Here is a 229,461-nt window from a genome sequence, read left to right as displayed (position 1 = left end):
GTGCAGGTGCAGCGTCTCGCCATACTGGCTGGCCATGTCGCCACGAATGCGCATGGTCAGCGGCTCGCCATTGGCGGTGATGACGTGGCAGAAGGTGTCGCTGCCCAGGCGTTCGCCGACGTCGGCGGTGACGGTCAGGGTGGTCTGGCCCGGTGCGGCGATCTCCAGATGCTCCGGGCGAATGCCCAGGGTCACCGCGCTGCCCACGCTCAAGCTGGCGCTGCTGAGCGGCAGGTTGATCAGGGTACCGGCGTCCAATTGCACCTCGCAGCCCTGGCCTTCGACCCGCGTGACCTTGCCCTTGAGGAAACCCATCTTCGGCGTACCGAGAAAACCCGCGACAAACAGGTTGGCCGGCTGGTGATACAGCGCCAGTGGCGAGCCGACCTGTTCGATACGGCCGCTGTTGAGCACCACCACCTTGTCGGCCAGGGTCATGGCTTCGACTTGGTCGTGGGTCACGTAGATCATCGTTGCTTGCAGCTCTTTATGCAGGCGCGCCAACTCAAGGCGCATCTGCACGCGCAGCGCGGCGTCGAGGTTGGACAGCGGTTCGTCGAACAGGAAGATCTTCGGGTTGCGCACAATGGCCCGGCCGATGGCCACGCGCTGACGCTGACCGCCGGACAACTGCTTGGGCTTGCGCTCCAGCAGCGGGCCCAGTTCGAGGATGCGCGCCGCTTCGTTGACTTTGCTCTCCACCCGTTTTTTGTCGACGCCGGCCAGGTCGAGGGCAAACGACATGTTCTTGCGCACGCTCATGTGCGGGTACAGCGCGTAGGTCTGGAACACCATTGCCAGGTCGCGCTTGGCCGGGGTCACTTCGGTGATGTCGCGGCCATCCAGCTCGATGGTGCCTTCGCTGACTTCTTCAAGGCCCGCGATCAGGCGCAGCAGGGTGGATTTACCGCAGCCCGAGGGGCCGACGAAGACCACGAATTCCTTGTCGTTCACTTCCAGGTCGATGCCCTTGATGATCGAGAAACCTTCGAAGCCTTTTTGCAGATTCTTGATTTTCAGGTTGGCCATGATGGGCCTCCGCAGGAATGATTATTTAACGGCGCCGAAGGACAAACCGCGCACCAACTGTTTCTGGCTGATCCAGCCAAAGATCAGGATCGGCGCACAGGCCAGGGTCGACACAGCGGACAATTTGGCCCAGAACAAGCCTTCGGGGCTGGAATAGGAGGCGATCAGCGCGGTGAGCGGCGCGGCATTCGACGAGGTCAGGTTCAGCGACCAGAACGCTTCGTTCCAGCACAGGATCAGCGACAGCAGCACGGTGGAGGCCAGGCCGCCCTTGGCGATCGGTAGCAGCACGCGGACCATTTCCTGCCACAGCGTGGCGCCATCCAGGCGGGCGGCTTCGAGGATGTCCTTGGGGATGTCCTTGAAGTAGGTGTACACCATCCACACCACGATCGGCAGGTTGATCAGGGTGTAGATGATGATCAGCGCGATGCGCGTATCCAGTAGGCCGAAGCTCTTGGCCAGCAGGTAGATCGGCATCAGCACACCCACCGGCGGCAGCATCTTGGTCGACAACATCCACAGCAGCGTGCCCTTGGTGCGTTGGGTCTCGTAGAAGGCCATGGAGTAGGCGGCCGGCACCGAGATCAGCAGGCACAGGGCGGTGGCGCTGAATGAAATCAGCACCGAGTTCCACGCATAGCTGAAGTAGTTGCTGCGCTCGTTGATGTGCAGGTAGTTCTCCAGCGTCGGCGTGAAGATGAACTGCGGCGGCGTGGCGAACGCGTCGATTTCGGTCTTGAAGCTGGTCAGCACCATCCAGAAGATCGGGAAGAAGATCAGGATCGCGATGGCCCAGGCCAGGGTGCCGAGCAACAGGCTCTGCAGGCGACGGGATTGTTGAAGCGTCATGGCGCGGCCCTCAAGGCTTGTCAGTCAGGTTTTTGCCGATCATCCGCACCAGGATGATCGCCGCGATATTGGCGATGACCACGGCAATCAAGCCGCCGGCCGAGGCCATGCCCACGTCGAACTGCACCAGCGCCTGGTTGTAGATCAGGTAGGCGAGGTTGGTCGAGGCGTAGCCGGGGCCGCCGTTGGTGGTGGTGAAGATTTCGGCGAACACCGAGAGCAGGAAGATGGTTTCGATCATCACCACCACGGCAATCGGGCGCGCCAGGTGGGGTAGGGTCAGGTGCCAGAAGATCGCGATGGCGCCGGCACCGTCCAGGCGCGCGGCTTCCTTTTGCTCCTGGTCGAGGGACTGCATGGCGGTCATCAGCAGCAGGATCGCGAAGGGCAGCCATTGCCACGAGACGATGATGATGATCGACAGCAACGGGTAGTGCGCCAGCCAGTCCACCGGCTCGGCGCCGAACAGCTTCCAAAGTGCGGCGAGAATCCCCGATACCGGGTGGAAAATCAGGTTCTTCCAGATCAGCGCGCCGACGGTGGGCATGATGAAAAACGGCGAAATCAGCAACACCCGCACCAGGCCGCGGCCGAAGAATTCACTGGCCTCCAGCAAGGCACTGATCAACACGCCGAACACCACGCTGATCAACAGCACGCTGCCCACCAGCAACAGGGTATTGGTGGCGCCGGGCAGGAAGCCCGAATCGGTGATGAAGTAGGTGAAGTTCTCCAGCCCCACGAACTGGTTTTCACCGGGGTAGAGCAGGTTGTAGCGGATCAGCGAAAAGTACAGGGTCATGCCCAGCGGCACGATCATCCACAACAGCAGCAAGGCCACCGAGGGGCTGACGAGAAACCAGCCGGGGTTGGCCAGGCGGTTTTTGGGTGTTGTATTCATGGTATTCAAGACCAATGCGCAGCAAGAATCGGAGTGCGGTCAATGTGGGAGGGAGCAAGCCCCCTCCCACATTTGACGGTGCTGGGGTCGGGGGTTACTTGGGGTAACCGGCCCGCTTCATTTCGCGCTCGGTGGTGGTCTGCGCGGCGGTCAAGGCTTGATCCACCGTTTGCTGACCGGTCAGCGCGCCGGCGAAGAACTTGCCGACCTGGGTCCCAATGGCCTGGAACTCAGGAATGGTCACCAACTGGATGCCGATATACGGCACCGGCTTGAGGGTCGGTTTGGTCGGGTCCGCCACTTTCAGCGATTCCAGGGTCACTTTGGCGAAGGGGGCGGCCTTCATGTACTCATCGCTGTAGGTCGACTTGCGCGTACCCGGCGGAACGTTGGCGATGCCGTCGGTCTTGGCGACCAAGGCGCTGTATTCCTTGGATGTCGCCCAACTGGTGAACACCTTGGCGGCGTCCTTGGCCTTGGAACTGGTGGGGATCGCCAGGCTCCAGGAGTACAGCCACGAGGTGCCTTTGTCGGTAGTTTCGTGAGGGGCAAAGGTAAAGCCGACGTGGTCAGCCACTTTGCTCTGGGTCTTGTCGGTGACGAACGAGCCGGCGACGCTGGCATCGACCCAGATCGCGCACTTGCCGCTGTTGAACAGCGCCAGGTTTTCGTTGAAGCCGTTGCTCGACGCCCCCGGCGGGCCGGATTTTTTCATGTTGTCGACGTAGAAGTTCAGCGCGTCCTTCCATTCTGGGCCGTTGAATTGCGCTTGCCATTTCTCATCGAACCAGCGCGCGCCGTAGCCGTTGGCCAGGGTGGTGATCAGCGCCATGTTTTCACCCCAACCGGCTTTGCCGCGCAGGCACAGGCCGTATTGCTCTTTGCTCTTGTCGGTGAGTTTCGCCGCGTATTCGCCGATCTGCGTCCAGGTCGGGTGCTCGGGCATGCTCAGCCCGGCGTCCTTGAACAGGTCGGTGCGGTAATAGGTGATCGAGCTTTCGGCGTAGAACGGCAGGGCGTACAGCGAACCTTTGACAGACAGGCCATCACGTACCGAAGGGAAAACGTCGTCGAGGTCGTAGGACGCCGGCAAGTCCTTCATCGGTTCCAGCCAGCCCTTGGCGCCCCAGAGTGCGGCTTCGTACATGCCGATGGTCAATACGTCGAACTGCCCGCCCTGGGTGGCGATGTCGGTGGTCAGGCGTTGGCGCAGCACGTTTTCTTCGAGCACCACCCAGTTCAGCTTGATCTCTGGATGCTCGGCCTCGAAGGTTTTCGAGAGCTTTTGCATGCGGATCATGTCGCTGTTGTTGACGGTGGCAATGGTCAGGGTTTGCGCGCCAAGGCTGACGGCGCTGAGGGTCATGCATACCGTCATGCAAGAACAGGCAAGCAGGGTTTTTGCTGTGAACTTCATCGCGCACTCCATTTCCGCGCCCGGGGGGCTACAGAAGGACAGTTATTGTTGTTGTGTCTTCCTACGAGCTGTCAGGAAGAGTGTGCGTTGATTACAGCCTTCAAATGGGGCTGTGACAAATCCTTGGGCGCACTGGGACTGATACTTTTTTGCACTCGATTGAAAGCGCCCGAGACGCTCGCAGCCGAATGCAAACCCGCGCCCCATTCAGGCCAAATTCTGTTCGGTCAGCCGCTGGACGGCCAGGCGCCGGTAGTGGGAAGGGGTCATGCCCTTGAGCTGCTGAAAGCGCCGGTTGAAGTTGGAGATGTTGTTGAACCCCGACTCAAAGCACACGTCCGTCACGGCTTTGTCACCATCAGCCAGCAATTCGCAGGACTTGCTGATGCGCAGCCGATTGACGAACTCGATAAACGTGCGCCCGGTCGCCTGTTTAAACACCCGCGAAAAGTACGTCGGCTTCATGCCCAGGTAATCCGCCACTTCCTCCAGCGGCAACTCCCGCGCGTAGTGGGCGAAGATGTAGTCCACCGCGCGGTTGGTGCGGTCGATGCTGTGCTCGTCGGCCAGTTGCGAGGTGTTCACGCTGGACAGCAACTGATAGTCCTCGCAGGCGCTCAGCACCTCCAGAAGAATAAAGAAGTGCCCCAGGCGCGCCATGCCTCGGGCGTCCTCGATGCGTTGCATCAAGGTCATGGCCTGGGCGATGGTCTTTTTGCAGCGGAATTCGATACCGTACTGCGCCCGCTCCAGCAGCGGTGTCAGGCTCTTGAGCTCGGCAAAAATGTGGCTGCCTTGCTCGAATAGCTCATCGGTGAAGTTCACCAGCATGTCGCGCTTGGGCACCACTTCGTCTTCCTCCACCTGGCTGATCCAGTTGTGGGGCAGATTGGGCCCGGTGAGGAACAGGCTTTCGGGGTAGAAGTTGCCGATGTAGTCGCCGATAAACACCTTGCCGGAGCTGGCGATAATCAGGTGCAGCTCGTATTCCTTGTGGAAATGCCAGCGCACCAGCGGGCAGGGGAAGCCATGTTGGCGATAGATGATGGACAGACCGTTGTGATCGTCCATCAGTTCGTAGGAAGGGTCGGTGATGCGCGTTGCTCGGGTCATGTTGCCGTCGCTTTATTGTGGTTGCTGCGCAGGATAATGCCCCCACGCGCGCTACCTTGCCAGCGCCGGTGTTTATAGGTTGCGGTTTTTTGCCTCGATCCATTGGGACATGTACTGCGTACTTTTATGCGCATGGTGGCGCAGCATGCTGCCGGTGAAGTTGTCCCGGCGATGGGCGGCGAGATCGCTGCGGCACTGTTGCAGGCATTCCACCAGCGCGGCGCCGTGGACGTGCCGGTCATAGCGACGGGCCAGGAGTTGGCGCCCGGCTTCCTGGGCCTGGGTCCAGCGGTCGCAGTCCTGGTACAGACTCACGGCGGCAGCGGCCAGGGCGTCGGCACTCTGGGCGATTGCGCCGGGCCATGGCTGCTCGTCGCCCATGGCTTCGGCGCCGATGGGCGTGGTGATAGTCGGCGTGCCGCACAGCATCGCATCCGCCAGCTTGCCCTTGATGCCCGCACCGAAGCGCAACGGGGCCAGGCAGATCCGTGCCGCAGTCATCACTTGCAGCGCATCTTCGGCCCAGTTCATCACATGAAAGCCCTGGGCCGGGTTGTGCAGCGCCGTGGCCTTGGGCGGGGTGTAGGCACCGTAGATATGCAACTGGGCGCCCGGCAGTTGTTGGCGGATCAGCGGCCAGAGGCTGTGCTTCATCCACAGCACCGCATCCCAGTTGGGGGCGTGGCGGAAGTTACCGATGCTGAGAAAATGCGCGCGGTCTGCAAACGGCGCAAAGGCCTGGGCCGGCGGCTGCAGCATCAGCGGGCACCAGTGGAGCAGGGCGGCGGGCACCTTGAAGTGCTCGGTGAGCAGGCGGATTTCCACGTCGGAGATCATCAGGCTGATGTCGCAGCGGTAAATCGCGGCGATTTCGCGTTTGGCCAGGTCGGTGTCGGCCATGCGCTGGAATTCGTCTTCCAACGCCGGGGCGAACAGGGCGCTGAAGTCGTCGCTGTCGGGATGGGCCTTGAGGTGGTCCTTGAAGCGCTGGTGGCGCGCGTCGCGCAGGCTTTGCAGGTCGGAGGTCTCCAGCACCCGCAGGGCGTCGGGGCAGCATTTTTCCACGCGCCAGCCGAATTGCTCTTCCATCATGAAACGGTCGAACAGCACGATATCCGGGGACAGTTCGCGGATAAAATCATCGAAACTGCTGTTATTGAGCTCGATCGCGCATTCGCTGATGCCGAGTGCCGGCAAATCGGCCTTGTGTTCGCCGATGGTCGCCGGGCTGCTGAAGGTAATGTCCCAACCTTGCGCAAGAAAACTCTCGAGAATCTGCATCATATGCCCGCCCGCAGCCGAGGAGCGGGGCTCCGGCCAGACATAACCGATGACCAGGACTTGGGTGGCGGGCCGATTCATCAACACAGGTTTCCTTGGAGGCAGGCGCAAAGCGCGCAATTAAACCACAACCGCGAGGCATGACAATTTATGTCGGGCGGTAGGTCGCCACGGTACTTTGTGGTTAACTTCGGCCTCTCGAATTCGTTTAACCAAAACCCAGCATAAGGATTCTGTTCATGGCCCAAGTCACCCTTCGTGGGAACCCCGTCCAGGTTGAAGGCGAACTGCCGACAGTCGGCGCCCAGGCTCCAGACTTCACCCTGACCGCCGGCGATCTGTCGGACGCAACCCTGGCTACTTTCGCCGGCAAGCGCAAAGTGCTGAACATCTTCCCAAGCGTCGACACCCCGACTTGCGCCACCTCGGTACGCAAGTTCAACGCCCAGGCCAACGATGTGAAAAACACCGTGGTGCTGTGCATTTCCTCCGACCTGCCATTTGCCCAGAAGCGTTTCTGCGGCACCGAAGGCCTGGACAATGTGCTGAGCCTGTCGGACTTCCGTAACGCCGACTTCGCCGTTGACTACGGTGTGTCCCTGGCCGACGGCCCGCTGCAAGGCCTGACCGCTCGCGCGGTGGTGGTGCTGGATGAAAATAACAACGTGCTGCACAGCGAACTGGTACCTGAAATCGGCCAAGAGCCAAACTACGAAGCGGCCCTGGCTGTTTTGAAGTAACTGTTTCGGCTATGACTGTCGTTTGGCGGTAACACACGTGTTACATAATTGCGGCCTGGCCTAGTCCAGGCCGTTTTTATTTGTCGTTCAGACGCTTAGCGAAATAGGCAACGGACTAAGGTCAGAAGTTAAAAGTTGTAAGCCCAAGGTAAATAGCCGGTAAAGGCGCTTTTCTTAACGCGCCCCAGTGCTTATCTTTCAGCCTCCCCAAAAAGAAGCTCTCGCGCCCAATGGTTGATCACTCCATGCAATCCTCCCCCCGCAATTCCCGCCGCTGGCTGTTCGGCCTGCTCGTGCTGCTGGTCATCGCCGGTCTGTGCTGGAAATTCTGGCCCGGCAGCCACAAGGAAGGCGCCGCGCAACCGCCGGCCGGGCACGCCGGCAAGTCGGGAATGATGCGTCCGGGCTTCGGCGGTTCCACCGGCCCGGTGCCGGTGCGTGTGGCCCCGGTGGTGCTGGGGGACTTTCCGGTGTACTACAAGGCCCTGGGGACGGTGACGGCGCTCAACACCATCAATGTGCGCAGCCGGGTGGGCGGCGAGTTGGTGAAGATCGCCTTCGAAGAGGGGCAGATGGTCAAAGCCGGCGGCCTGCTGGCCGAGATTGATCCGCGCAGCTACCAGAACGCCTTGCTCCAGGCCCAGGGCACGCTGATGCAGAACCAGGCCCAGTTGAAGAACGCCCAGGTCGATGTCCAGCGTTATCGCGACCTCTACGCTCAGGACAGTATCGCCAAGCAGACCCTCGACACGGCCGAAGCGCTGGTCCTGCAATACCAGGGCACGGTCAAGACCAACCAGGGCGCGGTGGACGACGCCAAGCTCAACCTCGAATTTACCAAGATCCGCGCGCCGATCAGTGGCCGGGTCGGCCTGCGCCAGGTGGACGTGGGCAACCTGGTGGCGGCCAACGACACCACCTTTCTCGCGGTCATCACCCAGACCCAGCCGATCAGCGTGGCCTTCACCTTGCCGGAAAGCACCCTGGAAACCGTGCTCGCCCGTTACCATGCCGGCAACAAACTGCCCGTGGAAGCCTGGGACCGTGGCGATGTGAAGCGCCAGGCCACCGGCGTGCTGCAAAGCCTGGACAACCAGATCGACGTCACCACCGGCACGCTGAAATTCAAGGCGCGGTTCGATAACAAGGACCAAGCGCTGTTCCCCAACCAGTTCGTCAACGTGCACCTGCTGGCCGACACCCTGCATAACGTGGTGTTAGCGCCGTCGGCGGCGATCCAGTTCGGCAGCACCGGCACGTTCGTCTACGTGCTCGATGGCGACAAGAAGGTCAAGGTCCAGCCGCTGGTGGTCGGTGACAGCGACGGCGACAACACCGTGGTCAAGCAGGGCCTCAAGGCCGGCGACCGCCTGGTGCTGGAAGGCACCGACCGCCTCAAGGATGGCAGCGAAATCGAAGTGGTCAGCGACAGCAGCGAAGTGCCGACCACGCCGACTGAACACCTGCAAGGCAAGCCCGCCGCTAAAGGGGAGACCGGCGCCGACGCCGGCAAGGCGCAAAAGGTCGGTTCATGAACCTGTCGCGGCTGTTTATCCTTCGCCCGGTCGCCACCACGCTGAGCATGCTGGCGATTGTCCTGGCCGGCATCATCGCGTACCGCCTGCTGCCGGTATCGGCCTTGCCCCAGGTGGATTACCCGACCATCCGGGTGATGACCCTATACCCCGGCGCCAGCCCCGATGTGATGACCAGTGCGGTCACCGCGCCGCTCGAGCGCCAGTTCGGGCAAATGCCTGGCCTTACGCAGATGGCGTCCACCAGTTCCGGTGGTGCCTCGGTGCTGACCCTGCGCTTCAACCTCGACATCAATATGGATGTCGCCGAGCAACAGGTGCAGGCCGCGATCAACGCCGCGACCAATCTGCTGCCCAAGGATTTGCCGGCGCCGCCGGTGTACAACAAGGTCAACCCGGCGGATACCCCGGTGCTGACCCTGGCGATCACCTCCAAGACCATGCTGCTGCCCAAGCTCAATGACCTGGTCGACACCCGTATGGCGCAGAAGATCGCGCAGATCAGCGGCGTCGGCATGGTCAGCATCGCCGGCGGCCAGCGCCAGGCCGTACGCATCAAGGTCAACCCCGAGGCCCTGGCGGCCAACGGCTTGAACCTGTCGGATGTGCGCACCCTGATCGCCGCGTCCAACGTCAACCAGCCCAAGGGCAACTTCGACGGCCCGACCCGCGTGTCGATGCTCGACGCCAACGACCAGTTGGTGTCGCCGCAACAATATGCCGAACTGATCCTGGCCTATAAAAATGGCGCGCCACTGCGTCTGAAGGACGTCGCGCAGATCGTCGACGGTGCCGAAAACGAACGCCTCGCCGCCTGGGCCAATGAAAACCAGGCCGTACTGCTGAATATCCAGCGCCAGCCGGGCGCCAACGTGATCGAGGTGGTGGATCGCATCAAGGCACTGTTGCCGAGCATCACCGACAACCTGCCGGCCGGCCTCGACGTGACGGTGCTGACCGACCGCACCCAGACCATCCGCGCCTCGGTCACCGATGTGCAACACGAATTGCTGATCGCCATTGCCCTGGTGGTGATGGTGACGTTCCTGTTCCTGCGCCGGGTCAGCGCGACGATCATTCCGTCCATTGCCGTGCCGCTGTCGCTGGTGGGCACCTTTGGCGTGATGTACCTGGCCGGCTTCTCCATCAATAACCTGACGCTGATGGCCCTGACCATCGCCACCGGGTTCGTGGTGGACGATGCCATCGTGATGCTGGAGAACATCTCGCGCTATATCGAGGAAGGCGAGACGCCGCTGGCCGCTGCTCTCAAGGGCGCCAAGCAGATCGGCTTCACCCTGATTTCCCTGACCCTGTCGCTGATCGCCGTGTTGATCCCGCTGCTGTTCATGGCCGATGTGGTCGGGCGGCTGTTCCGCGAATTCGCCATCACCCTGGCGGTGGCGATCCTGATTTCCCTGGTGGTGTCCCTGACCCTGACGCCGATGATGTGCGCGCGTTTGCTCAAGCGTGAACCCAAGGCGGAAGAACAAAGCCGTTTCTACAAGGCCAGCGGCGCCTGGATCGACTGGCTGATCGCAGCCTACGGGCGCAAGTTGCAGTGGGTGCTCAGGCACCAGCCGCTGACCCTGTTGGTGGCCATCGCCACCCTCGGCCTCACCGTGGTGCTGTACCTGGTGGTGCCCAAGGGCTTCTTCCCGGTGCAGGACACCGGGGTGATCCAGGGGATTTCCGAGGCGCCGCAGTCGATTTCCTTCGCAGCGATGAGCCAGCGCCAGCAAGAACTGGCGAAGATCATCCTCACCGACCCGGCGGTGGAAAGCCTGTCTTCCTATATTGGCGTGGATGGTGATAACGCCACGCTCAACAGCGGTCGCCTGCTGATCAACCTCAAGCCCCACGGCCAGCGCAATTTGAGCGCGGCCCAGGTGATCACCCGCCTGCAGCCGGAAATCGACAAGTTGGTCGGCATCCGCCTGTTCATGCAGCCGGTGCAGGACCTGACCATTGAAGACCGCGTGAGCCGCACCCAGTACCAGTTCAGCATGTCCTCGCCGGACGCCGACCTGCTGGCGCTGTGGAGCGACAAGCTGGTGCATGCCCTCAGCCTGATGCCGGAACTCACCGACGTGGCCAGCGACCTGCAGGACAAAGGCTTGCAGGTGTACCTGGTGATCGACCGCGATGCGGCCTCGCGCCTGGGTGTCAGCGTATCGACCATCACCGATGCGCTGTATGACGCCTTCGGCCAGCGGCAGATTTCCACCATCTACACCCAGGCCAGCCAGTACCGCGTGGTCTTGCAGGCCCAGTCGGGGGAAACCCTGGGGCCGGCGGCGCTGAACCAGATCCACGTGAAAACCACCGATGGCGGCCAGGTGCGGTTGTCCAGCCTGGCCCGTGTGGAACAGCGCCAGGCGCAGTTGGCGATCGCGCACATCGGCCAGTTCCCGGCGGTGATGATGTCGTTCAACCTGGCGCCCGGCGTGGCGCTGGGTAAAGGCGTGGAACTGATCAACCAGGCGCAGAAGGACATCGGCATGCCGGTGGGCGTGCAGACCCAGTTCCAGGGCGCGGCCCAGGCGTTCGAGGCGTCGCTGTCGAGTACGCTGCTGCTGATCCTGGCGGCGGTGGTCACCATGTACATCGTGCTGGGCGTGCTCTACGAGAGCTACATCCACCCGATCACCATTCTCTCGACCTTGCCGTCGGCAGCGGTGGGGGCCTTGCTGGCCTTGCTGCTCAGCGGCAATGACCTGGGGATGATCGCGATCATCGGTATCATCCTGCTGATCGGTATCGTGAAAAAGAACGCGATCATGATGATCGACTTCGCCCTCGACGCCGAACGCAACCAGGGCCTCGACCCGCAGACCGCGATCTACCAGGCGGCGCTGCTGCGCTTCCGGCCGATCCTGATGACCACCCTGGCTGCGTTGTTCGGTGCGGTGCCGTTGATGCTGGCCAGCGGCTCCGGCGCGGAGTTGCGTCAGCCCCTGGGCCTGGTGATGGTCGGCGGTCTGCTGGTGAGCCAGGTCTTGACCCTGTTCACCACGCCGGTGATCTACCTGTATTTCGACCGCCTCGGTCGACGCTGGCGCAAAGAGCCGCAAAGCCTGGAGCCGGTTGAGTCATGAACCTGTCCGGACCTTTCATTCGCCGACCGGTCGCCACCATGCTGCTGAGCCTGGCGATCATGTTGCTGGGCGGCGTCAGCTTCAACCTGTTGCCGGTGTCGCCGTTGCCGCAGATCGACTTCCCGGTGATTGTGGTGTCGGCCAGCCTGCCCGGCGCCAGCCCCGAGGTGATGGCGTCCACCGTGGCCACACCGCTGGAGCGCTCCTTCGGGACGATCGCCGGCATTACCACCATGAGCAGTTCGTCGAGCCAGGGCTCCACGCGGGTGATCCTGGCGTTCGACTCCGACCGTGATATCAACGGCGCGGCGCGGGAAGTGCAGGCGGCGATCAACGCCTCGCGCAACCTGCTGCCCAGCGGCATGCGCAGCATGCCCACCTACAAGAAGATCAACCCGTCCCAGGCGCCGATCATGGTGCTGTCGCTGACCTCGGACGTGTTGGAGAAGGGCCAGTTGTACGACCTGGCCTCGACCATCCTCTCGCAAAGCCTGTCCCAAGTGCCGGGCGTGGGCGAAGTGCAGATCGGCGGCAGTTCCCTGCCGGCCGTGCGCATCGAACTGGAGCCCAAGGCCCTCGACCAGTACGGCGTGGCCCTGGACGATGTGCGCAACACCATCGCCAACGCCAACCAGCGCCGGCCCAAGGGCTCGCTGGAAGACGCCGAGCGCAACTGGCAGATCCAGGCCAACGACCAGTTGGAAAAAGCCAAGGACTATGAGCCGCTGCTGATTCGCTACCAGAACGGCGCAGCCCTGCGCCTGGGGGATGTGGCGACGATCAGCGACGGCGTGGAAGACCGCTACAACAGCGGCTTCTTCAATAACGATTCGGCGGTGTTGCTGGTGATCAACCGCCAGTCCGGCGCCAACATCATCGAGACCGTGCGGCAGATCAAGGCGCAGCTGCCGGCGTTGCAGGCGGTGCTGCCGGCCAGCGTCACGCTCAGCCTGGCCATGGACCGCTCGCCGGTGATCACCGCCACCCTGCATGAAGCGGAAATGACCTTGTTCATCGCGGTGGGGCTGGTGATCCTGGTGGTGTACCTGTTTCTCGGCAACTTCCGCGCCTCGCTGATTCCGACCCTGGCGGTACCGGTGTCCCTGGTGGGCACCTTTGCGGTGATGTACCTGTACGGCTTCTCGTTGAACAATTTTTCATTGATGGCGTTGATCCTGGCCACCGGCCTGGTGGTGGACGACGCCATTGTGGTGCTGGAGAACATTTCCCGGCATATCGACGAAGGCGTGCCGCCGATGAAGGCGGCCTACCTGGGCGCCCAGGAAGTCGGCTTTACCTTGCTGTCGATGAACGTGTCGCTGGTGGCGGTGTTCCTGTCCATCCTGTTCATGGGGGGGATTATTGCCAACCTGTTCCGCGAGTTTTCCATCACCTTGTCGGCGGCGATCATCGTCTCGCTGATCGTTTCGCTGACCTTGACCCCGATGCTCTGCGCCCGTTGGCTCAAGCCCCACGTCAAAGGCCGGATGACCGGCCTGCAGCGCTGGAGCCAGGCGATCAACGAGCGCATGGTCGCGGGCTACGCCAGCAGCCTGGACTGGGTGCTGCGCCACCGTCGCCTGACCTTGTTCAGCCTGTTGCTGACCATTGGTGTGAACGTGGCGCTGTACGTGGTGGTGCCGAAAACCTTTATGCCGCAGCAGGACACCGGCCAGTTGATCGGCTTTGTGCGCGGTGACGACGGACTGTCGTTCAGCGTGATGCAGCCGAAGATGGAGACCTTCCGCAAGGCGGTGCTCAAGGACCCGGCGGTGCTCAGCGTGGCCGGCTTCATCGGCGGCAACAACGGCACCAACAACGCGATGATGCTGGTACGCCTCAAGCCCATCGCTGAACGCAAGGTTTCGGCCCAGGCGGTGATCGAGCGATTGCGCAAGAATGTGCCGCTGGTGCCGGGCGGGCGCCTGTTCCTGATGGCCGACCAGGACCTGCAATTCGGCGGCAGCCGCGACCAGACCAGCGCGCAGTATTCCTACATCCTGCAGAGTGGCGACCTGGCCGCACTGCGCCTGTGGTACCCGAAGGTGGTGGCCGCCCTGCGTGCACTGCCGGAACTGACCGCCATCGACGCCCGCGAAGGCCGGGGCGCCGCCCAGGTCACGCTGATTGTCGACCGCGACCAGGCCAAGCGCCTGGGCATCGACATGAGCATGGTCACGGCGGTGCTGAACAACGCCTACAGCCAGCGGCAGATTTCCACGATCTACGACAGCCTCAACCAGTACCAGGTGGTGATGGAGGTCAACCCCAAATACGCCCAGGACCCGATCACGCTCAACCAGATGCAGGTGATCACGTCCAGCGGCGCGCGGGTACCGTTGTCGACCATCGCCCATTACGAGAACAGCCTGGCGGACGACCGCGTCAGCCACGAAGGCCAGTTCGCCTCGGAGAACATCGCCTTCGACATGGCCCCCGGGGTCACGGTGGAGCAGGGCACGGCCGCCATCGAGCGGGCGATTGCCAAGGTCGGTTTGCCGGAAGGCGTGATCGCCAAGATGGCCGGCACCGCCGACGCCTTCGCGGCGGCGCAGAAGGGCCAACCGTTCATGATCCTCGGCGCGCTGGTGGCGGTGTACCTGGTGCTGGGGATTTTGTATGAAAGCTATATCCACCCGCTGACGATCCTCTCGACCTTGCCCTCGGCCGGGGTTGGCGCGTTGCTGTCGATCTACCTGCTGGGCGGCGAGTTCAGCCTGATCTCCCTGCTGGGCTTGTTCCTGCTGATCGGGGTGGTGAAGAAAAACGCGATTCTGATGATCGACCTGGCGTTGCAACTGGAGCGCACTGACGGTCTGAGCCCGCTGGAGTCGATCCGCAGCGCTTGCCTTTTGCGGTTGCGACCGATCCTGATGACCACGCTGGCGGCGATTCTCGGTGCCTTGCCCTTGTTGCTCGGTTCCGGCGACGGTGCGGAAATGCGCCAGCCCCTGGGCCTGACCATCATCGGCGGCCTGGTGTTCAGCCAGGTCCTGACCCTTTACACCACCCCGGTGGTTTACCTCTATCTCGACCGCGCGCGCCATCGCTTCAACGCCTGGCGCGGCGTGCGTACCGATGCTGCCCTGGACACTGCGCTATGACCGATCCACTGAACGCCAACGCACCCCGTCCCCCTGCAGGAGCGAGCTTGCTCGCGAAAAAAACCGGGACGCCGCGTTTCCCCAGGATGCTCGCGTCATTGTTGACGACCTTCGCGAGCAAGCTCGCGCCTGCCGTGGGGTTGGCAGTGCTGCTCAGCGCCTGCGCCGTCGGCCCCGATTACAAGCGCCCGGAAGTCATCGAACCCGCCCAGTTCAAGGAAGCCCAGGGCTGGCGCCAGGCCACGCCCAGCGACTCATTGGCCCGTGGCGCCTGGTGGGAACTGTACGGGGATCGCCAGCTCAACGACCTGGTGGTACGCCTGAACAACTCGAACCAGAGCGTGGCCCAGGCCGAAGCGCGTTTTCGCCAGGCCCAGGCCCTGGTGCGCAGTTCGCGCGGTGCGTTTTACCCCTCCGTCGACCTGAGCGTCGGGAAAACCCGCGCCAGCCAGGGCACCGGCAGCAGCAACGCCAGCCTCAGCAGCTCCAGCAGCGGTATCCGCGACACCCTCAACGCGCAGTTGGGCGTGAGTTGGGAGGCGGATATCTGGGGCAAGTTGCGCCGTGGCCTGGAGGCCAACGAGGCCAGTGCCGAAGCCAGCTCGGCCGACCTGGCCGCGATGCGCCTGAGCCAGCAGTCGGAACTGGTGCAAAGCTACCTGCAATTGCGCGTCATGGATGAACAGACCCGCTTGCTGCAGGCCACTCTGGAGACTTATCAACGCTCCCTGCAAATGACCGAAAACCAGTACCGCGCCGGCGTCTCCGGCAAAGACGCGGTGGCCCAGGCACAAACCCAGCTCAAGACCACCCAGGCCAGTCTGATCGACCTGATCTGGCAGCGCGCCCAGCTGGAAAACGCCATTGCCGTGTTGATTGGCGAAGCGCCGGCCAACTTCAACCTGGCGGTGAGCAAGGACATTCCGGCCCTGCCGCAGATTCCGGTGAGCCTGCCTTCGCAATTGCTCGAACGTCGCCCCGATATCGCCTCGGCCGAACGCTCGGTGATCGCCGCCAACGCCAATATCGGCGTGGCCAAGGCCGCCTACTACCCCGACCTGAGTCTGAGCCTGTCCGGTGGTTATTCCAGCAGCACCTATGCCGACTGGATTACCTTGCCGAACCGCTTCTGGTCCGTTGGACCGAAGCTGGCCATGACCCTGTTCGACGGCGGCCAGCGCTCGGCCGAAGTCGACCGCAACGTGGCGTCCTACGACGAAACCGTGGCCAAGTACCGCCAGACCGTGCTCGACGGTTTCCGTGAAGTGGAAAACTACATGGTGCAGCTCAAGGTGCTGGAAGACGAAGCGGTGGTCAGCAACGAAGCGCTGGCAGCGGCGCGGGAGTCTCTGCGCCTGACCCAGAACCAGTACAAGGCCGGGCTGATTGCCTACCTGGATGTGGTCACGGTGCAGGCCACGGCCCTGAGCAACGAGCGCACGGTATTGACCCTGCTGCAGAGCCGCTTGGTGGCCAGCGTGCAACTGATCGCCGCGTTGGGCGGTGGCTGGGATGGGCAGACGCCAATCAGCGCCAAGGATTAGGTGTCCGCCCAAAATGGGCGAGCGGGCTTGCTCGCGAATATGGCGTTTAAGCCGGTGGATTCTTCACTGGCAGACCGCATTCGCGAGCTGGCCCGCTCCACACATTTGCCCGAGTGCGATGCCCGGAAGGTGCGGCGATCCTCGGTTTTAAAGCCATCAGTTTGACGCCAGAAAAACGCTGATGGCCCTCTGATAATTAATCACCTGTCCAAGAATTATTCTCGCTACAATCGCCCGCTTTGCCATCTGACGCGGGCCTCTCGGGCCTGTTGCGCACGAGAAGTCACATGCTCATCGGTAGTTATTCACCCTCCCTGGTCGTCATTTCCCTGATCGTCGCAATCCTTGCTTCCTACACCGCGCTGGACCTGAGCGGGCGCATTGCGACAACCACGGGGCGTGCCGTCTATTTGTGGATAGCCGGTGGGGCGTTCGCCATGGGTGTGGGGGTGTGGTCGATGCACTTTATCGGCATGCTCGCGCTGCGCCTGCCGTTTGCCCTGGGCTTTGACCTGGGGATTACCGCGGTGTCGCTGTTGATCGCCGTGTGGTCCAGCGGCTTTGCGTTATGGCTGGTCAACCAACCTCGGTTGCCCGCCTGGCAACTGGTCTGTGGTGCGCTGATCATGGGCACCGGCATCGCCAGCATGCACTACACCGGCATGGCCGCGATGCGCATGACGCCGGGCATCGATTACGACCCCGCCTGGTTTGGCGCCTCGTTGCTGATCGCAGTGGCGGCCTCCGGCGCAGCCCTGTGGATTGCCTTCAACCTGCGGCGCAACACCCCTTACGTGCGCCTGGCACGGTGCGGCGCGGCGGTGGTGATGGGCGTGGCGATTGTCGGTATGCATTACACCGGCATGGCGGCGGCGCGCTTTGCCGATAAAAGCTTCTGCGGTGCCGCGCTCAATGGCTTGAGCGGCAAGGGCCTGGACAACCTGGTGCTGGTGTCGACCCTGGCCGTGCTGGCCATCGCGCTGTTGACCTCGCTGCTCGATGCCCGCCTGGAAGCACGCACCGCCGTGCTCGCCGATTCCCTCTCCCAAGCCAACCAGGAACTGACCCACCTGGCCCTGCACGACACGCTTACCGGCCTGCCCAATCGCACCTTGCTCGCCGACCGCATTCAGCAAGCCATCCAGACGGTGAAGGAACAGGGCGGTTGCTTTGCGCTGATGTTTATCGACCTGGACGGCTTCAAACCGGTCAACGACGCCTTCGGTCACCACATGGGCGACCAATTGTTGCGCGAAGTCGGTCTGCGTCTGCGCGAAGACCTGCGCAGCCAGGACACCCTGGCGCGCATCGGTGGCGACGAGTTTGTATTGCTGGTGCAACTGACGCAGCCGGATGATGCCCTTGGCCTCGCCGAACGCCAGGTCATGCTGATCAATCGGGCGTTCCAGGTGGCTGAGCACGAGCTGAAAATCTCCGCCAGCGTCGGCATCGCCGTGTTCCCGGGCAACGGCAGCACGCCCCAGGAACTGCTGATGAACGCCGACGCTGCGATGTACCACGCCAAAGGCATTGGCAAGAACGGCTACAGCTTTTTCGATGTGTCGATGAACACCAATGCGCGCAAGCAATTGCAGTTGTTGCAGGACCTGCGCAATGCCATCGAACAGCAGCAATTTCGCTTGTACTACCAGCCCAAGTTCGACGCCGCCAGCGGTCTTCCGGTGGGGGCCGAAGCCTTGCTGCGCTGGGAGCATCCGCAACAAGGCCTGTTGTTGCCGGCGATGTTTATCGAACTGGCGGAAAAGACCGGGCTGATCATTCCCATCGGCGAGTGGGTACTCAATGAGGCTTGCCGCCAGATGCGAGTGTGGTACACCGAGGGTTATGAACATTGGCGCATTGCCGTGAACCTCTCCGCGCTGCAGTTCTGTCATGCAGGGTTGGTCAAGAGTGTGGCCAGGGCGTTGGAGCGACACCAGTTGCCGGCCAACAGCCTGACCCTGGAAATCACCGAGACCACCGCCATGAGCGATGCGGATGCAAGCATGACCGTGTTGCAGCAACTGTCGGAGATGGGTGTGGATCTGTCCATTGACGATTTCGGCACCGGTTATTCCAGCCTGATGTACCTCAAGCGCCTGCCCGCCAACGAGTTGAAAATCGACCGTGGGTTTGTGCGCGACCTGGAGCATGACAGCGACGACGCCGCCATCGTCTCGGCCATCGTCGCGTTGGGTCACGCCCTGGGGCTGCGCATTGTGGCCGAAGGGGTGGAAACCGATGTGCAGCAAAATTTTCTGACGCGGCTGGGGTGTAATTCCCTGCAAGGTTACTTGTTGGGCCATCCCTTGCCCGCCGCCGGTTTCATGGCGGATATCCAGCGGGCCGGAGACGCCGTTGCGCCTGACAATCATCAGGCGTGACGGGTATTCTTGGGCCAAACTTTAAACATCAGGTCGAATCAGGAGACACCACGTATGGACAAAGTCGTCATCATCACCGGGGGCAGTCGCGGGATTGGCGCCGAGACGGCATTGTTGGCCGCTCGCGAAGGCTATCGAATCTGCATCAACTACCTGTCCGATGAAAACGCCGCCCACAGCGTCCTCGAACAGGTTCGCGCGCTCGGCGCCAAGGCGATTGCGGTGCGGGCCGATGTCAGCATCGAAGACGAAGTGATCGCCTTGTTCCACCGCGTCGACACCGAATTGGGCCGCGTGACCGCGCTGGTGAACAACGCCGGCACCGTGGGGCACAAGTCGCGGGTCGACGAGATGTCCGAGTTCCGCATCCTTAAAATCATGAAAACCAATGTGCTGGGCCCGATCCTGTGTGCCAAGCATGCGCTGCTGCGCATGTCGCCTCGCCATGGTGGGCAGGGCGGTAGCATCGTCAACGTGTCATCGGTGGCCGCGCGCCTGGGGGCGCCGGGTGAATATGTCGACTACGCCGCTTCCAAGGGCGCACTCGATACGTTCACCGTGGGTCTGTCCAAAGAAGTGGCGGGCGAGGGCATTCGCGTCAACGCGGTGCGACCCGGCTATATCTTCACCGACTTCCATGCCTTGAGCGGCGACCCGGACCGGGTCAGCAAACTGGAGTCCGGGATTCCCATGGCCCGAGGCGGGCGCCCGGATGAAGTGGCGGAAGCGATTATCTGGCTGCTGTCGGACAAGGCGTCCTACGCGACCGGCACGTTCCTGGACCTGGGTGGCGGCCGCTAGAACGAACGGACGATCCGCCCCAGAGTCTCCATCGCCTTTTCCGACGCCTCGGTCCAGGGGCTGCCGTAGTTCAGGCGGATACAGTTTCGGAAGCGCCGGGTCGCCGAGAAGATCGGCCCTGGCGCGATGCTGATGCCTTGGGCCAGTGCCATCTGGAACAACTTCAGTGAGTCGGTCTGCTCGGGCAATTCCAGCCACAGGAAATAACCCCCGGCCGGTTGGCTGACCCGCGTCTGCGCCGGGAAGTAGCGGGCGATGGCGGCGAGCATGGCGCTTTGCTGTTCCTCCAGGGCATAGCGCAGCTTGCGCAGGTGCCGGTCGTAGCCGCCATGTTGCAGGTAATCGGCAATCGCTGCCTGGGCCGGCATCGAGGGGCACAGCGAGGTCATCAGCTTCAGACGCTCGACTTTCTGCGCATAGCGCCCGGCCGCTACCCAGCCCACGCGATAGCCAGGCGCCAGGCTCTTGGCGAAGGAACCGCAGTGCATCACCAGGCCCTCGGTGTCGAAGGCCTTGGCCGGTTTCGGCGCGTGCTGGCCGAAGTACAACTCGGCGTACACATCGTCCTCGATCAGCGGCACCTGATGGCTGCGCAGCAGTTCCACCAGTGCCTGTTTCTTGGCTTCCGGCAAGGTCGCGCCGATGGGGTTCTGGAAGCTGGTCATGGTCCAGCAGGCCTTGATCGGGTAGCGTTCCAGGCTTTGCGCCAGGGCATTGAGGTCGATGCCGTCGCGCGGGTGCACGGGAATTTCCACCGCCTTGAGTTTCAAGCGTTCCAGCACTTGCAGGCAGGCATAGAACGCCGGAGCCTCGATGGCCACCAGGTCGCCCGGTTCGGTCACGGCCTGCAGGCACAGGTTCAGCGCTTCCAGGGCACCGTTGGTGATCAGCAGTTCTTCCATGGGCAGCATCAGGCCGCCGACCATGTAGCGCAGGGCAATCTGCCGGCGCAGTTGCGGGTTACCCGGCGACATGTCGGTGACCACCAGGCGCGGGTCCATTTCGCGGCTGGCGCTGGCCAGGGAGCGGGCCAGGCGCGGCAGCGGGAACAGCATCGGGCTGGGAAAGGCCGAGCCGAACGGCACGGTATTGGGGTCTTTGATGGAGTCGAGGACCGAGAACACCAGCTCGCTCACATCCACTTCGGTGGACTCGTGCACGTGCTCGCTCACCACCGGCTCGGAAAACGGGCTCGGCGCATGCACGTTGACGAAGTAACCCGAGCGCGGCCGTGCACGGATCAGCCCACGGCGCTCCAGCAGGTAGTAAGCCTGGAACACCGTGGACGGGCTGACGCCGTAGGTCTGGCTGGCATAACGCACCGAGGGCACACGCTGGCCGGGGCCGAGGACACCGGAGCGGATCAGTTCAGCGATGTCGTCGGCGAATTTTTCGTAGCGTTTCATCGGGGCTCGATTCTTGTCGGGTCGATCATTGCTCATCGGTTCAGCGGCGCGACAAAGCGGCTATCGGCGGCGCTGTAGATCCAGGGCTCATCCACATCCGTGACCTTGAAGCGCAGGGTCTGGGAACTGCTGGCAGGCTTGCCGGCCAGCAGCGCCACCGACACCGGCATATCGCTGATTTCCCCCGCAGCCAGGCTGATGTGGGTTTTGCCCTGCAGTTGGAAACCGTCGGCGTCCACCAGTTCCAGGCGGTAATCCTGGCGTTGCTGGGTCTTGTTGATGACCTTGAGGCTATAGATGTTTTCAATCTGGCCCTGGGCGTTCTCGCGGAACATGCCACGGTCCTTGGTTACATCCAGCGACACCATCGGTCGCTGCACCAACGCCACCACCAACGCGGCAATCATCACCAGCAACACGGCACTGTAGCCGATCAGACGCGGGCGTAGCAGGTGGGTCTTGCCGCCTTGCAGTTGATGTTCGCTGGTATAGCTGACCAGGCCGCGAGCATAGCCCATCTTGTCCATGATCGAATCACAGGCGTCGATGCAGGCCGCGCAGCCGATGCACTCCATTTGCAGGCCGTCGCGGATGTCGATGCCGGTGGGGCAGACCTGCACGCACAGTTGGCAGTCGATGCAATCCCCCAGGCCAACGTCGGCGGGCTTCGCCTCACGTTTGCGCGGGCCGCGGTGTTCGCCACGGCCGGCGTCATAGGCGATGGTCAAGGTGTCCTTGTCGAACATCACGCTCTGGAACCGTGCATAAGGGCACATGTGCATGCACACCGCTTCGCGCAGCCAGCCGGCATTGAGGTAGGTGGCGGCGGTGAAAAACAGCACCCAGAACAGGCTGACACCGCCCAATTGCCAGGTCAGCAATTCGGCGGCCAGGGGACGGATCGGGGTGAAATAGCCGACAAACGTCAGCCCGGTGAGCACGCTGATCGCCAGCCACAGGGTGTGTTTGGCCGAGCGCCGCGCCAGCTTGCTCAGGCTCCATGGCGCGGCTTGCAGCTTGATGCGCTGGTTGCGCTCGCCTTCGGTGACTTTTTCACACCACATGAACAGCCAGGTAAACGAGCTTTGCGGGCAGGTGTAGCCGCACCATACGCGGCCGGCGAACACGGTGATCGCAAACAGGCCGAAGGCGCAGATGATCAGCAGCGCAGACAACAGGATGAAATCCTGCGGCCAGAAGGTCGCGCCGAAGATGTGGAACTTGCTCTCGGCCAAGTCCCACAGCACGGCCTGGCGACCGCCCCAGTTCAGCCACACGGTGCCGAAAAAGGTCAGGAACAGTAAGCTCGCTCCGCCCACGCGCAAGGTGCGGAACAGTCCGGTGAAGCTGCGGGTATGGATCAGGTTGTCGCTGGATTTGGCCTTGACCTTCTTCGGGTGCAGGGGCTCAAAGGTGTCCACGGTGGGGATTCTTTCGCTCATGGTCGTTCGCTCATCAGCCTCCATCAGGCCGGTGAACTATGCGCGTCGGTCTGTTTGCATAACAGACTCAGCTATTACGATAAAAAGCGGATCAGATGGCCCCGTTACAGGCACCTGCGACAATCTGCTGCACCCCGTGGCGCCTGGGGTGCAGCGATTTTTGATGGGGGCTGATACAGATCAATCAAATCGCCGAACCAGGCTCGGTGACTTTCTTGTGCTGGCGTCCATCGGTGGCGCCGGCAACGGTGAGGGCGTCGGCTTCCTGCTCGGTGATGTATACCCGCTCATTGTCGAGGTCCACGTAGGACATGGCTTTGGACATATCCGTGCTGACCGTCACCGCGCCAGCCGGCAGGCTTTGTTCCTGGCCATCGTCGTTGATCTTGAAGTAGCACGTCTGGTGTTCGATACGTACGGGCATGACGATCTCCTTTACATGGGCTGGTGATCGTTAGGGTTCGCCGGGTGGTCCGGCGTTCCAGGCAACTGACTGGCGGTCGCCGTTTATGGACGACCGCGCAGGGGGGATAAGGACAACTGAGCCCGCACAGCGGCTCAAGACACGATATTACTGAACCGCACCTCACCGAAAACCCTGAGCACAAAGGGCGGCTCGCCCGGGTTGCCGGCAATGGTTATTACGCTGGTGCGGGTGCTGGGCAGGTAATGGATCTGCATTTCTGCGCTGGCCCCGGAGAAGCGTTCGACCAATTGCAGCGGTTTGTTCAATTGGGCACGAATACCCGAGAGGTCCAGTTTGTCGCCGGCCATGAAACCCGAGATCTCGCGAGGCGCGTCGAGTGGCGACTCATTGAGTGCATTGAAGCGGTAGGTGTTGTGCTGGCGGGTGGGATGCTCGGCTTTCGGTGCCGCGTCGGGTGCCGTGTCGGAGGCGGGTCCGGGGGCGCGCAACGCGGCGATCTTTTCCTTGGTCAGCGAGGCGCCGATATCGCCCAACGAGTGAGCGCTGGTTTGCATGGCCGACAGATTGCTTTTCAGGGCGTCCACGCGCGCGCGCGACGTGTTGTAGTCGTTCAGGATATCGCTGGTCCCGCCGCCGCCCTCGTAGGCTTTTCCCAGGTTTTCCAGGTTATTGAGCTTGAGTTGATTGACGACAGCCTGTTCCGCATCGGTGCTGGCTGACTTCAGGGTCGCGGTGAGGGGTTCTTTGCCGAGGCGTTGACCGAGTCCCTCCAGGGTAGCGGCGTTCGCTTGGGCATTGGGGCCGCGCACCATCGAGCGGATATTGGCCGGCGTCAGCAACGCACGGGTGCGCGCGACGAGGGTGCGCGAAGACCTCGCATTGGGATCGCGCACGATCCGGTCGATGGTGTCTTTGGTCAACGCGGCGTTGAGCTCGTTTAGGTCTGTGGTGAGTTTTGCCTCCGGTGCCGAGGGCGATGCATTGGCAGGCGCGCTCGCCGCCGCCGCCGCCGCCGTGGACGGCCGTGGCGTTTCCGGGGACTTGGCTTGGGCGGTCCGGTCCGGTCCCGACCTGAGTAACGTATTCAGGCGTTCGGGCGTGAGTAGTGGGGGCGGCGCGCTGGCGTGCGTGGGCTGGGTGGCCGGGGGGCGGTGAGTCCATTGTGGGGTGATGGTCGACATAGGTGTCCTCGCGTGAAAGGTCAAAGCGCAATATCCACGGAATTGGATTGAGCGCCTGCGCGCGAACGAGTATAGAAATGAACCCGGCAGTCGGTTCTAGGCTTTCTTTCCAAAATATGTAGGACGTATCAGCGCTACGTGTGGTCTGCTCAAGGGGCCGCGCGCGCCTTGAGCGAACCTCAGAACCCGCTCGGGGTTCAGACGATCACCGGCGGCATGCTCGTCGGCGGTTCTTCGACCGGTGGTGGCTCGTTATCCGGTGGCTCCTGCTCCGGAACCGTTGGCGGCTCCGTGGGGGGCAGGGTCGGCTGGTCGATATTCGGGTCTGGTGTTTCAGCCGGGATCGGGATATTCATCGGTGTGGCCTCCTTTGTGCTTTGCTCTAGCGGTGGACAGCCGCCGGGGCGAATTGATTCCCCGCCCAATGGCGACACATCCAGCTGAACTTTTAACCCTGGCGCAGGCTCGGACCTAGGACGGTTCTGCTCAGGGGGAGCGTTGCCGTATCAGAATCCGGATCAAGCAAAGAGCGTCCACAGGGCGTAAGGGGAAGATGCTCGATGACTGCTGAAGCACGCGTTCCAGAAGAATCCGTATTGCCGTTGTCCCAGGCGCTGTTGCTGCCCAGGATCGCCATAGAAAGCACCGCACCGGTCATCGATGGCGGTGAATTTGCCGTCAAGGCCGTGGTCGGCCAGCGCATCAGTGTCACCAGCAAAGTGTTCGCCGATGGCCACGACAAGCTGGCGGTCATGATCCGCTGGCGCCCGCTGCAGGATGAAAGCTGGCACAGCGTGGTGATGGCCGACGTCGGCAACGATGGCTGGGAGGGCGCGTTTACCGTTAACGCCCAAGGCCCCCACGAATATTGCATCGAAGCCTGGATCGATACCTTCGCCAGCTTCTGCTACGAATTGCGCAAAAAACATGAAGCGGGCGTGCCGGTCAGCCTGGAACTGCAGGAAGGCCGCACCCTGGTGCTGCAGGCCGCCGAGCGCAGCGACAACGAGCTGCGCGATCGCCTGATGTTGCTGCACCACGCGCTTTCCGGGCTGCTGGAAACCGAGCAGGTCGCGCTGTTTCTGCACGAAGACAGTGCATACCTGATGACCCAGGCCGATCACCGCGCGTATTTGAGCATCAGTACCGTCTACCCGATTGATGTAGAGCGTGAAACCGCGCAGTTTGCCAGTTGGTATGAGCTGTTTCCCCGCTCGATCAGCGACCATCCCACGCGCCACGGTTCGTTCAACGATGTGCACTCACGCCTGTCGATGATCCATGACATGGGCTTTGACGTGCTCTACTTCCCGCCGATCCACCCGATCGGGCGCAGTCACCGCAAGGGCCGCAACAATGCCCTCACCGCCGGGCCCGATGATCCGGGCAGCCCGTATGCGATTGGCAGCGAGGAGGGCGGCCACGAGGCGATCCACCCGCAACTGGGCAGCCGCGAAGACTTCCGCCGTCTGGTCAAGGCCGCCGCCGAACATGGCCTGGAAATCGCGCTGGACTTCGCCATCCAGTGTTCCCAGGACCATCCATGGCTCAAGGAGCATCCGGGCTGGTTCAACTGGCGTCCGGACGGCACGATCAAATACGCCGAGAACCCGCCGAAAAAGTACCAGGACATCGTCAACGTCGACTTTTATGCGGCGGACGCCATTCCGAGCCTGTGGACCGAACTGCGTGACATCGTCGTAGGCTGGGTGGAAGAGGGCGTTTACACCTTTCGCGTCGACAACCCCCACACCAAGCCGCTGCCGTTCTGGCAATGGCTGATCAGCGATGTGCGCGCCAAGTACCCGGACGTGATCTTTCTCGCCGAGGCGTTCACCACCCCGGCGATGATGGCGCGGCTGGGCAAAGTCGGCTATTCCCAGAGCTACACCTATTTCACCTGGCGTAATACCAAGGCCGAATTGGCGGAGTACCTGACGCAGTTGAACGAGTCGCCGTGGCGCGAATGCTACCGGCCGAATTTCTTCGTCAACACGCCGGACATCAACCCCGGCTTCCTGCACGATTCCGGCCGTCCGGGGTTTCTGATCCGCGCCGCCCTGGCCACCATGGGCTCGGGCCTGTGGGGCATGTACTCGGGCTTCGAGCTGTGTGAAGCGGCGCCGGTGCCGGGCAAGGAGGAGTACCTGGACTCGGAGAAATACGAGATCCGCCCACGGGACTTCACCACCCCCGGCAACATCATCGCCGAGATTGCCCAGCTCAATCGCATCCGCAGGCAGAACCCGGCCTTGCAGACGCACCTGGGGCTCAAGCTCTACAACGCCTGGAACGACAACATCCTGTATTTCGGCAAACGCTGCGAGGATGGCAGCAACTTCATCCTGGTGGCGGTCAATCTCGACCCGTTCAATGCCCAGGAAGCCTTCTTCGAACTGCCGCTATGGGAGCTCGGCTTGCCCGATGATGCCCAGACCCAGGGCGAAGACTTGATGAACGGCCACCGCTGGATCTGGTCTGGCAAGACCCAATGGACGCGGCTGGAACCGCAGATGCCCTTCGGGATCTGGCGCATCACCACACCTTAGGCGCGGTGGAGAACCCAATAGGGGAGCGCATTCCGTTTGCAGCATTTTCAGTGTTTCAGGAGTTTCATATGGCGAAGAAACCCAAGGCTGCCACCTTTATCAAAGACCCGCTCTGGTACAAGGACGCGGTGATCTACCAGGTTCACGTCAAATCCTATTTCGACTCCAATAACGACGGTATCGGTGACTTTCCCGGGCTGATCGCCAAACTCGACTACATTGCCGACCTCGGCGTGAACACCATCTGGCTGCTGCCGTTCTACCCGTCGCCACGGCGCGACGATGGCTACGACATCGCCGAATACCGCGGCGTGCACAGCGACTACGGGACCATGGCCGACGCCCGGCGCTTTATCGCCGAGGCGCACAAGCGCGGGCTGCGGGTCATCACCGAACTGGTGATCAACCACACCTCCGACCAGCACCCCTGGTTCCAGCGCGCACGCAAGGCCAAGCCCGGTTCGGCGGCGCGGGATTTTTACGTGTGGTCCGATGACGACCAGAAATACGACGGCACCCGCATCATTTTCCTCGACACCGAGAAGTCCAACTGGACCTGGGACCCGGTCGCCGGCCAATACTTCTGGCACCGTTTCTATTCCCACCAGCCGGATCTGAATTTCGACAACCCACAAGTGATGAAAGCGGTCCTGTCGGTGATGCGCTTCTGGCTGGACATGGGCATCGACGGCCTGCGCCTGGACGCGATTCCCTACCTGATCGAACGCGACGGCACCAACAATGAGAACCTGCCCGAAACCCACGACGTCCTGAAGCAGATCCGCGCCGAAATCGACGCCCATTACCCCGACCGCATGCTGCTCGCCGAAGCCAACCAATGGCCCGAAGACACCCAGTTGTATTTCGGCGACAAAAAGGGCGACGACGGCGATGAATGCCATATGGCCTTTCACTTCCCGCTGATGCCGCGCATGTACATGGCGCTGGCCCAGGAAGATCGCTTCCCCATCACTGATATTCTGCGCCAGACCCCGGAGATCCCCGCCAACTGCCAGTGGGCGATCTTCCTGCGCAACCATGATGAACTGACCCTGGAAATGGTCACCGACAAAGAGCGCGACTACCTGTGGAACTACTACGCCGCCGACCGCCGCGCGCGGATCAACCTGGGGATTCGACGACGTCTGGCGCCGCTGATGGAGCGCGACCGTCGGCGGGTCGAGCTGCTGAACAGCCTGCTGCTGTCGATGCCCGGCACGCCGACCCTGTATTACGGCGATGAAATCGGCATGGGCGACAACATCTACCTAGGCGATCGCGACGGCGTACGCACGCCGATGCAGTGGTCCATTGACCGTAACGGCGGCTTTTCCCGTGCCGACCCGGCCAGCCTGGTGTTGCCGCCGATCATGGACCCGCAATACGGCTATCAGTCGGTCAATGTCGAGACCCAGGCCCAGGACCCGCACTCGTTGCTCAACTGGACCCGGCGCATGTTGGCGGTGCGCAAGCAGTCCAAGGCGTTCGGCCGCGGCAGCCTGAAAATGCTCTCGCCGAGCAACCGGCGCATCCTGGCGTACACCCGGGAATTCACCGGCGACGACGGGCGCACCGAAATCATCCTGTGCGTGGCCAACGTCTCGCGCAGTGCCCAGGCCGCCGAACTGGACCTGTCGGCGTTCGCCGGCATGGTGCCGGTGGAGATGCTCGGCGGTAACGCATTCCCGCCCATCGGCCAACTGAACTTCCTGTTGACCCTGGCGCCGTACGGCTTCTACTGGTTCGTGCTGGCGGCGGAAAACCAGATGCCGAGCTGGCATGTGCAGCCGGCGCAGAGCATGCCGGACTTCACCACCCTGGTGCTGAAAAAACGCATGGAAGAGCTGCTCGACGAACCGTGCCGCACCGCGCTGGAACAGACCTCGCTGCCGGCCTGGCTGCCCAAGCGCCGCTGGTTCGCCGGCAAGGACACGGCCATCGACAGCGTGCACATCGCCTATGGCGTGCGCTTTGGCGACCCGCTGCACCCGGTATTGCTCAGTGAGTTTGAGGTCACGGCCGGCGGCCAGGTCAGCCGCTATCAACTGCCGTTCGGTTTCCTCGCTGAAGACCAGTTCACCAGCGCCTTGCCCCAGCAATTGGCCCTGGCGCGTGTGCGGCGGGTACGCCAGGTGGGGCTGGTGACCGATGCCTTCAGTCTGGAGCACTTTATCCGCGCGGTGATCCAGGGCCTGCAAGCCGGCACGGTGTTGAGTTCCAGCGAAGGTGACCTGCGCTTCGAAGCCACCCCGCACCTAGCCGGGCTGCAACTGACGGACGAGTCGCCCGTGCGCTACTTGTCGGCCGAGCAGTCCAACAGTTCCGTGGTGGTCGGCGAAAGCCTGGTGCTCAAGCTGATCCGCAAAGTCAGCGCCGGGGTGCACCCGGAGCTGGAAATGAGCGCCTACCTGACCGCCGCCGATTACCCGAACATCTCGCCGCTGCTGGGCTCGGTGATCCGTCGCGACGGCGAAGGCCAGGACAATCTGCTGATGATTGCCCAGGGCTACCTGAGCAATCAGGGCGATGCGTGGAGCTGGACGCAGAACAACCTGGAGCGCGCCATCCGCGACGAACTCGCCGAAGCCATCTCCGAGCAGGAACAGCACTACAACGCCTTGGGCGAGCTGGCGGATTTCGCCGGGTTGCTGGGGCAGCGCCTGGGCGAAATGCATGGGGTCCTGGCGGCGAAAACCGCCGACGAGGCTTTCAGCCCCGAGGTCACCAGCGTCAAGGACACCCAGGTGTGGGCCAGGGATGTGGGCGCCCAGATCGACCGCGCCCTGCAATTGCTCAAACTGCATCAACGCCAATTGAACCCCGCCGATCAGGCGCTGGTCAGTGAATTACTGGCGCAGAAAAAAGCCATCGCCGGCCACGTCAACAACCTGGCGAAAGCCACGCTCGGCGGCCTGCGCATTCGGGTGCATGGTGACTTGCACTTGGGCCAGGTGCTGGTGGTCAAGGGCGATGCCTATCTGATCGACTTTGAGGGTGAGCCGGCGCGGCCGTTGCACGAACGGCGTGGCAAGCACAGCCCGTATAAAGATGTGAGCGGCGTGTTGCGCTCGTTTGACTACGCCGCCGCCATGGCCCTGAACGGACAAGGGGTGGATCACTCGCCGCAAGCGGACGCCGCCCGTAAACGCGTGACGGATCGTTACCTGAAAGAAGCACGCCAGGCATTTATCCGGGCTTATCAGGCCGCTACAGCTACACTGGCCCATGACTGGCAGGATGCCAACGGCCAGGACGCCGCGCTGACGTTGTTCAGCCTGGAGAAAGCCGCGTATGAAGTGGCGTACGAAGCGGAAAATCGCCCGACCTGGTTGCCGGTGCCCCTGCAGGGGCTGCATGGTTTGCTGAGCGGGCTAACACCTATATCGAAAACTGCACGCGGTGGGGAGACGTCATGAGTTATACAAATAATGAACCGCTGCACGTGAAGTTGACTGCAATGCCGGCGTCCAAGGACGTCGAAGCGCTGGTGCGCGCCGAGCACCACGACCCTTTCTCGATCCTGGGGCCGCACGACGACGAGCAGGGTGGGCAATTCATCCGCGCATTTCTGCCCGAAGCCCTGAGCGTCCAGGTACTGAGCCGCGATGGCGGCGAGACGATCGGCAGCCTGGACGCGACAGGGGTGCCGGGTTTGTTTGTCGGACACTTCGGCACGCGCCAGGCGTATTTGCTCAAGATCCACTGGGCCGGCGGTGAGCAGATCACCGAGGACCCTTACAGTTTCAACCAATTGCTCCTCGGTGAAATGGACTTGTACCTGTTTGCCGAAGGCAATCACCGCGACCTGGGCAACTGCCTGGGTGCCCAGGTGGTCAGCGTCGACGGCGTGCAAGGTGTGCGTTTTGCCGTGTGGGCACCGAATGCGCGGCGTGTCTCGGTGGTGGGCGACTTCAATGTCTGGGACGGTCGCCGGCACCCGATGCGTCTGCGGCATCCGTCGGGGGTGTGGGAAATCTTTATCCCACGCCTGCAACCGGGCGCGGCCTACAAGTACGAGATCCTCGGGGCCCACGGGATTCTGCCGCTCAAGGCCGACCCGATGGCGCTCGCCACTCAACTGCCGCCGGATACCGCCTCGAAAGTCGCCTCACCCTTGCAGGTGGACTGGCAGGACCAGGCGTGGATGCAATCACGGGTCGAACGGCATCAGCCCACCGCGCCGCTGTCGATCTACGAACTGCATGTGGGCTCCTGGCAGTGCGAGCTGGACGAGGCGGGCGAAGTCGCTCGCCAATACAACTGGCGCGAACTGGCCGAGCGCTTGGTGCCGTATGTGCAGGAACTGGGGTTCACCCACGTTGAACTGATGCCGATCATGGAGCACCCGTTTGGCGGTTCCTGGGGCTATCAGGCGTTGTCGCAGTTCGCACCGACGGCGCGCTTCGGTTCGCCGCAGGACTTTGCCTACTTCGTCAATGCACTGCATCAGGCCGATATCGGCGTGATCCTCGACTGGGTGCCGGCGCATTTTCCTACCGATGCCCATGGCCTGGCGCAATTCGACGGCACGGCGTTGTATGAATACGCCAACCCGCTGGAGGGCTTCCATCAGGACTGGGACACGTTGATCTACAACCTGGGCCGCACCGAAGTCCACGGCTTCATGCTGGCTTCGGCGTTGTACTGGCTCAAACACTTCCATGTCGACGGGCTGCGCGTGGATGCCGTGGCGTCGATGCTGTACCGCGATTATTCGCGTAAGGCCGGCGAGTGGGTGCCCAACCGCCATGGCGGTCGCGAGAACCTGGAAGCCATCGATTTCCTGCGCCACTTGAACGACGTGGTGGCCCTGGAGGCGCCCGGTGCGCTGGTGATCGCCGAGGAGTCCACGGCCTGGCCCGGCGTCAGCCAGTCCACCCAGCAGGGCGGCCTGGGTTTCAACTACAAATGGAACATGGGCTGGATGCACGATTCCCTGCACTACATCCAGCAGGACCCGGTGTACCGCGCCCATCACCATAACGAGCTGAGCTTCGGTCTGGTGTATGCCTGGTCCGAGCGTTTTATCCTGCCGATCTCCCACGATGAAGTGGTGTACGGCAAGCACTCGTTGATCGACAAAATGCCCGGCGATCGCTGGCAGAAGTTTGCCAACTTGCGCGCCTACCTGACGTTCATGTGGATGCATCCCGGTAAGAAACTGTTGTTCATGGGCTGCGAATTCGGCCAGTGGCGCGAGTGGAACCACGACCAGCAACTGGACTGGTACCTGCTGCAATACCCGGAACACCGTGGTGTGCAGAAGCTGGTGGGCGATTTGAATCGCCTGTACCGCGAGGAGCCCGCCCTGCACGAGCAGGACGATGTTCCCCAGGGCTTCCAGTGGCTGATCGGTGACGACGCGATCAACAGCGTCTATGCCTGGCTGCGTTGGAGCAAGGACGGCAAACCAGTGCTGGTGGTGGCCAACTTCACCCCGGTGCCCCGCGCGGCCTACAGCGTCGGCGTACCGTTTGCCGGGCGCTGGAACGAAGTGCTCAACAGCGATGCCGATACCTATGCCGGCTCCAATTACGGCAACGGCGGTGGCGTGTTTACCCAGGATGAATCGCACCATGGGCAAGCCGTGTCGTTGTCGTTGAATTTGCCGCCTCTCGGGGTGCTGATTTTGCGACCGGAAGGGTTTTAACGGCGCTGTCGCGGTGGATTCTGTTGTCCGCCCTACTGGCAGGGTGCCACAATGCAGTTTTTTCGTGGCAGTCGAATCAGGCGGGTTTCATGAATGGCCTTGGGCGTGGGCAGGACCAGGATTGCTTTATAGAAGAGCAGGTGCGGACAGACCGTTTGCACCAGCTGTTTCGTCAGTCATTCACCGCGATTTTCGGCAGCTACCTGGCTGCCGTCCTGCTGTGCTGGCTGTGTTGGGACCGGTTCGATCATCAAGTCATCACGGTTTGGCTGGTGTCGCTGGCGGGGTCGTCATTGTTGCGGCTCAAGATGTTCCTGGAGTGGTTCCGCTGCCCCAATTCCGAGCGCACGCCTGAGCGTTGGGAGCGGCGTTACCGGGTCACGCTGATGCTGTCCGCCGGGATCTGGGGCCTTGGCGCATTGGCGCTGATGCCCACCGACGACCGCTTATCCCAGTCGCTGGTGATCTTGTTTGCCGTGGGGATGTCCGTCAGCGCGGTCTCGTGTTATTCGGCGTATCGCTACTTGACGCTGATTTCCATGGGGCTGGTCCTGCTGCCGTGCACGCTATGGCTGCTGTTACAGTCTTCCTCGATGCAAATGGGGGTCGCTGTCGCGGTCCTGATGTTCTCGACCTTTGTCGTCAGCGCTACGCACAAACTGTCCGATGCCCTGGAGAAAGCCTTCCGCCTGACCCGGCAAATGGAACGGGCGCACAAACTCTCCAGCGTCGCCGCACAGACCGATGAACTCACCGGCCTGATGAACCGTCGCGCATTTTTCGAGCACGCCCAGTTGTTGTACACGCAATGTCGCCAGAACCAGCAGCCGCTGTGTGCGCTGATGCTGGATATGGACCACTTCAAGCAGATCAACGACACCTATGGTCACCAGGCCGGGGATCAGGTGCTGCGCCAGGTGGGCGGGGTGATCAGTTCATCGTTCCGCCAGGCCGATGTCTATGGCCGTTTGGGCGGCGAGGAATTTGCGGTGTTGCTGCCCAACACGTCATTGGATACCGCGCGGGGGATTGCCGAGCACTTGATCGGGGCTATTTCTCACCTGGCCGCCGAGCCGGTCAAGGGTGTAACGGCCAGCCTCGGCGTGGCCTCCACTCAAACTCAAGACCAGGACCTTCACGCTCTTATGAACACCGCCGACAAGGCGCTGTACCGCGCAAAGGCCCTGGGCCGCAACCAAGTCGCGGTGGCGGAGTAGGGCTCAGTCCTTGAGCATGGCTCTGGCGAGTGCCCGCGCGACCTGGTCGGCGGAGTAGGGTTTGGCCAGGAATTCGAAGCCCTCGTAGCCACTGTCCGCCAGTTCTTCGCTGTAGCCGGAGGTGAGCACCACCGGCAGGTCCGTTCGGCGCTGGCGCAGTATCTTGGCCATGGCCACGCCGGTGATCCCCGGCATCAGCACATCCGAGAAAATCCCGTCGAACGCCATGCCATCCGGCCCGGCCAGTGCCAGGGCCTGTTCGGCATCCGTGGCCCAGGTGGTCTGGTACCCCAGATCCTGGAGGATCTGGTTGGCGAAGCGGCCCACTTCCAGGTTGTCTTCCACGATCAGGATGTGGCACTGCGCGGCGTCGTGAATCGGGTGCGGGTCTTCCGGGGCGTGCTCGTGCTGCGTTGCCTGCGGTGCCACTTCGGGCAAGTACAGGGTAAACACCGTGCCTTGGCCCAGGGTGCTGGCCACATCGACATTACCGCCGGACTGCTTGGCGAAGCCGAACACCTGGGACAACCCCAGCCCGGTGCCTTTACCGACAGCCTTGGTGGTAAAGAACGGCTCGAAAATGCGCTCAAAGGTGTCGTCGGTCATACCGCTGCCGGTGTCGGCCAGGGCAATCGTAACGAAGGGCTGCTGCGATTCGGCATCGCCACGGATGCGCGGCAGCGCCGCTACCATGGCGACGCGCAGGGTCAGGGTGCCGTGGCCGTTCATGGCGTCGCGGGCGTTGAGGGCGATATTGATCAGCGCGGTTTCAAACTGGCTGGAGTCGACGCGCACATGGCAGGGGCGCTCGGGCAACTCGACCCGCACCTGGATGCGTGCGCCGGTGACGCTTTCGAGCATTTCGCCGATATTCCTGACGCGCTGGCTGACATCGAAGACTTCTGGGTTCAACGGTTGGCGCCGAGCGAAGGCGAGCAGTTGGCTGGTCAGTTTGCTGGCGCGCTCCACCGTGTCCGAGACCGCCGTCATATAGCGCTGGCGGCGTTCTTCGGCCAACCCCGGCTGGCGCAGGAAATCCACGGACGAGCGAATGATGGTCAGCAAGTTGTTGAAGTCATGGGCAACGCCGCCGGTCAATTGGCCGATGGCTTCCAGCTTCTGTGATTGATGCAGCGCGGCTTCGGCCTGGGCGAGGGCGGTGGTGCGTTCTTCCACGCGTTGCTCCAGGGTGGCGTTCAGTTCGGTGAACGCCAGCAGGCCCTCACGCACGGCAATATCGGCGCGCACCCGCTCGATATGCGCCCAGGAGCGTTCGGTGACTTCCTCCATCAATGCCAGGTCGTAGGGCGACCATACGCGCGCGGTTTTGTGGTGCACGGCCATCAACGCGGTCAGGCGGCCATCCTTGATCAGCGGGAAGCACACGGTCGCCACGGCGCCGAGGGCCTGAAAGTGCGCGGCGACCTTGGGCGTGAATTCGACGCGGTTGTCCTGCACCACCAACGGTTTGCCGGCCCTCAGGCGCTGCACCGCCAACTCGCCGAACGACGCCAGGCTGTAGTGCCCCACGATGCTCGGAGAGCCGGACGCTGCCCAGTTGCCGCGAATGGTAAAGCCGTCTTCATCGGCATCCATGTCGGCATACGCACAATTGGACACCTGAAGGTGCTCGGCCAGCAGCCGCGTGGTGGTGGACATGATGGATTCGGCGTCGACCGCATTGGTCACCGCACTGCCGATGGCATCCAGCACCGCCAGGCGGCGTGTGAGGAAAACGGTGGCGGTGGTTTCGGTGACGGTGTCCAGCAAGCCCACGACCTTGCCCTGGGGGTCGCGGATCGGGCTGTAGCAGAAGGTGAAATAGGCCTGTTCGGGACCGGCGCCGCGTTCGATCACCAGCGGGTAGTTCTCGATAAACGTGGCATGCCCTTCAAAGGCCGCGTTGGCGATGGGGCCGACCTGGTCCCACACCTCGTGCCAGGTTTGGTCGAATGGACGCCCCAGCGCGTAGGGTTTATCCCCCAGAATGGGGATGAACGCGTCGTTGTAGAGGGTGATCAGATGTGGCCCCCAAACGATGGCCTGGGGGAAACGCGAGGCAAAGCACAACGCCACGGTGGTTTTGAGCACATCCGGCCACTGCTCGAGAGGCCCGAGGGGCGTATTCGCCCAATCATGCTGGCGAACCCGCTCAGCCATGTCGCTGCTGCCTTGCAGCCAATTCATCATTGGGTGAACACCTTGTTTGCCACGGTCTGTCGAGGGCCTGACGTGGTCAGGCTAACAAGCTACAGACCGGAATCGCTGCTGCCAGTTCAGCACAATTATCCATGAGATGGCCATTTGATGCCTCGCCATTTTTAGCGCCTGGAAATCCGCGTCTTGCGTAATTGCCCGCTTATTGCGAAGTGCCGAACAGGCTGGTCCAGTAAATCCCCGCATCACTCTTCGGGTCCATGGCATAGGCGGCGCCCAGTTCGCGAAATTGCGGGTTCATCAGGTTGGCGCAATGCCCTGGGCTGGCGAGCCAGCCGTCCACCACCTTGCGCGGGGTGTCGAGGCCGGCGGCGATGTTTTCGCCGATATTCCGCGCGAGGTACCCGGCCAGTTCGGCACGGTCGCCGGGGGTGCGGCCGTCGTGGTCCAGATGATCGAAGAAATTGCCATTGGCCATGTTGCGCGAGTGGGTGTTGGCCGCGCCTGCCAGGTCGTCGTTCCAGGACAGCGGCGTGGTGGCGCCGAACGCCTGGGCGCCGCACTGGTGCGGCTGTGAGCGGGCAGCGTTGATCAGGGTGAGCAGTTGCTTGCCTTCGGTCTGCCAGTCCCCCAGGCCGCTGGACAGCAGCGGGCGGGCGAGCACGATGCGCCAATCCTGGCCACTGTTGCTCACGCCGATATCGACAAATTGCGGGTCCAGCACTACGCGGCAGAAGCTTTCACGCACCGCCTTCATGGCCGCCTGGGCATCCTTGGGACCGGACAGGCTGATGGCCTGCACGTTGACCATCGGGTACGCCGCCCGCGCGAGCGCCTGCTGCAAATCGCCCACATTGGACGCCGGCAGCACCAGTCGCGTATCGCTGGCCAGTGGCGGCAGTTCCTGGGAACCCTGGTCGCCGCAGCGTTGCACCTGGCTGCGGTAGTCGTTGATCTGTTGCACCAGTAGACTTTCTTCATTCGCCATCGCACTGGCGCAGAACACCATACTGGCGGCCAGCGTCGTAAGACCCATCATCAATGACAGCGCGCGCATGGACATTACCTTTGAACGTGAAAGTGCCCATGATGCGCGATGTAACCCGGTCTGGCGCAACGCCTTTTTTGTTTTTTTGCCTCAACGGGCGTTCTGTTCAACGTTCACGCGGTTGGAGTGGCCCCATGCTATCGCTGTGGCCAACAGTATTAACGCCAGTGCCGCCGTAAAGGTCTGGTGCAGGCCATTCGCCACAGATTGCGCGCTGGCGTGGGTTACATCCGGGGTCGCCCAGGCGAACACTGCACCCAGGATTGACGCGCCGAAGATTAGCCCGAGATTACGTGACAGGTTGAGCAAACCCGCAACAGTCCCTCGATGTGCGCCCCCTACATCCTGCATGACCGCGGTATTGTTGGCGGCCTGGAACTGGCTGTAGCCCGCCGTCAGAATCACCAGCGCGCCCAGGTAGGCGATCAGTCCTGAGGCCAACGCCAGCAGCAGGGCGCCGCACAGCATGGCGCTCAGCCCTGCGAGGGTCATGTGGTGGCTGCCGAGGCGATCGGTGAGGCGACCCGCCGGTATGCCGGTAAACGCCGCGACACAGGGGCCGACGGCCATGGCCAGGCCCATCCACTCAGGGGCGAGCCCCAGGCTTCGGGACAGATAGAACGGTCCGACCACAAAGGTCGCCATCATTACGGCGGCTACCAGCGCGCTCATCGTCAGGCCGGCGCGCAATGAAGCCTGCCTTAATGGCGACCAAAGGCTGCCGCCGGCATCTGACGTTGTCCGTGGCTGATCCGCCGGCAAGTAGCGGGCGGCGAGAACGGCGGCCAGCAATCCCAGCGGCGCGCCCACCAGAAAAAGCGCCCGCCATCCCCATGCACTCAGTAACAGGCCCCCCAGGCTGGGCCCCATGGCGGTACCCACGGCAGACAGGGTGCCCAGCAGCCCCATCGCCCGGCCGGTGCGTTCTTTACTCACCGTATCGCCGACCATTCCCAGCGCCATCGCCATCATGCTCGCCGCGCCCACTCCTTGCAGGACGCGCGCACCGATCAGCCAGCCAAGCGAGGGGGCGATCCCGCACAGCCCGCAGGCCAGCGTGAACACCAGCAACCCGACGAGCAACAGTCGGCGGCGGCCGAGGCGATCGCCCAAGCGTCCCGCTGTGACGATTACTGCGGTAATGGCTAGCAGATACGTCAACACCACCCATTGCACCGCGTGGAATGATGCATTGAACCCTTGCGCCAGGCTCGGCAGGCCGACATTGGCGATGCTGGTGCCGAGGGCGGCGAGCAACATGGACAGGGACAGGCTGGCAAGGCCTGCGCGAGAAGAAGAGGTGTGCATGGAAGGTTCTCCGAATGAATGCAACTGTCACAAATCTACGACGTCGCTTAACATGGCGGAAGGCGCATGGTTTGCAGTTAATACATGCGTCTGACGCCTGATAAGGAGTGCGAATGCCCGATCTCAACCTGTTGATCACCCTGGATGTCCTGCTCGCCGAAGGCAGCGTGGCACGTGCGGCCAAGCGCTTGCGCCTGAGCCCCTCAGCGATGAGCCGGGCGTTGGCACGCCTGCGTGACACCACCGGCGACCCCTTGCTGGTCCGCGCCGGCCGCGGCTTGGTGCCGACGCCCAGGGCGCTGGAACTGCGCGAGCAGGTCAGCCGATTGGTGCAGGACGCGCAGGTCGTGTTGCGCCCCGCAAAAGCCCTGGATATGGGCCAAGTGGTGCGGACCTTCACACTGCGCACCAGCGAGGAATTTGCCGAGCACGTCGGCCCGGCGCTCCTGGCTCGCATCGCCGAAGACGCGCCCGGCGTGCGCTTGCGTTTCGTCAACAGGACCGACAAAGACAATGCGCCACTGCGCGAGGGCAGCGTCGACCTGGAAACCGGCGTGGTCGACCCCACTGCCAGCCCCGAGGTGCTGACCCAGGCGCTGTTTCGTGACCGCCTGATCGGCGTGGTGCGCAGCGACCATCCCCTGAGCCAGGGCGATATCAGTACTGCGCGGTTTGCCGAGGGCCGGCACGTTTATGTGTCTCGGCGCGGGCAGGACCGAGGCCAGATCGACGACGCCCTCGAAGCCCAAGGCCTGACGCGCCATATCGGCTGCATCGTCGCGGGTTTTTCCACCGCTATCGCCCTGGCACGCACCACCGACCTGATTGCGGCCGTGCCCGAACGCTACACCTCGGATCGGCGGGACCTGTTCTGCTTTACGCTGCCGCTGTCGCTGCCCCTCTTCACCGTGGCGATGCTCTGGCACCCACGACAGGACGCCGACCTGGCCCATCGCTGGTTGCGCGGGTGTTTGCGTGAGGTGTGCGGGCAATGACGGCACGAATCTACCTGACCGGTGCTGCCGGCGCGGGGATCACCACCTTGGGCGGGGCGTTGGCGACTGCGTTGCAACTGCGCCATTTCGATGTCGACGACTATTATTGGTACCCCAGCGACCCGCCCTATATGCAAGCGCGTCTAGTGAATGAGCGTGTCAGCTTGCTCAGCCAGGCTTTGGCTGACGGGCGATGGGTGTTGTCCGGGTCACTGGATGGCTGGGGCGATGAAGTGATCAAAGACGCAGAGCTGGTGGTGTTTGTCGATACCGCCACACCCGTTCGGGTGGCGCGCGTCAACGCGCGTGAATCCAAGCGCTTTGGTGCTCGGATTTTGCCGCAGGGTGACATGCATGTGGCCCATCAGGCTTTTATGGCATGGGTTGCCGGCTATGAAACTGCGGCATTTGCCGGGCGAAGTCGGCCGCGCCACGAGGCCTGGTTTGCCCAGTTGCGGCAGCCGTCTTTGCGGGTGGATGGTAGCCTGTCGATCCCGAACCTGCTGCAACAGGTACAATCCCACCTGCCTTGACGCGAACACCCAGGAATTTGCATGTTCAGCCTTACCCGCTACACCACGCCGTGCCCCGAACCCATCAATGCCCAGATCCTGCAGATGGTGGTGGACAACCTCACCGACATCAGCAGCGTCGCGCTGCCGCCGAGCAACCTGCTGTACAACATCTATCAATACGCGATCGGCTTTGAGGTGCACTTGTACCTGGAGGCGCTGGGTGGGTCGAAGGGGATTGCAGTCGAGCTGATAGTGGCGACCTTGGCCCAGGACGCTGAAAAAGTCGCAGGCTTTGTCCTGTGCCTGCCGGTGAAGGACGCCCCCGACGCGTGCGGCATCGCGTTCATGGCGGTGCAGGCCGGTTTCAGGCGCCAGGGCGTGGCGCGCAGGATGATGCAGGAGGTGCTGGCGCACTATCCCCACGCTGAGTTGGCGTGTTCGGTGGAAAAAGTCCCGGCGTTCGAAGCCATGGGCTTTCAGGTGCGTGGCGCGCGGGGCACCCAGGTGCTGATGAATACGCGGGACTACGCCACCGATGGCCTGATGGGCGTGTTGGATGTAGCGCCCATCTTCAGCTCATTGGAAGTGCGGCAGATTCATACGTACCTGCTGCAAAAGCACGGCAAGCGCGCGATGGTGGATGCGGAGAAGCAACGCGATCGGCATCTGGATCAATTGGCGCGCAAGGCCGAGTTGTTCGTTAAGTCCGTCCGCGATTGACCATGGCCAGGATGGTCGCCAACAACTCCTGCTGTGCCTCTTCGCGGCTGATCTCGCCACTCGCCGCGGCTTGAGACAAGGCGTCCGCCGCGCCCAGCATCGCCCGTAACCCGGCTTGGGAAATGCTGCCGCCCGGCGCAAAGGGCGCCAGGGCGTCGCGGCACTTGGCGAGGAAGATCGCCTCGTATTCGCGCTTGAGCGCTTCCAGTTCCGGCGAACTGCTCAACGCCGCCACCACGCCGGGAATTTCCCGCCCCTGCAGCAGCACGCAGTCCACATAGGACGTGGCGATCACCTGCGCGCGATCTGTCAGCGTGGCGCGGCTGGCTTCAATGGCGTCGGTGAATACCTGATCCTGGCGTGCATCGAAATCTTCATACAGCGCGGCCAGTAACCCTGCGCGGGTGACGAAATGGTCGTAGACCACCGGCTTGGTCACGCCGGCCCGTTCCGCCAGGCGGCCCAGGGTCAGGGCTGCGGTGCCTTCCTCGCACACCAGTTGCCAGGCCACATCGAGCAATTGACGCAAGCGATCTTCACGGCTCAGGCGGCGGCGTGGGGCAGGGGATTCATGACTTGACATGCTTATATACCAAAAGTAACTTAATCGGCGTAACTTACTAACAGTAGCTTAAGCCGAAAGGGAGCCCAAGTCATGCACGCACTCATCGTTGTCGCTCATCACGATGCGCAATCGCTCACCCATGCCGTCGCGGCGCAGGTGGCCGCCGGTCTCAGCAGCAGCGGCCACACCGTTGAAATGGCTGACCTTGCCGCCGAAGGCTTCGACCCGCGCTACACGTGCGCCGATCATCTTGTGCACCGTACCCACGCCACGCCGCCGGCCGATGTACTCGCCGAACAGGCGCGCATCGACCGCGCCGACGCGCTGGTGCTGGTGTTTCCGATCTACTGGTGGTCGCTGCCGGGGCTGCTCAAGGGTTGGATCGACCGGGTCTTCGTCAATGGCTGGGCTATCGAATACGGCCCGGACACGCCGGTGGTCAAAAAGCTGCGGCACTTGCCGGTGCATCTGCTGGCGCTGGGGGCCGCCGATGACCGCGCGTTCGAACGGCATGGTTATGCCAAGGCGATGCGTACACAGATCGACTACGGGATTTTTGATTACTGTGGCGCGCAGGTGCTGACGTCCGAATTGTTGCTCGAGTCGGAAAGCGGCAGTGCGCAGGCGCATCTGCGCAAGGCGAATGCGCTGGGGCAGGGCTTGTTCCAGGCGGAGACGGTCGCCGGTTGATTCACCCTTCGCGAAACAGGTCGTGGGCATCCAGCAGGCGGTAGGCGATTTCCGGGCGTTTCTCCATGCCCCGACGAATCGCCGCCGGAATGGATTGCCGGCTCTTGCGGCACATGCCCGGCAGGTCGTCGATGATGATCTGGATGCCGCGCATGCTCTTGACTTCGGTGTGCCCCGGCGCGATGTGCACACGAATGCCCAATAGCTCGTACATGCGTTGCTGCATGCGTTCAAGGTCCTGCAGGCTCTGCAGGTTTTCGAGACGTTCGATCAGGCGTTTTTCTTCCTGACGCGTCAGGTTGAGGATGCGCAGGTCGGCGCCGGGGGTTTCCAACAGGTGTTCGCGCTCGCACACGCAGGCGCCGGGTGGGCAGGGTTGGCGTAGGGGCATCGGCGCTCCCGGCAAGGTTTCACTGTAGGCGCGAGCAAGCTAGCTCCTACAGTTTTTGTGGTTGTGTCAGTTGTTCAGTTGGACACCCAGGCTGCCCAGGGCCTTCCAGTAATCAGGATAGGTCTTGGCCACGCAGTCCGGGTCCTGGATGCGGATGCCCGCGACTTTCAGCCCCGCCAGGGCAAAGCACATGGCGATGCGGTGGTCGGCGTGGGTGTCGATCAGGGCATTGCACGAGGTACCGGCCAGCGCAGGGTCGGCCGCGACCAGCAGATCGTCGCCTTCAATCGTCGCCAGGCCCGGGCGGATTTCATTCAGGCCATCGTGCAGCGCCTGCACGCGATCACATTCCTTGACCCGCAGGTTGGCCAGTTCGGTGAAGCGCACTGGCGTGTTGTTGAAGGCGGCCAGCACCGCCAGGGTCGGGATGGCGTCTTGCATCTGCGAACCGACCACCGTGGCCTGCATGTTCGGGAACTGGGCGATCACGGCCTGGGCCTTGGCGTCCGGTTGGGTGAAGTCCTGTGCGGCGACGCCGATGTCGATGTGGCCCCCGGTCAACACTTCAGCGGCCCACAGGTAGGTGGCGGCGGACGCGTCGGGTTCGATCAGGTAATCATGGGCGGTGTAGCCGGTGGGGGCCACGCGCCAGGTGGTGTCGTCGACTGCTTCGACCCGGGCGCCGAAGGCCCGCATGCAGTCCAGGGTCAGGTCCACATAGCCACGGGCGCCGATGTCCTTGCCGGTCAGCGCCACTTCAATCGGCGCTTCGCCGCACGCCGCCAGCATCAGCAGGGCCGACACATACTGGCTGGACAGGCCGCCGTCGATCTCGAAGCGCTTGGCCCGGACCTTGCCCACGCCGTGTACGGTCACCGGCGGGCAACCGGTCGGGCTGTCGACCGGGATGCCGTTCTGGCGCAGGGTGTCCAGTAGCGGGCCGATCGGGCGTTTCTGCATGTAGTCGTCGCCATCCAGGACCACGGTGCCATGCACGGTGGCCACGGCGGCGGTGAGGAAACGCATGGCGGTGCCGGCGTTGCCGAGGAACAGCGGTTGGGTCGGTAATTGCAGCTTGCCGTGGCCGGTGACCACGAAGGTGGTGTCGTCCGGCTCGTCGATGGTCACGCCCATCTGGCGCAGGGCCACTGACATATGACGGGTGTCATCGCTCTTCAGCGCGCCGCTCAGGCGGCTGGTGCCCTTGGCCAGGGCGGCCAGCAGCAGGGCACGGTTGGTAATGGATTTGGAACCGGGGGGCGCGACCTTGCCAGTGAGGGGGAAATTGGGCGGTGTAACGGTCACGGTTTTCTGCGAACTCAAGGTACAAGGCTCCTGATTCAAGGCAAGGTGGTGCGGAGTGGCCGACGGGACGGTCCCGAATAATCGGCCAAAGCGGCGGTGCTTGTCGAGGCTTAGCGCAAGGCCAGCCAGTAATCATGCAGGGCCCGCGCCGCTGGTTCGATTTCACCCGCACGTTGTTGATGCGCCGGCACATCCAGGTCGGCCGGCAGCTCGAAGTTGTCCTGCTCGGCGCACCAGGAGATTTTTTCCAGCAACGCAGCCTGCGCCGCCGGCAGTGGCGGCCAATTGCCGATGGTCGCACCACGGATGTAGCCGAAGCACCATTCTTCGGCGAGGGTCACGTTGTGGCCCTGATGTTCGGTTTCATCGAAGCGTGCCTTGAAACCCTGGGCGTCGCTCGCCAGTTGGCTTGCCAGGGTGTTGAGATGACGTACGCACAGATCCAGGAATTGCTTGGCCTCGTCGGCGCTTTCCCACGCCGGATTCTGCCCGCCCCAGATCGCCGGGAACCACTGCGCGATATCCACCTGAGCCGGGCTGGACACCAAGGCGGTGAAGTAGCCGTCGAGTTCAGCCAGGTTCAGCACCGAATGGTCGTCGCCGTATTTGAGCAGGGTCTCTTCGATATGTTCGAAATCAGCGGGGGCGAGGGGTTGGGCGTGCATGGGCATATCCTTCAAACGTCGAGCGCCGCGGACGGGGCGGCTTAAAGCGCGAAGGATGGCGCGTGCGCGGGGTTTTATCCAGCGTTTTCCCAGTGCTGGCACAGCTTGCTCATGCACAGTGAGCCGACGACGGCGAGGATGATCGGCTGGCCAACGCAATCACTGCCGCCATCCCCTTTTATGACAGTGACCAGTCCCGCTTTTGGCCGATGCGCCGTTGTGCACCCTTGTTATAGTTCTGCCCTTATCACTCGCCAGTCAGGGATCACTGCCATGTCCGAATATCAAGCTTTCGTCGTCGAACTCACCGGCAACGTTGCCCATGTGCAGATCAACCGCCCGGAAAAGATCAACGCGATGAACGCGGCGTTCTGGACCGAGATCATCGACATCTTCCAATGGGTCGAAGACACCGACGCCGTGCGCGCCGTGGTACTTAGCGGCGCCGGCAAGCATTTCTCCTCCGGCATCGACTTGATGATGCTGGCCTCGGTGGCCAATGAATTCGGCAAGGACGTGGGCCGCAACGCACGCCTGCTGCGGCGCAAAATCCTGGAACTGCAAGCCTCGTTCAACGCCGTGGACGCCTGCCGCAAGCCGGTGCTGGCGGCGATCCAGGGTTACTGCATCGGCGGCGCGATCGACCTGATCAGCGCCTGCGACATGCGCTACGCCGCCGAAGGCGCGCAGTTCTCGATCAAGGAAATCGACATCGGCATGGCCGCCGACGTCGGCACCCTGCAACGCCTGCCTCGCATCATCGGTGACGGCATGCTGCGCGAACTGGCTTACACCGGCCGCCAGTTCGGCGCTGAGGAAGCGCGCAGCATCGGCCTGGTCAATCGCGTGTATGCCGATCAGGACAGTCTGTTGGCCGGCGTGCTGGAAATTGCCCACGAAATCGCGGCCAAATCGCCGATTGCCGTGGCCGGTACCAAGGCCATGATCAGCTATATGCGTGACCATACGGTCAATGACGGTCTGGAATACGTTGCCACCTGGAACTCCGCTATGTTGCAATCCAACGACCTGCGCGTGGCCATCGCGGCCCACATGAGCAAGCAGAAACCCGAATTCGTGGATTGATCGACATGACCCCAGGCTGGACTACCACCACACTGCTGGACAACGACACCCCCGGCGGCTGGGCCGTTGCCCGCAGTCGCGACGGCTTTTTACATGATTCCAATGGCCCGCTGTTCCCCCGGGAATGGCTCAAGCGCCAGGACCTGTCGGTGTTCGCCGAACACGGCATCGGCCACCTCGACGGCGAGCCGGTGTACTTGCTGGAGCTCGATTCGGTCGGTGAAGCGCCCGGCTGCGCCTGGCAGGGCCTGCGTGGCTTCATGCTGCAAGGCGATCACCGGCTGTACAAAGTCCTGGGCTATGCCGCACAGATCGGCACCTGGGCACGGGAGCACCGGTTTTGCGGCAGTTGCGGCCAGGCTATGGTCCAGGTGCCACGGGAGCGGGCGATGTATTGCCAGGCCTGCGATCTGCGCAGCTACCCACGGATCTCGCCGAGCATGATCGTGCTGGTGACCCGTGGCGACGAGATATTGCTGGCCCGCTCGCCACGCTTTGTGACGGGTGTCTATAGCACCCTGGCGGGGTTTGCCGAGCCGGGGGAGTCGGCCGAAGACTGTCTGATCCGCGAAGTGCACGAAGAAGTGCAGGTGGACGTGAAGAACATCCAGTACGTGGGCAGCCAGTGCTGGCCGTTCCCCCACTCGATGATGCTGGGCTTCCACGCTGAATACGCCGGCGGCGATATCGTGCCCCAGGCCGACGAAATCGAGGACGCCCAGTGGTTCAACATCCACGATCTGCCGCCGTTGCCGGCATCACGCTCGATTGCGCGTTACCTGATCGACCTCTACGTGGCCCGCCGCTTAGGCCACGCTGAACCAGTGCTGCCAGGCTAGGCGCACCGTCAGGCCGAGCACCACGGTGATAAACACCGGGCGAATGAATTTGGCGCCGCCGCTGATAGCACTGCGGGCGCCAAAGAACGCGCCGCCCATCACTGAAATCCCCATGACCAGGCCGACGATCCAATCCACCGAACCGTTGAAGATAAACACCGACAGCGCCGCCGCGTTGCTGACGAAGTTCATGCTGCGCGCCACGCCGCTGGCTTTGACCAGGTCGATGGGGTGCAGCAGCATCGTGCTGACGGTCCAGAACGCGCCGGTGCCGGGCCCGGCCACGCCGTCGTAGAAGCCCAGGCCGAAGCCCTGGGTGGCCTGCCATTTCTTCTTGATCGGTGCGTCGCCATCCAGCGGCGCCTTGGGCGTACCGCCGAACAACAGATATACACCACAACCGAAGACGATCACCGGCAGCATCTTGTTCAGGGTTTCGGCCGGCAGGTAGTGGGCGACCACGGCACCGCTGAGGGCGCCGACCAGTGTGCCGACGATGGCGTGTACCCACTGGCGCGGATGGAACAGCTTGCGGCGATAGAAGGTGAAGCTGGCGGTGGCCGAACCGAAGGTGGAGCTGAGCTTGTTGGTGCCCAGCACCAGGTGCGGTGGCATCCCGGCGGTGAGCAGCGCCGGGGTGGTCAGCAGGCCGCCACCGCCGGCGATGGCGTCGATGAAACCGGCGATAAAGGCCACGACGGCGAGAATGGCGAGGGTGGTCAGGTCGACGCTGAGTTCAAAGGGCATTGGGGAGGGCTTATGGTTGGCGGAGCGTTATGCGCAAGGTCGCCATCTTACCCGTCGAATGTATGCATATCCAAATGTGCGAGGGGGCTTGCTCCCGATTTCAGTGTGTCAGTCAACTGATGCCTAACTGATCCACCGCTATCGGGAGCAAGCCCCCTCCCACATTGTTTTAACTGTGTCCGCTTGGCTATTTGTGGGTTCCCAGCCATTCCAGCGCTGTGCGCCAGACGCAGATGCCAAGGAAGTACGCCGACATCAGCGACCACAAACCAAACGTCCATGGGTTGGTGTTGGGGTAATCCACCACCATCAGAAAGCTGCACAGCAACCACAGGGTGGTTACCGCGATATTGATCGGCATGAACCGCTTGACCCGGAACGGGTGCAGGAATTTCATCGGCGTCACGGTCAGCAGCGCCAGGCCGATGACGGTCAGCAAGGTGATCCAGGCGTCGGGCTGGATGATGTATACGCACAAGGCCACCACGTTCCAGGCGGCGGGGAAGCCGACGAAGTAGTTGTCCTTGCTCTTCATGTTCACGTTGCAGAAGCAGAACAGCGATGACACCAGGATCACCGACACCGCGAACAGGTGGGTGAAGTCCGGCAGGTCGATGTAGCGGTAGATAAACAGCGCGGGAATGAATACGTAGGTGAGGTAGTCGATCACCAGGTCCAGTACCGAGCCATCGAAGCTGGGCAGTACCGTGCTGACATTGACCCGTCGCGCCAGTGAGCCGTCTACGCCATCGACCACCAGTGCCAGCCCCAGCCAGAGCAGGCAGGCCTTGGGTGAGTTTTCCAGCAGCGCCAGGGTGGCCAGGAAGGCCAGCACCACACCGGTGGCGGTGAAGCCGTGGGCGCCCCAGGCTTTGAGTCTGGCTACATGCAGGGTCGATATCACGGGCGGTTCTCCAAAAGGTGAAACGGGGCAGCCGACAACGTAACGCTGTCGAGTCTGGCCGGGGAATGCAGGTATCGACCGGGAAGGAGGGGATAAGGTTCACCGCCCGGTGCATTGCTTAGCGTAGCAAGCGTAGGACGTTTCGACATCAGCCCTGGCGGAACACCAAGGCTTTCAAGCCGCTTTGCGGATCGATATCCGCAAATTCCGGCGGGTTTTGCAGCCGCTCGATGAAGCGCAGGCCCGGTGCTTCGCGGGTGACACCGTCGATCAGGAAGTCCTCGCCGAACGCGGGGTCGTTCATGCACGCCAGGACGCTGCCCTGGGGCGTGAGCAAATCCGGCAGACGGCGCAGCACGCGCTGGTAGTCCTTGGTCAGCAGGAAACTGCCTTTCTGGAAGGACGGCGGATCGATGATCACCAAGTCGTAAGGGCCGCTGTGAGTGACCTTGGCCCAGGACTTGAACAAGTCGTGGCCCAGGAACGTGACTTTGCTCAGGTCGTGCCCATTCAGGCGATGGTTGTCGCGGCCACGGCTGAGGGCGCCACGGGCCATGTCCAGGTTCACCACGTGGTCGGCGCCGCCTTCAATGGCCGCCACGGAAAACCCGCAGGTGTAGGCAAACAGGTTGAGCACCCGTAGGCCTTTGGCCTGCTCGCGCACCCAGTTGCGGCCGTAGCGCATGTCGAGGAACAGGCCGCTGTTCTGCTTTTTACCCAGGTCGATCAGGTAACGCAGGCCGCCTTCGGTGATCGTCAGTTCATCGAGGGGCTCACCGACCAGCCATTCGGTGGTGCTTTGTGGCAGGTAGCGGTGTTGCAGCGCCACGCTGCGCACGCCGTACTGCGCCCAGTCAATCTGCAGCAGTTGCTGCTTCAACGCCTCCAACTGCGCCGTCTCTTTGAACAGCGCGACCAGCACCACGCCTTGCAGCCAGTCCACGGTCAACTGCTCCAGACCCGGCCAGCAACGCCCACGGCCGTGGAACAGGCGCCGGGTTTCGTCTGGCGCACTGGCCAGGGCCGTGAGCAGGTGAGCGTGCAGGGTGGCGAGTGCGTCTGGGGTCATCGTTGAGCGTCGGTCATTGAGCGGGCGGCATTTTAAACACAATTGCCGTCAGTGAGGGGTATCCCAATGCTTGGTGGAAATACCCAAACCCTCGGCACTACGCCTTTAAGCGACCAAGTATTAAGCGTTACACGTCAGGAAAAGCTCCAGATGCCTGGGGAGTTCCAATGCGCAAAGCCGCTCTATGGCGCTGATGTGCTCCAGGGTAAGCCGGTAGTCGTAGAGGCAATCATCGTCTTTTGCCCAACCCATGATCGGCCTAAGGTCCGCGGCAGAAACCGGAATCAACTCGCCGAGGTGCTTGCCGCGTCTACGCCCCAGCCATTGCCGGCGAATTTGCGGTGACCCTCGACCTTGGCGGCGCTGACGGCATAGGCGGAGCAGGGCAGTCTGGCGCGCCAGGTGTGCCAGGTGTGCCAGCAGGCGATTAAGCGATATGCATGCAGGCGGAGCGCGAAGTCTCATGGGTCTGAATGGGGTGTGTTTTAGAGGGTGGCGATCAGGGCTGGCCCAAAGGCCTCTTTCAAGAAACCGGGGGCGATATACCGCTGGTAATGCGCCTCGGACAGCAGGAAAAACTCGCGGTCAATCCCATCGCGCAAATCCGCCAGGCTGTGCTCGCGAAACTCCGGCAACAATACCAGGCCATACGCATCCAGCTTGGTAATCACCCGCGCACCGCGGGCGATCAACTGGTAGGCCCAGCAATACGGCGATTGGTGCGGCATAAAGCGAATCTTGCGGCTTTCCAGTTGCTGGCGCAGGCGTTGTGGGTCGAACACGTCCAGCTTGGAGGCCATCACCTGCACCAGCAACTGCTCGAGGCGCAACCACACCGCGTGCTTTTCCTCGGCGTTGTAGCCATTCCACTGGATGACTTCATGGTGATAGCGCTTGCACCCGCGGCAGACCAGGTCACCGTAAACGGTGGAGCACAAGCCGACGCAGGGGGTCTTAATGGTTTGATTAGGCATAAAAAAACATCGACAGGTGAAACGACACGACCCCCGAAGGGGCCGTTTTTTCAATCAATCCCAGCTCAACGCGCCGCCGGTCTGGTACTCGATCACACGGGTCTCGAAGAAGTTTTTCTCTTTCTTCAAGTCCATGATCTCGCTCATCCACGGGAACGGATTCGTCGTGCCTGGATACTCTTCCTTCAGACCAATCTGCGACAGACGACGGTTGGCGATGAACTTGAGGTAGTCTTCCATCATCGCCGCGTTCATGCCCAGCACGCCGCGTGGCATGGTGTCGCGTGCGTATTCGATCTCCAGTTGCGTGCCCTGCAGAATCATCTGGGTCGCTTCTTCTTTCATCTCGGTGTCCCACAGGTGTGGGTTTTCGATTTTGATCTGGTTGATCACGTCGATACCGAAGTTCAGGTGCATCGACTCGTCGCGCAGGATGTACTGGAACTGTTCGGCCACGCCGGTCATTTTGTTGCGGCGGCCCATGGAGAGGATCTGGGTGAAGCCGCAGTAGAAGAAGATGCCTTCGAGGACGCAGTAGTAGGCGACCAGGTTGCGCAGCAGTTCTTTGTCGGTGTCGACGGTGCCGGTTTCGAACTTCGGATCGGAGATCGAACGGGTGTATTTCAGGCCCCAGGCGGCTTTTTTCGCGACCGATGGGATCTCGTGGTACGTGTTGAAGATCTCGCCTTCATCCATGGCCAACGATTCGATGCAGTACTGGTAGGCGTGGGTGTGGATCGCTTCTTCGAAAGCTTGGCGCAGGATGTACTGGCGGCATTCCGGGTTGGTGATCAGGCGGTACACGGCCAGCACCAGGTTGTTGGCGACCAGCGAGTCGGCGGTGGAGAAGAAGCCGAGGTTGCGCATGACGATGCGGCGTTCGTCGTCGGTCAGGCCTTCGGGGTTTTTCCACAGGGCGATGTCGGCGGTCATGTTGACCTCTTGCGGCATCCAGTGGTTGGCGCAGCCGTCGAGGTATTTCTGCCAGGCCCAGTCGTACTTGAAGGGTACGAGCTGGTTGAGGTCGGCGCGGCAGTTGATCATGCGTTTTTCGTCGACGGCGACGCGGGCGGAGGCGCCTTCGAGTTCGGCGAGGCCTTCAGCGATGTCGAGTTTGTCCAGGGCGGCCTTGGCGCGGATGATCGCGGCGGAGTCGTTGGCGGTGACGGCGCGGGCTTCGATGGCAGCGGCGGCGCCGGCACCGTCGAGGCGGTCCATGTTGGCTTCGGTGGCGTGGCCGGCGTTGGCGCCTTTGATCACCGCTGCACCGGTGTCTTCGTTGTCGACTTCATCCCAACTCAGCATTGAAATACTCCTTCCTGATCTGTTCTGACGGCGTGTGAACCCGTCCAAAAATATGCGATTTGCAGGCTAATAGGCATTGAAATACTGCGCGTAGTGTGGTCGGTAAATACCGATGCTGCACACTATGTAGTGGTCTGCTCTGTTTGTGGGCACACTATATGGTGTGTAACAAGACTGGTCAACGGACAGCAATGGATCGAATGTCGCAGCCGCGCCAGACCCGACCCCCTCTTGGGACAAGTAATCCGAGTGCCTAAGCTAATTCTAAAAAGGTATTTATTGGTGGTTTTTAAGATCGTTTAGCTTGGATGCTTCTCTAGGATTCTGTTCAAGGAGCGAGCCACCGATGTCTCACCTGCAGTCCATCACCACCTTGCCATTACTGGACCTCTCGCAACTCGACGGTAGCCCGCAGCAGCGCCAGCAGTTTCTCGACGAACTGCGTCTGGCGGCGCGGCATGTCGGTTTTTTCTACTTGACCGGTCACGGCATCGACCCTGCATTGCTGGCTGAAGTACAACAGCAGGCGCGGGCATTCTTTGCCTTGCCCGAGGCCGACAAACTGGCGGTGGGCATGCTCAATTCCCCCCATTTCCGCGGTTATAACCGCGCGGCGTCGGAGATCACCCGGGGCCAGCCAGACCTGCGCGAACAGTTCGACGTCGGCGCCGAACGCGAGCCCCTTGACGTGGCTCGATACCCGGCGGCCTGGGCCCGCCTGCAAGGCCCCAACCAATGGCCGACGGCCTTGCCCCAGCTCAAACCGCTGGTGCTCGGCTGGCAGCAGGCGATGACGCAAATGGCCCTGCGCCTGTTGCGTGCCTTCGCCCAGGCCTTGTCCCTGCCGGAGAATGCCTTTGACGCGCTGTACGGCGACAAGCCCAACGAACACATCAAGCTGATCCGCTACCCCGGTCGTCATGCCCGACAAAGCCGCCAGGGCGTCGGCGCGCACAAGGACTCCGGTTTCCTCAGCTTCCTGCTGCAGGACGAGCAAGCGGGTTTGCAGGTGGAAGTGGAAGAGGGGCGCTGGATCGATGCTTCGCCGCGCCCCGACACCCTGGTGGTAAATATCGGCGAACTGCTGGAACTGGCCAGCAACGGCTACCTGCGCGCCACCGTGCACCGGGTGGTGTCTCCGCCGGCGGGCAGTGAGCGTTTGTCCCTGGCGTTTTTCCTCGGCGCGCAATTGGATGCGGTGGTGCCGGTGTACCAACTGGCGCCGGAACTGCTGCGCGACGCCCACGGCCCCACCAGCGACCCGCGCAACCCGTTGCTGCGGGATGTGGGCTGGAACTACCTCAAGGGTCGCCTGCGCTCGCACCCCGATGTCGCCCAGCGTTTCTACGCCGACGCCGCACTTCCCCACGCCTTGTCCGCCTGATCAGGAGATCATTATGTTGAAGACCGCACTTACCCTGGCGGCGTTGCTGGCCTCTTTGAGTGTGTCGGCCGCCGATGCCTTGCGCGTGGCCGCCGACCCGATTCCCCACGCACAGATCCTCGAATACGTGCAAAAGCTCGACCCTGGCCTGAACCTGAACATCATCGAGATCCCCAGCGGCGTGAACTCCAATGAGTTGCTCGCCCATGGCGATGTCGATGCCAATTACTTCCAGCACCTGCCGTACCTCAACTCCCAGGAACAGGCGCTCGGCCAGAAATTCGCGGTCGCCGCCACCGTGCACATCGAGCCGTTGGGCATCTATTCCCATCGCCACGCCAGCCTGGCCCAGGTGCCCGACAACGGCACCGTGGCCGTACCGAACAACGTCACCAACCTCAGTCGCGCGCTCTACCTGCTGCAGGCCAACGGCCTGATTACCCTCAAACCGGGGTTCAACGATGCGTCCAAGGACCAGGCCACGCCCAAGGACATCGCCGGAAACCCCAAGCACTTGAAGATCCTCGAGATCGAATCCCCGCAGATTCCCCGGGCGCTGGATGACGTGGACCTGGCCGTGATCAACGGCAACTTCGCGCTGGAAGCCGGACTGCAACCGGCCAGGGATGCGCTTGGGCTGGAAAAGGCCGAAGGCAACCCGTACGCGAACATCCTGGTGACCACGCCTAAATTGCTGGACGACCCGCGCGTCAAGCAACTGGCCAACGACCTGCGCTCGCCGGCGGTGGCCAAGTTCATCACCGAGACGTACGCCGGTTCGGTCATTCCGGTGGCGACCGAATGATCGTGGTCGAGGGGGTCAGCAAAACCTACGCCGACGGCCAGCCACCGGCGCTGGACAACGTGTCGTTGCAGATCGCCGACGGCTCGATTTTTGGCATTGTCGGGCGCAGCGGCGCGGGCAAAAGCACCTTGCTGCGTTGCCTGAATCTGCTGGAACGCCCGACCGCCGGGCGCATCCTGCTGGACGGCCAGGACCTGACCCAACTGAGCGACAAACACTTGCGCCGGCAACGCCAGCGTATCGGCATGATTTTCCAGGGGTTCAACTTGCTGCACTCGCGCAATGTGGCGGACAACGTCGCCGTACCGCTGGAAATCGCCAATGTGCCCAAGGCCGAACGCGCGGCGCGGGTGGCCGAGTTGCTGGCGTTGGTGGGGTTGAGCGACAAGGCCCTGGCGTTTCCTTCGCAATTGTCCGGCGGGCAGAAACAACGCGTCGGCATCGCCCGCGCATTGGCCGCGCGGCCGGCGTATTTATTGTCGGATGAAGCCACCAGTGCCCTCGACCCGGAAACCACCGCCTCGATCCTGGCACTGTTGCGCGATATCAACCGGCAACTGGGCGTGACCATCGTACTCATCACCCATGAGCTGGACGTGGTCAAGGCTATCTGCGACAGCGCCGTGTCCCTCGCCGAAGGGCGCGTGGTGGAAAGTGGCAGCCTGGTGCAGTTGCAGGCCGATCCGTCGTCGCGCCTGGGGCGTTCGTTGGCACCCAGCCGGCCTGCGGTGAGGGCAGTATGAAAACCGATTGGCATGACATCCTGCAATTGCTGCTCAACGCCACCGGCGAAACCCTGTACATGGTGCTGCTGGCCGGGCTGTTCACGCTGTTGATCGGCTTGCCGTTGGGCGTGCTGCTGTTTATCAGCCGGCGCGGCGGGCTGTTCCCGTTGCCTCGGCTCAACCGTGCGTTGGGCGGCGTGATCAACCTGGGGCGGTCGTTACCGTTCGTGGTGATGTTGATTGCGTTGATCCCACTGACGCGCTTGATCGTCGGTACCGCCTTGGGCAGTACGGCTGCGGTGGTGCCGATCACCATCGGCGCGTTTCCGTTCTTTGCGCGCATTGTGGAAACCGCCCTGGATGAAGTGGACAAGGGCCGTATCGAAGCGATCGTGGCGATGGGCGGCGATATCCGCCATGTGATTCTCAAGGTGCTGCTGCCGGAGGCGTTACCGGCCCTGGTGGCCGGCGTGACGTTGACTCTGGTGATGTTGATCGGCTTCTCGTCGATGGCCGGGGTGATCGGCGGCGGCGGGTTGGGCGACCTGGCGATCCGTTATGGCTACCAGCGCTTCAATAACCAGATCATGGTGGTCACGGTCATCGTGTTGGTACTGCTGGTGCAAGGTGTGCAGAGCCTGGGGGACCGCTGCGTGCGTTCATTGGCGCACCGCCGATAACGTTTATCGAACGATGGGGCTCGCATTGAGCTTATCAGCGGTAGTGGCGATCTGCCGGTGCCCTGATAGACTCCAGGCATTCCCTCAGGATTTCCCCCCATCATGTCAGCTGAAGAAGGAAACGGACTTCCGCTCGCTTCACGGCTGTATAAATCCCGTACCCTGGGGCTGACGCTCGGTTTAGTGTGCGTGGTGGTTGGCATGTACCCCCTGAATCCGGCCTGGTGGGTGTGGGCATTGATGTTGACCAATGCCTTTATCTGGCCGCACCTGGCGTTTCAGCTGTCATTGCGCAGTGCCCAGACCTTGCACAGTGAACGTCGCAACCTGCTGTTCGATTCCTTCTGTGGGGGCTTCTGGGTCGGCGCCATGCATTTCAATCCACTGCCCAGCGTGACCACACTGTCGATGATGACCATGAACAACGTGGCCATCGGCGGACCCCGGTTCATGTTCGCAGGGTGGGTGGCGCAGGCGCTGGGCGTCGGCGTGGCGATGCTGGTTTTCACCCCGGCCTTCATCGCCGTCACCACCCAGGCCCAGCTCTACGGCTGTCTGCCGATCCTGATGCTGTACCCACTGGCGCTTGGCTGGATCTGCTATCGCCAGGCCGTGACACTGGCCCGGCGCAAGCGCGAATTGCTGGCCCTGAGCCGCACCGACAGCCTGTCCGGGCTGCTTAACCACGGCGCCTGGAAAGACCACTTGGAGATTGAGTTTCAACGCTGCCGTCGCGAACAAACGGGCGCGGCGATTGCGTTGATCGACATCGACCACTTCAAGACCATCAACGATACCTACGGCCACGTCACCGGCGACATCGTGTTGCGCCAACTCGGCAAAGTGCTGCGCCAGAACCTGCGCGCCACCGACCTGGCCGGGCGTTATGGCGGCGATGAATTCTGCGTGATCCTACCGGGCATGCCCCTCAACCGCGCGACCGAAGTCATGGACGCCTTGCGTGACCGCTTCAATGCACTGGCCTACGCCCAGGACCCGACGCTGCACGCCAGCTTGAGCATCGGCCTGGCACCGTATCAACCGACCCATGCCGACGCCACCCGTTGGCTGAATGACGCCGACCTCGCGCTGTATGAAGCCAAGAGCAGCGGGCGCAACCGCGTTAGCTCGGTGCAGGGGAGTTGGTTGCGATCGGTTTAGTGGGGTAGGGTGCGCCGGTTAGTTTTGGTGGGCAGGCTTCTTGTAGTGAGCAGGTGGTTGTGCTTTCAGGGGCGGCGGTAGTGTGCTTACCAAGTTGATGGGTCTTCTAGGCTGGCTTTTTGGAGGTCTTCTTTCCAGATATCGTTGGCTAGTCGATAGATGTCGGCGAAGAAGCCTCGGGGATCATTAATCTCTGTTTCGTCCCAGGCCATGGTTGAATATGCTTCTGGATCGTCCTCAAAGTAGGAGTGGAAATTAAAATTTTCTGTATTTAAAGCAAGGGATAAGCTTTCAACTAATTTGTATTTATGGCGATATGAAAGCTTGTTGTATGGATCAAGACAATATTTAAGTATGAGGTTTTCTCTGTCTGCATTGTCGTTAGGATTATAACGAGCGAGCTCCTCTCCCTTGGTCTCCTCTCTGTCGTAAATGTCAAAAATCCCTACGAAATAATATAAGCTGGCGTCGAAGGGTATGTGCTGGGAAGTTGGGTGGAATAGCATTTTTCATTCCTTGATGGGAAATAGAGTGAAAGGCGTGCCGTCTTCGCGAAATTTCATTTCTGCACCATTCATAAGTGGATTAGGTATGGGGGTTATTTGGGGATTTCTTGTTTGGTCTGTAGCCGCGTTCAGCCCCTTATAGTTCTAAACGCAAGATATCGTTTTTGTTGTCATCAACGGCTCGGCTGGGAGCATTAGAAATGCAGGCACTTGGCTCAATGCTCGCCAGAAATCATAATTCACATTTTTTGACGCGATAAAGGTTTCCCTTTCAAGGTCGTCTGTGTTTTCAATGTCGTAAGTGAAGAGTAATCCACGAATTGCTGACATGCTCGGCGTTCTTTTCATATTCATACCTCGGTGTAAGCGGTTTTAGGTTTTTGATTTTTTTCAGTATTGTGCGTGCGTTACGTTGGGGCTATAGTTTTGAACTCTGAAATACCTCCTCGCCGATAGTTTTCCCCATTTTCATTGGCGCCATTGATGCGGGGTGATTGTTTCTCCTGAAAATTAACCGCGTTCGATCTGTTGAATCAAGCTGGTCGTCCTGGTTCTGGCAGTCAATTGCAGTGGTCGGTATTTAAACTCTATTTTTTTTGTGGTCTTTATGCATGTGGTTTTACCGCTCTAGTTGTTGAATTCTTCGCTGTTTTAACACTTTAAAGTTGAGGCTCAAGTGTTGTTTGCGCTCCTTTTTTCTCAGAACGTGCGCGCCCGCCATGGCATTCGGCGATCGGTTTGTCATCTCGTCAGAAAGGCTCGGTACCCCGGTCATATCCGAGACAGCGTGGTGCTTGGAGGCTGTGTTACTGCTGGGCATTGTGACAAGCCTGCTCGCCACAGGGGGTTGTGCTTTCAGGGACGGCGGCGGTGTGCTTACCAAGTTGATGGGTCTTCGAGGGCGGCTTTTTGAAGGTCGTCTTTCCAAAAAAACTGAGCGAGCAGATAAATTTCATGTAAGAACTCTCTCGGATTTTCAAGTTCATACCATTCTGCTCTTGGCCATGAGGCTGACTCGTCGTCATTTATTTCAAATAATTTCTGAAAATTATAATTTTTGTCGTTCAGGCTACATTCTAATGACTTGATTAAAGCGTGCTTGTGTCGATATGAAAGGTAACTCAAGTCCAGTGCGTAATTTTTTATGAGTTCCTCTCTGTCCATTCTGTTATTTGGGTTGTATTTTTCAAGCTCTGCGCCAAGTTCTTCCTCTCTGTCGTAAATATTGAATACACCAATAAACCATTTTAGATTGGGGTCAAACGATTGATTTAAAAATGGATTTTTCAACATTGTTTTTCTCAGCAGAAAAGGCCGTGAATGGACGAAAAGTGGTGGTGGCTGACCGGTTAGCCTTGTGGGTATTATTATTCTTGGACTTGCTTGTTGTGTCGAGCAGGCTTGCCCTGTGTTGGACTGCATAGCAGCCCCAAAACGGACGATGCTGATTTAGCTGAAAAGCGCGTTGCCCCAAGCCCGTATCGCTTCCCGGTACGGCGCGAACAAACTAGCTCGCGCTGATCCGATTTTTGCACGTCTCACGACCTGTGCTATTTGAATACGCTGGCTGATTTAATTTTTGAGTAAATAGTCGTCGAATCTACTCGCTATATGGTTCAGCCATAGCAGTCCTGAAGTCCATTGATTTGGGTAATAGTAATAGCAATACTGTTCATGCAATAAATTCTCTTGAAGTGCTGACTCGTTTGTGTAGGTGTCAATTAGTTCCAGGATTTCTTTTCTGACTGTGAAAATCACATCCCTGGACGAATCTAGAAGAAATGTATCAATGACTTCGTCAGCCGAAGCATGATCTTCTACCCAATCTTGGTTGAAGTAGGCGCCAAAAAACTGCTGAAGTTCAGTTAGTGGTTTACTCATTTTTCTATTGGGTATCCTGTCAGTAATAGATAGCCATCTGGCATCTTAGGTCTTCGCATTAAAACTAGCACGAATTTGTAGATGGGAATTGACTCTGTAGTGCCTCTTATAACACTCAATCCTGGAGGCTGATTGGGGTTCTCTAATAATGTGTTCGTCCTTTGACCCTTTTAAAAAATGGATATTTTTCAATGGCGGGCAGCTACGCTTTTAGATACGAGAGCTTCCGCCTCTTCTTGGGCTCTAAACGTAGAAATTGTCGGTATGTAACACAGGGAAGTGGGCTGACAAACCAGGCAAAACATTGCGCACGGGATGTTTAGCGATAAATTCGGAGCTTTTTTAGGCAAGGTCATGCCTCAGGTATTTGTTGGGTAAAGAAGTATTTTAGTTGCTATTAATTTCACGAAGTTGGATTCGTGAGTTATTGGTTCGTTGAGCTCAATAAGAATTATTGAGTCGTCAATTCTCTGTGCTGCATAATTTTCGTCGGTATCTTGGACTAGCTCGCCGATAATTTTATGAGCCCCATTAATAGCGATGATTTCTGGTGTTGCACTAGGTGAGGGCAAGATATTTTTTCCAAGAAAAAATGTCATCCAGCTCCAACCCCACGTCCAATGTCTCAGCAGATTTTCTGCATGCTACCGCTCCATAAAGCCGTACCATTTCCTAAAGGTGAGTTAAATTTCACTTGTAAAAAGCCTTGGTCGGAATGGACGTCGGTTACTTGTATCTTCATTTCACTTCTTCGGTAGTGGGGCACGTATAACAGTATTGTCAGTATTCATGGTGTTGGTTTCTATTTCGATAGTTTATATTTCTTCATGATAATGGTGCTTGCTTGGCTTGCTGTTAATTTTATGAACACCGTAACGAATACTTCTTTTTGCGTCGCTGGAAAAGACTTAACTGTAAAATTGAGCGCTGTCCGTCGCGCCGTTGGGCGTGTCACTGAACAGCCAGTTCGTGCGCCCGATAGCAAAGGGCCTGATCGCGCACTTTGTGACATTGTGTTGATCGGTAATTCCTTGCAGCTCGCAGGTGACTTCGTTGGTGACGGGCCCTCGTTGCGGATTTTTTGGAGAACCATAGACCAAGAATATGGTTGATCCGAATGAGCGCTCAGGTAAAACTGTTGTTTTTTATTTGTGATAAAAGCTTGGTGATTAAGTCTTCCAGAGTTGATTTCAGAGCTTAATAGGGGGCTAGTATTGGATTGTTGATTTTTAATCATATGCTTTCAGTTTTGTAGCTGTCTGCAATTATTGTGAATATGATGTCCTTGTTATTGCTTGCCCTAAAATAGTAGGTTTTTTTATTTTGCACGGACGGAATGTGTTTTTTATCTTGCGAAAAATTGGAGTCTGTTTCCTCGCTTAATCCGCAGGTTTCAGCACCAATTGTGCTGACTCCATTGAAGGCAATAGCGTTGTGGAAAGTGATCAGTAATGATTCATCTAGTTCATTTGTGAAGATAACGAGTAGCTCGTTGCGCTTGCAAGTTACTTGTTCGATTTTGCCCCTTGAGACAGCCAGTTTTTTTGTCGCGTTGTTTGCTTTTTTTAAGGGTTTGTTGGGTTCCCAAAATTTCAAGTCAGAGAAGTGCCTTTCTATGTCGTCCATGTCGTCTTTACCGAGACTGTCGTCAAAATGGCGGGATATTATGGTGCGAACCTTTGCTAGGCGCTTTGTGATAGCGTAGTTGTCGATAAAATCAGTGGTTGCCCTTTGATATTCTTCTGGCGCACTAGGCTTTTCGGCGTAAAAGTTGCCCATTTTGCGTAGGGATATCAATATGAATTCGATCTCCTTAAGGGCATCCAGTGCTTCTATCCCTGTAAGTACTATTTTTTCATTTTGCTTTAGCATTATTTTCTTCTCGTAAACTCAGGGTTGTCTAGTTTCAGGTTTCCTTTTACGGTTAGCTCCACAGTGTTGTATCTAGGGTTTTTTATCCATTCCAATCGTGATTCAGGTACGTCCGTCTCAATGTAATCTCGGCCTTTGCTTTTGTCGATTTGATATTTATCCTGTGCGCCTATAGGGCTTAGTACTTTGCTTTTTGCAGGTTCGAGATAAACTCTATTGTTGTCTTGAGCCAATATCATTCCCTCTTTTTCAATTCCTTTCGAGCCGGTTCTGCTTGTGTAGTGTCGTACCCTTACGGTGTTTTCTTGGCGAGAAGCGGGAGCTGGAAGCGTTGGCTCGCCATCGTTAGTTTTTGATTGATTTGTTGGACTTTCAGCGTTAAGGGTTGGCTTGCAACCATCCGCCCCCGGACACGAACTCAACCCCAGCGGATCCACCCACCCCGTAGGATTGGGCGCGTACTGGTACCTATTGATCCCACCCGCCAACTTCACCGGATCCGGCGTCAGGTAGCGACCGATATCCGGATTGTAGTAGCGATGACGGTTGTAGTGCAGCCCGCTTTCTTGATCGAAGTATTGCCCCTGGAAGCGCAGGGGATTGTCGATTTTTCCGCTGTCGAGGCGGGCGATTTCGCCGTAGGCGCGGTAGTGGGCGGACCAGACGATTTCGCCATCGGCGGCGGTGAGTTCCTGTGGGGTGCCGAGGTGGTCGAGTTGGTAGTGGTAGGGCGTTGTTTCGTCTGGACCAAAGCCTTCCAGCAGGGCCAGCGGGCGGAAGCTGTCGGGTTCGTAGAGGTAGCTACGATGGCGCCCGGCGTGGTGTTCGGCGATGAGTTTGTCGCCTTGCCAGAAAAACTCGGTCGTTACGTCATCAACGGTCTTGCTGATGCGCCGCCCGAACGGGTCGTAGCGATAACTGGCGGTTTGGCCGTTGGGCTGGGTAATGCCGATCAGGCGGTGTTGGCAGTCGTAGCGGTACTCGGTGACTAACGCGTGCCCACGTCCTCGCCGTTCGCGAATCAGATTGCCGAAGGCGTCGTAGTCGTAGGAGCGATCGCCCTGGATCGTCAGGCGGTTGCCGGCCACGATGTCGGGACCTGGGCGGTTTTGCATCAGCAGGTTGCCGGCCGGGTCGTGGGCGAAGCGTTCCTGGACGTCTTGGGAGTGGTCGGCGCGGGTCAGGCGGTTGAGTGGGTCGTAGTGGTAGCGGTGTTCGCCCTTGCGGGTGTCGAGCAGGCGGGTGAGGTTGCCGGATGGGTCGTAGTCGTACTGGCGTTGGTAGCGGTGCTGCGCCTGTTGGGTGACGGTGTGGGCATGCAGGCGTTGCTGGTCGTCGTAGTGGTAGTGGCTGAGCAGTTGGCCTTGCTGGCGTTGATGCTCCTGGCCGGCTTTGAATAGATGAGAGGTCAGCAGAGCGCCGTTCAACTCGACGGTGGCGAGGTGGCCGCCTTTGCCGTGGTTGAACACCACGCGGTTGTTGTCCGGCAGGCGCAGGTGTTGAAGTTGGCCGCAGGCGTCGTAGCCATAGCGCAAGGTGCCCCAGCCTTGGTGTTCGGCGGTGAGGCGGTTTTGGTGGTCGTATTCGTAGGCCAGCGCCCAGTGGCCGTCGTTGACGCTGAGGAGGTTGCCTTGGCGGTCGTAGGCATAGTCGACAGTGCTGCCATCGGGCAGGGTTTTTCTTACGAGGCGGCCGGCGTGATCGCGCTTGTAGCAGGTAATTAGCTGACTGCCGTCGTCGCCGTGTTCGGTCTTTTCCTGCAGGTTGCCGTTGAGGTCATAGGCGTAAGCGGTGCGCTGGCCGTCAAAGCCGGTTTCCTGCCGGATCAGGCCATTGGGGTGGTAGTCGAGCGTGTAGGACTCGCCGACCTCGTTTTCGACCTCGGTCAGCAATAACCTAACGTTGTCATAGCGGTATTTGACCTGGGTGCCATCGGCATTGATGCGGCGGCTGATCAGGTGCAGGCCGTCGGCGTATTCGTAGCGGGTGACGTGGCCGCGTTCATCGCGCTCGGCGGTGATTTTTCCGTAGGGGTTGTAGCTGTATTCCCTGAACGCGCCGCTAGGCTGAGTGAGTTTCAGCAGGCGCCCGGCAGCGTCCCATTGGTATTGGGTCAGCGCACCATGCTCGTCCTCCCGCGCAATCTGCCGGCCCAGGTCGTCATAGCGATAACGCTTGATCCCGCCATTGGGCAGTTGCTCCTCAAGCAACTGCCCACGCTCATTCCACACCAGCCGATGACAGCTATGATCCGGGTACCACACCCCAACCAGTTGCCCGTATTTGTTGTAGCTGTAGTCGGTCACGTGACCAGCGGGATCGGTCTTACGCGTGACGTCGCCCTGGTCATTGCGCTCGTACTTCCAGACCGCCGCGCCGCGCCGCACAACCCGTACGAATCCGTGGTCATGCTCGTAGGTCGTCGGCTCATCGTCCCCCGGAAACAGCGCCACCAAGCGTCCGGCGTCGTCGTATTGATAGGCCGTCACCGCGCCGAGCGGATCCTGCTCAACCGTCAGCCGGCCTTTGTCGTCGTAGGAATTGAAGTGCGTGGCGCCATCCGGGTCGACGCGCTGCACTAGCCGCGCACGTTGATCGTGGATATACACTTCCTGGCTGCCATCGGCGTTGTGCACGGTGACGCGGCCGTCATCACCCCAGGCATAACGCGTGTCCATCTGGGTAAAACTGGCCCAATGCCGGACACATCTGGCCGCCTTGCCAGCGCCTTCCCACGCCCAAAAGAAACTCGCCCCACCGGCCAGTTGGCGTTCGAGAATCACGTGCTGCTCGTCGTACCGATAAACCTCGCGTCCACCGACGGCATTGGTCGCCGAGGTGAGTCGTCCCGCCTCGTCATAGGCGTAGGAAACGACGTTTTGTTCGGTCACCCACTCGAACGGTTCAGGCCCCTTGGCACGCTGAATCTGGTAGTCCACGGCCACGATACGGCCCGCCGCGTAGCGCAGACACAGCGAGCGCCCCACGCCGTTATCCAGTCGTTCGATGCGCCCCAGGGCATCCCGGAAAATCCGCAGTCGGTTGTCATACGCGTCGCTGATCGCCGTCAGCGCCCCGTCGCGAAAGTGGTAGAACTGTGAGGCCTGCGCCAGCACCAGCTCATCCGGTGAAGCGCCCAGATAGATCGCCGCTTCGGCCAGGCTATTGGTGATCGCCGGTCGAGAGTCGGAAGGCAGCGGAAACGTCGTAGTCCGATTCTCATGGTCCGTCCACACCACCGAATCGCCCGACACCGACAGCCGCTGCGCCAGCGCGTGACTCCAGCCAAAGCCCAAGCCGCAATCCACGTCCACCGCACTGGTGCGGTACACACGCGTCCACTCGAATGGCAGGATCCCGTCCAACACCCCATCGGTCAGGGTCAGCAGTTCCTCGCCGGTGACCATCGACACCGGGCAACCGTGGGTGACGGTTTTGTCCGACGCCGCCACCGCATCGCCATTCGGATTTTTCGCCGAGGTCGGCACGTCATCCACGGGCTCCTGCCTGACCAGCGCCGTGTGCTGGCGTTTATCCCGCACCGCCGGCACCGGGTTGGAAACCAACTGATCGCCCGCTTTCAACGGCGCAACCGGCACGCTCCTGATCGGTGTCGCCGCGCTGCCCAACAGCAATGGCCTGGCCGCCTCGGCATGCGCCTCCAGCTTGGGCCCGACGACCTGATCGGCCAGCCGTTCCAGCCATTGGCGCGCACGGCCTGACTTGACATGACTCAACACCTGCGCGCCCAGGCGAATCTTCACGCCCATGCCCCGCGTGGCCCAGACCAGGAACAGATTGATCAACACCTCGCCGGTGATCTCGCCCAGCAGTTCGTACATCTGCGGCGGTGGCAGCAGCCGTATCCAGCCGACCATGGCGGCTAAATAGATAAACAGCAGCGGCTCGTCGCTGAGTATCAGCAGGCCGTGGGCAATTGCGTCTTTGCTGAGCTTGAGCAGCTCATCGAGTTCGGCCTGGGAGAGGTACTGCAGCAGCTTTTCGCTGTTGGCCTTGAGGTCCGCCAACAGGTCGTATAGCTGGGTGACGTTGTCCCAGAGGTTGTAGAGCGCCTTGGCAATCCCACTGGAAAACGCCACGCTCTGCAAGGCGCTGCGCTCGAACGGCGCGGCGTTGGCGAAGTCGCTCCATTGCGCGCTGAACGTCTGCGTCCACTCATCACGCAGGTGATTTTCCAGCTGCGCAATCAGCGCCTGATAGGACGCATACAGCGCCTTGACGTGAGCTTCGCAAACGTTGGGATAAAAGGTGATCTGGTAGCGCTGATCGCGGGTGCAGTCCTTGACTTCAAGTATGCCGCTGGGGCCTATCGTGTGATGGATCGGCGCGCCCATCGGGCTGCCATCCGCGGCAATGGCTTGCAGCATCACCGGCGTATTGCCGATGGGCACAAACTGCGCGCTTTCAAACAGATGCACCAGGGTCAACGACCCCTGGGCCTTGCACGTGGCCACGGTGTTGCTGGGTGTGGTGGAGGAAGCCGGCGCGACCAGCGCCACCTCATCCCCGACCTTGAACACCTGCTCAACCTCCAGCGCCGAAAAGCTCCAGAAGCTCGACGCCCATTGGTCAAAGGTATTCAGGCACGTCCTGAAATCACGAAAGACGCTTTCGACGTCCGGCGCCTGGGCATTCATGGGGGCCAGGACGAAGCTGGCGATGACCGGAATCAAGAGGCAGCCCCGTTGAACGGGGCAGGGGTGGAGAAGTGCATCGGCGGTCCCTCGCGCTGGGTAATCAGGCGAGGAACTTTGCAGAGGTTTTCAGACGCGGTGAGTAGAGCTTATCCGGCAGTTACGTGGGATGTTTCGACAACCTTCGTCTTCTCCCGCCCCAGCACCAGGCTGCACAGCGCCGGCAAAAACAGCAGGGTCAACAGCGTCCCCACCAGCACCCCGCCAATCAGCACGTAGGCCAGGGACGACCAGAACACCGACAACGTCAGCGGAATGAACGCCAGCGCCGCGGCCAGTGCAGTGAGGATCACTGGCCGCGCACGGCGCACGGTGGCTTCGATGATCGCTTCGTGAGTCGCCATGCCGTGTTCCTGATTTTGGCGAATCTGGTCGGTAAAGATCAGCGTGTTGCGCATCAAGATCCCGCCAATGCCGATCAAGCCCAGAATCGCGTTAAACCCGAAGGGCTGGTTGAACAGCAACAATGTCGGCACCGCGCCGATCAAGCCCAGGGGCGCGGTGGCGAAGACCATGAACATCACGCCGAACGAACGCACCTGGAACATGATCACCGTGAGCGTCAGCAGGATCATGATCGGGAACAGCGCCGCCAGGGCGACGTTGGCCTTGGCGCTTTCTTCCACCGGGCCACCGATGTCGATCCGGTAGCCGGCGGGCAGCTTGGCGATCAGCGGTTGCAGGTCTTTGTACACGGCCATTTCCACGTCGGGCGGTTGCACGCCGTCGATGATGTCGGCGCGCACTTCCACAGTGGTCGCGCGGTTGCGGCGCTTGAGGATCGGTTCTTCCATCACCGCCTGGAATTGCCCGACCTGGGCCAATGGCACCGACGCGCCAGCGCTGTTGGTCAGGGTCATGTTGCTGAGATTGCCGAGGTTCTCGCGCTGGTTGCCCTGGGCGCGGGCGACCACGGAAACCGTGCGGTTGCCTTCGCGCACTTCGGTGATCGGGTTGCCGCTGAGCAAGGCGTTGAGCTGGGATTTGACCTCGTCCGGGGTGAAACCCAGCAGGCGCAGGCGATCCTGATCCAGCACCAGGCGATAGCCGCTGGCGCGCTCGCCCCAATCGAGGAAGGCGTCCTTGGTCAGCGTGTTGGCGGCGACGACTTTGCGGACCTCGTCGGACAGCCCGCGCAGCACATCCACATTCGGCCCGGAAACCCGGAACACCACCGGGAACGGCACGGGCGGGCCGAACAGCAGTTGCGTCACCCGCACCCGCGCCGCCGGAAACTCACCGGCGGCAACGCGCTCACGCATGCGCCGCTTCAACGCATCGCGTGCATGGGAGTCCGGGGTCTGCACGATCAGCTTGGCGAACGCCGGGTCCGGCAGTTCGGGGTTCAGCGACAGGAAAAAGCGTGGCGCACCGCCGCCCACATAGGTGTCGACCAGTTGGGTCTGAGGCTCCTGCAACAGCGCCTGTTCCAACTGCGCAGCCACCGCTTCGGTGCTTTTGAAGGCGCTGCCGGGCGGCATATACACCTCGAGGATCAGCTCGGAACGGTCGGAGTTGGGGAAAAACTGCTTCTTCACCACACCCATGCCCACCACGCACAGCACAAACGCAGCCACCACCAGCCCGGTCACCTGCCAGCGTCGACGCACGCAGGCTTGCACCAGGCGGCGCAGTGCCTGGTAATAGCGGCCGGCGTAAATCGCGTCGTGGCCGCCGGGCACCGGTTTGATGGGCGGCAGCAGCTTTACCCCCAGGTACGGCGTGAACACCACCGCCACCAGCCAGGATGAGATCAGGGCAAAACCGACGATCCAGAAAATATTGCCGGCATATTCCCCGGCGCCGGAGCGGGCGAACCCCACCGGCAGAAAACCGATGATCGTCACCAGGGTACCGGTGAGCATCGGCGCGGCCGTGGAGTGCCAGGCGAAGGTGGCGGCGTGAATCCGGTCGAAGCCTTCTTCGAGTTTCACCACCATCATCTCGATGGCGATGATCGCGTCATCCACCAGCAGACCCAGGGAAATGATCAACGCGCCCAGGGTGATGCGGTCGAATTCGCGCCCGGTGAGCAGCATGATCACAAACACCATCGACAAGGTCAGCGGCACCGCCGCGGCCACCACCAACCCCACGCGAAAGCCCAGGGCCAACAGGCTGATCAGCATGACCACCGCCAGGGCGACGAAGAATTTGAGCATGAATTCATTCACCGCCAGGCTGATGTTTTTCGCTTGGTCGGAGACTTTGGCGAAGTTCACGCCCAAGGGCAGGTCGGCCTGGATTCTGGCCTCTTGGGCCTTGAGGCTTTTGTCCAGTTCCAGGCCGTTCCAGTGCTTCTCCATGATCACCCCGAGCATCAGCGCCGGGTCGCCCTGGTGGCGGATGCGGTAGCTGGGCGGGTCTTCATAGCCGCGGCTGACGCTGGCCACATCGGCGATGCGCAGCACACGGCCGTTGGCTTCCAGCGGCACGTTTTCAATCAACGCCAGGCTGTCGAAGGCGCCGTCGATACGGATATAGGCGCGGGCCCCGGCGGTCTCCACAAAGCCCGAAGGCGCCACGGCGTTTTGCGCGGCGAGGACGGCGAAGATCTGACCGGGCTTGATGCCCAGGGTCGCCAGGCGCTCGTAGGAGAACTCGACAAAGATCCGCTGAGCCTGTTCGCCGAGGATGTTGACCTTCTTCACGCCCGGCAGGTCGAGCAGGCTCTGGCGCAAGTCCTCGGCCATCTGCACCTGCTGGCGATGGGGCAGGTGCTCGGCTTCCAGGGCGTACAGCGCGAAGTACACGTCAGAATATTCGTCGTTGAAAAAGGGCCCGATTACGCCTTTGGGCAGCTTCGCCGCTTCATCGCTGAGCTTTTTGCGGGTCTGGTAGAACAGCTCCTGAATTTCGCCGGCGCGCGTGGATTCCTTGAAGGTCATGCGCATGGACACGAAACCCGGTTGGGCAATGGTCTCGACGCGGTCGTAGTAGTCCAGTTCCTGCAGGCGTTTTTCCAGGCGGTCGGCCACCTGCTCCTGCATTTCCTGGGCAGTGGCGCCGGGCCAGGCGGCGGTGATGGTCATGACCTTGACCGTAAACGAGGGGTCTTCGGCACGACCGAGTTTGCCGAACGAGAAAACCCCGGCGGCGAGGATCGCGATGATCAGGAACAGCGTGACCGCGCGGTGCTTGACCGCCAGTGCGGAGAGGTTGAGGCCGCGCATGCTCAGTGGTCCTGTTGACGGTTGAGGGCCAGCACTTGGGCGGGCGACAGGCGTACCGCCTCACCGCCTTGCAGCAGGTGTGCGCCGAGGGCGACGATGGTCTGGCCGGGGCTCACGCCGCTGTCGAGCAACGCGTCTTCCTGGCCGAGGCTGGCGACCTTGACCGGGGCGAAGCTGACTTTGTCGTCCGCACCGATCAGCCACACGCCGACGCCTTGTCCGGCGTCGTGCAGGGCGCCGATGGGCACGCGGGTTTGCTCGGCCTGGCCGTTGCCTTGCAGGCGCAGGGTGACGGTCGAGCCGAGGGCGAAGCGGTCGACGGCGCCATGCAGCACATAGCGGGCGCGGTAGGTACGGGTGATGGGATCGGCACTCGCGGACAGTTCGCGCAATGTAGCGGTTACTGCCTGGTCCGGGGCGCCGAAGGTGAAGGCCAGGGCTTTTTGCGCGGCTTGGTCGCGCTGGTTTTCCGGCAGGTTGACGAGGGCTTCGCGGGCGCCGTCATGGGCCAGGCGCGCGACGATTTGCCCTTCGGCCACCACTTGGCCGCGATCCACGCGTACGTCGGTGATGATGCCGTCGCCATCGGCCTTGAGCACCGAGTAGGTGCGGCGGTTTTCGATCTGGCTGGCGTCGGATTGCGCCGCGGCCAGTTCGGCTTCGGCTACCCGCAGTTGGGTGGCGGACTGGTCGAAAATCTGCCGTGAAACGGCGCCGGTACTGGCCAGGCGCTGGTAGCGGTCGGCATCGTCGCGGCGCTGACGCAATTGCGCCTGGGCGGCGCTGACGCGGTTTTTCGCCGAGCGCAGGGCCAGCTCGAAGTCGCCGATGTCCAGCACCAGCAGGGTGTCGCCACGGGAGACGTGCTGGCCGGGGTCGACCTTGCGTTCGATGACCTTGCCGCCGACACGGAAGCCCAGGTCGCTTTCCGTACGCGCCGCCACGACACCGGTGTAGGCGCTTTGCCGGGTGCCGGCGGCTTCGACCTTGGCGGCGAGTACCGGGCGTGCCTGGGGTGTTTGGGCGGCGGTGTCGGCTTTGCTGTTGCAGCCGCTGAGGACGATCAACAGGGCCAGGGGAGGGAGAAGGCGCAGGGGGAGAGGATGCATGACGGGCTCCAGGGGTAACCATCGAGTAAAAATTACGCTCGTAATCTTTTGCTAATATTATGGTCGAAATATAATTAAATCCAGCCTTTGATCATCCGCCGGGTGAACGGCCCTGAGAGGGTATATCGTTCCATCAGTGGGACGATCAAATGTGTTTTAGCCGTCTAGCGCCGAATTGCTGCGAGTTTTAAGGTGTATGCACTTTGGAGGACCACCATGAAAAAACTGATCGGTATCTACACCAGCCCTCGCGCCCATTGGGTCGGCGATGGTTTTCCGGTGCGTACGCTGTTTTCCTACGACTCGATGGGCAAACACATCAGCCCATTCCTGCTCCTGGACCACGCCGGGCCGGCCGATTTCACCCCGACCGAGCAACGTCGCGGCGTCGGCCAGCATCCCCATCGCGGCTTTGAAACCGTGACCATCGTTTATGACGGCGAAGTCGAACACCGTGACTCCACCGGCGCCGGTGGCACAATCGGCCCGGGCGATGTGCAATGGATGACCGCCGCCAAGGGCATTCTTCACGAGGAATTCCACTCTCAAGCCTTTGCCCGCAGCGGCGGGGTGTTGGAGATGGTGCAACTGTGGGTCAACCTGCCGGCCAAGGACAAAATGGCCGATGCGGGTTACCAGACCCTCGTCGACGGCGACATCCCCGTACTGCCGCTGGCCGACGGCGCCGGGCACCTGCGCCTGATCGCCGGGGCGTTCGCCGGCACCCAAGGGCCGGCCCGTACCTTCACGCCCATTGACGTATGGGACTTGCGCCTCAATGCCGGCAAGCCCGTGACCCTGGACCTGCACGTTGGGCGCAACACCGCCCTGGTGATCCTGCGCGGTACGGTACGGGTCAACGACGAAGAAGTCGCCCGTCCAGGACAACTGGCGCTATTCGCGCGTGATGGTAGCCAACTCACCCTGGAATCCAGCGACGACGCCAAGGTGCTGTTGCTCAGTGGCGAACCTATCGATGAACCGATCGTGGGCCATGGGCCATTTGTGATGAACACCGAGCAGGAGATTCATCAGGCGTTTGCCGATTTCCAGTCGGGGCAGTTTGGGCGGATGCATGACTGACAACTCACCGAAAACCCCTTAGGCGCTGGCTTGCCAGCGAGAGCATCAGCGCGGTGTGACGGATACACCGCGGCGTCTGCATCACCGGCAAGCCAGCGCTTACAATTTGTTTCCATTGTTTCGATTTCATGCAGTCTTCCCGTCATTCGCCCTGGAGTCGTCTGGATGCCGTCGCTCATGGCTGGTCATCCTATGTAACTCGTCAGGGGATAAGTCGGGTGACAGTTTTCAAGTTCTTTATAATGACGAGTTGAATCTATCGGCAGAAAAAGCCAATAGAGAACAGTTTGGCTTTTGAGCAATAGCCATATTGGCTAGGGCGTCACCAATAGCTGGCGCAAATTTAAAACCGTGCCCTGAGCAAGCAGATGCGAAATAAGTTGATTTAAATTCTTTAGATATTCCTATTAAGAAAGACTCGTCACGAGTCATCGTGTAGAAACAGTTCTTTGCTTGCGTAGGGATGGGGTCAAGTTTAGGGAGTATGGACTGAATAATTGAGGATATCTCGTTTTTATACATGTCTTGCACGGGGGCACTCTTCCAACTAGGAGAGATAGAATTTTGCTGCCTATTGTGAAAGCCAATTTTTACCCCGAGTTCATTGCTGACAATTGAGGGCACGCCGTAGAGAAGGCTGCTGTCTTCGCGCTCGTAAAGAAAAACTGGAAATTGTTCATGAGAAAAAAGCTTGTCGGCACCTACTTTTGGTTTGAACCAATATATAGGAACCTGACGAGGCTCCAAGAAGCTTTTGAACTCCGGCATGAGGTTGTTAGTGACCCAAGGCCCCACTGTGACTATCACCGAACCTGCAAAATAAATACGTCCATTTTTAGTTGTCACGCGGATAGCAGTACCATGGTTTTCGAGCTTCAACACGTGGTTTCCAAACTCAGTGATGGCACCGCATCGAACGGCCTCATTCAACATCCACAATCTCGCTTCACTGGCCGAAATTGCATACGCACCAGGCTCGTATACAGCGAGCATCTCATCCTGCAAATTGAATGCGGGCATGCGTTTTCTGGCGTCAGAAGCCATCCATACCTCATGATCAATTTTTCCGTGTTTTGCGGTTTTAATGCTTCCGGCCACTACACGGCTGGATTTAGCTCCAATGAAAACGCCTCCTGTGCGATACAGAAGACGTCTTTCAGTCACGTCCTCTAGTTCATTCCACAATAAATCAGCTTGGTTAAGTAACTGAAGGTACTTCTCGCCTTCCCAGTAAGCGCGGCGAAAAATTCTCGAGGCCCCTTGGGAAGATCCATAGCAATGACTGGGGCCGAATGCGTCAACTCCTAATACCCTAGCGCATTTCGGTGCCACTCTCCACAAAGCAGCAGCTCCCATAATTCCAAGGCCAATAACAATGACGTCATAGCTATTATTCACTTATATATCCTTTTTTTGTCGCTGGGAGGTTGAAATGTCGTAGGTGATAAGGGAGATCAATATGCCGGTTGTTATGAGGGTTAATGTTAATGGGGTGTCTGATATTTGTTGCGTGTTCGAAAATATTGAAATTGTTATAAGGGTAATGGGTAATATGAGTTGTAAGAATCCTGTCAGGGAAAGTGGCATTTTTCCGGTGGAGTAAGACAACATCAGCAAAGGTGCGATGGATACCGCGCCCGCTAACCAGATTAATTTGTTTGGAAGTTCATTGGGGTATGTGATTGGAAGGTTGAATGCCACAGTGGCTACTGTCAAACAACCGGTTAAGAAAAGGGTCTCTATGAGGAGCCCGTTTACGGAATCTAAAAGGGTTGATTTTTTAATGTAGGTGTAAAGTCCCCATGCTGTAGCAATTGAAAGGTAGGTGAAATGGTTTAAATCGTTGGTGTATATGATGAGTGCAACAACTGAGCCGAATGCCACAATGGCAGATATGGCGCTTCGTAAGCTAATAGGCTCATGATAAACTATTGAACCAAGCACAATAGAAACAAAAGGAGCCAGCAGGTAACCAAGCCCGCTCTCTAGTAAGTATCCGTTTATGGAGGACCAGATGAAGGCTCCCCAGTTGATTGCAATGAGTAACGACGCAATGCAATGTAGGTGAATTGATTTTAGAGTGACTTTTGTTGTTTTCTTTGCTTGGCGAAAAAAAACAACAAAAAGCGTTAAGGTAATAGCGGATAATGTGATTCGATAGGCAACCAATGTCATAGATGAAACTTCGCCAAGCTCTTTCCAGTAAAGAGATGATATTCCTAGAAAAAAATTTGCCGCCCCAGACAAGATTATAGCTAGTGAGTGAATTGGGCGGGGGAGGTGTTGTGGGTTCATGGTTTATATATCGGTCGATGAGAAAATTCAATGATTTCATATGACCAATAAATGTTGCCATTTTGGTCTGTGGAGTATGCAGCTAGATCTTGCTTCTCCCAGTTATTGAACTCCGCTTTTAAGTTTTTTTTTCTAGTGCTTTCCAATGTGTTGAATAATGAATAAGTGGGAGTGTATGTCGCTCAATTAATCTGTAGATTAATGGAGGTTGGTTGTTGTGTTTTTGATTGTATTTGTCCAATACCTCACGTATTCCCACCAAAGAGTTCAGTCCAACAATTGCGACACCCATGGGGTCAAGATATCTGGGGAGGCCCTCAAGGAAACGGCTCATCACCTCGTCACCATAGAACATGGCGCGTATGGGCAGTTGGCCATTCTGAGTCGGCATTTCCAGATGCTTGATAAGTGATTGTGAGGGCGTTCTCCAACCAGGTGGGTTGAAAGCGATTGTTTGGAATTGTCTTTCAGGAAGATCGCTAAATAGGTCACTCACGAGAAAGGAAACAGAACTTTTTTCGAAATTGATATCTTCGTTGATCTTCGCTTGCGTGATTGATTTTTTGCAGATGTCGGTCGCCGTAATATCATAGCTGCCAAGCTTGCGCATCAGTAGCGCGTGGACGCCACTTCCTGTGCCGATATCCAAGAAGCTACTGTTCAAAGTTCTAGGTCGTGCTGATTGCAGTAAGTAATGGCCAAGCCGAATGCCTGCAAGACTAACTTTGAAGACTTCAGGTGTGTGGGTGAGAGTCAAAGTTTGACCTAGGCCAAAGTAAATTTTATAGATATCATCAAGATGTTTTTCCCGGTTGCTCGATAAAAAAAGCCGGCCAGCTATACCGTGATCTATTAGTCCCTGCATATCTAAGGTCTCCGTCCTAATGCTCTCGAGCGTGCGTTGGCGTGTTTGAGTCCATCTATAACGATGGCTTGCATTTTTTTGCTATCAAAAAAATTGATCGCTTGTTCGGTTGTCCCTTTTGGAGTCATGACTTTTTCATAAAGTCTCGCCGGAGACTCTTGATGTCCGTCAAGAAGTGCTGAAGTTCCGCGCAGTGTTTGAATTACCATGGAGTAAGCATTGGCTTCATCGAAGCCAGCCAATAGGGCGTATTCAATAAGAGCTTGTGCAAAGTAAGAAATATAAGCAGGACCTCCGCCTACCAATGCTGTGGCAGCATCAATTAAATTTTCTTTTCTTACGGTGAGTACGGTTCCCAGTTTCAAAAATAAATCATTAACTAAGTGTTTGTTTTTTTTGCGTGGTCCGAGAAGTGCACATTAGTACGCTCATGCCTTCGTTAGTGGCACAAGGAAGATTTGGAATTGCCCTGCAGACTTGGGATGTTTTTAGGTGGGTTACTAGTTTCGATAAATTTATTCCAGCCATGACTGAAATCGTCATGCCGGTATAGTGCTCAAACTGTGAGTTGCTGTGTGCGAACTGTACAAAAGCTTGCGGTGGGATAGCTAGAATTATTACATTCGATGTAATAGATTTTGGCAGGGTATCCATCACTGAAATGCCTGCATTTTTCATTTCTTTCTCGTAGGTTCTATTGGGGTCAATAGCGGTTATCAACATATTTTTATTTGATCGCTTTAATCCAAGAGCAATTGCATGCCCCATATGACCTGCGCCGACAATAATAATATCTTTTTCCACTGTCATGGACGAAGGTATCCTAATTGATAGGGTGAGTGGTGCTTGCTGCTTTCAGACTCGTATTGAACTGGATTTATTTCAAGCTTGGTGCGTCCCAAAAATATGTAGTCCATTTCTTGTGGTGTTTTAATTGTGCGCGAATGCCGAATGTATTGTTTAAGTTGTCCAATATCCTCGGAGAGTATTTAGAAGCCTACTGGGAATTGTCTGAAGGACGTTATCTGAACCGATACCACTTAGTTAAACCATTCTGCCTATGCGATGCAGTTGAATCACTCTCCCATGGCGCCTACATTTTTCGCCGAGATATACCCCCCACCCCCCATTTCATGCGATCTTCCCGCCATTCGCCCTGGAGTCGTCTGGATGCCCTCATTTATCGCTGATCACCCGATGCTGTGCGCTGTGGCGCTGATTTTTATCGACATTGCCGTGTGGCGTCTTATCTCTGCCAACCTCGCCAACTGGAAGCTCGCGGCGCGGTTGGCGATCTTTGCGGTGTTCAGTGCCGTGTTGTTCAACGACGGCATGAACCCCATGCAAATCGCGCCGTATACCAACGACACGGCCTTGCACCTGGCCGCCACGGCGTTGCAGATCGGCTGGTGGCTGTTCGCGGCGCGCACGCTCACGGTATTGCTCGGCACGGTGATGATGCAGCGGGTCGGGCATACCGGGCGGTTGCTACAGGATTTGATGGGCGCGGTGATTTTCCTGATTGCGATCATCGCCGCCATGGCCTATGTGCTCGATCTGCCGGTCAAGGGCGTTCTTGCTACCTCCGGCGCGGTGGCAATCATCGTCGGCCTGGCCTTGCAAAGCACGCTGAGCGATGTGTTTTCCGGGATCGTCCTCAACACCACCAAGCCTTATCAAATCGACGACTGGATCTCCATTGACGGTACCGAAGGCCGGGTGACGGACATCGACTGGCGCGCCACGCGCCTGCAAACCTCCCAGGGCAGCCTGGCGGTGATTCCCAACTCCCTGGCGGCCAAGGCCAAGATCATCAACTTCTCGCGCCCGGCGGATATGTTCGGCCTGACGGTCAGCCTGCAGGTCAGTCCCCATGCGCGCCCGCAAACCGTGATCGAAGCGCTGGAGCGTGCGATGCAGGGTTGCCGGCCGCTGCTGGCCAAGCCGGCGCCCAGCGTGGCGTTCAAGACCTGCGCCAGTGAAGGGGTCGAGTATGAAATCAGCGGGTTTGTGCCGGCCATGGCCCTTAAGCGTGAGGTGCGCAACCAGCTTTATGATCTTGCGTTCCGGCATTTGCAGGCGGCCGGTGTGCGTTTGCTGTCCGCCACCGAGAGCGGCGCGCCGCCGGCCATGTCCGCTGCGCGGGCGTTGCTGGAGCGTTCGTCGATTTTCTCCACCTTGCGCCAGGAAGAGAAAGACACCTTCAGCCAGCACATGACCCTGCACACCTATCGCGCCGGCGAGGTGATCCTGCCGGCGGGGGAGGTCAGCGACCATCTGTTTATCGTCGAGTCCGGGGTGGTGTCGGTGATGCTGACCAAGGGCGGTCGCAAAATCGAGGCGGGGCGCATGGGGCCGGGGGAGGTGATCGGCGAGGCGGGCATTCTGTCCGACGACGCGGCGCTGGCGGACTTTTGCGCCAAGACCTTCTGCGTGCTGTACCGCATCGAGAAGGAATACTTGAAGCCGTGCCTGGATGCGCGCCACGATATCAGCGAAGCGATGAAGTCGCTGTTGGATTTCCGCCTTCACGCCGCCCAGGCCTTGACCCAGGACGCGCCGGTGGTGCCGGTGAAGAAGGGTTTCCTTCAGTGGCTGCGCAAGCGGGGCCACGGGATTTGATCGGGAGGGGGGACGAGCAAGCGTTTATCTGCGCGCTACCTGCAAGGCGACCAGCCTCTAAACACAACGTTGAAAAGATCATGGTGTCCCTGCGCGTTATTAAATAGAATGAATCTCATTTGAGACTCGATCGCGCCGTGCAGGTGGTTGCCATGAATGATGCTGTTGTCCCGATGCACGCCCCCGAACTGACGCTGTCCAGCCTGTACCGCGACCACCGCGGCTGGCTGGAAAGCTGGCTGCGGCGGCGCCTGGGCAATGCCTGGGATGCGGCCGACCTGAGCCAGGACACGTTTTTGCGCGTGCTGGCCAGTGCTCAGCCGCTTGCGCAGATGCAGGAACCCCGGGCGTACCTGGTGACGGTCGGCAAGCGTCTGCTGGTGAATTTCCATCAGCGGCGCAGCCTCGAGCAGGCGTACCTGAATGCCCTGGCGAACTTGCCCGAAGCCTGTGTGCCGTCGCCCGAACAGCGCTGGCTGGTGCTGGAAACCTTGCAAGCCCTGGATGAGTTGCTCGATGGCTTGCCGGTGTTGGTACGCCGCGCGTTTCTGTGGAGCCAATTGGAAGGCCTGGGCTATCGGGAGATCGCCGAGCGTCTGGACGTTTGCGAACGCACCGTGAAGCGCTACATGGCCCAGGCCTACGAGCATTGCCTGCTGGTGGAGCTGTGAACCGCGACATCGCGCGCGCCGCCGCGCAGTGGTTGGCCTTGGTGGAGTCCGGCGCGGCCACCGAGCGCGATCACACCGCGTTGCAGCACTGGCGTGACAGCCATCCCCAGCACGAACAGATCTGGCAACGTGCGCAAACCCTGCGCCAGCGTTTCAGCGACGTGCCCCAGGCCCTGGCGATGGCCAGTCTCGACCGCCCGCAACCGGCACGCCGCGCTGTGCTCAAGCGTGCGCTGGGGGTGGCCGCGTTGGTGCCGGCAGCCTGGTTGATCGGCCGCCAGTTGCCCATCGACACCTGGCGCGCCGACCTGCACACCGCCACCGGCGAGCGCAAACGCCTGCCGTTGGCGGACGGTGCCAGCCTGCAACTGAACACGGCCACGGCGGTGGACGTGGACCTGGCGCAGCGGCGCATCCGCCTGGTCGACGGTGAACTGGCCCTGAGCGTTCCGGGCACGGTGGCGCTGACGGTACACACCCGTTACGGCGAGCTGCGGGTCAGCCAGGCCGATGTGTGCGTGCGGCAACTGGCCTCCGGCTGCCTGGTGTCGGTGCTCACGGGGACGGTGCAGGTGCACGACCGGAGCGGGCACACCGCGACGCTGCACGGTGGCCAGCAAGCCCCGTTGAACGCCGGCGGGCTCGGCGGCTGGCGGACGTTCGATGCGCTGCAACTGGGCTGGCGCGACGGTGTGCTGACCGCGCAGAACCAGGCATTGGGCGACTTTTTGCGCGAGCTGGAGCGTTACCGGCCCGGGGTGTTGCGCTGGGATCCAAGCCTGGAAACGTTGCGGGTCACCGGCAGTTTTCGTCTGGACGATACCGACCGTATCCTCCGCCTGCTGGCCTCGACGCTGGGGCTGGAGGTGCAGGCGCGGACGCGGTATTGGGTGACGTTGCGCAAAGCTCAGGCTTGAGGATTTTTCTGGCTGGCCGGTTTGTTGTGGTGTGCAGGCTCGCCGCAGCAAGCCCATCCACACGCTCAGATCCGCGCCAACGCCTGCGCCAGATCCGCCCTCAGGTCTTCCACATCCTCGATCCCCACCGATAACCGCACCAACCCATCGCCAATCCCCAACTGCGCCCGCGTCGCCGCCGGGATGCTGGCGTGGGTCATGATCGCTGGGTGTTCGATCAGGCTTTCGACGCCGCCCAGGCTTTCGGCCAGGGCGAAGAGGCTGACGTTTTCCAGGAAGCGCCTGGCGCCGGCCAGGTCGGTGTTCAGGTCCACCGAGATCATCCCGCCAAACCCGCGCATCTGTTGGCGCGCCAGTGCGTGTTGCGGATGGGAGGCGAGGCCGGGGTAGTGCACCCGCGCCACCTGCGGTTGCTGTTCCAGCCAGGTGGCGAGGTCCAGGGCGTTGCTGCAATGGCGCTCCATGCGCAGCGCCAGGGTTTTTACGCCGCGCAGGGTCAGGAACGCATCGAACGGGCCAGCGATGGCGCCGACCGAGTTCTGCAGGAAGCCCAGGCGTTCGGCCAGGTCGGGGTTGTCGCCGACAATGGCGATTCCGCCGATCACATCGGAGTGGCCATTGAGGTATTTGGTCGTGGAGTGCACCACGATATCGACACCCAGCTCCAGCGGGCGCTGGATCCAGGGGCTGGCGAAGGTGTTGTCGGCAACGCACAGAATGCCCCGCTCACGGCAGATGCGCGCGATTGCGCTCAGGTCGGTCAGGCTCAGCAGCGGGTTGCTCGGGGTTTCGACCCAGACCATGCGCGTGTCGTCCTGCAGCGCGGCCTCGAACGCGGCCACATCGCTCAGGTCCACGAAGCTGAAGCGGTGCCCGGCGCTGCGTTGACGCACCTTGTCGAACAGGCGGAAGGTGCCGCCGTACAAGTCGTTGCCGGAGACGATATGGGCGCCGGCATCGAGCAATTCCAGCACGGTGGAAATCGCCGCCAGCCCGGACGCGAAGGCAAACGCCTGGCTGCCGCCTTCCAGGTTCGCCACGCAGCGCTCCAGGGCAAACCGCGTCGGGTTGTGGGAGCGGCCGTAGTCGAAGCCTTTGTGCACGCCGGGGCTGTCTTGCCGGTAGGTGGAGTTGGCGTAGATCGGCGGCATCAGCGCGCCGGTGGTCGGGTCGGGTGACTGCCCTGCATGGATCACGCGGGTGGCGAACGCAGTGTTATCGGGTTGAGTCATGCAAGGGATCTCCGTAGGTGGTTGAGCAGGTCGACGCGGGTGATCAGGCCATAAAAGTCCGACGCGTCGGCGATGATGGCAACCAGGCCGCGATCGAGTTCCGCCTGCAATTCGGCCAGGCTGGCGCTGGGGGGCAGGGTTTGCAGGTGATCGCTCATGGCGCTGGCGACGATCATGGAGAAGTGCGCGGCGTCATGGTGCAGGCCCAGCAGGATGTCGGATTCGTCGATCACACCCACCAATGTTTGCCCATCCACCAGCACCGGCAGTTGCGACACATCGGCCAGGCGCATGCGCTGGAAGGCGGTGAGCAGGGTGTCGTCGGGGCTTACGCTGATCACCCGGCCGTCCTCGAAGCGCCGCGCGATCAGGTCGCGCAGGTCGCCGTAGTGCTCGTAGTGCAACAGGCCCGCGTCGGTCATCCACTGGTCGTTGTATACCTTCGACAGGTAGCGTGTGCCGGTGTCGCACACGAACGTGACCACGCGCTTGGGCTCGGTTTGTTCACGGCAATAGCGCAGGGCGGCGGCGAGCAGGGTGCCGGTGGACGAACCGCCGAGAATGCCCTCGGCCTTGAGCAGTTGGCGGGCATGGTCGAAGCTTTCTTCGTCGCTGATGGAATAGGCATGGCGCACGCTGGACAGGTCGGCAATCGAGGGGACGAAGTCTTCGCCGATGCCTTCCACGGCCCACGCGCCGGGTGTTGCCAGTTTGCCGCTGCGGCTGTATTCGGCCGTCACCGAGCCCACGGGATCGGCCAGTACCATTTCCAGGTCCGGCTGCACGCGCTTGAAGAAACGCGTCAGGCCGGTGAGGGTGCCCGCCGAGCCGACACCCACCACAATCGCGTCCACATCGTGCTGGGTCTGCGCCCAGATTTCCGGGGCGGTGCTGGTTTCGTGGGCCAGCGGGTTGGCCGGGTTGTTGAACTGATCGACGAAAAATGAACCGGGGATGTCCCTGGCCAGGCGCGCGGCCATGTCCTGGTAATACTCGGGGTGGCCCTTGCCTACGTCGGAGCGGGTGATGTGCACCTCGGCGCCCATGGCCTTGAGGTGCAGCACTTTTTCCGTGGACATCTTGTCGGGCACCACCAGCACCACGCGATAACCCTTGGCCCGGCCCACCAGCGCCAGGCCCAGACCGGTATTGCCGGCGGTGGCTTCGATCAGGGTGCCGCCGGGGCGCAGGCGGCCGTCGCGTTCGGCGGCGTCGATCATGGCCAGGCCGATGCGGTCCTTGATCGAGCCGCCAGGGTTCTGGGATTCGAGCTTGAGAAACAGCGTGCAGGGGCCGGTATCGAAACGGCTGACCCGAACCAGCGGCGTGTTGCCGATCAGCTCAAGCACGGCGGGGCGGGAGTGGCTGGGCATGTCGTCACCTCAATCCGGGGGGGATGGACAGCTGAATGCAACGCATGGCTTGGAACATAGGCCGGTATCGGGCGGGTCGCAACCGGGCGGTGCGCTGTCTGTCTGTTTTTGGCGCATGGGCGATGGATGGGTGCGCCATCAGCGTGCACGTATTGCAGCGATTGCCCCGTATTCATTGCGGATCGGGATTGGCCTGGGGTTTGCTTCAAGGAATTCAAACTTGGATACAAGATGGAGTTTCCCATGCACCACGCTTTCGGCTGGACCCTGGCTGAGTGGCAAACCGCTTACCGTAGCGGCACGATCACCCCGGATATTTTGCTCGCCCTCGCCGCCGAATACCCGGCCGACGACAACGCCTGGATCGCCCGCGCCACCCCTGCGCAACTGGCTGCGCAACTGGCGCAATTGAGCGAGCGCCTGGCGGCGGTGGGCGGCGATATCGCCAAGCTCGCGCTGTATGGTGTGCCGTTTGCGATCAAGGACAACATCGATGCGGCCGGTTGGGAGACCACGGCGGCTTGTCCAGCATTTGCCTACACGGCGGCGCAGGATGCTTCCGTCGTGCAGACACTGCGCGCAGCCGGCGCGATCCTGATGGGCAAGACCAACCTCGATCAGTTCGCCACGGGCCTGGTGGGCACGCGCTCGCCTTACGGCGCGGTGGGCAACAGCTTCAATGGCGACTACGTCAGCGGCGGCTCCAGCTCTGGCTCTGCGTCGGTGGTGGCCCGTGGTCTGGTGGCATTTGCCCTGGGCACCGACACCGCCGGCTCCGGGCGCGTGCCGGCGGGGTTCAACAATATTGTGGGGCTCAAGCCGACCAAGGGCCGACTGTCCAATACCGGCCTGGTGCCGGCGTGCCGCACGGTGGATTGCATCTCGGTGTTCGCCTTGACCGTGTCTTGCGCCGACAGCGTGGCACAGGTCGCAGAGGGTTATGACGCCCGCGATGCCTATTCCCGTGCCAATCCCCATACGGCACCGGTGGCGGTGGCGACGGCGATCAGACTGGCCGTTCCGGCGAGCCTGGAATTTTTTGGCGATACCCAGAACCAGGCGGTGTTTGAGCATGCGGTCGAAGGCTTCAAGGCCCTGGGCGCGGTGATCACGCCGGTGGATTTCACCGCGTTCAAAGAACTGGCTGATCAGTTGTACTTCGGCCCGTGGGTCGCCGAACGCACCGTCGCCCTGGAAGGCATGCTGGAGCGCCAGCCCGAAGCGATCAACCCGGTGGTGCGCGGCATTGTTGAAAGCGGTCGACAATACAGCGCCTGCGATGCCTACAAGGCCGAATACCTGCGGGCCGAGCTGAGCCGGCAGATCAATGACACATTGGCCGGCTTCGACGCCTTGCTGGTGCCCACATCGCCGACCCTTCGTACCATTGCGCAAATGGCCGAGGAGCCGGTGCGCTACAACTCGCAGTTCGGCTACTACACCAACTTCACCAACCTGGCCGACCTCTCGGCCCTGGCGCTGCCCGCCGGCTTGCGCGCCGATGGCTTGCCCAGCGGCATCACCTTGCTCGCACCGGCCTGGCATGACCGTGCCCTGGCCCATTTGGGCAAGCGCTGGCAAGCCAGTCTCGACCTGCCCATGGGCGCCACCGGGCGCCACCTGCCTGCGGCCCCCCCGGCAACGCAAGCCCCCGGCACCGTGCGCGTGGCGGTGGTGGGCGCACACCTCACCGGCATGCCGTTGAACGTGCAACTGACCAGCCGCAACGCGGTGCTGGTGGAACAAACCCTGACCGCCGACACCTATCGCCTTTACGCATTGCCGGGCACCGTGCCCCCCAAGCCCGGGCTGGCCAAGGCGGACAGCGGGCGGGCGATCATCGTCGAACTGTGGGACATGCCGATTGCGCGTTTCGGGGAGTTCGTCGCCGAGATTCCCGCGCCGTTGGGCATCGGCAACCTGCTGCTGGCGGATGGGCGCAGCGTCAAAGGCTTCATCTGCGAGCCCTGGGCCCTGGCCGATGCCCTCGACATCACCGAATTCGGTGGCTGGCGTGCCTTCATCGCGAGCCGAGGGTAAGCATGCAACTGGCCATGGCAGGAAAACCCAAGGCGCGCCCGGACAGTCTGGCGGAACAGATCTACGCGCAGCTCAAGGCGGATATTTTCGAGTTCCGCCTGTTGCCGGGCGATCGCTTCAGCGAAGGTGAAGTGGCCGAACGCATGAACGCCAGCCGCACACCGGTGCGCCAGGCGCTTTATCGGCTGGAGCGGGAAGGTTTTCTGGAGGTGTATTTTCGCAGCGGCTGGCAGGTGAAACCGTTCGACTTTGCCTATTTCGAAGAGCTGTACGACGTGCGCATCGTACTGGAACTGGCGGCGGTCGCACGCTTATGCGCCATGGACGAACCGAGCCCAATGTTGCTTGCGTTGCAGGCGACCTGGCAGGTAGAGGAGGGTGAGCGCCTGCAGGACACCCAGACGGTGTCCGCGCTGGATGAAGGCTTTCACTGCGCCCTGGTGGAAGCCACCGGCAACCGTGAAATGGCGCGCATGCACTACGCCATAACGGAAAAGATCCGCATCATTCGCCGGCTCGACTTCACCCAGGCCTCCCGCATTGCGGCAACGTACGAGGAGCACGGACAAATACTCACTGCCATCCTGCAGCGGCGCGGTGAACGGGCGCAGCACCTGCTTACGCGGCACATCGAACTCAGCAAGCAAGCGGTACGCGAGATCACGTTGCACCGGTTGCATATGGCCAGGCAGCCCTGATGAGAGCGGCCTTGCTATGGCGACCTAATGTTCGCTGCGATACACCTCGGCAAAAATATCCGTGATCGCCCGCCGCGGCCGACGTTGCTTAAGCGCCTTCACGCGCTGCCCCAACCGAATCAACGCCTCACTGGGCTTGGCCCACTGCTCCTCAGGAATCGACTCCGACCAGGCTCGCATGGCCTCCGGCAATTTTTTGCGGCCGACCTTGGCGATGCGTTTGACTTCCCATTCGACCAGGCGGTTGGGCAAGGTCCAGAAGGTCATGACGTGGTAGAGGTACCAGAAAAAACCATACACCCAGCCGACTTCCTTTTCGCGAATCCGCCGGTGCAAGCGCGCGCGGGCGTTGCGGAAGGTGTGCAGGCCTTCATGGGGCGGATCGTTTGGGCCTTGCAGGTCCATCGGGTCCTGGATGCTCTTGAGGTCGTGGACTTCGTACTCCATGTAGGCGCGCACGGCTTCCCAATGGGCAATCGCCAGCGGCATTCCGGCGCACATGAACTCAACGCGGACCAGTTCCCCTTCGTGATAAAAGCCCATGCCCATGCCGTATTGGCGAGTTACGCCATACTGTGAGCCGCCTTGCGCCTGGACGACCCAGGCGCAGAGGGATTCCCAGGGGACGAACAGGGGGGCTTGTGCGCCCTGGGGCATGAAGCAGACTTCGCGGCGTTGACGGTTGAAGCGGGTGGGGATGACTTCTGTGTATAGGCTGTGGGCCTTGAGCCATGCCGCGAGGCAGACGCCGAGGTTGCACAAAGATACCCAGAAGACAATTTCATAAGCCTCTAAAAATACGCCTTGCATCGCATCCCAGATATCAACCCATCCATATCCGAAGCCTACGCCAAACAAAGCAAGAACAATCGGGCTGCCCAAGAGCGCGAAGACCGCACCGGTAAAAGGCGCCCCCAATGTCATCTGCCATGAAAATACTTGGGGGTTGCCGCCGCCAAAGTCCAGGTACGTGTCGTTGAGATCGCTCACGTAAGGACTGTGTGGTGTTGCTTCTGTCGGCAGCGGTAGCGGTGCCAGGTACGTCGTGTAGCCAGAAGGAAACGTTTCGATATCTCCTGCGCGGTACGCCTTCGTTGCCGCCGGATCGGTCGGTTGTGTGTCGAGAGGTTTAGCCATGCGAAATCAACTCCAGCATCATTTACGCCACCGCTTGAACTTGCGTTCAGAGCCACCCGCCGGTTCATGTTCGTGTCGGTAAACCTCGGCAAAAATGTCGGTGATCGCGCGCTGCGGCCTGCGTTGCCTGAGTTCTTTGACGCGCTGCCCCAACCGAATCAATGCCTCACTGGGCTTGGCCCACTGCTCCTCAGGAATCGACTCCGACCAGGCTCGCATGGCCTCCGGCAATTTTTTGCGGCCGACCTTGGCGATGCGTTTGACTTCCCATTCGACCAGGCGGTTGGGCAAGGTCCAGAAGGTCATGACGTGGTAGAGGTACCAGAAAAAACCATACACCCAGCCGACTTCCTTTTCGCGAATCCGCCGGTGCAGGCGCGCGCGGGCGTTGCGGAAGGTGTGCAGGCCTTCATGGGGCGGATCGTTTGGGCCTTGCAGGTCCAGCGGGTCCTGGATGCTCTTGAGGTCGTGGACTTCGTACTCCATGTAGGCGCGCACGGCTTCCCAGTGGGCAATCGCCAGCGGCATTCCGGCACACATGAACTCAACGCGCACCAGTTCCCCTTCGTGATAAAAGCCCATGCCCATGCCGTACTGGCGAGTCACGCCATACTGTGAGCCGCCTTGCGCCTGGACGACCCAGGCGCAGAGGGATTCCCAGGGGACGAACAGGGGGGCTTGTGCGCCCTGGGGCATGAAGCAGACTTCGCGGCGTTGGCGGTTGAAGCGGGTGGGGATGACTTCGGTGTATTGGCTGTGTTTGTTGATCCATACCCCGAGGCCGACGGCCAGATTGCACAAAGATGACCAGAAGACAATTTCATAAGCCTCTAAAAATACGCCTTGCATCGCATCCCAGATATCAACCCATCCATATCCGAAGCCTGCACCAAACAAAGCAATAACAATCGGGCCACCCAAAAGTGCTAAGACCGCAGCGGTAAAAGGCCCCCCCAATGTCATCTGCCAGGAAAATACTTGGGGGGTGCCGCCGCCAAAGTCCAGGTACGTGTCGTTGAGATCGCTCACGTAAGGACTGTGTGGTGTTGCTTCTGTCGGCAGCGGTAGCGGTGCCAGGTACGTCGTGTAGCCAGAAGGAAACGTTTCGATATCTCCTGCGCGGTACGCCTTCGTTGCCGCCGGATCGGTCGGTTGTGTGTCGAGAGGTTTAGCCATGCGAAATCAACTCCAGCATCATTTACGCCACCGCTTGAACTTGCGTTCAGAGCCACCCGCCGGTTCATGTTCGTGTCGGTAAACCTCGGCAAAAATGTCGGTGATCGAGCGCTGCGGCCTGCGTTGCCTGAGTTCTTTGACGCGCTGCCCCAACCGAATCAATGCCTCACTGGGCTTGGCCCACTGCTCCTCAGGAATCGACTCCGACCAGGCTCGCATGGCCTCCGGCAATTTTTTGCGGCCGACCTTGGCGATGCGTTTGACTTCCCATTCGACCAGGCGGTTGGGCAAGGTCCAGAAGGTCATGACGTGGTAGAGGTACCAGAAAAAACCATACACCCAGCCGACTTCCTTTTCGCGAATCCGCCGGTGCAGGCGCGCGCGGGCGTTGCGGAAGGTGTGCAGGCCTTCATGGGGCGGATCGTTTGGGCCTTGCAGGTCCAGCGGGTCCTGGATGCTCTTGAGGTCGTGGACTTCGTACTCCATGTAGGCGCGCACGGCTTCCCAGTGGGCAATCGCCAGCGGCATTCCGGCACACATGAACTCAACGCGGACCAGTTCCCCTTCGTGATAAAAGCCCATGCCCATGCCGTATTGGCGAGTTACGCCATACTGTGAGCCGCCTTGCGCCTGGACGACCCAGGCGCAGAGGGATTCCCAGGGGACGAACAGGGGGGCTTGTGCGCCCTGGGGCATGAAGCAGACTTCGCGGCGTTGGCGGTTGAAGCGGGTGGGGATGACTTCGGTGTATAGGCTGTGGACATGGAGCCATACCCCGAGGCCTACGCCCAGGTTGCACAAAGACATCCAGAAGACAATTTCATAAGCATCTAAAAAGATGCCTTGCATTGAATCCCAAATATCAGCCCACTCATAACCGAAGCTTGCCCCAAGAAGAGCGCCGATAACTGGGCCACCCAGAAGTACGAAGACCGCAGCGTTAAAAGGCCCCCCCAATGTCATTTGCCAGGAAAATACTTGGGGGCTGCCGCCGCCAAAGTCCAGGTACGTGTCATTGAGATCGCTCACGTAGGGACTATAGGGCGATGTCTCTGTCGGCAGCGGTAGCGGTGCCAGGTACGTCGTGTAGCCAGAGGGAAACGACTCGATGTCTCCTGCGCGGTACACCTTCGTTGCCACTGGATCGATCGGTTGTTTATCAGTCATGCGAAATCAACTCCAGCATCAAGGGTTCTATCTGCAGCAGCGGTGCGTGGGGGAGAAGGGGGTCCTGATCAACTGGCGGGAAGGCGCCGCTACCCCTTGGCTCAAAGCGGAGAGAGTACGTTCGCTGATGCAACTGCCCGTTGGCGTTGGGGCTTTGAATGACCACCACCAGCATCAGCTCTTCGCGGGACCTGTTTGGTATCGGTTCATCGGGCACGGGGTAGCCGATGCAGAGAATTATCTGATGGCCATCGACGCGACGTAGCCGGGTCTCGACGGCCTCGCTGAGTATTTCCCAGCGTTCGTGGGGTAGCCCTCTTTCCTTGCGAATCGTGTTGATGCGGTACGCAGCAATGCTCAACCGATGGCTGGGCCTGCCGCCCATCGGTGGCGTAAATGCGCCGATATCCAGCCCGGGCAACAGCAAATGCATATCACCGACCTTGGCTTCCAGCAGCAGGTCTTTCCACCAGGTGTCGTGTTCGACAGGGCCGACCTGCACGGAGGGTGCCTGCATGATCGTGATCAAGGTGTTTTGGTAGTCAGCCAGGCTCAAGGATTTTCGTTTGCTCGCGTCCCGTCCCCATGGCGTGCTTTGTAGCCATTGGTCATGGGCACTGGTGTTGTAGTGGTTGTAGAGATAGTTGCCGCCCAACTCCAACGCCGTAAACAGCGCGCCAGCCAGGTTTACACGGAAAAAAACGCTTGAGAGGCGCACCCCGGCGGCGGCCCATGCGGCGGTTCTGGCGGGCCCTTGCTTGGCCAAAAATACGATAGACGTCGCGTAGAGCGTATGACCGAGGCCATACAGATTGCTTGCCAGCAAACCGCCTGAACCGGCCATCGACATGATCGCCCCGGCCTGAGCCCCATCGTTGCCCCTGCGGACGGCTTGCTCCCAGTTGGCTTGATAACTGTTGAGGCTGGTACCAGCAGAGATTGTTCCCAATGCATAAGTCATCAGTCCCAAACCGATGTGCAACTTGCCCATTTGCACATGCACATGGGCGACGGCGTGATTCTGCAACCCTTTGGCCAACACTGAGATGCGAGCAGTCAGCGCCGTATCGAATACACCTTGCGCCGCAGCAAAACCGGCAGCACCCGTAGCCATCACCGCACTTGCAAAGGGTCGCCAAGTTCGTGGGTTTTTACTTGCCGAAAAAGTCTCTGCATATACCTGGGCGAGATTCAACGCCTGCACCACAAACACTAACAACGCCGCCCCATCCCCCAACCGATTCGGTAGTGGCGCCGCCTTCACCCCCTCGCGAAAGTTCCTCATCAACCCGGCTATTTCCTGCCGGCCCGCCGGCGCAAAGACCACCGTTATCCCCGCCCGCGCGGGCGTGGCCCCGAAAAACTGGACATGGTTGTCCGGCAAGTCGCCAATCGGGCTGAGTGCGTTGGCCAGGCGCGCTTCGGCGATGCCCAGTCGATAGCGGGTGTTCGCGATTTCAACCTGAAGCTCTCGCGCTCTGGGCGATTTGTGGCCCGCTGTCTGTTTTGACCAGACCCGTTCGCGCTTGAGCCTTTGCAGATAGTCCTGTTCTCTGAACCAGTCCCGGAGTTCGCGCCGGAGTGAGTCCTTCTCGTCCGCCGATGCAAAGGTAAAGGTCACGCCCTCGTGCTTCGCCGCGTCCAGAATGCGGATCAGCAAGGCCTTGGGCAAGCGACTGAAGAGCTGATCGAGCGTCGGCATCGGCTGGCCCTTGAACACCTGATCAAAGTCCGCCAGGGCTTTTTCCAGGCCGCGATTGAGCGCCGGGGTCATGGTCTGTTGGGTGGCGTCGGCAACCGCGCGGGTGTCGTCCGGGAGCCTGTCGAGGGCCGGTAACCGGTTGTTCTCGAGGTCCTGAAGTTTTTTCAAAAGCTCGGGCATGTTGTTGAACAGCGTCATGCCCGCCGCCGGCACGAATGCATACTGCGCCCACAGCGTGGTCTGTTCGCTGTAGGGCAGCGTGTAAAACAGGGGGCGGCTGAATTGCGGCTCTTTCTCCAGGTACGTGAGCACCCGCTCGCAGGCTTCGTCGCTTCGGCAAATGTCCTTCAGGCAGGCGTATTCGGTCGTAAAACCCTGGCCGATCTGTCTGTCATCCTGGGGGTCGTAGTACCACGCGCTTTTATGGAAAAGTCCGGCGCAAAACAGCGTCGTGCGATCCGCCGTGATGTGGTCGAGCAGGGTGTGCCAACGCTTGAGCGATTGGCGGTGAGCGAGCAGTGCGTTGTCCATCGCCTCACGGTCGATCAGGTCATTGATGCCGCGTTGGCCCATCTTTGCGCCATTGAGGGCCTCCTTGATGCGGCGGTCCTGCTCTTTACCAAGCTTGATCAGGGCCTCGAAATGTTCCTCGACGAAGTCCTGGGGCGACGTCTTGAAGTGTTCCCGGGTGTAATAGCGCCGATCCGTGTCTTCGATGTCGTGAGTCGCGGCGGCGTAGTCTGCAGAGGCCCCCTGGTAACGGACCATGTACAGCGCGTCTTCCAGGGCCTCCTTGTGCAAGCGCGCCAGTTCTCGCGGCACGGGACTGCCCTTCGGCGGTGTAGGCAATCCGCCTTTGTTGAGGTAGTCGACCAGAGCCTGGCGCGTCGTACCTTGCTGCGGCGCCGGCATGGCCTCCAGGTCGCCGAGCATGCGCTTGATGGCCGGGTGGTTACTGGCATCGGCCAGTCCGCCGATATCCGCCTGGGTCAATTGGGTCAGCGATTCGATATAGCAGGCCAGCAGGTAGTCACGTTCGTTGCCGCGTGCTTGCGATCCGCCGTTGGCCCACGCGTCGATCCACTCGGCGACCTGATCCTGGTAGTTGGCGAGGTCGCGCAGCACGCCAATATCATCCTTCACCAGCACATACATGACGTCATAGTGGTACCCCACCTCGACGCAATTGCTGAGGTGGCGCATCGAAATTTCACGAAAACGTGCAGGCATTTCCCACGCATACGGGGTGTGTTCATTGTCGGAATCGGCGTCGTCATCGCCGCTGGAGGCGACCTCGGCCAACCAGCGCTCGGCCTGGTAGGGCGTCAATAAACCGGGCCCGCCGGTTTCACAATCGGCCTGGCCCAGATCGACGGCCTGCATGAAGTAGTCGCGCTCGGATGGGCTGTTGAGGACCTGGCGGCACTTTTTTGCGGTCCACGGTATTTCGGAGTAGCAGACATACAGCTCAGCGCGCGCGGGATAGATCAACACCGGTTTGTTGATGGGCGTTTCGCGCCGATCACTGTGGACGTCCGTGCCCTGCCAGAGCATCGCGCTGACCACGCCATCGAGGACGCGGTATTCCGAGAGTTCGCCCTTTTGCGCGTCGATCACATAGAGCCAACCATTGCGCAGCAGACGAATGCCGAGCGGGCGAGTGGCGAGTGGGTAAGGGACGGGAATTTCACTCGAAGGGTCCAGGGCAGGGTCATCGACCAGGCCATAGCTCAGGGGCACCAACTGCATCGTGCTTTTCATCAGCGGGCAGGTGGCCATGGAGCTTTTGGCGTCATCGCGGCTTGCATTGACGTGGTTGGGGTTTTTTTTCATACCGGGTTCCTTGGCAGGCTTTCGGCCCGTTCTTGCTTGAAAAATGAAGGCGCCCAGAGGGCGAAGTGCACCGTTGGGGGGCGTCTTCGATTCAAACCGCATGCCAATTAAATAATTTCTATATAGAACAGTGGCTTAGTGACGATTAGGCGGGCAGAACAGCTTTTTTGGAGGCGAAACGGGGAAAAAGTGCGCAAGAAGTTGCACAGTGCTGTGCAACTTCTTGCGCACTTGGCTGAAGCCCTTGTAAAACAAGGGCTGTAGAGGATTTAGGGGTGGATTTTCAGCTTTTTACTGTGCAACTTTTTGCCATGTGGGCCCGCTCGCCACAGCAAGCCCGCCTGGCACAGCCATAAGGCTCTCGGGTCAGTCAAGAATCGCCTTCAAACGGGCCAAAACGGCCTCACCGGCCTGTTGCATCGGCGCGCGCAGCTCACTGCCGATCACGCCCTCCATCGCCAGCGCGGCTTTCACTGGCGCCGGGTTGGGTTCCATGAACAGCGTATTGATCAGCGGCATCAAGCCCATGAACGTTGCCCGGGCCTCCGTCAACTGGTTGTCCCGCACCTGCTGCCACAGCGCCACAAACTGCTCGGTGCGCACATGGGCCGAGGCCGCAATTGCCCCGCTGGCACCCAGGCACAGGGCGTTGAAGATCTGGATATCCTCGCCACACAACACATCCACCGCGCCACTGGCCAGTAGCGCCAGGGTATTGGCCAGGTTGCCGCCGCAGTCCTTGATCGCCACGATCCGTTCGTGGGCGACGATATTCAACAGGGTGGTCTGCTCGAAGGTCACGCCGGTGCGATAGGGAATGTCGTAGAGAATGATCGGCGCACTGGACGCATCGGCTACGCTGCGAAAGAACGCTTCAAGGCCGGCCTGGGAAGGGCGGATGTAACTCGGCGCTGGCACCAGCAGGCCGGCCACCGGGCGTTTGAGGACCTCGGCCTGGAACTGCAGCAGTTCGATCTGATTGTTGCCCGCCAGACCCATCACCACACGGTGCGCAGGTACCTGTTGCAACACCGCATCCAATACCGCCAGTTGTTCCAGACGGCTGAGCGATGCCGCTTCGCCGGTAGTGGTGCACACCATGATCCCGGCCACGTGCTTTTCCAGCAGGTGGCTGACCAGCCGGCGCAGGCCGATAAAGTCGATGGCGCCGTCATGAAACGGCGTGACCACGGGAACCCAGATACCTTGAAACGAGGACATGCACTTTCTCCTGATGATTGACCGTTTGAGTCACCGTCAGAAGGGCATGGGGAATTGTGCAAGGGGGGAGTCCGTCGCGCTCAATGTCCTGTCAGCTCATCTGACGGGACAGCGCGCCCCGGTCACATGAGCGACTGTTTCTTCGATTTGAGGGCGTGCGCAACGCAACCTGGCGCCTTGGCAAGCAAGCCAATGACGAAGAGGTTAACGGAGGACATTGCGGACATTGGTTGACACACCCTGAAGAAGGTTTCCATCTTCAGCGAAGATTACAGGATGTGTCAACGGTGTGTTTATCCGATGGGTTTATTCAAATCGGTCGATGCGCGTATCGGAATAGAAAAACTCGTTCTTGTCCGTGCTCGACTCGAGGAAGTACGCGTAGTCGGTCAGGTAGTACAGGTGGTTGACCCGCTTGTACTTGTCGTCGTCGGTGCGGCACGACAGGGCCTTGGCGCTGCCCAGCAGGTTGGGGTTGAGTTCGCTGGCCTGCAATTGGCGCTCGACCACGCAGCGCGTGATCAGCTCTTGGTTATAACTGCCGGCCAGGCTATTGAGCGTCGAGCGGTTGAGCTGGTAGACCACAGTGTCGCCCACCGGCAGGGCTTTCCAGTTACCGGTGAGGCTCAACTGGGTCAGCGTTGTGCTTTGAGCCATGCCTGCGCCGCCGAAAGTGGATTTCGACACCAACTGGATCAGGTTGCGCCAGCTCACCGATTGCGACTCGTAGCCGTCGCCGCGGTGGGCGATCGACAGTTGACCGCTGGCCGCATCGGGGCTGATGAACTGCTCGCTGACCTCGTTGCTGGTCTTACCTTTCATGGTCGCGGTGCCCGAGAGGTGCAGGTACTTGAGTGTGCGCGCCGGCTTGTCCTGGCTGAACGGCGCGAGCGCGGCGAGCACCTGAGGCTGCACGGAGGTCAGGGCGATGGTCGGGGGGGCTTTCAAGCGTGGCTTGAACACCGGCAGTGCCGCGATTTTTTCCGGGGTGGCACACACCTGATTGAACAGCAGCGCATAGTCGCCGTCGCTGCCGACGATGTTGCGCGGCGTCGGGAAGCTGTCGACCCGGCCGTCACTCACGCGGTTGCGCACATCCAGATCGTAACCGGCCAACTCCTGGTAGGTGCCGCTCGCGCAGGACACGGCAAAGTGCTCGCGTTTTTGCGCGTAGGGCGCGTCGTAGGGCAGGTCGTTGAGCACCGTCGGGTTGTCGAAGGCGGCCCAGAAACGGGTTTCATCCTTTACGGTCTTGACGCTGGCAGCGTCGATCAGCACCCAGTTGCCCCGGTCGTCGGTCTTGACCAGGCGCCAGTCAGGCTTGGGCGTGTCGGCACAGGCGCGCACGAACGTCGGGTTGGCAGCGAGCTTGGTGTAGAGCTCGGCAGACATCTTGCGCGCTTCGGTATAGCGCCCGGCTTTCAACGGGTACACCCGCTGGGCACCGTCGAGGTACAACAGGTGCAACTGCGCGGAAGAACACGCCGCCTCGAACTGCATGGTGCGTCGCACGCCGCCGGTGGATTCGGGCATCAGCAGCTCGAAACTGAGCAAGTCGCCTTCGCGCACGATGCTGTTTTCTACCAGCGGCTGGGCCAGCGTGCCGGCAATCATTTGATCGACTCTGTTGGCCTGGGTGGCGCAACCGGACAGGGTGGCAATGCCACCGGCAAGCAAAAGGGAAGTTAAAACGCGCACAAGAGCCTCATTGAGTCCATTCGGGTATGTCAGGGTGACGGCACGAGGAGATGAATCTTTAGGGGCATCATCACGAGACGTTTATCCCTTCACGGCGGCCTCAATGGCGGCAATGTCGATTTTGCTCATGGTCATCATCGCGTTGAAGGCACGCTTGGCGATCACCGGGTCGGGGTTGGATATGGCATCCGCCAATACCCGAGGCGTGATCTGCCACGACAGTCCCCACTTGTCCTTGCACCAGCCGCAGGCGCTGGCCTGGCCACCATTGCCGATGATGACGTCCCAGTAACGGTCGGTTTCCGCCTGGTCATCGGTGGCCACCTGGAAGGAAAACGCTTCGGTGTGGGGGAAGGTCGGGCCGCCTCCTCGGCGGTGCCGTTGTACCAGAGGCAGAGGGTGTTTTTGCGGGGCATGGTCGGTCTCCATGTGTGACGGTGTGTATGGAGTCTAGACGCCAAGCTGCTGTTCGATCGCCCATGGCGCGGTAGCCTTCCAGGCCCAGCGGATTGGCGTTATGGGTCACGTCCGGGTGCATGAAGTGCTCAAGACGGTCCCCGTCCTGCGGGTTGAGGCAGTCGATGTAGCCTCGGTAACTGGCGCACAGTTCGGTCCTGGTCATGGGCATTCCCTCAAGCCCTGCGCGCCATCAACAACACCGACGCCGCCGCCGACAACAGCCCCGCGCAACAGCGATTGAACAACCGTTTGCCACGCGGCTCGGCGAACCAGCGGCGCATGTGCAGGCCCATATAGGCATAGGCACTGATGGCGATCCACTCCAGCACCAGGAACATCGCACCCAGCAAGGCGAACTGGGGAGTGATCGGTTCACCGGGCACCACGAATTGCGGGAGGAAGGCGGTGAAGATCAGGATGGCTTTCGGGTTGCCCGCCGCCACCAGAAACTCCTGACGCGCCAACGCCCACAACCCGACTTTCGCCGCTGTCGATTCAGCCTCCGCCTGCGGATCGGCGCGCCACAGCTGAACCGCCAGATAAACCAGATAGGCCGCCCCCAGAACCTTGATCCCGTAGAACAACAACTCCGACGTTTGCAGCACCACCGCCAGGCCTGCGGAGGCGAGGGCGATCATTCCGGCGAAGGCCAGCAAGCGGCCGATGCCGGCGAGGCAGGACGCGCGGTAGCCGTAGCGGGTGGCGTTGCTCACGGAGAGCAGGTTGTTCGGGCCTGGCGCCATGTTCAGGGCGAAGCAGGCGGGGAGGAAGAGGGCGAGGGTGGCGAGGTCCATGGCGGCTCCGGGATCGCGGCAGTGGGGAGGGGTGAGGATAAGGGCGGCGGGGGGCGTTGGACAATGTGGGCGTGTGGGGCTGACTGTCAACGGGTGGTCGATGGGGCGAAGCTGTTGTTACCGGGTGCGGTCATGCAGCTTGCGAAATGAGGTGCTTGAGCGGTTGCGCACACGTTCGTAGCGGTGCGTGAGTGCCGGAGGAAGGGGCAACGCAAGCCAGGCGCGCCCCTGTATTGCTACACCTCTCTGAAGCTCGCCGTCTGGATTCCAGGCGTACCCTGTGCAATGCAGATCACTGAAATCTGCGGTCGAGTATTACCGTCTCTCAAGAGGTAACGTTCATTGACTTGAGGTCCGTTCAAGGGAAGGCAGTTTGGAACATCCCACAGATGCAGGCCTACGCTTACATAGGGGCCGCCGTTTGCAACGACCGTTCCTGTGGCAGAGCTATATACTTCCGTCATGTTGGCATCCATCCTTTACACGTCATTGAGAAGTGGGTCGTTTGATCGGCTGTCTGGCACGTGTATCGACTTCCACCGATTCACAACCCACTGTTCGAGATTAAAGTGAGTGAGACGCGCTCGGTAAGTATCGTTACCGTAGCGTTCTAGTTGGGGTAGGGGCCCGGTACGAATGCATTGACGCAGGTGTCGAAATGAATGCTCGCCTGGTTCTGTGCATTGAACGTCACTTCAAGGTAGCGGCTGAGTTGAAACGTCGAACGTGTTCCCGGCGAGGTAGTGGAATACGTTGAATAAGAGGCTGCGGATTTGAACAGCCCGGTTGGTATTACACTGCCGTTGTCGATATCGCTGCCGACCAATACCCATATGACCGATGCAGGCTGCGATATATAGCGAGATTGAAAACGGTTGAGGGTAAAACTGTTGATCGGCGACGGTGCTGAGGGTTTGCCGGATGCGCTGTCGTACATATATAAAGCCAGTCCCGTGATCAGCGGTTGCGAGTGGGAAGGGGCTTCGTAATAGATACCAATCGTCCCGTCCTTGCCTTTGCCGTCTCCATTGATTTGCACACCGTTGAAGCTATAGGCGTTGCCATAGAGCACCGGAGTTATAAGGCCCATGTTAATGACTTCGACGGAAGTAACGGTGCCATTGGCGATATAGAGACTGCTGTCCGGTTCAATGATCAGCTTCATCGAGTCTGCGATAGGAGGCGGCAAGGTCAAAGCGACCACGGTATTGTCAGCTTCGGAGGCGGGGTTGGGCACAACGATGAGAATTGATTGATGACTGGCATTCAGAAATTGCCTGGCATCGATATCCAGATAGAGGGTCAATTGTAACGTGCCCGCTTGGCCTATCTGGGCGAACAGACCCGCTGCCAAGCCTGCGCACACGAAAATCCACGACCTGTATTGAGACACAGGACACCTCTGCGCAAATAAAGAACACCCGTTTCCGCCAAGGCGGAGACGGGTGCGATACCCCTGGGTAAAACCCGGTCAACTGCCCGAGTTAACAATGGTGCCAATGGTCGAACCCGAACTGACCGGCGACACCGAAGGTTTGCCGACCTGATTGGTGATCGCAAACGTGCTTGGCAGCACTTGCAGGTCGTATTCGATGGTGTTGGCGGAAAACGCGAAGGTGCAGCCAGGTGCCGAGACGCTGGCCTGAACGTTCCCCGACTTCAGGTTTTGCTGGGCAGCGACCAACAAGATGGTTTCCAGCGGTTTCATCATGATTGAACCCTGAGGGTTCAGGGTAAACGCGCAGAACGGCAGGTACTGGGCGCCCCCCGATGGCGTGTTGACAAGGCCGGCAAGGCCAACAGTCAGGGGTGGGGTACCGGCGGGACGATTATTGAACAGCCCCAGGCTGTCGACTGGCACATTGGCTACCCCGCCCGAAACAAAGCTGCCGTCGGAATTGAAGGTTTGCGCACTGCCCAGGGACAAAGCGGTGGAAATGGACTGCATCTGGATCGTCGTATCGGCCGCGATGTTGCCTTGAGTGGTGACGTACAGCTTGTACTTCGGCTCGTAATCAACGTCGACCAACCCGAACATGGTACCGAACGGTACAGAGAACCAGGTCGGCACGCCGGCTGTGAGCTGGTTGGGACCTACCGCGCCCTTATAGGCCAGCAGGTTATAACCCTGAGCCTGTAACGCACTGAGTACAGCCTTTTGATCGGCCGAATTAAAGTCAAACTCTATAGTGAACGTAGTCATTTTTTCACCTGTTAATCCTTAACGCATTAAAGTTTGTCAGCCGTTCTGTCCACGCGACTGGCTATTTGAATCGCCGGAAGTTTCGTTAGTTACTTGCGAATTCCGGTGACTCGGTTAAGAGCGTAGAGGCTTGGGGTCGCAGTCATAAGTATCGTTACTGTAACGCGGCGTCAGCATCATGTCGCCAGCGCATGAGCGGGTGTTACACCACTGTCTATAGAAAGAAAACCTTGCAGGGCATAACAAATAGACGACGCCAGTTCCTGTTGGTGGGCGATGGCGGTATAGGCGGCTCGATTGAATTGTTCCGACCAGGCGACATAACCGGTGGTTACGTCGATCAGGCGTACGGAGGTTCTGATGCGCTCTGAATCGACATGAACACTGCCTTCCAGACGCAAACCAATACCGTCACTTGGAAAAGCGGCGGTTGTTTTTTCGGGGGGATAGGCTTTGCACGTATCGGCGTGTTCGACAATTATTTTTCGTCCCAGGTTTTTGTATAAATGATGGGTCAGTTCTTCATGCAGTCCTTCGGTAAAACACACCCAGCCCGCCTGCGAAGACAGGCATTTGAATGGGCTGATACAGAAAGCACCGGTGCGTTGAGCCCCTCTGGCATTGATCGGGCGACGATGGAAGGTCGGCATGTAACACCCCAGGGGGATCACGATGTTGATCTTGGCGTTACATCCATACGTGGTGTAGTAATTTTTTAATTTTGCTCGCAAGCGTCCCACTTGAACGCGTACCACCGGGTCTTCGCCGGTGCTGTACGACTGCGGGTCACGGTCAAACACACCGATGCCGATTGCGTATTCGCTGGTATCCCTGACGGATTCCAGGATGGCCTGCTCGACCAGATAACTCAGCAAACGACTCATGCGCGGAGAGTGCTTGAACATGTCGCTGGATAATAAGGTGTCCCTGGCGGACTCGACTTCAGATAATTCAATAAAGTCATGACCGAGATACTTGATGTTTGTGTCAGTCATTGCAAAACTTCCTCTGCATCCGTTCATAGAAAAAGTGCTCGCATGCTAAATGACGAAGTTAGATACATTCCTGGGCAGCCCTGCATTCGCCAATTAGCATGGTTTACAACGGCTGCCCATTGATTCCGAATCAAAACGCGCTTTGTTAGTTTGTATCGTCAAGCTATTTTTCAACTTGCTTCGGTAGTCTAGCGTCTAATTTACTGATGCCTAAGTATTGTTACCGTAGCGTCCGTTGATCTGATCGTTCGCCACGGCGCAAAACGCGGGTAGTCGGGTATTCATCCGTACGCCCTGAGCCTGGCCTGGAGCAAGTCCCGTTGTGGCGTCTTGAGTGGGATTTTAAGAACGGCTACCCGAACGGGCAGCCGAAAAAGCACGGACGATCAGAAGCTGTACTTGGCGGTCAGCATCATATTGCGCGGGTTACCGTAGCTGTCGCCGCCATAGCTCGCGGAGTTGGCGATGGCTGAGTAATAGCGGCGGTCGAAGATGTTGTTGGCGTTGAGTTGCAGGTCGAGGTGGTCGTTGACCTTGTAGCCGGCCATCAGGTCGGTGACGGCGTAGGCGCCTTGTTTGAGCCTATAGGTGCTGCCATCGGCCAGGGCGATGTCGTTGTACATGCGGCTCTGCCAGGAGATGTTGCCACCTACGCGCAGCCTTTCGAGCGGGCCCTGGAAGTTGTAGCGGGTGGTCAGCTTGAACAGGTGTTCCGGCGTATCCGTGTCGAACTGCTTATTGACCTTCTGCGGGTTGGCGTCGTCCTTGATGGTGTGGGTACGCGCGTAGGTATAGCCACCGCCGACCTGCCAGTTTTCGGTCAAGGCGCCTTGCAGTTCAAAGTCGACACCCTGGCTGCGGATTTCGCCGGAGCCCTCATAGCAAGAGGTTTGCGGGCAGTTCGGCACGTACACCTGCACGGCGCGGTTTTCCTGGTCGATACGGAACAGCGCCATGCTGGCATTCAGCGCGCCGCCCAGGTATTCGCCCTTGATGCCGACCTCGTAGTTTTTGCCGACGATGGGCTTGACCGGGGTGCCGGAGATGTCCTTGGAACTTTGCGGCGTAAAGATATCGCTGTAGCTGACATAGACCGAGTGATGGTCGTCGATCTCGTAGATCAGGCCGGCGTAGCGCGTGAGGTTACGCGTGACCTTGTAGTCGCCGCTGCCATCGCGGTTGTCGTAGTCGTACCAGTCCAGACGCCCGCCGAGGATCAGCTTCAGCGGGTCGGCCAGGCTCAGGCGCGTGGTGATGTAGACACCGTCCTGGGTGGTGACTGTGCGGCCGTCGGTGGTGTGGACGAAGTTCGGTTTGCCCGAGGTGAGCGGCCAGTCCATGTCGTAGGGGCTGTAGCTGTGGGTGGTCATGTCGTAGATACGCTTGCTGGCGCCCACCACCAGTTCGTGGGTACGTCCGAATGCCTGGAACGGCCCGCTGGCAAAAGCGTCGATGCCCGTCTGGTTTTCGTCGTAGGCGGCCTGGTAGACCGTACGCGCCAGTGTGTTGTTGACCCAGCGCGACTGGTAGGAACCGGAAAACAGTGCGTTCTGTTCGGCGTAGTTGGCATTGACCTGAAGGCTCCAGTCGTTGGCCAGGCGCTGACGCAATTCGGCGAAGACCGTGTTGATCTCCTGGTCCTTGTTCTCCCAATCGGTGCCGGGGTTGTAGGAGCGCGGCAGGTTCAGGTGATGGCCATCCTGGCCGATCAACGACGAACCCCAGAAGTAATTGGTCTTGTCCTTCTGGTTCGAGAAACCCAGGGTCAGGGTGGTGTCTTCGCTCAGGTCGGCTTCGGTGACGGCATAGAACAGGCCGTGATACTCCTCGACGTTGTCGATAAAACTGTTGGCGTCGCGGTAGGAGGTGACGACCCGGCCGCGCAGGGTGCCGCTGTCATTGAGCGGGCTGGAGGCGTCGAGTTCGCCGCGGTAGTCGTCCCAACTGCCGGCGGCGCCGGTGAGGGTGACTTTCTGCTCGTCCAGCGGCCGCTTGCGGATCAGGTTGATGGCGGCCGAAGGGTTGCCCGAGCCGGTGACTAGGCCGGTGGCGCCGCGCACCACCTCCACGCGATCAAACATCGCCAGGTTCGGCTGTGCGCCCACCGAAGCCCCGCTGTAGCCGCTGGGGATGCCGTCATACATGAGGTTGTCGATGTTGAAACCGCGCGAGGTGTAGGACTGCCGGCCAGGCCCGCTGGAGAAGTTGAGGAACAGGCCGGGCGTGGCGTTGACCACGTCGTTGATGCTGGTCATCGCCTGGTCGTCCATACGCTGGCGTGTAATCACGGTAACGGCCTGCGGGGTCTCGCGCAGGGTGAGCGGGAGTTTGGTCGCGGTGGCCATCGCACCGGTGGTATAGGACTGAGTGCCTTCGGTGGTCGTACCCAGTTGCTGCTGCCCACTGATTTCGGTAGCCCCCAGTTCCAGCGGGGTGGAAGGCGCCTCAGCCTCGTCGGCGAAGGCCGTTGGTGAGGTGGCAAGACAGATGGCCATGGCCATCAAATTGAGTGAAAAACCGTTGCTGCCGTGTGGTTGCACAGACATGAACCTGACTCTCCCTGAACGCCCTCTGCGGCGAATAATAAAGCTGTTGATAATCATTCTCGATAGTGTGACAGAAGGTTTCCCTGTGAAAAAGGCTTTGGGGAGAATTGCTTAACGGTTTTTTCACGTGCGCAAGGGGGGCGCTTGTCCACCCCTTGCTCAGTGTGTACGTCGCGGAGCCCGAATCTAGAACGACACCCTCACACCCAGCGTGCCTTCACGCCCGTTAACCGCATTGCTGTCCAGATTGCGGTTGTAGCTCACTTCGCCATACACGCTCACCCCGTTGGCCACCTGTAACGTGGCGCCCAGGTTGAGCTCTGCGGTGGTGGCTTTCTGCTCGGTGTCGATGCGCGTGGCATGGTTATAGATGACGCTGTTGTCGCCGTCCTTGGTGTGCCAGACGTTCGCCCGCACGTAGGGCTCGAAGGGCATGCCGCTGACGCTGTATTCACCGCGCAGGCGCACACCCAGGCGCGTGGTGACGCTGGTGTCGGCGTCGTACGAGACATCGGAAATGCCGTCGTTTTGTTTATCCAATCGGGTCTTGCCCACGATCAGTTGCGCCTGGGGTTCCACCACCCACTGATCGACCACGGGGAACGGCCAGCCGACTTCGGCGGAGGCCGTAACGTTGTGCCCGCGGGTGTTCATCTTCACGCCACGGTCCGACTCGTTGTTGCCATCGAAGCGGGTGCCCATCAATACCAGGTCCAAGTAAGCCTGGTTGGCGTCGATCAGCGTCAAGTAGCCCCCCAGGCTGTCACCGCGCAGGGTGGTTTTGCCGGCGTCGAGATCTTGCCAGCCACCGTTGAAGCCCTTGACGTTGCCTTTGAGCCTGCTGTGGCCGACAAAGAGCCCGGCGCGCAGGGTCTGGCCATTGTCGTTGGTGTCGACATAGACATCGCTGCCCACCTGGAAGCCCGTCACTGAACTGTCCAGCGTCGGGCTGACCGTCCCAGCGAAACTCTGGCGGCTGCTGCTGCCATACACGCGGCCCCAGCCCGCCGGGGCCGCGCCGGATTGCTGCTGGCGCTGATCCCCCAGGCGCTCGTGATAGGTGCCCAGCATGCCGCGCACGACCTGATCGGCCGCCGGAAACAACGCCGCGTAAATCGGCACCTCTTTACGGTAGATAGGGATCGGGGTGTCGCCGGGATTGGGTGGCAGCGGTGGATCTCCGGGAACCGGCGTGGGTAAGGGCACGATGATCACCGGGCCGGGCGGAACCACTGGGATGGTCGAGCGCAGGTAGTAGTTTTCTTCCGTACCGGCGGTGACGCCGCCCTTGAACAAACGATAGTCAAACGCGCCGGCCGACACCGGGCCCGCGAGGGAAAACGCGCTGCCACTGCCGGAGGCACCGTTGAGGGCCTGCACCACCTGGATGCCGTCCTGCAGAGTCGCCGCGCCGGCACCGCCGAGGTTGGTGACGCTGAGGGCGGTGGTGCCACTGAGGGTGCCCTGGCTGATGATCAGTTTGTCGCTGGGCGAACTGTCGTCGCCCAACACGCTTTGCAACGCGAACTGGCCGCCGGTGGCTGTGTAGTTGCCGTTGACCGTCAGGGTGTCGGTGGCGCTGGAACTGCCAGTGGTCATGTCGATCAAGCCGCGGTTGTCCAGGGTGGTCAGCAGGCCGGCGGTAAAGGGCGTGATGACGCCGGTGCTGACCAGTAAGGCACTGCTGCCAAAGATCGTCATGGTCCCGGTGCCCGTGCCGGTATCGCCCAGGGTGAAGGTGCCGCCGAGGCTCAGTTGCGAGTTGTTGTCCAGCCGTACGTTTTCCCAGTTCACGTAGCGCCCCGGCGTGCCGACCTGGGTGTTATCGAAGGTCAGCGTGTCGGTGCCGACGCCACCGTCCACCACGGGCGTGGGCGCGACAATGGCTTCGGTCAGGTTCTGCAACAGCGCGGTGTCGTTATCGCCGGCCAACAGCACGGCAGAATTGATCCGGCCGCCGCCGATCCAACTGAAGGCGTCATTACCGAAACTGGCCAGAATCTGCCCATTCACCGTACCGCCGCTGATGGTAATGATGTCTACGCCGCCGCTGGTGCTGATATTGCCGCCGATATAACTGGAGCCCGACACCAGGATGGTGTCGTCGCCAAAGCCGGTGACCAGATTGTTGACGATGGTGCCGCCGCGCATGTCGAACAGGTTGTTGTCGAGCTTCATGTCGACACGGCCGATGCTGCCGCCGCTCATCAGCGCCTCGTCGCCGTCCTCGAAGGCGCCGGTGATGGTGCCGCCGCTCATGGCGAAGATGTCGATGCCATCGCCTTGCGCCAGCGACGCGATGGTACCTGCGCTCATGGCGAACCTGTCGATGCCGTTGCCCTGGCTGATGCTGCCGGCTTGCCCGCCGCTGATTTGCACGACGTCGGTACCGGCGCCCTGCGTGACCGGGCCGTTGACCTGTCCTTGAAACAGCCGAAAGATATTCGCGCCATCGCCCATGTTGACCCCGCCTGCGCCGATCACGGCATCCGCGGTGTTCATCTCGATCAAGTCATTGCCGGCACCGTAGGTCACGCCCTGCACGCTGCCGTTGCCGGACGGGAAGATCAGGCTGTTGTTGCCTTGCAGGTCGACCAGGGTGCCTGCGGCGTCGCTGGTGCATTCGATCACGTCGTCGCCCGCGGTGATCGTCAACGGGCAGGCAGTTGCCCGCTCGGGCACGCACGCCAACCATGACGTTGCGGCAATCGCGGCGCTGAGGCAGGCCAAGGGGGGGAGTCGTGTGTTCATGATCCGTCCTCGTTCAACTCGGCCTGGCTCTCCCGGCACGGGGGAAACAGGCAGGGTTCAGACCATGACAACGACGAACGCGATACGGATCAGGGACAGCGGGTTACCTGAAGCTGAAAACATCGGCCAATGCAAAGGGTTGGCATGGCTTTCTCGACTGCACCTCAAGCTGTGCAGGGCTTTTTTGCACCTTAGTCGGCCCTCGACCAATGCGCTACTGTCAGAAATAACAGGTACAGACGAGTGGATACCTACACGAAGACGATCTCGTAAGGCTCGCGCATGCGCTCCAGCAGCACCTGGGCCAGCATCGGCGCCAGGCCGATCTGTGGGTCACCCGCCAACTGGCTGGCATAGGCATGGGCGGCGTGGAGTTTGCGCGCCACGCGCCAGGTGTCCAGGCGTACCTTGCGTGCCCGATGCCAGGGGATCATCGCGCCGTCGCGGGCGGGCCAATGCCAGGCCCAGATCGGCAGCTCATACAGCCGCGCACCCACCAGGCTGCAGGCCTTGGCGCTGGCGCGGCCGACGGTGTCGTGATCATCGTTGCCGTCGTTGCGCCAGGTGGAAAACACCACATCGCCCGGTTGCAGATAACGCGCGATGAATTGGCTCAATTGCGCTTCGCTGGCGGCCAGGGCGTCGTCGCAAAAGCCGCCGCGAATCCACTTCAGGCTGTGCAGGGGCATGCCCAGACGGCGCAACGCTTCGGCGCTTTCCTGGGGGCGTATCACGCTCAGGCGCCTGGCCGGCCAGACATCGGAGCCAGGGTGGCTTGCGCTGCCATCAGTGATGGAGATCAGTTGCAGCGGGTGCTCCAAGGTGCTGAGCGATTGCAATAAACCGCCACAGGCCAGCACTTCGTCGCCGGGGTGGGGCGCGACGATCACCACGCGCGCGCCTGGCGTGACCAGCGAGGTCGGGGAGATAGGCGGGATTTGCGCCAACTGTGGCGCGCTGTTCCAGATTTGGGCGGGGCCGCGACGACCGTCGCCTAACGACGCAAGCTTCATGGGTGACACATCCTTGTCGATTGATGCGGGGTCGTGCCCCGTTGTCGGGACGACGCGCGTTTATCCACCACAGACTCCGCCGTGATGGCTGCCTGGCCTTCCAACCCTGGATGACCAGCAAGGCGTTCTCAGCATAGACAAGGAATGCGCGCTTACCCGTTCTGTCGTGGGTTTTTTTACGTGGCGAGCATCAGGCGCTTCAAATAATCACCAAACCCACCCTGGGCACGGGACTCCAGGCGCGCGCTGGTGATGACCTGCGGGGCATGGCTCCAGGCGATGGAGGCGCCGCAGCGCTCGAGGTTGCGTACCAGTTGCACATCTTCATGACAGGCCAGCGGTTCGAACCCGCCGGATCGTACATAGGCGCCGGCACTGATCCCCAGGTTGGCGCCGTGGACATGCCGATGATTGTCGCGGGCCTGGTAGGCCTGGTGGTAGCGGATTTGTGCTGCCGGGTCGAAGCCTTCGCTCCAGGCATCCACGGTCACGGTGCCGCACACCACCTCGGTGCCCAGCGCCAGTTGCGCCACCAGCCAATCGGGGGCGACACGGCTGTCGGCATCGGTGCACGAGATCCAGCGGCTGCGCTGGTTGAGCAGGTGGCGTGCGCCCACGCCGCGTACGTGGCCGACATTGCGCGCCTGCACGTCCAGGCGCTGGATCGGGAAAGCCTCGGCAATCGCCGCACTGCCGTCACTGCAACTGTCGAGCACGGTCAGGATTTGCACCGGTTCGCCGGCCAACCCCGGATGGCTGGCGGCAACCAGCGCCGCTTCCAGGCAGTCGCCCAGCAATGCCTCTTCGTTATGCACCGGGATCAGAATGCCGATCATCGCAGGCCCTCGAGGCTGGCGACCGAGGCGCCTTCACGGCTCCACAGGTCAAGGAGGAAATCGGTCTCGTGGTGACTGGCCACCCGGTGCATGTTCAAGCGTTTATGCAGTGCGGCGTGCACCTGTTCGGCAGTCTGCGGGCAACCTTCGATGGCGGGGCGCCAATGGCAGGCCAGCACTTGACCATCGGCGCTCAGACAGGCGAGGGCGCGATCAATCACGCGGCGCAGGTCGTCGGCGTCGAGGTAATAGCACAGCTCGCTCAGGACAATCAGCTCGAACTGCCCCGTCGGCCATTGCTCGGGCACGCGGCTTTGCCGGACCTGGGCATGGGGAAACCCCAGCAAGCGCCCGCGCGCCAGGGCGACGGCGGCTGAGGCGGTGTCGCCACACACCAGACGATCGCAACGTGGCGCCAGTTCGGCACTCAGTTCGCCATTGGCGCAACCGGGTTCGAAGATCGAGGCGTAGCGGGGACGGGTCAGCATCGCCAGGGTCAGGGCGCGTTTGCGTCGCTCGTACCAGCGTTGGCGAAAGGCCCAGGGGTCGTCGCTATCGGCAAACAATCGGTCGAAATACGGGGTCGCCACACTCATAGGAATACCACTTCAAAAGGTTGCAACAGGCGCTCCACCACGTAGGGTGCCAGCACCGGGGGCAGGTCGATCTGTGGGTCGCCCTCCAGTTGGCTGGCAAACGCCTGGATAGCGTGACGCTTGCGGGCGATGGCTTCGCCGCTCAGCGGGATCTTGTGGGCGCGGTGCCACGGCACGCGGCTGTCCTCGGGGGCGGCCCAGTGCCAGGTCCAGACCGGCAATTCATACAGCGTCGCACCCACCGCGAGTGCCGCCTGGGCGCTGGCGCGGCCGACCGCCTCATGGTCGCAATGGCCGTCTTCACACCAGGTGGTGAACACCACGTCCGTGGGGTTGAGGTGCTGCCGGATAAACCCGACCAACTCGTCCTCCCTGGCCGCCACCTGACTGTCGGCGAAACCGGCCCGCAGCCATTGCAGGCTGTGCAGCGACAAGCCCAGGCGTTGCAGGGCCTGGGCCGATTCCTGAGGGCGGACCCCGCGCAAGCGCTCCACCGGCCAGCGGCTTGAGCCTGGGTGGCTGGCGCTGCCGTCGGTGACGGAAATCAGTTGCACGGGCCGGCCCAATGCCGCCAACCCTTGCAGCAGGCCGCCGCAGCCGAGCACTTCGTCATCCGGATGGGGGGCAATGATCACCGCGCGGTGGCCCTCGGGGACCAAGGTGTCGACGCTGATCAGCGGCAGCCCGGCCATCTGCGATGACGCTTGCCAGCGATGCAGCGGCGTCCCCTGGCCCACGATCGGATTGGCTTTCATAAGTCCCACCTGCCTGTGGGCGCGCCGGCGATCTGTTCGCCGAGGGCGGCCAGATCGCGTTCGGCATGACTCTGGCGCATGTACACCGGCAGGTCGGCGATCAACTGGGCGAAATGCGGGTCCTTGCAATAAGGCCCCGCGCCCACGGCGCGGCCGACGTGGCGCATCACCTGCTCCACCGTGTCTTCGATAGAGGCGCGGGCTTGCTGAGCCAATTGGCGGGCGTCGGCTTGGGGCTCGCGGTCGACCTGTTCCGCGCTGGCCCGCAACACGCAGGCGGCACTGTTCAAGGCGCTGTCGACGGCACCGAGGTGGGCGAAGGCATGGGGGTCGGTGTGTCTGCGGCAGTGCTCGCGCAGCACTTCGGCCAGGCGTTGCGCGGCGCCATACCAGCAGGCGGCGATGCCAATGCCGCCTTGCCAGAACCCAGGACGGGCCAGGTAGTCACCGGGGCTGCCAACGGCAATGCCCACGGCACCGTCGAACAGCACCTCGACGCTGCCCGTGGCGGCCATGCCCAGCGCATTCCACCCCTCATCGGTCACGGTGACGTGCGGCTGATCCATCTGCACCGCCACCAATTGTTGCTGGCCCTGTTCATCCCAGGCCGTCAACAGCCCATGACTGACCACCGCCGCGCCGGAACACCAGGCCTTGCGGCCCTCCAACCGCAGGCGATGGCCCTCCCGATATACCCGCACTTTGGCATTCGGTGGCTCCGCCGCCCACATGCCCCAAGTGCTGCCCAGGGGCGGCAGCGGGGCATCGAGTTCGGCGATGATCGCCAAGGCGTCGGTGTGGCCTTCGAATAATTTGCACAAGCGCAAGTCATGGCCGGCGACTTGTGCCAGGCCACTCCAGCGCACCAGTGTCTGACCGCTGCCGGGCAGCGGCAGTTGGTCCAGCCCTTGTGCCTGAAGTGCCTTCAGTGCATCGCCCAGGGCCTGCGTGTCCGCATAGCCTGGGTAGCCTTGAAGGAATCCATGCAGTGCCATGTCACACCTCGTCGTCTCGCTGCAGTTCGAACAGCAACAGTGAGCGGCCGGTTACGGCGTACTCGTGATCGAACTCGAACCGTTCCTGGCCACGCACCGCCGTGTCATTGGTGTCGAGCATGCAGGTCCAGAACTCGCCCTGAGGAACCGGCGGCAGGCGGAAGTTGACCATGTCGTGGTGCGCGTTCACCACCAGCAACAAGGTCGCATCGGCGCCGGCGCGGCGAATCCCGGTCTCCTGGGCGCGGCCATCCATGAGCATGCCCAGGCAACGGCCATGGCTGTCTTCCCACTGCTCGGTGGTCATCTCGTTGCCATCCGGCGACAGCCAGGTGACGTCCTTCACGCCGATGTCTTCGTTGTAGTCGCCCACCAGGAAACGTCCACGACGCAGGATCGGATAGGCCATGCGCAGCTTGATCAAGCGCTTTACAAACTTGAGCAGCGCCTTGCCGTCGTCATCCAGCTCCCAGTTGATCCAGCCGATCTCGCTGTCCTGGCAGTAAGCATTGTTGTTGCCGTGCTGAGTGCGCGCGAACTCGTCGCCGGCCACGATCATCGGCGTGCCCTGGGCCAGCAGCAGCGTGGCGAAGAAGTTGCGCATCTGGCGCAGGCGCAGCGCATTGATTTCCGGGTCGTCGGTGGGGCCTTCGACACCGTGGTTCCACGACAGGTTGTTGTTGCTGCCGTCCTGGTTGTTCTCGTCGTTGTCTTCGTTGTGCTTGTCGTTGTACGACACCAGGTCGTGCAGGGTGAACCCGTCGTGGGCGGTGATGAAGTTCATCGAGCTGTAGGGACGACGGCCACGGTGGTTGAACATCTCGCCCGAGGCGGTCATGCGCCCGGCGAAGTCCGCCAGTTGCCCGTCGTCGCCTTTCCAGAAAGCGCGCACGGTGTCGCGGAAGCGGTCGTTCCATTCCACCCAGCCCGGCGGGAAATTGCCCACCTGATAGCCGCCCGGGCCGCAGTCCCAGGGTTCGGCGATCAGTTTGAGCTGGCGCAGTACCGGGTCCTGGCGACAGGCAACGAGGAAGCTGTGGCGCTCATCGAACCCGTCGCGGTAGCGCCCGAGGATGGTTGCCAGGTCGAAGCGGAAACCGTCGACATGCATCTCGGTCGCCCAGTAACGCAGGGAGTCGGTGACCATTTGCAGCACGCACGGATGGCTCAGGTCCAGGGTGTTGCCGGTGCCGGAATCGTTGATATAGAAGCGTTTGTCGTCGGGCATCAGCCGGTAGTACGAGGCGTTGTCGATCCCGCGCATGGACAGGGTCGGGCCGCGCTCGTTGCCTTCGGCGGTGTGGTTGTAGACCACGTCGAGGATCACTTCGAGTTTCTGCTCGTGCAGGTGCGCGACCATCTCCTTGAACTCGGCGATCTTGCCGCTGGCCAGGTAGCGCGGGTCGGGGGCGAAAAACGCGATGCTGTTGTAGCCCCAGTAGTTGGTCATGCCTTTTTCCAGCAGATGCTGGTCGTTGACAAAGGCGTGTACCGGCAGCAGCTCCACCGAAGAAATGCCCAACTGGCGGATGTGCTTGAGCACATCGTCTTCCATCAGGCCGGCACAGGTGCCGCGCACCGCTTCGCTGACCGAAGGGTGGCGCATGCTGAAGCCGCGCAAGTGGGTTTCATAGATGATCGTGCGGTCCCACGGCACCCGTACCGGTTGGTCGTTGCCCCAGGTGTGCGCCGGGTCGATGACCTTGCACTTGGGCACGAACGGCGCGCTGTCGCGCTCGTCGAAACTGAGGTCGTCGTCGGGGTGGCCGATGGTGTAGCCGAACAGTGCCTCCGACCATTTGAGTTCGCCCACCAATTGTTTGGCGTAGGGGTCGATCAGCAGCTTGTTGTGGTTGAAGCGGTGGCCATTGGCGGGGTCGTATGCACCGTACACGCGGTAGCCGTAAATCAGCCCGGGATGGGCGTCGGGCAAGTAACCGTGGAAGATTTCATCGGTGTATTCGGGCAGTTCGATGCGTTCGAGTTCCACTTCGCCGGCGGCGTCGAACAGGCACAATTCCACTTTGGTGGCGTTGGCCGAGAACAGCGCGAAGTTGACGCCCAGGCCATCCCAGGTGGCGCCAAGGGGGAAGGGCAAACCTTCACGAATCCGCGACGGCTCAGCGGCCGGCGTCGAAGGGGTTTTATGGGGTTTGCTCATTGAGTTGCTCCTGCAAGGGTCTTTTTTCGGGCCGAGCACGGCCACGCCGACGCACCTTCAGCTGACGGTGTGGACACGTGAAATCACCCCTTGCCGGCAGTGCCGGCAAGGGGCAGGGGTCAAGGCTTGGGCTTTTTCGGTGCTGCCGGTTTTTTCGCCGCTGCAGGCGCGGGCTTGCTGGCGGCCGGTGCGGCGGGCTTGGCCTTTGCCGCAGGCTTGGGTGGGGTTTTGGGTTTGGCGGCGGGCTTGGGCTTGCTCGGCGTCAGCGCTTCGGCTTCGGCCAGCTTGCGCGCCATCTCCCAGTGACGCGCATCTTCACCATGGGGCTTGCCTTCAGATTCCCAGATCTGATGCGCTAATTCGCGAATGCGTTTGTCTTCAGTACTCATCACAATGCTCCTCACAGAGAATTTCAGCTTGCTTGATCATCAGGATTGATAAAGACATTGACCGGGAAATCCCCCAGCGCAGTGCTGATCAACAGCTCCTTGTCTGGTGTGACTGCGCGTGTATGAAAAAGTCCCTTCCAGTTTTGACTTGGCGCGGCAAACGGTAATTTGACCCGTGTATCGCCCCAAACCTGCGCATTGATCTGCGGATGCACACCGTTTTCAAGCAACGGATAAGGCCAGCGCGGCACCACCACCAGTAGCTGTTTGCCCTGGTATTCGCGGCAGAACGCGACCACCCGTTCGGCGTGTTGGCCGATCACTTCCAGCGGTGTGTAGCGACCGCTGCGGAACAGCTCAGGCTGGGCCTTGCGCAAGGCCAGTACCTGAGCGATCAACGTTTGTTTGATACGCCCGTCTCGCCAGTTGAACAACAGTTCACCGATATCCGGCGGGGTATTCAGCGCCTGTTGCCGTGCATTGAAATCCACCGGACGACGGTTGTCCGGGTCTACCAGGCTGAAGTCCCAGAACTCATCGCCCTGGTACAGGTCCGGCACACCCGGCACGGTCATGCGAAGCAAGGACTGCGCCAGCCCATTGAGCGCGCCGGCCGGGGCGATCACTTGGGCGGCGGCAGCGATGGCCGTTCGCAACGGGCGTCCTGCATCGCTGAGCAACAGGCGTGACAGAAACGCTTCGACCCCTTGTTCATAAGCCTCGTTAGGCGCGCTCCAACTGCTGTGCAACTTGGCTTCGCGCAGGGCCTTTTGTTGCCACTGCCACAGGCGTTGCTGATAGGCGTCGAAGTCGGCGTCCTGGTCCAGCGGCCAACTGCCCAGCAACACTTGATAGAGGATCAGTTCATCGCCCGCCGACGGCGCGTTGGCATCGTTGCGCAACGGTGCGGCCAGGCTGCGCCAGTGCTCGACCTGTTCGACGTACCACGGCGCGCATTCGCTGAGCACCGCCAGGCGCGCGCGGGTGTCTTCGCCGCGCTTGTGGTCGTGGGTGGCGGTGGCCAGCAGGTTATCCGGGAAGGTCTGCAAGCGGTGCTGGTTGACCTGGTGAAACTCGGCCAGCGGCGCACTGAACTGCTCGGTACTGAAGCCCACGTCGTTGCGCGACAGCAGCACCGCCGAGCGATAGAACGCGGTGTCTTCCACCGCTTTGGCGGCGGCGGGTGAGGTCAATTGTTGGAAGCGTACGCAGGCATGCTTGAGGATCTTGCGCTCGCGGCCCACCGGGCGATTGCGCCAGGGTTGGCCGCCGAGCCATTTTTCCAGGTGCTCGAGCACCGGCCAGTCGCCTTCGCTCAGGGTGCCGCGGGCGCCGTCCATGGCGTGTTGGAATACCTTGTCGTCGGCGGCGCTGCGGCCCCAGGCGCTGATATAGGTGCGGTACACCGGGAAATGCACGATCAGTTCCTGCAACGCGCGGCGGATCGCGCCGAGGGTCAGGTCGCGGGTCATCACATCGTCGCGGGCCACTTGCAGCAGGGCCTGGGCCACGCTTTCGAAATCCCCGCCGAGGGAGCCATTGAGGATTTGCTGGCGGGCCAGCCGGGCTTCCTCGATAAAGGCCGAGGGCCGTTCGCTGTGACGCGTCCACAACTCGGCCAGCGGTTCGAAGCCCGCCGGATCGTGTTGCAGCAGTGACACTTGGTTCATGAATTCGTAGCCGGTGGTGCCGTCCACTTGCCAGTCTTCGCGCAGGGTTTCGCCGTCGCCGAGGATCTTTTCCACGAAGATCGGCAGGTGCCGCCCGGGCGCCAGCGAGTCCACGCGACGGCGCAGCTTGCGACAGTAACCGCGTGGATCGGCGAGGCCGTCGATGTGGTCGATGCGCAGGCCATCCACCAGGCCTTCGCGGATCAACTCGAAGATCTTGCCGTGGGTGGCTTCGAACACTGCGGTGCGTTCGACGCGCAGGCCGCCGAGGTCGTTGACATCGAAAAAGCGCCGCCAGTTGATATCGTCCGCCGCCGTGCGCCAACTGGCCAGGCGGTAAGCCTGTTGCTCGAGTAACTGATGCAGGCGCTGGAAACCCTCGGGCGTTCGTCCGTCGAACTCGGCGAGTCGCTGCTCGATGGCGTGCAGTACCTCGCCTTTGGTGGCGCGCTCGGCGAGGGCGTGCTTGAGCCAGGCAGCCTCGGCATAGGCATCGTCATGATAGGCGAGGGCGCCGAAGCTGTCGGCCAGGGGTTTGAGCGGTCCGTCGTTGCCGAGGATCGCCGCATAATCCCGTGGGCAGATCGGGAAGTGGTGTTCATAGTGCTCGACATGAAACGCCCCGTGCGCCGCATCGAAATGCAGGGTCAGGGTGCCGCTCTGCAACGCTTCGCCGTAGTCGCTGCCGAGGAAGGGCATGAGCAATTGGCCCTTGAGCAGCGGGTCGGGCGAGTGCCACTGGATATCGAAGAATTCGCTGTAGGCACTCAGGCGGCCCCATTCCAGCAGGTCCAGCCACCAGGGATTGTCGGCACCGCCCACGGCCATATGGTTGGAGACGATATCGAGGATCAGCCCCATCTGGTGTTCACGCAAGGCTGCGACCAGGCGGCGCAGGGCGGGTTCACCGCCCAGTTCCGGGTTGACGCGGGTCGGGTCGACCACGTCGTAGCCGTGCATCGACCCCGCGCGCGCGCTGAGCAGCGGCGAGGCGTACAGGTGGCTGATGCCCAGTTGGGCAAAGTAAGGCACCCACGGCACCGCATCGTCGAGGGTAAAACCCTTATGGAATTGCAGGCGCTGGGTCGCACGCAGGGCCGGTGCATTCATCGGTCACGCTCATGGGCTTGGTTGCGCGCGACGGCGAGGAGTTCGAGACGGCGGGCGGCGCCGGCATTGTCGAGCAGGCTGGCGGCCTCGCCCGGCAGGCGGCGGCGCCAGTTGGGATGGGTGTCGGTGGTGCCGGGCAGGTTGGCCTGTTCTTCCAGGCCCAGGGCATCTTCCAGCGGCAGCAACACCAACGGCGCGCGGGTGTGCCCCAGGTAGCGCACGCTGGCGTCGATCATGTGGTCGGTTTCGTTGCGGATCTCATCGACGAAGTTCTGTGGGTCCTGGCTCAAGGCCTGGCGCAGCGCCTGGCGTTCGCGCAGGCGATGCTCGCTCCATTGCTCCAGGGTGGGCGCGTCGATCAAGCCGAGTTGGACGTTCCATTCGATATCGCGGCTGTGCCACCAGCCATTGAGGGTCGGCAAGTCGTGGGTGCTGGTGGTGGCCAGCGCGTTGTCGGGCCAGTCGAGGATCGGCTTGAACTGGCCATCGTGGCCTTGTTCAAACAACAACACACGCATGCCCAGGATCGAACGGGCGATCAGCTTTTCGCGCAGCCCGTCGGGTACGGTGCCCAGGTCTTCGCCGAGCACGATGGCCTGGTGACGGTGGGACTCGAGGGCGAGCAGGCGCAGCAGGTCGTCCACCGGGTAATACAGGTAGGCGCCTTCCTGGGGAGACGCATCCATGGGGATCACCCACAGGCGTTGCAGGCCCATCACGTGGTCGATGCGCAAACCGCCGGCGTGGGCGAAGTTGGCGCGCAGCATCTCGATGAATGCGCGGAAGCCGTTGCGCTTGAGGCCTTCGGGAGAAAATGCGGAAATCCCCCAGCCCTGGCCCGCGCGGTTGAGGATGTCCGGCGGCGCGCCGACGGTGAGGTTGGCCAGCAGTTCATCCTGGCGACTCCAGGCCTGGCTGCCGCCGCCGTCAGCGCCTACCGCCAGGTCGGCGATCAGGCCGATGCCCATGCCGCTGCCGCGCGCGGCCTGTTGTGCGCGTTCCAGGCAGCGGGCGATCAGCCATTGGCCGAAGGCATAAAAGCCGATCTCGGTGTGGTTGGCTTCGGCGAATTCCACCAGCGCCGGACTCTGCGGGGAGCGCCAGGCTTCGGGCCAATGACGCCAGTCGAGGTCCAGGCCTTCGGCCGCCCGCAATGCTTGCACGGCTTCGAAGCGGCAGTGGTTCTCCAGGGCTTCGCCGCCGGCCTGGCGGAAGCTCAGGAAGTCGGCATGTTGCGGATGATGACCGTGGCGGAAGTCCTCATACAGCGCGCGCAACAGACGTTGCTTGGCCTTGGCCGCGGCGGGCCAATCGATCAGGCTGAGCTGTTCCAGCGTGTGCAACTCATCCGCCAGGCCGAGGGCTTCAATGGCATTGCGCACTTCGCGCTCACCCAGGATGCAGGCGGGCGAGGCATACAGGCTGTTGAGGAACAGCCGACTGGAGGGCGAGTATGGGCTGTAGCGCTCGGTGTCGGCGCTGAACATCGCGTGCATCGGGCTGATCGCCAAGGCGTCGGCGCCGCGTTCGGCGGCGGAGCGGGCCAGGTGTTCGAGGGCCAGGGTGTCGCCAAAACCGCCATCGCCGAGGCGCCGCAGCGAATACAGCTGGGCACTCAGGCCCCAGGCGCGGGCTGGCTGGCTATCCACCGCTTCGGCGACGCTGTAGCAATGGGTGGGGGCGACGGCCAGTGTGAACGCCTGGCCGCTGATATGCACCTGGTGGTAACCCAGGGCGATCACGGCGGGCAGCACGGCGTGGCCATCGAGGCGCAGTTCCAGGGTTTCGCCGTTTTCCAGGTTGACCCGGCACGGGGTGTCGGGCTCGAAGTGGCGCGACAGGTCGAGGCCTTCGCCACTGTTGACGGTCATCAGGGGCGGCAGGTGTTTGTCCTGTTGCACGAGTTCCAGTTGCAGCAGGCTGGCGTCGATGTCGGCATCGGTGTCGGCCGGGTGACCGAGGCCTTTGAGGACGGCGCGCAGGGCATCGGGTTTGACACGTTGCGGGCGTCCGTTTGCATCGATCCAATCGACGGACAGGCCCGCTCGGCTGGCGAGGAGTTCCAGGTTCGCTTCGCTCAAGGGTGTTCTCCAACAGGGAATAGGGTGACGCGTGCGCTATGCGGCGGCAACTGTGTGCCGTTCCGGGCAGGCGTTTGGAACAGGATGTGCGCGCCCGCCGGGTGTTCCAGGGCGGTGGCGCTGAGGTTCAGGTCGATCTGCAACACGCTGCCGTCTCCCAATCGCCAGCGCGCACTGACGGCACCGTCGGCCAGCACCTGCGCGCCCAACGCCATGCTGCCGGGCAAGTGCGGCACGATATGCCGGTGACGCAGGCTGAGCAGTTGCTGGTAAAACCGGGTGTGTTCGTTGTCGGCCAACGTCGGCGTCGAGTGCACGAAGGTGCTCAGGGCGTTGGGGTCGGGGATGCGTTCGCGGCGCACGGGGTCGTGGAACGCGGCGAAATCGGCGAACTCATTGCGTCGCCCTTCACGCACCGCCTGGGCGAGTTCGCCGTGGTGGTCGGTGAAGAACAGGAACGGCTCGCGGGCATTGACTTCATCGCCCATGAACATCAGCGGGATCATCGGCGATAGCAGCAGCAGGGTGGTCGCAGCCTGGAGCGCCTGGGGCGAGCAGAGCTGGTGCAGGCGTTCGCCCAGGGCGCGGTTGCCGATCTGGTCGTGGTTCTGCAGGAAGGCCACGAACGCCGTGGGGGGCAAATCCCCGCTTGGCTCACCGCGCGCATGGCCGTGGCGCGTGGTGTGGCCCTGGTAGATAAAGCCTTCGCCCAGGCAGCGCGCGAGTTTAGCCGTTGGCTCCTCGGCAAAGTCACGGTAATAGGCGTCGGTTTCGCCGGTGAGCAGGACGTGCAGCACGTTATGGAAGTCATCGTTCCATTGCGCATCGAAGTCGTGCTTGAGCAGGTTGGCCTGGTTGAGTTCGTTTTCCAGCACCAGCCACACATGCCGGTCGGTGTTCACTTGCTCACGCACGCGGTGGGCCAGTTCCTGCAGGAAGCCGGGGTTGTCGATGGCGTGCACCGCGTCCAGGCGCAGGCCGTCGAAGCGGTACTCCAGCAGCCACATCAGCGCGTTATCGAGAAAGAAGTCCCGCACTTCGCGGCGGTCGAAGTCGATACCGGCGCCCCACGGCGTGTGCACGTCTTCGTGGAAGAAGCCCTTGGCGTACTGGCCCAGGTAATTGCCGTCGGGCCCGAAGTGGTTGTAGACCACGTCAAGAATGACCGCGAGGCCGTGTTCATGGGCGCTGTCGATCAGGTGCTTGAGCTGTTCGGGCGAGCCATAGGTGGATTGCGGTGCGTAGGGCAGCACGCCGTCGTAGCCCCAATTGCGCTCGCCGGGAAATTGCGCCAGCGGCATCAACTCGATCGCAGTGACGCCCAGCTCGGCCAGGCGGGGGAAGTGTTTCTCGACGTCGGCATAGCCGCCCATGGCGCCGACGTGCAGTTCATAGATAACGGCTTCGTGCCACGGGCGACCTTGCCAGTGGCTGTGGCGCCAGGGGTAGGCGAGCGGGTCGACGACCTGGCTCCAACCATGCACGTCCGAGGCCTGGGCCCTGGACGCCGGGTCGGGTACATCCATTTCTCCATCGATGTTGTAGCGGTAACGTGTGCCCGCCGGGCATTTCACTTGGGCTTCGAACCAGCCTTCTGCCTGGGGCAGCATGGCAATGGATCGGCCGTCTTCCAATTCAACGCTGACATAAAACGCGTCTGGCGCCCACAAGGCAAAACGCGTGTGTTGTGCGTCCAGCATGATTGCGCCGTGGGGCCAGGTTTCCAGAGTCCGTAACGGCATCTATGAAGACCTCCCTTGATTATTTGTTCGATTTCCCCACGGCCTTGGCCACCAGTTGTTCGTAGAGTTCGGCGTAGGGTTCCACCGCCTGGCACCAGTTGAACGGTTGGGTCATGGCCCGGCTGCGCATGGCGTTGAGCAGGCCCTTGTTGGCGAATACCCGGAAGGCGCGCGTCAGTGCTTCTTCGTAGCTCTGCACCGTGGACTCATTGAACAGGAACCCGGTGACGCCGTTCTCGATGGTGTCCGCCAGGCCGCCGGTGTTACGTGCCACCGGCAGTGAGCCGAAGCGCTGCGCATACATTTGGCTCAGGCCGCAGGGTTCGTAGCGCGAAGGCATCAGCAGGAAGTCGCTGCCGGCGAACATGCGCCGGGCGTCGGTCTCGTTGAAGCCGATGCGCACGCCCACCTGGCCAGGAAAGCGCAGCGCCAGTTCACGCATGGCTTGTTCTTCTTCAGGCTCGCCGCGGCCGATGATGGCGATCTGGCCGCCGTTTTCGACGATAAAACCGGCGACCGCTTCGGTAAGGTCCAGGCCTTTTTGATACACCAGGCGCGATACCACGGCGAACAGCGGGCCGCTGGAGTCGTGCAGACCAAACAATTCGCGCACATGGGCGGCGTTGATCGCCTTGCCTTCCCAGTCGCCGATATTGAAGTTGTGGGTCAGGTGGGTGTCGGTGGAGGTTTCCCAGCTTTCATCGATACCGTTGGGGATACCACTGAGCAGGCCTTGCTGGGTCTTGGCGGCGAGGAAACCGTCGAGACCGCAGCCGAATTCCGGCGTGGTGATTTCCTCGGCATAGGTGGCGCTCACCGTGGTGATATGGCTGGAATAGGCCATGCCAGCCTTGAGGAACGACATCTTGCCGTAGAACTCCATGCCTTCCTGTTGCAGGGCATGGGGCGGAATGCCCAGCTCGGGGGTCGAGGCCAGGCTGACCACGCCCTGATAGGCCAGGTTATGAATGGTGAATAGGGTCGGGGTGCGTGACCCACGCCAGTGCATATAGGCCGGGGCCAGGCCGGCGGGCCAGTCGTGGGCGTGCACCAGGTCCGGGCACCAGTGAATCTGCGCCAGGTTAGCGGCCATGTCGGCGGCGGCCAGGCCCAGGCGCGCGAAGCGGATATGGTTGTCCGGCCAGTCGCGGCCGTTGTTGGCGCCGTAAGGCGTGCCTTCGCGTTCGTACAACTCGGGGCAGATCAGCACGTAGATGACCAGGCCGTCCTTGAGGTCCATGCGCCCGATCTTGCAGGGCGGCAGCGCGGCGTGGCCACCCAGCTCGCCGATGATATGAATCGGGTTGTCGCTGTCCATCACCTGGGGATAACCAGGGATCAGCACGCGCACATCGTGCAGGTGCGCCATGGCGCGGGGCAGGGCGGCAGACACATCGCCCAGGCCGCCGGTTTTCACCAGGTCAGCAAATTCGGAGGTGACAAATAGAACTTTCTTACGATTGGGATTGTGATCCGAGACCGGCCGCACCGTGTTGAGGTCCACCAACGAGGTCGACCCTCCAACTGGCTGACTAACACGTTCTCCCTGAATACTTGCAGCGGCACTGATCATAGTTCTCTCCACGTGTTGGTCGGCTAATGGCCCGCTGCCATTAGCTCCGATGACCGCATCCTGCGGCCAGGCGCACAAGCGCATGACAAAACTGGCAAGGCGTATGCCAGTTGCACGGTTAGCCTAAAAAGATTGGATAGACGGCAACTTCTACGAATCGCTCGTGCGCGCCTTACCCTAAACCTGACCTGTGACAGACTTGTAAAGTTTCGATTTTTTTGCGGGGTTTTTGTTTTGGAACGGACCCATCGGTGATGAGTCTAGGACAGATCCCTAAAAACTGTAGGGTTTATGTGGGAATTTTGTAGGACAAAAAACTTGTAACCTTATGCGACGTTGAATCTGTAGAAGCGAGCCTGCTCGCGAAAGTCGTCAACGATAACGCTGGCTACTAGGGAGAGCGCAGCGTTTTCGGGATTTTCGCGAGCAAGCTCGCTCCTACACGGGGCGGTGTCAGGTGGGGGAAATGGTGCGGGCGCCCTTGTTTGGTGCGCTAGCCAAGCACGCGAATGGGCGCGTCTTTGGCCCACGCCTGAATCGCCTCGATCATCTGCTGATAAAACTGCCGGTAATTCTGCTCACTCACATACCCCACGTGCGGCGTGGCCAGCACAGTAGGCAGGCGGCGAAACGGGTGATCGAGCGGCAACGGCTCTTGGGCATACACATCCAGTGCCGCGCCGGCCAGGCGACCGGACTCCAGGGCCCGCACCAGCGCCTGTTCATCGACGATGGGCCCGCGCGCGGTGTTCACCAGGTGCGCACTGGGTTTCATCCAGCTCAACGCTTGGGCGTCCACCAGACCACGACTGCGCTCGCTGAGTACCAGGTGAACAGTGAGAATGTCGGCCTGTTCGAACAATTCGCGCTTGCTGACCCAGGTCGCCCCGGCTTCGGCCGCGCGTTGCGGCGTGAGGTTTTCGCTCCAGGCAATGACGCGCATGCCGAATACCTGGGCAAATTGCGCGACTTTCTGGCCAATGCTACCCAGTCCCAGAATCCCCAGGGTCTTGCCGTACAGATCGCCGCCCAGCCCCACCTGCCAGTTGCCCGCCCGAAGCGAATTGGCTTCGGCCAGCAGGTTGCGGGTGGAGGCCATGATCAACGCCCAGGTCAGTTCCGGTGCTGCCTGTTTATAGCTGTCGGTACCGCAGACCTGGATGCCGAGGGCTTTGGCGGCCGGAATGTCGATGGCCGCGTTGCGCATGCCGCCGGTCACCAGCAGCTTGAGCTTGGGCAAGCCTTGCAACAGGGCGTTGTCGAAGGTAGTGCGTTCGCGCATCACGCAAATCACCTCGAATGCCTGCAGGCGTTCGACCAGGGTGGCGGTATCCGCCGGGTAATCGTGCAGGAAATGCACCTGGCCCACCGATGCCAGCACCGACCAATCCACCACGCCGCTGGCGACATTTTGCCAATCATCAATGACTGCGATCTGTACCGACATTCACGAAAACCTCGATAAAGGTGGGATTAGAGGGCGTTTAAACCCTGCAATAGCGCTGCGTGAAATTTAGCCGGCTCTTCCATTTGGGGGGCATGTCCCAACCCTGGAAATTCCACCAGGCTCGCGTGGGGAATCAGCTTGGCCACTTGCTTGCCCAACACCGCGTAGTTGCCGAGCTTGGCTTTGACCTCCGGCGGCGCCAGGTCTTTGCCGATCGCAGTGTTGTCGGCCGTGCCGATCAACAGCAGGGTGGGCATCTGCAAGTCCTTGAACTCGTAGTACACCGGCTGGGTGAAGATCATGTCGTAAATCAACGCCGAGTTCCACGCCACCTGAGTATGGCCCGGGCCTTGGTTCAGGCCGGCAAGCATATCGACCCAGCGCTCGTACTCAGGCTTCCAGCGCCCGACGTAATAGGTGTTGAGTTCGTATTGGCGAATGCCTTCGGCACTGACCTTCAGTTCGCGCGCGTACCACTGGTCGACGCTGTTGTAAGGCACGCCCAACGCTTTCCAGTCTTCCAGGCCGATGGGATTGACCAGCGCCAGTTGCTCGGTTTGCTTGGGGTAGAGCAAGGCATAGCGCGTGGCGAGCATGCCGCCGGTGGAATGGCCAATCAGCGTGGCTTTTTGAATGCCGAGTGTTTCCAGCAGTCGATGGGTGTTGAGTGCCAGTTGCTGGAAGCTGTACTGGTAGTGATCGGGCTTGCTGGAGGTACAGAAGCCAATCTGGTCCGGGGCGATGACGCGGTAGCCGGCGTCACTCAAGGCTTTGATCGAGCCTTCCCAGGTGGCGCCGCAGAAGTTCTTGCCATGCATCAGCACCACGCTGCGCCCATTCGCCTTGCCTTTGGCCGGCACATCCATATAGCCCATTTGCAGGGATTTGCCTTGGGACTCGAAGGCGAAATGTTCCACCGGGTAGGGGTATTCAAAGCCTTGCAACTCGGGACCGTAGGTCGCGGCGAATGCGCGGGCGGTACCGGCTGTCAGCAGGCCGGCGATGCATAAAGCGCGGGTTAGAGGCATGGGCAAGTCTCCGAGAAGGGTGCTCGGATGCTGTTGCGAGGGGATTAAGTAGGGATTAACACCCAGTGCAGGGTCAGCGCGGCAAGCACGCCATAGCGCACGGCCTTGGCCAGGGTCACCAGCAACAGAAAACGCCACAACGGTTCGCGCATCACTCCGGCCACCAACGTCAGCGGATCGCCAATGATGGGTACCCAACTGAGCAGCAACGTCCAATGGCCCCAGCGCTCGTAATGCCGGCGGGCCTTGTCCAGTTGTTTGTCGCTGAGCGGAAACCAGCGCCGCTGCCTGAAGCGTTCAACCCCGCGGCCGAGCAGCCAGTTCAGCGCTGAACCGAGCACATTGCCGAGGGTGGCGATCCCCAGCAGCAGCCACAGGCTGTAATGCCCGCTGAGCAGCAGGCCAACGAGGACGGCTTCCGATTGCAAAGGCAGCAGGGTCGCGGCGCCAAACGCGGCGAAGAACAGCCCCAGGTAACCGGCCAGCACCGATCAGTGCGCCGGGTACTCCGCCACCACGACATCATGGCCGTCACGGGTCAGGCCGATGACTTGATACGCCTCGCTGCGACCGTCCATCTCCATGCCTGGCGATCCCATGGGCATGCCCGGCGCTGCGATGCCGAGCAGGTCATCGCGCTCGCGCAGCGCCAATACCTGCTCGGCGGGTACATGGCCTTCGACGAACTTGCCGTCGATCACCGCGGTATGGCAAGAGCCCAGGCGCGGCGCCACGCCCAGGCGTCGCTTGACGTCGCTCATGTTTGCTTCGACATGGTCATTGACCTTGAAGCCGTTGCTTTCCAGGTGGCTGATCCAGTGTTTGCAGCAGCCGCAGTTGGCGTCGCGGTGGACGTCGATAGGGATCAGGTCGGCGGCCTGGAGCAGGGAGGTGGTGAGCAGGGTCGACAGCAACGCCAGGCGCAGGGTGTTTTTCATGATGGGGCTCGTGATCAGGCGGTGGCCAGTGGGATGGCGGCGATCATGACGACCTCATCCCAGGCAAGCCAGCGTCGACAGCTAAGGGAAGGCGCCAGGAGTGTTTCAAGATTATACGAAAGCTGGATTTCCAGCCGGTGCTTGAGCGGGTCGAGCGCAGTGATCGACCCGCGCAGTGCACGGGAGTGTTTCAGGGATGTGTCAGCGCACCTTGAAGCGGCTCATCAAGGCAATCACGCGGCCATTGGCGTCCAGCAGGCTCTGGGTATTGCTTTCAGTGGCATGGCCGCTCTGCACCAGCTCTTCGACCATCTGGCGGATCTGCACCATGCTGCGGTTGATCTCCTCGGTCACCGCGCTTTGCTGTTCGGCGGCCGTGGCGATCTGGGTGCTGAGGTTATTGATATGACTGACCGAACCGGCCATTTCATCCAGGCCGGTGTTGACCCGCGCCGTGGCGTCCGCTGCCGACTGGCAACTGGCCTGGGTGTTTTCCATGGCCGCCACCGACGAACCGACGCCGCTGGTCAAGCGTGCGAGCATTTCATTGATCTGCGAAGTGCTGGCCTGTGTGCGAGCGGCCAGCGCACGCACTTCGTCGGCCACCACCGCAAAACCACGGCCTTGTTCGCCCGCCCGAGCCGCCTCGATCGCGGCGTTGAGCGCCAGCAGGTTGGTCTGGCCGGCAATCGCGCCGATCACGCCGAGGGTTTCGGTGATGCGCGCGGCGTCCTGGCGCATGTTCTCCACGGTATGGGTGGCGCTGGCGACTTCACCGATCAGCGCCCCGACGCTGGTGGAGGCTTCGCCCACGACCACGCGGGAGCGGTCGGCGTGTTCGTTGGCGCGTTGAGTGAACGCGGCGGTTTCAGCGGCATTCTGCGCAACGGTGTCGGCGGTGGAACTCATTTCGGTGATGGCGGTGACGGTCTGGTCGGTCTCCGAGGCATGGCGCACCAGAATGCTGTTGGTGTGCGCCGAGGTTTTCTGCAATTGCGCAAGGCCCGACGACATGGCACCGGTGGCCTGGGTCACTTCGCCGATCATGTCCTGCAGGTAGGCGATAAAGCGGTTGACCGAGTGACCGATGGCGCCCAGTTCGTCTTCGGCGCGGATGGTGATGCGTCGCGTCAGGTCGGCATCGCCGGTCGACAGCGCGTCAATATTGGTTTTCAGGGTGGTCATGCGCTGCACCAGTTGGCGGATCGCATACAGCGCCAGCAGGACCAGCAGCACCACCATGGGGATTTGCACCAAGGCCAGGCTGCCCAGCACATCATCGCGCTGGGCGGTGATCAGCGAAGTGGGCAGAGCGGTGGCGAGGAACCACGGCGTGCCTTCGATGGGGCGCATATAGAAGGTGCTGGCCACGCCGCCGTTGTCGAATTCACTGCGCTGCAAGGCCTGGTCGCGGTGGGCGAGAGCCTTGCTGACTTGGGTGGCAAAGGCCGAGGTGGCGGTCAGTTCGCTGATGTTCTTCAACACCACCGGGCTGCTCAGGCGCGAACTGTTGCTGATGATCTTGCCGTCACCTTCGACGATGAGCATCTGCCCGCCGATGTCTTTTTCCTTACTGGCCACCAACTCGTTGAAGAAGCCGAGGGTCACGTCGATGGTGGCCACGCCATAGGCCGCGCCGTCACGCTGGATCGCCATGGCGCAGTTGGTGCGCGGCTCCTGGCTGGCGTCGTCCTTGTAGGCCGCGGCCCAGGCGCATTGCCCGCGCGGGGAGGCGAGACCGCCTTTGTACCAGCTCTGGTCGTAATAGTTGGGCGCCGGGTCGCTGTTCCAGAAGGTGTTCACGGCCAGCTTGCCCGATGCATCGCGGTGCCAGAACGTGCTGTGTTTGTTGCGCCCGGGCGTGCGCAGGTTGGGCAACGGCCAGATACCGCCACCGAAGACTTTCAACTCGCCGTACTGGTCAACCAGGCCGGGCAGGACCTTGTCGATGGCATCGCTGTCGAGCAACGGGATGGTCTGGGTAATGCTGCGTTGTTGGGCCTGGACTTTGTTCAGTTCGCCCTGGATCTGTTCGGCCACCTCGTTGATGCGGTTGAGCACGACCTGCTCTTCGGTATGCCGCAGCTTGGGGGCCACCAACTGGCCAATCCCCACGACGGTCAACACGAACAACACCAGGACGAACAGCACCAGGAACAGGGTATAGCGGGCTTGAATGGAGCGCAGTGGGGGCATGGGAGTCGTCCTTACGAAGCGTTTATTATCGACGTGGCTTTGTTGGAGCTTCGTAGGGCTATCGGCGTGGAGGGGAGGAGCTTTAGGTACTGTCGTGCAAAGTGCGTCGAGGCCTACGCAGTAAGGTCAACGGCCTGCCTCACTGCGTAGGCTCTGTCACTGATGGGTGTCAGGTACCGTCGCCCTGTTCGCTGGTTTCAAAGGAATAAGCGTTTCTTAACGGTTTGCCCATTTCTTGGTTCAATGCGTTCTCGGTAAACGCTTTTGGATTGACTGTGCTTGGCGGTGTCGAGGGGTCGTTATCCAGGTCAAAGGGGGTCGCGTCGCTGGGCAAGCCAACCGCCTGGCGTTCGAAATTATTGACCACTGCCGATTGGCCAGCGCCCAGCTGTTCAGTGGTTTCACCTTCCAGGAAGGTGCCGGTCGCGCCATTGTAGGCATGGGCCATCTCATGGAAGAGCGCGGTGACGGGCGCTATCGTATGGGTGCGGTCAGCGTTTTCTAAGAAGGAGGACGGGTCATATGTGATCGTTGCACGATCGGCACGGGTGCCAGCGACGCCCTGCTTGATGAATTCGTCGGTGCGAATCACCTGATCGCCGTCCTCCGTCAGTGGCACGTTATCCAGTGCCGAGCTGTCGAACAGATATCCCGTGTTGCCGTTGCCGTCCTGCCGGATCGTGACCTTGCCGCCGTTGGTGACGGCAAGCTCATCCATTTTGCTGAGGGCCTGTTGGCCGATCGGTGAGCTGCGCAGAAATTCGAGGTCGTCGCTGACGCGCTGTTTGAATTCTTGTTCCTGCTCTACGGTGGCGCCCGGCGCTGCCTCGGCCTTGAAACCCTGCCGGCCTGCGTTGCTCGGTTTCACCTCGGTGAAGGCCGAACCTTTTGTCCGGTCGAAGTGATCGGTTGCGCCAGCGTAAATACGATCCTGGCATTGATTGTTCCAAATCTCGTCCAGGCCTTTGCCGGTGTAGAACGTCGTGCGGCCAGCGTGCTTGCCTACCAGCAGGTCATTGCCTTTGCCACCGTGGGAAACCGTATGCCCGTTGCCTGAGATCAGCACATCGTCGTCTTCGCCACCGTCCAGGTAGCTCTGTTGGGTGGCGGGGCCACAGCCGGCAATGAGCAGATCCTTGCCTTTGCTGCCGTACATCACGGCATTGCCGCTGCCACCGATGAGTATGTCGTTATCGTCGTTGCCCACGGCATAACCGAGACCGCTGCCCAACCGCAGGATATCGTTACCGCGCCCACCGTACAGCTTGGTGCGACCGCCGCCCGCCTGGAGGTAGTCATTGCCATCACCGCCGTCAACGCTGACGGGAAGTGTGACGTCATCGTCGATGATGACCCTGTCGTCGCCGCCTTTGGTGTCGATCCACAGCTGCTGCTTGCGGTCTTGGGGGGTATTAATGTCGAACAGGTGCGACTTGCCGTTGATCAGGATTTGCAGCTTGCCGCCCGGCCAATTGCGCACATGGACATGGTCGGCGCGGTCGCCGGTTTCCACCGAGAGCCATGAGGCCAGAATCTCCGGGTTTTGCGGGTTTGTGGGGTCCCAATCCACCACCCTGTTGATTTTCACATCACCGTCGACGTGCAGCACGTGGGTCCTGCGGTTGACGATGCCCGGTGTGAGATCGGTCGGTGGGGTGTAGGGCGAGGGGGGCGGTTTATCGTGTATTTTGCGGCGCGGGGTGTTGTCGTTGTAGCTGGCGGTGGAATGGATGAGGGGAAGTTGCATGGACGGGTCCTTCATGTTTACTCGTGACGGAAACCTGATCGCGCATCAGGGTTGCCATTACGTGGAGGACCGAGGGAAAACGTTCCGCTGGCGTTTGAGCGGTTTGGCGCTGGATATTTCCCTGGCAGGGTAGGTGATAACCCAGCAATGTGCAGCCCGAGGAAAGCCTCGGGCGGTTGTCTGAGGGGCTTATGCCTGCACGAAAATCTGCAAATCACCGGCAACGTCGTTTCGGCCCAATGGTTTGTTGGGGTCCGGCACGGCACCGCGCGCCTTTAACCCGAGCTGTCCGGTGATCTTGTGGTTGTCAGTCACCCCAATTCCCAGGCTTCCCGTCAATTCAGCCAGGCCCGGTACGCCTTCGGTGGTGTTCATGTGGGAACTTCCCACCAGGGCGACCCACTTCTCAGTGCCGGAGTTGGCCTGGATGGTTTCTGCGGCGTAGTAGTTGAATTCCTTGAGCCGCTGTACTGAGCCGTTGCCTGCGGAGGTCGGCACTTGGGGTGTACGTACATCCTTGTGTCGTGTGAGGTAGTAGTGGTCGAGCGGCATGACCTCGATACCGTTGTCTTCGAGTTTTTTGCGCAGTTCGGGAAAGGACGGATTCTGGCGGGGTATTCTGCTTTGCCCCAGTATGCCGATACCGTCATCGACAAGCCCTTGGGGCATATCGATCAACCCTTCGAAATAGACTTTTTTAACGTTCTGGCGCTTCAACGTCTCGACGTTATCGAACAGCACCTTGAAACTCGCCATTTGCTTGTGGGACTCCCCCAGCACCACACCGGGTGACACATTCAGGGTTTCGGTGAGCAACTCGGCGGCCGGGATCGGCTTGGGCACTGACGGAATGCTGGGGCGAGGCGGGATTCCTGTCTCTTGTATGGCGTCATAGTAATTATTCATTTCGTTGTTGAACTTGTTCAACGTTGCCGCCTTGGTATCTGGCTTGAAATGGTCCGGTTCCAGCTTGCCTTTCAGGCTTTCGGCGTAGTCGCCGTCGGGCAGCGGCTGCCTGACACGAATGGGCCTGGCGCCGGTGCCCATGGGGGTGTACCGATGACCCCTTTGCTGTCTGGGGGAGTGCGTGAGGGTGGAGCCGCCGGGAGCCAGTGTGTCCAGCGGGTTGAATTCCTCGAGGGGCGAACCATAAGGCTTCATCTGGACGGGGTCATAGGCATACCGTTGGCCGTTGCTGACGATGGTGCTGCCCTCGACGGTACGCTCGGCGGATTTGAAGGTGCCCACGGTCACCTCGCCGTATGGGCTGTGGGCCACGCCCTTGATTTTCTGCACGCCCCGGTCAATCAACCGGGTGCCGCCCTTGACCAGATCGCCCAGCCCGTTGAGCGGGTTGAACTCATTGATGGCGGTGGTCCCGAGGATTTTGGCCACCTTCAAGGCCTTGGTCGTGGTACTCACGGCTTTGGCACCGACTTTCGCCACTTTCGCTACCGTTCCTGCGCCGGCGGTGACGAAACCGAAAATATCCAGTCCCAGGTCGACCGCGCCCTCCGCATAGTTGCCTTGTCGAAAGTTGACGATCGCCGACCTGAGGGGAATCAGGTCGAGGAAAAAATCTGCGAGTTTGTGCTCCTGTTCCATTTGCTGATCGTAACTGCTGGTGCCCTTGGCCTGCTTGACCACGTCCTTGTTATCGATATCCAGGTGCTCGACAAAGGCGTCGACGATGGACTGCGTTCTCGCGCTTGAAAAGCTGTTGGGTGTGGGCAACGGGTGAGGGGTTTCTTTGTCCTGATCGAATTTGGCTGCGGAGGTCTGGGTGGGGGTGAATGGCTCTATCGGATAGTCCCGGTTGGCGTCGCGCTCATGCTTGCGCGTCAACACCTGGTTTGGGACCGTCTTGATGCAGCCGCGCCTCAGGTCGATCTCATACACGGTTTCGTCGTTCACTCCGGTGGCTTTAACCAGCAGCTTTTCGTTTTTCTCTTCCAGTGTTCGGTCGGTAAACCCCATGCCCAGGATGTAGGTGTTGTGTTGATAGAACTCAAGCTTCCCATGCTCCAGCTTTTGTCGGTCTGCCAGCGGCAACTGCGCGATCATCTGCTTGACCGCTACACCAATGCCTTTTTTCCGGTGGTCGATGGCCTGGGTAAATTGCGTGTTGAAGACGCGGTTCACATTGAATTCGAGCGAATGGCCCCGGGTTGCATCGACGATGCGCTGGTCGGTGGATTGCCATTTGTACTGGTGCAGCCCGCTCATGGCGATGTCCAGCAGCGAGTGGCGGCCGGCAGGCCCCCGGTTGCGAGAGTAGAGCGCCCGGGTGAAGGGTTGTGTGGTGTCGTTGACCGTCAGCAGTTTTTCTTCGAAGGGCAGCGTGTCGCCAAACCTTTCTTTCAGTTTGGCCAGGGCAATGGCTTTACGGCTGGGGATCTCGGCGTGGATCTGGCTGGACGCCTCCAGCCGTTCGCTCGCCTGCTGGTTGAAGGCGTTTCGGGCCTTTTCACGGTCGCTGGGATTGTAGCGATCCGCTTCCTCCTCAGACAGCACGCCATTGACCGCACCCCACACCCGCAGGGCTGCGCTTTGTGCCTGTTGGGTGATGGCCCTTTCGTTCAAGGTGGCGCTTTCGGCTTCCATCATGACTTGGGCAAAGCTCATGTTGGGAACCTTTCCCGGCGATTGGGCTTCTATCGCTGCCGCCGCGATGGACAGGCTGACCCACGCAGGGCTGCCGTAGGTCACATTGTCGGGAATATCTTTGATCAGCAGTTCGGGCGCCTTTCTGGCCAATAACAGGTAAGCGCCGATGTTGGCCATGCCGGGGGTGGCCTGATGTTGCGCCGTCAAGTGGGCGACCAGGCCTTCGCGTATGCCTGACACCGGTTTTCCCCAGTGCGCTTTGCGGGCCAGATCGAAGCCGGCGACTTGGGTGGCCTTGGGGTCGGTGAGGGCTTGGGGGTCGAGTATCAGGTTGATGGCGGCCAACGTGTAGTCGTTCACGCTGGTGTCGGTGGCAATCCCGTTCATGTGGGTCTGCAAAGTTTGGCCCAGTGCCTGTGAGCGGGGCGTACTGACAAGGCTTTCCAGGGCTTTGGCCGGGTCGTTGGCGGCCTCGGTGGACAGTGGCTGGTTACTGTTGAGGTATTCCAGTACGCCCAGGCTCAGCGTCATATCGGGTGGGTTCGGATGGTCGGCGCCATAGTGCCGGGTGGCTTCCAGCAACCTGCGTTGTGCATCCGCGCTCGGCGGCAACGGCCAGGACAGCGCACCGCCAAAATTGCCCAGGGGATGTTCCTGGGCGCGGTTGAGCACGGCGTCTGCCAGGGCGGTCAGGGCGAAATGACTGTTTGGCACTGCCAAGCCGCTGCCGGTGATAAAGGCTTCCAGCGTGACGCTCGTGTTTGCCGACGCGGGTAGACGGTCCATGGGGGTGGATTTCAGCGCGCTCAGGATGGCCTGGGGTGTTGCGTTGACACCCAGGCGCGTGGCGGTTTCTTTGAGTTTTTGCCCCAGGGTTCTGAGGTTTTGCTTGTCTGCCAAGGCCTGTTCCAGCGCGCTGCTTGGCCCCTCCTCAGTGTCTGAGGCGGTGGGCTCGGTGTTCGCCGCTGGTTGGGCGGGCAAGTGCGACGCGGGTAGGTCGGACGTGGGGAGTGGGGAGAGAAGAAAAGGTTGTTGGGTGACAACGGGTGAAAGATTGGACATCGGTGGGTACCTCTTCAGACATGCCAGAAAAAGCGCCTGTCATCAGGAGGTTCCCTATTCCTCAGGCGCCCAAAATGGGTGCAGAAAAGGGGCGTCGGGGTTCCGCTCGGAGCTACCGCCTTGTGTAAGACTGAGTGTCGATTAGAGGGGCGAAACCGCCTCAATCACGGGTTGAGCGAGCCAAAGCTTTTTATCGCCTGTAACATGTGCCCCTGCCGACCCGCCGTCTATTCCCATCGTTGAAGATGTGCCCGGCCGGTCTGGTGATCCACCGTGAATACTTTTTTCAGGTTCAGGAACCCGTCATGACCCAAAAGCAACGTTTGAAATACTCGATTCTGATCGCCCTGGCGGTACTGGCGAGCATGTTTGGCCTGTCCTACTTGCAGAACATCGGGTTTATCAGTGAGAAGACATTCCAGACCATCGCCATCGCCATCGCCGTGATCGTTGTGGTGATCAACGGCATCATGCGTCGCAAGGTCAAGTTGTAAGGTCGACGTCAGCCACGACCGTCGAGCACCTTCGCAGCCTCTTCATGGAGGCTGTAGCTTTTATCGGCATTGAGGGTGATCACGCCTTCGCTGCACAGGCGCTTGAGCACTTCGCGCACACTCAGAAACGACAACGGGATGCCCAGCTCGAGCAAATGACTGTGCACGCCGCGTACCCCCAGGGTGCGCTGCTTGTCGGCGGCGGTGAGCAGGGCGTCGATGACCTTCAGCCGGATCAGGCTGGTGCGCAAGCCGAAACACTTGAGCAAATGGCGAATACGCTGGTTGCCTTGCTGTTCGGGCATTTTGCCGAACGCAAGTGCGCCGTTGCCGAATGTGGCGTCGGCGGCCGGTGAATGTCCATCCTTGGGCACTGGCGGGTTGTACATTTAGAAAACTCCTTATCAGAGCCTGATCAGGAAAATGATGGCGCTCTTAATCAATAAGACGAACGAGCGAGCGAAATCATGAAGTGACGGATGTAGAAATTTTGTCGGTATCGGTTTTGTCACTTTCGCGACGCTGCGTGTACCCCTCCTCGACACTAAATTAATCCCGGTTTTTTGCGTCCTTACGGTGGGGTGGTTACCCCGGTGAGGGTGTTCAATTTGACTGTGGAGTCTGCGTGATTATTTCCAACGGGTTGTCCAGGGTGTGCGTGGCAGGGCTGTTGCTGGGGCTGAGCCTGGCCGCATCGGCGCGCGAGCAGGTAACGCAAGCGTCGGCGGATATCCGGCGCACCAGCTTCGGCGTGCCGCATATTCGTGCCAGCGATGAGCGCGGCCTGGGCTTCGGCATCGGTTACGCCTATGCCCAGGAGAACCTATGCCTGCTGGCCAATGAAGTGGTCACGGTGAATGGCGAGCGCGCGCGGTTTTTCGGCCCCGAGCAGTCGACCCTGGAGGAACGCAACAACCTGGCCAGCGACGTGTTCTTCACCTGGTTGAACACACCCGACGTCGTTGCCGCGTTCTGGAAGGCCCAGAGTCCGCAGATCCAGCAGCGTATCGAAGGCTACGTGGCCGGCTATAACCGCTACCTGAAGGAAAAGGGCGCGCCGGGACAGTGCCAGGGCGCCTGGGTAAGACCACTGGTGGCGGAGGACGTGGTCAAACTGACCCGTAGGCTGTTGGTGGAAGGCGGTGTCGGCCAATTCGCTGAAGCCTTGGCGGGCGCAGCGCCGCCCCAAGCCACCGCGGGCGTACTATCTGGCGCCAAGGCCTTTGCACTGGCCGCCGCGAACCAACAGCGCTTCACCCTCGACCGCGGCAGTAACGCCGTGGCGGTGGGGCGCGACCGCTCGTTCAATGGTCGCGGCATGCTGCTGGCCAATCCGCATTTTCCGTGGGTGGGCGGCATGCGTTTTTATGAGATGCACTTGACCATCCCCGGCCAACTGAACGTGATGGGCGCGGCACTGCCGGGCTTGCCGGTGATCAATATCGGCTTCAACCAGCATGTGGCGTGGACCCATACGGTGGACACGTCCAAGCACTTTACGCTGTATCGCCTGACGCTCGACCCCAAGGATTCCACGCGCTATATGCTCGATGGCAAGTCCATTGCCCTGGATAAAACCTCGGTGACTGTGCAGGTCAAGCGGCCGAACGGCAGCACTGAAGCGGTGAACCATACGGTCTACCGTTCGCAATTCGGCCCGGTGGTGCAATGGCCTGGCAAGCTGGACTGGGACCGTCATTACGCCTTCAGCCTGCGCGATGCCAACCTGGGCAATGATCGCGTTCTGCAGCAGTGGTACGCGATGAACCGCGCGCCCAGCCTCAAGGCATTGCAAGCCTCGATCCATACCCTGCAAGGCATTCCGTGGGTCAATACCCTGGCCGCGGATGACCAGGGCCAGAGTCTGTACATGAACCTGTCGGTGGTGCCCAACGTCAGCGCGGCCAAACTGGCGCAATGCAGCGACCCGCGTGCCGGCGTGCAGATGATCGTGCTCGACGGCGCCCGCAGTGCCTGCGCCTGGGACGTCGATCCACGTGCCGCCCAGGCCGGCATATTCCCGGCCGACCAATTGCCGCAACTGCAGCGTAGCGACTACGTGCAGCACGCCAATGACTCTGCCTGGATGGTCAACCCCAAGGCCCCGCTGACCGGCTTCTCGCCGGTCATCAGCCAGGACCGCATCGGCCTCGGCCCCCGTGCCCGCTTCGCCTTGCAACGCCTGCACTCGCTGGACAAGCAACCGATCGGCGTGGCTGATCTGCACAACATGGTGATGGACAACGAGGTGTACCTGGCCGGGCAAGTGATGCCGGACCTGCTTGAGTTCTGCGCCAAACACCTCGGCGCCGATATCACCACCTTGCAGCCCCTATGCAACCGTCTGAAAAACTGGGACCGGCACGCCAACCTCGACAGCGGCCTGGGCCTGGTGCACTTCATTGACCTGATCGAACATCTGCAGCCAATCCCCGATGCCTGGCGCGTCGCCTTCGACCCGACCCAACCCCTGACCACTCCGCGCGGCCTGGCCATCGAACGCGCGCCCGTCGCCAAAGCGCTGCGCGAAGCCATGCTGGCCTCGACTGCCGACATCACCCGGCGTGGTCTCCGTGCGGACAGCCAATGGGGGGACATTCAGGTTCGCGGCCAAACCCCGATCCACGGAGGCCCGCAGGAACTGGGCATCTACAACGCCATGCAAACCGTGCCCCGGGCGGACGGCAAGCGCGAAGTCGTCAGCGGCAGCAGCTACCTGCAAATCGTCACCTTCGATGACAACGGGCCCCGCGCCGAAGGGGTACTGACGTTCTCCGAATCCAGTAATCCCACGTCCAAGTATTTCAACGACCAGACCCAGGCGTTCTCCCAGAAAAAACTCCGCCCGCTGCCCTTCACCGAAGCCCAGATCCAGGCCGATCCGCAATATCAGGAGCAGCGCATCAGGGAGTAGGGCAGGCACGCAACGCCTTGATCGCAATGCGAAACATTTTTGAAATCAAGGGGTTGCAGGCATAAGCAAATGAGTACATAATGGCGCCCATCGAACGCAACGAAGCATTAAAAACTTCAATGTATTCAATGAGTTAGAGTAGAGACAGGCTTCAAAAGCCCACTCAAGTTTTTACGCGGTGAATGCCAGCAATCAGGGCGTTGATCGTTTGAGGCCGAGTAGCAAAATGGTTATGCAGCGGATTGCAAATCCGCCTACGCCGGTTCGATTCCGACCTCGGCCTCCACTCTTAAAGCCCCGTAGATCAATGGTCTACGGGGTTTTTTAATGCCTGCGATTTGGGATCCGTTCCCCAACCCTCTGCGGTTTTGGTCGCATTCGGGAATGCGGATCGGCACCTGGCGGCGTGGCATGCGGCGGGTAATTTCGTGGGTTTTACAATCTCACCCACTCGTCGATAGACTTTCTTGGTTATCCCTTCGGTGGTGTGTTCAAGCAGGCGGCTGGCGTGTGTCAGCTCGATCTCGCTGGCCGCTTTTGGGCGGATGTCATTGAACTGGAACTGGCGGATCAGCACTGCCAGGGCAGAGTCGCCATCGGCGCCTGCTTTGACGGCAGCTTTCTCGCGGGCTTCGTCCCTGCAGGTCATTGATAAAAGCGCTCAGTCCAGACTGAACCCCTTCATCCTCCAGCCGTAGGCGAAGTTTCTTCGCGGTCTTGCCCTGTTTGACCATCAGGAACTCGGCGTTTAAATCAGTGGTGGTCACTTTCAACACCTCGGCGGGGCGCTGACCGGTCAAGTAGGCGAGGTCCATGGCATCCTTGAGTTCCTGCACGGCTGCGTCGTACACGGCATTCCACACGATATCCGGTCCGCCGGACACCATCGTTATCCGGGGCAAGGTCAGCGACATCCGAGGCACCGGCAAATCCACCCGTAACGGTAGCTGGGAAGACGTGCCGCTGTCGAAAATCGTTGCCCGTAACGGCTGGACACCAGCCTGCACCATTGCCACGAAAGTCTCCCGGGCTGACCAGCTCCACGAATCTGGCTTCAGCTTTGTCACGCGTCTGGCCAAGCAATACGACTGCACCGCTAAGGTGGGCGACGGCAAATTGATGGTGATGCAGCGCCAAGCGGGGCTGAGTGCCAGCGGCAAGGTGATTGGCGCGATCACCATCACGCCCAGCGACGTAGGCCGCTGGCAGTCTCGTCGCACAAGACCGTGGCGGCCAAGCTTCAGAACAAAAGCCCGCTTGGCTGCGTTCAATCGCTCCACGGCCGGCGTGCGTCTGGAAATGCCCGGACGTACGGATCTGTTTGCTGAGCGCTCAAGCAATGCCCAGGGTTTCAAGGTGGGGCTTGATAGCGAGTATCTGGTGGATTCAGTCGAGCAGACATTCACTCAAGCTGGCTGGTCCACCACCGTCGAGTGCGGGCTGAAACGAGCGCTTAGCTGCCGCGACAGGTGCTGCCCTTTGGGAGTTTTGATGTGAATAAAGGTCTGTTTAAGTTTCTCGACCATCTTCGCTCCCTCCAAGTTTAAGAGTGGTAAGGGTTAGTAGGTCTAATTCTTCATTGATGGTGTCAAGCTCCTCCCTGATACGGAATGCTACAAGATTTGATTCCTTATCGGTTTTTTGGAGCAGCCACTGTTCTAAAGCTCCAAGTGATGAAGCGAAAAGCCTTTGATTCTGAATTAGGCTTTTAGTGGCAAATAAAAGAGTATTTTTTGGCATGGGAACTCTCTCGTTGGGTTGTTATTTTTTTGCTTTATTCTATTTTTCGCAGCAACGCGGCTCGCGATGAAACGGCAACAGACCCTAGAGCTGAAAGCGCGAGATATTCTCTCGCAATGTCACGCTGGTGCGTGCCAGTCCTTCGCTTTCCTGCTGAGCGCTGCGGAAGGCTGCAGCGGATTGCTCGGCGCTTTCGCTGACGGTCACGATGCCCCGGCTGATCTGCTCGGCAACGGTACTCTGCTGCTCGGCGGCAGCGGCGATTTGGTGGTTCATGCCGTTGATCCGCTCGATCATGGTTACGATCGTGCTTACCGCGTCACCGGCCTCGGAAACGCCGGACACCGACTGCGCACTGGAGCGCTTGCAGCGTTGCATATGCTGCGAGGTCTCGTCGGCAATTTTCTGCAGATTGGCGATTAGCCCCTCAATCTCTGATGTGGCCTTCTGGGTACGCTGTGCCAGGCTGCGCACCTCGTCGGCTACCACCGCGAAGCCGCGTCCGGCCTCGCCAGCACGTGCAGCTTCGATGGCTGCATTGAGGGCCAGCAGGTTGGTCTGGTCGGCCACCGACTTGATCACTTCAAGCACGCCGCCGATATTGCCGGTTTCATTCTTCAGCCGGCCCATGGCCATGTTGGACTGTTCGATTGTCTCAGCCAGCTCACCGATCATGTTGACGGCATCTTTGGCCTTCTGCTGGCTGTACAGGGCCGCGCTATCGGCCTCGCTGGCGGCACTGGCGGCGGATTCGGCATTGCGCGCGACATCCTGCACGGTGGCGGCCATTTGGTGAACGGCGGTGACGATCTGCTCGACCTCGCACTGTGCCGTGGCCACGCTTTCGGCGTTTCTCAGGCTCGATTGGCTAAGCTCCTGGCTGGATTCGGCCACGGTCTGTGAGGACAGGTTTATGCCCTTGGTCATGTCCCGCAGGTTCTCCTGCATGCTCAGCAGGGCGGCCATTATGCTGGCTTGTGGTGGCTTAATCGTGCGCTCGCTAGCGCGCAAATCGCCCTGGGCAACCCGTTGGGCGAGCTGGTTGAGTTCGCTCGGTTCGGCACCCAGCGCGCGCAGCAGGTTGCGGCTGATGACGTAGCCCAGTACCGCTGCTAGTAAGACGGCCAGCGCAGTAATGGCGAGCAGCAGGTTGCGTTGTGACAGATAGTTTGCATCATTTTCGCTCACCTGCAGGTCTGCCTTCTGGTTGCTGTAGCGCAGGAATTCGCCAATTGCGTGGGTCAGCTCGGCCAGTAAGGGGGTGCACTGCTCGCTGACCATGCGCAGGGCCTCGTCGTTTTCACCCTTGAACAGGTGTTCGGCAATGGTGTGCGCGACCGGTTTGTAGCGGCTCTCGACCTGCTCGATGGTTGAGAACAGTTCACGTGCTTTGGGCGACACATCATCATGGTTATCAATTGCCTGGCGTAGCGCGGCGAGGCTGCTGTCCACCATTTGTTCGTTGACGGCAATTGCGCCTCGCTGCTGTCCTCTCGCGGTGACATTGCTGTTCAAGGCGATGTTACGCAGGGCAATCGCGCGCTGGGCGGCGGCGTCGTTCAGTGTGCTGGCCAGACGGGCGCGTGCATCAATGCCATTAACATAGAGAAAAAAGTCCTTATTGCTGTTAGCCAGAGCGTACAGCGAGATAGCGGCGATCAGCAGCATAAACGCGAGCAGGCTGGCATAGCCGGCATAGAGACTGGTCCGTGTAGAGAGCCGGGGAGCGTGCGATGGCATGATGTACCTGCGTAATGGGAGGAGCAATTTAGGGACACCTGCAAGGGTATGTATTCGCCCTTGTTCCGCATCCTGCGCAGGTATTCTTTTGTTCGACGGCAACGAGTAGCGGCGTTATTTCCCGGCTAATCGAGACTTGTACAATCGTTTATATTTGTACAACTTTGTACAATCATATCGGCATGATGTCATCATGATGTCACTCAGTCCCGATGAACGGTCAGTAGCCACCGGTTTCTGGCAGGCGCGAGAGCTACGAGTCGCGGTCGACCATCAGACCGAGGCGTTCGTCGAAGCTGAGATCGTTGATGTCGAGCGTTGCGTGTTGCTCGCTGAGCGCCTTGATCATGCCGTGCAGGCGCAGGGTTTGTAGCTTGTCGAGGGTCGGGTTGGGCAGCCTGTTCGTGCTCCTTTTTCAGGTCAGTGGTAGTAGCCGGGGCCACGCAGGTTGATGTGCTCGTCGGGCAGCAGCGGCAGGTTTTGCTGGGCCAGCGGCAGTCGCTCCAGGCCTTGGCGCAGGATCGATTCGAGGTTTTTATAGCTACATGCGCCCAGTGCCAGCGCACTCTGGCACGCGGCTTCCAGCCGCGCTTCGCCGTGCTGTTTGCTCAGGCGCAGGATCCCCAGGCAGGCGCGGAAGTCGTGTTGCGGATGGATTCGGCGTTCGAGGATGTAGGCGATAACGCCAGCCGTGTTCGGCCCGGTTTGCTCTGCCCAGCGGATCAGCCGTTGCGGCGTCCACTCGGCGTGTTCGCGGTGACTTTTGGGCATGTGCTCGGTGTGGGTGGTGTGGCGGCCTTTGTGCGGCGAGCGCAGATGGCTGGCCACGCGCTGGTTGGCGTGGAAGCACTCGACGGTCTGTGCAGTCAGTCGCACTTCGAGTTGGTGCTTCACCAACTGGTACGGCACCGCGTAGAAGTGACCGTCGACCTCGACGTGGTAGTCGATGTGCACCCGCACCTTTTTCCATTCGGCGTAGACGTAGGGATGTTCCGGCAATGCTTGCATTACCGGCTGGTCAAGGGTTTCGAAGGCCGAACGGCGTGAGCCGGGCAGCTTTTTGAAGGGCTTTTGGTTGAGGCGATCCAGCAGCAGTCCGATGGCCGTGTTGAGTTCACCCAGCGAAAAGAACTGCCGATTGCGCAGCACCGCCAGGATCCAGCGCTCGACCACTTGAACACCGACTTCGACCTTGGCTTTGTCCTTGGGTTTTCGTGAGCGAGCAGGCAATACGGCGACGCCGTAGTGCTCGGCCAGATCGCGGTAGCTGGGGTTGATATCGGGCTCGTAACGGTGCGCCTTGGTCACGCCACTGCGCAGATTGTCGGGCACCAGGATCTGTGCGGTGCCGCCGAAAAAAGCAAAACAGCGGGCGTGTGAGCCCAGCCAGTCGGGCAGTTTCTGCGACCAGTTCGCCTCGATCGCTGGGAGCTGTTGGTACTGGCGGAAACAGGCATCGCTCCAGCTCGGCGTCCGACAATGATGTCGGCCAAGTCAGCCCGCAAGCGTTGAAACGGTGCAGGTAACTGCCGGCACTGCCGCTGCTGATGCGCAGGCTGGCGGCGATCTTGCGCGCGGACAGGCCGGCGTCGAACTCTAGGCGTAGTACCTCTCGAATTTTACGCATGAATATACGCTCCACGACGACCTCTTCGCTTCGATAAAAGAGGCCGATGGTAGTGAATAGTCCTGCGTTGCCGCCTGCCTGAGCGTGGGTCGGATCAGTGAGAAATCACTGTCCAAGTGCTCGTGGAATCAGTGTCCAAGTGGCCGTGGAATGAGTGTCCAAGTCAGCGTGGAATCGCTGTCCAAGTGTTCGTGGAATGGGTGTCCAAATGCGCGTGGAATCCGCACTTTGGCCTGATAGTAGCGGACCTCAACACCATTAATGTGTTGCTTCTTACATGATGCGTATCGATACGCAATAGAGTGTTCGACGGCAAAGCCAAGTCGTGGAGGGGGAGAGTTATGCGGGAGCGTGTCTCAAGTCCTGACAGTTCAGTTGCTGGAAGCAGAATGACCCGAACTATGCCTATCTGAGTGGGACCAAGGAGATTCCCTCCGCACAATTTGCCCAGGCTTGGCGCATGGCTGAACAGGTAGTTGCCGGCTTCATTGCTGATCCTGCCGGCGGCGCCCCCCCATCACTAAAAACGGTGATGATTTTTACTGCGCGCACTCCAAAAAATTAAGTGGAGGGCTCGCACTTTACGTGCTAAGTAAGGGGCTGCAGTTTAAAGAAATATCAATGGGTTGTATTAAATGTACTTTTTGCGACTTGATGTAAGCAGTGTTCGAATGATGCCTTTGCTCTTAAAGCCCCGTAGAATAATGACCTGCGGGGCTTTTTATTACATGTGATTTAACCTTAATCGGCGCGTGTCGCTCTTTGAGGAACGCTCAAGTGAAATCCAGGACGGTTCACTGAGCGTTATGGATTAACGGCGAAAGCGGAATTTTTCCCAGCCATTTTTGAATCTGAACGTTCCGGTGTCGCCTCGAATGACGTAGAGGCTTGCCCGGTAAGAAGCAGTCAATGGAGAAAAGCCAAACCGTCTGATTTTTTTATAGACCCAAACCCATCCATGGCGATTGGTAGTTTTGGTGGGTCTCAATACCATTAATAGGCTCCTTCACGCTTGATTTGGCGCCGATGATAGCTATGTGCCTCACGTCAAGGCTGTCAAATAATAACGTTTGGAAATTTCAAGCCGCTCCTGATGTCACCGGCCGGCAGGGAACGGTTCATCGTCGCAGTTAAAAGCACGTGACCGGCCTCTCGCCAACGGTGTCGCCACTCACCTTTATTTGCCTAAAAGTAACGTGTATCGCTACGCATACAAAGCCTACCATCGCGTTACACGATAGTCGTGACGCGCTGCGTTTTGCGCTGTCATAACCAGTGAGAAGTTAATCTCGTCAAGTAAGAGAGTGTTGTCATGAAGTTGAATTACCTAACTAAGGCGGCTGTTGTTGTCGCGCTGTTGTCTACGTTGTCGGGTTGCTGGATGTTTATGCCGCCGGGCGGTGGGGGTGGTGGTGGCCACGGCGGTGGTGGCGGTCACGGTCAAGGCGGCGGCGGCCCGCGTTAACGAGTTGCCAAGCGAGGCAGGCCATGAACAGTGGCCTGCCTTTTCTTTGTCTGGGATCGCTCACAGGCAAAGAGAAGTCCGCGACGGGGAGGGCTAGGCGCTATGTTCACCTTAGGCTCTCGTCTGTGAAAGACCAGAGTGGTCATGGTCGCTTTGACGACGTTGCTCATGACCGGATAGCGCGTTCTGCGCTTAAGCATTTGTATGAGGCGTCCTTCGGCGCTATCCAGAAAGAGTTGCAATAGCTGTGCAGCTTCTTGCGCAGTGCACGTCAACTTCGCGCGCACTTGGTTACGGGCGTTTGTATATAAGCCCTGTAGCGATCCATCCACAGGGTTATTCATATTTAAGTGTGCAAGAAGTTGTCAGCGGCTGCGTATCACACCGGCGAGATGGTCGCCAACAGGCCGATACCAATGGTCAACACCAAAAAGCCGAACAGGAAAAGTGCCATCTTGGCCATAGGTCCTCCGAAGGGAAGGGGGTGGGGACGAGGGCTATTGTCCGCCTGCCTGGCGTTTCGATACAGGCGCAGATTCCACAGAAAAAACCGTATCAGATGTGCTCGCCACGCCTTTAGTGCGGGCGTTGAGTGGTGATGATTGATTCAGGATCAGCGCCTGAGACACCCAGCGCGTTTCCCCCTAAGATGGCGCCCATTGCATCAACAATAAGAGTGGGCCAACCCTTGATGGAAAGACGCCAATTCAGTGGTGGCATGAAAGGCAAGAACCTGCGCTACCTCAACGAACCCTCCCAGCAGCCGACAGCAATCACGCGCGTGGGCTTTCTGTTGCTCGAACACTTCTCGCTGCCCGCATTTACCCAGACCCTCGACACCTTCGTCACCGCCAACCTGCTGCGTCCCGACCTGTTCGCCGCGCGCACCTTCGGTTGCGATACCGGCGAAGTCATCAGCGATCTGGGTCTGGTGATTCGTCCCGATGCGCGTCTGGATGCCGCCGCGCTGCAAGAACTGGAACTGCTGGTGATCTGTGGTGGTTTTCGCACGGAGCTCAAGGCCGGCGCAGATTTTATCCACCTGCTGCACAGCGCCGCCGAACAAGGCGTGCGCCTCGCCGGTTTATGGAACGGCGCCTGGTTCCTCGGGCGTGCCGGGTTGTTGCACGACTACCGCTGCGCGATCCACCCCGAACATCGTCCGGCCCTGGCGGAAGTGTCCAAAGCCACCCATGTCACCAGCGAACCCTACGTGATCGACCGCGATCGCCTCACCGCCTCAAGCCCCTCGGGCGCCTTCCACATGGCCCTGGACTGGATCAAGGGCCTGCACGGCAAGGCTCTGGTCGAAGGCATTGAGGACATTCTGGCCTTTGAAGAGTCCCGTTACCGGCGCATCAAACCCACCGAGAACGTCAGCGTCAGTGCGCCGTTGCGAGAAGTGGTGAAGTTGATGGATGCCAACCTCGAAGAACCGCTGGAACTGGACCAACTCGCTGTGTACGCCGGTCGCTCACGCCGCCAGTTGGAGCGTCTGTTCAAGGAACAGCTGGGTACCACGCCGCAACGCTACTACATGGAATTGCGCGTGACCGAAGCGCGTCGGTTGTTGCAACACACCGAGTTGTCGCAGGTGGAAGTGCTGGTGGCATGCGGGTTTGTGTCGCCGAGCCACTTCAGCAAGTGCTACAGCTCGTATTTCGGATATCGCCCCTCCAAGGAGAAGCGCTTGGTCAAGTAACCTGAGCGACGTTGAACCTTTATCTGAACGAATCTTTATCAAGGAGTGCTATGACCCTCACGCTTTCGGATCGTTATCGCGGCAGCCTGCTCGGGCTGGCGTGTGGCGACGCTGTCGGGACGAGCGTTGAATTCATGCCGCGCGGGACGTTTGAACCGCTCACGGATATGCTCGGCGGCGGGCCTTTCCAGCTCAAAGCCGGGCAATGGACCGATGACACCTCCATGGCGCTCTGCCTGGCCGAGAGCCTGCTGCACAAGCAGGGCTTCGACCCGGCGGACCAGATGACGCGCTACTTGAACTGGTGGACGTCGGGCTACTTGAGCGCCACCGGCGAGTGTTTCGACATCGGCCTGACCGTTCGCGAGGCGCTGGCGGCGTTTCAGGGCCACGGTGATCCGTTTGCGGGTTCCACGTCGGCTTTTTCCGCCGGCAATGGTTCGCTGATGCGCCTCGCGCCATTGGTGCTGTTTTACTTTCCAGATCTTCAACGTGTCGATGATTTTGCCCGCCAAAGCTCGCGCACCACGCACGGGGCTCAAGAGGCGATCGAATGCTGCGTGGTGCTCGCGCGCGCAATCAGTCAGGCTTTGAGCGGAGCGCCGAAGACGCAGCTGTTGAGTGTCTCCAGCGCCGGTCTTTGCATGCCCGGCGTCGTGGCGATTGCCCAGGGCGACTATCGCGAAAAGAGCCGTGCGCAGATCACCGGTTCCGGCTACTGCGTGGCGTCGCTGGAGGCGGCGCTCTGGTGCGTACTGACCACCGACAGCTTCGCGGCCGCCGTGCTGGCAGCCGCCAACCTGGGGGATGATGCGGACACCACCGCGGCCATCGCCGGCCAATTGGCCGGCGCGCACTATGGCGTGCAGGGTATTCCGGTGGCTTGGCTGGAAAAGCTCTGCATGCGTGAAGACATCCAGGACATGGCGGATGCCTTGTTCAAGGTCGCGACTGAAAAGGCAGGCAGCGATCAAAACCTATCCAGGCGATAAGGCCCGAGCGTCGGCAACTCCGACCCTCGTCGATCCATACTCGCCAACTGCGCCACCCATTCGGCCGTTACCGCCGCCTGGGTCAACCCAAGATGCTGGTGACCAAACGCCAGCAGCACCTTGCCTTCGCATACCCGATCTATGATCGGCAGCGAATCCGGTAACGACGGCCTGAAGCCCATCCACGGCGTGGCGTCTTGCGCACTCAGATCCTGGCGAAACAGCCCCTGGCTCAAGCGATGCAACTGCCAGGCGCGTTGCATATTGGCCGGGCGGTCGAGGCCAGCGAATTCCACCGTGCCGGCCAGACGCAAGCCGCCGGCCATGGGGGTCATGATGAACTTGCGCTCCAGGGAGGTGACGGCAAAGGGCAGGCGCTCGCGCTCGTGCGGCAGCATCAGGTGATAGCCGCGCTCGGTGTCCAGCGGGACTTTTTTGCCGGTCAGGGCGGCGGTGAGCGTGGCCGAATGGGCGCCGCAGGCAATCAGCAGCAGACGCGCGGTGAAGGCGCCCTGATCGGTGGCCAGCGTGACGCCGTCGGCGTCGACCCGTCCATTGCGCACCTGGCGTGTGAGGAACTGCACGCCGCAGGCCTTGGCCGCGTCGACTAATTCACACACCACCTGGTAAGGATCGAGAAAGTGCCCGGTACCGGGGAAAAACAATCCGCCCTGGATCCGATCGCTCAACTGCGGTGCGACTTGCCGTATGGCGTCGCCCGTCCAGACGTCCAGCGGCACATTCTGCTGCTGCATTCGCCGCTGCACCGTCTCAAGGGCCGCCCGTGAGTCCGTCCGCTCGTACACCAGCAGCGAGCCTTCTTCGCGCAACAGCCCGGGACGCCCGATGCTGTGCAGCACACGCTGCCAGGCCGCCTGGCTGTCTTCGTTCAGCGCGCGAATGCCCGCGACCGTACGCTGGTAGCGCGTCGGCCCCAGGTTGAGCAGCAGGCGGGCGAACCAGGGCAGGGCGCGGGGCAAGTATTTCCAGTCCAGGCGCAGCGGGCCCATGGGGTCCATCAGCATCGGGGGCAGGCGTTTGAGGATCGACAGGTCGGCGATGGGAAACACCTGTTCGGTCGCCAGGTGGCCGGCATTGCCATAGGAGGCGCCCATGCCGGGGGCCTGTTGGTCGATCACCACCACCTGGCGCCCCTGGCGTGCCAACTGCAGGGCGCAGGCGACGCCGATGATGCCGGCGCCGACCACGGCGACCTCTGCACGATGCGCGTCGAACATCGCCTATGCCTCCCCTTGGCCGATCAGCATTGCTCGGCCGACCAGTTGGCGTACCACTGGCGGAACAGCGCGTACTGCCGCTCGGCGTAGTGGCGCTGGGCGTCGCTGAGCACGTCTGTTTCGTTGAAGTGCAGCGCGTAGCCCGTGTCGCCGTTGAGCACCATCAGGTACTTGTAATACAGCACCAGATCGCAGCCTTCGTCGAAGGACGACAGCACTGCCAGCGCCGCTTCCAGCTCACCGGCCAGGCGCCGCGCCTTGGCGTCGCCCTTGGCCGCTTGCTTGCTGAGCGCGATCAGTTGCAGCACTTCCCGTGGCAGCGCGTTGCCCACGCCGGTGATGGCGCCGGTGGCGTTGCAGTTGACGAAACCGTGCACCACCTGAGTGTCGACGCCGACCATCAGGCTCACGCTGTCGTCATGGGAGGTGATGTGTTCCGCGGCGTAGCGCAGGTCGGCGCCGCCGCCGAATTCCTTGAAACCGATCAGGTTCGGGTGTTCGCGACGCAGCTCGAAGAACAGCTCGGCACGGGTGGCGAAACCGTAATATGGGCTGTTGTAGATCACCGCCGGCAGTTGCGGCGCGGCCTTGAGGATCGCCGAGAAGTGCGCCTTTTGCGCGGTGGCCGAGGTACCCCGCGACAGCAGGCGTGGGATCACCATCAAGCCCTGGGCACCGACCTTGGCCGCATGGGCGGCGTGGGCCACCGCTTCCCGGCTGTTCACCGCCCCGGTACCGACGATGGTCGGCACGCCAGCGGCCACCAGGCGCGCCACGCCTTCCTGGCGCTCGGCTTCGGTCAGCAGCGGCCAGTCGCCCATGGAGCCGCAATACACCACGGCGCTCATGCCGATATCGACCAACTCGCGGCCTTTGGCGACGAGAGCGTCGAAGTCCGGTGTGCGCGCGGCGGTGCACGGGGTCATCAACGCGGGAATGCAACCGGTGAAAATGGTCTCGCTCATTGTCCTGTCTCCCAGCAATGTTCAGTCAAATAAGGTCCGGGCTCAGATGCCCCAGGCAAAAGGGTCCTGCTCGTCGATCAGCAAGGTGCTGTCGGCAGTCATGTAGGCGCGGCCGGTAATGAATGGGCGCACGTGCTTGCCCTCCCATTCGTAGCGGCCTTCGAAGCGGCTACCGGTGATGCTCGCCTGTATCCACAGCTCACCAGCAGCGAGCTTGCCGTCGGCGGCCAGGCACGCCAGCTTGGCGCTGGTGCCGGTGCCGCAGGGGGAGCGGTCGTAGGCTTTGCCCGGGCACATCACGAAGTTGCGGCTGTCGGCGTGGGCGTCAGGGGCGAACAGTTCGATATGGTCGATTGGGGCTCCGTCGGCGCCATGGATGCCCTGGGCTTCGAGGGCCTTGAGCATGGCCCAGGTGTAGTCGGTGAGGGTGTCGACGTTGCCCATCTCCAGCGTCTGGCCGTGCTCGGACACCAGGAAAAACCAGTTGCCGCCCCAGGCGACATCGCCGTGGACCACGCCATGCCCCGGCACGCGCACCGGCACCTGCTGGCGATGGCGATAGGCGGGCACGTTGCGCAGGGTCACAGCGCCGTCCTCGTGCAGCGTCGCTGTCACCGGGCCGACCGGGGTGTCGAGGGTGTGCACGCCCGGCGCGATGCGCCCCAAGTGATGCAAGGACGCAACCAGGCCGATGGTGCCGTGGCCGCACATGCCCAGGTAGCCGGCGTTGTTGAAGAAGATCACCCCGCAGGTCGCGCCCGGCGTCACCGGCTCGCAATACAACGCGCCGACCAGCACATCATTGCCGCGCGGCTCCAGCAGGCAGGCGCGGCGCCATGGGTCGTGCTCGCTGCGCAAATGCTGCAACTGCTCGGCGATGGTCGCACCGGTCAGTTCGGGGAAACCGCTCATCACCAGGCGCGTCGGTTCGCCGCCGGTGTGGGAGTCGATCACATGCAATCGCTTCATAACACGCTCCTTCGCGTGGCTGGCCGTGGCCCTACAGTGAACGCATGGCCGTTGTCGCGATTGATGTTTTTTGCGCGCCACGATGACGAAATCAGCACAGTGCGCCTCGCTCGACAGCGCCCTGGCCATGGGGCAATCTGCTCGACGTCCAGGTTGATCGCAGGGAGACACACTCATGCCGCACCGCGCGTTTGCGAGCCTTTGCCAAGGCACCGAGGCTAATCGCCCCCATCGCCTTGAGCAGCTACTGGCCGGTGTGATGCAGCTATTGCCGATGCTGGATGTGATCCCCAATGCGGCGATTTTCATCAAGGATGTGCACGCCCGCTACGTCCTGGCCAACCGCACCCTGGTGCAGCGCTGTGGCCTCAAGCACTTGCAGCCGTTGCTGGGCAAGACCAGCGCCGAGGTATTCCCCGCACAGCTGGGGCCGGGTTACACCGAGCAGGATCGACGCGTGCTGGAGGACGGCTTCGTGCTCGAAGACCAGCTCGAACTGCACCTCTACGGCAGCCGCGAACCCGGCTGGTGCCTGACCCACAAATGGCCGCTGTACAACCACGAAGGCCGCATCATCGGCCTGGCCGGCATTTCGGTCGACCTGCAATCGGCCAGCGAAACCCACCCGGCTTACCAACGCCTGGCCGCCGTGGACGCGCACATCCGCACCCACTTCCACCGCCGCGTCCCCCTTGGCGAGTTAACGCGCATCGCCGGGATTTCCGTGGCTCAGCTGGAGCGCTACTGCAAACGCGTGTTCCACCTGACCCCTCGGCAGATGATCCAGAAAGTCCGCCTGGAACACGCCCACCGGTTGCTGCACGGCGACCTGCCGATCACTGAGGTCGCGTTGCAGTGCGGCTACACTGACCACAGCGCGTTCACCCGCCAGTTCAAGGCCTCGACCGGGTTCACGCCGCGCCAGTATCGGCACGCGACGGGTGCATTCCAGTAGCCGCAGGCAGTGCGATGCAACGATTGGCGCTCACGCCGCTCATATGCTTACTAGCAACTTTCGCGACGACAGAGACTGAGCTTATGACGGCGGCTGAAAACAACCATGTGAACTGGCTGGTAGGACAATCGATGCTGCACGCGGCACGCCAGCGCGCCAAGCTCTATTCGGGCCAGGGGCGGTTGTGGCAGCAGCCTTACGCGCAGACCCGGCCCCGCGATGCATTGGCGTTGTCGTCGGTATGGTTCACCGCCTATCCAGCCTCGATCGTGACCCGCGAGGGCGGCACCGTGCTGGAGGCGCTGGGGGATGAAGCGCTATGGCAGGCGTTGTCGAAGATCGGCATCCAGGGCATCCATAACGGCCCGCTGAAAAAATCCGGTGGCCTCACAGGCTCCACGCACACGCCGACCATCGACGGCAACTTTGACCGCATCAGCTTCGAGATCGACCCGCAACTGGGCACCGAGGCCCAGTTGCAAGCGTTGACGCGCATGGCGGCGGCGCACAACGCGGTGATCATCGACGATGTGATCCCGTCCCACACCGGCAAGGGCGCGGACTTTCGCCTGGCCGAGATGGCCTACGAGGACTACCCCGGCCTTTACCACATGGTGGAAATCCGCGAGGAAGACTGGCCGCTGCTGCCCGCCGTGGCCGAGGGGCGCGATGCGCAGAACCTCAGCCCGTTGCAGGTCGATGCACTGCGCGACAAGCACTACATCGTCGGCCAGTTGCAGCGGGTGATCTTCTTCGAGCCCGGCGTGAAGGAAACCGACTGGAGCGCCACCGACGTGGTCATGGGCGTGGATGGCAAGCCGCGTCGCTGGGTGTACCTGCATTACTTCAAGGAAGGCCAGCCGTCGCTGAACTGGCTCGACCCGACCTTCGCCGCGCAACAGATGATCATCGGCGATGCCTTGCACGCCATTGATGTGATGGGCGCGAAAATCCTGCGCCTGGACGCCAATGGTTTTCTCGGCGTGGAACGCAAGCTCGATGGCACCGCCTGGTCGGAAAGCCATCCGTTGTCGATCACCGGCAACCAGTTGCTCGGCGGCGCGATTCGCAAGGCCGGTGGCTTCAGTTTCCAGGAGTTGAACCTCACCGTGGATGACATTGCGTCCATGTCCCATGGCGGCGCCGACCTGTCTTACGACTTCATCACGCGCCCGGCCTACCAGCACGCGCTGCTGATGGGCGATGCCGAATTCCTGCGCCTGATGCTGCGCGAAATGCACCGCCAGGGCATCGACCCCGGCTCGTTGATCCACGCCCTGCAGAACCACGACGAGCTGACCCTGGAACTCGTGCATTTCTGGACCTTGCACGCCCACGACACCTTTCTCTACCAGGGCCAGACCTTCCCCGGCAATATCCTGCGCGAGCACATCCGCGAGCAGATGTACGAGCGCCTGGCCGGCGAGCATGCGCCGTATAACCTCAAGTTCGTCACCAATGGCGTGTCCTGCACCACCGCCAGCATTATCACGGCGGCGCTGGGGATTCGTGACCTGGATGCGATCACCTCGGCCGATATCGAGCAGATCCGCCAGATCCATCTGCTGTTGGTGATGTACAACGCCATGCAGCCGGGGGTGTTTGCCTTGTCGGGCTGGGACCTGGTCGGCGCGTTGCCGTTGGCCGCGCAGGAGGTCGCGCACTTGATGCAGGATGGCGACACCCGCTGGATTCATCGCGGCGCCTATGATCTGGTGGAGTTGAACCCGCAGGCCGAACGGTCCGCCGGGCAGATGCCGCGTTCGAGAACCTTGTACGGCAGCTTGAACAGCCAGTTGCAGGACCCCGAGTCATTCGCCTCGCAACTGCAGAAGATCCTCGCGGTACGACGCGCCTACGACATCGCCGCCAGCCGCCAGATCCTGGTGCCGGAAGTGGAAAACCCTGGCTTGCTGGTCATGGTTCACGAATTGCCGGCCGGCAAAGGCACGCAAATCACCGCGCTGAACTTCGGCGCCATGCCGATCACCGAAACCTTGTACCTGCCCGACATTGCGGCGGGGATGGTGGTGGACATCATCAACGAGCGGGTCGAAGGCGATCTCACCGCAGAGGGCGCGTTCACCATCACCCTGGATGCCTATGAGGGACTGGCGTTGCGGGTGGTCAGCAGTTCACCGATGTCGTGAGTCGGCCAACTGGAACCGATACCCCACGCCATACAGCGATTCGATAGGGGTTTCTCCCGGGCAAGCCTGTTCGAGCTTGCGGCGCAGGTTGCGGATATGGCTGTCCACCGTGCGGTCGGTGACCACGCGGTGGTCGTCGTAGATCTGGTCCAGCAATTGGTCGCGGGAGAACACGCGGCCGGCGGAGCGGGCGAAGGTGTTGAGCAGCCGCAGTTCCACGGGAGTGAGGTCCAGCGCGATGCCGTCGAGAAAGGCCTGGTACTGCGTGTCGTCGATCAGCAGGCGCGGCGCCGTGGTGCTGAGCAGTTGCGGGCTGCGGCGCAGGATGGCCTTGACCCGCGCCACTACTTCGCGCGGGCTGAAGGGCTTGCAGATGTAGTCGTCGGCGCCCAGGTCCAGGCCGAGCAGGCGGTCCACTTCCTCGACGCGCGCGGTGATCATGATGATCGGTACGCTGCTGAACCCGCGCAGGTCCTGGCACAACTGCATGCCATCGCGGCCGGGCAGCATCAGGTCGAGCAGGATCAGCTTGGGGTCGTGGGCGCGCACGGCGGGCACCACGTGCAGGCCGTTGTCCAGGCACAGGCTGGTGTGGCCGGCGGCGCTGAGGTAGTCCTGCATCAGGGTGGCGAGTTTGGGTTCGTCTTCGACGATCAGGATCGGGCGTGCATCGGTCATGGTTCACAGGCTCCGGGGCAGGCGCAGGGTCAGCCACAGGCCGCCCAGGGGCGAATGGTCGGCGCTGAGGCTGCCGCCATGGGCGAGGGCGATGCTGTGACAGATCGCCAGGCCCAGGCCGGCGCCGCCACTGGCGCGGTTGCGCGATGATTCGCCACGGTAGAAACGTTCGAACAGACGTGGCAACTGTTGGGCGGATACGCCGGGGCCCGAGTCCATGAAGTCGATGCGCACCTCATCACGCGCCAATGTGGCATTGATGCGGATCACACCGTTGGCGTCGGTATAGCGCACGGCGTTTTCCAGCAGGTTGGAAAATAGCTGCTGCAACCGGCTGGCATCTGCCACCAGTTCCAGCGGCGTGCTGGGCAGTTCCAGCTCGACGCGCAATTGACGTGCGTTCAGGCGCTCCTGGAACATGCCCACGGTGTGCCCCAACAAGTCATTGAGCATGCAGGGGCCCTTGCGGTAGGTCAGGGCGCCGACATCCGCCAGGGACAGTTCATAGAGGTCCTCCACCAGTTTGCTGAGCATGCCGACTTCGCCTTGCAGCGATTTCATCGAGCCCTGGTCCAGCGTACGCACACCGTCCTCGATCGCTTCCAGCTCGCCACGCAGCACCGACAGCGGCGTGCGCAATTCGTGGGAGACATCGGCCATGAATTCGCGGCGCATCTTCTCATTGCGCTCCAGGGTGTAGGCCAGTTGGTTGAAGTCCCGCGCCAACTGGCCCACTTCATCGTTGGAGGCCACGGCCACGCGGCTGGCATAGTCGCCGCTGGCCAGTCGATGGGTGGCGGCGGCGACGCGCTTGACCGGCTCCAGCAAGGCGCGGGCGATCCACCAGGCGATCAGCATCGCCAGCAGCAGGGAGAACACGCCCATCACCAGACTGGTGCGCAACTGGTACTGCTCGAAGCGTTCGCCACCAGCTTCGGTCACGCTCTGGAACGGGGTAACGGCCAGCCAACCGACGATTTCGCCGGCCACCTCGACGGGACGCAGCAACGCATCGTTGCCGATGGCGGGATAGCCGGTGACGCGCTGCTTGTGCTTGTCGAGCAGGGCGATGCGAAACAGAGCGCCAGTCAAGTCCGAGGCCCCCGGGGTGCTCAAATCGTTCCTCAGCGGATCTTCACCGGGCTCGGGCCGCATCATCTCAAACCAGCGGTCCGGCTGATTGCGCAGGAATTCCCAACTGCCCTCACGGGCATAGGCGCTCGCCAGGCGCGGCAGCACCGGCGCCATGCGCTCCAATGCCTGCTCATTGATGTAGCCCAGAAACCCACGCCCGAAACTCCAACTGGTGGCCACGCCCATGCTCAGGATGACCAGCAGCACACCGGCCAGCACCGCGATAAACAGCTTGGTGGAGATACTCAACTTCATCGATTCGGGCTGCTCGGGAGGGAATGCGCCCATTTAGGCCCTGGCGTGGGAAAGATTCAAGCGATGCGGGCAATCTTCAATTTTCCTGCACATTTGCCTCGCAGCATGGCGTATGGCTCAAGCCACTCCGTCTTGCAGAGGCAACTATGTCGACCAAATTCTTCGCTAAAAGGAGAAAAAGGCGTAGGAAAATTCCGTGTGCCACCCAATTTTCATAAAAGCGTAACAAACCTGCTGCACAGTTCGGGAGCCCTTAAACACAAGGAGTTCCCTTAATGAAAAGCTTGATGAAGTCTGCTGCACTCGCCGTTGCGGTTTCTCTTTGTGCCAGCTCGGTATTCGCGGCCGACAGCGTCCGCCTGACCGGTTCCGGCGCCAGTTTCCCGGCACCGATCTACCTGACCTGGTTCAAGGATTTCAGCAAGAAAACCGAAGGCGTCACCGTCGACTACCAATCCAAGGGCAGCGGCGCGGGTGTGCAGGACTTCCTGAATAAAACCGTGGACTTCGCCGCCAGCGACTCGGCCATGAAAGACGAAGACATTGCCAAGGTCGCCGAGGGCGTGCAGTTGCTGCCGATGACCGCGGGCGAAATCGTGCTGGCGTATAACCTGCCAGGCAATCCAAAGGGCCTGAAGCTGCCACGCGACGTGTACTCCAATATCTTCCTGGGCAAGATCACCAAGTGGAACGACCCACAGATCGTCGCCGCCAACCCAGGCCTGAAACTGTCCGATACGCCGATCACCGTGGTCGTGCGTGCCGACTCCAGCGGTACCACGGCGGTATTCACCAAGCACTTGGCCGCGATCAACCCTGAGTTCAAGCAGGCGTTGGGTGAGGGCAACACCGTTAACTGGCCCGCCAGCGACAAATTCATCAAATCGCCTAAAAACGATGGTGTGACCGCGACCGTTCGCCAGACTCCGGGCGCGATCGGCTACATCGAATACGGTTTCGCCAAACTGGCCAAGGTTGACTTCGCCCAGTTGCAGAACAAGGCCGGCCATTACGTCGTTCCGAACGCAGAAAGCGGCGCCGAAGCACTGGCTGCGGTGAAGATGCCGGAAAGCCTGGTGGCCTGGCTGCCGGATCCGGACGGTGCCAAGTCCTACCCGATCACGTCCTACACCTGGATGATCTTCCGCAAGGACAACGGCAACCCGGCCAAGGCCAAAGCCATGCGTGAAATGGTCGAATACAGCCTGACCGAAGGGCAGAAAATCGCCGATTCGATGGGCTATATCCCGCTGCCGCCATCGGTTGTCGATCTGGTTCGCAAAGCTTCCGCCAACATCAAGTAAGGCTCGCGAAGCCTCTTTCGGCGTGTGCTGCCAGCCACGCCGAGAGTGTTTCTCCCTTGTTCCGGAATTAGCCAATGAACTCACCTTTTGTCGTACCGGTTAATCCGGACTCTGCCTGCCAACCACCGTCCACGAAAGACTTCCTGGTTGATCGCACCTTCCGTGCGCTTGCGCGAATAGGGGTGATCCTGATTCTGGCGCTGGTCTTTGCGTTGGTATTCGAGGTAGGCCGCAAGGCGCTTCCAGGCATGGAAAAGCACGGGTTTGACGTGCTGTTGGGCAGTGTCTGGGATGTTAACCAAGGCAAGTACGGCATTCTGCCGGCGATTTGGGGCACGCTTTACAGTGCATTGATCGCGTTGCTGATCGCAGGTTTTTTCGGCGTCAGCATGGCGATTTTTCTCACACAGGATTTCTTGCCAGCAAAATTGGCCGCCGTGTTTCGCACCATCGTCGAGTTGCTCGCCGCCATCCCCAGCGTGGTGTATGGCCTGTGGGGCATCTACGTGGTGATTCCGGCGATTCGACCACTGACGGAGTGGTTGAACAGCGAATTGGGCTGGATACCGTTTTTCAGCACGTCCTTGAGTGGGCCGGGGCTGCTGCCGGCGGCGTTGGTACTGGCGATCATGATCCTGCCGACCATTGCCGCAGTTTCCCAGGACGCGCTGACCGCCGTACCGATGAAAACCAAGCAGGCCGCCTATGGCATGGGGACCACCCACTGGGAAGCGATTCTCAAGGTGATGGTGCCGTCCGCTGCCACCGGTATCTTCGGCTCACTGGTGCTGGGGTTGGGCCGGGCGCTGGGTGAAACCATGGCCCTGGCGATGCTGGTGGGTAACGCCAACAACATATCCCTGTCGCTGTTCGCACCGGCCAACACCCTGGCGGCCTTGTTGGCGCTGAACTTCCCCGAAGCCGGCCCCAATGAGATCGAGGTGTTGATGTACGCCGCACTGGTGCTGATGTTCATCACGCTGCTGGTGAATATCCTCGGCTCGATGATCATGCTCTACGCCCAACGGGGGACCAAATAATGACTGACCTCACTTCTCCTGCAGGCCGCTTGACCGTGCCGGCTGGCGCCATGCCCAGCTTGCAGCGCCGGTTCGAAGGCCGCGCCCTGCGCAGCCTGGTGTTGACCACCCTGGTCTGGGCCGGTGCGCTGTTGGCCAGCGTGCCGCTGATTTCCGTGCTGTACATGCTGATCACCCGCGGCGGCGCGCGCCTGAGCCTGGAGATCTTCACCGAACTGCCACCCACCGGTTTCGAGACCGGCGGCGGTTTCGGTAACGCGATGGCCGGCACCTTCGTCATGGTCGGTATTGCGGCGGCCATTGCGGTGCCGGTCGGCATCATGGCGGCGATCTTCTTGGCCGAACTGGGCCCGGACAGCAAGCTGGCTAACTCCGCACGCTTTGCCGCCAAGATGCTCACCGGGCTGCCCTCCATTCTGGCCGGTGTGTTTGCCTACGCCCTGGTGGTGATGACCACGGGCACCTACTCGGCACCGGCGGGTGGCGTCGCGCTGGCCGTACTGATGCTGCCGATCGTCGTACTGACGGCGGAAGAGTCGATGCGCATGGTGCCCAAGATCATGAAAGATGCTGCCTACGGCATGGGCTGCACGCGCTCGCAAGTCATCTGGAAAATCGTCCTGCCCACCGGCATGCCGGCGATCCTCACCGGCGTCATGCTGGCCGTGGCGCGCGCGGCGGGCGAAACCGCGCCGTTGTTGTTCACCGCGCTGTTCAGCAACTACTGGATCTACCACGACGGCAGCCTGGCGGTGATGAATCCGACCGCATCGCTGGCCGTCCTGATTTACAACTTTTCCGGCATGCCGTTCGACAACCAACTGGAGCTCGCCTGGGCGGCCTCGTTGGTGCTGGTGATGATTGTGCTGGTCGTGAACATCGTCAGCCGTATTTTCGGCAAACCCAAGTATTGAGAACGGGAGCATCTGAATTTTGAACGTATCCACTGCGCGAATCGCCGCTCCGTTTGTCACCCAGGCACCTGTGGTCATGGACTGCAAACTGGACAAGATTTTCTACGGCAACTTCATGGCCGTGCGTGACAGTCATGTGCCGATCGAGAAAAACAAGATCACTGGCTTTATCGGTCCCTCGGGCTGCGGCAAAAGTACGGTGCTGCGTAGCCTCAACCGGATGAACGACCTGGTCAAAGGTTTCCGCTTCGAGGGCCACGTGCATTTTCTCGGGCAGGACGTGTATGGCAAAGGTGTCGATCCTGTGGTTGTGCGCCGCTATATCGGTATGGTGTTTCAGCAGCCGAACCCGTTCTCGATGAGCATCTTCGACAACGTCGCCTTCGGCCTGCGCCTCAATCGCTACAAGGGCGACCTGGGCGACCGCGTCAAGCACGCCCTGCAAGGCGCGGCGCTGTGGGATGAGGTCAAGGACAAGCTCAAGGTCAGCGGTTTGTCGCTGTCCGGTGGCCAGCAGCAACGGCTGTGTATCGCGCGCGCCATTGCCACTGAGCCGGAGGTGCTGTTGCTGGATGAACCTTGTTCGGCACTCGACCCGATCGCTACTCGCCGAGTCGAGGAGTTGATGGTCGAGCTGAAGAAGGACTACACCATCGCACTGGTGACGCATAACATGCAGCAGGCCATCCGCGTGGCGGATACCACGGCGTTTTTCTCGGTGGATATTTCCCAGGGCACCCGTACGGGGTATCTGGTCGAGATGGGCCCAACCACGCAGATCTTCGATAACCCTCGCGAACAAATGACAGGGGATTACATCAGCGGCAAGTTCAGCTGACCGAGCGCCGCCAGTGGTTTCATCTTCTCTTTTAATGTTTTCAGGAATGCCAATGTCTGCAACGCGTCGTCTTGATTTGCCCGCGATTGAACGCGCACTGCGTAAGGTGCAGGTCCGCTTTGGCGAACTCAGCCAGCACTTCACCGAGCCGCGCGATCCGCTGACCGACGAAGTGTTGCAGAACGTGGTCGAAGGCTACGCGTTGATCGACGACTACGTTGCGCGTGGCGTCGACCTGTTCGACCTTCAGCAACTGAACCTGATGCTTGAGATCAACGCCACCGTACTGTGCGGCCGCGACCCGGCCCGTCGGCAAGAGTTCGCGCAGCACCTTGCCGCCACCGAGGAGCACTTCTTCAACAACGTGGAAGGTGGCATCAAGGATTTGTACAACTGGTACTGCGCGTATCGCAGTGAGTCGATCTGGAAACGTGCGGCCGGCGTCTATGTGCGTATTCTCAGCAAGCCGCAATTGTTCATCGAAGGCAATAACCGCAGCGGATCGCTGATCGTCAGCTACTTGCTGATGCGCGCAGGGCTGCCGCCGTTCGTGCTGACGCTGGACAACGCCGAGGGCTATTTCAACCCATCCTCGGTCATTCGAAATTCCGCCAAACATGGCGTCAAGGCGCTCTACGAATTGCCCAAGATCAAGAAAAAATATGCAGCATTCCTGGAAGATAAGGCCCCAGACCCCACGGAATTTTTCCTGAGCGACACGCCGTTGCCCGTCTATCAGGGGGGCCATTGATGGGAAGGTACTCCATGCTCGACAAATGCCGGATGACCAGCGCTCGCGCCTGGCGATCCATGAGGTCCGTGATGAGGCCTCAGCGTATCCGCATCTCGTTCGATATCGACGACACCCTCGCGTGCCAACTGCACCATTGCGCCACCGAGCACAGCAGGTTGCCCGCGTTCGTTCATCGCTGGCTGGGCGAGCCGCTGCGCAGTGGCACCCGCTCCCTGGCCCGCGAGCTGCGCCGCCAGGGATGCAGTGTGTGGGTCTACACCTCGTCCGGTCGCACACCGTCCTACATCCGGCGCTGGCTGATGCTGTACGGCATTCGCGTCGACGGCGTGGTCAACAGCGTTCGCCACAAGCATGCGCTCACGGCGCGCGGGTTGACGAACACACCGTCGAAATTCCCGCCAGCGTTCGATATCGACTTGCATGTCGATGATTCCGAGGGCGTGCAGATCGAAGGCCACCACCACGGTTTTCGTGTGGTGGTCGTGCGTCCGGATGATGAGCAATGGGCGCAACGTGTCTTGGATGCCGTCGCGCATGTCCAGGCGCAGTTGGCTCGGCAGCAACCCCAACGGCACAAGATGCCCGTGCCCAGCTATCCGGGCATCCCGCTCAATGGATAAAACCCAGGGCGCGGCTGATGGCTCGGTCGCACCCTGGGGGCTTATGTCACTGGGCGTCTAACCCGCGAAGAAATTCGCCGTGCTGCAGCGTTGTCGAGAACATCGGCAGCGTGAAGTTTTCGGCGGCGTGTTGTTGTTCATCGGTGAAGGTGGCCGTGCAATCGGTCAAGGTCACCACGTTATAGCCCTTCTCATAACCCGATCGAACCGTGCCTTCGACACAGCAGTTGGTGAGAAACCCCGTCACCACCAGGTTCTGGATGCCGTTGTTGCGCAGCACAAGGTCCAGGCCCGTGGTGGCGAAACCATCCAGCCCGCGCTTGCCCTCAACGAGAATATCGCCGGCCTCTTGCGTGATCGCATCGCTGATCTGGGCGCCCCAACTGCCTGCGCGGAAGGCGCTGCCATCTGACACGCCTTTGAGAATCCCATAGTCGCGTTTCGTCAACTCCGGGTAACCCTCGGCGAACTGGATCGGTAAATGAATGATCTTCACGCCGAGCCGGCGCGCCTGTTGCACCGTGGTGGCGGTGTTGGCCAGCATATCGGACGCGTGCATGACATCTTTGACAGCGTCGTGGAACACGCCGCCGGGGGTGGTGAAATCGTTCTGGTATTCGATCAGGACAATGGCGGTGGTGAGGGGGTTCATGTTGCATCTCCGGTCAGTGGGGTGATCACGATTGCATCGTCCCAGCATAACCCTCATCACCGACATAGGGGCACTGAGCCTGCCCGGAAAATATCAGCGCCTGGCAATCGGTGGCTTGGTTTTCGAGGTCTCCGGTAGCGCACAGCGCTCGCTGCGACAGCGACGGCTGCCATCCGGGTGAGGCAACCATCCCAGATGGGGGCGCATGCGGCAGAACAGGCGATAACCTAAGGTGAACAACGGCCTGATCGGTCGCCAGGCCAATGGCGCGGCCCACTTGCCCAGCCCGGCTGCGCGCCAGCTCCACAGTGTGGCGTCCAGGCCTGTCACCCAACGGCCATCGTCGAAGCGGGCGTGCAATGAGTCTTGCATTTGCTCGAGACTGAAACCCAGTGCTCGGGCATCAAATTCATCGCGGCTGATATCAACCAGCACCAGACGGGTGAGCGGGGCATGTCGGCTCAGAATATTGACTTCGCGCGCGCAGAGAGGACAGTCACCGTCGAAGTACAGCGTGAGTGGCCAGTGTATTTTCTTGTGCATTTGAGCGCCGCGTGTATAGGGTGTGTTGCACGATAGGCTGAAAAAAACGGGCTGACAATGGGGGAGGGTTTTCCGATTTCGTGCGCTAGGCTGGTGACATTTCAGACGAGCAGCAGGAATTGTTCCACAGTTCGTTTTTGGTTTACGTGACAGTAGCGGGATTAAAAAAAGGATTTTTATCATGGGACAGAGATGGACTGCATTTACGGTACTGTTGATTGTTTGTTGGGGGCTGTTTGTGGGGCTTCTAATAGTCAGGCCCTTCGGGTAGCCGTTTTGATAGCAGAACGGTTCCCACGAGACTCGTTTTACACGCATGACCCGGTAAGGGCTTTCCAAGCCAATTCAAGCAGAACTCATCCACTTCCACCCACGAATTGCCAGGCGATTGTTTGCATCGAATGTGCTCTAAGCAAACGCCGTTTTTATCAACTCTGACGAAGTTGCGGAATTTAGCCGGTGTGGAGAAAATCAACTTAAGCCACTGCATGACGGTCACGTGGTTGATAGCTGTTTAGGTATGGCTTGATTTCAGGTAGGGACCAGTGAACTCAGTTTTTTTGGCGGGTATTACGCTGAGAGACTCCTACCGGCTCAGGATAGAGCCGTTGGCAATCCACTCATCCATTTGAAGGTGTGAAGCGCGCAATAGAGGTAAAAAAAATGGCCCGCGTACGGGCCTAAATGGAAATCTTCAAAGGCAGGGAGAAGACCTGCTCCCCGCCCTGGACCTACTGGTCGTTAAGCCGTTGTGTTGATTCGCGTGCCTACCGATCCAGAAGTCGCTTTGGGCTGTTCGACTTCGCCTGGTGTACTGCCGTCATGATCGCCGTCACTGTCTGCCTGTACGGTTGGGCGGACTTGAGGCCTGATTGCTGTAGGTTGAGGTGCTGTGACGTGTGTGGAGCCAGAGATTGCAGATGTCATGTTTATCCCCTTGAGAAACGATAGGTTGAGTTAATACTATCGACATGCCTTTTTAATGTTCAGGTCTTTTAGTTAAAAGCCGCGCTAATAAAAATAATTGAGAGAATTTCGCAGTCTTAAGTTTGGTTTGGCGTTTTAGCGCTAATGGGGGATGTGAAAAAATTGTGATGGTTTTGTGAGAATTGTCGAGTGAGTTTTATGGATTTTATATGGGGACGGTTTCTACGCTCGGCTCATCAGCAGAACAGTCCATCAGGATGTGCAGGCGTATATAGAGGGGGCTATAATCGGCAGAACTCCGATGCAGAAACGATAACGGTTTGTATCAGGTTTCCCCGGCAAACCGCTGATATCGTTAGTGCCCGAGTGCGGAATCCACTATTGGCGACGCTCATTACAAACATCGCGGGCATCCCTTTCTGAGTCGTTGCCCTGTTCAATGGGCTTTACTTACATCGTTTTGACCGATACCACTTCTACAAACCGGAATTTCTTTCTCGCTGCCTTGGTTGCTTCTTGCTCCGCAACTAGGGAACTCAGGGTGTCGGCCTCATGCACGATCTCGTGCATCGTGCCTTCAAATTCATTCCCCACGCGTAGCGTGACTCTCAGCCTGGGCGTGAAGCCTTTTGAGACTTTGTCTTTTTTCGCTGCTTTTACCGGCGGCGCTACCACGACCTCTGGAGCGATGTCCCGCACGGGGGCGGCAACGGCTGGCGCAGCAAGCTCAGGTTCGCCAAACAGCGCGCGACGCATTTCTTCTTCTGTCAGTGTCGAATTCATATCATTTCTCAGAAACGCGTAATTAATAATCTCGCGGAGTTTACCAGCATGATGGGCTGCTGTTGGCGACGGCAACCGCCTCTTTTTCATGACAGGCAGGAGCGAGCCATTGCTTGCCTGTCCTTGTACAGGATGTCGGAAATTTCCCGGCAGACAGTGTTGTCGCCGGACCGCAGGCGAGCCAGGTAGTTAACGATAGGCTGTCGTTGGCGCAGTTGTTCAAAATGGTCAACGAGACGTATGCTCGGAACGAGCATCTTATTCGGGTGCTCAGACTCACACCCTTTGAAGGACATGAGCATGGAAAAGCACTTCGGTAATTCAGGCCTATTCAAAGCTGCTTCGTATCACTGCAACACGCTCTTGGGCAGAGACATTGCTAGCTGGGAGCTGAAAAATACTGCGCTGAATACGAAGGAGTTTTTGATATGTCCAAAGAACTACTCGGAGTTTCTGCTCTAGGGTTGATGGTGATCGGTGAGTTTTGTGCAATCTACAGTGAGGTGGTCACCGCCAAGCTCGCCCAAACAGGGAGTGGGTCGTGGGAAGGGTTTGTACTTCCCGTCGCGCTGATGTGTTTTGCAGGACTTTGCCTGCTGGGTGCGTATTGGCTGGGGTACGTTGCTGTCGGTGATATCTGGATCGTCACCGTGGTTTCAGTCACCTCTTTATTGCTTCTTGAACCCGTGGTGGTCTGGTCACTGTTTCATGAAGCACCGGGGCGAGGCGCACTCATTGGGTTCGTCTTGGGAGCCTTGGGGATGCTTTCCACTGTGCTGCTTTAAACTCAGCCTGCTGACCCAGCAATCAAATGCTGGGTCAGTTGAGCGAAGGTTAGTGTCCGAACCTCAGCATTAAAGGCAATGGTGCGTACCGCTGGTACGTTAGCTTGGATCAAGCCACCCGCAGGTGTCTTCGTCGATGTCCATGGTGAGTTGGTTCAAATAGGGCATCCGAGATCGCTTCGATAGCGGCGTCGCGGAATGCGTTCTTTTCTACGGACATAGGAATACCTCGCCCGCGGTTTACCGGCAGGTATGTAGGGAGATTGGGGCCGGCGCGAACCTAGTCAACTGCATCTGCAAGCTCCACGTATTTGATGGTGAGGGCGCCGCGCGGGTCGGTTTGGCCTTCGCGCATACCGGCAACCGAGAAGGCCTGGCACGAGGTGCCGCCGACCAGCACGTCCGGCGCCGGGATCTTGCCGGCCAGCACCAGGGCGGCCAACTTGGTCATGTCGCCGTGGTTCGGCACGTCGGGGTAGTGGTGTGCCTGGGGGATCTTTATTGCTCCTGGGATCATGTTTCTCTGCAGTGCATGGAATCCCGAAGCTCGCGATAAGCGTTGATAGCCTCGCCGTCCGGCGCTGTTCATCGATATGGGGTATTACGGGTGACCGGCATGGAGCCGGATCAAGGAGCCTGAAATGGACGGAAAACCTTCCAAAAAATTGATCGCAGAGCAAAGCGGCCTGACCGAAGCAGAGGTCGGGACGTACTTAACAGCTCTCGAAATGCAGGCCGATGGAAGCTGGATGGTTTACTTCGGCGTTGAAGTTGCTCAGTTTCCAGATGCCAACAAGAAAATTGATGCATCCCGAACACTGTTGATTCCAAGCTGGCTCGCCAAGCACTGGGTAGACCGAGATATTGGCTAGGGCGGCGCCCTCCGTTACCGGATTCAGCGAGAAAGATTCTTGTTTGAAGGTCGCTGCAATAAACTAAACGCATTCTTAATAGGGAGCATTGCTGCAATGGAACTGAAGTTGCCTAGCAAAAACATACGCATAGTAGGCTGCGCCGGGGTGATCGCTGGCGCGGCCATCATCGCCACCAACTCAGAAGGTTTCATGCATACCGTTGGTGTTGGCATTTTTGCAGGGGGGCTCTTTTTGCTGGTGCTTCCTTTCTTCGGTGCGAGCGGTCGCAAGTAACCGGATGCAGCGAGTAGGGTGGGTTATTCGTCGTGGCAGATGCGCAGCGATTCGTGGGCATAGGCGCGTTGCAACTTTACCGACACGTTTTCGCTGATGGTTATTTCGTGTCGCGGCGGCGCGAGGAACTACGCTGATCCCGCCGGGCCGAGGCCGTGCAGGTGGTGAATCACCAAGGTCATGGCCTCGCCCTGTTCCTCGATGCCGTGCCAGGCCATCAGGTCAGCCAAAGCCTGGCGGGTTCCGGCCATGGTGTGGAGTCGCAATTCTTCCTCGCCGCGAGTCTTTCGTCTCGCCGCAGCCTTTGCCGATCGTTCTTTCTGCGCTGCAGCCATGGCCTACCTCTTCTATTCCGCTGGCTGGCAGTGCGAGCCAGGTTTGACGTTTGCGTTGCTGGAAGCGGGCTATGCGGCGCATGAATCGACCTTCACCTGGTGCCACACGCCGACGGCGTTGAACACGTGGGCGGCTTGCTCTTCGGTCAAAGACACATCGGCGGGAATGGCGATCCCAGCCTGAGGCAATCAGGTCTTTGTAGGCGGTCTTGATAACGTCAGTCAGATGCTCGGCCAGGTACTGGCGCCTGGGGCGCAATCTCAACTGACTTGCGGTACTCGCCGCCGTCCCCTGCATCGCCACGTGGTTGGTGGTCAACAGCGAGCGGCACGAGCGGGCAATGCGCGCCTTGAGGTTGTGCGGCTTGCGCTTGCTCATAGCGCCTCCTACGCTCGGCTCTTCTGATCGGAGGCTTGCGGCGCTTGAGGATGGTTTCGGGATCGATCTTCGCGGAACGCTTCGGCGGCAGCGGGTTGCGTGGTGGGCTTGGCAGTTGGGCGATGGCGCCGCCCGAGGCCTGGAACTGCGCAGTCTGTTCCGATATTGGGTCGGCGTGTTGGCGTTGCTGCTCGACGAGGCTGAGGTGGTTGCTGATCATGCTGGCCTCACTTGATGCGGATGGAACTGTCGCCGCGGTCAAGGTGCGCCCAGTCCGGTTCGGGGATAAGTTAGTGTTCCGCCTCTTCTCCGGCGGCCATACGCTTGCGCACCGCCTCGTTGTGATCGCGGATTTCCTTGAGCTTGGCGGCAACGGCCTTTTTGTCCGGGGTGATGCTTGATTTCACAGGCGTCAATTCGTCTGGCACTGCATCTTCGTTGATCTACGATCACTCGTTTACCGCCCTAGGCCAGGCGTGTGAGCCGTCAATGAGGGAGTTGTGTTCGTTCGGCAGGACGCCGGGGAGGGAGGGCGGAGCAGCAGTGTGTAAAATTGCGGAGCGCAAACTATAAAGGCCTGCACGAAGTTAATCATGCAAGCCCTTGATATCTATGGTGCCCGAACCCGGAATCGAACCGGGACGCCCTTACAGGCGGGGGATTTTAAGTCCCATGCGTCTACCAGTTTCGCCATTCGGGCGGTAGCGCGGTGTAACAGGGTTGGGAATATATAGACCCGAGCGCTTCGACGCAAGGTCGGAGGGCAGCTTTCTTGCGCCTGTTACCGAACGAAAAAGCTCGGTAGATCAGTGATCTACACAGGGTTTTAGAGGCGACTCGGAGGAGGGCGGCAGCACGGTGCCAGGATTCATAAACGACAGCCCTGGCGCGATACCGGTACAAGCCCGGCCTAATAAGCACCTTCGACCGCGCTGGCCCCGCTGACAATCGCAATGCCTGAGCTGCTGCCCAAACGTGTTGCGCCCGCTTCGATCATCGCCCGGGCGGTCGCCAGGTCCCTCACGCCGCCCGAGGCCTTCACGCCGATGACCGGGCCGACCACTTCGCGCATCAGCCGCACATCGGCCAGTGTGGCGCCGCCAGGGCCGAAGCCGGTGGAGGTCTTGACGAACGCAACGTTCAATTCCCGGCAGATCACGCAGGCCTGGGTCTTCTGTTCGTCATTGAGCAAACCGGTTTCCAGGATGACCTTCAAGGGCACATCGCCACAGGCTTCGAGGACTTGGGCGATATCGTCGCGCACCGGGTCGAGCAGCCCATCCTTCAGCCAGCCGATATTCAGCACCATGTCGATTTCCCGCGCGCCAGCCTGGATGGCGAGTTGCGCTTCACACGCTTTGGCTCGGCTGAGGCCGGCGCCCAGCGGAAAGCCGACCACGGCGCACACCAGGGACGCCGTGCCATCCAGGCATTCAACCGCCAGCGGGACGTTGGCGCTGTTGACGCATACCGACTTGAATCCGTACGCCCGGGCTTCCTCGCACAATTGGCGAATGCTTGCCTGGGAGGCGTCGGCGGCCAGCAGTGTGTGGTCGATATAGGCGGCGAGGGACGAAATAGCTGATGGCATGGCGAGTGTCCTGTGGGGGAAGTGGGTGCTGAGGAAAGCCTGTTTGTGATAAGTTGGAGGCATTAAATGTTAAATAAATAACATTGTAAATGGGTTTTGTGAGCCTCGTTATCATTCGGCCACATCAATCAGGGGTGAGTACGCGGTGGATTCAAAGAAAAGCGCACGATTCAAAGCCATGCACAAAGCGTTGCAGGGAGAGGCGGCGGTGCACCTGCGGGACATGGCGGCGCTGCTGGGCGTATCGGAAATGACCGTGCGCCGTGACCTCATGGATAACGCCCAAGGCCTGCGTCTGTTAGGCGGGCATGTGACGCGCAGCGGTGCCCCGGAGCCGGATTACCAAGTGGCCGAAGAAGACCAACGCAACATCGCCGAGAAGCGCCGGATCGGCGTTTTGGCCGCCAGCCTGGTGCGTCCGGGAGACACGATCTTCATCGATTGCGGCACCACCACACCTTTTATCATCGACGCCTTGCCCGATGATCTGGAGTTCACCGCGCTGTGCAACTCCCTCAATGTGCTGCTCAAACTCCAGCAAAAGCCGCGCTGCACGGTGATTTTGTGTGGCGGCATGCTGGACCGCCGCAACCTGGTGTTCGAGAGCCGCGCCGAGGCCGGGATCATCGACGGTATCCGCGTGGCCTGGGCCTTTATCTCGGCAGCCGGCGTCAGTGCGACCCATGGTGTGACCTGTTACAACCTCAACGAAGTCGACATGAAACGCCGGGTGATGGCGCGCGCGCAGACCTGCGTGCTGGTGGCCGACCACACCAAATTCGAGCAGGTGCGTGCGGCGCATTTCGCCGAGCTGGCGGATTTTCAACGGGTGATCAGCGATGACGGCCTGTCGCTGGCGCAGCAGCAGATCATCAAGAAGGGCGGTGCCGTGCTGGTGATGTAACTTTTTTATCGAATGTTTGGATTATAACAAAATCGCCTTGACACCCTCCGGCACAAGGCATAGTTTTTCAAATGTGATTGCGGTTCACATTTGTGAGCACGACCTCCCAGAAGGTCGCGCCCAATCCAGACAACAATAAAAATAGGAATCACCATGCTACAGATAGCCCGTAAACCCGTTCGTGTGCTGTCCCTCGCACTGGCTGTCGCGACCTCGGTACTGGCGCTGAATGCCCAGGCCAAGGATCTGAAGATCGGTTTCAGCCAGGTCACCCTCCAATCACCGTTCTATGTGCAGTTGCGCGATGGCGCCAAGGCCGCCGCCGCCCGAGATGGCGACGAGCTGATCTTCCTCGACGCCAACGGCGATATCAGCAAACAGAACAACGATATCCAGGACCTGCTGACCCGCAAGGTCGACATCCTCATCATCAACGCCGCGAACCCCGACGCCGTCGGCGCCTCCCTCGATGCGGCGAAGCGCGCCAACGTGCCGGTGATTGCTGTCGACCGCGCCATCAATGCCCCAGTCGCCGCCACCATTGGCCGCAACAACGCCAAGATGGGCGAGCTGTCCGGCAAGGCGCTGGTGGCGGCGCTCAAGCACAAGGGCGTGGTCAACGGCAAGATCATCGAGATCCAGGGCGACGCCGGCGGCACCGTAATGCAGGAGCGGCGCAAAGGCTTCCACACCGCGTTGGCCGGTACCGATTTCAAGATCATCGAAGGCCCCTATAGCGAGTACATGCGTGCCAATGCGGTCACGGCGATGCAGGACTTGCTGCAGGCGCACCCCGATCTCAAGGCAGTGATCGCGCATAACGACGACATGGCCATGGGCGCGCTGCAAGTGCTCAACGAAAGTGGCAAGAAAAACGTGCTGGTGGCCGGTGTCGATGGCTTATCCGAAGCGATCAACGCCATCCAGAACGGTGACCAGTACGTGGCCACCGCCCTCAACGATCCGCGCTACCTGGGCGAAGTCGCGATTGAAGCCGCGCGCGGCCTGGCCACCGGCAAGACCATCCCGGCCTTTGTCGATGCCGGCACCCAAGTCGTCACCCAGGCCAATGCGGCCGAGGTCAAGCACGACGCCACCTTTGGCGAATACCGTCCCGGCGCACTCTGAAGCGCTGCCCGCTCAATTGCCTACTCAACAGGGGAATCCACTGTGAAAGCTGCCGTCATGTACAAACCGGGTGATATCCGGGTCGAAGATGTTCCAAAACCTGAAGTCAAAGCCGGCCATGCGCTGGTGCGCGTCGCGGCCTGCGGCGTGTGTGGCTCGGATATCCCGCGCATGCTGAGCAAGGGCGCCCATGTGATGCCGCTGATCTGCGGGCATGAATTCGCCGGGTTTATCGAAGCGATCGGCACTGGCGTCGAGGGCTACGCCATCGGCGAGTTGGTGACTGTGCCGCCGATGATCCCGGACGTGACCAGCGATCAATACGCCCGTGGTTTCCCTTCGCGCTCCGAGCAGTACGACTACTTCGGCAGCCGCCGCGACGGCGCGTATGCCGAGTTCGTCAACGTGCCCTTGAGCAACTTGATCAAAGTGCCGGCCGGTATGGACCCGGTTGCCGCGTCCCTGGTGGACCCGGCGGCGATCGCCCTGCACGCCATCTGGAAGGCCGACTTCAAGGCCGGGCAGAGCGGGGCGGTGGTGGGCTGCGGGCCGATCGGGCTGTTTGTGATTCAGTGGCTGCGCATCATGGGCGCCAAGGACATCGTCGCCATCGACATCGCCGAAGAAAAACTCGCCATGGCCCGCCAGGCCGGCGCCACCCATACGTTGCTCAGTGGCGCGTCGGACGCCGAGTTGCCGCGCTGCCAACTGGTGATCGAAGCCGCCGGCCATCCCACTTCCATCAACCAAGCCGTGCAGTTGACCAAGGCCGGCGGGCACGTGGTGTTTATCGGTATTCCCACCGGCGAAGTGCCGATCAGCACCGCGACGTTCTCGCACTTTCTGCGCCAGGAAATCTCCTTGCACGGCGCCTGGAACTCATTCTCCGCGCCGTTCCCCGGTGATGAATGGACCGCTTCCATCGACAAGCTGGCCTCGGGCGAATTGCAGTGGCAGTTCATGATCACCCATGACTTGCCGCTCGATGAGTTGCCTTCGATGTTCAAGCGTTACGCGGACCGCAGTGAAGTGGCCGCCAAGGTCATTTTCCGCCCCTGAACGGCGGCCTAGGCTGTGATTTGCCCAGCCCTGCAACGCGAACCGTTGCAGGGCCAAAAACAAAAAGCGTCGGCGGCATAAGACGCAGGAGGACTACCGATGACCTTGTTGTTGGGACTGGATTTCGGAACAGGTGGGGTGCGCGCCGGTTTGTATGACCTGCACAGCCACAAACTGGTGCAGGTGGCCGAGGCGCCCTACGCCACGCAATATCCGCAATTGGGCTGGGCCGAACAGGCGCCCGGCGACTGGTGGACGGCGCTGGGCAAGGCCTGCCGGCAATTGTTGGCCCAGGCCGGGCACCCGCAGGTGGCGGCGGTGTGCGTTGCGACCACCGCGTCGACCGTGGTGGCGGCCCAGGCCGACGGCCAACCCCTGGCTCCGGCCTTGTTATGGATGGATTGCCGCGCCGCCGTGGAGTCGGCACGCACCGCACTGGTCAGCCATCCGATGATGAATCAGGGCGGCGATGCCGTGGAATGGCTGGTGCCCAAGGCCATGTGGCTGGCCGAGCATGAGCCCGAGGTGTATCGGCGCGCGACGCGTATCTGCGAAGCGGTGGACTGGGTCAACTACCAACTGACCGGACGCTGGGTCGCCTCTCAGCTCAATGCCAGTTGCAAGTGGAACTACGACACCGTGCAGCAGCGTTTCCCCGTGGAGTTGTACGCGGAGCTGGGTGTCCCGGATTTGGCGGAAAAACTGCCGCCGGAAGTGATCAAGGTCGGCGGGCGTATCGGCCCATTGACCGCTGACGCCGCCAGTCACCTGGGCCTGAGCCGCGACACAGTGGTCGCCCAAGGCGGCATCGACGCCCATATGGCCATGCTCAGCGCCGGCACCACGGGCGCCGGTGAACTGCTGTTTATCGGCGGCACCTCGGTGGTGCAACTGATGCACACCCCCAAGCGTATCGACGTGCCCGGCATCTGGGGGCCTTACCCCGGCGCCTTGCTCGACGGCCAATGGCTGATGGAAGGCGGGCAAGTCTCGGCCGGCTCGATCCTCAACTGGCTGGCGCAAAAGATGTTCGGCCTGGACGATGTCGGCCACCAACAGTTGATTCGCCAGGCCGCCGCGCTGCAACCGGGCTCCACCGGTTTGCTGGTGCTCGACTACTGGATGGGCAACCGCACCCCGTACCGCTCGCCGGACATGCGCGGGGCGATCATGGGCCTGTCGCTCAATCACGATCGCCACGATCTGTACCGCGCGTCGGTAGAGGCCATCGCCCTGGGCTCGGCGAATATCTTCCACACCTGGCGCTCCGAAGGCATCGAGATCACCCGCGTGGTCGCCGCCGGCGGTTTCCAGAAAAACCCGCTGTGGTTGCAGGCCACGGTCGACGCCACCGGCGTGCCGTTTGAAATGATGCCCCACGACAACCTCACCCTGATCGGTTCCGCCGCAGCCGCCGCCTGCGCGTTGGGTGAGTTCAGCGACTTGCAGCAGGCCGCTACGGCGTTCACCACCGTGGGCCGCCTGATCGAGCCCGACCCTTATGCCCATGCGCAATACATCGAATTGCTCGGGCGTTACCGCGCCGCCACCGACAGCGTCGCCCCCATCATTTGCAAACCGCCGGCGAACCGTGTGCTCGGCGTAAGGCCGGCAGCATGAGCGCCGAATCGCTGTCACCCAGGCTGGTGGGAGATTCCCAGCGCGATGACTTGATGGTGCAGGTTGCCAAGCTGTACTACGAGCTGGAAAAGACCCAGAGCGAAATCTCCAGGGAGACCGGCCTGACTCGCTGGCAAGTCAGCCGCCTGTTGCGCGAAGCCCGGGACTGCGGGGTGGTGCGCATTGATATCGTTGCCCATTCGGCGCGCGTGCCGGCGCTGGAAGTGGCGCTGCAAAAGCGCTTCGGCCTGCGCGAAGCCCTGGTGCTGGAGGTCGAGGACGATGACGCACTGAACGTGGTCACCCAGGCTGCCGCGCATTACCTGTGCAACCTGCAACCGATGCCCGCGCTGATCGGTGTGTCGTGGGGACGGACCCTGACCAAGATGGCCCAGTGGCTGGTGCCGCGCTGGAACGAAGGGGTCAATGTGGTGCTGCTCAACGGGGCGATCAACACCCGCTCGATGGGTGAGCCCAGCCATAACGTCGCCGAGCGTTTCGCCCAGGCGGCACGCGGCCAGGCCACGTTGCTGCCGGTGCCGGCGATCCTCGGCCACGTCCATACCCGCGAGGCACTGGAGCAGGACCCGGTCATCGCCCAGGTCATGCGCCTGGGCGAGCAAGCGCCGGTCGCCTGTTTCAGTCTGGGGGAGCTGTCCGACCATTCGGTGCTGATGGAGTCCGGCTATATCGACCGTCCGTTGCTGCTGGAGCTGGAACGGCTCGGCGCGGTGGGCGACATCATGGGCCGCTTTATCGGCATGGACGGCGAACCGGTGTTGCCCGAACTGGATGCGCGCACCCTGGGCCTGCGTTTGTCCGCCCTGCGTGACAAGGCCTGGTCGATCGCGGTGTGCGTCGGTGCCCACAAGCACCGCATCGTGCACGCCAGCGTCAAGGCCGGTTACGTCAACGTGCTGGCGACCGATGCCAACACCGCCCGCTATTTGCTGGAGCAGGATCATGAATGAATGGGCGCTGGAAATTCAGCATGTCAGCAAACGGTTTCCGCCGAATGTGATTGCCCTCACCGACGCCTCCCTCGATGTGCGTCCCGGTGAAGTGCACTGCCTGCTCGGCGCCAATGGCGCGGGCAAGAGCACCCTGTTGAAAATCGTCGCCGGCGCCCACCGCCCGGATGGCGGCGCGATGTTCATCGGCGGTGAAAAGGTCGAGCTGAAGAATCCGCAACAGGCGCGCCAGGCCGGGATCGCGATGATCTATCAGGAGCTGGACCTGATCCCGCAGATGACCGTCGAAGAAAACCTGATGCTCGGTTACGCGCCACGCCGCTTCGGCATGATCGACCGCCGCAAGCGCAGTGCGTTGGCCAAGGCCGCGTTGTTGCGGGTGGGGGCGGGGTTCGCCAGTACCGATCGCGTGGGCAGCCTGTCGATTGCCAACCAGCAATTGGCGGCAATCGCACGGGCGCTGACCTGCGAAGCCAAGGTGGTGGTGATGGACGAACCCTCCGCCGCGCTGAATGAGACCGAACTCAAGCAGGTGTTCCAGGTGATTCGCGAGATCACCGCCGCCGGTGTCGCCGTGCTGTACGTGAGCCATCGGTTGAACGAGATCCGCGAGATCGGTGACCGGGTCACGGTGTTGCGCGCCGGGCGCACCTTGCAGACCCATGAACTGGCACAGATCGACGACCAGGCGCTGGTCGCGGCGGTGGTCGGCGAGCATCGCGATTTGCTCGAGCGCAGCCCGCGCCAGGCGCCACGTGAGGCGTTGGCCCTGAACATACGTCGCCTGCAGGGCGCCCAAGGCCTGGATGTGCGCGAGTTGCAGGTGCGCCAGGGGGAAATCGTCGGCCTGGCGGGGCTCAACGGCGCCGGGCGCAGCACCTTGCTCAAGGCCTTGTTCGGTGTGGGGCGCAATGACAGCGATGTCGAGCTGTTCGGCGAACCTTACCGCCCGCTGACGTCCCGCCAGGCGATTCGCCAGGGCGTCGGCCTGGTCCCGGAAAACCGCAAGACCGAAGGCCTGCTGCTGGACGCGTCGATCTACCGCAACGCGTGCCTGGTGCATGCGCGGCACCTGCGCTGGTTTTCCCATCGCCAGGCCAAGGACCGTGCGGGTCCGGTGTTGCAACGCCTGCACACCAAGCTCGATAACCTCGAGCAACCGGTGCGCCAGCTCTCTGGCGGCAATCAGCAAAAGGTGGTCATGGCCAAATGGGTGATCGACGGCGCACGTCTGTTGCTGCTCGATGAGCCAAGCCGTGGCCTGGACGTGGGCGCCAAGGCCGACCTGTACGCCCTGGCTCGCAGTCTGGCGCAGGAAGGCGCGGCGGTGCTGGTGGCCAGCAGTGAACTGGATGAGTTGTACGTCAATTGTGACCGCATCTGGGTCATGCACGAGGGGCGCAACGCGGTGTGTTTCGACCCGTTGAGTGCCAGTCGCGACCAGATCGACCAGGCCATCCTTATTGGACGAAGAGTGTAGAACCATGACTATTGCCAGCAATCCGACTCCCGTGTTCGACAACCCCGTGGCCCTTGCGCCCAGCCGCCGCATCGCCGTGCTGGAATGGGTGATGCGCTACAACTTCGTGTTTATCTTTCTGTTCGCCGTAGTCGTGGCGACATTCCTGTCCGATGACTTCCTGACGTTCGGTAACATCGCCAACCTGTTCCAGCAGGGGGCAATCGTCGGAATCGTGGCCATCGGCATGACCTTCGTCATCCTGACGGCGAATATCGATTTGTCCGTCGGCAGCCTGTGCGCTTTCGGCGGCATCCTGGTGGCGGTGCTGTTGCAGCAGCAGGTCAGCGGCTGGCTGGCGGTGCCGGCGACGTTGCTGGTGGGCCTGGCGATCGGCACCTTGATGGGCAGCCTGACGGTGTTCGGCAAGGTGCCGAGTTTCATCATCACCCTGGCCGGCCTGGTGTCGTTGCGCGGCGCGACCTTTCTGGCCTCCGATGGCGCACCGATGGGTGGCTTGCCGGCGAGCTTTACCGGCTTCGGCTCGTCGATGATCGACATCCTGCCGAGCGCCGGCATTGTATTCCCGGTGCTGGGCCTGATCTTTATCCTGATCACCCTCATTGCCTGGCTGGTGCTGCGCTACACGGTGTTTGGCGAGTACGTGCTCGCCACCGGCGGTAATCTGGAAGCCGCGCGCTTGTCTGGCGTGCCGGTGCGCGTGGTGACCATCGCAGTGTTCGCCATTTGCGGTGGGCTGGCGGCGTTTGCCGGTCTGCTGATGACCTCGCGCCTGCATGTCGGGCAACCCACCGCCGCCCAGGGCCTGGAGCTGGATGCCATCGCTGCGGTGGTGCTGGGTGGCACCAGCCTGTTCGGCGGGCGCGGCAGCGTGGTGGGCACGGCGGTGGCGGTGATGCTGCTGCAGGTGCTGCGCAATATCTTCAATTTGCTCGGCTTGGGCTCGTTCTATCAGATGGCGATCACGGGCGTGATCATTGTGCTGGCGATCCTGCTCAACCGCCTGATCGATCATTACGCTGGCCGTACTTGAGGATTTCGACCCATGAGCGCACCCCGCATCAAAGCCGTGATCTTCGATATGGATGGCCTGTTGCTCGACACGGAGGGCATCTACACCCAGGTCACTCAGATGATTTCCGACCGTTACGGTGGCCGCGCGTTTGACTGGCACTTCAAGCAGAACACCATTGGCCTGGGGGCATATGACCTGGCGAGTTACATCGTGCGTTCGCTGGAGTTGCCGATCAGCCCCGAGGCGTTTCTGGAACTGCGCACCCCGCTGATGAATGAGTGCTTCCCCTTTGCTGCCGCGATGGCGGGGGCCGAGGCGCTGGTGCGGCACTTGTCTGCCAAGGGCATTCCGATTGCAGTGGGCACCAGTTCGTCGCGGCATTATTTCGAGCTGAAAATCAGCCAGCACCGGGAATGGTTTGCGCTGTTCGACACGGTGGTCACCGCCGATGACCCACAGGTGGGCGCGGCCAAGCCGGCACCGGATATCTTTCTGGTGGCCGCCCGGCGCCTGGGGGTGAACCCGGCCGATTGCCTGGTATTCGAGGACTCGCCGTTTGGCATCAGTGCGGCGAAAGCGGCGGGCATGTACGCCGTGGCGATCCCTGATCCGGCGATGAGTGAGGATAAATTCCGCCACGCCGACCATCGCTTGCTCAGCCTGGAAGCGTTTGACTTGAAGGCCTGGGGGTTGCCCGACTACCCACAGGACGCTGCGACACACGGTCGGCCATAGCCGTGGATGCGGGTGTAAGGTAGGGCGCGCAACGCTAGGAAATCTCAGGAAAGCGAGGTGACTATGAGCGCTCCAATGCTGAACAAGCTGCATCTGAATGGCTATCACATCGTGCAGGTCAACTACGGGCCATGGCGGGTGTGTACGCCCCGGGACCGGCTGGCGTCGTTCAATTCCCGCGAACAGGCGCTGGCCTACGCTGCCACGTTGCCGGGTTATCGGGCCCGCAACAGGCCGGTATCCAATGATGCTTGACTGAATACCCAGAAGCCCCGGTTTTGCCGGGGCTTCTGGGTGTCTGGCTTACACGAAAGGCTGGCCGCTGAAACCCCGTGGCAAGCGCTGCAGACCGGCTAGGGCGGTCAGGCGTTGCGTCCACGCGCTGTGCCAATCTGCGGCGGTATGGGTCTTGGCGTTGCGAGAGGCACGGCGTGCGGCGTTGCGCTGGGTACGGCGCGCGTCCTTGTAGGCTTCGGTGTTACGGCAGGTACGGCATTTGACCCGGTTCAGCTCGGTGCTGGACGGTAGGTTGGTGCCGTGGTGACCACAGGCTAGATGCCCGGCGACTTTGAAGTGAATGACCATGTCAGCGTCTCCTTCTTATAGGGTACGCACATCGGTAAACCCACAATGCGCGCGGCGAGGGCGGGCGGTGAAACATCCCGGCCCCTGAAGTTACGACCCCGCGCAGGGTGGGACGTTCGTTTATGGCACCCGAACGAATAGAGCGCGTGGTTAGTCGATCAGCGCCAGCAGATCCGTATCTCCTACATCCACGCCTGCCTGGGTCAACAACGTGGTGACCTGGCCGCGGTGGTGGGTCTGGTGATTGAAAAAGTGCACGAGCAAGCTGAAAAACGGCTTGTCCGCCGCGACGCCACGCATGTTGTGGTAGTGCAGGCGGTGGTCGAGGTCGCTGTCCCTCAGGCTGTGGGCCCAAGCGATGATCAGTTCGTCCAGCCAGATGCGCCGGGCGTGCAGTGCCTCCAGCTCGGCGAAGGCCAGTTGATTGAGGTCGCGGGGCGTGTCGATGGCGTTCAGTGGCGCCAGCACGGGATCGGCGGCGGGGTGCAGGGCAAAGCGTTTGAGCCAGACCGTATCGCCCAGGACCAGGTGATTCAGCGTGCCGAGGATAGAACCGAAGAATGCCTGGCGGTCTTCCACCAGCGCGGCATGGCTCAGGCTGGCGGCCGCGTCATAGACCTTGCGGTTCATCCACTGGTTGTAGCTCGCCATCAATGCGATCTGCTCGATACGGTTCACGTGGGTTGCCTCTTATGCGGGGGACTCATTCTAAGGCTGTGCCCGCCAAGCGGTCATGGTGTTCCAGCGGCGGCGGACTATGTTTATTTAACGCGACCACTGCGCCCCAGGGAGGGTGACACCATGAACACCAGCGATCTACTCGAACAACTGCTGCGCGGCGCCGGACAGTCCGGTGGCGCCACCTCGGGCGGTGGCCTTGGCGGCCTGCTGGGCGGTTTGTTGAACGGCAGCCGTACCGGCAATGCTTCGAGCGGCGGCGGTCTGGGCGGGTTGTTGGGTGGCCTGCTCGGCGGTGCGGCGGCTACACGCTCGGTGCCGGGGCGTTCCGGTGGGATGAACTATGCGGCGTTGGCGTCTCTGGGAATGATGGCTTTCCAGGCGTATCAGGCCTGGCAAAGTCAGCAGGCGACCCAACCCCAGCAAGCCTTTCAGACCGTGGACCAGCTCGCCGGCCCCGAAGCCGAAGCCCACAGTCATGCGGTATTGCGCGCGATGATCGCCGCGGCCAAGGCCGATGGCCGCATCGATGAAAAAGAACAGCAGATGATCTCCACCGAACTGGGGCGGCATACCGACGACCCGCAGTTGCAACAGTGGCTCGACACTGAAGTCGCCAAGCCCCTGGATGCGGCGGATTTCGCCGAATTTGCCGGGGACCCGGCGGTGGCGGCCGAGGTTTACCTGGCCAGTGTGATGCTGGTGGACGATCAGCAGGATGTGGAGCGCAATTACCTGGACGACCTGGCGGGGCAGCTACAACTCGATCCGCAGTTGCAACTGCATCTGGAGCAACAGGCCAAGGCCTAGAACCTGCGTGTCATCTGTTCAGGAAACGGGGTGCATGTCTCAGTTCATATGCCTTGCGCGGCAAGAACGGCCAGATAAATCAATACCGCCCCGCACGCGCCGTAACTGATGCGTTGCCACCCCGGCGATGCGTTCTGGCGCAGCAGGTTGACCAGCGCCGCCGTCAAAAAGCACGACAGCACCGACGCCAGCATGAAGCCGGCAAAAAACATCAGTGTTTGCCCATGGCTGGGCGTGGCGCCGACGATGCCGGACAACGCACTGCCCAGCGCGCCCCAGTAGACGATGTTCTTCGGGTTGGCCAACGAAATTGCCGCGCCTACCGCCAGCGCATTCTGGTTGGAGCTGGCCGGTGCGCTTTCCGATTCGGGCAGGTGCCAGGCGTCGATCAGGCTGCGCAGGCCCAGCCAGGCCAGGTACAGCGCACAGACCACCGTCAGCGGTATGCGCACCGCATCGTGCTGGATCAACAACGCGAGGCCGGTCAGACCGATCACGGCCCACACCGCGTCGCCCACCAGCGAGCCGACCTGCACCAGCAAGGCCGGCCGGAACCCGTGCTGCAAGCCACGGCGCAGGGTTTCTGCCAGCACCGCGCCGGGTGACAGGCAAAACACAAAACCGAATACCAGCGCGTAAAAGAAGATCGTCAGCATGCCTGCGTTCCTTCAAAAGAGGACGGCAGTGTGCGGGCGCTCAGGTGGGCTGTCTTGAACCAGATTGCGCTGTTCAGGGTTTCAACACGCTTTGGTAGCGCCCCGGTGTCATGCCGTAGGCCGCGCGAAAATGCCGGTTGAGGTGGCTCTGGTCGGCAAACCCCAGGTCATGGGCCACCTCGCTGGCAGCCACGCCCTTGCGCAACAAGCCCTTGGCACGCCGGGTACGCAATTGCATGGCCCATTGCCGAGGACTGAGCCCGGTTTCTTTCTGGAAGGTGCGCAGCAGATGAAACTTGGACAACCCCAGCTCGTCGCCCAGCCGGTCAAGCGGCAGTGCTTGCTGCAGGTGTTCGGCGAGCAATTCCTGGGCGCGGCCGATCAGGCCTTTGCCGGTGGCCGCACTGCCGGGCAGGCGCACGCCGCTGAGGCTGACCACTTCTGCGAGTAACAGGACCAGGGCGTCTTCGTTCAAGCCGCGTACCAGGCCATCGCGGCTGAGCGCGCCCTGCACCGCAGCCGCCAGGCGTTGCGCGAGCACCGGTTGAAAGCACAGCGCGCGATCGAACTCCATATGCGCCAGCCCCAGGTCGGTGGCCAATTGCTCGGCGGTCACGTACAGGCTCACGAACTGCCACGGCGCACCATCCGCCGCGCCGCCGCCCTGAATCTGCCCGGGGTTGTACAGGGTGATGGAGCCCGGCCCGGCCGCGAATTCGCGGCGGTCCAGCCACACCTTCTCTTCGCCCACCAGGTTCACGCCGATCACGCATTCGTCATGGCTGTGGCGGGCAAAGGTCAGGCCGGTGCAGGTGGTGCTGCTGATTTCATAATGGCCCAGCCAGGCGTGTTGCAAGGCGCTCATCGAGTTGGCTCGTCGATTGGAAAGGCGCCCAGCATACGTGGCTAGCCCGTGTGTCGAACAGCCTGCAGCCCCGCGATACGCTCCAGTTCAGCCTTGAGTTGCAGTGGGGTGAGCTGGGAAAAAGGCAGTGCGAAGAAGGCTCGGCAGCGGGTGGCGATGGTCTCCAGCGTGGCATCGAAGGCGGCCTGGACACGGGCTTCGTCGCCCTCGACGTCCGACGGGTCCTCCAGCCCCCAGTGCGCCTTCGTCGCCGGCCCGAAATACACCGGGCAGGCTTCACCGGCGGCTTTGTCGCACACCGTGATGACCACATCCGGCGGGCTGCCTTCAAAGGCCTCGTTGCCCTTGCTGTAAAGCCCCTCGGTGCTGATTCCCGCCGCCTGCAACGTGCTCAGGCTGCGGGGCAGGACCTGGCCCTTGGGGAAACTGCCGGAGCTGACCGCCTGGAACCCCGGTGGCGCCAGGTGGTTGAACATTGCTTCGGACAAAATGCTGCGGCAACTGTTGGCGGTACACATGAACAAGACTTTCATTGCAGGTTTCCTTCAGAGGGTCAGGCGCAATGCGAGAGCGGCGAGGGTGATCAGCAGTACGGGCAAGGTCAGCACAATCCCGACCTTGAAGTAATAGCCCCAGGTGATGGTGATGCCTTTGCGCGCCAGGATATGCAGCCACAGCAAGGTGGCGAGGCTGCCGATCGGGGTGATTTTCGGGCCCAGGTCGCTGCCGATCACGTTGGCATAGATCATCGCGTCCTTGACCACGCCCACGGCATGGCTGGACTCGATCGACAGCGCGCCGATCAGCACGGTCGGCAGGTTGTTCATCGCCGAAGACAGCAGTGCCGTCAGCACACCGGTGCCCATCGCCGCGCCCCACACGCCATAGCTGGCGAAGGTATCGAGCCAGGTGGCCAGGTAGTCGGTCAGGCCGGCGTTACGCAACCCGTAGACCACCAGGTACATGCCCAGGGAAAAGATCACGATCTGCCACGGTGCTTCCTTCAGCACTTTGCGCGTGGAAATCTTGTGGCCCTTGGCGGCAATCACCAGCAACAGCACGGCACACACTGCTGAAATGGCACTGATGGGAATACCCAGCGGCTCCAGGGCGAAACAGCCGACCAACAGGATGCCCAGCACCCACCAGCCGGCGCGGAAGGTGGCGCGGTCGTGAATCGCACTGGCGGGGGCCGCGAGGTCGGCGGGGTCGTAGGTCGCGGGAATGTCACGGCGGAAAAACCACAACAGCACCGCCAAGGTGGCTGCGACGCTGACAAAATTCACCGGCACCATCACGGCCGCATACTCGTTGAAGCCGATCTTGAAGTAATCCGCCGAGACGATATTCACTAGGTTCGACACCACCAGCGGCAGGCTCGCCGTGTCGGCGATGAACCCCGCGCCCATGACGAACGCCAGGGTTGCCGTCGGGGAAAAGCGCAAGGCCAACAGCATCGACATCACGATGGGCGTGAGGATCAGCGCCGCGCCGTCGTTGGCAAACAGCGCCGAGACCAGCGCACCGAGCAGCACCATGTAGGCAAACAACCGCCGACCGCGTCCGCGTCCCCAGCGCGCCACATGGAGCGCGGCCCAGGCAAAGAACCCGGCTTCATCAAGCAGCAGGCTGATGATGATCAGCGCGACAAAGGTGCCGGTGGCGTTCCAGATGATGTGCCACACCACCGGAATATCGGTGAGGCTGATCACGCCAAAGGCCAGGGCGAGGATCGCGCCCATCGTGGCACTCCAACCGACCCCGAGGCCCTTGGGCTGCCAGATGACCAGGACGATGGTGAAGATAAAAATCGCAATTGCGACAAGCATGAATAAACGCTCCGATGGCTCAGCAGCAGGTGCTGGCCCGTTGTGGTCTGTCGCCCATTGCATCCAGACGCTGGGCGTCACTGTGCAACCATGGCTGGTTGGCGTGCAGGGTGATGTCCAGCACCTGGGTTACCCAGTCGGGCAGTGCCGGATTGATGCGGTAGTAGATCCATTGGCCTTGGCGACGATCCAGCAGCAGCCCGCAACTGCGCAGTTGGGCGAGGTGGCGGGAAATTTTCGGCTGGCTGTCGTCCAAGGCATGGATCAGTTCACACACGCAAAGTTCGCCTTCACGGCGGATCAATAACGTCATGCGCGTGCGCGTGGGGTCGGCCAGGCATTTGAACAGGGTGGGTGGAGAGATGGGGTCCGACATGGTCAGGGTCTATGCATATATGGAAATGCAAATATATGGATTTCCATATGTTTCAGTCAATCCTTGTTTCAATTGATGTGGATCAAATCCGCTTCAACTCGCCACAAGTGTTTGAAATTAAAATGAAACATGTATGTCCTAAAGTGCCTGCCCATTGCTGATGAAGGAAGACCCGTGTGACCCGTGCCACTCGCAACCTGCGCAAGACCCTGGATTCCGTCGCGGAAAATAACGAAACCGCGGCGTTCGACCTGATGCGTGCCGTGGAAAAACTCGGCGATGAAGTGCTGCGCCAGCGCTTGCTCAATACCATCCACCGGCTCAACCAGGACGCCCATGAACTGCGCGAAGCGCGGGATTCGGTGGGGCAGGTGTCGGCGAGGCTGGCCTGAGCAAGATCGTTCAAGACAAGCGCCCTTGGCTGCTGGCATGCTGATCGACTGTCTGTCGATGAGCCGTTTTTATGTCTACTGCCGTACCTCATTACGCCTTCGCTCGCGGCGCCATCGCCGTCATTCCCCTGTCCCTGGCCTGCGCGCCCTGGGGGCTGTTGGCCGGTTCGATGGCCATCGATGCGCAATTCACCCCACTGCAAGCCCAGGGCTTGTCCGCCATCGTGTTTGCCGGCGCTGCGCAACTGGTCGCCATTGGCATGGTCAAGAGCGGCGCGAGCCTGATTTCCATCGTGCTGACCACCTTGTTGCTGACCTCCCAGCATTTGCTCTACGGCATGCACCTGCGCCCGACTGTTTCACCGCTCAAGACCCGCTGGCGCATGAGCCTGGGGTTTCTGTTGACCGACGAATTCTTCGCGCTGGTCAGCCACTACGACCGTGAGACCTTCAATCGCTGGTACGCCCTGGGCGTGGGCCTGACGTTCTATATCGCCTGGAACCTGTTCACCCTGGCCGGCATCGTCCTGGGCAAAAGCATTCCCGGCCTTGACCAGTTGGGCCTGGAGTTTTCCATCGCCGCCACCTTTATCGCGCTGATCACTCCCGTGGTACGTGATGTGCCGACGGTGGTCTGCGTGGCTGTGTCGTTGTGGTTTTCGGTGTGGTTGAGCTTTCTGCACTGGGAGTCGGCGGTGGTGGTGTCCGGTGTGCTGGGCATGAGCGCCGGGTTTTTCTGCAAGCGCCTGGGGGTAGGGCAGCGATGATTTACCTGATGATTGTGGCCATGGGCCTGGTGGTGTTTCTCAACCGCTACCTGTTTATCGAGCCGCGTCTGCCGGTGCGCCTCAATCGCGGCGCGCGGGAATTTCTTGGGTTTGCGGTGCCGGGCATGCTGACGGCGATCTGCGGACCGATCATTTTCCTCGCCGACCACCAGCTCAACCTGAGCCCGACCAACCCCTACCTGCTGGCGGGGATCTGCGCGGTGGCGTTGATGTTCTGGACGCGTAATGTGTTGATGACGGTGCTGCTGAGCATGGCGGTGTTCTATCTGTTGCGCTGGTGGCTCTGAAGTCCAGACGAAAAAAAGCCCGCGGGAGGGCGGGCAGAAGGGAGGCTTCTAAAAAATGAGCTCGCGCACTATAGACGGCGCGTTTTCCCTTCACCGTGAAACAAAATTCATTCTGCAGCCGCAGCCTGTTTCTTCTGGGCTTTCGCCTCGGCCGCCAGGCACTCCAGCGCGAACTGCTCGGGGTAGGTCATCTGGATCGGTGTGCTTTCGCCTTTGACGGTGCGTTCGCCATCGAGAATGTAGCGGATGCGCTTGTCGGTGACGCCAATGCGTTTGGCGATCCACGCGGGCGTCTGGCCGATGCGGGTGATCAGCTTGTCGGCATAGTCCGTGGAAGGGTTGTAGCGTTCGGCGTTGGGTGTCATCGGGTATCCAGGTAGAAGCGGGTTCGCAAGTAGGCGACAGGGTGACGTAATAATCCTTGGGTGTCGCCTGCTAATGGTAGAGTCGCGTTTTTTTCCAAGGAACGATGGCATGCGAAAGGTCGTATTAGGCGCATTGGTACTGGCGGCCCTGGCCGGTTGCGCAGGCGCGAAGATGAAAGAGGCGCGCGCAGGCAGCCCCTACAAGACCATGGCGTCGGACAAGGTCACCCTGGCGGTTGCCGAGTGCATCCAGTTCGGATGGCAGGACGAAAGCGTGTTCGGCGTGGACGCCGGCGGCTTCAAGGAGCCGATCGGCGTGGGCGGTTTCACGGTCTACACCACCGATGGCAAGTATTTCGTCGATGTGCAAAGCGCCGGCGCCGGCTCCAGCGTCAAGTACTACGCCGCCGAAGACGACATGCCCGCCAAGCGCCGTTTGGCTGCCCTTGCGACTTGTCTGTAATCCTTTGCCTTAGTGCTTTTAGGAATTGCCCGGCGGGACAGCCGCAGGGCATTCGCTTATGATTCATCCGCTTGCCCGACATGATGGCTCTTTACCAGTACACGGATGTCGAGGCCTGAACGTCGGGCGAGCGTCTTTTTTCCTTATCGCGGCATGAAGCCCAAATGCCAGCGCCGGGGAATCTTCAGTGATACCAGTCCCAGCAAACCCGCCATTATCCCGCTGACCAGCAAGGCCTTCAGGCCCATGTGCTGCTGCAGCAGCGCGCCAATCACCGCGCCCACAAACATCCCCATCCACGGAACCAACTGCACGCGCCAGCCATCGCGGCGTTCGCCCAGCAACCAGCGTCCCAGGCCGCGCCCGAAGCGTGACAGCGCCCCGGTGACGTAAGTCAGGCCCACCGGCAAACCGTTGACCTCTTCCACCGCGGCATTGAGCATGCCCATTGCAATGATCGCTGCCAGCAATGTGGGCAACATGTCGTTGAACGGCAGCAAGGTAGCACCGCAGAGCAGTGTCGCAATGCACAACAGCAAGGGCAGCGCGTGGCGGCGGCTGAAGCGACTGACCATCACCCCCAGGGCGTTGCCGGCGACGAAGGTGGCAACCAGCAACAGCAAGCGCCCCATCAGGCCCAGATCGCCCTCGCTGATCGCCACCGCCAGGCGCGTGGTGTTGCCACTCATGAACGAAACAAAGTCGCCGCTGGCCATGAAACCGATGGCGTCGGTCATACCCGCCAGTACCGAAAGACTGGCCACCAGGGTCATGCCGACGCGGCCACGCCAGCGTTGTTGATGGGCGAGTGCGGGATTGACGTAGGGCTTGCGGGGTGACGGCAGCATCGGACCGGGTTCCTCAATGAGATTATCCGGCCACTACGGTAGGGCGCTTTGCGGCCGTGCGCAATGACCTCCGACACTCTTCAGGTACCGCCCATGTGCTTCCACGTAGTGGAGCCAGGTTATCCCTGGGTTTTTTTCGGCACCTGCGCCGCCAACTGCTCAAGAAACATTGCCAACGCCACTTCCTCGGCCTTGAGTCCCTTGCGCATCCGAGGCTTTGGCAACCTGGAAAGTTCGCCCAGGCTGAAATGCTCGAGCACGGCCGGGTGGATATAACACTTGCGGCATACCGCCGGGGTATTGCCCAACTGCTTGGCGACATCCTTGACCATCGCCACCACGTGGCGCTTCGCATCGGATTCAGGCTGCCATTCCAGCTCCCGCAGCACCGCCAGCGCCATGGCGGTGCCGGCCCAGGTGCGGTAATCCTTGGCGGTAAAGTCTGCGCCGGTGAGGCTGTGCAGGTAGGCGTTGACGTCATGGGAACTGACGGTATGGCGCTGGCTGTCTTCGTCCAGGTACTGGAACAGGTCCTGCCCCGGCAATTCCAGGCAGCGCTTGACCACCGTGGCCAGGCGCCGGTCCTTGACGCTGACTTGGTGCTCTACGCCGCTTTTGCCGCGAAACTGGAACTGGATCTCGCTGCCGTTGATATCTACGTGGCGGTTGCGCAGGGTGGTCAGCCCGTAGGATTTGTTGTCGCGGGCATATTGGGTATTGCCGACGCGGATCAAGGTGGCGTCGAGCAACATCACAACAGTGGCCAGGACTTTCTCCCGAGTGAAACCGGGCTCGGCCAATTGCGCCTCCAGTTGTTTGCGCAGTGTGGGTAGTGCGTTGCCGAATGCCTGCAACCGCGAATATTTGTCGGTGTCCCGCACTTCGCGCCAGCGCGGGTGGTAGCGATACTGCTTGCGCCCACGGGCATCACGGCCAGTGGCTTGCAGGTGGCCGCGCGGGTCGGCGCAGATCCACACATCGGTATAGGCCGGCGGTACGGCCAGAGCGTTGAGGCGCGTGATCTCGTTGGCATCGGTGATGCGCTCGCCCTGGGCATCGAAGTACTGGAATGTACCGCGCCGTTTCTTGCGGCGGATGCCGGGCTGGGTGTCATCAACGTAACGCAGGTCGCGAGGCAGGTCGGCGGGCAGCGCGGAGTCGGGCATGGGGCGGGTTCCTTGGCAACAAATCAGGCCGGTATGTCTGATGGACCGCAGCCTGGTGCGCTCGTGCCAAAAGGTTTGTTACGCCAATACGGCAACCGCCTTGATCTGCGCCCACAGCGTCTGGCCGGGGTGAAGTCGCAATTGGTCGTGGGAAAAGCGCGTGATACGTGCCAGCAATGGCGTGCCCTCGGCGTCCAGGCGCACCAGCACGTGGGCGCTGTTGTCCGCCGCAATCACCTGGGTGACCGTCACCGGCAGGCGGTTGAGGATGCTGCTGTGTTCCTCCGCTTGCAGGCTGAGGCTCACGTCCCGCGCTTGGACCTTGACCCGCAACGCTTTACCCAGGGCGAGCGGGGCGTGGGCCACGCGCATTTGCAGGACGCTGTCGGGCAATTGCAGCGTCAGCAGTTGGTAGTGCGCGTCGTAAGCACTGACAGTGCCGTCGATCACCACGCCGGCATCGTCACCCCGTGCCAGGGGCAGGTCGAGTCGTACCAGGGTTTCGCCGATGGGACCACTGGCCAGCGCCTTGCCGTCACTGAGCAACACGATGTGATCGGCCAGGCGCGCGACTTCATCCTGGGCATGGCTGACATACAGCACTGGAATGTCCAGCTCGTCGTGCAGGCGCTCCAGGTACGGCAGGATTTCACCCTTGCGCTGGCTGTCGAGGGCGGCGAGCGGTTCATCCATCAGCAGCAACTTCGGGCTGGTGAGCAGTGCACGGGCAATGCCGATGCGCTGGCGTTCACCGCCGGAGAGGTGCTGGGGATGACGATCGAGCAGATGGCCGATCCCCAGCAGCTCGGTGGCCTGGGTCATATCGACACGGCGCTGCGGGCGTGGGATGCGCTTGAGGCCGAATTCCAGATTGGCCCGCACCGACAAATGCGGGAACAGGCTCGCCTCCTGAAACACATAGCCCAGTGCGCGTTTGTGCGGCGGCACGAACAGCCCGTTGCGACTGTCTTGCCAGACTTCATCGTTGATCTGGACAAACCCGTCACTGGCCCGCTCCAGTCCGGCAATGCAGCGCAGGCAGGTGGTCTTGCCGGAGCCGGAATGCCCATACAGCGCGCTGACCCCGCGTCCGGGCAGGTGCAGGTCTACATCCAGTGCAAAGCCGGAGTATGTGAGTTGCAGGCGTACATCGATCATCGGCATCAGCTCCAGCCCAGCTTGGTTTTACGGCTGGAGTAGAGCGCCAGCAACACGAGGAACGCGAACACCACCATGGAACCGGCCAGCCAATGGGCCTGGGCATATTCCATGGCTTCGACATGGTCGTAGATCTGCACCGAGACCACGCGGGTCTTGTCGGGGATATTGCCGCCGATCATCAGCACCACGCCGAACTCGCCGACGGTGTGGGCAAAGCCAAGGATGGACGCAGTGATAAAACCGGGGCGAGCCAGGGGCAGGATTACGCTGAAGAAGGTGTCCCACGGATTGGCGCGCAAGGTCGCGGCCACTTCCAGGGGGCGTGTGCCGATGGCGGAGAAGGCGTTTTGCAATGGCTGCACCACAAACGGCATGGAGTAGATCACTGAGCCGATCACCAGCCCAGTGAAACTGAAGGTGAGGGTGCCCAGGCCGAGCCATTGGGTGAACTGGCCGACATAACCGTTGGGCCCCATGGTCAGCAGCAGGTAAAAGCCGATGACCGTGGGGGGCAGCACCAACGGCAAGGCCACCACTGCACCGATGGGGCCGCGCCACCAGGAGCGGGTGTGCGACAGCCACAGGGCAATCGGAGTGCCGATGACCAGTAGGATCACCGTGGTCAGTGACGCCAGTTTGATGGTCAACCAGATTGCGGAAAAATCGGCACTCGATAGCGGCATTTAGAGCTCGTAACCGTAGGACTTGATGACGGCAGCGGCTTTTGGCCCCTTGAGGTAGTCAACCAGTGCCTTGGCCGCGGCGCTGTCTTTACCTTTGTTGAGGATCACCGCGTCCTGTTTGATCGGATCATGCAGGGCCGCCGGGACGATCCATGCCGAACCGCTGGTGACTTTGCCGTCTTTATAGATCTGCGACAAGGCCACGAATCCCAACTCGGCATTGCCGGTGGACACGAACTGATAAGCCTGGGTGATGTTCTGGCCTTCGACGAGCTTGTCCTTGACTTGTTCGGTCAGGCCTTCTTTGGCCAGCACCTGCGTAGCGGCGAGGCCGTAAGGCGCGGCTTTCGGGTTGGCGATGGACAGGTGCTTGAATTCATTCTTGTTCAACACCTCGCCTTTGGCATCCACGTAGCCTTCTTTGGCCGACCACAGTGCCAGCGTACCCACGGCATAGGTGAAGCGCGAGCCTTTGACGGTGTCGCCTTCGTTTTCGAGCTTTTGCGGGGTGGTGTCGTCGGCGCTCAGGAACACCTCGAACGGTGCGCCGTTCTTGATCTGGGTATAGAACTGCCCGGTGGCGCCGTAGGCCGCGACCAGTTTATGGCCGGTGTCTTTTTCAAAGTCAGCGGCAATCGCCTGGATCGGTGCGGTGAAGTTGGCAGCCACGGCCACCTGGACTTCATCGGCGTGGGCCGAACCGAAAGCGAGGGCGGCAACCAGCATGGCCAGGCGCGAGGCATGAATCTTCATTGAGCAGCTCCTTTGAGGTGTACGGCTTGTTATAGATAGAAGGTGTTACCGCTATGTACAGGAATATATAGCGGTTGGCCGTTGCCGGTACAGTCAAAGTTACTTCGCGTTTCTGTGCTCGCCGAGCTTGGCCAGAGCCTGTTCGGCCAACGAGCGGGTCAGTTCATAGGTGCCGGCGTCTCTGCCCAGGCACAGCGCCTGGCCCGCCCACAAGTTGCTGAAGCCGCCTTCGTCCTTGGCTTTGAGCGGCATCAACGCACCACCCGCCCTCGGAAATGCCGGTGCCGCCGGGTTGATCGCGCCCAACTCGCGCATTACTCGATTGACGATGCCCCGGGCCGGGCGGCCTGTGAACAGGTTGGTCAGTGCGGTTTCGCTGGCCTGGGCATGGCGCAATGCGTGGTGGTGTGAGGCGCTGACGGTGGCTTCGGGGGTAAACAGGTACGCCGTACCGATTTGCACCGCCGAGGCGCCCAGGGCGAATGCCGCGACGATCCCGCGCGCGTCACCGATCCCGCCGGCGGCAATGACCGGCACGCTGACGGCGTCGACAATTTGCGGCACCAGGGCGAACAAGCCGATCTGAGTATTGAGGTCGTCGCTGAGAAAGATCCCCCGGTGTCCCCCGGCTTCAAGCCCCATGGCGATAATGGCATCGCAACCGTGTTGTTCCAGCCAGATCGCTTCCTCAACGGTCGTGGCCGATGACAGCACTTTCGCGCCGGTAGCTTTTACCCGGTCCAGCAGCGACTTTTCTGGCAAGCCAAAGTGAAAACTGACCACCTCCGGGCGAAACGCTTCGACCACTTGGCATGCCGCATCGTTGAACGGCGCGCGGTTGGAGACCGGTGTCGGCGCATCAAAATCGGCGACCAGTTCACGGTAGTAGGGTTCCAGCAGATCCTTCCAGTGTCGATCGCGTGCTTCGTCGGCCTCGGGTGGCTGGTGGCAGAAGAAATTAACGTTGATCGGCTGCGAGCCGGCTTGGCGGATAGTGGTCAACGCTTCGCGCAGTTGCTCAAGGCTCAGCGCAGCCGCGGGCATCGAGCCCAGCGCGCCGGCCTGATTGGCGGCGATAACCATGGCGGCCGTCGTGGCGCCGGCCATGGGTGCCTGGATGATGGGCAGTTCAATGCCTAGCAAGTCGAGAATTCGGGTGTCTGGCCAAGTGCTCATGGGGGGGGCGTCTCCAGCGTGAGTAAGACAGTGCGCTTTTTTAGCAGGGCTCCTGGCCCGCAGCCAGTCTGTTTTATTCACTGGACGAGGTTGGCGTTTCGTGAATTGGGAGTTGCTCGCGCTCCAGCAACTGGCGCTTGCGCTCTACCCCCCAGCGATAGCCGGACAATTCACCGTTGCTGCGCACCACACGGTGACAAGGGATCGCCACCGCCAGGCTGTTGGCCCCGCAGGCCTGGGCCACGGCACGAAAGGCGTGGGGCGCGCCGATGCGTTGGGCGATCTGTGCATAGCTGGCGGTGCTGCCCACCGGAATCTCGCGCAAGGCTTGCCACACGCGCTCCTGAAACGCGGTGCCGCGCAGGTCCAGCGGCAAGTCCAGGCCCAGGGCGGGCGCCTCGACAAACCCCACTACCTGGGCAATCAGCTGTTCAAAGCGGCGGTCGGCCCCCACCAGGCTCGCTTTGGGGAATTGATCCTGCAGGTCGCGGACCAGTTTGTCCGGGTCATCCCCCAGCAGGATCGCGCAAACGCCGCGAGCGCTTTGCGCCACCAGAATCGCCCCCAGTGAGCATTGCCCGACGGCGAACAGGATCTCGTTGTTGGCGCCGCCGGCGCGGTAGTCGCTGGGTTTCATGCCCAGCACCTGGTCGGCGGACTCATAAAAGCGGCTGTTGGAGTTGAAGCCTGCGTCATACAGCGCGTCCGTCACGGAATGCCGCTCCTTCAGCCCATCGCGCACCTTGCGTGAGCGATGGGCGCTGGCATAGCCCTTGGGCGTCAGGCCGGTCACGCTTTTGAACACGCGGTGGAAATGGAACGGGCTCAGGCCCGCGTGGGCCGCTAGCGTGTTCAGGTTGGGTGGGGCGTCGGCCTGTTCGATTTGGCGGCACGCGTCGGCCACCAGTTGTGCGTGATGCGCGGCCAGTTGAGTCTGGTCGCTGGCGGCGCGTTTGCTGGGGCGATAGCCGGCGGCTTCGGCTTGCGCGGGCGTGTCGAAGAATTCGATATTTTCCGGGCGTGGCAAGCGCGCGGCGCTGCTGGGGCGGCCGTACACGCCGGTGGTCTTCACGCCGTAGACGAATAACCCATCGGCTTTCGGGTCGCGGGCGAGAATGGCAGTCCAGCGGGGATCTTGTTCGACGGTCATGGTTGGCACTCTTGACGGGGCCTGGCCAGATTAGCCTTGGCGCGAGGGGCTGGCACTCCGAAGCTTGCGGTCAAATCAGCCAGCGGTGCGAAAGGTGAGGTTGATGCGTTGCGGGCCCATGATCGGATGCACGCCGTCCTTGATTGGCATCACCCCGTGAAAGCGTAGGCGGTCGACCCCGCCCCAGACCACCACGTCACCATGGAACAGCGAAACTTTGCGGGTCTTGTCACTGCGCTCATGACCGCCAAACAGGAAAATCGCCGGCAGCCCCAGGGACACCGAGACCACGGGCTCACTGTAGCGGCGTTCGTTCTTGTCCTGGTGCAGGGACATTTTGGCGCCCGGCACGTAGCGGTTGATCAGGCAGGCGTCAGGGGCGAAGTGAGCGAAACCGGCGTCCGCCGCCGCTTCAACGGCCAATTGGCGCATGGCCTCCGGCATGGTCGGCCAGGGCTGTTGGTTGCGCGGGTCCACGGGACTGTAGCGGTAGCCGGTGGCGTCGGTGGTCCAGCCCAGATCGCCACAACTGCTCAAGGCTGCCGACATGGTAAAGCCGCCGGGCGTGACCATTTGCCGAAACGGTGACTGAGCCAGTACGCGGCGCAGTTCCGGCAGGAGGCGTTCGATCCAGGGAAGCGCATACCCCCTGAGTACGCAGGACTGGTCACCGATGCGTTCGCGCCCTGCAGGTTGTTGCAGGGCATCATCGGCGAACAGGTCTACGGTGGGGCCGGGCATGGTCTTACAGCGCCTTGCTCACGTTGATGTCGGTGATTTCATCACTGGCATCATGTATTTTCGCCAAGGCTTGTTTGGCTTCTTCCACGCTGTTGGTCTGCAGTTGCGCGAACTCGAAGCGGCGTTCGCCGTTGAGTTTGTACTTGATCACGTATTTGGTAGTGGTCACGGCTATTTCCTTCGGGTACAGGTCAGCTCAGCTTGGAGTTGGTACGACGCACGATGCGGATCTTGTGGGACAGCGCCGGCTTGCGGGTAACGCTGATCGCGCGGCGGGTCACTACATCCAGGGTGATATTCCAGAATCCGGTGCTCGGGGCGGTGATTTTGGCGGGGAATTTGTCGAATGCGCCGCCATGGTAAGTGTGGCGCCCGCCATTTTTGAAGCTGCGAAAGTTCGCATCGCTCATCAGACGGATATTACAAGTCTGCGAGCATTCGATGACGACAATGTCTCCCTCGTTGAGGTGCTCGCGCTGGTGGATGAATTTCATGGGGGTGTCTCCAGAAGGGCTTTTTCTGAAAAATCAGAACGATACGTAGGTTAAGATGGAGTTTATCAGCCCCAGCGCGTTTATTATCGGCCCGTATTCGACGGCGTCGACAATTTAAAGCGGTTATTCACCGAGTTATCAGAGATAAATCCTACGTCTGCGGGAGAAATTTACCATCCCCGCTGTCGTAGGGTCTTTATTGGAGGTTTTGTATGAAGTGGAGTGTGTTGGTTCTGGCCTTGGCGATAGGTGGGTGTGCTTCGGTTGCAGATATCAAGCAGACACCGCCGACATTGGCTGTCATTTCAGGTAAAAAACCGCAGGAATATGCAGCGTGCGTCGTACGTAAATTGTCCGCTACACGCCGGCCGCCGCAGATCGAGCCTCACAAGGATGGTATACAGGTTATCGTGCCGCAGAAATTTTCAGCGGACCCGTCAGCGATCTTCGAGATTGAAGAGCGCTCCAGCGGCAGCAGCATCAAGCTCTACGAGAGCATGTCCAATGTGCCAATCCGTCCGGGTGATGTGAAAAAAGCGGGCGAAGAGTGCATTTCCGGCTAAGGTCGTTGCGGAATATCAGATATGAAGCGTGAACACGTTAAAAATCATCATGCCGACGGTCATATTACGGCCACCCACGTCATCCAGAATCCCGCCGACCTTGGCGAATGGATCGTCTTTTTCAAGAAAAGCGGCGGACGCAGTTTTTTCCTGGTGGACGATCAGGATGAGGTGGAATCATTCCAGCGCCTGGATGACCTGATCGAAACCATTCGCGGTCTCGGTATCAAGTTCGCCGAAATTCACCTTTAGGGCTGTCGCAACTATTTGCAGACCACCACCACGCTGCGGCTTTTGAAATTGCCTAAATCCTTGCCGAGGGTCTTGTCATCTTCGCTTAGCGCTGGTGTGCCCTCGGTACCGACGATTCGATAACCGGTGCCCGCACAGGACGCATCCGCTTTCTCGTAACAACTGGCCCATGAGTTGGCCTCGCCCGAGCAGTCGATGGTCAGGCCCTGTTCGCCATTTTTCAGGTAAACGTCTGAGGTCGTGGTACAGCCAGCCAGCGCCAGTACCGCAATCAGTGCCAGAATTTTGTTCATGTGATTTCGTCGTCAAGGGTGTTGGAGAGAGCGCGCTGACACTGTCGTGGGGCGTTTGCAAAAGATTATAGCGCTATGCCAGTTGGGTACAGACAAACACAAAAAAGCCCCGGTCACCGGGGCTCTTGCGCAGGGCGGCGTGGTTTACTTGCCCTTGGGTCTTTTGCTCGATGCGTGGCCGGCTTCGTCCACAAACACTTCGGCTACCGCGATCGCTTCGCGCTCGGTTGCGAACGTCCCGGCGACGCTATCGCCGTGAAAGTTGATCAAGTGCCATCCGTCTGCCCGCTGTGTGATCAGGTAGCCGTTCACGCCTTTTGGTTCTGACATCTACTGAGAATCTCGTGGTCTGGTTCAAGGGCGCCATGATAGCGCCAAATGCGGCGAATCCGCGCAAGTTATTCTAGGTCAGTGTTCTGGGTTGAAAAGCGTGCTAAAAAGGCTGCAGGCCTTGAAGGCAGAGAGTCGCGCGCTTGGTTTGTCGTGCTGGCGCAAACGCTCTTTGTCAGATAAGAGGAACTTACGCTGACATTTTTTCTCTATGATGACATCGCAACGCCAGCAGCCCCCATTGTAAGGTGACTGCGGCCTGATTAGACTGCGCCGAATTTCGCACGCACAGCCCTTTATAAGGACCCATATGATCAAGAAATGCTTGTTCCCAGCAGCCGGTTACGGCACTCGCTTCTTGCCAGCGACCAAGGCCATGCCCAAAGAGATGCTGCCGGTGGTGAACAAGCCACTGATTCAGTACGGCGTCGAAGAAGCACTGGATGCCGGTCTGAACGAAATTTCCATCGTGACCGGCCGTGGTAAGCGCGCGCTGGAAGACCACTTCGACATCAGCTACGAGCTGGAAAACCAGATCAAGGGCACTGACAAGGAAAAATACCTGGTTGGTATCCGCAAACTGTTGGATGAGTGCTCGTTCTCCTACACCCGTCAGACCCAGATGAAAGGCCTCGGCCACGCTATCCTCACCGGTCGCCCGCTGATCGGTGACGAACCGTTCGCCGTGGTATTGGCCGATGACCTGTGTGTGAACCTGGAAGGCGACGGTGTGCTGACCCAGATGGTCAAGCTTTACCAGAAGTACCGTTGCACCATCGTCGCGGTTCAAGAGGTCGATCCTCAAGAAACCAACAAGTACGGCGTTATCGCTGGCGACGACATCGGCGATGGCCTGATCCGTGTGCGCGACATGGTCGAGAAGCCTGCGCCTGAAGATGCGCCGTCGAACCTTGCGATCATTGGCCGTTACATCCTGACGCCGGACATCTTCAAGCTGATCGAAGAGACCGAGCCAGGCAAGGGTGGCGAGATCCAGATTACCGACGCCCTGTTGAAGCAGGCCAAAGACGGTTGCGTGATCGCCTACAAGTTCAAAGGTCGTCGTTTTGACTGTGGTGGTGCCGAAGGCTACATCGAAGCGACCAACTTCTGCTACGAGCACTTCTACAAGACTGGCAAGGCTTACTGATTCACGGTTGCCTGCCCGTTTTTAGAGAAAGCCACCTTCGGGTGGCTTTTTCGTTTTTCAGCCCCAACTAAGTCGGTATGCTGATTGCCTGCCGAGGAGAGTGAAATGGCCTACGATTTTGATCTGTATGTAATTGGCGCCGGTTCCGGCGGTGTTCGCGCGGCGCGCTTTGCCGCAGGCTATGGCGCCAAGGTGGCCGTGGCGGAAAGCCGCTACCTGGGCGGTACCTGCGTTAACGTGGGTTGCGTGCCGAAAAAACTGCTGGTCTACGGCGCGCACTTTGCCGAAGATTTTGAACAGGCCAGTGGTTTTGGCTGGACGTTGGGTGAGGCGAACTTTGATTGGGCGACCCTGATCGCCAACAAAGACCGCGAGATCAATCGCCTCAACGGTATCTACCGCAACCTGCTGGTCAACAGCGGCGTGACCTTGCATGAGGGGCATGCGCGCCTGGTCGATGCCCATCAAGTGGAGATCGACGGTCAGCGATTCACCGCCAAGCACATCTTGATCGCTACCGGCGGCTGGCCGCAGATTCCGGATATTCCGGGGCGCGAGCATGCAATTGGCTCCAATGAAGCCTTTTTCCTCAAAGAGCTGCCCAAGCGGGTACTGGTCGTCGGCGGCGGTTATATCGCGGTCGAGTTCGCCGGGATTTTCCACGGCTTGGGCGCGCAAACCAGTTTGCTGTATCGCGGCGACCTGTTTCTGCGTGGTTTCGATGGTTCTGTGCGTAAACACTTGCAGGAAGAATTGACCAAGCGCGGCCTGGACCTGCAATTCAATGCGGACATCGAACGCATCGACAAGCAGGCCGACGGCAGCCTCAAGGCAACGCTGAAAGACGGTCGCGTCCTGGAAGCGGACTGCGTGTTCTATGCCACGGGTCGCCGTCCGATGCTGGACAACCTGGGCCTGGAAACCACCGGTGTCAAACTCGATGAGCGCGGCTTTGTCGCCGTGGACGAGTTGTATCAGACGGCTGAACCTTCGATCCTGGCGATCGGCGACGTGATCGGGCGAATACAACTGACCCCGGTGGCGCTGGCCGAAGGCATGGCGGTGGCGCGTCGCCTGTTCAAGCCTGAGCACTATCGTCCGGTGGATTACGCCATGATCCCGACGGCAGTGTTCAGCCTGCCCAACATCGGCACCGTCGGGCTGACCGAAGAAGAGGCCAGGAAGAACGGCCACACGGTGCAGGTCTTTGAAAGCCGCTTCCGGCCAATGAAGTTGACCCTGACCGACTGCCAGGAAAAAACCTTGATGAAGCTGGTGGTCGATGCCGACACCGATAAAGTGTTGGGTTGCCACATGGTTGGCCCAGATGCCGGTGAGATCATTCAGGGGTTGGCGATCGCGCTGAAGGCAGGCGCGACCAAACAGCATTTCGATGAAACCATCGGCGTGCACCCCACGGCGGCGGAAGAGTTCGTCACCATGCGCACGCCAGTAGCGGGCTGATCAGCCTCCAGGCGTTGCCTCTGGCGCCGTTGCAATGACGGCTGCCAGGCGCAGTGCCTCTTTGCTGGTCTGGGCCTTGATCAGGTCCAGCTCCAGGGCCTTGTTGGTTTGCTGACAGTCGATCAGCGCCGCTTGGCGTGATTGACTTTCCAGTACGGCAACGCGCAAACGTTCCTGGAGCAGGGTGCGTTCGCTGTCGACCTGGTTGAGCTGTTCGCTCAGCTTGGTGTACTGAACCTGGTCCTTGCGGGTCTGCCCCTGCAGGGCGCTAAGCTCCTTCGCGGTCACTCGCTGCTCGATCAGCAGTCGCTCATTGTCGCGATGCAGTTGGGTGATCTCATCCTGGCGCACCATCGCGCTTTGCTGTGCCTGGCGCAGCTCCGCCTGCAACTGTTGTATCTGCCCCTCGTGGCGCCGATGTTCCTGCTCGCGCTGCTCCTTGATTGCGTTACGGTAGTGCTCAAGCGCTTCCCGGGCGTGCAGGTGTTTGTCTTCCAGAGAGCGAATCTGCTCGTCCTTATCCACGATCCTTCGCTCGTAATCGGTGCACGCCTGGCTGAGCCCGGCGTTGCGGGTTTGCTCGGTCTGCAGGCTGGTACTGGCGGTTTGCAGGGCTGCGCTTTCTTCTGCCAGGGCTGACGCCTGGATATCAAATTGTTGCTTGAGCTGGCCGTGGGCTTCCTCAAGCGCTTCCACCTGGGCGAGCAGGGCGGCTTTGTGTTGCTCGAATTGTGCCAGTGCCAGGTCAATTGGCTCCTGGGCCTTCTCTTTCAGGCGCTGGGCCAGCCGTGCAACCAGCTCGCCCAATTCGTCGTCGATTGGTGCTTCGGTGATGTTGAGCCGGGCTTCACTCTCGTCCAGCTCTTTCAGATAGCGATGGATCGTGGTTTTCGAGCCGGTATTGCCCATTTCGATGCGTACTGCGTCGATGCTGGGGTTCTCGCCACGGGCGAGAATTGCCAGGCGTGCCTTTTGAACTACTGCTTTATTGATGCCGCCGCGAGCCATAGGGTCTCCGTCGATTTAGTACCGTGGTACGTATTATGTATTTACGTACTATATCACGTATAAAAAATCGTTTGAATTAATGATTTAACAGGCGGGATATTGGCGTATTATCCCGTGTCATGCCGGTTTTGACCCCGCAACCACCCTGTAGCCGTACGAATAGGCCTTTCATGAGCGATCTTGATCGTTATCTCAACGCCGCCACCCGCGACAACACGCGCCGCAGTTACCGCGCGGCCATCGAGCATTTCGAAGTGAATTGGGGTGGGTTCCTGCCGGCGACCAGCGATAGCGTGGCGCGCTACCTGGTGGCCCACGCCGGGGTGTTGGCGGTTAACACCTTGAAGTTGCGTCTCTCGGCGCTGGCGCAGTGGCACACCAGCCAGGGTTTTGCCGACCCGACCAAGGCGCCAGTGGTGCGCAAGGTACTCAAGGGCATTCGTGCGGTGCACCCGGCGCGGGAAAAACAGGCCGAACCCCTGCAACTCAAGCACCTTGAGCAGGTGGTAGCTGCGCTGGAGGTGGAAGCCATAGAGGCGGGCAGCAGCCATGACCAGCCTCGATTGTTGCGTGCCAAGCGCGACACTGCGCTGATTCTGTTGGGTTTCTGGCGCGGGTTTCGCAGCGATGAGTTGTGCCGCCTGGATATCCAGCACGTACAGGCGGTGCCGGGTGCCGGAATCAGCCTGTATCTGCCGCGCAGCAAGAGTGACCGGGACAACCTCGGCAAGACGTACCAGACTCCGGCATTGTTGCGCCTGTGCCCCGTTCAGGCCTACTGCGACTGGCTCAGCGTCTCGGCCCTGGTGCGCGGTCCGGTGTTTCGTGGCATTGATCGCTGGGGCAATCTGGCGGAGGAGGGGTTGCATGCCAACAGCGTGATCCCGCTGTTGCGCCAGGCCCTGGAGCGCGCTGGCATCCCAGCCGAGCAATACACCAGTCACTCACTGCGCCGTGGATTTGCCACGTGGGCCCATCGCAGTGGTTGGGATTTGAAGTCATTGATGAGTTACGTCGGCTGGCGCGACATGAAATCTGCCATGCGCTATGTTGAAGCGACACCCTTTCTCGGTATGACCTTGGCGACTCAACCTCTGCTTTGAGATTTCTTCTATTAATATGGCCACCTGATAGCGAAAACCAATCACGAGCATCAGGTTTGCCAATGAGCCATCGGTCAAAAGAGTGGGTAGGATTCACGCCATCAACTTCTTAACCCCTGACGGAGAGTCAACGATGCCTATCATCAACAGCCAAGTAAAACCGTTCAAAGCTACCGCATACAAAAACGGCAACTTCGTAGATGTGACCGACGCTGACCTGAAAGGCAAGTGGTCTGTCGTTTTCTTCTACCCAGCTGACTTCACCTTCGTTTGCCCAACCGAACTGGAAGACCTGGCCGACAACTACGACGAATTCAAGAAACTGGGCGTCGAAATCTACAGCGTTTCCACCGACACCCATTTCGCCCACGCTGCCTGGCATAACACTTCGCCAGCCATCGGCAAAATCCAGTACACCATGATCGGCGACCCAACCCTGACCATCTCCCGCAACTTCGACGTATTGATCGAAGAAGCTGGCCTGGCGGACCGCGGTACTTTCGTGATCAACCCAGAAGGCCAGATCAAGATCGTTGAACTGAACGACGGCGGCGTTGGCCGTGACGCTTCCGAGCTGCTGCGCAAAATCAAGGCGGCCCAGTACGTCGCTGCCCACCCGGGCGAAGTGTGCCCAGCCAAGTGGAAAGAAGGCGAGGCCACCCTGGCGCCGTCCCTGGACCTGGTCGGCAAGATCTAAGTCTGTGAAGTATCAAGGGCGGATTGCCGCACCTTAAGTCAGCTGCACCGCCCTCAAAAACGCCCGGGCGAGATTCGCTCGGGCGTTTTTTTTACCGAATTCAAAGGAATCGCCCGTATGTTGGACGCCAATCTTAAAGCTCAGTTGAAGTCATACCTGGAACGGGTCACCCAGCCGATCGAGATCGTTGCCTCCCTCGATGACGGCGCGAAATCCCAGGAAATGCTCGCCCTTTTGCAGGACGTAATCAGCCTCACCACGCTGATTACCCTGAAAACCGATGGCGATGATGCGCGCAAGCCATCGTTCTCCATCAACCGTCCGGGTGCCGATATCAGCCTGCGTTTCGCCGGCATCCCTATGGGGCATGAATTCACTTCGTTGGTGCTGGCCCTGCTGCAAGTCGGTGGCCACCCGTCGAAGGCCAGTGTCGAAGTGATTGAACAGATCCGCGCCCTGAAAGGCGAGTTCAACTTCGAGACTTACTTCTCGCTGTCGTGCCAGAACTGCCCGGACGTGGTCCAGGCGCTGAACCTGATGGCTGTGCTGAACCCGAACATTCGCCACGTCGCCATCGACGGTGCCCTGTTCCAGGCTGAAGTCGATGAGCGCCAGGTCATGGCTGTGCCCAGCGTGTACCTCAATGGCGTGAACTTCGGCCAAGGCCGCATGGGCCTGGAAGAAATCCTCGCCAAGCTCGATACCAGCGGTATCGAAAAAGCCGCCGAGAAAATCAGCGCCAAAGAGGCATTTGACGTACTCGTCGTCGGTGGCGGCCCGGCCGGTTCTGCGGCGGCCATCTACGCTGCGCGCAAAGGCATTCGTACCGGTGTGGCTGCCGAGCGTTTCGGTGGACAGGTACTGGACACCATGTCCATCGAGAACTTCATTTCGGTACAGGAAACCGAAGGGCCGAAACTGGCCAGCGCCCTGGAAGCCCACGTGCGTCAATACGACGTGGACATCATGAACCTGCAGCGCGCCAGCAGCCTGATTCCAGCGAAAAACGCCGGGGACTTGCACGAAATCCGCTTCGAGAGCGGTGCGACCCTCAAGTCCAAGACCGTGATCCTGGCCACCGGCGCCCGCTGGCGTGAAATGGGCGTGCCAGGCGAGCAGGAATACAAGGCCAAGGGTGTGTGCTTCTGCCCGCACTGCGATGGCCCATTGTTCAAGGGCAAACGCGTGGCGGTGATCGGCGGTGGTAACTCCGGCGTTGAAGCCGCCATCGACCTGGCGGGCATTGTCAGTCACGTGACCCTGCTGGAGTTCGACAGCAAGTTGCGCGCCGATGCGGTGTTGCAGCGCAAGTTGCACAGCCTGCCGAACGTCGACGTGATCACCAGCGCGCTGACCAGCGAAGTCAAAGGTGATGGCCAGAAAGTCAGCGGTCTGATCTACAAGAACCGCGATACCGGCGAGTTCAAGACCATCGACCTGGAAGGCATCTTTGTGCAGATCGGCTTGCTGCCCAACACCGACTGGCTCAAAGGTACTGTGGAGCTGTCTCCCCGTGGCGAGATCATCGTGGATGCCCGTGGCGAGACTTCACTGCCGGGTATCTTCGCCGCCGGTGACGTAACCACCGTGCCCTACAAGCAGATCGTGATCGCGGTGGGCGAGGGCGCCAAGGCTTCCCTGAGTGCTTTCGATCACCTGATCCGTACCTCCGCCCCGGCGTAAATCCGGACCCGGAAACGAAAAACCCCATGAGCGATCATGGGGTTTTTTATTGCGTGAAACGTTTACAGCGGTGCTGGCTGGATAATCTCGACCCAGTAGGCGTCCGGGTCCTTGATGAACGCCAGGCTTTTCATGCGGCCATCGGTCAGGCGCTTCTGGAAGTCGCAGCCCAGGGCTTCGAAGCGTTCGCACGCGGCTACGATATCAGGCACCGAAATGCAGATATGGCCAAAGCCGCGCGGGTCGGTATTGCCATTGTGATAGGCGAAGTCGGCGTCGTTTTCGGTGCCGTGGTTGTGGGTCAGTTCCAGAATGCCAGGGATCGACTTCATCCACTGGGTGCGTTCGGCGGCGTCGGCCGGAATTTGCGATTTGTCCACCAGGGCCAGGAAGTACAGGCTGAATTCGGCTTCCGGGAAGTCGCGCTTTTCAACCAGGGAAAACCCCAGGACGCGCGTGTAGAAATCCAGCGACTTGGTGATGTCCTTGACCCGCAACATGGTGTGGTTGAACACAAAGTGGGTGGTGGCGGCGTCGGGTTGGGCGGTGACGCCCGGGAAAGTATTCAGTTCGTGCAGGCTCATGGGCCCTCCAGAAAAAATGGGGCAGACGCGGGGAGCGTTCCCTTGGCTTGCGGCACGCATCCATGCAGGCGGACCATGATACGCAAGGCCCGCCTGCGGCGCCAAATGAAAAAGGTCACGCAGGCCTTGCGACCAACGGGGAGCGAGGCTCACACTTTGCCGCTTGAACTTGGGGTGTTTTTTGCAATGATCGAACTTCGTAAACCGCTGTCGACCGCTGTGTGTCTGTTGTTGACCAGTCCTTTTGTGTTGGCGGGTGCCCCGGAAATTCATTGGCCCAGTGGCTGGCAAGTCGAAGAGGTGGCGCCCGACGAGCAGGCGCCCGTCACGCCGGTGACGGTATCGCGCCAACGGGCAATCAAGAACGATGAAAATGGCACGACCTTGATGGTCATGGAGTTGACCGGTACGCCGATTGAGGCGGGGCACAAAGTTAATCTTCAGGGCGTGTTGCTGGAAATGCGTAAATCCATCCAGAAGGATTTTGCCCAGGGCGGTTATCAAAGTGTATGTACCAAGATGCGCGCAACGACATTGAGTCGTCTCGACGCACTGGAAACTACTTGTGTGATTACCGAGAACGGTCGACACGTATTGTCGCAAACATTGGTGGGGGCCGTTGATACCGATAAAGCGTATGTTTTTTCATACGCGGGCAAAGCCGATGCCTACGAAGCCAGCAAGGATGAAGTCAGTGCGGTGCGCGCCAGCCTGCAACTTTGACAGCGCTGCGTTGCTCGATTTTGAACAAAATGAAATGTTATTTAAGTTCGGGTTCGAAACCTTGAATAAAAAAGCCCCGCCTAGGCGGGGCTCTTTGTTAGTGGCGTCCGATCACTTACGCAACCACGACTCTACAGTCGCTGCGCCGTATTCTTCTTTCCACGCCTTGAGGCCGCGGTGGTTGCCACCTTTGGTTTCGATCAGTTCTCCGGTGTGCGGGTTCTGGTAGACCTTGACCACTCGTGCACGGCGCTGTTTTGGCGCAGCTACGGCAGCACTGCTGGCTTTGCTCAGGTTAGGGTCAAGGATGGCGATGATGTCACGCAGGCTTTTGCCATAAGTCTTCATCAGCCCTTGAAGTTTTTCTTCAAATTCGATTTCTTTCTTCAGGCCGGCGTCGTTCTTCAGGGATTCCAGCTGGGCAAGCTGCTCTTGAAGGGCTTTTTCTGCTGCGCGAAATTCGGCGAGTCTGGACAAAATAGGTACTCCAATAGTGTAGTTGGCTGATATCAACTGCAGACAAAGCTATAAGCCAAGAGCGTTAAGGCAACTCAGGAAAGACACCTGCCTGTGAGTGCTGCACAGGCAGGAAAAATTGTAGTAGTTAATCCGCTACGAGTAAATCATGTCTTCTGTTTCATTAGCACTATTTCAACCCGGCTAGTGCGTGGCTATTCAATGGATGAGCAGGGTTTTAATGAAATCGTCGACAGGTAAAGGCTTTCCGAACAGGTAGCCCTGCAGGAAGTCTACGCCTCGTTCGGCGAGATATTCGCACTGCTGCGGTGTTTCCACGCCTTCTGCAACGATACCCAGGTCGAGCTTGCCGGACAATTCTATGATGCTGTCGAGAATATGCCCCGATAGTGCGTCGGCACCGATCATGGCGACAAAACTCTGGTCGATCTTCAAATAGTCCACATTGAAGTTGCGCAAGTAACCCAGGCTGGAATGGCCGGTACCGAAATCATCGATGGCGATCATCACGCCCAGTTCATGCAGTGCATCGAAGAGGCGACGGGTGATATCGGAGGGCTCGATCAGCTTGCGTTCGGTCAGTTCCAGAACCAGAACCACCTGGCCGACGGGAAAGGCGGCGAGAAACTCGCGGCAGTCCGCTACCAGTGCTAGGTCCTGGCAGTGGTGGGCGGTGATATTCACGCCGATATGGAAGCCGGGGCTGAACCGTTTGGCGTGGGGCGCCAGTTGCGCAGCGGTCTGGCGCAGCAGGGCGCGGGTCATTGGAACGATCAGCCCGCAATCTTCGGCGAGTGGAATGAACAGGTCCGGTCGCACCAGGCCTTCCTTCGGGTGCTGCCAACGCATCAGCACCTCGCAGCCCGCCCATACGCGGGTGTCGCCGCGTACGACCGGTTGGAAATAGGGAATGAACTCATGAGCGCCCAACGCGCGCTGCAGTTCATGGGTCGGCGAAGACACGCGCTTTTGCAGCCAGTGCGCGAGCAGGCCCGCGAGCACGCCAAAGAACACCAGTAGGCTGAATACCGCCGGGTAGCGCGACTGCATATAACGCCAGGCTTCACCTGCCGGCATGCCCGCGTCGACGCTGTAGTGATAGCGCAGGGAGGTCAGGTGATGATGGGCCACCTCAAATCGCGGAACGGCGGTGTCGCGAACCTTGCCGTCGGCATCCAGCCAGTTGGGGCCCACCTGCAGCACAAGGTTTGCATAGCGGCTGATCAGGCGTAAGGCGTTGGTCAGGTGGTAGCCGTCAATCGAGGCAAAGGCACCTCGATCGCCGTCGACCAAGCGGTAAACCAATAACGCGGTGTCCGGCGTCACCGGGTTGCCCTTCATTAACCAGAGTCGCCCATCCACGTAGTCATCGGGATTCACCGGCGACTCATAAGTGCTGCCGAACAACGAGCTGCAATAGATGTTTTTTTGCCAGGACAAGATTGTCGCCCGCACAAAGGGGCGCCGCGTCACTTGCTCACGCAAGGCCAATTTCGCGTCGTTATCGCAGGGTTGGCCTGCCAGTGGTAACAGGGCCTGGGCAGCGAGGGCGGCGTTGTCGAGCATCAGGTCGAACTGGCGCACGGCTTCCTGTGCAGTTTGCGCAGTCGTTTGCTCAAGGGTGCGCTCGGCTTGCCAGTACAGGATGGCCACACCCAGGACAATCGGCAGCAATGCTGACAGGATGCTGATCGAATAGCGGGTGAGTTTCTTTCGAGGGCCCTGGACAGTGAGAGGCATGAGTTCTGCGGCCTGTAGCGGATGAAGGGGGCGCCGGAAGGCCGGTCAGGAATGTTCGATGATAGATGGCCCCGTTGAAATATGCTCGCCCACCCCGTTGTTTGTCCGCGCACAACATCTCCCCACGTCACAAAGCCCTTGCACCCTCCGGGCCAAAGGGGATTTGATAAGAGTACGGACAAACAGGGTTACGCTGTGTAGAATCGGTTTACGCATACAAGAATATGGACTTGCGCTCACGCAAGCCTCGGCCGTCAGAGACTGATGTAATCATGAAACTATTCGGCTCCCCCCTCATCTTTGGTGACTTCCTCGCCCGCAGCGTGCGAGGCCTTTCCTGTGCGCCACCTTCCGACCTCATCCTTGCTGGCAATTGACTTCCGTTAATCAGACTCTTTATTTCAAGAGCAGGATGAGGCACCGACCATGACTGACCAATACGACAACCCGATGGGCTTGATGGGCTTTGAATTTATCGAGTTCGCATCACCGATCCCGGGTACCTTGGAGCCGATCTTCGAGATCATGGGCTTCTCCAAAGTGGCGACCCATCGTTCCAAGAACGTGCACCTGTATCGCCAGGGTGAGATCAACCTGATCCTCAACAACGAACCCAACAGCATCGCCTCTTATTTTGCCGCGGAGCACGGTCCCTCCGTGTGTGGCATGGCGTTTCGTGTCAAGGACTCGCAAAAAGCCTACAACCGCGCACTGGCGCTGGGCGCCCAGCCGATCCACGTCGAAACCGGCCCGATGGAGCTGAACCTGCCAGCGATCAAGGGCATCGGCGGCGCTCCGCTGTACCTGATTGATCGCTTTGGTGAAGGCAGCTCGATTTATGACATCGACTTCGTTTTCATCGACGGCGTTGACCGCAATCCGGTCGGTGCCGGTCTCAAGGTCATCGACCACCTGACCCACAACGTGTACCGCGGGCGTATGGTCTATTGGGCCAACTTCTACGAAAAGCTGTTCAACTTCCGTGAAGCACGCTACTTCGACATCAAGGGTGAGTACACCGGCCTGACGTCCAAGGCCATGAGCGCCCCGGACGGCATGATCCGTATTCCGCTGAACGAAGAGTCGTCCAAGGGTGCGGGGCAGATCGAAGAGTTCCTGATGCAGTTCAACGGCGAAGGCATCCAGCACGTGGCGTTTCTCACCGATGACCTGGTGAAGACCTGGGATGCACTGAAAAGTATCGGCATGCGTTTCATGACTGCGCCGCCGGATACCTACTATGAAATGCTTGAAGGCCGCCTGCCTGACCATGGTGAGCCGGTCGATCAACTGCAAGCGCGTGGCATCCTGCTGGATGGCTCGTCCATTGAAGGCGACAAGCGCCTGCTGCTGCAAATCTTCTCCGAAACCCTGATGGGGCCGGTGTTCTTCGAGTTCATCCAGCGCAAAGGCGACGATGGGTTTGGCGAGGGCAACTTCAAGGCGCTGTTCGAGTCCATCGAGCGGGATCAGGTGCGTCGTGGTGTGTTGACCACCGAGTAATCGTTTCAAGGCATGAAAAGCCCAGTAGAGGACGCCTTCTACCGGGCTTTTCTTTGTGCGTGGAACGCCGCATCGAATTCGGGTCACAGAGAGGAGCAGGGCGCCGGTGCAAGGCCGGGGCCCTGATCGTTCTGTACTCACTTTGAGAGGTGTTCATATGCTCAGTGCAATCAATCCGACTCCTGCGCGACATGCGCCGCCGCCCCCGAGTGAACGCAGCATGTCGATCAGCTCACCCAGCGACGAGGACGCCGTCGACAGCGCGTTCCAAGCGTATATGGATCGTGTGCGCTCAGCGTTTCGCGACAACACATTGACGGCCCAGGGGCGAGCGTTGGCCCACGCCGTCGTCGCACCTGGCAAGGTTGGCGCACCTGGCGTACAGGTTTCGACCTTTGCGGTGGATGGGGCGCAAGCCAATGACATCGTGATGATCAAGCGTGTGCCGGCCACGGCAGAAGGCCCCAATTTCCTGCTGTACATCCCTGAGGACGACGAGCCGTCGTTTCACGCCTTCGCGACCCGCGAGGAAATGACGGTTTGGCTCAAAGAGTTGGCCAACGATCCAGACAGGCTGGACAAATTTTCGCAGCATTTTTCCCATGCGCTGGCGCCCGCCCAAGTGGATCGGGTCAAGCAGACAATGACGGCGTTTGCCGCCGGGGATGTCAATGCAGTGGTTGGCAGTTTTGCTTATGAGAAGGGGGATATCTTCGCTCGCCTGGGTAAAGGCGTCACCCAGCCGTCGCCCGTCAACGGCCTGAGCAAGACCAGCCTGTTGCACATTGAACCTGATGGCCGGGCGACCTACATGGGGGCTCGGGGGGATGGAGAGAAAGTGCTGTTTAAGTACGATGCATACGGCAACTTGCATGGCGGCAGCAAAGACGGTTTTTTCTTCGTAAAAAACGGGTTGAACAGTGACGAGCCGTTGGTGCGCATGACCCAAAAGGAGTACGCACGTAAAGTGACCGGTACGGCCTTGGACAATGTCGGCGCCAATGATTTGAATGGACTCTACGAGGAGTTCCTCAAACAACTCAGAAACCCGGGCCATGACCTTGGGACTGCCCTGGCGGCGTTAGGGGTTCCGGAGGACACCGCCCACGCTATCGAGACCATCATGAAGAATCCTGTCACAGGGACCTTGCTTGAGCTGAACCGGGGCAATCGTCTCGGCAGTGTGTTCGGGGTTGATAAGGACACCATGGACAGCGCCCTGGAGCAGGCAGGCGATGCGGTGCAGAGCAATATCCCAGGCTACGGCAAGCGTCGGGAACTGTTGAGCATCCTGGCTGGCGCGCTCGAAGGCGTATTTGACAGGCCCGCTGGGGTCATGGCTGACGTGAAACTGGCTGAATCACGCAGGGCCAGGGAGGCCCCGCAGACACCCATTCAGGCCCGGCGCTGACGCACCAGATGCTTGAACCCCTCATACACCAGCACCATGACCGCCAGCCAGATGGGAATATAGGTCAGCCATTCGCCGGCCTTGATTCCTTCACCCAGCAGCAATGCTACGCCCAGCAACAGCACCGGTTCGACATAACTGAGCAAGCCGAACAAACTGAACGCCAGCAAACGGCTGGCAATAATGTAACTCACCAGCGCCGACGCACTGATCAGGCCCAGCATGGGAATCAACGCGTACAGCTTGGGGTGTGCATCCATTACCGCAAAACCCTGCGCGCCGCTTTGTACGAACCACCATGCCACCGGCAGCATCAGCGCCATATCCAGCCAGAGCCCGCCCAAGTGGTCGGTCTTGAGGTATTTGCGCACGATGAAGTAGATCGGGTAGCCGATGATGACCACCAGGGTCGCCCACGAGAAACCACCGGCCTGGTACAGCTCGTTGAGCACCCCGAGGCCGGCGAGCACCACTGCGATCTGTTGCAGGTACGAAAGCTGTTCGCCCCACACCAGGCGCCCGGTCAATACCATGGTCAGTGGCAGCAGGAAGTAGCCCACCGACACATCCAGGCTGCGCCCGTTCAGCGGCGCCCACATGAACAGCCACAGTTGCACACCGAGCAGCGCCGAAGACAGCACCACGCCGCCGATCAGCCTTGGCTTGGCGGCCAACATCCGCAGTAATTCCCATACGCGCCGCCATTCACCGCTGACGATCATGAATACCGTCATGCACGGCATGGTGAGCAACATACGCCAGCCGAAAATCTCCATACCGCTCAATGGCGTCAGCAATGATGTGAAGTAATACATCACGGCAAACAACACCGAGGCCGATACCGATAACACAACACCTTTAGACACGCTGTCCTCGCGAAAACCGATTCATACAAAAGAGGGGGGATTCAAGGAGGGGATTATGGTGCTTTTGGCGCCAGAGGGTTGCGCTGTTTTGGGGCGTTTTTCAAGAAAATGTCTCATCCCCCTCTGTAGCAGCGAGCTTACTCGCGAAAAACGCCCAGGCACCGCTGACGACCTTCAGCGCTGCGTTATCGTTGACGTCTTTCGCGAGCAAGCTCGCTCCTATGGTCGGTCGCTTCAGGCGCGAGCCATGCGGCCCGAGACAAAATGGCCCACATCGTTGAATCCCGGTGTGGACGAATGCCCCGGTGTCACCAGCGAATCAATGAAGGCCTCATCTTCGGCCGAGAGCTTCACGTCCAGCGCGCCGGTGTAGGCGTCCCACTGCGCCTCAGTACGCGGCCCGACGATAGCCGAACTCACCGCACTATTGTTCAGCACCCAGGCAATCGCGAATTCGACCATCCCCACGCCACGCTGATGAGTGTATTGCTGAATCAGTTGGGCAATGCGCAGCGACTCCACGCGCCATTCGGTTTCCAGGATGCGTTTGTCCTGGCGTGCGGCGCGGCTGCCGGCTTCAGGGGTGACGTCCGGCGCATACTTGCCGCTCAGCACGCCCCGGGCCAGCGGGCTGTAAGGCACCACGCCCAAGCCATACGTGGCAGCAGCGGTGATCTGTTCCACTTCGGCCTGGCGGTTGACGATGTTGTACAGCGGCTGACTGATCACCGGTTTGTCGACACCCAGGCGCTCGGCCACGCGAATCACTTCGGCAATGCGCCAGCCGCGATAGTTGGACAGGCCCCAGTAACGGATTTTGCCCTGGCGAATCAGGTCGCCGATGGCCGATACCGTCACTTCCAGCGGCGTGTTGTGGTCCTCGCGGTGCAGGTAATAGATGTCGAGGTAGTCAGTGTCGAGCCGTGTCAGGCTGGCTTCGAGTGCGTTGAAAATACGTTTGCGGCTCAACCCGCTGCGGTTCGGCAGACCGTCCGGCGGGCCGAAACCGACTTTGGACGCCACCACCCAATCCTGGCGCTGCCGGGCAATAGCTTCACCGACCAGTTCTTCGGAGCGCCCACCGGTGTAAACGTCCGCGGTGTCGATGAAATTGATGCCCTGGTCCCAGGCCTTGTCGATGATGCGCAGCGAGTCTTCGGTATTGGTCTGTTCGCCAAACATCATGGTACCGAGGGTCAAGGCGCTGACCTTCAAGCCGGATTGACCCAATGTGCGGTAAATCATACGAAGCTCCTCGCGGCTGAAAAACGTGGCTTATGCAATACCAGACTCAGAGGCTCTGGAACAAGCCCCGTGGCGCGTTTCTTCATCTATCCAGCAAGGCCTGGCAACGTTCCTGCAAAAAACGGTGCAGCACTTTCACCCGCTCCGACACCTGCAAGCGATGCGGGCACATCAGGTTGAAAGGCGTGGGTTCGCCTTGCCACTCAGACAACAGCGGCACCAGTCGTCCTGCCTTGATATCGCTGGCGACATCCAAGTGCGCTTTATAGGCGATGCCGTGACCGGCAAGGGCCCAACGTCGAACGATCTCACCGTCGTCGCTGAGGTAATCGCCAGTGACCTCAACCTCCTCCAGATGTTCGCCCTGGCGAAAATACCAAGTGCTGTTGGCCCGTCCCCGGCGCATGTAGCGCAGCGTACTGTGGTGCGCCAATTGTGCAGGCGTGCGAGGCGTGCCATGCCGTGCAAGGTAGTCGGGGCTGGCGCAGGGGATGCGGTGGTGAGTGGGCATCACCGGCAGCGCCACCAGGCTGGAATCCTGGGGCACGCCAAAGCGCAGGGCGATGTCGACGGTGTCGCGGAACAAATCGGCGTTACTGTCGTTGAGCAGCAACTGCAGGCGGATGTCCGGGTGCTCGACCTTGAATTCGTCCAGCCAGCCCAGCAGCACATTGCGTCCGAAGTCCGAGGGGGCCGCCAATTGCAGCAGGCCGCTGAGGCGCTGGCCGTGTTGCTTGATCGCTTGCTCGCCTTCGGACAGGGCTTCCAGAGCCATGCGCACGCTGTCCAAATAACGCCGGCCTTCTTCGGTGAGACGCATGCTGCGGGTTGAGCGAGCAAGCAGGCGGATACCCAGGCGGGTTTCCAAGCGCTTGAGGGCGATACTTGCCGCCGCCGGGGTCAGGTTGAGGCTGCGTGCTGCGGCCGATAGGCTCCCGGTATCAGCGGCTCGCACAAAGACCTCAAGATCCAGAATTGAGCTCATTAGTAAAAATCCTTTAAAGATCTTGTCGTTTTACCGGGATTTTTCGCGGATTGCCAAGCGGGGAAGATGAACGCTCACTTTCTCAGCCAGGACGTTTCTCCATGACTTCTTCTCTCAACGGTAAAACCGTCATCGTGATCGGCGGCAGCAGCGGGATTGGCGCCGCCGTGGCCAAGGTGGCTGCGGCGCGCGGCGCCCAGGTGGTGCTGGCCGGGCGCCGCGTGTCGTCGGGCAGCGAGCACGGCCTGCGCAGCGAGCCGGTGGATGTCACCGACGCCGCCTCCCTGCAGCGCCTGTTCGACAGTGTTGGACGTTTCGATCATCTGATCTATACGTCCGGGCCATCGGTACGCGCCAAGCCACTGATCGAGACGGATCTGGATGAAGCCCAGGACAACTTCAACGTAAAACTCTGGGGCGCGTTACGGGCGATTCAACTGGCGCTGCCGTTCATGGATGCGCACGGCAGCATCAGCCTGACCTCCGGGCAACTCGGGCGTAAATACGTACCGGGGCAGTTCATCAAGGTCGGCATCAATGCCGCGACCGAGGCGCTGGGCAGGCAATTGGCCAAGGAACTGGCGCCGCGTCGGGTCAATGTGATCAGCCCGGGGGTGATCGACACGCCGGCGTATGCGGGGATGGCCGAGGAACAACGCCTGGCGATGTTCGCCAAAGCCGGCGCTGCGTTGCCGGTGGGGCGAGTGGGGCGCGCGGAGGAGGTCGCGGCAGGGTATGTGTTGGCCATGGAAAATGGCTACATGACCGGCGCCGTGATCGACATCGACGGCGGCGGTCTGCTGTAAGCGTTACGCCTTCAGGGTGCGCGTCATCCGCAACGCCAGGACACTGCCCGCGACGATCACCGCCGCCAGCAGGTACAGGGCCATATCCGTGGACCCGGTGGCATCCTTCACAAAACCGACGATATACGGGCTGAGGAAGCCGGCCATCTGGCCCATGGAGTTGATCAGCGCCAGGCCGCCGGCCGCCGCGCCCGCGCTGAGCAGGGTGGTCGGCACCGGCCAGAACATCGGCAGGCCGGTCAGAGCGCCCATGGTGGCGATGGTCAGGCCAAGGATGGCGATGGCCGGAGTCGTGGCGAAGTTCACTGCGATCACCAGGCCGATGGCACCCATCAACATCGGCACCACCAAATGCCAGCGTCGCTCCTTGCGCAAGTCAGCGGAGCGGCCCACCAGCAACATGAACACGGCGGCCAGCAGGTAGGGAATCGCACTGAGCCAGCCGATCACCAGGTTATCGCTGAACCCCAGATTCTTGATGATCGACGGCAGCCAGAAGTTGATGGCGTACACGCCGCTCTGGATACAGAAGTAGATCAGCCCGAACGCCCAGATCGCCGGGTTCTTGAACACGTCGGTGAGCGAATCGGTGCTGGTTTTCGGTTTGCTCGCCAGGTCCGTGGCCTGGTCGGCTTCCAGCACTGCCCGCTCGTGGGGCGTCAGCCACTTGGCGTTGGCGAAGCTGTCGCTGAGCAGGAAGTAGGCGAGGGCGCCGAGGATCACGGTCGGGATGCCTTGCAACAGGAACATCCACTGCCAGCCTGCGAGGCCGCCTTGGCCAGCGCCGAAGTGGTTGAGTATCCAGCCGGAAAACGGACTGCCGAGCAGACCCGACACCGGGATCGCCGACATGAACAGCGCCATGATCCGTCCACGGCGGAACGTCGGGAACCACTGCGAGAGGTACAGCACCACACCGGGGAAGAAGCCGGCTTCGGCGGCACCGGTAAACAGGCGCAACGTGTAGAAATGCGTCGGGGTGGTGACGAACAGCAGGCAGGTGGACAACGTGCCCCACACGATCATCATCAGCGCAATCCAGCGCCGCGGGCCGAACCGGGTCAGCGCCAGGTTGCTCGGTACGCCGCACAGCACGTAGCCGATAAAGAAAATCCCGGCACCCAGGCCGTACACGGTTTCGCTGAATTTCAGCGCATCGAGCATCTGCAACTTGGCAAAGCCAACGTTTACCCGGTCGAGGTAATTGAACAGATAGCAGATGAAAATGAATGGGATCAGGCGCAGGGTGATGCGCTTGTAGATGGCGTTTTTATCGTCATCGGTGGCCAGTGTGACAGCGGCGCTCTGTGACATGGGAGTCTCTCTTTATTATGATTTTTCGCGATGCGAAGGTAACGTTGATCGCTCCAAGAGTCTCGACCACCTTGCAGGGTGCTGTCTTTGTGCTTGCGCACAGCTAAGCACCCATTGCGCTGTGCCTATGAACAATCCGCCGTTTTCAAGGAAATTAGCCCCATGTTCGAGCTGGATCATGAGCTGGCGCAGGATATCGTCGATCGCGCCATGGCGATCCTGCCCCATAACGTCAACGTCATGGACAGCCAGGGCCTGATTCTCGGCAGCGGCGAGCCTGGGCGGATCAATACCCGGCATGAGGGCGCGCAACTGGTATTGGCCAATGGCCGTGTGGTGGAAATCGACGGGCAGACCGCCAAACACCTCAAGGGCGTGCAGCCCGGCATCAACCTGCCGCTGATGCACGACCAGCGCCTGATCGGCGTACTCGGCATTACCGGGGAGCCGGAAGGGCTGCGTACTTACGCCGAACTGGTGCGTATGACCGCGGAAATGCTGGTCAGTCATCGTCATCAGCAAGCCGAGCAACAATGGCGGCGCCAGCGCTGCGACGACCTGCTGGCCTTGCTGCTGGCCGATTCCGGCGACTCGCCGCGTCTGATCGATGAAGCACAGCAACTGGGGCTCAAGCCGCAGATGGCGCGCACACCGTATCTGTTCGAACTGGGCGCGGGGCAGTCCGCCGAGGCGCTGAGTGCCTGGCTGACGTCGCGCTACCCGGACAGTTGGTGTGTCAGTTCGGCGCAGTTTTCCCTGTTGTGGTGCCGGCCGGCGGCGTTGCAGGTGGACAATCCGCGCCTGTTGGAAAAGCTCGAAGGCCTGGGCTGGAATATCCAGCGGGTGGCGGTCGGCGGGCAAGCCGATGGTTTGGCGGGGTTGCGTCGTTGTTATCGGCGCGCGGGTGACCTGTTGGCCTACGGTCGCGATGTCCTGCCGCACACGCGTCTGTTGACCCTCAACCGCTATCGCCTGCCGGTGATGCTTTGGCGCCATCGCAACGACGATGCCCTGGACGAATTGCTCAACCCGTTGCGCAAGGTGCTCGCCAAGGACAGCAACGGCCAACTGCAGGCGACCTTGCGCAGTTGGTGCGAACACGACGGGCAAAGCCAGGCGTGCGCCGATGCACTGGGCATCCACCGCAACAGCCTGCGCTACCGCATGGAGCGGATTGCCGAACTCAGTGGTGTCGACCCGCTGACCCTCGATGGCATGCTTTCGCTGTACCTGGGTGTACAACTGCTGCCCCAGGCTTTGTCGGAATGAACAATAAACTTCACCCGCACTTGTGCATCGGACCGGCGTCATTGCCGAGTCCAACTGGCAGCATGGGCGTCATAAAAACCGGAGAAAGCCCATGAAAATCGTCATCGCCCCCGACTCGTTCAAGGACAGCCTGAGGGCCGAGGGCGTCGCCCAGGCCATTGCCGACGGGCTGGCGCACGTCTGGCCGGATGCACACATGATCCAGTGCCCGATGGCGGACGGCGGCGAGGGCACGGTGGACGCGGTACTCGCAGCGTGCAATGGCGAGTTACGGCACCACACCGTGTGCGGGCCATTGGGCGGCACCGTTGACGCGCGCTGGGGGTGGCTGGCCGACAGTCGCACCGCACTGATCGAAATGGCCGAAGCCAGTGGCCTGCAATTGGTACCACCAGGGCAGCGCGATGCCTGCTCCAGCACCACCTTCGGCACCGGTGAACTGATCCGCGCCGCCCTGGACGCGGGTGCCGAGCGCATCATCCTGGCCATCGGCGGCAGTGCCACCAACGATGGCGGCGCAGGTGCCATGCAGGCTCTCGGCGTGCAATTGTTCGACGCCGACGACCAAGCCCTGCCACCGGGTGGCTTGGCCCTGGCCCGGCTGGCACAGGTCCGTCTCGACAACCTCGACCCACGGCTGGCCCAGGTGCGCTTTGAGATTGCCGCCGACGTGAACAATCCCTTGTGCGGCCCCCACGGCGCCTCGGCGATTTTCGGCCCACAAAAAGGCGCCAACCCCGAACAGGTGCAACTCCTGGACGCCGCCCTCGGCCACTTCGCCGATCACTGCGCCAGGGGTTTGCTCAAAGACGTGCGCGACGAACCCGGCAGCGGCGCCGCCGGCGGCCTGGGTTTCGCCGCGAAGGCCTTTCTCGGCGCGCAGTTTCGCGCCGGGGTGGACGTAGTGGCTGAACTGGTTGGCCTGGACACAGCATTGGCGGGGGCCGACCTGGTGATCACCGGCGAAGGCCGTTTCGACGCCCAGACCCTGCGCGGCAAAACCCCGTTCGGCGTGGCGCGTATTGCCCGGCAGCACGGTGTGCCGGTCATCGTGATCGCCGGTACCCTGGGGGACGGCTACGAGCAGATGTACGCCCACGGCGTGGACGCTGCGTTCGCCTTGCCGTCCGGCCCGATGAGCCTGGAGCAAGCGTGCAACGAGGCACCGCGGTTGTTGCGCGAGCGGGCTGCGGATATTGCGCGGGTGTGGCGGGTGGCGGCGTCGCGCGTCCGGTAGAGGCGACTCTAGACTGGGCGGCCAATTGTCTTTCAACGGATGAAACACAATGCGCGCCTGCGCACATCGGCTTAATCCTGCAAGGCAAACGCCACCGCAGCCTGCGCATGCAGCAAGGTGGTGTCCAGCAGCGGCAGGTCGCTGTGTTCGGGCTTGATCAGCAGGCCGATTTCCGTACAGCCGAGGATGATCGCCTGGGCGCCGCGTGCGGCCAGGGACTCGATCACCCGCTGGTAAACCTGGCGTGAGGCGTCGCTGATGACGCCGACACATAACTCCTCATAGATGATCCTGTGTACGTCCTTGCGCTCATCGGCCTCGGGCACCAGCACGGTCAGACCGTGGGCGGCCAGACGGAACTTCAGAAAATCCTGCTCCATGGTGAAGGCGGTGCCCAACAAACCGACCGTCAGTGTGCCGGCTTGCACCGCCGCCGCGCCGGCGGCATCGGCGATATGCAAAAACGGGATCGACACCGCGGCCTGGATACGCGGCGCCACCCGATGCATGGTGTTGGTACACAGCACCACACACTCGGCGCCTCCGGCCTGCAAGCGGCGGGCCGCATCTTCCAGGATCAGCGCGGCGTCGTCCCAGCGTCCGGCATGCTGGGCCTGTTCCACCGGGCCGAAGTCCACACTGTGCATCAACAGCTGCGCCGAGCGCAGCGGGCCGAGCCTGTCGCGCACGCTTTGGTTGATGATGCGGTAATACTCGGCGCTGGATTCCCAGCTCATGCCGCCGATAAGGCCAATGGTGCGCATGCGATGCTCCTGACAAGGGGGTGGCGTCACCTTACCCATCAAAGGCTGATTAGTCATACGCAGTTGCCAACCAATTCATCAGTGCAGTTCAAACAACGGTGATTACCGATCACGCTCACGCCTGGAGCTGACTCGTCTATACCTGTAAGAAGTGACAGTATATTTTGATTCAATGCCCGTATCTAATCAGTACGGATGGCGGATCAATACATCTGTTCATCGACCTGAGCGGACGGGGACTGCTGGGATGGCGACTTACACCTCCACTCTGCGAGATTTTTCTGAGTCGACTCTAGGCAATGCCGACATCCCAGGCGGTTAACTTCAAGCCAGGATCAGGCCGGCGGAGGGAAATACTACCTATTTTGCTTCGTCGTCACGGCAGGCGCTGCGGTCGGAGCTCTATCTTTTAGACAGTCGATTCAAGAGGAGTCCCTCATGGCATCGCAACCCCACGAAGGCGATCCCGGCACCGGCCAACGCGATCATTTACCGCCGACACCGCTCGTTATTCCTGAGATCCAGCTTCCTTTCGCAGGTCCACCACCGCGCTCCGACAGTGAGCGGTTGCGCACGCATGCGCTCGCCTGGGCGCAGCGGTACGGTTTGATCGGACGCCGTGGTGCGCATCGGTTGAGCACCTCTGCGTTGCTCGAACTGGGAATTGCGTTGTGCGGGAAGGCACCCACGCCCCAAGCCGAGATTCTGGTGTGCTGGTATCTGTGGGCTCTCACTCTCGATGACCGAATCGATGATGGACCTTGGGCGGAAAACGGTGCGTTGGATCGTTTCATCATCGCGGTACAGGTTTTGACCGAGAGTGGCGACGCTGATCCCTCAGATGAAATCGGCCGGTTTGATGACCCGATGCTCGTTGTTTTGGTCGATGATCTGTGGCCTCAGACCCGGCGCTTAGGGGGCGACCATTGGCGGCATAGGCTGGTGCGACATTTGACCCAACATCTGCGTGCGCAGGCGACGCTGGTGCGCGTGCGGGAAACCGAGAAGGCACTCACGTTGGCCGAATACCTGCCGTTGCGCCGGGACTCTTTCGGCGCACTATTCTTCTTTGATCTCATCGATGGGGCCGAAACGCTTGACCCATACGAGAATCCAGCGGACACCGAATGGTGGAACACGCTGCGTGAACACGCTGCCGATATCATTGCCTGGACAAACGATATCCATTCGATTGCCAAAGATGTGGTGTGTGGTGAGCGTTTCAACCTGGTTTCAATACTCGCGGACACGGCTGGCATAGACTGGTCTGCCGCGATTGAGTCCGCCCATCAGATGGTGAATACAACGGTTGCGCAGTTCACTGCGGTCGCCGCCCAGCATGCAAATCACCGGCAGTCCGCCGCGACCGACCCGGACCGGCTGCGTCAGGTTGTCCGGGCGGCGGGGGACTGGCACCGTACCGTTTCTCGATATCACCTGCATGCCGCCGATACTACGGTACAGAACAACCGGCAAGTGGATCTGAAACTGACCCCGCCGACCCTTAAATCCCGGCAGTTCGAAATCGACCCGTATCCATTGTATGAGCGGCTACGTACCACTTTGCCGATCGTTTACGACGAGCCCACCGATGTGTGGCTGGTCAGTCGGCATGTGGATGTCAAAGCCGCATTGACCCATCCTGGGGTGAGCAACAACAACTACACCTGGCAGATTGGACCGCTGCTGGGACACACTATTGTCACTATGGATGGGTGCGAACACGCTCAGCACCGAGCGTTGCTTGGCCCTTCGTTCCGCAGCAAGGCCCTTGCAGCGCTCGAAGCATCCATCACGTCGGTGACCACAGACCTTCTGGTGCAGATGCACGGCCGACCTCAGGTGGACCTCATCACTGATTTCACCGCAGCGCTGCCGGTGCGTGTGATGGCCCGTGCGCTGGGTCTCCCGGCTGAAACCTGCAAGGAAGTGGAGCAGTTGAAGCGTTGGTGTGCCATCGGCTTCGCTTACATGGGCAACTATCGACAGGATCCGGCACTGTTGACCGGCGGGTTATCCAATCGAGACAGTTTCTACGACTTCATCCAGCCACACATCGACGCCCGCCGTGCTGACCCCTCAGACGATCTGATCTCGCAGCTTCTGGCTGCGCGGATTGACGATCAGCCGTTGTCCGAGACGCTCGTCCGGTCCTACTGCGCGATCCTGATGACAGCGGGTAGCGAGACCAGTCACGGTGCCCTGGCGAATCTCATTGTCAATTTGTTGAACGAGCCTGGTGTCAAAGAAGCAGTGATGGCTAATCCAGACCTGATGGATAACGCGCTCGCCGAAACCCTGCGACGCAACCCTCCTTTGCAACTTGTACTCCGGGAGGCCCGTGAGTCGCTGCAACTGCCGTCGGGAATTATTCCTGCTGGCGCGACCCTGGCCTGTCTTATCGGTTCGGCCAACCGCGATCCGAGCCAATTTACCGACCCGGACACGTTCAATTTGTCGCGCCCCGAACAGGCAACCAGTCATTTCGCCTTCGGTGCGGGGCGCCACTTCTGCCTGGGGTCGATGCTGGCACGGATGGAGATCACGATCAGCGCTCGCATGCTGCTACAGACCTTTCCAAACATGCGCTGGGCTCCGGGGTTTAAGCCTATCGAACGCGGATTCCTCAATCGCTGCCCTGATCAACTGGAGGTCCTACTTTGACCACGACCGACTATGCTGAGGAACCCGGCTACACCAGCAGTTATCTTGCTGATCAGCACGCAGGCCAATTAGCCCGCCTACGCACCCTTGAACGCGCATTTGACCCGTTGAGCCAAGCGGTGTTTGATCAACTGGGTCTTACGTGCAAGTCTGCCATTCTCGATCTTGGCGCCGGTGCCGGATCGCTCGCCGGCTGGCTGAGCAAGCGATATCCCGACTCGACTGTCACCGCCACCGACATCGACACCCGATTTCTTACCGATATCCCCGGCATTCGGGTGATTACCCATAATGCGGTAACCGATGGTTTTCCTGTTGGCTCCTTTGATGTGGTGCACGTTCGGGCGCTTCTATGTCACCTCACGGAGCGTGAAAGCATATTGACGCGAGCCGTCACTTGGGTCCGCCCAGGTGGTTGGCTGGTGGTCGAAGATATGAGTCTGCAACCGAGCTTGAGAACTGCGAACCCGGTGTTCCGAAAAGTAGCCCAGGCCGGAGTCACCCTCTTGGAACAGTCCATCGGTTCCGACATGCTCTGGGCCGATACTCTTCCCGAACGATTACGTGATCGGGGACTCTCCAGCGTTGGGCATTGCACCCACGAAGGCCGAATCGGTGACAACAGCCCAGCCGATGCCTTCTGGGCTGCAACCACCGAGCAGGCTGGGCCAGCGCTGCTTAAACTCGGGTTACTCACTCAAGATGATCTTGATGCCATGGCCAACCTGCGTGCCGATCCAGCGTTCACCGACGCAGCTTTGACATTCGTCAGCGCCTGGGGGCAAGTGCCTTGACTTAGGTAAAGCCCAAACACTGCAAACAGGGTGTGGGGAGGGCGTGCGTAATTGCACCGAAGGGAATACAGAATGTCCAGTGACGTAGTGTTAGTTGATGCACACGATGTACAGATTGGTGTTTGCGACAAACGCGTCGCACACTTGGGAGCGGGAACGCTTCATCGCGCATTTTCAGTGCATCTGATCGACAGTTGTGGGCGTCATCTACTCCAGCGTCGTGCTGCAGGTAAAATGCTCTGGCCAGGTTTTTGGTCGAATGCATGCTGCAGTCATCCGGCGCCTGGAGAGACTATTCTGGAGGCTGCATCTCGTCGTCTGCGTGAAGAATTAGGCATCTCTGCCTCCTGCCGCTTTTTATATAGTTTTGAGTACCATGCTCACTTTGGTTTGATCGGTGCGGAACACGAGTTATGTCATGTATTGGTTGCGCAATCTGACGCTGCGGTCTTCCCGGTAACTGAAGAAGTCAGCGAGATCAAGTGGTGGAACCGAGACGAAATATCAGCCCGACTTGTAGAACCGCAAGTGCCATTCACGCCCTGGTTTCGAATGGAGTGGCAGCGCCTTCTATCGGAGCACCCTTCCTTCGATACGCCTGCATTGCAGGTCTGATCAAGCTCAAATGGGCGGTATGCGATCACCCAGGATCCCCTGTCTCCGCGGGGGGTAGCGTGCGCGGGCTGCACGTCTGACTGAAACAAAGCGGCACCGTCACAACACGTACATACCTGTTATTTATGACAGTAGACGGTGATCGTTCAGTCCCTGTTAATAGGGAGCAAGCCTATTTCTTCAAGGCTTGGACCATTAACGTGATGAGGATTGCCAGATGCCAAATGTATACGAGTTTATTAGCTTCGATGGCCTGCCTGCCGCGCTGATTACCGAGACCGATAAAGAGCTCACAGTCACCGCACCGGCGATTCACGGGCTTAAAAAGGGACAAGAAGTGGTGTTCTTCTTTCGCACGCCTCTGGGGCATGGCATTGCCGTCTACTTGAGCCTGGAGGAAGACAGCTTGAAACAACCCATGGTGCTCGTGATTGATAAGAGCAAACTTCCCAAGTCGAGGGAGTTGCACATCGACTACGGTGCCTACGTCAGCCAGCGCGCGGTTCATCGTTCAGCCGTGGCGTATTACCCGGCCTCCGAAGCCGCGGCTCGGGGCTAGCAGCCGTTTACCACGTCCTCCACGCATTCTCATTGAGGCCGGGTCGCTTGGGTTGAGCGTTTCCAGCTCTGTACGGCGACCCGTGCCTTGAGCGGGTGTTTAGTCATACGTCGATCGGCCGCATCTGCCATGATCGCGCTTCGTTACCTGGCTCACCCAAGGAAATCCGCAATGGACGATGTACAGCAACTGGGCGAGATGCTTCGTCATTACGCCGACAGCGAAGCGCATAAAAAACAGCAATTCGACCTGCAGTCGGCCCGGTGGGCACAAAAGCTCGGTGAGTTGTTCGGGCAGATCGAACAGTGGTTGGAACCGGTCAAGTGTGCCGGTTTGCTGGAGGTGCACCGTGAAGCCTATGTCGCCAGCGGGCCGAGCCTGCCGGTAGAGACCTCGACCTTCAACACCGAGAAACTCACCGTGCAGATCACCGGCAAGGCCGTGGAGTTTGTACCCGACGTGATGGGCGCGGGCGGCTTGATCTCCGTGGCCGTGATGGGCCTGACCGCCGCGCGCCACGGCAGCGTGTCGCTGGTATTGCCGGCGGAAAAGAACGACTGGCTGTGGAAGAAAACCAACGGCCTGAAAGACCCGGACACCTTTGGCTTCGACGCCAACTTCCTGGCCTCGCAGTTGCAGAGCCTGATTCCGCGCGAGCGTGGCTGAGTTTTCCGGCAGTTAAATTTTCGTGGGTTGGCCGGCCTGTTGCAGGGCAACAGCCGGCCAGGCGGTGTTACTTGAGCGGTGTCAACGCCGGCAGCTTCCACTGACCGTTGCCGACTTGCGGCTGCGGCAGGTAAATGCGCAAGACCGCGTAGAACGGACCCGGCGGTGCCGGTAACCAATTGGGCTGTTCATCCTTCGGCGGTTCGTGGTGCTGCAAGGCCAGCGTCAGGCCGCCATCGGCGTCCAGCTTGAAGTTGGGCAGCATGCGCGAAGTGATCAGGTAGCGTTTCTTGTGATTGGGGACCAACTGCTTGGTCTTGGCGTTGTACATGGTCAGCGACCAGAACGCGTCGGCCGGAGGCAGTTGGTCCTTGGCAAAGTGCACGGTGTAGCTGTGACGTGCGCCGTTGGCCGGTTTGCCTTCGCTGTCGTTGACGTAGGTGAAGACTGCGGCCTCGTTGGCGGAATCGCCGAACATCCCCAGGCTGGCGCCGGCATAGCGATACAGGTAGTTGTTCTTCAGGCGATCGCGGTTGCCGTACAGGTCGCCGGTGGCGACTTGATGGGTGTCGATCTGGTCCTTTTTGAACGCGGCGAATTCAGCCTTGGCGTCGGCGATGCCATCGTCCAGGGCTTTGCGTTGTTCGGCGGTCAGTTGATTGAGCTTGAACGGCGCACCGGGGGCAATGCCGATGGTGGCAAAACGTGCCAGCAGCTCCTTCTCACTGTCCTGGGGCGCCGCGAAGGCCAGCATGAAGTTCAGGTAGCCAAACAGCTGCGGGCTGTCGCCCATGGTCGCGGTCGGCTTGGGCCACTCGATTTTGGGCGCTTTGGCTGGCGCCGCTTGTTTCACGTAGTTGCTCAGCGTCTGCACTTTGTAGCCATTCTGGATCTGCTTGACCTTGTTCAGGTCTTTCTCGTCAAACAGCTGTGTACGGTAGACGGCGTAGGCGATGTTGCTTTCGCTGTAGAGCACACGGTCCACGTCCACGGGTTGCTGCCCCTTCCAGTCAGGGCCGGCGATCATGTAATGGCCGCCGTTGTTGCCGGTGCTGCGCGTGCCCAGGTAGGCGAAGTTCTGCGAATACAGGTCGATCAACTGCACTGAGGCGTAACGGTTGTCGTCGATCTTGGGCAGCGTGAGTACCAGCGGTTCGCTGCGCAGGTCCATCCACAGGAACGAGGACGAGGTGTCAGGGCTCAGTGGCGCGACTGCGGCGTCTTTCGGCGTGAACGTTTGGGCCGAGTGGCCGATATGATTGAGCGCAGCCTTGTAGTTGGCGCCGCCCTTATCGATGGACTGGGTGTAGAGCGTCTTGTACATCTCCACCACCGGATAGCCGTATAGGTAGGCTTCCTTGGCAATGGCCCGTGCTTCGCTCGGCGTTGCCGTGAAATCGGCCCAGGCACCCGTGCTGATGACAATCGAGAGGCTCGCCAACAGCAGGCGCGTCGGTTTTCCAATCATGTTGTTGCGTCCTTCCAAAGTTCGTTTGACTGACGGGGAACAAAGGCGACGAGTTTCCTGTTTTATTTGCCGAACGTCACGTTAATCCCTGCAAAAAAAGTGAGCGACGGCCAGTCATCGCCGTTATGAGGATCGGGGCGGGTGCTGAGGAGCAGGGTGGTGCGCAGCAACAGGTTGTTGGTGTGGACATTGCTGTCGTCCAGGCGTTTGGACATGTCGATTGAAACTAGTCGCTAAATCCAGACGCGCTAGCGAACCCAGGAAAAGTTACCGGATGCGATTGCAAGCACACACGCTTGAACCGCGTCCGCTTGACTGAATGGCTTACGGTAATGGAGGAGGGATGGGAGCAATGACCTGGGAAAAATAGCGTGGAGTGTAGGAAAACCGTATGAACGTCGCCGGGTCCTTGAACGCGTTGATATGTTGCCTGCTTTTGTAGACTTTCATTTGCCGTTGTCGGGCGAATACAGTTTTTAAGTCCTGCTGCCAGGTCGCCGGCAGGGTTTTTTCCGCGTGGGCGAAGAGGTTTGTCATGTCATTGGGTTCAAAGTTCGCGGTGACAGGCCCTTCAAATGCTTTTACCGGCCGCTTGACCAAGCGTTGAAAGTCAGCGGCAAACGAATTGCTTTGCCCATTGGCCGAGTAGCACATGACCAAACGCACATTGTCGTAGAGGCTGGGGTCGATATTTTTGTTTTTTAGAGCGTTCAGAAGTTGTGCCGGGGTGTTTTCGCTGTTGTTGAAGTACATGGTAGTCGGGTTGTTTTTCAGCCTGTCGATCAGGTCCAGGCCGACACCATGGGCGCAGATATTCAGACGATCCACGCCTTTGTAGGTGTCGACAAAGCAGTAGAGGTCACCCTCCAAGCGTGTCAACTCGCGCATCGTGCCCCCCAGTTCCACGACGTTGTCCCGAGCCAGGCTGGCTTCCAAATGATTGGGTTTGAGTGCTGTGCTTCCTGGCGTTGGTGTGTCGATTGCACGAGAGGATTGTGGGGAGAAGTCATGGAGCGGCAGGCCGGACCGCTGCTGGGTATGGATGTCATAGGCAAACCACTTGCGCGTGGCGTCGTCATATAGGGCGGTGGTTTTCAACGGGGTTTCGGAGCCAATGATCTTATAGGTGCCCTGTGCGATATCTGGCCTTCTGCTCATCTTCAGGAGGTCCACCGTGCGCCTGCTGCTGGGACGCAACCCTTCCACAACCCTGGAAATAGGGTGTGATATCCACTGCCCGGCTTCAGCGATGGGCGCCCGGGCTGCACGCGCCAGCGTACTGGTTGGCAGCTTCCCGGCCAGCAATGTCTTCCCAAACAGCCTCTTCGGTTTGGGCAGTCCTTTAACCGCACCGGCACCCTTGCCCAGCCCCAGCGACGTTGCATACATGACCCCGTCAAAGATCAGATCGCCGGCAGCGTCCAGGTAATTGCCATTAATGACGTGCCGCGTAGCCGAGGCGAAAGGGATTACACCCAGCCAGAGTTCCTCGGCCATCTTCTTTCTCGCCTGTTCTTCATCAAACGTCGTGACGGCCTTGGAAGCCTCCAACGCCCGATCGAACTTGAAGGCTTCGCACGTATGCCGGGAGAGCAACTGGCCGATGAGTCGGCTGCGTGGGCTGAAAAAGGAGTCCGGCGTATCATTGGAATGCTCGGTGGCCGCCATTTGGCTGCGCTCTTGCTCGTTGGCAGGCTTTTTTTCTTGAATGGCCGTGGTGGATTGTTTTTCTCCATAGGGTGCCGGTTGCTTGACCCAGGGGGCTTGGACACCCTCCTTGAAGCGGTCCTTCAAGTCGTCTCGTCGCAACAGATAGCCACGTTGCGGGGATATCTCGTAAAACGCCTGCTCGCCGCTGTGTTCGGTCTTGATCAACAACGACCGCTCTCTGAGTGGCTGCTCGGGGAAATTGGATTCATGGTCGACAGTCCCGTTCGGCAACACGTGTCGGCTGCGAGTGACTTCTCCTTCGACATAGACGGTGATTTTCCCATACTCGAGGTTTTTCCGGTCCTGCAGTGGCAGTTTTGAAAGCAGCAACCGCGTCTGGACCGAGTAGGCCTCTTCAATCCCTTTTTGGTAATCGGCAAATGCCTGAGCGTGTTTGGCCTTGGGGTCGGGAAGCCTGGACATCCTGTCCAGCAGCCCTGTCACGGGAACGTCCCGGTCGCTCGACGTCCATCCCACCCGGTCGGCTGCGCGTTGGGACAAGTAAAGGTCTAGGAGTGAGTAAGTGCCGACGGATTCAGTGGTGATGGAGGCCGTCAGTTGGTGAGCGTCGCTGTTGGCGTAAGTGCTGCTGATGCACTTACGTTCAAACGGAATGCCATCACCGAACACCTTTTTCAACTCGTCCAGGGCGACACTGCGCTGCGTCGGCATTTCGGCTTGCAGGCTTTGCGCAGCCTTGTTCAAGGCCTCGCCTTTTTCTCTCAACGTTGTTTGCGTCTGTTCAAGTTGCGCTGCTGAATAAACCCCTGTGGTTGATTGGGGTAATGTCCCGTTGATTTCTCCCCATTCAGCCAAGGCCGGCAACATCGTTTGTTGCTGGATTGTTTCATCGTCTTCCGAGATCGGTTCCTTGGCGTCCTGTGACACGATTTGCGCGAATGACATCAGTGCCGCTGCGCCGGGACTCTGCGCCTCGATACGGGCCACGGCCGCCTTGAGGCTGACCCACGCAATGGAGCCGTAGGTGACGTCCTGCGGAACGTCCTTGACCAACAATTCAGGAGCGCTGCGATTTAACAGCAGGTAGGCCGCAATGGGCGCCATTTGCGGGGTGGCTTTGCCGGTGCTCACCACGTGCGCGGTCAGCTGTTGCCTGATGTGCTCCAGGGGCTTGCCATAGTGCTGGCCGTTGGCAAGGTCGAACCCGGCGACGTGATGTTTACGGGGACGGAACAGGCTTTCGGTATCGAGCGTGTTGGCAATGGCGGCCAACACCCAGTCGGTCTGACTGTCCTTGGTGGGGACGCCGCCCATTTTGGTCTGCAGGGCGGCCCCCAGCTCTTTGGCCTTGGGCGAGTGAATGATTTGCTCGATGACCTTGCGCGGGTCACGCCGTTCTGCGTCTGTCCAGTGGCGGTTTTGACTCAGGTAGCCCAAAGCGCCTTTGGGATCCAGCGCAATGTCTTTCAGGCCGGGAAGGCGGAGGTTGTGGTTGAAATGGCTATAGACAAGCTTCTGCTCGTCCTGAGTCAGTGGTACTGGCCAGGACAGTGCGCCACCAAGGTCACCATGATGGGGGGCTGGCAACGGCGGGGCCTTCAAGACGCGAATCAGGTTGGCCAGTTGTTGGCGATCGGTGGGCAGCCGCCAGTGATTATCGGTGATGAACTGTTCGAGGCTTACCGTATTGCCTTCAGGTAGATTGTGTGTCTGATCGTAAGAGGAGTTTGAGTGAACGCGCAGGGTGTTGTTTTTCAGGTACGCCTGCAGTGGCTGGGAGCCGTTTTCGGGGAACTGTTGAAGTTTGCTTGCCAAGGCCTCGCGGTCATGAATATCACCCACCAGGTTTCTTTGATAAGTGAGCGCCGAATCCTGGCGTACTTCGGCAAATCTGGCTGACGGGGCAGTGAACGCCCTGATGTTCAGCAGTGCCTGGCCCCGTTGCTTGAGGTCGTCCGGAGTGTCTGGAATCGACTCATGATAAAAATCCGCGACATCGGCCACCGATGCGCGGTTGGCCGCCAGCGGCGCGGCGACGATATGGCTGCCTGCACCGACGACTCTGGCCGCGTTGATCAGCGGTGCATACAGACTGGCCAGGGCTGAATCGCGCTCGAGGAAAAGTGTCTTGGTCGTGCCAGCGACGTTGCCACGCAAGGCTCCCAGGGAGGGGATGAGGGAAAAGGGTTTGCTGGTATCGAGGTGATTACGTTCTGCCCACTTCTTGAATATTGGGTTTTGTAGGATGTCGGAGAAGTGAGACCACCATTGTCCGAATGTTGAATCAGCCGGGATCGGTTCAATAATGGCCTGATTGACGTTCATGCGTGTGTTACCGCTCAGGTCGAGCAGCTTTTGACCATAGGCCTGCGCCAGCGTGCTGTCGCCACTGAGGCGCGGGGCGGTGTAGGTGACGGGGCCCTCCATGGTCGCTTGAGGCCCATTGCCTGCGGACACTTGCGGCACATTGGGTAATGGCGTCGGGGAAGGGTGAAGTGTGCTTGCGTAAGGTGTCGATATCGTCATCAATGGTTGGCTCACGACTGAAAAAGAATGGCCGTGAACCGATAAAGCAGGCTCATGGCGGTGTCTATTTCTGTCGTTAGCTGGCCGGTAATGACTCCCCCGGTTGTCCGTGGGATTTTATTACGTGTTATGTAAGTGGGGGGCGGCGCACGTCAGAGCATGCTTTTGACCTTGTCCCGTAATTGGTCGATGGAAAACGGCTTGGCGATCACCTGCATGCCGGCAGGGCAGTCGACGCTTTCGGCATAGCCGCTGGCGAACAGGATGGGTAGGGTGGGGCGCAACTCACGTACTTGGGTTGCCAATTGCTTGCCGTCCATGTCCGGCAGGCCCACGTCGGTCATCATCAAGTCGATGACCTGATCGGTGTTTTTAACTGCCGTGAGCGCCTCTTCGGCGTCAGCCGCTTCAAGCACACTGAACGCCAACTCTTCGAGTACATCGACGATCAGCATGCGCACGATGGCGTCGTCTTCGACTACAAGGATGGTGGACGTGACAGCCATAGTGAGGAATCCTGAAAAATGGAGGTACCGGTCTTGTTCAGTCCAAAGACTATCCTCTAGTGAGTCGTCTCCATCTCGGCAAGTTCCCGATGCAAGTCGGATATTGTGCAGGCAACCGATTGCAATGTCTTGTGACTGCGTGAAATCGCCAGCGCACATGTGCTTGCCCAGGACATTTCATGGACAGACGATGGCCGCGAGGAAAGCCGAGTACGACGTTCGGCTACCGCCAGACGTTTTAAGTCATCAATACTCAACGCACTGGAGTAGCCAATGACAGCATGTAATCGGCTGCCAGCGTGCAGGCTTTTCCCGACCGTACGTAGGCGGTGGTGCGCGCAAGTGGCAGAAAAATAGCGTTCAACGGCAACTATGGGGCAAACTCGCGGTTTTTACACATTTGGCCAAGGCATGCCCATGACTCCCCCGTCGTCCATCGATGAAAAGAGCTTTCGTACACTGCTGAGCCGAAACGTCGCATTGCCCCTCGGTGTGGGCGTAGTCAGTGCGGTGTTTTTCGTGTGTCTGATTAGTTATCTGTTGTCGGTGATCCAATGGGTGGAGCACACCGATCGGGTCATCAATAGCCTCAACGAGACATCCAAACTGACCGTAGACCTGGAAACCGGCATGCGCGGGTTTCTGATCACCGGCGATGAACATTTCCTCGATCCGTACGAAGTGGCCAAACCTCGGATCATTGCTGACTTGCGCAATCTGCAGGCGCTGGTGGCGGATAACCCGGAGCAGGTGGATCGCCTCAAGCGCCTGGAGGCCATGCAGGTCGAGTGGAATAAGTACGCGCAGTCGATGATCGATATGCAGCGCGAAAACGGTGACTACCGCAGTGCGGTCAAAGCCGGGCGAGGCAAGCGCCTGACGGACGAGATTCGCAAGGAATACGACGATGCGGTAACGATGGAGCAGCAGTTCCGGATCGCGCGTAACGAAGACGTGACCCGTACCACCATCATCAGCGTCGCTCTGTACCTGGCGTTCGTACTTGGCCTGAGTGGCTTTCTTGCCTATATCGGCCGTAAAAATTTACTTTCGTTATCAGATAGTTACAGCTCAAGCCTCGCGTCACAAGAGAAGATCGCGCGACGCCTGGAACAGCAAGCCTGGCTGCGCAACGGCCAAACTGAACTGGCTGAACAGGTGCTTGGCCAACTGACCCTGAATATGCTCGGTCGCAATATCCTGCAGTTCTTCGCCCAGTACATGGGCTCGGCGGTTGCCGCATTATATGTGCGCGAAGAGCACGGCGGCCTCAAGCGCGTGGCCACCTACGGATTCTCCCGTGAGCAGGAACAGCGCGAACAGGCGATCTACAGCGACGAGGGCATCGTCGGCCAGGCCGCGCAGATGGATCGTTTGATTCGCCTGGATGACGTACCCGTGGATTACTTCAAGGTCAGCTCCGGCCTGGGTGAAGGTTCGCCCCGTAGCGTGATGGTGATGCCCACCAGCGATGATGACCGGATCAACGGTGTGATCGAGCTGGGCTTTCTGCGCCCGTTGGAAGAACGTGACGTCGAGCTGCTGGAACTGATTGCCGGGAATATCGGCACGTCCATCGAAGCCGCGCGTTATCGCCAGCGTTTGCAGGAAGTGCTCGCCGAAACCCAGCAGCTCAATGAAGAACTGCAAGTGCAACAGGAAGAGCTCAAGACTGCCAACGAGGAACTTGAAGAACAGTCGCGCATTCTCAAGGAGTCCCAGACCCACCTGGAAACCCAGCAAGCCGAGTTGGAACAGACCAACGAGCAACTGGCCGAACAGACCCAGATCCTGGCCGAGCAGCGCGACGCCATGGACCGCAAGAACGGCGAACTCAACCAGGCCCAATTGGAGCTGGAGGAGCGCGCGGAAGAGTTGCAGCGTTCCAGCAAGTACAAATCCGAATTCCTCGCCAACATGTCCCACGAACTGCGCACACCGCTGAACAGCTCGTTGATCCTGGCCAAGCTGCTGGCGGAGAACCCCCAGGAAAACCTCAGCGCCGAACAGGTCAAGTTTGCCGAGTCGATCTATTCGGCGGGCAATGACCTGCTCAACCTGATCAACGACATCCTCGACATTTCCAAGGTCGAAGCCGGCAAGCTGGAGATGCGCCCGGAAAACTCCAGCGTGGCGCGCCTGGTGGATGGTCTGCGCGGGATGTTCGAGCCGTTGGCCGCCGACCGCAAGCTGGGGTTCCAGGTGGAGGTGCAGGGCGGTGCGCCGACCATGCTTTACACCGACCGCCAGCGCTTGGAGCAGATCCTCAAGAACCTGCTGTCCAACGCGATCAAGTTCACCGAGCAGGGCCAGGTGAGCCTATCGGTATCCCGCGCACCGGGAGAGGGGATAGCCTTCACGGTGCGTGATTCCGGGATCGGTATTGCCCCGGAGCAGCAGGAAAGCATCTTCGAAGCCTTCCGTCAGGCCGACGGCACCACCAACCGTCGCTATGGCGGCACTGGCCTGGGCCTGTCGATTTCCCGCGACCTGGCGACCTTGCTCGGCGGCTACATCAGCGTGACCAGCGAACCTGGCCAGGGCAGCATTTTCACCCTGGTGATTCCCGAGCAGTACGTGGAGCGCGAACAAGATGCCGCGCCGATCGAGCAGCCGCGCCAGGCCGTCGTGGCGCCCGCGCCCAAACCCATTGCGATCTCGCCGCTGCCGGTGGCTGACACACAGCAGATCCCACGTTTTGCCGATGATCGCGACAAGACACCCTTCGCCACCCGTTGCATCCTGGTGGTGGAAGACGAGCCGAACTTCGCACGCATCCTGTTCGACCTCGCCCACGAACTGGGCTACCAGTGCCTGGTGGCGCACGGGGCGGACGAAGGCTACAGCCTGGCCGAAGCGTACATCCCCGATGCGATCCTGCTGGACATGCGCCTGCCCGACCATTCCGGGCTCACGGTGCTGCAACGCCTGAAGGAGCACGCCAACACCCGGCACATCCCGGTGCACGTTATTTCCGTGGAAGACCGCGTGGAAGCCGCCATGCACATGGGCGCCATCGGTTATGCGGTCAAACCCACCACCCGCGAAGAGCTCAAGGACGTGTTCGCGCGCCTGGAAGCCAAGCTGACCCAGAAGGTCAAGCGCGTGTTGCTGGTGGAAGACGATGACTTGCAACGCGACAGTATTGCCCGCCTGATCGGCGACGATGACATCGAAATCACCGATGTCGGCTACGCCCAGGCCGCCCTGGAGCTGCTGCGCACCAACGTCTATGACTGCATGATCATCGACCTCAAGTTGCCGGACATGCTCGGCAACGAACTGCTCAAGCGCATGGCCACCGAGGACATCTGCTCGTTCCCGCCGGTAATCGTCTACACCGGGCGCAACCTGACGCGCGATGAAGAAGCCGAACTGCGCAAGTATTCGCGTTCGATCATCATCAAGGGCGCCCGCTCGCCAGAGCGTCTGCTGGATGAAGTCACGCTCTTTTTGCACAAAGTCGAATCCCAGCTGTCCCATGACCGTCAGAAGATGCTCAAGACCGCCCGCAGCCGCGACAAGGTCTTCGAGGGGCGCAAGATCCTGCTGGTGGACGACGATGTACGCAATATCTTCGCCCTGACCAGCGCCCTGGAGCACAAAGGCGCCGTGGTGGTCATTGGCCGTAACGGTTACGAAGCCATCGAGAGACTCAATGAAGTCGAGGATATCGACCTGGTGCTGATGGACGTGATGATGCCGGAGATGGACGGTTACGAGGCCACCGCCTTGATCCGCCAGGATCCACGCTGGAAAAAGCTGCCCATCATCGCCGTCACGGCCAAGGCCATGAAAGACGATCAGGAGCGCTGTCTCGCCGCAGGTTCCAACGACTACCTGGCCAAGCCGATCGACCTGGATCGCCTGTTCTCGCTGATTCGCGTATGGCTACCGAAGATGGAACGCATTTAAGTGGAGCGAAGTTTTTTGGAAAAAAGCAGCGATATTGAGCTGCGCCTGTTGATCGAGGCGATTTACCTCAAGTACAGCTATGACTTTCGCGATTACTCCGGGGCATCGGTCAAGCGGCGCGTGGCCCATGCCCTGCGCCAGTTCGACTGCGCGACGATTTCGGCGCTGCAGGAGCGGGTGCTGCATGATCCGGCGGCGTTCATGCAATTGCTGCAGTTCCTGACGATTCCGGTCAGCGAGATGTTTCGCGACCCGTCGCACTTCCTCGCGATCCGCCAGGAAGTGGTGCCGCTGCTCAGGACCTACCCGTCGATCAAGATCTGGATCGCCGGTTGCAGCACGGGGGAGGAGGTGTACTCCATGGCCATCCTGCTGCGTGAAGAAGGCTTGCTGGAGCGTACGATCATTTACGCCACGGACATTAACCCTGCGTCCCTGGAAAAAGCCAAGCAGGGCATCTTTTCCCTGGAGAACGTGCGGGCCTACACCGCCAATTATCAGCAGGCCGGGGGGCAGGCGTCGTTCGCCGACTACTACACCGCCGCCTACGATTACGCGATCTTCGACAAGACCCTGCGCGAGAATGTCACCTTCGCCGACCACAGCCTGGCGACCGATAGTGTATTTTCAGAAACTCAATTAATTTCATGTCGTAACGTATTGATTTATTTCAATAAAAAGTTGCAAGATCGGGCGTTTGGGTTGTTTCACGAGTCGCTGTGCCACCGTGGTTTTCTGGTGCTGGGCAGCAAGGAAACCCTGGATTTTTCCGGCTACAACAAGCAATTCGAACCCTTGGTCAAACAGGAACGGATCTACCGAAAACTATGAATCAAGTGGCGGGCAACCCGGCATCGATTCCGGGCATTGAGGCGATCGTCATCGGTGCATCCGCCGGCGGCGTGGAGGCGTTGCTGACGATATTCGGCGCGCTGCCTGATGGTTTCGGGTTGCCGATCCTCGCGGTCCTGCACCTGCCGGACGAACGTCGCAGCCAACTGGCGGAGGTGTTTGGCCGACGCCTGGCCATGCCGGTGGTCGAAGCGCGAGACAAGGAAGTGATCATGCCCGGCACCCTGTACTTTGCCGGCCCTCGCTATCACTTGTCGGTGGAGCAGGATCGCAGCCTGTCCCTGAGCCAGGAAGAGCGTGTGCATCACTCGCGGCCCGCTATCGATTACCTGTTCGCCTCCGCCGCCGATGCCTATGGCAAGGGCCTGCTGGCCATCCTGTTGACTGGCGCCAATCAAGACGGCGCCCAAGGCCTGGTCCACGTCAAGGAGCAGGGCGGCACCACCGTGGTGCAAGACCCGACGGAAGCACGCGTCGCCGTCATGCCACGGGCAGCCCTGGCGCTGCATACACCCGACCACATTCTTACGCTGAGCCGCATTGGCTCACTGTTGGCATCCCTGGAATATTCCCCATGTTAAGTACTGTCCAGGCCAAACTGCTGATCGTCGATGATCTGCCGGAAAACCTGCTGGCCCTCGAAGCGCTGATCAAGCGTGAGGACCGCCAGGTCTTCAAGGCATTGAGCGCCGACGAAGCCTTGTCCCTGTTGCTGGAACACGAGTTCGCCCTGGCGATCCTCGACGTGCAGATGCCCGGCATGAACGGCTTCGAGCTGGCCGAGCTGATGCGCGGCACCGAGAAGACGAAGAACATCCCGATCGTGTTTGTCAGTGCCGCTGGCCGCGAGCTCAACTATGCGTTCAAGGGCTATGAAAGCGGCGCCGTGGACTTTCTGCACAAACCGCTGGATATCCACGCGGTGAAGAGCAAAGTCAATGTGTTCGTCGACCTGTACCGCCAGAGCAAGGCGATGAAGCAGCAGGTCGAAGCCCTTGAGCGCAGCCGTCGCGAGCAGGAGCTGTTGCTGACGCGCCTGCAGGCCACGCAGGCCGAGCTGGAGCAGGCCGTGCGCATGCGTGACGACTTTATGTCGATCGTCGCCCACGAAGTACGCACGCCCCTCAACGGGCTGATCCTCGAAACCCAGCTACGCAAGATGCACTTGGCTCGGGACAACGCCGCGGCCTTTACCCTGGACAAGATGCACGCCATGGTCGACCGCGATGAGCGCCAGATCCAGAGCCTGATCCGGCTGATCGAAGACATGCTCGACGTGTCGCGTATCCGCACCGGCAAACTGTCGATTCGTCCCGGACGTTTCGATCTGGCACAACTGGTGCATAACTTGGTGGAGAACTTCGCCCCGCAAGTGGCGGCGGCACAGTCATCCATGCAACTGGTCGCCGAAGGTCCGGTGGAAGGCAATTGGGATGAGTTCCGCATCGAACAGGTGGTGACCAACCTCCTGACCAACGCCTTGCGCTACGGGGCCAAGAGCCCGGTGCATGTGCGCGTGTACCGCGAGCAGGATGAAGCGCGAGTGGAAGTGCGCGACCGCGGCATCGGCATCAGCGAAGAAAACCAGAAGCGTATTTTCCAGCAGTTCGAGCGCGTATCCGCCAGCCAGGTCGCGGCGGGACTGGGCCTTGGCCTGTTTATTTCAGAGCAGATCGTTGCGGCCCATGGGGGCACTATCGAAGTCGAGAGCCGGATAGGCGAGGGCGCTTTGTTTCGGGTGTGCCTGCCCCTTGAGCCGTCGGCATGAAATCAATCGTCAGCCCGACGCAACCTCTGCGTGACCCTATGGTCGTACTTGCAGCAACTGACCGGACAAAGGCTTCCCATGAGTGAAGATGCACAAGATGTCGTACTGATCGTCGAGGACGACGAATCCATTATGTTTGTGTTGGGTGAGTACCTTTCAGGCCTGGGTTACCGGGTGTTGAAGGCCGTCAACGGCGAGGAGGCTTTTGAAATCCTGGCCTCCAAGCCGCATCTGGACCTGATGGTCACCGATTACCGCCTGCCGGGCGGGGTTTCAGGAGTACAGATCGCCGAACCCGCGATCAAGTTGCGGCCGGAACTTAAAGTCATTTTTATCAGTGGCTATCCGCAGGAAATCCTCGACTGCAATAGCCCAATCACGCGCAACGCGCCGATCCTGGCCAAACCGTTTGATCTGGATACGCTGCAAGAGCATATCCAGCGCTTGCTGGCCTGAGGGCCGCGGCGCCGAAGGTACACGGCGCCAGCGGCCTCAAGGGGTCAGCTTCTGCACATTGGCCTTGAGTGTGCTGGCGGGTGTGTAGGCGAACTGCCAACCGGTTTTGCCGTCGATGCCATCAAGAAAACGCTGGAGGCCTTTTTGTCCGTTGCCGTCAAGGTGGTAGACGGTCATCCCACCGCTGATCGTTGGCTTATTTCCCTCCCGTGCCATTGCAATGTCCAAGTCAGGGCTATTGGTGTTGAACAGGTACAACTCGTTGTGTTTGGTTTTTTGTATGTAGACGGTGTGGCCAAATAATCCACCCTCATTGGCATGTTTGAAGTTGATCAG

The 229,461-nt window shown here is 60.5% G+C and carries 194 protein-coding genes, 2 tRNA genes and 11 pseudogenes (2 of these 207 only partly in view); 83 read left to right on the top strand and 124 right to left on the bottom strand.

The features are described 5' to 3' along the window. The 6 genes from ACLH0J_RS20550 to ACLH0J_RS20525 form a co-directional block, all read right to left on the bottom strand. Positions 1-1,029 carry the 5' portion of an ABC transporter ATP-binding protein gene (locus ACLH0J_RS20550; protein ID WP_411388768.1) on the bottom strand. 75 nt of this gene lie to the left of the window's left edge, so the window shows 1,029 of its 1,104 coding nt (coding positions 1-1,029); it begins with the start codon at positions 1,027-1,029; its stop codon lies beyond the left edge, outside the window. Between the two features lie 21 nt (positions 1,030-1,050). Further along, positions 1,051-1,881, bottom strand: coding sequence for a carbohydrate ABC transporter permease (locus ACLH0J_RS20545; protein ID WP_017848429.1), 831 nt, complete (start codon positions 1,879-1,881; stop codon positions 1,051-1,053). 10 nt (positions 1,882-1,891) lie between these two features. Beyond that, complete coding sequence (locus ACLH0J_RS20540; RefSeq protein ID WP_411388767.1) at positions 1,892-2,782, bottom strand: carbohydrate ABC transporter permease; 891 nt, start codon at positions 2,780-2,782, stop codon at positions 1,892-1,894. Positions 2,783-2,876: 94 nt separating this feature from the next. Next, positions 2,877-4,160 carry an ABC transporter substrate-binding protein gene (locus ACLH0J_RS20535; RefSeq protein ID WP_411392868.1) on the bottom strand — a complete coding sequence of 428 codons (1,284 nt, stop codon included), beginning with the start codon at positions 4,158-4,160 and terminating at the stop codon, positions 2,877-2,879. A gap of 246 nt (positions 4,161-4,406) precedes the next feature. Beyond that, a complete protein-coding gene (locus ACLH0J_RS20530) occupies positions 4,407-5,312 on the bottom strand; it encodes a helix-turn-helix domain-containing protein (RefSeq protein ID WP_411388766.1) in 906 nt (301 codons plus the stop codon). 72 nt (positions 5,313-5,384) lie between these two features. Then, a complete protein-coding gene (locus tag ACLH0J_RS20525) occupies positions 5,385-6,674 on the bottom strand; it encodes a glycosyltransferase (protein ID WP_411388765.1) in 1,290 nt (429 codons plus the stop codon). A gap of 158 nt (positions 6,675-6,832) precedes the next feature. Between ACLH0J_RS20525 and tpx the strand changes: the two genes are divergently transcribed. The 7 genes from tpx (at position 6,833) to ACLH0J_RS20490 (ending at position 19,799) form a co-directional block, all read left to right on the top strand. Next, entirely contained in the window at positions 6,833-7,333 is a 501-nt protein-coding gene (gene tpx / locus ACLH0J_RS20520; RefSeq protein WP_411388764.1) for a thiol peroxidase, read from the top strand. A gap of 230 nt (positions 7,334-7,563) precedes the next feature. Further along, the gene (locus tag ACLH0J_RS20515) at positions 7,564-8,868 is read left to right on the top strand and encodes an MdtA/MuxA family multidrug efflux RND transporter periplasmic adaptor subunit (RefSeq protein WP_411388763.1); all 1,305 of its coding nucleotides are present in this window, start codon (positions 7,564-7,566) and stop codon (positions 8,866-8,868) included. Next, complete coding sequence (locus ACLH0J_RS20510) at positions 8,865-11,966, top strand: MdtB/MuxB family multidrug efflux RND transporter permease subunit (protein WP_411388762.1); 3,102 nt, start codon at positions 8,865-8,867, stop codon at positions 11,964-11,966. The genes ACLH0J_RS20515 and ACLH0J_RS20510 overlap by 4 nt, the downstream gene beginning before the upstream one ends. Continuing rightward, positions 11,963-15,070, top strand: a complete 3,108-nt coding sequence (locus ACLH0J_RS20505) for an efflux RND transporter permease subunit (protein ID WP_411388761.1) — start codon at positions 11,963-11,965, stop codon at positions 15,068-15,070. Before ACLH0J_RS20510 ends, ACLH0J_RS20505 begins: the two co-directional genes overlap by 4 nt. Positions 15,071-15,156: 86 nt before the next feature. Further along, a complete protein-coding gene (locus ACLH0J_RS20500; RefSeq protein WP_411392867.1) occupies positions 15,157-16,614 on the top strand; it encodes an efflux transporter outer membrane subunit in 1,458 nt (485 codons plus the stop codon). A gap of 287 nt (positions 16,615-16,901) precedes the next feature. After that, positions 16,902-18,998: a putative bifunctional diguanylate cyclase/phosphodiesterase gene (locus ACLH0J_RS20495; protein ID WP_411388760.1), complete on the top strand. Its 2,097-nt coding sequence runs from the start codon at positions 16,902-16,904 to the stop codon at positions 18,996-18,998. Positions 18,999-19,052: 54 nt separating this feature from the next. Beyond that, on the top strand, positions 19,053-19,799 hold the full coding sequence (locus ACLH0J_RS20490) for an SDR family oxidoreductase (RefSeq protein ID WP_411388759.1): 747 nt from the start codon (positions 19,053-19,055) through the stop codon (positions 19,797-19,799). Here the strand turns inward: ACLH0J_RS20490 and mapR are convergent. The 5 genes from mapR to ACLH0J_RS20465 all read right to left on the bottom strand — a co-directional run bounded on the left by mapR (position 19,796) and on the right by ACLH0J_RS20465 (position 24,611). Next, entirely contained in the window at positions 19,796-21,205 is a 1,410-nt protein-coding gene (gene mapR / locus ACLH0J_RS20485) for a GntR family transcriptional regulator MpaR (RefSeq protein ID WP_411388758.1), read from the bottom strand. The genes ACLH0J_RS20490 and mapR overlap by 4 nt on opposite strands. Positions 21,206-21,237: 32 nt before the next feature. Beyond that, complete coding sequence (gene ccoG / locus ACLH0J_RS20480) at positions 21,238-22,647, bottom strand: cytochrome c oxidase accessory protein CcoG (protein WP_411388757.1); 1,410 nt, start codon at positions 22,645-22,647, stop codon at positions 21,238-21,240. 184 nt (positions 22,648-22,831) lie between these two features. Continuing rightward, the gene (locus ACLH0J_RS20475; protein WP_411388756.1) at positions 22,832-23,071 is read right to left on the bottom strand and encodes a DUF3203 family protein; all 240 of its coding nucleotides are present in this window, start codon (positions 23,069-23,071) and stop codon (positions 22,832-22,834) included. 134 nt (positions 23,072-23,205) lie between these two features. Further along, the gene (locus ACLH0J_RS20470; RefSeq protein ID WP_411388755.1) at positions 23,206-24,255 is read right to left on the bottom strand and encodes a M10 family metallopeptidase C-terminal domain-containing protein; all 1,050 of its coding nucleotides are present in this window, start codon (positions 24,253-24,255) and stop codon (positions 23,206-23,208) included. Between the two features lie 197 nt (positions 24,256-24,452). Beyond that, positions 24,453-24,611 carry a hypothetical protein gene (locus tag ACLH0J_RS20465; protein ID WP_411388754.1) on the bottom strand — a complete coding sequence of 53 codons (159 nt, stop codon included), beginning with the start codon at positions 24,609-24,611 and terminating at the stop codon, positions 24,453-24,455. Between the two features lie 204 nt (positions 24,612-24,815). Here ACLH0J_RS20465 and ACLH0J_RS20460 point away from each other — a divergent pair, with 204 nt between their 5' ends. From ACLH0J_RS20460 to ACLH0J_RS20445, 4 genes are all read left to right on the top strand, one after another. Further along, a complete protein-coding gene (locus ACLH0J_RS20460; RefSeq protein ID WP_411388753.1) occupies positions 24,816-26,804 on the top strand; it encodes an alpha-1,4-glucan--maltose-1-phosphate maltosyltransferase in 1,989 nt (662 codons plus the stop codon). Between the two features lie 68 nt (positions 26,805-26,872). Continuing rightward, the gene (treS, locus tag ACLH0J_RS20455) at positions 26,873-30,220 is read left to right on the top strand and encodes a maltose alpha-D-glucosyltransferase (RefSeq protein WP_411388752.1); all 3,348 of its coding nucleotides are present in this window, start codon (positions 26,873-26,875) and stop codon (positions 30,218-30,220) included. Then, complete coding sequence (gene glgB / locus ACLH0J_RS20450; protein ID WP_411388751.1) at positions 30,217-32,454, top strand: 1,4-alpha-glucan branching protein GlgB; 2,238 nt, start codon at positions 30,217-30,219, stop codon at positions 32,452-32,454. The genes treS (ACLH0J_RS20455) and glgB overlap by 4 nt, the downstream gene beginning before the upstream one ends. 89 nt (positions 32,455-32,543) lie before the next feature. Continuing rightward, complete coding sequence (locus tag ACLH0J_RS20445) at positions 32,544-33,671, top strand: GGDEF domain-containing protein (RefSeq protein WP_411388750.1); 1,128 nt, start codon at positions 32,544-32,546, stop codon at positions 33,669-33,671. 3 nt (positions 33,672-33,674) lie between these two features. On the opposite strand, the gene ACLH0J_RS20440 is transcribed toward ACLH0J_RS20445, so the two are convergent. The 3 genes from ACLH0J_RS20440 to ACLH0J_RS20430 all read right to left on the bottom strand — a co-directional run bounded on the left by ACLH0J_RS20440 (position 33,675) and on the right by ACLH0J_RS20430 (position 38,184). After that, positions 33,675-35,861, bottom strand: coding sequence for a GAF domain-containing protein (locus tag ACLH0J_RS20440; RefSeq protein ID WP_411388749.1), 2,187 nt, complete (start codon positions 35,859-35,861; stop codon positions 33,675-33,677). 169 nt (positions 35,862-36,030) lie between these two features. Continuing rightward, on the bottom strand, positions 36,031-36,885 hold the full coding sequence (locus ACLH0J_RS20435) for a CAP domain-containing protein (protein WP_411388748.1): 855 nt from the start codon (positions 36,883-36,885) through the stop codon (positions 36,031-36,033). 81 nt (positions 36,886-36,966) lie between these two features. Continuing rightward, complete coding sequence (locus tag ACLH0J_RS20430) at positions 36,967-38,184, bottom strand: MFS transporter (protein ID WP_411388747.1); 1,218 nt, start codon at positions 38,182-38,184, stop codon at positions 36,967-36,969. Between the two features lie 113 nt (positions 38,185-38,297). Here ACLH0J_RS20430 and ACLH0J_RS20425 point away from each other — a divergent pair, with 113 nt between their 5' ends. From ACLH0J_RS20425 to ACLH0J_RS20415, 3 genes are read left to right on the top strand one after another with little or no spacing between them, the layout of a single operon-like run. Further along, positions 38,298-39,179, top strand: a complete 882-nt coding sequence (locus ACLH0J_RS20425; protein WP_411388746.1) for a LysR family transcriptional regulator — start codon at positions 38,298-38,300, stop codon at positions 39,177-39,179. Continuing rightward, the gene (locus ACLH0J_RS20420; protein ID WP_411388745.1) at positions 39,176-39,712 is read left to right on the top strand and encodes an adenylate kinase; all 537 of its coding nucleotides are present in this window, start codon (positions 39,176-39,178) and stop codon (positions 39,710-39,712) included. Before ACLH0J_RS20425 ends, ACLH0J_RS20420 begins: the two co-directional genes overlap by 4 nt. Positions 39,713-39,733: 21 nt before the next feature. Next, entirely contained in the window at positions 39,734-40,414 is a 681-nt protein-coding gene (locus ACLH0J_RS20415) for a GNAT family N-acetyltransferase (RefSeq protein ID WP_411388744.1), read from the top strand. Here the strand turns inward: ACLH0J_RS20415 and ACLH0J_RS20410 are convergent. Beyond that, positions 40,395-40,997: a TetR/AcrR family transcriptional regulator gene (locus ACLH0J_RS20410; RefSeq protein ID WP_411388743.1), complete on the bottom strand. Its 603-nt coding sequence runs from the start codon at positions 40,995-40,997 to the stop codon at positions 40,395-40,397. The two genes, ACLH0J_RS20415 and ACLH0J_RS20410, sit on opposite strands and share 20 nt — an antisense overlap. Positions 40,998-41,069: 72 nt before the next feature. Between ACLH0J_RS20410 and ACLH0J_RS20405 the strand changes: the two genes are divergently transcribed. After that, a complete protein-coding gene (locus ACLH0J_RS20405; RefSeq protein WP_411388742.1) occupies positions 41,070-41,669 on the top strand; it encodes an NAD(P)H-dependent oxidoreductase in 600 nt (199 codons plus the stop codon). A gap of 1 nt (position 41,670) precedes the next feature. Here the strand turns inward: ACLH0J_RS20405 and ACLH0J_RS20400 are convergent, their stop codons facing one another. From ACLH0J_RS20400 to ACLH0J_RS20390, 3 genes are all read right to left on the bottom strand, one after another. Further along, complete coding sequence (locus ACLH0J_RS20400; RefSeq protein WP_411388741.1) at positions 41,671-42,060, bottom strand: hypothetical protein; 390 nt, start codon at positions 42,058-42,060, stop codon at positions 41,671-41,673. A gap of 66 nt (positions 42,061-42,126) precedes the next feature. Next, positions 42,127-43,383: a 3-phosphoshikimate 1-carboxyvinyltransferase gene (gene aroA, locus ACLH0J_RS20395; RefSeq protein ID WP_411388740.1), complete on the bottom strand. Its 1,257-nt coding sequence runs from the start codon at positions 43,381-43,383 to the stop codon at positions 42,127-42,129. Between the two features lie 92 nt (positions 43,384-43,475). Further along, positions 43,476-44,030 (bottom strand): UPF0149 family protein, encoded by a 555-nt coding sequence (locus ACLH0J_RS20390; RefSeq protein WP_411388739.1) that lies wholly within the window; start codon positions 44,028-44,030, stop codon positions 43,476-43,478. 273 nt (positions 44,031-44,303) lie between these two features. Between ACLH0J_RS20390 and ACLH0J_RS20385 the strand changes: the two genes are divergently transcribed. Further along, positions 44,304-45,116, top strand: a complete 813-nt coding sequence (locus ACLH0J_RS20385; RefSeq protein ID WP_411388738.1) for a crotonase/enoyl-CoA hydratase family protein — start codon at positions 44,304-44,306, stop codon at positions 45,114-45,116. Positions 45,117-45,121: 5 nt separating this feature from the next. Further along, positions 45,122-45,955, top strand: coding sequence for an NAD(+) diphosphatase (nudC, locus tag ACLH0J_RS20380; protein ID WP_411388737.1), 834 nt, complete (start codon positions 45,122-45,124; stop codon positions 45,953-45,955). On the opposite strand, the gene ACLH0J_RS20375 is transcribed toward nudC, so the two are convergent. The 5 genes from ACLH0J_RS20375 to ACLH0J_RS20355 all read right to left on the bottom strand — a co-directional run bounded on the left by ACLH0J_RS20375 (position 45,923) and on the right by ACLH0J_RS20355 (position 50,954). After that, complete coding sequence (locus ACLH0J_RS20375; protein WP_411388736.1) at positions 45,923-46,702, bottom strand: TSUP family transporter; 780 nt, start codon at positions 46,700-46,702, stop codon at positions 45,923-45,925. The genes nudC and ACLH0J_RS20375 overlap by 33 nt on opposite strands. Before the next feature lie 187 nt (positions 46,703-46,889). Next, positions 46,890-47,606 (bottom strand): phosphatidylcholine synthase, encoded by a 717-nt coding sequence (gene pcsA, locus ACLH0J_RS20370; RefSeq protein ID WP_411388735.1) that lies wholly within the window; start codon positions 47,604-47,606, stop codon positions 46,890-46,892. A 148-nt stretch (positions 47,607-47,754) separates the two neighbouring features. Continuing rightward, complete coding sequence (locus tag ACLH0J_RS20365; RefSeq protein ID WP_411388734.1) at positions 47,755-48,675, bottom strand: class I SAM-dependent methyltransferase; 921 nt, start codon at positions 48,673-48,675, stop codon at positions 47,755-47,757. A gap of 485 nt (positions 48,676-49,160) precedes the next feature. After that, positions 49,161-49,649, bottom strand: a complete 489-nt coding sequence (locus ACLH0J_RS20360; protein WP_411388733.1) for a DUF1289 domain-containing protein — start codon at positions 49,647-49,649, stop codon at positions 49,161-49,163. A 54-nt stretch (positions 49,650-49,703) separates the two neighbouring features. Beyond that, positions 49,704-50,954, bottom strand: a complete 1,251-nt coding sequence (locus tag ACLH0J_RS20355) for a ribonucleotide-diphosphate reductase subunit beta (protein WP_411388732.1) — start codon at positions 50,952-50,954, stop codon at positions 49,704-49,706. A 346-nt stretch (positions 50,955-51,300) separates the two neighbouring features. Between ACLH0J_RS20355 and ACLH0J_RS20350 the strand changes: the two genes are divergently transcribed. The 5 genes from ACLH0J_RS20350 to ACLH0J_RS20330 all read left to right on the top strand — a co-directional run bounded on the left by ACLH0J_RS20350 (position 51,301) and on the right by ACLH0J_RS20330 (position 55,709). Further along, on the top strand, positions 51,301-52,338 hold the full coding sequence (locus ACLH0J_RS20350) for an isopenicillin N synthase family dioxygenase (RefSeq protein ID WP_411388731.1): 1,038 nt from the start codon (positions 51,301-51,303) through the stop codon (positions 52,336-52,338). Between the two features lie 10 nt (positions 52,339-52,348). Beyond that, positions 52,349-53,143, top strand: a complete 795-nt coding sequence (locus ACLH0J_RS20345; RefSeq protein WP_411392866.1) for a MetQ/NlpA family ABC transporter substrate-binding protein — start codon at positions 52,349-52,351, stop codon at positions 53,141-53,143. Next, a complete protein-coding gene (locus ACLH0J_RS20340) occupies positions 53,140-53,886 on the top strand; it encodes a methionine ABC transporter ATP-binding protein (RefSeq protein ID WP_411388730.1) in 747 nt (248 codons plus the stop codon). Before ACLH0J_RS20345 ends, ACLH0J_RS20340 begins: the two co-directional genes overlap by 4 nt. Continuing rightward, complete coding sequence (locus tag ACLH0J_RS20335; RefSeq protein ID WP_411388729.1) at positions 53,883-54,548, top strand: methionine ABC transporter permease; 666 nt, start codon at positions 53,883-53,885, stop codon at positions 54,546-54,548. Before ACLH0J_RS20340 ends, ACLH0J_RS20335 begins: the two co-directional genes overlap by 4 nt. Before the next feature lie 102 nt (positions 54,549-54,650). Continuing rightward, the gene (locus ACLH0J_RS20330) at positions 54,651-55,709 is read left to right on the top strand and encodes a diguanylate cyclase (RefSeq protein WP_411388728.1); all 1,059 of its coding nucleotides are present in this window, start codon (positions 54,651-54,653) and stop codon (positions 55,707-55,709) included. An 86-nt stretch (positions 55,710-55,795) separates the two neighbouring features. Here the strand turns inward: ACLH0J_RS20330 and ACLH0J_RS20325 are convergent, their stop codons facing one another. The 8 genes from ACLH0J_RS20325 to ACLH0J_RS20290 form a co-directional block, all read right to left on the bottom strand. After that, positions 55,796-56,215, bottom strand: a complete 420-nt coding sequence (locus ACLH0J_RS20325; protein WP_271674626.1) for a hypothetical protein — start codon at positions 56,213-56,215, stop codon at positions 55,796-55,798. An 876-nt stretch (positions 56,216-57,091) separates the two neighbouring features. Continuing rightward, on the bottom strand, positions 57,092-57,637 hold the full coding sequence (locus tag ACLH0J_RS20320) for a hypothetical protein (RefSeq protein ID WP_411388727.1): 546 nt from the start codon (positions 57,635-57,637) through the stop codon (positions 57,092-57,094). A 150-nt stretch (positions 57,638-57,787) separates the two neighbouring features. Next, entirely contained in the window at positions 57,788-58,096 is a 309-nt protein-coding gene (locus ACLH0J_RS20315) for a contact-dependent growth inhibition system immunity protein (protein ID WP_411388726.1), read from the bottom strand. Between the two features lie 359 nt (positions 58,097-58,455). Further along, the gene (locus ACLH0J_RS20310; protein ID WP_411388725.1) at positions 58,456-58,695 is read right to left on the bottom strand and encodes a hypothetical protein; all 240 of its coding nucleotides are present in this window, start codon (positions 58,693-58,695) and stop codon (positions 58,456-58,458) included. 634 nt (positions 58,696-59,329) lie between these two features. Further along, complete coding sequence (locus ACLH0J_RS20305; RefSeq protein WP_411388724.1) at positions 59,330-59,968, bottom strand: hypothetical protein; 639 nt, start codon at positions 59,966-59,968, stop codon at positions 59,330-59,332. Further along, entirely contained in the window at positions 59,968-64,662 is a 4,695-nt protein-coding gene (locus ACLH0J_RS20300; protein ID WP_411388723.1) for an RHS repeat-associated core domain-containing protein, read from the bottom strand. The genes ACLH0J_RS20305 and ACLH0J_RS20300 overlap by 1 nt, the downstream gene beginning before the upstream one ends. A gap of 110 nt (positions 64,663-64,772) precedes the next feature. Beyond that, positions 64,773-67,856, bottom strand: coding sequence for an efflux RND transporter permease subunit (locus ACLH0J_RS20295; RefSeq protein WP_411388722.1), 3,084 nt, complete (start codon positions 67,854-67,856; stop codon positions 64,773-64,775). Positions 67,857-67,858: 2 nt separating this feature from the next. Then, entirely contained in the window at positions 67,859-68,965 is a 1,107-nt protein-coding gene (locus tag ACLH0J_RS20290; protein ID WP_411388721.1) for an efflux RND transporter periplasmic adaptor subunit, read from the bottom strand. A 216-nt stretch (positions 68,966-69,181) separates the two neighbouring features. Between ACLH0J_RS20290 and ACLH0J_RS20285 the strand changes: the two genes are divergently transcribed. Further along, complete coding sequence (locus ACLH0J_RS20285) at positions 69,182-70,048, top strand: pirin family protein (protein ID WP_411388720.1); 867 nt, start codon at positions 69,182-69,184, stop codon at positions 70,046-70,048. 237 nt (positions 70,049-70,285) lie between these two features. Here ACLH0J_RS20285 and solA read toward each other — a convergent pair whose 3' ends face one another. The 5 genes from solA to ACLH0J_RS20260 all read right to left on the bottom strand — a co-directional run bounded on the left by solA (position 70,286) and on the right by ACLH0J_RS20260 (position 74,018). Continuing rightward, positions 70,286-71,446, bottom strand: coding sequence for an N-methyl-L-tryptophan oxidase (gene solA / locus ACLH0J_RS20280; protein WP_411388719.1), 1,161 nt, complete (start codon positions 71,444-71,446; stop codon positions 70,286-70,288). After that, entirely contained in the window at positions 71,447-72,343 is an 897-nt protein-coding gene (locus tag ACLH0J_RS20275; RefSeq protein WP_411388718.1) for an EamA family transporter, read from the bottom strand. 118 nt (positions 72,344-72,461) lie between these two features. Then, positions 72,462-73,208: a methyltransferase gene (locus ACLH0J_RS20270; protein WP_411388717.1), complete on the bottom strand. Its 747-nt coding sequence runs from the start codon at positions 73,206-73,208 to the stop codon at positions 72,462-72,464. 2 nt (positions 73,209-73,210) lie between these two features. Beyond that, the gene (locus tag ACLH0J_RS20265) at positions 73,211-73,573 is read right to left on the bottom strand and encodes a pyrroline-5-carboxylate reductase family protein (RefSeq protein WP_411388716.1); all 363 of its coding nucleotides are present in this window, start codon (positions 73,571-73,573) and stop codon (positions 73,211-73,213) included. Between the two features lie 10 nt (positions 73,574-73,583). After that, the gene (locus ACLH0J_RS20260) at positions 73,584-74,018 is read right to left on the bottom strand and encodes a pyrroline-5-carboxylate reductase family protein (RefSeq protein WP_411388715.1); all 435 of its coding nucleotides are present in this window, start codon (positions 74,016-74,018) and stop codon (positions 73,584-73,586) included. A gap of 360 nt (positions 74,019-74,378) precedes the next feature. Here ACLH0J_RS20260 and ACLH0J_RS20255 point away from each other — a divergent pair, with 360 nt between their 5' ends. From ACLH0J_RS20255 to ACLH0J_RS20245, 3 genes are all read left to right on the top strand, one after another. Beyond that, positions 74,379-75,830 carry a mechanosensitive ion channel domain-containing protein gene (locus ACLH0J_RS20255; RefSeq protein WP_411388714.1) on the top strand — a complete coding sequence of 484 codons (1,452 nt, stop codon included), beginning with the start codon at positions 74,379-74,381 and terminating at the stop codon, positions 75,828-75,830. A 152-nt stretch (positions 75,831-75,982) separates the two neighbouring features. Beyond that, entirely contained in the window at positions 75,983-76,501 is a 519-nt protein-coding gene (locus tag ACLH0J_RS20250) for a sigma-70 family RNA polymerase sigma factor (RefSeq protein WP_411388713.1), read from the top strand. Further along, on the top strand, positions 76,498-77,418 hold the full coding sequence (locus ACLH0J_RS20245; protein WP_411388712.1) for a FecR domain-containing protein: 921 nt from the start codon (positions 76,498-76,500) through the stop codon (positions 77,416-77,418). Before ACLH0J_RS20250 ends, ACLH0J_RS20245 begins: the two co-directional genes overlap by 4 nt. A gap of 65 nt (positions 77,419-77,483) precedes the next feature. Here the strand turns inward: ACLH0J_RS20245 and ACLH0J_RS20240 are convergent, their stop codons facing one another. Together ACLH0J_RS20240 and ACLH0J_RS20235 are read right to left on the bottom strand one after the other, a co-directional pair. Next, complete coding sequence (locus ACLH0J_RS20240) at positions 77,484-78,650, bottom strand: cystathionine gamma-synthase (protein WP_411388711.1); 1,167 nt, start codon at positions 78,648-78,650, stop codon at positions 77,484-77,486. Continuing rightward, positions 78,647-80,023 carry a pyridoxal-phosphate dependent enzyme gene (locus ACLH0J_RS20235; protein ID WP_411388710.1) on the bottom strand — a complete coding sequence of 459 codons (1,377 nt, stop codon included), beginning with the start codon at positions 80,021-80,023 and terminating at the stop codon, positions 78,647-78,649. The genes ACLH0J_RS20240 and ACLH0J_RS20235 overlap by 4 nt, the downstream gene beginning before the upstream one ends. A gap of 243 nt (positions 80,024-80,266) precedes the next feature. Here ACLH0J_RS20235 and atzF point away from each other — a divergent pair, with 243 nt between their 5' ends. Both atzF and ACLH0J_RS20225 read left to right on the top strand, forming a co-directional pair. Beyond that, a complete protein-coding gene (gene atzF / locus ACLH0J_RS20230; RefSeq protein WP_411388709.1) occupies positions 80,267-82,063 on the top strand; it encodes an allophanate hydrolase in 1,797 nt (598 codons plus the stop codon). Between the two features lie 2 nt (positions 82,064-82,065). Continuing rightward, positions 82,066-82,761, top strand: coding sequence for a GntR family transcriptional regulator (locus ACLH0J_RS20225; protein ID WP_411388708.1), 696 nt, complete (start codon positions 82,066-82,068; stop codon positions 82,759-82,761). A gap of 24 nt (positions 82,762-82,785) precedes the next feature. Here the strand turns inward: ACLH0J_RS20225 and ACLH0J_RS20220 are convergent, their stop codons facing one another. From ACLH0J_RS20220 to ACLH0J_RS20065, 32 genes and pseudogenes are all read right to left on the bottom strand, one after another. Next, a complete protein-coding gene (locus tag ACLH0J_RS20220; RefSeq protein WP_411388707.1) occupies positions 82,786-83,898 on the bottom strand; it encodes a hypothetical protein in 1,113 nt (370 codons plus the stop codon). 18 nt (positions 83,899-83,916) lie between these two features. Continuing rightward, positions 83,917-85,074, bottom strand: a complete 1,158-nt coding sequence (locus ACLH0J_RS20215) for a hypothetical protein (protein WP_411388706.1) — start codon at positions 85,072-85,074, stop codon at positions 83,917-83,919. An 18-nt stretch (positions 85,075-85,092) separates the two neighbouring features. Next, positions 85,093-86,241 (bottom strand): hypothetical protein, encoded by a 1,149-nt coding sequence (locus tag ACLH0J_RS20210; RefSeq protein ID WP_411388705.1) that lies wholly within the window; start codon positions 86,239-86,241, stop codon positions 85,093-85,095. Beyond that, on the bottom strand, positions 86,234-89,776 hold the full coding sequence (locus ACLH0J_RS20205) for a toxin VasX (RefSeq protein ID WP_411388704.1): 3,543 nt from the start codon (positions 89,774-89,776) through the stop codon (positions 86,234-86,236). The genes ACLH0J_RS20210 and ACLH0J_RS20205 overlap by 8 nt, the downstream gene beginning before the upstream one ends. Positions 89,777-90,142: 366 nt before the next feature. Beyond that, positions 90,143-90,997, bottom strand: a complete 855-nt coding sequence (dapA, locus tag ACLH0J_RS20200) for a 4-hydroxy-tetrahydrodipicolinate synthase (protein WP_411388703.1) — start codon at positions 90,995-90,997, stop codon at positions 90,143-90,145. Between the two features lie 306 nt (positions 90,998-91,303). Continuing rightward, a complete protein-coding gene (locus tag ACLH0J_RS20195; protein WP_411388702.1) occupies positions 91,304-92,695 on the bottom strand; it encodes a hypothetical protein in 1,392 nt (463 codons plus the stop codon). A gap of 81 nt (positions 92,696-92,776) precedes the next feature. Continuing rightward, a pseudogene (locus ACLH0J_RS20190) lies at positions 92,777-93,061 on the bottom strand (VOC family protein); the annotation flags it as partial. Between the two features lie 266 nt (positions 93,062-93,327). Next, on the bottom strand, positions 93,328-93,948 hold the full coding sequence (locus ACLH0J_RS20185; protein ID WP_411388701.1) for a LysE family translocator: 621 nt from the start codon (positions 93,946-93,948) through the stop codon (positions 93,328-93,330). A gap of 610 nt (positions 93,949-94,558) precedes the next feature. Next, entirely contained in the window at positions 94,559-95,302 is a 744-nt protein-coding gene (locus tag ACLH0J_RS20180) for a hypothetical protein (RefSeq protein ID WP_411388700.1), read from the bottom strand. Positions 95,303-95,419: 117 nt separating this feature from the next. Then, positions 95,420-96,151 carry a hypothetical protein gene (locus ACLH0J_RS20175; RefSeq protein ID WP_411388699.1) on the bottom strand — a complete coding sequence of 244 codons (732 nt, stop codon included), beginning with the start codon at positions 96,149-96,151 and terminating at the stop codon, positions 95,420-95,422. Between the two features lie 176 nt (positions 96,152-96,327). Continuing rightward, positions 96,328-97,146 (bottom strand): hypothetical protein, encoded by an 819-nt coding sequence (locus tag ACLH0J_RS20170; protein WP_411388698.1) that lies wholly within the window; start codon positions 97,144-97,146, stop codon positions 96,328-96,330. A 386-nt stretch (positions 97,147-97,532) separates the two neighbouring features. Then, entirely contained in the window at positions 97,533-99,692 is a 2,160-nt protein-coding gene (locus tag ACLH0J_RS20165; RefSeq protein ID WP_411388697.1) for a TonB-dependent siderophore receptor, read from the bottom strand. Between the two features lie 186 nt (positions 99,693-99,878). Next, on the bottom strand, positions 99,879-102,443 hold the full coding sequence (locus ACLH0J_RS20160) for an autotransporter outer membrane beta-barrel domain-containing protein (protein ID WP_411388696.1): 2,565 nt from the start codon (positions 102,441-102,443) through the stop codon (positions 99,879-99,881). A gap of 251 nt (positions 102,444-102,694) precedes the next feature. Then, positions 102,695-103,456, bottom strand: a complete 762-nt coding sequence (locus tag ACLH0J_RS20155) for a PIG-L deacetylase family protein (RefSeq protein ID WP_411388695.1) — start codon at positions 103,454-103,456, stop codon at positions 102,695-102,697. Positions 103,457-103,632: 176 nt separating this feature from the next. Further along, the gene (locus tag ACLH0J_RS20150; protein ID WP_411388694.1) at positions 103,633-104,292 is read right to left on the bottom strand and encodes a glycosyltransferase; all 660 of its coding nucleotides are present in this window, start codon (positions 104,290-104,292) and stop codon (positions 103,633-103,635) included. Then, the gene (locus ACLH0J_RS20145) at positions 104,289-104,888 is read right to left on the bottom strand and encodes an SAM-dependent methyltransferase (protein ID WP_411388693.1); all 600 of its coding nucleotides are present in this window, start codon (positions 104,886-104,888) and stop codon (positions 104,289-104,291) included. The genes ACLH0J_RS20150 and ACLH0J_RS20145 overlap by 4 nt, the downstream gene beginning before the upstream one ends. Next, a complete protein-coding gene (locus ACLH0J_RS20140; RefSeq protein WP_411388692.1) occupies positions 104,885-105,643 on the bottom strand; it encodes a PIG-L deacetylase family protein in 759 nt (252 codons plus the stop codon). The genes ACLH0J_RS20145 and ACLH0J_RS20140 overlap by 4 nt, the downstream gene beginning before the upstream one ends. Continuing rightward, positions 105,640-106,638, bottom strand: coding sequence for an acyl-CoA dehydrogenase (locus ACLH0J_RS20135; RefSeq protein ID WP_411388691.1), 999 nt, complete (start codon positions 106,636-106,638; stop codon positions 105,640-105,642). The genes ACLH0J_RS20140 and ACLH0J_RS20135 overlap by 4 nt, the downstream gene beginning before the upstream one ends. Position 106,639: 1 nt before the next feature. Continuing rightward, on the bottom strand, positions 106,640-108,799 hold the full coding sequence (gene glgX, locus ACLH0J_RS20130; RefSeq protein WP_411388690.1) for a glycogen debranching protein GlgX: 2,160 nt from the start codon (positions 108,797-108,799) through the stop codon (positions 106,640-106,642). A gap of 119 nt (positions 108,800-108,918) precedes the next feature. Then, a complete protein-coding gene (locus ACLH0J_RS20125; RefSeq protein ID WP_321143942.1) occupies positions 108,919-109,188 on the bottom strand; it encodes a DUF2934 domain-containing protein in 270 nt (89 codons plus the stop codon). Positions 109,189-109,211: 23 nt separating this feature from the next. Further along, a complete protein-coding gene (locus ACLH0J_RS20120) occupies positions 109,212-111,968 on the bottom strand; it encodes a malto-oligosyltrehalose synthase (RefSeq protein WP_411388689.1) in 2,757 nt (918 codons plus the stop codon). Beyond that, a complete protein-coding gene (malQ, locus tag ACLH0J_RS20115) occupies positions 111,965-114,049 on the bottom strand; it encodes a 4-alpha-glucanotransferase (RefSeq protein ID WP_411388688.1) in 2,085 nt (694 codons plus the stop codon). The genes ACLH0J_RS20120 and malQ overlap by 4 nt, the downstream gene beginning before the upstream one ends. Continuing rightward, complete coding sequence (gene treZ / locus ACLH0J_RS20110; RefSeq protein WP_411388687.1) at positions 114,046-115,791, bottom strand: malto-oligosyltrehalose trehalohydrolase; 1,746 nt, start codon at positions 115,789-115,791, stop codon at positions 114,046-114,048. The genes malQ and treZ overlap by 4 nt, the downstream gene beginning before the upstream one ends. Positions 115,792-115,810: 19 nt before the next feature. Next, positions 115,811-117,364, bottom strand: coding sequence for a glycogen synthase GlgA (gene glgA / locus ACLH0J_RS20105; RefSeq protein WP_411388686.1), 1,554 nt, complete (start codon positions 117,362-117,364; stop codon positions 115,811-115,813). A 493-nt stretch (positions 117,365-117,857) separates the two neighbouring features. Continuing rightward, entirely contained in the window at positions 117,858-118,811 is a 954-nt protein-coding gene (locus ACLH0J_RS20100) for a D-2-hydroxyacid dehydrogenase family protein (RefSeq protein ID WP_411388685.1), read from the bottom strand. Between the two features lie 26 nt (positions 118,812-118,837). Then, entirely contained in the window at positions 118,838-119,839 is a 1,002-nt protein-coding gene (locus ACLH0J_RS20095; RefSeq protein WP_411388684.1) for an alpha/beta fold hydrolase, read from the bottom strand. A 44-nt stretch (positions 119,840-119,883) separates the two neighbouring features. Beyond that, positions 119,884-120,327 (bottom strand): YqaA family protein, encoded by a 444-nt coding sequence (locus ACLH0J_RS20090; protein ID WP_411388683.1) that lies wholly within the window; start codon positions 120,325-120,327, stop codon positions 119,884-119,886. 3 nt (positions 120,328-120,330) lie between these two features. Beyond that, on the bottom strand, positions 120,331-120,777 hold the full coding sequence (locus tag ACLH0J_RS20085) for a DUF411 domain-containing protein (protein WP_411388682.1): 447 nt from the start codon (positions 120,775-120,777) through the stop codon (positions 120,331-120,333). Positions 120,778-120,978: 201 nt separating this feature from the next. Next, positions 120,979-121,491, bottom strand: a pseudogene (locus ACLH0J_RS20080) (methyl-accepting chemotaxis protein); the annotation flags it as partial. Between the two features lie 345 nt (positions 121,492-121,836). Further along, positions 121,837-122,973, bottom strand: a pseudogene (locus ACLH0J_RS20075) (cache and HAMP domain-containing protein); the annotation flags it as partial. Positions 122,974-123,142: 169 nt separating this feature from the next. Then, positions 123,143-124,720: a M91 family zinc metallopeptidase gene (locus ACLH0J_RS20070; protein WP_411388681.1), complete on the bottom strand. Its 1,578-nt coding sequence runs from the start codon at positions 124,718-124,720 to the stop codon at positions 123,143-123,145. Positions 124,721-124,909: 189 nt separating this feature from the next. Further along, positions 124,910-128,227, bottom strand: a complete 3,318-nt coding sequence (locus ACLH0J_RS20065) for a membrane-targeted effector domain-containing toxin (RefSeq protein ID WP_411388680.1) — start codon at positions 128,225-128,227, stop codon at positions 124,910-124,912. Between the two features lie 467 nt (positions 128,228-128,694). Between ACLH0J_RS20065 and ACLH0J_RS20060 the strand changes: the two genes are divergently transcribed. Continuing rightward, the gene (locus tag ACLH0J_RS20060; RefSeq protein ID WP_411388679.1) at positions 128,695-128,883 is read left to right on the top strand and encodes a hypothetical protein; all 189 of its coding nucleotides are present in this window, start codon (positions 128,695-128,697) and stop codon (positions 128,881-128,883) included. An 8-nt stretch (positions 128,884-128,891) separates the two neighbouring features. Here ACLH0J_RS20060 and ACLH0J_RS20055 read toward each other — a convergent pair whose 3' ends face one another. Beyond that, the gene (locus tag ACLH0J_RS20055) at positions 128,892-129,272 is read right to left on the bottom strand and encodes a fe2+ zn2+ uptake regulation protein (RefSeq protein WP_411388678.1); all 381 of its coding nucleotides are present in this window, start codon (positions 129,270-129,272) and stop codon (positions 128,892-128,894) included. Between the two features lie 236 nt (positions 129,273-129,508). On the opposite strand from ACLH0J_RS20055, the gene ACLH0J_RS20050 reads away from it, so the two are divergent. Both ACLH0J_RS20050 and ACLH0J_RS20045 read left to right on the top strand, forming a co-directional pair. Continuing rightward, complete coding sequence (locus tag ACLH0J_RS20050; RefSeq protein ID WP_411388677.1) at positions 129,509-131,797, top strand: acylase; 2,289 nt, start codon at positions 129,509-129,511, stop codon at positions 131,795-131,797. A gap of 212 nt (positions 131,798-132,009) precedes the next feature. Further along, positions 132,010-132,083 (top strand) — tRNA-Cys (locus tag ACLH0J_RS20045). A gap of 138 nt (positions 132,084-132,221) precedes the next feature. Here ACLH0J_RS20045 and ACLH0J_RS20040 read toward each other — a convergent pair. Further along, positions 132,222-132,666: pseudogene (locus ACLH0J_RS20040) on the bottom strand (integrase); the annotation flags it as partial. Between ACLH0J_RS20040 and ACLH0J_RS20035 the strand changes: the two are divergent. Then, positions 132,665-133,294: pseudogene (locus ACLH0J_RS20035) on the top strand (phage late control D family protein); the annotation flags it as partial. The pseudogenes ACLH0J_RS20040 and ACLH0J_RS20035 sit on opposite strands and share 2 nt — an antisense overlap. Before the next feature lie 12 nt (positions 133,295-133,306). Here ACLH0J_RS20035 and ACLH0J_RS20030 read toward each other — a convergent pair. The 4 genes and pseudogenes from ACLH0J_RS20030 to istA all read right to left on the bottom strand — a co-directional run bounded on the left by ACLH0J_RS20030 (position 133,307) and on the right by istA (position 136,904). Continuing rightward, the gene (locus ACLH0J_RS20030; RefSeq protein ID WP_411388676.1) at positions 133,307-133,537 is read right to left on the bottom strand and encodes a hypothetical protein; all 231 of its coding nucleotides are present in this window, start codon (positions 133,535-133,537) and stop codon (positions 133,307-133,309) included. An 84-nt stretch (positions 133,538-133,621) separates the two neighbouring features. Continuing rightward, complete coding sequence (locus ACLH0J_RS20025) at positions 133,622-135,277, bottom strand: methyl-accepting chemotaxis protein (protein WP_411388675.1); 1,656 nt, start codon at positions 135,275-135,277, stop codon at positions 133,622-133,624. Between the two features lie 259 nt (positions 135,278-135,536). Further along, positions 135,537-135,674 (bottom strand): annotated as a pseudogene (locus tag ACLH0J_RS20020) (AAA family ATPase); the annotation flags it as partial. Between the two features lie 23 nt (positions 135,675-135,697). After that, a pseudogene (gene istA / locus ACLH0J_RS20015) lies at positions 135,698-136,904 on the bottom strand (IS21 family transposase). 2,156 nt (positions 136,905-139,060) lie between these two features. Between istA and ACLH0J_RS20010 the strand changes: the two are divergent. Next, the gene (locus ACLH0J_RS20010; protein WP_411388674.1) at positions 139,061-140,071 is read left to right on the top strand and encodes a GlxA family transcriptional regulator; all 1,011 of its coding nucleotides are present in this window, start codon (positions 139,061-139,063) and stop codon (positions 140,069-140,071) included. A 50-nt stretch (positions 140,072-140,121) separates the two neighbouring features. Next, positions 140,122-141,063 carry an ADP-ribosylglycohydrolase family protein gene (locus tag ACLH0J_RS20005; RefSeq protein ID WP_411388673.1) on the top strand — a complete coding sequence of 314 codons (942 nt, stop codon included), beginning with the start codon at positions 140,122-140,124 and terminating at the stop codon, positions 141,061-141,063. On the opposite strand, the gene ACLH0J_RS20000 is transcribed toward ACLH0J_RS20005, so the two are convergent. From ACLH0J_RS20000 to ACLH0J_RS19990, 3 genes are read right to left on the bottom strand one after another with little or no spacing between them, the layout of a single operon-like run. Continuing rightward, the gene (locus ACLH0J_RS20000) at positions 141,042-142,301 is read right to left on the bottom strand and encodes an NAD(P)/FAD-dependent oxidoreductase (protein ID WP_411388672.1); all 1,260 of its coding nucleotides are present in this window, start codon (positions 142,299-142,301) and stop codon (positions 141,042-141,044) included. The two genes, ACLH0J_RS20005 and ACLH0J_RS20000, sit on opposite strands and share 22 nt — an antisense overlap. 23 nt (positions 142,302-142,324) lie before the next feature. Continuing rightward, a complete protein-coding gene (locus ACLH0J_RS19995) occupies positions 142,325-143,266 on the bottom strand; it encodes a dihydrodipicolinate synthase family protein (RefSeq protein WP_411388671.1) in 942 nt (313 codons plus the stop codon). A gap of 42 nt (positions 143,267-143,308) precedes the next feature. Continuing rightward, complete coding sequence (locus ACLH0J_RS19990; RefSeq protein ID WP_411388670.1) at positions 143,309-144,235, bottom strand: 4-hydroxyproline epimerase; 927 nt, start codon at positions 144,233-144,235, stop codon at positions 143,309-143,311. Between the two features lie 175 nt (positions 144,236-144,410). Here ACLH0J_RS19990 and ACLH0J_RS19985 point away from each other — a divergent pair, with 175 nt between their 5' ends. Together ACLH0J_RS19985 and treS (ACLH0J_RS19980) are read left to right on the top strand one after the other, a co-directional pair. Next, positions 144,411-145,190 carry a helix-turn-helix domain-containing protein gene (locus ACLH0J_RS19985; RefSeq protein ID WP_411388669.1) on the top strand — a complete coding sequence of 260 codons (780 nt, stop codon included), beginning with the start codon at positions 144,411-144,413 and terminating at the stop codon, positions 145,188-145,190. A gap of 83 nt (positions 145,191-145,273) precedes the next feature. Continuing rightward, positions 145,274-147,340, top strand: coding sequence for a maltose alpha-D-glucosyltransferase (treS, locus tag ACLH0J_RS19980; protein WP_411388668.1), 2,067 nt, complete (start codon positions 145,274-145,276; stop codon positions 147,338-147,340). Here treS (ACLH0J_RS19980) and ACLH0J_RS19975 read toward each other — a convergent pair. Further along, complete coding sequence (locus tag ACLH0J_RS19975; RefSeq protein WP_411388667.1) at positions 147,326-148,018, bottom strand: response regulator; 693 nt, start codon at positions 148,016-148,018, stop codon at positions 147,326-147,328. The two genes, treS (ACLH0J_RS19980) and ACLH0J_RS19975, sit on opposite strands and share 15 nt — an antisense overlap. A gap of 3 nt (positions 148,019-148,021) precedes the next feature. Further along, positions 148,022-149,407: a sensor histidine kinase efflux regulator BaeS gene (gene baeS / locus ACLH0J_RS19970; protein WP_411392865.1), complete on the bottom strand. Its 1,386-nt coding sequence runs from the start codon at positions 149,405-149,407 to the stop codon at positions 148,022-148,024. Between the two features lie 275 nt (positions 149,408-149,682). On the opposite strand from baeS, the gene pstS reads away from it, so the two are divergent. The 6 genes from pstS (at position 149,683) to ACLH0J_RS19940 (ending at position 154,877) form a co-directional block, all read left to right on the top strand. Beyond that, positions 149,683-150,711, top strand: a complete 1,029-nt coding sequence (gene pstS / locus ACLH0J_RS19965) for a phosphate ABC transporter substrate-binding protein PstS (protein WP_411388666.1) — start codon at positions 149,683-149,685, stop codon at positions 150,709-150,711. Positions 150,712-150,785: 74 nt separating this feature from the next. Next, on the top strand, positions 150,786-151,751 hold the full coding sequence (pstC, locus tag ACLH0J_RS19960; protein ID WP_411388665.1) for a phosphate ABC transporter permease subunit PstC: 966 nt from the start codon (positions 150,786-150,788) through the stop codon (positions 151,749-151,751). Further along, complete coding sequence (gene pstA, locus ACLH0J_RS19955; protein WP_411388664.1) at positions 151,751-152,665, top strand: phosphate ABC transporter permease PstA; 915 nt, start codon at positions 151,751-151,753, stop codon at positions 152,663-152,665. The genes pstC and pstA overlap by 1 nt, the downstream gene beginning before the upstream one ends. 76 nt (positions 152,666-152,741) lie before the next feature. After that, positions 152,742-153,503, top strand: coding sequence for a phosphate ABC transporter ATP-binding protein PstB (gene pstB, locus ACLH0J_RS19950; protein WP_010562760.1), 762 nt, complete (start codon positions 152,742-152,744; stop codon positions 153,501-153,503). Between the two features lie 52 nt (positions 153,504-153,555). Further along, complete coding sequence (locus ACLH0J_RS19945; RefSeq protein ID WP_411388663.1) at positions 153,556-154,254, top strand: hypothetical protein; 699 nt, start codon at positions 153,556-153,558, stop codon at positions 154,252-154,254. Beyond that, positions 154,254-154,877, top strand: coding sequence for a hypothetical protein (locus tag ACLH0J_RS19940; protein WP_411388662.1), 624 nt, complete (start codon positions 154,254-154,256; stop codon positions 154,875-154,877). Before ACLH0J_RS19945 ends, ACLH0J_RS19940 begins: the two co-directional genes overlap by 1 nt. A 46-nt stretch (positions 154,878-154,923) precedes the next feature. Here the strand turns inward: ACLH0J_RS19940 and ACLH0J_RS19935 are convergent, their stop codons facing one another. The 3 genes from ACLH0J_RS19935 to ACLH0J_RS19925 all read right to left on the bottom strand — a co-directional run bounded on the left by ACLH0J_RS19935 (position 154,924) and on the right by ACLH0J_RS19925 (position 157,782). Then, a complete protein-coding gene (locus tag ACLH0J_RS19935; protein WP_411388661.1) occupies positions 154,924-155,529 on the bottom strand; it encodes a cysteine hydrolase family protein in 606 nt (201 codons plus the stop codon). Between the two features lie 93 nt (positions 155,530-155,622). Further along, positions 155,623-156,072, bottom strand: coding sequence for a thiol-disulfide oxidoreductase DCC family protein (locus tag ACLH0J_RS19930; RefSeq protein ID WP_411388660.1), 450 nt, complete (start codon positions 156,070-156,072; stop codon positions 155,623-155,625). A gap of 1,377 nt (positions 156,073-157,449) precedes the next feature. Continuing rightward, on the bottom strand, positions 157,450-157,782 hold the full coding sequence (locus ACLH0J_RS19925; RefSeq protein WP_411388659.1) for a hypothetical protein: 333 nt from the start codon (positions 157,780-157,782) through the stop codon (positions 157,450-157,452). Between the two features lie 467 nt (positions 157,783-158,249). On the opposite strand from ACLH0J_RS19925, the gene ACLH0J_RS19920 reads away from it, so the two are divergent. Further along, positions 158,250-158,567, top strand: coding sequence for a hypothetical protein (locus ACLH0J_RS19920; RefSeq protein WP_411392864.1), 318 nt, complete (start codon positions 158,250-158,252; stop codon positions 158,565-158,567). 283 nt (positions 158,568-158,850) lie between these two features. Here the strand turns inward: ACLH0J_RS19920 and ACLH0J_RS19915 are convergent. Further along, positions 158,851-159,156: pseudogene (locus ACLH0J_RS19915) on the bottom strand (DNA cytosine methyltransferase); the annotation flags it as partial. Positions 159,157-159,208: 52 nt separating this feature from the next. Here ACLH0J_RS19915 and ACLH0J_RS19910 point away from each other — a divergent pair. Together ACLH0J_RS19910 and ACLH0J_RS19905 are read left to right on the top strand one after the other, a co-directional pair. Next, positions 159,209-159,439 (top strand): hypothetical protein, encoded by a 231-nt coding sequence (locus tag ACLH0J_RS19910; protein ID WP_411388658.1) that lies wholly within the window; start codon positions 159,209-159,211, stop codon positions 159,437-159,439. Positions 159,440-159,535: 96 nt separating this feature from the next. Next, complete coding sequence (locus tag ACLH0J_RS19905; RefSeq protein WP_411388657.1) at positions 159,536-159,715, top strand: hypothetical protein; 180 nt, start codon at positions 159,536-159,538, stop codon at positions 159,713-159,715. Between the two features lie 23 nt (positions 159,716-159,738). Here the strand turns inward: ACLH0J_RS19905 and ACLH0J_RS19900 are convergent. The 5 genes and pseudogenes from ACLH0J_RS19900 to deoC form a co-directional block, all read right to left on the bottom strand. After that, positions 159,739-160,050: pseudogene (locus tag ACLH0J_RS19900) on the bottom strand (hypothetical protein). Between the two features lie 218 nt (positions 160,051-160,268). Beyond that, a complete protein-coding gene (locus ACLH0J_RS19895; protein ID WP_411388656.1) occupies positions 160,269-160,649 on the bottom strand; it encodes a hypothetical protein in 381 nt (126 codons plus the stop codon). Positions 160,650-160,656: 7 nt separating this feature from the next. Continuing rightward, positions 160,657-160,894, bottom strand: a pseudogene (locus tag ACLH0J_RS19890) (hypothetical protein); the annotation flags it as partial. A gap of 148 nt (positions 160,895-161,042) precedes the next feature. Continuing rightward, a tRNA-Leu gene (locus ACLH0J_RS19885) sits at positions 161,043-161,129 on the bottom strand. A 210-nt stretch (positions 161,130-161,339) separates the two neighbouring features. After that, the gene (gene deoC / locus ACLH0J_RS19880; protein WP_411388655.1) at positions 161,340-162,020 is read right to left on the bottom strand and encodes a deoxyribose-phosphate aldolase; all 681 of its coding nucleotides are present in this window, start codon (positions 162,018-162,020) and stop codon (positions 161,340-161,342) included. A 145-nt stretch (positions 162,021-162,165) separates the two neighbouring features. On the opposite strand from deoC, the gene deoR reads away from it, so the two are divergent. The 9 genes from deoR (at position 162,166) to ACLH0J_RS19835 (ending at position 171,187) form a co-directional block, all read left to right on the top strand. Further along, on the top strand, positions 162,166-162,924 hold the full coding sequence (gene deoR / locus ACLH0J_RS19875) for a DNA-binding transcriptional repressor DeoR (protein ID WP_411388654.1): 759 nt from the start codon (positions 162,166-162,168) through the stop codon (positions 162,922-162,924). Positions 162,925-163,077: 153 nt separating this feature from the next. Beyond that, positions 163,078-164,052: a substrate-binding domain-containing protein gene (locus ACLH0J_RS19870; protein WP_411388653.1), complete on the top strand. Its 975-nt coding sequence runs from the start codon at positions 163,078-163,080 to the stop codon at positions 164,050-164,052. A 42-nt stretch (positions 164,053-164,094) separates the two neighbouring features. Beyond that, positions 164,095-165,111, top strand: coding sequence for a galactitol-1-phosphate 5-dehydrogenase (locus tag ACLH0J_RS19865; RefSeq protein ID WP_411388652.1), 1,017 nt, complete (start codon positions 164,095-164,097; stop codon positions 165,109-165,111). Between the two features lie 99 nt (positions 165,112-165,210). Then, on the top strand, positions 165,211-166,731 hold the full coding sequence (locus ACLH0J_RS19860) for an FGGY-family carbohydrate kinase (protein WP_411388651.1): 1,521 nt from the start codon (positions 165,211-165,213) through the stop codon (positions 166,729-166,731). Next, positions 166,728-167,702 carry a sugar-binding transcriptional regulator gene (locus ACLH0J_RS19855; protein WP_411388650.1) on the top strand — a complete coding sequence of 325 codons (975 nt, stop codon included), beginning with the start codon at positions 166,728-166,730 and terminating at the stop codon, positions 167,700-167,702. Before ACLH0J_RS19860 ends, ACLH0J_RS19855 begins: the two co-directional genes overlap by 4 nt. Then, positions 167,695-169,182 carry a sugar ABC transporter ATP-binding protein gene (locus tag ACLH0J_RS19850; RefSeq protein WP_411388649.1) on the top strand — a complete coding sequence of 496 codons (1,488 nt, stop codon included), beginning with the start codon at positions 167,695-167,697 and terminating at the stop codon, positions 169,180-169,182. Before ACLH0J_RS19855 ends, ACLH0J_RS19850 begins: the two co-directional genes overlap by 8 nt. A gap of 4 nt (positions 169,183-169,186) precedes the next feature. Further along, positions 169,187-170,215: an ABC transporter permease gene (locus ACLH0J_RS19845; protein WP_411388648.1), complete on the top strand. Its 1,029-nt coding sequence runs from the start codon at positions 169,187-169,189 to the stop codon at positions 170,213-170,215. Between the two features lie 12 nt (positions 170,216-170,227). After that, positions 170,228-170,932 (top strand): HAD-IA family hydrolase, encoded by a 705-nt coding sequence (locus ACLH0J_RS19840; RefSeq protein WP_411388647.1) that lies wholly within the window; start codon positions 170,228-170,230, stop codon positions 170,930-170,932. A 63-nt stretch (positions 170,933-170,995) separates the two neighbouring features. Beyond that, a complete protein-coding gene (locus ACLH0J_RS19835; protein ID WP_411388646.1) occupies positions 170,996-171,187 on the top strand; it encodes a DUF2188 domain-containing protein in 192 nt (63 codons plus the stop codon). A gap of 48 nt (positions 171,188-171,235) precedes the next feature. Here ACLH0J_RS19835 and ACLH0J_RS19830 read toward each other — a convergent pair whose 3' ends face one another. Both ACLH0J_RS19830 and ACLH0J_RS19825 read right to left on the bottom strand, forming a co-directional pair. Next, complete coding sequence (locus tag ACLH0J_RS19830; RefSeq protein WP_411388645.1) at positions 171,236-171,517, bottom strand: hypothetical protein; 282 nt, start codon at positions 171,515-171,517, stop codon at positions 171,236-171,238. A gap of 150 nt (positions 171,518-171,667) precedes the next feature. Beyond that, positions 171,668-172,195, bottom strand: coding sequence for a DinB family protein (locus ACLH0J_RS19825; RefSeq protein WP_411388644.1), 528 nt, complete (start codon positions 172,193-172,195; stop codon positions 171,668-171,670). A 123-nt stretch (positions 172,196-172,318) separates the two neighbouring features. Between ACLH0J_RS19825 and ACLH0J_RS19820 the strand changes: the two genes are divergently transcribed. Continuing rightward, positions 172,319-173,005, top strand: coding sequence for a tellurite resistance TerB family protein (locus ACLH0J_RS19820; RefSeq protein ID WP_411388643.1), 687 nt, complete (start codon positions 172,319-172,321; stop codon positions 173,003-173,005). A 44-nt stretch (positions 173,006-173,049) separates the two neighbouring features. On the opposite strand, the gene ACLH0J_RS19815 is transcribed toward ACLH0J_RS19820, so the two are convergent. The 5 genes from ACLH0J_RS19815 to ACLH0J_RS19795 all read right to left on the bottom strand — a co-directional run bounded on the left by ACLH0J_RS19815 (position 173,050) and on the right by ACLH0J_RS19795 (position 176,731). After that, entirely contained in the window at positions 173,050-173,661 is a 612-nt protein-coding gene (locus ACLH0J_RS19815; RefSeq protein ID WP_411388642.1) for a LysE family transporter, read from the bottom strand. Between the two features lie 73 nt (positions 173,662-173,734). Next, a complete protein-coding gene (locus ACLH0J_RS19810; RefSeq protein WP_411388641.1) occupies positions 173,735-174,526 on the bottom strand; it encodes an AraC family transcriptional regulator in 792 nt (263 codons plus the stop codon). A 41-nt stretch (positions 174,527-174,567) separates the two neighbouring features. Then, a complete protein-coding gene (locus tag ACLH0J_RS19805; RefSeq protein WP_411388640.1) occupies positions 174,568-175,059 on the bottom strand; it encodes an arsenate reductase ArsC in 492 nt (163 codons plus the stop codon). Between the two features lie 12 nt (positions 175,060-175,071). Continuing rightward, a complete protein-coding gene (locus tag ACLH0J_RS19800; protein ID WP_411388639.1) occupies positions 175,072-176,355 on the bottom strand; it encodes an arsenic transporter in 1,284 nt (427 codons plus the stop codon). Between the two features lie 19 nt (positions 176,356-176,374). Further along, entirely contained in the window at positions 176,375-176,731 is a 357-nt protein-coding gene (locus ACLH0J_RS19795) for a metalloregulator ArsR/SmtB family transcription factor (RefSeq protein ID WP_411388638.1), read from the bottom strand. Here ACLH0J_RS19795 and ACLH0J_RS19790 point away from each other — a divergent pair. From ACLH0J_RS19790 to ACLH0J_RS19775, 4 genes and pseudogenes are all read left to right on the top strand, one after another. After that, positions 176,726-176,857: pseudogene (locus ACLH0J_RS19790) on the top strand (hypothetical protein); the annotation flags it as partial. The gene ACLH0J_RS19795 and the pseudogene ACLH0J_RS19790 sit on opposite strands and share 6 nt — an antisense overlap. A 50-nt stretch (positions 176,858-176,907) precedes the next feature. Next, entirely contained in the window at positions 176,908-177,123 is a 216-nt protein-coding gene (locus ACLH0J_RS19785; protein WP_411388637.1) for a hypothetical protein, read from the top strand. Positions 177,124-177,194: 71 nt separating this feature from the next. Next, positions 177,195-177,890 (top strand): AzlC family ABC transporter permease, encoded by a 696-nt coding sequence (locus ACLH0J_RS19780; protein ID WP_411388636.1) that lies wholly within the window; start codon positions 177,195-177,197, stop codon positions 177,888-177,890. Further along, on the top strand, positions 177,887-178,198 hold the full coding sequence (locus tag ACLH0J_RS19775; protein WP_411388635.1) for an AzlD domain-containing protein: 312 nt from the start codon (positions 177,887-177,889) through the stop codon (positions 178,196-178,198). Before ACLH0J_RS19780 ends, ACLH0J_RS19775 begins: the two co-directional genes overlap by 4 nt. A gap of 107 nt (positions 178,199-178,305) precedes the next feature. Here ACLH0J_RS19775 and ACLH0J_RS19770 read toward each other — a convergent pair whose 3' ends face one another. Further along, positions 178,306-178,563 carry a hypothetical protein gene (locus tag ACLH0J_RS19770; RefSeq protein ID WP_411388634.1) on the bottom strand — a complete coding sequence of 86 codons (258 nt, stop codon included), beginning with the start codon at positions 178,561-178,563 and terminating at the stop codon, positions 178,306-178,308. A 109-nt stretch (positions 178,564-178,672) separates the two neighbouring features. On the opposite strand from ACLH0J_RS19770, the gene ACLH0J_RS19765 reads away from it, so the two are divergent. Beyond that, positions 178,673-179,026 (top strand): hypothetical protein, encoded by a 354-nt coding sequence (locus ACLH0J_RS19765; protein ID WP_411388633.1) that lies wholly within the window; start codon positions 178,673-178,675, stop codon positions 179,024-179,026. 143 nt (positions 179,027-179,169) lie between these two features. Here ACLH0J_RS19765 and ACLH0J_RS19760 read toward each other — a convergent pair whose 3' ends face one another. From ACLH0J_RS19760 to ACLH0J_RS19715, 10 genes are all read right to left on the bottom strand, one after another. Then, complete coding sequence (locus tag ACLH0J_RS19760) at positions 179,170-179,874, bottom strand: YoaK family protein (RefSeq protein WP_411388632.1); 705 nt, start codon at positions 179,872-179,874, stop codon at positions 179,170-179,172. A 119-nt stretch (positions 179,875-179,993) separates the two neighbouring features. Continuing rightward, entirely contained in the window at positions 179,994-181,040 is a 1,047-nt protein-coding gene (locus ACLH0J_RS19755; RefSeq protein ID WP_411388631.1) for a DNA topoisomerase IB, read from the bottom strand. 78 nt (positions 181,041-181,118) lie between these two features. Continuing rightward, positions 181,119-182,198, bottom strand: coding sequence for a molybdenum ABC transporter ATP-binding protein (modC, locus tag ACLH0J_RS19750; RefSeq protein ID WP_411388630.1), 1,080 nt, complete (start codon positions 182,196-182,198; stop codon positions 181,119-181,121). Between the two features lie 5 nt (positions 182,199-182,203). Further along, positions 182,204-182,884 (bottom strand): molybdate ABC transporter permease subunit, encoded by a 681-nt coding sequence (modB, locus tag ACLH0J_RS19745; protein ID WP_411388629.1) that lies wholly within the window; start codon positions 182,882-182,884, stop codon positions 182,204-182,206. After that, positions 182,885-183,670, bottom strand: coding sequence for a molybdate ABC transporter substrate-binding protein (gene modA / locus ACLH0J_RS19740; protein WP_411392863.1), 786 nt, complete (start codon positions 183,668-183,670; stop codon positions 182,885-182,887). A 66-nt stretch (positions 183,671-183,736) separates the two neighbouring features. Continuing rightward, positions 183,737-184,813, bottom strand: a complete 1,077-nt coding sequence (locus ACLH0J_RS19735; protein WP_411388628.1) for an NAD(P)H-dependent flavin oxidoreductase — start codon at positions 184,811-184,813, stop codon at positions 183,737-183,739. A gap of 73 nt (positions 184,814-184,886) precedes the next feature. Then, entirely contained in the window at positions 184,887-185,963 is a 1,077-nt protein-coding gene (gene ada / locus ACLH0J_RS19730) for a bifunctional DNA-binding transcriptional regulator/O6-methylguanine-DNA methyltransferase Ada (protein ID WP_411388627.1), read from the bottom strand. Between the two features lie 75 nt (positions 185,964-186,038). After that, positions 186,039-186,704: a DNA oxidative demethylase AlkB gene (gene alkB, locus ACLH0J_RS19725; protein WP_411388626.1), complete on the bottom strand. Its 666-nt coding sequence runs from the start codon at positions 186,702-186,704 to the stop codon at positions 186,039-186,041. Positions 186,705-186,708: 4 nt separating this feature from the next. Continuing rightward, entirely contained in the window at positions 186,709-186,873 is a 165-nt protein-coding gene (locus ACLH0J_RS19720; RefSeq protein WP_411388625.1) for a hypothetical protein, read from the bottom strand. A gap of 22 nt (positions 186,874-186,895) precedes the next feature. Beyond that, positions 186,896-187,198 (bottom strand): DUF1883 domain-containing protein, encoded by a 303-nt coding sequence (locus ACLH0J_RS19715; RefSeq protein ID WP_017846312.1) that lies wholly within the window; start codon positions 187,196-187,198, stop codon positions 186,896-186,898. 212 nt (positions 187,199-187,410) lie between these two features. On the opposite strand from ACLH0J_RS19715, the gene ACLH0J_RS19710 reads away from it, so the two are divergent. Together ACLH0J_RS19710 and ACLH0J_RS19705 are read left to right on the top strand one after the other, a co-directional pair. Then, positions 187,411-187,761, top strand: coding sequence for a hypothetical protein (locus tag ACLH0J_RS19710; RefSeq protein WP_411388624.1), 351 nt, complete (start codon positions 187,411-187,413; stop codon positions 187,759-187,761). Between the two features lie 21 nt (positions 187,762-187,782). Next, the gene (locus ACLH0J_RS19705) at positions 187,783-188,013 is read left to right on the top strand and encodes a hypothetical protein (protein WP_411388623.1); all 231 of its coding nucleotides are present in this window, start codon (positions 187,783-187,785) and stop codon (positions 188,011-188,013) included. An 11-nt stretch (positions 188,014-188,024) separates the two neighbouring features. Here ACLH0J_RS19705 and ACLH0J_RS19700 read toward each other — a convergent pair whose 3' ends face one another. Together ACLH0J_RS19700 and ACLH0J_RS19695 are read right to left on the bottom strand one after the other, a co-directional pair. Beyond that, on the bottom strand, positions 188,025-188,306 hold the full coding sequence (locus ACLH0J_RS19700; protein WP_411388622.1) for a hypothetical protein: 282 nt from the start codon (positions 188,304-188,306) through the stop codon (positions 188,025-188,027). A 144-nt stretch (positions 188,307-188,450) separates the two neighbouring features. Further along, positions 188,451-188,636: a hypothetical protein gene (locus ACLH0J_RS19695; RefSeq protein WP_016969599.1), complete on the bottom strand. Its 186-nt coding sequence runs from the start codon at positions 188,634-188,636 to the stop codon at positions 188,451-188,453. A gap of 310 nt (positions 188,637-188,946) precedes the next feature. Here ACLH0J_RS19695 and galU point away from each other — a divergent pair, with 310 nt between their 5' ends. Then, the gene (gene galU, locus ACLH0J_RS19690; protein ID WP_003212579.1) at positions 188,947-189,786 is read left to right on the top strand and encodes a UTP--glucose-1-phosphate uridylyltransferase GalU; all 840 of its coding nucleotides are present in this window, start codon (positions 188,947-188,949) and stop codon (positions 189,784-189,786) included. A gap of 105 nt (positions 189,787-189,891) precedes the next feature. Further along, the gene (gorA, locus tag ACLH0J_RS19685) at positions 189,892-191,250 is read left to right on the top strand and encodes a glutathione-disulfide reductase (RefSeq protein WP_411388621.1); all 1,359 of its coding nucleotides are present in this window, start codon (positions 189,892-189,894) and stop codon (positions 191,248-191,250) included. Here gorA and ACLH0J_RS19680 read toward each other — a convergent pair whose 3' ends face one another. Then, positions 191,251-192,258: a DNA-binding protein gene (locus ACLH0J_RS19680; protein ID WP_411388620.1), complete on the bottom strand. Its 1,008-nt coding sequence runs from the start codon at positions 192,256-192,258 to the stop codon at positions 191,251-191,253. Between the two features lie 170 nt (positions 192,259-192,428). Here ACLH0J_RS19680 and ACLH0J_RS19675 point away from each other — a divergent pair, with 170 nt between their 5' ends. The 3 genes from ACLH0J_RS19675 (at position 192,429) to ahpF (ending at position 195,741) form a co-directional block, all read left to right on the top strand. Continuing rightward, positions 192,429-193,361 carry a site-specific integrase gene (locus tag ACLH0J_RS19675; protein ID WP_411388619.1) on the top strand — a complete coding sequence of 311 codons (933 nt, stop codon included), beginning with the start codon at positions 192,429-192,431 and terminating at the stop codon, positions 193,359-193,361. A 133-nt stretch (positions 193,362-193,494) separates the two neighbouring features. Then, positions 193,495-194,058, top strand: coding sequence for an alkyl hydroperoxide reductase subunit C (gene ahpC, locus ACLH0J_RS19670; protein WP_411388618.1), 564 nt, complete (start codon positions 193,495-193,497; stop codon positions 194,056-194,058). Positions 194,059-194,175: 117 nt separating this feature from the next. Further along, on the top strand, positions 194,176-195,741 hold the full coding sequence (gene ahpF / locus ACLH0J_RS19665) for an alkyl hydroperoxide reductase subunit F (protein ID WP_411388617.1): 1,566 nt from the start codon (positions 194,176-194,178) through the stop codon (positions 195,739-195,741). A 62-nt stretch (positions 195,742-195,803) separates the two neighbouring features. On the opposite strand, the gene gloA is transcribed toward ahpF, so the two are convergent. Further along, complete coding sequence (gene gloA / locus ACLH0J_RS19660) at positions 195,804-196,325, bottom strand: lactoylglutathione lyase (protein ID WP_411388616.1); 522 nt, start codon at positions 196,323-196,325, stop codon at positions 195,804-195,806. A 186-nt stretch (positions 196,326-196,511) separates the two neighbouring features. Between gloA and ACLH0J_RS19655 the strand changes: the two genes are divergently transcribed. Beyond that, the gene (locus ACLH0J_RS19655; RefSeq protein WP_411392862.1) at positions 196,512-197,048 is read left to right on the top strand and encodes a DUF4946 domain-containing protein; all 537 of its coding nucleotides are present in this window, start codon (positions 196,512-196,514) and stop codon (positions 197,046-197,048) included. Between the two features lie 111 nt (positions 197,049-197,159). Here ACLH0J_RS19655 and ACLH0J_RS19650 read toward each other — a convergent pair whose 3' ends face one another. After that, on the bottom strand, positions 197,160-197,525 hold the full coding sequence (locus ACLH0J_RS19650) for a histone-like nucleoid-structuring protein, MvaT/MvaU family (protein ID WP_411388615.1): 366 nt from the start codon (positions 197,523-197,525) through the stop codon (positions 197,160-197,162). 198 nt (positions 197,526-197,723) lie between these two features. Further along, positions 197,724-199,265, bottom strand: coding sequence for an EAL domain-containing protein (locus ACLH0J_RS19645; RefSeq protein ID WP_411388614.1), 1,542 nt, complete (start codon positions 199,263-199,265; stop codon positions 197,724-197,726). Between the two features lie 426 nt (positions 199,266-199,691). Between ACLH0J_RS19645 and hppD the strand changes: the two genes are divergently transcribed. Further along, complete coding sequence (gene hppD / locus ACLH0J_RS19640; protein ID WP_411388613.1) at positions 199,692-200,768, top strand: 4-hydroxyphenylpyruvate dioxygenase; 1,077 nt, start codon at positions 199,692-199,694, stop codon at positions 200,766-200,768. A gap of 220 nt (positions 200,769-200,988) precedes the next feature. After that, complete coding sequence (locus ACLH0J_RS19635) at positions 200,989-202,179, top strand: dermonecrotic toxin domain-containing protein (RefSeq protein ID WP_411388612.1); 1,191 nt, start codon at positions 200,989-200,991, stop codon at positions 202,177-202,179. On the opposite strand, the gene rarD is transcribed toward ACLH0J_RS19635, so the two are convergent. From rarD to ACLH0J_RS19620, 3 genes are all read right to left on the bottom strand, one after another. After that, complete coding sequence (gene rarD, locus ACLH0J_RS19630) at positions 202,164-203,045, bottom strand: EamA family transporter RarD (protein ID WP_411388611.1); 882 nt, start codon at positions 203,043-203,045, stop codon at positions 202,164-202,166. The two genes, ACLH0J_RS19635 and rarD, sit on opposite strands and share 16 nt — an antisense overlap. Positions 203,046-203,279: 234 nt before the next feature. Next, positions 203,280-204,290, bottom strand: coding sequence for an aldo/keto reductase (locus ACLH0J_RS19625; RefSeq protein ID WP_411388610.1), 1,011 nt, complete (start codon positions 204,288-204,290; stop codon positions 203,280-203,282). Positions 204,291-204,372: 82 nt separating this feature from the next. Beyond that, on the bottom strand, positions 204,373-205,275 hold the full coding sequence (locus tag ACLH0J_RS19620) for a LysR family transcriptional regulator (RefSeq protein ID WP_411388609.1): 903 nt from the start codon (positions 205,273-205,275) through the stop codon (positions 204,373-204,375). A 101-nt stretch (positions 205,276-205,376) separates the two neighbouring features. Here ACLH0J_RS19620 and ACLH0J_RS19615 point away from each other — a divergent pair, with 101 nt between their 5' ends. Beyond that, positions 205,377-206,081, top strand: coding sequence for an SDR family oxidoreductase (locus ACLH0J_RS19615; protein ID WP_411388608.1), 705 nt, complete (start codon positions 205,377-205,379; stop codon positions 206,079-206,081). Between the two features lie 3 nt (positions 206,082-206,084). On the opposite strand, the gene ACLH0J_RS19610 is transcribed toward ACLH0J_RS19615, so the two are convergent. After that, the gene (locus ACLH0J_RS19610) at positions 206,085-207,395 is read right to left on the bottom strand and encodes an MFS transporter (protein WP_411388607.1); all 1,311 of its coding nucleotides are present in this window, start codon (positions 207,393-207,395) and stop codon (positions 206,085-206,087) included. 162 nt (positions 207,396-207,557) lie between these two features. On the opposite strand from ACLH0J_RS19610, the gene ACLH0J_RS19605 reads away from it, so the two are divergent. Then, positions 207,558-208,664 carry a sugar diacid recognition domain-containing protein gene (locus ACLH0J_RS19605; protein ID WP_411388606.1) on the top strand — a complete coding sequence of 369 codons (1,107 nt, stop codon included), beginning with the start codon at positions 207,558-207,560 and terminating at the stop codon, positions 208,662-208,664. 91 nt (positions 208,665-208,755) lie between these two features. Beyond that, entirely contained in the window at positions 208,756-209,901 is a 1,146-nt protein-coding gene (locus ACLH0J_RS19600; RefSeq protein ID WP_411388605.1) for a glycerate kinase, read from the top strand. A gap of 71 nt (positions 209,902-209,972) precedes the next feature. Here ACLH0J_RS19600 and ACLH0J_RS19595 read toward each other — a convergent pair whose 3' ends face one another. After that, complete coding sequence (locus tag ACLH0J_RS19595) at positions 209,973-210,665, bottom strand: aspartate/glutamate racemase family protein (protein WP_411388604.1); 693 nt, start codon at positions 210,663-210,665, stop codon at positions 209,973-209,975. Between the two features lie 438 nt (positions 210,666-211,103). Between ACLH0J_RS19595 and ACLH0J_RS19590 the strand changes: the two genes are divergently transcribed. The 5 genes from ACLH0J_RS19590 (at position 211,104) to ACLH0J_RS19570 (ending at position 215,963) form a co-directional block, all read left to right on the top strand. Beyond that, entirely contained in the window at positions 211,104-213,329 is a 2,226-nt protein-coding gene (locus ACLH0J_RS19590) for a cytochrome P450 (RefSeq protein WP_411388603.1), read from the top strand. Then, complete coding sequence (locus ACLH0J_RS19585) at positions 213,326-214,123, top strand: class I SAM-dependent methyltransferase (protein WP_411388602.1); 798 nt, start codon at positions 213,326-213,328, stop codon at positions 214,121-214,123. Before ACLH0J_RS19590 ends, ACLH0J_RS19585 begins: the two co-directional genes overlap by 4 nt. Before the next feature lie 72 nt (positions 214,124-214,195). Further along, positions 214,196-214,738, top strand: coding sequence for an isopentenyl-diphosphate Delta-isomerase (gene idi / locus ACLH0J_RS19580; RefSeq protein ID WP_411388601.1), 543 nt, complete (start codon positions 214,196-214,198; stop codon positions 214,736-214,738). Positions 214,739-214,955: 217 nt separating this feature from the next. Next, the gene (locus tag ACLH0J_RS19575; protein ID WP_411388600.1) at positions 214,956-215,297 is read left to right on the top strand and encodes a hypothetical protein; all 342 of its coding nucleotides are present in this window, start codon (positions 214,956-214,958) and stop codon (positions 215,295-215,297) included. 171 nt (positions 215,298-215,468) lie between these two features. Next, on the top strand, positions 215,469-215,963 hold the full coding sequence (locus tag ACLH0J_RS19570) for a hypothetical protein (protein WP_411388599.1): 495 nt from the start codon (positions 215,469-215,471) through the stop codon (positions 215,961-215,963). A 67-nt stretch (positions 215,964-216,030) separates the two neighbouring features. Here ACLH0J_RS19570 and ACLH0J_RS19565 read toward each other — a convergent pair whose 3' ends face one another. From ACLH0J_RS19565 to ACLH0J_RS19550, 4 genes are all read right to left on the bottom strand, one after another. Further along, positions 216,031-217,431, bottom strand: a complete 1,401-nt coding sequence (locus ACLH0J_RS19565; RefSeq protein WP_411388598.1) for a DUF1254 domain-containing protein — start codon at positions 217,429-217,431, stop codon at positions 216,031-216,033. Between the two features lie 62 nt (positions 217,432-217,493). Beyond that, entirely contained in the window at positions 217,494-217,646 is a 153-nt protein-coding gene (locus ACLH0J_RS19560) for a hypothetical protein (protein ID WP_411388597.1), read from the bottom strand. Positions 217,647-217,755: 109 nt separating this feature from the next. Then, positions 217,756-221,559 carry a hypothetical protein gene (locus ACLH0J_RS19555; RefSeq protein WP_411388596.1) on the bottom strand — a complete coding sequence of 1,268 codons (3,804 nt, stop codon included), beginning with the start codon at positions 221,557-221,559 and terminating at the stop codon, positions 217,756-217,758. A gap of 221 nt (positions 221,560-221,780) precedes the next feature. Next, positions 221,781-222,134, bottom strand: coding sequence for a response regulator (locus tag ACLH0J_RS19550; protein WP_411388595.1), 354 nt, complete (start codon positions 222,132-222,134; stop codon positions 221,781-221,783). 417 nt (positions 222,135-222,551) lie between these two features. Here ACLH0J_RS19550 and ACLH0J_RS19545 point away from each other — a divergent pair, with 417 nt between their 5' ends. The 5 genes from ACLH0J_RS19545 (at position 222,552) to ACLH0J_RS19525 (ending at position 229,125) form a co-directional block, all read left to right on the top strand. Then, positions 222,552-226,049, top strand: a complete 3,498-nt coding sequence (locus ACLH0J_RS19545) for a response regulator (protein ID WP_411388594.1) — start codon at positions 222,552-222,554, stop codon at positions 226,047-226,049. Further along, complete coding sequence (locus ACLH0J_RS19540; RefSeq protein ID WP_411388593.1) at positions 226,050-226,880, top strand: CheR family methyltransferase; 831 nt, start codon at positions 226,050-226,052, stop codon at positions 226,878-226,880. It begins immediately after the preceding gene. Beyond that, positions 226,877-227,482, top strand: a complete 606-nt coding sequence (locus tag ACLH0J_RS19535; protein WP_411388592.1) for a chemotaxis protein CheB — start codon at positions 226,877-226,879, stop codon at positions 227,480-227,482. Before ACLH0J_RS19540 ends, ACLH0J_RS19535 begins: the two co-directional genes overlap by 4 nt. Then, positions 227,476-228,669: an ATP-binding protein gene (locus ACLH0J_RS19530; RefSeq protein WP_411388591.1), complete on the top strand. Its 1,194-nt coding sequence runs from the start codon at positions 227,476-227,478 to the stop codon at positions 228,667-228,669. Before ACLH0J_RS19535 ends, ACLH0J_RS19530 begins: the two co-directional genes overlap by 7 nt. A 78-nt stretch (positions 228,670-228,747) precedes the next feature. After that, positions 228,748-229,125: a response regulator gene (locus tag ACLH0J_RS19525; RefSeq protein ID WP_411392861.1), complete on the top strand. Its 378-nt coding sequence runs from the start codon at positions 228,748-228,750 to the stop codon at positions 229,123-229,125. 36 nt (positions 229,126-229,161) lie between these two features. Here the strand turns inward: ACLH0J_RS19525 and ACLH0J_RS19520 are convergent, their stop codons facing one another. Next, positions 229,162-229,461, bottom strand: partial view of a hypothetical protein gene (locus ACLH0J_RS19520; protein WP_411388590.1) — the 3' portion only. 4,413 nt of this gene lie beyond the right edge of the window; 300 of the gene's 4,713 nt are visible here — the last part of the coding sequence; the start codon falls outside the window, past its right edge; the stop codon is at positions 229,162-229,164.

Origin of the sequence: Pseudomonas sp. MPB23, assembly GCF_046605395.1 — a bacterium.
In the GTDB taxonomy this organism is placed as follows: domain Bacteria; phylum Pseudomonadota; class Gammaproteobacteria; order Pseudomonadales; family Pseudomonadaceae; genus Aquipseudomonas.
This window is presented reverse-complemented; position numbering and strand designations above follow the sequence as displayed.

What these genes read in the sequence shown, in the direction of transcription:
- ACLH0J_RS19770 (WP_411388634.1), bottom strand. Translation starts at nt 178,563, where the DNA reads ATGACACCCAACGCCGAACGCTACAACCCTTCCACGGACTATGCCGAC.
- ACLH0J_RS20155 (WP_411388695.1), bottom strand. Translation starts at nt 103,456, where the DNA reads ATGAAGCTTGCGTCGTTAGGCGACGGTCGTCGCGGCCCCGCCCAAATC.
- ACLH0J_RS19560 (WP_411388597.1), bottom strand. Translation starts at nt 217,646, where the DNA reads ATGTCCAAACGCCTGGACGACAGCAATGTCCACACCAACAACCTGTTG.
- ACLH0J_RS19990 (WP_411388670.1), bottom strand. Translation starts at nt 144,235, where the DNA reads ATGAAGCGATTGCATGTGATCGACTCCCACACCGGCGGCGAACCGACG.
- ACLH0J_RS20120 (WP_411388689.1), bottom strand. Translation starts at nt 111,968, where the DNA reads ATGAATGCACCGGCCCTGCGTGCGACCCAGCGCCTGCAATTCCATAAG.
- ACLH0J_RS20145 (WP_411388693.1), bottom strand. Translation starts at nt 104,888, where the DNA reads ATGAGTGTGGCGACCCCGTATTTCGACCGATTGTTTGCCGATAGCGAC.
- ACLH0J_RS19845 (WP_411388648.1), top strand. Translation starts at nt 169,187, where the DNA reads ATGACTATTGCCAGCAATCCGACTCCCGTGTTCGACAACCCCGTGGCC.
- ACLH0J_RS20465 (WP_411388754.1), bottom strand. Translation starts at nt 24,611, where the DNA reads ATGAATATCCCGATCCCGGCTGAAACACCAGACCCGAATATCGACCAG.
- ACLH0J_RS19905 (WP_411388657.1), top strand. Translation starts at nt 159,536, where the DNA reads ATGGAACTGAAGTTGCCTAGCAAAAACATACGCATAGTAGGCTGCGCC.
- glgX (WP_411388690.1), bottom strand. Translation starts at nt 108,799, where the DNA reads ATGAGCAAACCCCATAAAACCCCTTCGACGCCGGCCGCTGAGCCGTCG.
- ACLH0J_RS20545 (WP_017848429.1), bottom strand. Translation starts at nt 1,881, where the DNA reads ATGACGCTTCAACAATCCCGTCGCCTGCAGAGCCTGTTGCTCGGCACC.
- ACLH0J_RS20290 (WP_411388721.1), bottom strand. Translation starts at nt 68,965, where the DNA reads ATGCATCCTCTCCCCCTGCGCCTTCTCCCTCCCCTGGCCCTGTTGATC.
- ACLH0J_RS19545 (WP_411388594.1), top strand. Translation starts at nt 222,552, where the DNA reads ATGACTCCCCCGTCGTCCATCGATGAAAAGAGCTTTCGTACACTGCTG.
- ACLH0J_RS19625 (WP_411388610.1), bottom strand. Translation starts at nt 204,290, where the DNA reads ATGATTTACCGCACATTGGGTCAATCCGGCTTGAAGGTCAGCGCCTTG.
- glgB (WP_411388751.1), top strand. Translation starts at nt 30,217, where the DNA reads ATGAGTTATACAAATAATGAACCGCTGCACGTGAAGTTGACTGCAATG.
- ACLH0J_RS20390 (WP_411388739.1), bottom strand. Translation starts at nt 44,030, where the DNA reads ATGCACGCCCAACCCCTCGCCCCCGCTGATTTCGAACATATCGAAGAG.
- ACLH0J_RS20010 (WP_411388674.1), top strand. Translation starts at nt 139,061, where the DNA reads ATGGAAAGACGCCAATTCAGTGGTGGCATGAAAGGCAAGAACCTGCGC.
- ACLH0J_RS19935 (WP_411388661.1), bottom strand. Translation starts at nt 155,529, where the DNA reads ATGAACCCCCTCACCACCGCCATTGTCCTGATCGAATACCAGAACGAT.
- ACLH0J_RS19710 (WP_411388624.1), top strand. Translation starts at nt 187,411, where the DNA reads ATGAAGTGGAGTGTGTTGGTTCTGGCCTTGGCGATAGGTGGGTGTGCT.
- ACLH0J_RS19850 (WP_411388649.1), top strand. Translation starts at nt 167,695, where the DNA reads ATGAATGAATGGGCGCTGGAAATTCAGCATGTCAGCAAACGGTTTCCG.
- ACLH0J_RS20540 (WP_411388767.1), bottom strand. Translation starts at nt 2,782, where the DNA reads ATGAATACAACACCCAAAAACCGCCTGGCCAACCCCGGCTGGTTTCTC.
- ACLH0J_RS20135 (WP_411388691.1), bottom strand. Translation starts at nt 106,638, where the DNA reads ATGGCACTGCATGGATTCCTTCAAGGCTACCCAGGCTATGCGGACACG.
- ACLH0J_RS20160 (WP_411388696.1), bottom strand. Translation starts at nt 102,443, where the DNA reads ATGAACACACGACTCCCCCCCTTGGCCTGCCTCAGCGCCGCGATTGCC.
- ACLH0J_RS19800 (WP_411388639.1), bottom strand. Translation starts at nt 176,355, where the DNA reads ATGCTTGTCGCAATTGCGATTTTTATCTTCACCATCGTCCTGGTCATC.
- hppD (WP_411388613.1), top strand. Translation starts at nt 199,692, where the DNA reads ATGACTGACCAATACGACAACCCGATGGGCTTGATGGGCTTTGAATTT.
- ACLH0J_RS20210 (WP_411388705.1), bottom strand. Translation starts at nt 86,241, where the DNA reads ATGACTGATAAACAACCGATCGATCCAGTGGCAACGAAGGTGTACCGC.
- ACLH0J_RS19655 (WP_411392862.1), top strand. Translation starts at nt 196,512, where the DNA reads ATGATCGAACTTCGTAAACCGCTGTCGACCGCTGTGTGTCTGTTGTTG.
- ACLH0J_RS19895 (WP_411388656.1), bottom strand. Translation starts at nt 160,649, where the DNA reads ATGATCAGCAACCACCTCAGCCTCGTCGAGCAGCAACGCCAACACGCC.
- ACLH0J_RS20240 (WP_411388711.1), bottom strand. Translation starts at nt 78,650, where the DNA reads ATGACTCAACCCGATAACACTGCGTTCGCCACCCGCGTGATCCATGCA.
- ACLH0J_RS19765 (WP_411388633.1), top strand. Translation starts at nt 178,673, where the DNA reads ATGCGAAAGGTCGTATTAGGCGCATTGGTACTGGCGGCCCTGGCCGGT.
- ACLH0J_RS20205 (WP_411388704.1), bottom strand. Translation starts at nt 89,776, where the DNA reads ATGAAAAAAAACCCCAACCACGTCAATGCAAGCCGCGATGACGCCAAA.
- ACLH0J_RS20340 (WP_411388730.1), top strand. Translation starts at nt 53,140, where the DNA reads ATGATCGTGGTCGAGGGGGTCAGCAAAACCTACGCCGACGGCCAGCCA.
- ACLH0J_RS20275 (WP_411388718.1), bottom strand. Translation starts at nt 72,343, where the DNA reads ATGAACCCACAACACCTCCCCCGCCCAATTCACTCACTAGCTATAATC.
- ACLH0J_RS19985 (WP_411388669.1), top strand. Translation starts at nt 144,411, where the DNA reads ATGCCGCACCGCGCGTTTGCGAGCCTTTGCCAAGGCACCGAGGCTAAT.
- ACLH0J_RS20535 (WP_411392868.1), bottom strand. Translation starts at nt 4,160, where the DNA reads ATGACGGTATGCATGACCCTCAGCGCCGTCAGCCTTGGCGCGCAAACC.
- ACLH0J_RS20325 (WP_271674626.1), bottom strand. Translation starts at nt 56,215, where the DNA reads ATGCTATTCCACCCAACTTCCCAGCACATACCCTTCGACGCCAGCTTA.
- ACLH0J_RS19805 (WP_411388640.1), bottom strand. Translation starts at nt 175,059, where the DNA reads ATGAAAGTCTTGTTCATGTGTACCGCCAACAGTTGCCGCAGCATTTTG.
- ACLH0J_RS20320 (WP_411388727.1), bottom strand. Translation starts at nt 57,637, where the DNA reads ATGCAGTCCAACACAGGGCAAGCCTGCTCGACACAACAAGCAAGTCCA.
- ACLH0J_RS19840 (WP_411388647.1), top strand. Translation starts at nt 170,228, where the DNA reads ATGAGCGCACCCCGCATCAAAGCCGTGATCTTCGATATGGATGGCCTG.
- deoC (WP_411388655.1), bottom strand. Translation starts at nt 162,020, where the DNA reads ATGCCATCAGCTATTTCGTCCCTCGCCGCCTATATCGACCACACACTG.
- ACLH0J_RS20170 (WP_411388698.1), bottom strand. Translation starts at nt 97,146, where the DNA reads ATGACTGACACAAACATCAAGTATCTCGGTCATGACTTTATTGAATTA.
- ACLH0J_RS20430 (WP_411388747.1), bottom strand. Translation starts at nt 38,184, where the DNA reads ATGCACACCTCTTCTTCTCGCGCAGGCCTTGCCAGCCTGTCCCTGTCC.
- treZ (WP_411388687.1), bottom strand. Translation starts at nt 115,791, where the DNA reads ATGCCGTTACGGACTCTGGAAACCTGGCCCCACGGCGCAATCATGCTG.
- mapR (WP_411388758.1), bottom strand. Translation starts at nt 21,205, where the DNA reads ATGAAACGCTACGAAAAATTCGCCGACGACATCGCTGAACTGATCCGC.
- ACLH0J_RS20505 (WP_411388761.1), top strand. Translation starts at nt 11,963, where the DNA reads ATGAACCTGTCCGGACCTTTCATTCGCCGACCGGTCGCCACCATGCTG.
- ACLH0J_RS20355 (WP_411388732.1), bottom strand. Translation starts at nt 50,954, where the DNA reads ATGCTGAGTTGGGATGAAGTCGACAACGAAGACACCGGTGCAGCGGTG.
- ACLH0J_RS19590 (WP_411388603.1), top strand. Translation starts at nt 211,104, where the DNA reads ATGGCATCGCAACCCCACGAAGGCGATCCCGGCACCGGCCAACGCGAT.
- alkB (WP_411388626.1), bottom strand. Translation starts at nt 186,704, where the DNA reads ATGCCCGGCCCCACCGTAGACCTGTTCGCCGATGATGCCCTGCAACAA.
- ACLH0J_RS19975 (WP_411388667.1), bottom strand. Translation starts at nt 148,018, where the DNA reads ATGACCGATGCACGCCCGATCCTGATCGTCGAAGACGAACCCAAACTC.
- ACLH0J_RS20030 (WP_411388676.1), bottom strand. Translation starts at nt 133,537, where the DNA reads ATGCCAAAAAATACTCTTTTATTTGCCACTAAAAGCCTAATTCAGAAT.
- ACLH0J_RS20410 (WP_411388743.1), bottom strand. Translation starts at nt 40,997, where the DNA reads ATGTCAAGTCATGAATCCCCTGCCCCACGCCGCCGCCTGAGCCGTGAA.
- ACLH0J_RS20330 (WP_411388728.1), top strand. Translation starts at nt 54,651, where the DNA reads ATGTCAGCTGAAGAAGGAAACGGACTTCCGCTCGCTTCACGGCTGTAT.
- tpx (WP_411388764.1), top strand. Translation starts at nt 6,833, where the DNA reads ATGGCCCAAGTCACCCTTCGTGGGAACCCCGTCCAGGTTGAAGGCGAA.
- ACLH0J_RS19780 (WP_411388636.1), top strand. Translation starts at nt 177,195, where the DNA reads ATGTCTACTGCCGTACCTCATTACGCCTTCGCTCGCGGCGCCATCGCC.
- ACLH0J_RS20470 (WP_411388755.1), bottom strand. Translation starts at nt 24,255, where the DNA reads ATGTCGACCATCACCCCACAATGGACTCACCGCCCCCCGGCCACCCAG.
- ACLH0J_RS20435 (WP_411388748.1), bottom strand. Translation starts at nt 36,885, where the DNA reads ATGCGCGCGCTGTCATTGATGATGGGTCTTACGACGCTGGCCGCCAGT.
- ACLH0J_RS20335 (WP_411388729.1), top strand. Translation starts at nt 53,883, where the DNA reads ATGAAAACCGATTGGCATGACATCCTGCAATTGCTGCTCAACGCCACC.
- ACLH0J_RS20415 (WP_411388744.1), top strand. Translation starts at nt 39,734, where the DNA reads ATGTTCAGCCTTACCCGCTACACCACGCCGTGCCCCGAACCCATCAAT.
- ACLH0J_RS19820 (WP_411388643.1), top strand. Translation starts at nt 172,319, where the DNA reads ATGAACACCAGCGATCTACTCGAACAACTGCTGCGCGGCGCCGGACAG.
- ACLH0J_RS19600 (WP_411388605.1), top strand. Translation starts at nt 208,756, where the DNA reads ATGAAAATCGTCATCGCCCCCGACTCGTTCAAGGACAGCCTGAGGGCC.
- gloA (WP_411388616.1), bottom strand. Translation starts at nt 196,325, where the DNA reads ATGAGCCTGCACGAACTGAATACTTTCCCGGGCGTCACCGCCCAACCC.
- ACLH0J_RS20250 (WP_411388713.1), top strand. Translation starts at nt 75,983, where the DNA reads ATGAATGATGCTGTTGTCCCGATGCACGCCCCCGAACTGACGCTGTCC.
- ACLH0J_RS20360 (WP_411388733.1), bottom strand. Translation starts at nt 49,649, where the DNA reads ATGCCTAATCAAACCATTAAGACCCCCTGCGTCGGCTTGTGCTCCACC.
- ACLH0J_RS20285 (WP_411388720.1), top strand. Translation starts at nt 69,182, where the DNA reads ATGAAAAAACTGATCGGTATCTACACCAGCCCTCGCGCCCATTGGGTC.
- ACLH0J_RS19530 (WP_411388591.1), top strand. Translation starts at nt 227,476, where the DNA reads ATGTTAAGTACTGTCCAGGCCAAACTGCTGATCGTCGATGATCTGCCG.
- ACLH0J_RS19610 (WP_411388607.1), bottom strand. Translation starts at nt 207,395, where the DNA reads ATGTCACAGAGCGCCGCTGTCACACTGGCCACCGATGACGATAAAAAC.
- ACLH0J_RS20005 (WP_411388673.1), top strand. Translation starts at nt 140,122, where the DNA reads ATGACCCTCACGCTTTCGGATCGTTATCGCGGCAGCCTGCTCGGGCTG.
- ACLH0J_RS19700 (WP_411388622.1), bottom strand. Translation starts at nt 188,306, where the DNA reads ATGAACAAAATTCTGGCACTGATTGCGGTACTGGCGCTGGCTGGCTGT.
- ACLH0J_RS20165 (WP_411388697.1), bottom strand. Translation starts at nt 99,692, where the DNA reads ATGTCTGTGCAACCACACGGCAGCAACGGTTTTTCACTCAATTTGATG.
- ACLH0J_RS20305 (WP_411388724.1), bottom strand. Translation starts at nt 59,968, where the DNA reads ATGCTAAAGCAAAATGAAAAAATAGTACTTACAGGGATAGAAGCACTG.
- ACLH0J_RS20475 (WP_411388756.1), bottom strand. Translation starts at nt 23,071, where the DNA reads ATGCCCGTACGTATCGAACACCAGACGTGCTACTTCAAGATCAACGAC.
- pstB (WP_010562760.1), top strand. Translation starts at nt 152,742, where the DNA reads ATGGACTGCAAACTGGACAAGATTTTCTACGGCAACTTCATGGCCGTG.
- ACLH0J_RS20490 (WP_411388759.1), top strand. Translation starts at nt 19,053, where the DNA reads ATGGACAAAGTCGTCATCATCACCGGGGGCAGTCGCGGGATTGGCGCC.
- dapA (WP_411388703.1), bottom strand. Translation starts at nt 90,997, where the DNA reads ATGTCCTCGTTTCAAGGTATCTGGGTTCCCGTGGTCACGCCGTTTCAT.
- ACLH0J_RS20060 (WP_411388679.1), top strand. Translation starts at nt 128,695, where the DNA reads ATGACCCAAAAGCAACGTTTGAAATACTCGATTCTGATCGCCCTGGCG.
- ACLH0J_RS19870 (WP_411388653.1), top strand. Translation starts at nt 163,078, where the DNA reads ATGCTACAGATAGCCCGTAAACCCGTTCGTGTGCTGTCCCTCGCACTG.
- ACLH0J_RS20100 (WP_411388685.1), bottom strand. Translation starts at nt 118,811, where the DNA reads ATGTCGGTACAGATCGCAGTCATTGATGATTGGCAAAATGTCGCCAGC.
- modC (WP_411388630.1), bottom strand. Translation starts at nt 182,198, where the DNA reads ATGATCGATGTACGCCTGCAACTCACATACTCCGGCTTTGCACTGGAT.
- ACLH0J_RS19675 (WP_411388619.1), top strand. Translation starts at nt 192,429, where the DNA reads ATGAGCGATCTTGATCGTTATCTCAACGCCGCCACCCGCGACAACACG.
- treS (WP_411388668.1), top strand. Translation starts at nt 145,274, where the DNA reads ATGACGGCGGCTGAAAACAACCATGTGAACTGGCTGGTAGGACAATCG.
- ACLH0J_RS20315 (WP_411388726.1), bottom strand. Translation starts at nt 58,096, where the DNA reads ATGAGTAAACCACTAACTGAACTTCAGCAGTTTTTTGGCGCCTACTTC.
- ACLH0J_RS19760 (WP_411388632.1), bottom strand. Translation starts at nt 179,874, where the DNA reads ATGCTGCCGTCACCCCGCAAGCCCTACGTCAATCCCGCACTCGCCCAT.
- ACLH0J_RS19635 (WP_411388612.1), top strand. Translation starts at nt 200,989, where the DNA reads ATGTCGATCAGCTCACCCAGCGACGAGGACGCCGTCGACAGCGCGTTC.
- ACLH0J_RS20070 (WP_411388681.1), bottom strand. Translation starts at nt 124,720, where the DNA reads ATGCAACTTCCCCTCATCCATTCCACCGCCAGCTACAACGACAACACC.
- ACLH0J_RS20400 (WP_411388741.1), bottom strand. Translation starts at nt 42,060, where the DNA reads ATGCCCCTACGCCAACCCTGCCCACCCGGCGCCTGCGTGTGCGAGCGC.
- ACLH0J_RS20515 (WP_411388763.1), top strand. Translation starts at nt 7,564, where the DNA reads ATGGTTGATCACTCCATGCAATCCTCCCCCCGCAATTCCCGCCGCTGG.
- ACLH0J_RS19815 (WP_411388642.1), bottom strand. Translation starts at nt 173,661, where the DNA reads ATGCTGACGATCTTCTTTTACGCGCTGGTATTCGGTTTTGTGTTTTGC.
- ACLH0J_RS20350 (WP_411388731.1), top strand. Translation starts at nt 51,301, where the DNA reads ATGTCTCACCTGCAGTCCATCACCACCTTGCCATTACTGGACCTCTCG.
- treS (WP_411388752.1), top strand. Translation starts at nt 26,873, where the DNA reads ATGGCGAAGAAACCCAAGGCTGCCACCTTTATCAAAGACCCGCTCTGG.
- pstC (WP_411388665.1), top strand. Translation starts at nt 150,786, where the DNA reads ATGAACTCACCTTTTGTCGTACCGGTTAATCCGGACTCTGCCTGCCAA.
- ACLH0J_RS20150 (WP_411388694.1), bottom strand. Translation starts at nt 104,292, where the DNA reads ATGATCGGCATTCTGATCCCGGTGCATAACGAAGAGGCATTGCTGGGC.
- pstS (WP_411388666.1), top strand. Translation starts at nt 149,683, where the DNA reads ATGAAAAGCTTGATGAAGTCTGCTGCACTCGCCGTTGCGGTTTCTCTT.
- baeS (WP_411392865.1), bottom strand. Translation starts at nt 149,407, where the DNA reads ATGAAGTTGAGTATCTCCACCAAGCTGTTTATCGCGGTGCTGGCCGGT.
- ACLH0J_RS20125 (WP_321143942.1), bottom strand. Translation starts at nt 109,188, where the DNA reads ATGAGTACTGAAGACAAACGCATTCGCGAATTAGCGCATCAGATCTGG.
- ACLH0J_RS20140 (WP_411388692.1), bottom strand. Translation starts at nt 105,643, where the DNA reads ATGAAAGCCAATCCGATCGTGGGCCAGGGGACGCCGCTGCATCGCTGG.
- ACLH0J_RS19615 (WP_411388608.1), top strand. Translation starts at nt 205,377, where the DNA reads ATGACTTCTTCTCTCAACGGTAAAACCGTCATCGTGATCGGCGGCAGC.
- ACLH0J_RS20095 (WP_411388684.1), bottom strand. Translation starts at nt 119,839, where the DNA reads ATGCCTCTAACCCGCGCTTTATGCATCGCCGGCCTGCTGACAGCCGGT.
- ahpF (WP_411388617.1), top strand. Translation starts at nt 194,176, where the DNA reads ATGTTGGACGCCAATCTTAAAGCTCAGTTGAAGTCATACCTGGAACGG.
- ACLH0J_RS20025 (WP_411388675.1), bottom strand. Translation starts at nt 135,277, where the DNA reads ATGCCATCGCACGCTCCCCGGCTCTCTACACGGACCAGTCTCTATGCC.
- ACLH0J_RS19995 (WP_411388671.1), bottom strand. Translation starts at nt 143,266, where the DNA reads ATGAGCGAGACCATTTTCACCGGTTGCATTCCCGCGTTGATGACCCCG.
- ACLH0J_RS19810 (WP_411388641.1), bottom strand. Translation starts at nt 174,526, where the DNA reads ATGAGCGCCTTGCAACACGCCTGGCTGGGCCATTATGAAATCAGCAGC.
- ACLH0J_RS20225 (WP_411388708.1), top strand. Translation starts at nt 82,066, where the DNA reads ATGCAACTGGCCATGGCAGGAAAACCCAAGGCGCGCCCGGACAGTCTG.
- ACLH0J_RS19620 (WP_411388609.1), bottom strand. Translation starts at nt 205,275, where the DNA reads ATGAGCTCAATTCTGGATCTTGAGGTCTTTGTGCGAGCCGCTGATACC.
- ACLH0J_RS20365 (WP_411388734.1), bottom strand. Translation starts at nt 48,675, where the DNA reads ATGACCCCAGACGCACTCGCCACCCTGCACGCTCACCTGCTCACGGCC.
- ACLH0J_RS20510 (WP_411388762.1), top strand. Translation starts at nt 8,865, where the DNA reads ATGAACCTGTCGCGGCTGTTTATCCTTCGCCCGGTCGCCACCACGCTG.
- ACLH0J_RS19550 (WP_411388595.1), bottom strand. Translation starts at nt 222,134, where the DNA reads ATGGCTGTCACGTCCACCATCCTTGTAGTCGAAGACGACGCCATCGTG.
- ACLH0J_RS20500 (WP_411392867.1), top strand. Translation starts at nt 15,157, where the DNA reads ATGCTCGCGTCATTGTTGACGACCTTCGCGAGCAAGCTCGCGCCTGCC.
- ACLH0J_RS19940 (WP_411388662.1), top strand. Translation starts at nt 154,254, where the DNA reads ATGGGAAGGTACTCCATGCTCGACAAATGCCGGATGACCAGCGCTCGC.
- ACLH0J_RS19645 (WP_411388614.1), bottom strand. Translation starts at nt 199,265, where the DNA reads ATGCCTCTCACTGTCCAGGGCCCTCGAAAGAAACTCACCCGCTATTCG.
- ACLH0J_RS19775 (WP_411388635.1), top strand. Translation starts at nt 177,887, where the DNA reads ATGATTTACCTGATGATTGTGGCCATGGGCCTGGTGGTGTTTCTCAAC.
- ACLH0J_RS19925 (WP_411388659.1), bottom strand. Translation starts at nt 157,782, where the DNA reads ATGAATTCGACACTGACAGAAGAAGAAATGCGTCGCGCGCTGTTTGGC.
- ACLH0J_RS20055 (WP_411388678.1), bottom strand. Translation starts at nt 129,272, where the DNA reads ATGTACAACCCGCCAGTGCCCAAGGATGGACATTCACCGGCCGCCGAC.
- atzF (WP_411388709.1), top strand. Translation starts at nt 80,267, where the DNA reads ATGCACCACGCTTTCGGCTGGACCCTGGCTGAGTGGCAAACCGCTTAC.
- ACLH0J_RS20530 (WP_411388766.1), bottom strand. Translation starts at nt 5,312, where the DNA reads ATGACCCGAGCAACGCGCATCACCGACCCTTCCTACGAACTGATGGAC.
- idi (WP_411388601.1), top strand. Translation starts at nt 214,196, where the DNA reads ATGTCCAGTGACGTAGTGTTAGTTGATGCACACGATGTACAGATTGGT.
- ACLH0J_RS19835 (WP_411388646.1), top strand. Translation starts at nt 170,996, where the DNA reads ATGAGCGCTCCAATGCTGAACAAGCTGCATCTGAATGGCTATCACATC.
- ACLH0J_RS20495 (WP_411388760.1), top strand. Translation starts at nt 16,902, where the DNA reads ATGCTCATCGGTAGTTATTCACCCTCCCTGGTCGTCATTTCCCTGATC.
- ACLH0J_RS19525 (WP_411392861.1), top strand. Translation starts at nt 228,748, where the DNA reads ATGAGTGAAGATGCACAAGATGTCGTACTGATCGTCGAGGACGACGAA.
- ACLH0J_RS20255 (WP_411388714.1), top strand. Translation starts at nt 74,379, where the DNA reads ATGCCCTCATTTATCGCTGATCACCCGATGCTGTGCGCTGTGGCGCTG.
- ACLH0J_RS20310 (WP_411388725.1), bottom strand. Translation starts at nt 58,695, where the DNA reads ATGACATTTTTTCTTGGAAAAAATATCTTGCCCTCACCTAGTGCAACA.
- ACLH0J_RS19565 (WP_411388598.1), bottom strand. Translation starts at nt 217,431, where the DNA reads ATGATTGGAAAACCGACGCGCCTGCTGTTGGCGAGCCTCTCGATTGTC.
- ACLH0J_RS19930 (WP_411388660.1), bottom strand. Translation starts at nt 156,072, where the DNA reads ATGCACAAGAAAATACACTGGCCACTCACGCTGTACTTCGACGGTGAC.
- ACLH0J_RS20440 (WP_411388749.1), bottom strand. Translation starts at nt 35,861, where the DNA reads ATGATGAATTGGCTGCAAGGCAGCAGCGACATGGCTGAGCGGGTTCGC.
- pstA (WP_411388664.1), top strand. Translation starts at nt 151,751, where the DNA reads ATGACTGACCTCACTTCTCCTGCAGGCCGCTTGACCGTGCCGGCTGGC.
- ACLH0J_RS20215 (WP_411388706.1), bottom strand. Translation starts at nt 85,074, where the DNA reads ATGGCTAAACCTCTCGACACACAACCGACCGATCCGGCGGCAACGAAG.
- ACLH0J_RS19535 (WP_411388592.1), top strand. Translation starts at nt 226,877, where the DNA reads ATGAATCAAGTGGCGGGCAACCCGGCATCGATTCCGGGCATTGAGGCG.
- ACLH0J_RS19680 (WP_411388620.1), bottom strand. Translation starts at nt 192,258, where the DNA reads ATGGCTCGCGGCGGCATCAATAAAGCAGTAGTTCAAAAGGCACGCCTG.
- ACLH0J_RS19830 (WP_411388645.1), bottom strand. Translation starts at nt 171,517, where the DNA reads ATGGTCATTCACTTCAAAGTCGCCGGGCATCTAGCCTGTGGTCACCAC.
- ACLH0J_RS20185 (WP_411388701.1), bottom strand. Translation starts at nt 93,948, where the DNA reads ATGGACCTCGCCACCCTCGCCCTCTTCCTCCCCGCCTGCTTCGCCCTG.
- ACLH0J_RS19570 (WP_411388599.1), top strand. Translation starts at nt 215,469, where the DNA reads ATGGACGATGTACAGCAACTGGGCGAGATGCTTCGTCATTACGCCGAC.
- ACLH0J_RS19945 (WP_411388663.1), top strand. Translation starts at nt 153,556, where the DNA reads ATGTCTGCAACGCGTCGTCTTGATTTGCCCGCGATTGAACGCGCACTG.
- ACLH0J_RS19575 (WP_411388600.1), top strand. Translation starts at nt 214,956, where the DNA reads ATGCCAAATGTATACGAGTTTATTAGCTTCGATGGCCTGCCTGCCGCG.
- glgA (WP_411388686.1), bottom strand. Translation starts at nt 117,364, where the DNA reads ATGATCAGTGCCGCTGCAAGTATTCAGGGAGAACGTGTTAGTCAGCCA.
- ACLH0J_RS19715 (WP_017846312.1), bottom strand. Translation starts at nt 187,198, where the DNA reads ATGAAATTCATCCACCAGCGCGAGCACCTCAACGAGGGAGACATTGTC.
- ACLH0J_RS19605 (WP_411388606.1), top strand. Translation starts at nt 207,558, where the DNA reads ATGTTCGAGCTGGATCATGAGCTGGCGCAGGATATCGTCGATCGCGCC.
- ACLH0J_RS20405 (WP_411388742.1), top strand. Translation starts at nt 41,070, where the DNA reads ATGCACGCACTCATCGTTGTCGCTCATCACGATGCGCAATCGCTCACC.
- ACLH0J_RS20445 (WP_411388750.1), top strand. Translation starts at nt 32,544, where the DNA reads ATGAATGGCCTTGGGCGTGGGCAGGACCAGGATTGCTTTATAGAAGAG.
- ACLH0J_RS20425 (WP_411388746.1), top strand. Translation starts at nt 38,298, where the DNA reads ATGCCCGATCTCAACCTGTTGATCACCCTGGATGTCCTGCTCGCCGAA.
- nudC (WP_411388737.1), top strand. Translation starts at nt 45,122, where the DNA reads ATGACCCCAGGCTGGACTACCACCACACTGCTGGACAACGACACCCCC.
- ACLH0J_RS20460 (WP_411388753.1), top strand. Translation starts at nt 24,816, where the DNA reads ATGACTGCTGAAGCACGCGTTCCAGAAGAATCCGTATTGCCGTTGTCC.
- ACLH0J_RS20295 (WP_411388722.1), bottom strand. Translation starts at nt 67,856, where the DNA reads ATGCGCGGCCTCAACCTCTCCGCACTGGCGGTCAAGCACCGCGCGGTC.
- ACLH0J_RS20260 (WP_411388715.1), bottom strand. Translation starts at nt 74,018, where the DNA reads ATGACAGTGGAAAAAGATATTATTATTGTCGGCGCAGGTCATATGGGG.
- ACLH0J_RS20270 (WP_411388717.1), bottom strand. Translation starts at nt 73,208, where the DNA reads ATGCAGGGACTAATAGATCACGGTATAGCTGGCCGGCTTTTTTTATCG.
- ACLH0J_RS19755 (WP_411388631.1), bottom strand. Translation starts at nt 181,040, where the DNA reads ATGCCCGACTCCGCGCTGCCCGCCGACCTGCCTCGCGACCTGCGTTAC.
- ACLH0J_RS20220 (WP_411388707.1), bottom strand. Translation starts at nt 83,898, where the DNA reads ATGGCTAAACCTCTCGACACACAACCGACCGATCCGGCGGCAACGAAG.
- ACLH0J_RS19795 (WP_411388638.1), bottom strand. Translation starts at nt 176,731, where the DNA reads ATGTCGGACCCCATCTCTCCACCCACCCTGTTCAAATGCCTGGCCGAC.
- ahpC (WP_411388618.1), top strand. Translation starts at nt 193,495, where the DNA reads ATGCCTATCATCAACAGCCAAGTAAAACCGTTCAAAGCTACCGCATAC.
- ACLH0J_RS20235 (WP_411388710.1), bottom strand. Translation starts at nt 80,023, where the DNA reads ATGCCCAGCCACTCCCGCCCCGCCGTGCTTGAGCTGATCGGCAACACG.
- ACLH0J_RS20420 (WP_411388745.1), top strand. Translation starts at nt 39,176, where the DNA reads ATGACGGCACGAATCTACCTGACCGGTGCTGCCGGCGCGGGGATCACC.
- ACLH0J_RS20525 (WP_411388765.1), bottom strand. Translation starts at nt 6,674, where the DNA reads ATGAATCGGCCCGCCACCCAAGTCCTGGTCATCGGTTATGTCTGGCCG.
- ACLH0J_RS19920 (WP_411392864.1), top strand. Translation starts at nt 158,250, where the DNA reads ATGGTGATCGGTGAGTTTTGTGCAATCTACAGTGAGGTGGTCACCGCC.
- ACLH0J_RS20000 (WP_411388672.1), bottom strand. Translation starts at nt 142,301, where the DNA reads ATGTTCGACGCGCATCGTGCAGAGGTCGCCGTGGTCGGCGCCGGCATC.
- ACLH0J_RS19705 (WP_411388623.1), top strand. Translation starts at nt 187,783, where the DNA reads ATGAAGCGTGAACACGTTAAAAATCATCATGCCGACGGTCATATTACG.
- ACLH0J_RS19855 (WP_411388650.1), top strand. Translation starts at nt 166,728, where the DNA reads ATGAGCGCCGAATCGCTGTCACCCAGGCTGGTGGGAGATTCCCAGCGC.
- ccoG (WP_411388757.1), bottom strand. Translation starts at nt 22,647, where the DNA reads ATGAGCGAAAGAATCCCCACCGTGGACACCTTTGAGCCCCTGCACCCG.
- ACLH0J_RS19910 (WP_411388658.1), top strand. Translation starts at nt 159,209, where the DNA reads ATGGACGGAAAACCTTCCAAAAAATTGATCGCAGAGCAAAGCGGCCTG.
- ACLH0J_RS20085 (WP_411388682.1), bottom strand. Translation starts at nt 120,777, where the DNA reads ATGAAAAACACCCTGCGCCTGGCGTTGCTGTCGACCCTGCTCACCACC.
- ACLH0J_RS20385 (WP_411388738.1), top strand. Translation starts at nt 44,304, where the DNA reads ATGTCCGAATATCAAGCTTTCGTCGTCGAACTCACCGGCAACGTTGCC.
- ACLH0J_RS20175 (WP_411388699.1), bottom strand. Translation starts at nt 96,151, where the DNA reads ATGACTACGTTCACTATAGAGTTTGACTTTAATTCGGCCGATCAAAAG.
- modB (WP_411388629.1), bottom strand. Translation starts at nt 182,884, where the DNA reads ATGCCGCTATCGAGTGCCGATTTTTCCGCAATCTGGTTGACCATCAAA.
- ada (WP_411388627.1), bottom strand. Translation starts at nt 185,963, where the DNA reads ATGACCGTCGAACAAGATCCCCGCTGGACTGCCATTCTCGCCCGCGAC.
- ACLH0J_RS20375 (WP_411388736.1), bottom strand. Translation starts at nt 46,702, where the DNA reads ATGCCCTTTGAACTCAGCGTCGACCTGACCACCCTCGCCATTCTCGCC.
- galU (WP_003212579.1), top strand. Translation starts at nt 188,947, where the DNA reads ATGATCAAGAAATGCTTGTTCCCAGCAGCCGGTTACGGCACTCGCTTC.
- ACLH0J_RS19735 (WP_411388628.1), bottom strand. Translation starts at nt 184,813, where the DNA reads ATGAGCACTTGGCCAGACACCCGAATTCTCGACTTGCTAGGCATTGAA.
- ACLH0J_RS19860 (WP_411388651.1), top strand. Translation starts at nt 165,211, where the DNA reads ATGACCTTGTTGTTGGGACTGGATTTCGGAACAGGTGGGGTGCGCGCC.
- ACLH0J_RS19695 (WP_016969599.1), bottom strand. Translation starts at nt 188,636, where the DNA reads ATGTCAGAACCAAAAGGCGTGAACGGCTACCTGATCACACAGCGGGCA.
- ACLH0J_RS19595 (WP_411388604.1), bottom strand. Translation starts at nt 210,665, where the DNA reads ATGCGCACCATTGGCCTTATCGGCGGCATGAGCTGGGAATCCAGCGCC.
- gorA (WP_411388621.1), top strand. Translation starts at nt 189,892, where the DNA reads ATGGCCTACGATTTTGATCTGTATGTAATTGGCGCCGGTTCCGGCGGT.